Raw genomic sequence first — 192,907 nt, forward strand, 5'->3', positions numbered from 1 at the left:
CGCCACGCGCTACCAGGAACGGCTGGATGCGTTGGGCTTCGTGCCCTCCATGAGCCGCAAGGGCAACTGCTGGGACAACGCGGTGATGGAGCGCTTCTTCGGCGCGCTGAAAAGCGAGTGGACCGACGCCCGGACCTACCGTACCCGCGAGGCCGCCCGACTGGATGTCGTGGAGTACATCGAAATGCAGTACAACAGCGTCCGACCCCACACGGCCCTGGGCCAACTTACCCCCCGGGAGTGGGAAAAGGCCGTTGCTTAGAGGGGTGTCCGTTCTCACTTGACCAGAACAGATCAACCCCCTATCGACCTTTCTCCGTGTTCTCTGTGCCCTCTGTGGTGCAACAGCTCTTGACCTTGATCTCCTTCGTGCCTTCGTGTGCTTCGTGGTGAGTATCGATTTTTCTAGCCGTAGCGGCGTTCGATGTAGGCCTCGACGCGGGCCTGGAATTCCTCGGCGATGCGCTCGCCCTTGAGCGTCACGGTCTTCTCGCCGTCCTCGTAGACCGGGGCGACCGGCTGCTCGCCCGTGCCGGGCAGGGAGATGCCAATGTTGGCGTGCTTGCTCTCGCCGGGGCCATTGACCACGCAGCCCATCACTGCGACGGTCATCTCCTCCACGCCCGGATACTGCTGCTTCCAGGTCGGCATCTGGTGGCGGATGTAGGTCTGGATGTCCTGCGCCAGGTGCTGGAAGTACTCGCTGGAGGTGCGCCCGCAGCCGGGGCAGGCCACCACCGACGGCAGGAAGCTGCGCAGCCCCATGCTCTGCAGGATCTCCTGTGCGACCAGCACCTCCTGGGTGCGGTCGCCGCCGGGTTCCGGGGTCAGCGAGATGCGGATGGTGTCGCCGATGCCTTGCTGCAGCAGCACGGACAGCGCGGCGGTGGAGGCGACGATGCCCTTGGCGCCCATGCCGGCCTCGGTCAGGCCCAGGTGCAGCGGGTAGTCGCAGCGCGCGGCCAGGTCCTGGTAGACCGAGATCAGCGGCTGTACCCCGCTGACCTTGGCCGACAGGATGATGCGGTCATGCGGCAGGCCGATGCGCTCGGCCTCGGCCGCGCTCTCCAGCGCCGAGGTGATCAGGGCCTCCTGCATCACCGCCTCGGGCGAGGCCGGTTCGGCGCGCTGGCTGTTCTCGTCCATCATCCGCGCGAGCAGGGCCTGGTCCAGGCTCCCCCAGTTCACGCCGATGCGCACCGGCTTGTCGAAGCGGATCGCGGTCTCGATCATCGCCGCGTACTGGGCGTCGCGCTTTGAGCCGCGGCCGACATTGCCCGGGTTGATGCGGAGCTTGGCCAGGGCCTCGGCGCATTCCGGGTACTTCGTCAGCAGCTTGTGGCCGTTGAAGTGGAAGTCCCCGACCAGTGGCACGTCCAGCCCCATGGCCTCCAGGCGTTCGCGGATCTCCGGCACGGCCTTCGCCGCGTCCTCGGAGTTGACCGTGATGCGCACCACCTCGGAGCCGGCGCGTGCCAGCTCCGCCACCTGTACGGCGGTGCGCAGGGCATCGGCGGTGTCGGTGTTGGTCATCGACTGCACCATCACCGGATGGTCGCCCCCGACGGTGACGTTGCCGACGCGGACGGGGACGGTCTTGTGGCGGGTAGGGATCGTGTTCATGTTGATCTGCGCGGGCGCGAGGAAACGGTGCGCGGAGTGTAACGCAGCACCGCCCGACTGCCGAGAAGCTGCAGATCCCGTAATGTCCCCGCTGGACGGCGCCGGGGTGTCGCGCGGCGGTCGCCACGCGCCTGCGGCGCTCGCGATGACGGGGTTTTCCTTGCGCATCCAGAAAGCCCCTCGCCGCATGGTCCCGCAGTGGAGATCCTCGTTCCGCGCTTTGCTGTGGCCGGGAGGACCGCATGGTTCGGCATCTCGGAGGGTGCGGTCGGCTGGGGGAGGTCAGGGCGCGAGGCTTGCCTGCCAGGGTTGGAAGGTCTTTTCGACCGAGACGCGACTGGCCGCGTGACGTGCCTCCACGCGCTCGGCGATGGATTGCTTCAGCGCCTGTCGCGTCTCCGCCTCCAGCGCGTCCAGGGCCTCGTGCAGGGCCTGTTCCAGATCCTCGCGGTGGCGCGTCTCGTCGAGGCGCAGGAGCAGCCAGTCAGTGCCAACGATGGTCGCTCCTGCGGCGGCGATGCCGCAGCCCAGCGTAAACGGGCCACTCCAGGCGCATATCCCCGCACCGATGGCCCCCGCACGGCCGGCGCGACCCAGGCTTCGGGCCAGTCCGGCCTGCGTGGCACGGGCGGCCAGGCGGGCCTGCACGGCGCGGGCAATTAGCGGGGTCGCCAGACCGGTGCCGGCGGCCGCCGTCGCGGCCAGGCCCGTGCGTTGGTCGAAGCGCTCGAGATCGATGTCCAGTGCCGCATGCAGGGCATGGCCGCGTTCGATCTCGACGGCCGATACGACCGCCGCGCGGGGTGGGGGGTTGGGGATGCGCGCGTCCGCGAGGTGGTCGGCCAGTTCCAGCCGCCAGGCGTCGCGGACTTGGCGCTGTTGCTCGTCCAGGCCCCATTCAATGCGGGTCGCGAGTGCCTGCAGGGGCGTATCCCACAATGCCTCGGGCAGCAGGCGTTCGCGCAGCATGCGGGCGCCGGCATCCGGGTCGGACTCGCCCAGCCACTGCGCGCCGCGCTGCCACAGGCGGGTGTATTCCGCGCCGAGGGAGTAGTACCAGTCCGCAACCTCGGGGACGCGATCGTGGAGGGCGGCGAAGCGGCCCTCCAGTTCCGCGTCCACGCGGGCCTGCCAGTGCTCCTGCGCCGCGGTGTCGCCGGCCTCCAGCCATTCCAGCGTGTAGCGCTCAAGCGCGGTGACGCGCTCGCGATCGAGCTGGTAACGCTGCTCACCCAGTTGCAGGGTCAGCGGCCCGGCCGCTTCCCAGTTGCGTGGCTCGTGCTGACTGGCGAGCCAGAGCAGGGCGAGGCTCGCCAGCAGGGTCATGGCCAGCCAGAGGCCGGCCCGGGCCTTTCCGGTTGTGGTGGCTTGAGCGGCCGGCGAGGGTGTGGCCATTCGTCGGTTTCTCCGGGCCCGCCTACTCGATGACGGGCGCGTTGCGCGGGTCACCCAGGCTGTCGGTTACGGGCCGCAAAGGCAGCAGGCCGTTGGCCAGCAGCAGGAACCCGGCCGCCAGGAAGGCCTGCTCCGCGAGTATCAGTAGCCAGCCGAACAGGGCCGGCAGGGATTCGACGCCCTGCGGAAACCACTGCTGGCCCAGCCACAGGCGCAGGGCATCCTGGGCCGCGGCCAGCTGCAACCCGGCCTCCAGCAGGTGGCTGCGCGCGGCCTCGTGATGGACCAGGAACCACACCGCCTGCTCCAGTGTGGCCCCGGTCAGGTCGGGGTAACGGGCCTGCAGCGCCAGTATCAGGAGTGCGATGACCAGCAGCACGCCGGTGAAGCGCAGGGCCCCGCGCCGGGCCAGCTCCGGCGCGAACTGCGGGTGGGCATGGCCGCGCAGCAGCCGGGCGGACAGGGCCTCGCCGATCACCAGCACGAAACCGGCGACCAGCAGGGCGGCCCAGACCTCCTGTGTCGGGATGCGCGCGAGCGTGATCAGCAGCAGGCCGCCCAGCAGGGCGCCGATGACCAGGTGGCGCAGGGCCATCAGCGGACCACCGCGCAACCGCCGGGGCCACTGGCTGGTGGGTTCGAGGTAGCCGCGCAGGAATGCCGCGCGCCGGATCCGGTGGCGGCGGAAGCCGCCGTGGGCCATCAGCAGGGTCATGGCGATCCACAGCGCCACCACGCCAGCCTCTGGCAGGACCCGCAGGTTCATGTGCATCAGCCACAGCCCGATCACCAGCAGCGTCAGGGTGAAGGCATGGCGCACGGCGATGTGCCGGGTTGGAGTCGGGCTGGATTCGGCGGACGGGGATGATGGGGACACGGTGGCTCCACGGCGGTGTGCACGTTCTGATGGTAGCAGGCGGCGGGGCCCGGCCTTCCACGCTGTACGGTTTGGTGCTGCGCGGGGTGTTCCGGTTCCGTTCAGGCGAATGCGCTATAACGGCGGCATGTTCCGATGGTCTGTTCAAAGGTGGTGGTCTGCATCCGCCGCGATGAGTCTGGCGGCGTGGCTGGTGCTGGGCTGGCCGGCCCCGCTGGCGGCGGAGGAGTTGCGCCTGCACGCGGTGTTCGGGGACCGCGCGGTGCTGTCGCTGGGGGACGAGCGGGCGGTAGTCGCCACCGGCGAGACCGGGCCGGGCGGTGTGCGGGTCCTGCGCACGCGGCCGGGGGTGGCCTGGGTGGAGATCGACGGCGAGCAGCGCGAATTGCGGGTGGAGCCGCGGCGGACGCCGGCGCGCCCGGACGCGCCCCGTGAGGGGGATGCCGAGATCCGGGTGCACCGGGACTCGCGGGGCGATCATGCGTTGACGGCAGGGCTGAATGGCGTGGCGGTGACGGTTGTGGTGGATCCGGAGGTGGATTCCGTTCTGTTGCGGGCGACCGATGCCGAACGGGCCGGGATCGACCCCGATCAGGGGCGGTCGGTGCGCTTTCGTGACGCGCGCGGCACGCGGCATGGGCAGCGGGTGCGCATCGGAGAGGTTCAGGTGGGCGGGCTGCACCGTTCGGGGGTCAGTGCGATCGTGCTTTCGGACCGCGACCTGCCGCGCTCGCGCCTGGGCCGCAGTTTCCTCGAACACTTTGTGGTCGAGACCGATGGCGACGCGCTGGTGATCCGCTAGCCCTGAGCTGCGTTAGCATGAGCGCCTTCTTCATCCCCGGAAACCCTGCATGCCCCTGACTCGGCGTTACCCCGAGAGCGCCCCCGCCCCGCGCCGCGAGATCTTTGGCTGGGCGATGTTCGACTTCGCCAACCAGGCCTACACCCTGCTGATCATCACCGTGATCTTCGGCGATCTGTTCACGCGGGTGATCGTCGGCGACGGCCCGGATTACCGCCTGGGCAACCTGCTGTGGAGCGTGGCCCTGGCGGTCAGCTACGCGATGGTGATCGTGGCGGCCCCGTTCGCCGGGGCGGTCATGGATGCCACGGCCTCGCGCAAGCGGTTCCTCGCCGCCTCGTGGGTGCTGACGATCATCACCACGGCCTTGCTGTATTTCGTCGAGCCGGGGCTGGTGTTCTTCGGCATGGCGCTGATCATCGCCTCCAACTTCGGCTACGCCATCGGCGAGTCCTTCATTGCCAGTTTCCTGCCGGACCTGGGCCCGCCGGAGAAGCTCGGCTGGATCTCGGGGCTGGGCTGGGGGCTGGGCTATATCGGGGGGCTGGTGGCCACCGCCTTTGCCCTGGGGCTGCTGGGCGAGGTCAGCGCGGACAATTTCGAGCGTATCCGCTGGGTCGGGCCGTTCGCGGCCGTGTTCTTCCTGATCTCGGCACTGCCGACCTTCCTGTTCCTCAAGGAGCGCGGGACCCGGCGGCGCCTGGCACGCCATATCCAGCTGGGGCTGGGTTGGAAGCGGGTGAAGGCCGCGCTGGTCACGCTCGGCGAGCGCCGCGACCTGCGCGCGCTGTTCGTCTCCATCTTCTTCGTGATGGCCGGGATCTACATCATCATCGCCTTCACCTTCATCTATGGCGCTCAGGTGATCCAGTGGGACGAACCGGTGCGGGTGATGATGTTCGTGGTGACCCAGATCACCGCGGTGATCGGCGCGGTGGGCTTCGGGTTCCTGCAGGACCGGGCGGGGCCGGTACGCATTTACCGCATCACGCTGGGACTGTGGGCCCTGGCGGTGCTGGCGATCTTCGCCACGCCCACCATTGCCCAGTGGCTGAGTGTGCTGCTGGGGCAGCCAGTGGAGCCGCAGATGGTGTTCCTTGGCGTGGGCATCCTGGCGGGGCTCTGCCTGGGTTCGGCCCAGTCCGCCGGGCGGGCGCTGGTGGCGCTGATGGTCCCGGCGCGCGAGGCCGGGCGCTGGTTCGGCTTCTGGGGCCTGTCGTCCAAGGCCGCGGCGATCTTCGGCCTGCTCGGTATCGGGCTGCTTCAGGCCTGGCTGGGGCTCGAGAACGCGATCCTGTTCTGCATGTTCCTGTTCCTCGCCGGACTGCTGGCGTCCATCCCCATCCGCCTCGCCGACCGCCGCCGAGCCGAGCCTGTTTGATTCACCACGAAGCACACGAAGAAGGGCGCTTGGACCACAGAGGGCACGGAGTACACAGAGAAAATCAAAGAAGGTTTCGAATTGGCGGGATGCCGTTGAGCGAAGCGAACCGTGTCAGTGTCCTGCGAACGGTCTGACTGGACCGCTCACCGCCCTTCTCGCCCCAGCTTTTCGGCCCTGTGGCCCGCCATCGCATTTCTCCGTGCCCTCCGTGTCCTCTGTGGTGCAATCGCCCTGGCCCTTCTTCGTGCCTTCGTGCGCTTCGTGGTGAAAACTCGGGCTACTCGTCTGGATTGCTCAGGCGCGTGGCGAGAGGGCCGGGGGCCTGGCGGCAATCGAGGATGGCGTAGACGCGGATGATTTCGTCATCGACCCGATAGTAGATCGCGAAGGGGAAGCGGCGGGAAAGCAGACGATGGAAACCATGATGCTGCTCGTGCACGCCGGCGTACAGGAGCAGGGAGTCGATGTCGGAAAAGAGGGCATCGAGGAAATACTCGCCCAGCCCCGGTGACCGGGAGGCGTAGAACGCAGCACCTCGGGCCAGGTCCTCTTCCGCCGCGTCGAGGAGTTCGATCAAGCGCAAGGCAGGCCGTTACCCGTTGCGCAGGCGTCGCTTGGCGTCGTCCCAGGGGCGAAATCGGGCCTCACCGCTGGCGGCGGTCGCCTGGCGCTGTTCCAGCACGTCGCGATGCCAATTGGGGACCGGGACATCCGCCGGATTACGCGCCAAGTCTTCCCACAGCTCTTCCATGGCGCGGAGCTTTTCGGCTGTCGTCATCTGATCGAGCGCGAGGGATGCAGTCACGGTTTACTCCCTTCGAACATGCAGATCCAGTATAGCCCGCCGGTCGATCCCATGCCGCCGGGGCTGGGCTGTTTGATTCACCACGAAGCGCCCGAAGGCACGAAGAAGGGCCAGGTCAAGAGCGATAACAGGAAGTTGGGAAGACAGGAAGGATGATCGGGATGTGCGCCCTGGCGGGCGGCTCGGCACACCCCGCTGCCCGCACTGCCCGCGACGCATCAACCCAGCCCCTCTTCCAATCTTCGCGCCTTCCTGTAGACCGCCCTTGCCCCACTTCGTGTCTTCGTGGGCTTCGTGGTGAAAATACAGCGCCGGAGGCTCGCTATTCGGTGGCGTGGTGGGTGGTGGTGGCGCCGCGGTCGAAGCGGCCTTCGTAGAGGCGCAGCAGGGCGGGGATCACGAACAGCACCAGCACGGTGGCAACCGCCAGGCCGAACACGATGGAGATGGCCATCGGGATTAGGAACTGGGCCTGGACCGAGCGTTCGAACAGCAGCGGGGTGAGGCCGGCGATGGTGGTCACCGAGGTCAGGATCACCGCGCGCAGGCGCTGGCAGGCCGCCTCCACAATGGCCTCCTGCAGGGCGAGCCCGGCCTCGCGCAGGCCCTGATAGAAGCTCACCAGGATGATCGAGTTGTTGACCACGATGCCGGTCAGGCCGAACAGGCCGAACAGCGACAGGATGGTTAGCTCCACATTCAGGATCCAGTGTCCGAGCAGGGCGCCGAGGATGCCGAACGGGATGATCGCCATCACGATCAGTGGCCAGCCCCAGGAGCCGAACACCCAGGCCAGGGTGATGTACATCAGCCCCAGCGCCAGGATCAGGCCCGTGCGCATGTCGGCGAAGGTCTCGGCCTGGTCGGCCGCACGCCCCTCGAACGAGTACTCAATGCCGTAGCGCGCCGCGAGGTCGTCCAGCGGGCCGCCCTCCAGCGCGGCGCGGATGCGTGCGGCGTTGTTCACGCTGCGGTCGACCTCGGTGGAGACCTGGATGGCCAGGCGGGTGTCGGCGTGGCGCAGGGTCTCGAAGCCCTGGCGCGAGCGCAGGTCGACCACGCTGCCCAACGGGGCGAACTCGCCGCTGGGCAGGCGCAGGTTCAGCCGCTCCAGGCTCTCGCTGGAATGGCGTTCGTGGTCCGGCAGGCGCACGCGCACCTCCACCTCCTCCAGCCCGTCCTGGTAGAGCTGGGCCAGGTAGCCGTCATAGGCGTTGCGCAGCTGGGCGCCCACCGATTCGGTGGTAAGGCCCAGGGCGCGGCCCTCCGGCTTGACCTGGAACACCAGCTGTTCGCGGCCGAACGGGGTGTCGTCGTTGGTGGCGAAGGTGCCGGCGAAGTCGTCGAAGATATCCGCAAGTTCGAGGGCGGCGTTCTTCAGCACGTGCGGGTCGTCCCCGGTCAGGCGCACCTCCAGATCGCGCCCGGGCGGCCCGGTCTGGCGCTCGTCGATACTGAAGTTCTCGATGCCCGGGGCCTGGCGCACGCGCTCCTCCCAGGCCTGGATGAATTCGCGGTTGCGCACCTCGCGCTGCTCGGGCGAGACGAGCTCCACCTGGATGTTGCCGAACTGGTCGCCGCGCGGGGCGTTGCCGTCGCCGGGGTCGATCCCGCGCCCAAGCCGAGTCACCGAGGCGCGCACCAGGTCGCCGCCGAGCTCCTGTTCGGTCTCCGCCAGGGCTTCCTCGACGTGGATCAAGAAGGCCTCCACCCGCTCCGGCGGGGTGCCGGCGACGAAGTTGACCCCGGCGTTGACGATGGTGCCCTCCGGCGACGGGAAGAAGGTGAAGCCGATGCGCCCGCTGGCGGCCAGACCGATGGCGAGAATCAGTGCGCCGACCGCCAGTGCCAGGGTGGTACCGGAGTGGTTGACCGAGACCGTGACCGCCCGCCGGAAGGCGCCGTTGCGGAAGGTCTCGAAGCCGTTGTCGAAGCGTTCGCGCAGGCTGCCGGCGCGCGGCGGCTTGAGCCGGTGCATCACGCCTTTCAGGTGCGCGGGCAGGATCAGGAAGGCGATCAGGAGCGTGGCGACGATCACGCAGATCACCACCAGCGGGATGTCGAACAGGATGTTGCCGATGATCCCGCCGATCAGCATCAGCGGCAGGAAGGCCGCCACCGTGGTCAGCGAGGCGGCGATCACCGGGCCGACCATGCGGCGGGCGCCGTCGCGCGCGGCACGGCTGGCCGAGAGCCCGCGCTGGTGCAGGCTGTAGGCGTGCTCGGAGACCACGATCGCGTTGTCCACGATGATCCCCAGCGACATGATGAAGCCGAACAGCGAGATCATGTTGATGGATCCGCCGACCACCCACAGCACCACGAACGCGGCGGTGAACGCGATCGGGATGCCCAGCGCCACGCGCAGGGCGATGTGGCGGTTGAGGAACAGGAACAGGATTCCCAGCACCAGCAGCAGGCCGCCCAGACCGTTCTTGAGCAGCAGGGTGATGCGTTCGGAGAGCAGCTCCCAGAAGGCGTCGGTCACCTGCAGCTCGACACCCGGGGGCAGGGCGGGACGGGTCCTCTCCAGCCAGTCTTCCAGGACCTGGGCGGCCTCCAGCGAGTCGCCGGTCTCCGAGCGCAGCAGCTGCATCTCGATGGCGCGCTGGCCGTTGGCGCGGGCGCGCACCTGGCCGTCGCGGTGACGCAGGTCGAGGGTGGCGATGTCGCCCAGGGTCAGGCGTCCCAGCTCGCCGTCGCCGCGCAGGACCATACGCTCGAAGCTGACGATATCGCGCGCCTGTTCCAGACTGCGGATCTGGCGCGCGGTGTCGTCGCGGCCCACCGAGCCGGCCGGTAGGTCCTGCGCCATCGCGCGGATCTGTTCGCCGATGTCGGATAGCGTCATGTCCAGGCGGTAGAGCGTTGCCGAGGGTACCTGGATGGCCATCTCGTCCGCGGTCAGGCCGGTGAACTGGATACGGGCGATGCCGGCATCCAGCAGCTCGCGTTCGAACTGGCGCGCCAGGATGCGCAGCTGCTGCGGGTCGTCGGGGCCGGTCAGCAGCAGTCGTGCCACGGGTTCGTAGCGGATCACGCGGGTGACGACCGGGGTCTCGGCGGCCTCCGGCAGGTTGCGCTGCTGGTTCACGCGGTCGTTGACCTGTTCCAGCGCCAGGGTCATGTCGGTCCCGGCCTCGAACTCCATGGTCACCACGCCGATGCCCAGTGCCGAGGTGGAGGTCATGTTGCGCAGCCCGTCCACGGTGCGCAGGTCCTGCTCCAGCGGATCGACGATGGCGCGTTCGACATCCTCCGCGCTGGCGCCGGTCCAGGGCACCTCGACGGTGATGAAGTCGAGCTCGAAGTTGGGGAAGAACTGGGTGTTCAGCTGGGTCAGGGCAAAGGCCCCGGCCAGCAGCATCAGCGCGATCAGCAGGTTGGCCGCCAGGCGGTGTTCCAGGAATATCTGGATCGGGCCGCGCGGCGGCCGGTCGTTATTCTGCGCGCCGCCACCGGGCATCGGCTGCCCGGATGCCGGCGCGCTGCCGGTTTCCGTTTCGCTCATCGACCGGAATCCCGCTGTTCCACCTCGACCCGCAGGCCGTCGACGGCATTCGGCAGGCGCGTGGCGATCAGGGTGTCGCCGGCATCGATGGCGTCACTGCGGATCAGCGCGAGGGTGTTGCCGTCCGAGTCGATGAAATCGCCCAGGCGCTCGACCTGGAGCGACTCCAGGCGCCCGTCGACCACCCGGAACACGCGGTCACGCCCAAACAGCGACTCGAACGGCACCGCCAGGCTGTCGGGTTCCTCCGGCAGTTCGAGGCGCAGTTCGACAAAGCGGTTCAAGGGCAGCTGCTCACCGCCGGAGCGCACCTCGAACACCCCGCGCATCCCGGCGTCGCCGGTGCGGGTCTCGCCCTCCAGGCGTGCCAGCTCCGTTTCGATTTCGTGGCCACCGACCATGGCACGTGCGGGGAGGCTCGTGCCCGCCTGCAGCAGGGCCTCGACCCGGGCGACCAGGTGTTCCGGAAGGCTGGCGCGGATCTCCAGTTCATCGACCGCGAAAAGCCGCAGCAACGGGTCCCCGGGCCGGGCGCGCTCGCCCGCGGCCACCTCGACCTCCACGATGCGCGCTGCGAAGGGCGCGCGGATGGTCGTTCGTTCCAGGTCGATCTCCGCCTGGGACTCGGCGGCGCGGGCGCGGGCCAGGCGGGCCTCGGCCTGGGCCTTGCGCATCGGGGCGTCGGCCACGGCCTGCTCGCGGCTGTCCACGGTGATGCTGACCTGCTGCAGCCGCTCGCGGGCGGCGTCGACATCGGATTCGGAGCCAAGATTGCGCGCGCGCAGGTCGCGGGCGCGCTGCAGGCCGCGCTCGGCGATCGCCAGTAGTTCGCGTTCGCGCTGCAGGGCCTCGCGGTCGAAGCGGGCACGCAGCTCTTCACTCTCGACCGCGCCCTCCAGTTCGCGCCGCTCCGCCTCGCGCTGGTCCAGCAGCAGCTGCGCCTCGCGCGGGTCGATGCGGACGAGCGGGTCGCCGGCCGCCACGCGCTGGCCGGCGCGCGCCGGAACCGTCTCGATCTCGCCCTCCACCGCGGCGCGCAGCAGCGCATCCTGAGCCGAGCGGCTGCGGCCGTTAAGGATGACTCCCGGGCGGTGCGTCCCGGGTTCGGCGGTCAGGCCCTGGACCGGCCAGGTGCGTTCGCTGGCCTCCGGCGGTGGGGCCTCGGGGCCGGTCGCGCGCAGGACCATGAAGCCGACCACCGCGACGGCGAGGATCAGGACAGGAAGAATGGCTCGGCGAAGGGCGCGCGGCATGGGCGTCTCGATTGTGGTTCGGTAGTGTTGCGGGGCGGACATGACCCGACGCTTGGAGGCGCGTGCGGGGCGGAGGTTCCCGCCGCGGGCGTTATCTTACCACTGGGATTTGTAAGGGAACCGCGGTGGTTGCGGTGGGTCTCTATTGTGCCAATATTACGTTTTGCTTAAATGAGGATAAAGGTGATGACGCGATCCACGCGCTTTCTGGGCGGTCTTCTGGTTTCCGGTCTGCTGGCCGGAGGTCTCGCGGCCCCGGCGGTGGCCGACGAGCCGCGGCTCTGCGATTGCCGCGAGGGGCTGGAGATGGAGTCCACGCCGTGGGTCCGCCTGATGCCGGGCGACATGACGGGCGGCTACTTCGTGCTGCGCAACGATGGCGAGCAGGACTACCGGATCGTGGCGGCGCAGGCGCCGATCTCCGAGGTGGTGGAACTCCACGAGCATGCCCACGTGGACGGGGTGATGCGCATGCGCCAGGTCGAGGGACTGGACCTCCCGGCGGGCGAGACCCTGGTGCTGGAGCCGGGCGGCCTGCACCTGATGTTCATCGGCTTGCACGAGCCGCTGACGGCCGGTGACTGGATCCCGGTGATCCTGGAATTCGACGATGGCGGGACCATGGAGATCCACGCCCGGGTGCAGCGTGGCGAGGGGACCCGTGGCGGTCATTCGGGTGGCCACATGATGGAGGGTGACGCCCCCGGCATGGACTCCGAAGGCGGACACCACGGGCACTGAGCCCCGGGGCTTCCGGGTCTTGCCCGACTACTGATTGGCGGGCCGGGTCGGGATCTGGATGTCGGCATCCGCGCGCAGCGTCTCCAGGAATTCCTGGATGGCGCGGCTCTCGAGGATCTCGATCAGTTCGGCGCGCACGGCATTCAGTTCCGGCACCTCGATATCGCGGGTCTCCTCCAGGCGAATGATGTGCCAGCCGAACCGGCTTTCGACCGGCTCCGCGGTGGTTTCACCCGGCTCCAGGGCCACGGTGGCATCGCTGAACGCGGGGACCATCTGTTCCGGGCTGAACCAGCCCAGTTCGCCGCCTCGGGCGCCGGAGCCGGGGTCGGTGGAGTGGGTCTCGGCGAGCGATGCAAAGTCCGCGCCGTCCTCCAGTTCCGCGATCAGTTCGCGAGCCTCGTCTGCCTGCTGGACCAGGATGTGACGGGCGCGGTACTCGGTGCCGCGCATTTGTTCGACCTGGCGTTCGTACTCCGCCTCCAGATCCTCCCGGGTGATCTCCAGCTCCGCGGTGATGCGTTCCATCAATTGCGAGGCCAGCAGGTTGGTCTCCACCATGCGCAGGATGCGTCGGGTTTCGGCATCGGTATCCAGGCCGCGGTTGACCGCCTCCTGGCGCAGCAGCTCCAGGCTGATCAGCTCTTCCAGCGTGCCATCCCCCTCGGCCAGGCCCGGGTCGTCGTCCATGCCGGAGTAGGTGAACAGGTCCGCACGGGTGATCGGCTCGCCATTGACGACGGCGACGGTATCGACGTCCCCGGTATCCGTGGCGATCGCGTCCGTTTCGGCGTCCGGTGCGGACGCCTCCTGCGCGTCGCAGGCGGCCAGCAGGCCGGCGAGGGCGAGGGCGAGAACAACGGCGGGGGCGGCGAGAGGGGTGGTCAGTGGAGGAAGTCGCATCAGAACACCTGCTTGAACGGACGCACGTCGACCGCGGTATACACGCCGGCCGCCACGTAGGGATCGGCATCGGCCCATTCGCGCGCGGCCTCCAGCGACGGGAATTCGGCCACGATCAGGCTGCCGGTGAAGCCGGCCGGACCGGGGTCGTTGCTGTCGATGGCGGGAAACGGGCCGGCCAGGATCAACCGGCCGTCGTCGCGCAGGGCTTGCAGCCGGGCGACGTGTTCGGGCCGCGCGGCGAGGCGGGCATCCAGCGAGTCGGGGGCGTCCTGGCCCTGGATCATGTACAGCATCGGCGTTCTCCTTGAGTAGAGGGGCATGCTAACCGATCAATGGCCCGTCCCGCGTTCAGAGGTTCGCAGTTTTCCGCTTCCCGCGGGGGGGGCGGCGCAGGTGGCGATCCACCGCGTGTTCTTATGGGTGCGCCGGTGGATGCGCTACACTGCGCAGCCGATCACCGCGTCGATTCGTTCCATGATCTCGATCCACCCCGACAATCCCCAGCCCCGGCTGATCCGGCAGGTCCTGGAACGGCTCCAGGAAGGGGCCGTGATCGCCCTGCCGACGGATGCCTGCTACGCGCTGGCCTGTCTGCCCGGGGACAAGACCGGGGCGGATCGGATTCGCCGCATCCGCCAGGTGGACGAGACCCATCATCTGACCCTGCTGTGTCGCGATCTCTCCGAGCTGGGGGTCTACGCGAAGGTGGACAACACTGCCTTTCGCCTGATGAAGGCCCTCACGCCGGGCGCCTATACCTTTATCCTGCCGGCGACCCGCGAGGTCCCGCGGCGCCTGCAGCACCCGAAGCGCCGCACCATCGGCCTGCGAGTGCCGGCGAGCCCGATTGTGTCGGCCCTGCTGGAAGAGCTCGGCTCGCCCCTGATGTCCGCAACGTTGCAGCTCCCGGGGGACGAGAACCCGCTGAGCGACCCCTGGGAGATCGAGGATCGCCTGGGCAAGGTCGTGGATCTGGTGATCGACGGCGGTGCCGGGACCCTGGAGGCGACCAGTGTGCTGGACCTGACCGGCGATGTGCCCGAGGTGATCCGTCACGGGCTGGGCGACGTGGGATTTCTGGATGAATAGCCCCGGCCTCGGGCGGGGCGCACGGCGCGGCACAGCCGCAGGGAGGCGCAATGCGTAAGTGGGTGGTTCTGGCAGTGGTCGTGCTGGCGGTGGCCGCCGTGTGGCCGGTGGTGGTCGGCAAGCAGGTGGAAGGCACCGTCGCCGGGATGCACGAGGCCCAGCTGGGCGAGGTGCATCTGCGCCACGAGATGCTCGAATACGAGCGCGGCTACCTGGGGGCCAGTGGCCGCAGCCGGCTGACCCTCGAGGACGCCGACGGCCGTTTCGAGATCCCCCTGGTGCACGAGGTTCGCCATGGCCTGCTGGGGGCGCGTGGCGACTCGTTCGTGGATCTGGACACCCTGGCGGCACCGGCCGATTCGCTGATTGGGCACCTGCTGCGCTCGCTGGATCTGCAGGTGCATTCGCGCTCGGGGATCGGCGGTGGCGTGACCACGCGCGTCGCGTTCGACGACCTGCGCATGGACCTGATGAGTGTGCCCGAAGTGGCCGAACAGGCCGCTGCGGTGGACGGCCCGGTGTGGCTCGATCTGGCCGCGGGCCAGGGGCGTTTCGCCTGGTCGGCCGAGCAGATCCTGGTCAGCCTGGACCTGCCCGAGCTGCGGCTGTCCGACGACGAATTCACCTGGGACGCGCGTGATGCCCGCTATGCCACCGTCTTCGAGGCCGACGCCGACGGGGTCTTCGGACGCTTGCCGGACTACGAGGGTGGCCTGGCGGCCTCCGTGGTCGAACTGCGCGAAGGCGAGGCCACGCGACTGCGGGTCGAGCGCCCGCGTCTGGATGCCTTCCAGCAAACGAACAACGACCGCATGGATTCGCGCGTGCGCCTGCAGATCGACCACGCGCGCATGGATGACGGCGCCGGGGATGCCCTGACGCTGACGGCCCTGGACCTGCAGGCCGGCATCCTGCGCTGGGACCGCCCCAGCCTGTTGCGGCTGATTGGCGAACTGGAGTCGATGGAGGCGCGCGGCATCGAGGGCGAGCAGCGCAACGCCCTGATCGGTTCGGCGATGATCGATGCGCTGGGCGGGATGATCGAACACCGCCCGGCGATCGAGCTCAAGGCCTCGCTCAACGAGGAGCCGCCGCGCCAGTTCGCGCTGGATGCCGAGCTGGGCCTGCACGGGACGCAGCAGACCTTCGCCACCCGACCGCTGGAGACCCTGCGGCTGGACAGCGAGTTGCGTCTCGGGCTGGAATGGGTGGCCGAGTTCGACGCCGCCTATCCCGATATCGACCTGGATGCGCAGCTGCATGCCCTGGCCGCGGATGGCTGGGTCCGTCGCGATGCCGAGGCCGGATACTGGCACGGCACCCTGGCGATGGCGGATGGCCGGGTGCGCGTCAACGACGTGGATCGCACAGCGATGCTGCTGGCCATGCTGTTCGCCTTCTCCGGCGGCATGTTCTGAGACGACTGACCGGGCGTGGCTGCGCCCGTATTTGCGAAGGAAGGGATTGATTCCGTGAGCAGTAATCAGGGTAGCAACCAGCGTGTCCTCTCCGGCATGCGTCCCACCGGGCGCCTGCATCTGGGCCATTACCACGGCGTGCTGAAGAACTGGATCGAGCTGCAGCACAATTACGAGTGCTTCTTCTTCGTCGCTGACTGGCATGCGCTGACCACCCATTACGATGATCCCGGCGATCTCCAGCACTATGTTACGGAGATGGTGATCGACTGGCTGGCCGCGGGCGTGAGTCCAGGCTCGGCCACGCTGTTCGTCCAGTCACGGGTGCCGGAACATGCGGAGTTGCACCTGTTGCTGTCGATGATCACGCCGCTCGGCTGGCTGGAGCGCGTGCCGACCTGGAAGGACCAGCAGGAGCAGCTGCGCGAGAAGGACCTGGCGACCTACGGCTTCCTCGGCTATCCGGTACTGCAAAGCGCCGACGTGCTGGCCTACCGCGCTGGTCTCGTCCCGGTGGGCGAGGATCAGGTGTCGCATCTCGAGGTCACGCGCGAGATCGCGCGACGCTTCAACCACCTCTATGGGCGCGAGCCGGGCTTCGCCGAGAAGGCCGAGGCGGCCGCCGACAAGATGGGCAAGAAGGCCGCCAAGCGTTATCGCGACCTGCGCAAGCGTTTCCAGGAGCAGGGCGAGGATGAGGCCCTGGAGGTCGCCCGGGCTATGCTCGAGTCGCAGCAGAACATCTCCCTGGGCGATCGCGAACGCCTGTTCGGCTACCTCGAGGGGGGTGGCAAGATCATCCTGCCGGAGCCGCAGGCGCGCCTGACGCCGGCCTCGAAGATGCCCGGGCTGGACGGGCGCAAGATGTCCAAGAGCTACGGCAACACCATCAGCCTGCGCACCGAGCCGGCCGAGGTGGAGAGCCTGATCCGAACCATGCCCACGGACCCGGCGCGGGTGCGGCGTACCGATCCGGGCGATCCGGACAAGTGCCCGGTCTGGGACCTGCACAAGGTCTACACCAGCGAGAGCCAGCGCGAAGAACTCTACGCCGGATGCACCACGGCCGGCATCGGCTGCCTCGACTGCAAGCGTCCGCTGATCGAGGCGGTGCAGGCGGAACTGGAGCCGATCCAGCAGCGGGCGAAGGAATACGCCGAGGATCCGGCGCTGGTGCGCTCCATCATCGTCGAGGGGTCCGAGGCGGCCCGCGAGGAGGCCCGCGAGACGCTGGAGGAAGTGCGCCGGGCGATGGGACTGGACTACCTGCGATGAGTCATGGACACGCGCGATGAACTGAACGCCGTCTCCGACCCGCCCGCGACCGCGGAGACCGGCGCGGACGGGGAGGTGCTCTATCGCGTGCATGGCGAGCCGGTGGCCGAACTGCCCGCCGACCTCTACATCCCGCCCGATGCCCTGGAGGTCTTCCTCGACTCCTTCGAGGGGCCCCTGGACCTGCTGCTGTACCTGATCCGGCGGCAGAACCTCGACATCCTGGCGATCCCCATCGCCGAGATCACCCGCCAGTACATGGCCTACATCGAGGTAATGCGGGCCCTTCGCCTGGAGTTGGCTGGCGAGTACCTGGTGATGGCCGCGCTGCTGGCCGAGATCAAGTCGCGCATGCTGCTGCCGCGGCCGAAGGAGGCCGAGACGGACGAGGACGCCGACCCGCGCATGGCCCTGATCCGCCAGTTACAGGAGTACGAGCAGTTCAAGACCGCGGCCGAGCGCCTGGACGCCCTGCCGCGCATGGATCGCGACGTGTTCGCCGCCGGTGCCAGCGTCGAGGCCCTTGAGGGGCCGCCGCCCCCGGGGCCGACGATGGACGAGCTGATGGAGGCCCTGGCCGCGGTGATGCACCGCGCCAGCCTGATGGCGCACCACCATGTCTCCACCGAGCAGTTGTCGGTGCGCGAGCGCATGTCCAGCATCCTCGACAGCCTGCACCCGGAGCGCTTCACCGACTTCGTGGCCCTGCTGCTGGCGGCCGAGGGGCGCCAGGGGGTGGTGGTATCGTTCCTCGCGGTGCTGGAGTTGACCAAGGCGGGCCTGATCGAGTGGGGGCAGAGCGAACCCTACAGCCCGATCCGGCTGCGCCGGCGCGGGACACCTGTGGACGACGAAGGGGGAGAATCGGCGTGAGCGAATCGACGGGTTCCGGGGTCCAGGCACCCTCCGCGGCCACGGATGACGACCAGGTACGGGCCGTCGAGCTGGCGGTCGAGGCGGTACTGTTCGCGGCGGCCGAACCGGTGGAACCCCGTGACCTGAAGGCGGCCTGCGAGGACATGGGTGAGGTCGACCAGGCGTTGCTCGAGCAGGCACTGGGCCGGTTGCAGGAACGCTACCAGGATCGTGCCATCGAGCTGGTGCGCTCCGCGGGTGGCTACCGCTTCCGCGTACGCTCGCGCTTCTCCGCGACGGTGCAGGCCGCGCAGCCGGAACGCCCGGCGCGCCTGTCGCGGGCGCTGCTGGAGACCCTCGCCATCATTGCCTACCGCCAGCCGGTTACGCGTGCCGAGATCGAGGCGGTGCGCGGCGTCGCCGTCAGCTCGGGGATCATGCGCACGCTGCAGGAGCGGGAATGGGTGCGTGTGGTGGGGCACAAGGAGGTGCCGGGCCGACCCGCGCTGTACGCGACCACCCGCGGTTTTCTCGACGACCTGGGCCTCAAGCGCCTGGAGGACCTGCCGCCGCTGGACCAGATCCGCGACCTGGCGGACGTGGCCTCGGATGCCGGGCTGAGCCTGACGCCGCCGGAGACCGACGAAGACGCCGGTCCGGGCACGAACCAGCGGCTGGAGCTCGACGTCGCCGGCCCGGAGCCGGCACCCCCTACGCGGTCAAGCTGAGTTCAGCACTGGGCCGTTTCGGCCGTCTCCGGGCAGTCATGCTGCACCAGGCGGTCGTCCGCCAGCCATTCCATGATGCCGTCGGTCACGTTGTAGATGTTCTCGTAGCCGAGGCCGTCCGCCAGGGCGCGGGCGAGGGCGCCGGTGCGGTTGCCGACCCGGCAGATCAGCACGACTTCCTCATCGGGCTTGACCAGTTCCGTGAACTGCCGGCCGAAATCCGGATGGAGCTCGCCGTTCTCGTCGAAGGCGGTGATTCGATGGCTGCCCTCGATCACGCCGGTCTCGGCCCACTCGTCCGGGCGGCGGATATCCACGATGGTCGCGCCCTCGGCAATCTTCTCGGCCAGGCCCTCGTTGTCCAGGCCACTGAACGGCGCGCGTTCGACGTCGAGGATCTCCACCTCGAAGCGCAGGGTCGCGTTGGACGGGATGATGTTGCCGGCCCCACGCTCGCCATAGCCCAGTTCGGGCGGAATGACGATCTCCCGCTTGCCGCCCTCGCGCATGCCCATCACGCCCTGCTCGAAGCCGGGGATGACCTGGCCCGTGCCGATGGTCAGCGCGAACGGGGCGCCGGATTCGCGGCTCGAGTCGAACACGGTGCCATCCTCCTCCAGACGGCCGGTGTAATGGAGGATCGCCGTGTCGTGGCGAACGATCTCTGGACCCTCGCCACGTTCAACCTCGTGAATCTCGATGGAAGCGGCCGATTCCGCGCTGGCCGTTCCTGCTGTCATTAGCGCCCCACCCAGGGCGGTCGAGAATATAACAACGGCGGCATATGCGAAACGATGAATATCGGTTTTCATTATGTAGCGTCCTCTAATATTAAAGGATTTCGATAACCCTTTAATGTCAGCCGGTTGGGGGTTCTTTTGATGGCGGCATTCTACACCGTATTACCCGGTCCGAATACAGGCGTTAGAAGCGGTATTCTGGATTGTGTAAAAAAATACCGAACTTTTATTGCAGGCTTTTAGGGGATGTACTAAAACCATATTCAGCTGTCCCAGGGAGAGAGGGACAGCACATGCAATTTTGTTCCGAAGAACAACCCGGAGGCTGGCCAATGACTGACCAAAAGAACGATCGTTCCGAGATGAACGACAAGTCCGAAGAAGAGCTCAAGGAAACCGGGGAGCTGACCGATACGGGTGCCGCCCGCCGGAGTTTCCTGGGCAAACTGGGCAAGGGCGGCGCCGCCCTCGCCGTGTTCGGCATGGGCGCGGAAACCGCCATGCAGACCATGTTCAACCGCAGCACGCTGTCCAGCGCCGTGGCCGCCGGCATCGAGGGCTTCAGCGTTCCGGGCAAGGTGGATGGCTTCATCTATCTCAATGACCGCCCGATCAACGGCGAACTGCCGCCGCACCTGCTGCACGACGAGGTGACCCCGTTCCCCAATATGTTCATCCGCAACAACGGCGTTCCGCCGGCGAAGGATGGCATTGATCCCTCGCAGTGGACGCTGACCGTGAGCGGCGAGGCGGCCAACCGCGAGGTGACCTACTCGATCGACGATCTGAAGAACAAGTTCGAAAACGTCGAAATGCAGATCTGGATCGAGTGCGGCGGCAACGGTCGTGCCGCGTTCGAGCCGTCCCCGCGTGGCAACCAGTGGGACCTCGGCGCGATCGGCTGCCCGACCTGGACCGGCGTGCGCCTGCGTGACGTACTGGAAGATGTCGGTTACGACAAGGACAAGGCCGTCTACATCGGCTACAAGGCGGGTGATGCCCACCTGAGCGGCCGCGACGACCTGGATGCGATCTCCCGCGGTTGCCCGATGCGCAAGGCGGTGGAAGACGAGACCCTGATTGTCTGGGCGATGAACGGCGAGGATATCCCCGAGCAGCACGGCTATCCGCTGCGCCTGATCACCCCGGGATTCCCGGGCTCCGCGAGCGGCAAGTGGCTGCAGGGCATCCTGATCCGTGACCGCGAGCACGACGGGGCCAAGATGACGGGCCAGAGCTACCGCGTCCCGGCCTATCCGGTCGAAGCCGGAGCCGACGTGCCGGAAGAGGATATGGTGGTCCTCGAGGAGATGCCGGTGAAATCGCTCATCACCTCGCCGCAGACCGGGGTCCGTGTGTCGCAGGGCGACGGTCTGAAGGTCGAGGGCAAGGCCTGGGACGGCTGGGGTGATGTCGAGGAGCTGCACGTGTCCATCGACCATGGCCAGACTTGGCAGAAGGCCGATCTCCAGCGGCCGGTCAACAAGTTTGCCTGGCAGCTCTGGGAGGCCAACATCGAGTTCCCGACCACCGGTTTCTACCAGGTCTGGGCGGTGGCGACCAACAGCAAGGGCGAGCGCCAGCCGATGGTGCTGCCGGGCTGGAACCCGCGTGGTTACGGCAACAACAAGGCCCACCACATCGATGTCCACGTAGAAGCCTAAGGAGCTGTAATGAAGTCGAAGAGGGTCCTGCTGCTGCCGGCCATCCTCGGCCTCCTCTGGGTGGCGCCCGCGACTGCGGGCGACCACGTCGAGGCCGCCGAGGAATACGAGACCGATCCGGAAACCAGCCTGATCAAAGCGCCGGGTTTCGAGACGGTCAAGAACAATTGCACCGTGTGCCATTCCGCCCGTTTGTTTACGGGGCGAGGTTACACGCGCAAGGTCTGGCTGGAACAGATTCGCTGGATGCAGGACAGCCAGGGGCTCTGGGAGTTTCCACCAGAAATGGAGGAAGAGATCCTGGACTACCTGGAGACCTACTACCCACCGCGCTGATCGCTGCACGGTGATGACGAAACGCCCCGGCTGGTCCGGGGCGTTTTTTTTGGTTTGCGGGTTGGCCGACCCGCGCCGTTGAAACCGCTATCCGCCGTGGGTGGGTGTGAGGGCCCAGCAGCGGTGGGGGGGTGGCGGGCGGCGGAAGTCTTCGTCGAGGGTCTCGCGGGTGATGTCGCGGGCATCGAGACCGGTCAGCGCGGCGTGGTCCAGCTCGAAGCGGCGGCGATTGGTGGAGAAGTAGAGCACGCCGTCCGGGGTGAGCAAGCGCGCCGCGGCCAGGATCAACTGGACATGGTCGCGCTGCACCTCGAAGTCGTCCTCGGTGCGCTTGGAGTTGGAGAAGGTTGGCGGGTCGAGGAAGATCCGCTCGAAGACCATGCCCGGGGTCTCCGCGGCCCCTTCCAGCCAGCGAACCACGTCCTCGCGCAGCAGGGCGTGGGTGCCGGGCAGGCGGCGGCTGCGGCCATCGCGGATCTCGGCCTCCAGGCCGTTGGCGCGGAAATTGGCCTCGGCCCATTCCAGGTAGGTGTTGGACAGGTCCACGGACACGGTCTGGCGTGCCCCGCCGACCGCCGCATGCACGCTGACCGCGGCGGTGTAGCAGAACAGGTTCAGCAGGCGCAGGCCGCGGCATTCCTGCTGCAGCCGCAGCCGCATCGGGCGGTGGTCGAGGAACAGCCCGGAGTCCAGGTAGGCGTCCAGGTCCACCCGCAGGCGGCAGCCGTGTTCGACCACGGTGAAGGGTGCGGCCTCGGCGGTTTCGGCGCGCTGGTACTGCGAGCGTCCCTTTTGTGCCCGGCGCTGCTTGTAGTGCAGGTGCGCGGGTTCGACGCCGGTGACCTCCAGGGTGGCGGCCAGCGCGCCGCGCAGGCGGGCCTCGGCCCGGGCGGGCTCGACGCTGGCGGGGGCGGCGAACTCCTGCACGTGCAGGTGCACGGTGCCGTCTTCCGCCTCGTAGCGGTCGATCTGCAGGGGGTATTCCGCCAGATCCGAGTCGTACAGGCGATAGCAGGTGATGCCCTGACGCCGCGCCCAGCGGGTCAGGTGGCGCAGGTTCTTCTGCAGCCGGTTGGCGAAGTCCGGCGCCGGTGCGGCCGCCGGCGCGTCGCGCTGATGGATCTCGAACTGGAGCAGGTGGCAGGCGAGGGTGCCGTTGTAGAAGCGGTGCTTGTGGCTGGCACGCAGGCCCAGGCGCTGCGAGTCGGTCGTGTCCGCCACCAGCAGGGCGATATGCCAGCCGCCAAAGGTGCTGCGTAGACGCTCGCCCAGCAGGCTGTAGAGCTTGATCAGTTCCGGGGTGTTGCCGATGCGCTCGCCGTAGGGCGGGTTGCTGACCAGCATGCCGTGGTCGGCCGGGGGCGCCAGGGTCAGGGCATCGGCCTGCTCGAAGCGCGTGCAGTCGCGCACGCCGGCGGCCTGGGCCGCCTTGCGGGCGGCGGCCACCGCCCCCCGGTCGCGGTCGCTGCCCAGCAGCGGCGGGCCCTCCCAGGGGCGCACCGCGTCACGCGCCTCGGCCACGCAGCGGTCCCAGAGCCCGGCATCGTGGCCGGACCAGCCGTGGGGGCGAAAACCCTCGCGCAGCAGGCCGGGGGCGGTATGAGTGGCCATCAGGGCGGCCTCGATCACCAGGGTGCCGCTGCCGCAGAAGGGGTCGAGGAACTGCGCGTCGGGATGGGTCTCCAGGTGTTCCGGCCAGCCGGCACGCATCAGCAGCGCGGCGGCGAGGTTTTCGCGCAGCGGGGCCTCGCCGCCGCTGCCGCGATAGCCGCGACGGTGCAGGCCACCATTGCCGAGGTCCAGGCTGATCTGGGCCTGTCGGCCCTGCAGTTGCAGCAGCACGCGCACGTCCGGATCGGCGGCGTCCACGTCGGGGCGTTCCCCGGTGGCGTCGCGGAAGGCATCGGCGATGCCGTCCTTTACGCGCACCCCGGCGAAATGGGTATGCCCGATGTGCGAACTCTTGCCGGTCACATCCACCGCAAAGGTGGCGTCGAGGTCGAACAGGGCGGGCCAGTCCAGCGCCCGGCTGGCGACGTAGCAGGCATCGCCGTCGGGTTCGTCGAAGCGCGCCAGCGGCAGCAGGATGCGGCTGGCCACGCGGCTGCCGAGCAGGCAGCGGTACAGCGTGGTCAGGTCCGCACGGAAATGGACGCCGGCGCGGTCCTCGAGCAGGTCGGTTGCGCCGATGCCCTCCAACTCGCGCGCGACCAGCGGCGCCAGCCCCCCGGCGGCGGTCGCCAGATACTCGCGGGTGTCGGCCGTCGCGTCATACGGGGCGATCGGGGCGCCGGGGGCGGGTTCGGTCATGACGGGCTCGGGCAGACTGGAAGGCCGGTTATTCTGGCACAACCGGGTGCCGGAGCGACGGCCTCAGCGCAGCAGGCGGCGGCGGATCAGCCAGGTGGCCAGCACGATGGCACCGAGGCCATAGGCGGTGATCACGGCCAGATGCGGGAGCCAGGCGTCCGGCCAGGCGCCGGTCATCAGCGGGCGCACGATCTCCAGCACATGCGCCAGCGGCAGGGCCAGTGCGAGGCCCTGCACCCAGCCGGGCAGCTCGGTGAGCGGGAAGAACACGCCCGAGAGCAGCAGCATCGGTGTCACCGCCAGGGTGAAGTAGTAGAGGAAGAAGTCATAGCTGCGCGCCAGCGCGGTGATCACCAGGGCCAGCGCGCCGAAGGTGAACGCGGCGAGGAAGATTACCGGCAGTGCGAGCAGCGCCCGGGCATCGCTGACCAGCCCCAGCAGGCTGGCGACGACCAGGATGGTAATGGCACTGATCAGGCCCTTGGTCGCCGCCCAGACGGCCTCGGCGAAGACGATGTCGTCCAGGGTCAGGGGCGTGGCCAGCATGCCCAGCCAGGTGTTCTGCTCCGCCATGCGGGTGTAGGCGGAATACATGCCCTCGAAGCTCGCGGTAAACATCGCGGAGGAGCAGATGATGCCGGAGGCGATGAACACCATGTAGCGCATGCCGTCGAGATCGCCCACCAGGCTGCCGAAGCCGTAGCCAAAGGCCAGCAGGTACAGGATCGGCTCGCCGAAGTTGCCGAGCATCGACGGCACGATCAGCTTGCGCCAGACCAGCAGGTTGCGCCGCCAGACCGCAACGAAGCGCAGGCTGGGGCGGGGCAGGACGGGATGGTCGCCGGGCATGGGCTCAGTCCCTCAGCTCGTGGCCGGTGAGTTTCAGGAAGACGTCTTCCAGATCCGCCTCACGCAGGGTGGACTCGCGACCCAGGGCGCGCAGGCGTTCGCGCAGCCGCTCGGGCTCCGCGGTGTAGACCAGCCAGGTGTCGGCGACCTGGTGGGCGCGATCCTTCGGGCCCAGTTCGCGCTCCAGCAGCTGGCCCGCGTCGGCGCCGCCCACGGTCAGCACCCAGGGCTCGATGTGCTCGGCAATCAGGCGGCTGGGGGCATCGCAGGCAATGATTCGGCCGTGGTCAATGATCGCGATGCGGTCGCACAGTTCCTCGGCCTCTTCCATGTAGTGCGTGGTGAGTACCAGGGTCACACCGGATGCGCGCAACTGACGCAGTTGCCGCCACAGGTGGTGGCGCGCCTGCGGGTCGAGGCCGGTGGTGGGTTCGTCCAGGACGACGACCTCCGGCTCGTTGATCAGGGCGCGCGCCAGGGTCAGACGCCGCTTCATGCCCCCGGACAGGGCATCGATACGGGCGCCGCGCTTGTCGTTCAGGTTGACCTGCTCCAGCAGCCGGTCGATGCGCGCCTCCACCGTCGGCCCGGACAGGCCGAAGTAGGCGGCGTAGGTGCGCATGTTCTCGATCACCGTGAAGTCGGGGTCGAGGGTGTCGAACTGGGGCACGATGCCCAGGCGTTCCCGGACCGCGCGCTCGCCCTCGGGCATCGGCAGGCCGAGGACCTCGACCTGTCCGCCGTCGATCGGGGTCATGCCCAGCAGCATGCGCAGGGTGGTGGTCTTGCCGGCCCCGTTGGGCCCCAGCAGGCCGAAGAACTCGCCCGGCGCGATTTCGAGGTCCACGCCGTCGACGACCGCCAGGCCGTCGTATGCCTTGTACAGTTGCTGGATGGAGATGGCGGACACGGCAGGACCCGGGGCGGATGGCGAGTGCATACCATACCGGTTCGTGGCAGTGCCCCCAATGTCCCGATCCGGTGCCATGAAAAAGGCCCGGATCGCGAGATCCGGGCCTCCCTGGGGATGGATGGCGCGTCGCGGTTACGGCTTGCTGTAGGTGTAGCCCTGGTGCTGCAGCCAGGAGATGTGGGCCACGCCGCTGGGGATCACGTCGTCCTCGGAGGCATCGAACAGCTCCTCCAGGGCGATATTGCGTCCGCGCAGGGTGTTCGCGCAGATCTGGAACTCCACGTTCTGCATCTTCAGGTTTTCGATGCGACCACGCAGGTTCTCGTTGGTGTTGGCGGTGCGCAGCAGGCCGAGACCGTCGCCGTGCATCACGACCTTGATCTCCATGTTCTCGGCGCCGACGGCGTTGATGTGATTCTGGATATTGCCCATGGCACCCATGTAGCGCCGCTCGTCGTCATAATTCACGTGGTAGACGACCTTGTGGGTGCCGTAGTCGAAATCGCTCGCGGCGACCAGACCGGGGAGGCTCAGTACCATTGCGAGCAGGACGGGAAGGATCAGTTTCATTGCGTTCATTGCACAGGTTCCTCCTGACACAATAACGAACCCGGGCGGGTTTGCAGTACGCCTCGGGGCCTTGCGCCGGGGTTGGCGCGCTGCGATCGGGGACTTCTCGGGGAAGGCGATCGGCAGTTATCTATAAGACGCGTTGCGTATGCGTCTATTCCCGCCGGGAGGCACGATAAAAAGAAAAGGGCCCGGGAAATCCCGGGCCCAAAAAGACCACCAAAGGAGGAAGGGGTGGTTTACGGCTTGCTGTAGGTGTAGCCCTGCTGCTGCAGGTAGGAGATATGGGCCACGCCGCTCGGGATGATGTCGGCCTCGGTGGCATCGTAAAGGTCGTTTTCGATGTCATAGCCACGGCCGCGAACGGTGTTCGCGCAGACCTGGAAGTCGACGTTCTGCATCTTCAGGTTGTCGATCGAACCCTTCAGGTTCTCGTTCTCCAGCGCGTGAGCCAGAAGCGACAGGCCATTGCCGTGCATCACGACCTTGATGTCCATGTTGTCGGCGCCGACGGCGTTGATGTGATTCTGGATGTTGCGCAGCATGCCGGTCTGGCGGTTTTCGTTGTCATAGTTCACGTGATAGACGACCTTGTGGTGGCCGTAGTCGAAATCACTGGCGGACACAGCGCCCGGAAGGACGAAAGCGGCCGCCATGGCCAGCGAAAGAAGGAAGCGCTTTTTCATGGTCGAACTCCTGCATTGGTTCCCGTGTGTTTGATTTCGATATGCCCGGGGCATATGTCGCGCTGCTAGCAGCGACCGGATCCGGTGACGGGCATCCGTGCCTGCGGTATCCGGTTACAGGGTAGGACGGGAACCCTGTGTGATTATTCCGCTCGAATGGACAATAAGCGTTTGATCATAAGTAGGAAATCAGAATATTAGGGAGTGGTGGTTCGTGCGCTCCTTGTGGCGTGCGCGGCCAGGGTGAGCAGTACCAGGCCACCAGCGAACAATGTGAGCATGCCGGGGGCCTCGGCCAGGAACAGCCAGACCCAGAGGGTGCCGAATACTGCTTCCAGCACCAGGAACAGGGCCACCTCCCCGGCGGCCAGGAAGCGGGTCGACAGGGCGATCAGGGTCAGTGCCAGCGGAAGCTGGATCAGGCCCATGATGGCGAGGATCGCAAGGCTGTCGAGCCCGACCGCGAGGGGCGTTGCCAGGGGCCAGGCGATGACCGCGGCCATGAATCCGCCGGCCGCGATCACGGCCAGTCGGTCTACCCGGGGCGAGCGGCGCAGCAGGGTCAGGTTGATGCCCACCACCAGCGCCGCCAACAGGGCGAGGCCGTCACCCAGCCAGCCACCGCCCTCCAGCGACCCGGCAAATACGCCGATGATCCCGCCGAGACAGATCAGCATGGCGATCCAGGTCCGCGGGGGGACCCACTCCTTCAGCAGCAGACCCGAAAACGCGGCCGCGAACAGTGGCGAGGCGGCCAGGATGACCACCACATTGGCGACCGTGGTGTGCAGGATAGCGAGCACAAACAGGATGGTGGTCGCCGCGAACCCGGCCGCGACCCAGCCGGCATCACGCCCGCCCAGCCGCAGGTGAGTCCAGGCCCAGCGGCCGTCGAGGATGCGCAGCAGCAGGGTCAGCGCCAGGGCCATCAGCAGCCCGCGCCAGAAGACGATGTCCATGCCCTGGGTGTCGGCCAGCCGCACCAGCAGTCCGTCGAAGCTGAGCGCCATCACGCCGGTAAAGGCGAGTAGCGAGCCGGTCAGGTGTTCGCGTTGCATGATCCGGTTCACCCTCCATGTGCCGCTTTTGCAGCGGGGTTGTTACAGTGCATGGGTACCGTTTTCGGAGTGCCGTATGTCCGCATCCCAGATCCCGCCCGAACTGCAGCCGATCGGGGCCATTGGCATCGGTATCATGGGGGCACCCATGAACCGCAACCTCCTCGCCGCCGGGGCCGATGTCCAGGTCTGGGCGCGACGGCCGGAGACGGCGGAAGCACTCGCGCAGGATGGCGCGCAGCCGTGCGCGAGCCTCCCGGAGCTGGTTCGCGGCGTGCGGGTGCTGGTGCTGAATGTCTCCGATACGCCGGACGTGGAGGCGCTGATGCTGGGCCCGGATGGCATCCTGGAGCACGCCCGTCCCGGCCTGATCGTGATCGACCACAGCACCATCGACCCGATGCGTACCCGTGCCATTGCCCGCGCGGCTGCCGAGCGCGAGGTGACCTTCGTGGACGCCCCGGTGTCCGGTGGCGAGCCGGGCGCCCGGACCGGGACGCTGAGCCTGATGGTAGGCGGACCGGCCGCGGTGGTCGAGTCGCTGCGGCCGATCTTCGACGTGGTGGGGTCGACCCTGACCCACGTCGGCGAAAGCGGGGCGGGCCAGATCGCCAAGGCCTGCAATCAATTGGTGGTGGGCGAGACCCTGGTGGCGGTGGGCGAGGCCTTCGCCCTGGCCGAGCAGTCCGGCGTCGACCCGGCGCGGGTGCGCGAGGCGCTAATGGGGGGCTTTGCCAGTTCGCGCATCCTGGAGGTGCACGGGCAGCGGCTGCTGGACGGCGACTTCGAGCCGGGTTTTCAGATCGGCTTGTATCACAAGGATCTGGGCATCATCGCCGACCTGAGCCGCGACCTCGGGCTGGCGACGGAGGGCCTGAAGCCGGTTCGGCAGGCCGTGGATGCCGCGCTGGAGGCCGGACAGGCCCGGCATGATGTGTCGATTCTGGCCCGCTTTTGCGTGCGCGCCGGCGAATCATCCTCCTGAGACCGGTCAGAGCACGAAGCGCCAGACCAGCCAGGCGATCGAGAACCCCGCCAGGAACACGATCCCGGCCCACGCCAGGGCGCGCAGGCCGGGGCCCGGCTTCGCGGCGTCCGGCACGTCGGGCGACATCACCGCGCGGAAGGTCAGCCAGGCGAGGATCGGCGCCGACAGGAACGACAGCGTGGTCGCGATATCGACAAAGCGCGTGAACTGGTCCCCGGCGAGCCAGATCAGGGTCAGCGCCCCGGCCGCGACGACCAGAAGGGCGACGCGATAGCCCCACCAGTCCAGTCCGCGCTCGGCCCTGGCGGGGGCCTCCATGTCCTGCATCGAGTGGCCGTTCTCCCGCAGGGCGCGGATGATGGCCATGATCACCCGGGGGTAGGCGTCGGTCACGGCCAGCGTTGTGGAGAACATGGTCGTCAGTGCCGCGATGGCGATGAGCGTCCGGCTCCACTCGCCCAGGCTCTGGGCATAGAGATCCACCAGTTGGGCCGAGAACGCGGCCGCCCCCGGTGCAAAGCCGATACCCGTGCCGTACATCAGCAACGCCCCCAGCAGCATAAACGCGAGCGCCAGCAGGGTGGCCCCGAGGTAGCCCAGGCGGAAATCGAACACGGCCTCGCGCACGCTCGGGTGGTGGCCGGTCAGGCGGGCGCGTTCCTGGGTCCAGACCGAGTGCCAGGCCGCGACGTCCAGCGGGATCGGCATCCAGCCGAGCAGGGCCAGCACGAAGGCGAAGCCGGCCAGGGTCCACAGGCTCGACCACTCCGGCGCGCCGGAGAGGGTCTGCCAGTCCGGGGCCTCCTGGAAGGCCAGGGCCACCGCGACCACGGTCGACACGCTGAGGGCGGCCATGATGATCTTCATGCCCAGATCCAGGCCCTTGTAGGCCTCGACCATCAGGAAGACGATGCAGGCCGCCAGGATCAGGGCGGAGAGCACGACCATGGACAGGTCCAGCCCGAACACCAGCGCGAACAGGCCCGCGGTGGTCAGGGTCACCACGGCCTGGATGATGAACAGGGTGCCCAGGGTCACGGCGATGTAGAGCCCCAGGGCCCAGTTGCCGAGGCGGTGGTAGCCAGTGAGCAGGTTATGCCCGGTGGCCGCCGCATAGCGCGGACCGAACTCCAGGAAGGGGTACTTGAACAGGCAGGCCAGCAGCACGATCGGGATCAGCAGCAGCCCGTATTCGGCACCGCCGCGGGTGGCCTGGACCAGGTGTGAGACCCCGACGGCCGCCCCGGCCATCAGCAGGCCGGGGCCGATCGCAGCGCGCAGCGAGGCAAGGGTGGATGCGGTCATGAATCAGTGTTTCCTTGACGGGTTGTGGTGCTCCCGGAGTCCGGCAGGGCGCGAGTGCTGGCGATTATGACCCGGTTGCGACCGCTGTTCTTGGCGGCATAGAGGGCCTGATCGGCTCGCCCCAGCAACGAGTCCATGGAGTCACCCGGGCGGAAGCGGGCAATGCCGGCCGAGCAGGTCTGGCCGTGAGGCATCGCGCTGCGCAGGCGTTCCAGCACGCCGCGGGCGTCCTCGGCATCAACGTCGGGGAACACGACGACGAACTCCTCGCCGCCGAAGCGTGCCAGCAGATCGGTGGGGCGCAGGATGGCGCGCCAGGCCTGCACCATATCGCGGAGCAGGGCATCGCCGGCGGCATGGCCATGGGTGTCGTTGTACCGCTTGAAATGGTCGACATCCAGGAAGGCCAGGCTGAGCGGCCCCTCGTTGCGTTCAGCCCTGGCGATTTCGCGGTCCAGCTGTTCTTCCAGATGGCGGCGATTGCCGGCCCCGGTCAGGGGATCGCTGCGCGACAGGCGTTCCAGTCGCCGGGTCAGGGTGTGGGTTTCGCGGAGCAGTCCGGCCATGCGGTACATCACCAGCAGGAACAGGAGAATGGAGGCGATGGCCGCGATGCGGATCACTTCGGTTTCGCTCCCGGCGGTCACCAGGATCACCATGGGTACCAGGATCGATGCCGCCCCCAGGACCAGGAGGCGACGCCCGGAGAGTTCGGCGTGGGTGGCGTGTGTCTGTGGCTCCACCCTTCCGGACGGGTGCCAGACGGCCGCGACGATCAGGGAGTAGGAAAGGAGCCAGATGGCATCCGTCAGCCCGCCCGGGCTGTACCACCCGGTGGAGTTGCCGTGCGCGTACAGCAGATCGGCGGCCAGGTAGGCCAGCATGCCCAGCAGCAGGAAGCTGTGGCTCGTGATGCCGGTCCGGTGCAGGAACACCAGGCGCAGGACGAGCGGCAGCAGGAGCAGGTCCGCGACCGGATATCCGGCAGACACCAGCAATTGCAGGCGGGTCAGATCGGGGTCGTCGGTGTACGGGGCGATCAGCAGGGCCCAGCCGAGTACCGCGGCCGAGATGCCTACGATCAGGGCATCCACCAGGGCGCCGTCGTCGCGTGCGGTGCGGCCTCCCAGTTGCCAGAGGGCTACGGCAAAAAGCGGGTACACGGACAGGTAAAAGATGTCTGCGACCGACGGGAAGGGTTCCAGGCCCTGCAGGTCCAGCCAGTACCAGATGCCGTGGCCGATGGCCGCCAGCGCCAGGGCGATGGCGATCAGGGCCCAGGCGGTCGTGGCGAAGGGGCGTGGCGGACGCAGGATGGCGATGGTGGTAACCGCCGCGGCGCCTGCGGTAATGAGTACGTACAGGCTGCTGGCAAGCAGGCCATAGGGCAGCGCGACATAGGCCATGGCCAGCACCAGGCCGAGGCCCAGGAGTGCCAGCCAGCGATTCGACTGCGACAAGAGTGCGCCTCGCCGTGTGCTGCCGGCCGCGGCAGGCGCGTCCTCACGCTGGATTTCGTCCCATTCCCCCATTGGCCGAATGGTGGCAGACCAATGGCGGGTTGTCTCGCTTGTCGGATGGCGAGCACGCGGGCCCACACGGGCGGGGCTGCCCGTGTGAGTCGGTTCTGTCAGAAGACCCCTACAGGCCGATCAGTTCCGCGTGTACGCCGGAAGCGGTCACGGTGTCCAGCAGCTTGCGGCTGGACACCCGCTCGGGGTCGTATTCCACCACCATCAGGTGCGGCCGTTCGTCATGACTGGAGGCGGCCATCACGCCGGGCAGGCCGCGCAGGGTGTCCTGGATGCGTTCGCGGGCCGCGTGATCGGTGTTTTCATCGATGTGGATGGTGACATCCGCCATATGAGTGCTCATCAGGGGCTCCTTCGGCCGTCATTGGGCCGTGTGCCTTCACCCTGAATATAGACGCTGCAGGAACGGTCTCAAGCCACCCGCCTGGCCGCCGCCGTTGTGGGGGACTATGGTGGGGGGATGGAGTCAAACCGGAGAATCACCATGCGAGCGATCTGGCTGGGGCTGGCCCTTGCCGCGTTGGGCACCAACGCCGTGCAGGCCGACGAACTGACGGGCGATGCGCTGCTGGAGGCGGCGAACGCCGAGATCCGCAATATCGACAAGGAAGGGTTGCAGGCGCTGATCGCCAACGAGCCGGATCATGTGGTGATCGACGTGCGTACCCGCAACGAGATCGACCACACCGGCGGGCAGATCCGCTCCAGCGAGACGCTGAACATCCCGCGGGGCTGGATCGAGTTCGAGGTGCCCGGCGAGATCCCGGACAAGGACACGCCGATCGTCGTCTACTGCGGCCAGAACCTGCGCAGCGTGGCCGCCGCGCAGACCCTGCAGCAGATGGGCTACACCAACGTGCAGAACTACCCCGGCGGTTTCTTCGAGTGGAAAGACGCGGGTCTGCCGCTGTATGTACTGGACAAGGCGCGCGACTCGTTCCTCTACGACCGCCCGCAGGAGGTAACCGAAGGTGTGTGGTCCGCGATTGGCGCAACCCAGCCCTCCACCTACGAGAACTCCGGCCACAACAACAACCTGTCATTCATTATCACGGATGACGGCGTGGTGGTGATGAATGCCAGCGACAACTACCTGCTGGCCCAGTCGCTGCATCAGGAGATCAGGAAGATCACCGATCAGCCGGTGAAGTATGTGGTGCTCGAGAATGCCCAGGGTCACGCGATGCTGGGCATGACCTACTGGCAGGAGCAGGGCGCCACGGTCATCGCGCACCAGGACGCCTGGCGCGAGATCGAGGCGAATGGCCAGGCCAGCCTGGAGGGGGCCGCGAACCGCACCCGCGACAAGGCGTTCATGACCGAGCTGGGGACGCCGGATGTCACCTTCGCCACGCGCCTGGACCTGGAGTTGGGCGGCGAGATCATCCAGATCCGCTATCTCGGGCCGGGCCACGCGCCGGGTGATATCGCGATCTGGGCGCCCGAGCGCAAGGCCCTGATTACCGGGGACCTGGCCTTCCATCAGCGCATGCTGCCGATCTTCGAGTACACCGATACCGCCGGGTGGATCGAGACCTGGCACGAACTGGAGGCCTTGGAGGCCGAGTACATCATCCCCGGGCACGGCGAGCCGGTGAACGACTTCGACGTGCTGCGCCGCTACACCCACGATTATCTCGTGTACCTGCGCGAGGAGGTCCAGCGCATCCTCGACGAGGGCGGCACGCTGAACGATGCCTACAACATCGACCAGACCGCCTACCGCCACCTGGACACCTACGGCGAGCTGCATCGCCAGAACGCCGGCCGCGTGTTCCGCGCCATGGAGTTCGAGGACTTCTGAATCCCAATGCGGAGCGTCCGGGTCCCTCGCCTGTGGGAAGCCAGCCCCTGCCGACAGGGCGCTGGCAAGGCCTCAATCGCCGAGAGGGCTCGGCTCCTACGGGTCTGGAGCCAGCGTTTGTAGGAGGCCAGCCCCCTGGCCGATGCGGCGCTTGCACAACCGCAATCGGCCGGAAGCCCGGGCTCTTGTAAGGGCGAGGGTGTACGTTGATCGGCATTTCCCTGGGAAGTACACCGCGGGAAGTACACCGCGTACGTGAAGGTCGGTTGTGCGGCAAATGGGTCCTGGCGAGAAGCCAGTGCCGGGTCGCGTATGGCATTTCCCGTATCTTCGCGCTAAATTAGAACGAACGTTCGGTTCGGTTTTGGGCCATGACAGAAAACCCTGGGCAATCCGTGCGCGGCGCCGCGCTGCGCAAACTGGTACTGGATACCGCGCTCGAGCGGTTCAGCCGGGATGGCTATTTCAATACCTCCATCCATGACATCCGTCGCCAGGCCGGGGTCTCCATCGGCTCGATCTATCACCACTTCGGCAACAAGGAGGCGCTGGCCAAGGCGCTGTACGACGAACTGCTGCAACGCATGGATGCCGGCCTGGCCGAGGTGATGGAGCGCGAGAGCGATTGCCGCGCGCGCTGCGACGGGATCATCGCGTTCATGTTCCGGGCCGCCGCCGAGGCCCCGCAGACGATGCGTTTCGTGCTCGAGGCGCGCCACCGCGAGTTCCTGCCGGATGAGCCGCCCGTGTGTTCCTCGCAGCCGTTCCAGCGCATGCGCGAGTGCATCGAGCAGGGCATTCAGAACGGCGAAGTTCGCCCGATGGAGGTACCCGTGGCCGCCACCGCCGCGTTCGGCGGCGCGATCCGCCTGTTGCACCTGCACCTCGACGGTGTCCTGGAGCAACCGCTGGCGCACTACCTGGCCGAGACGCAGGAGGCCGCCTGGCGCGCCATTGTCATGACCCCCGCGGACAACCCGTAACCCCGCTTCCACCACGAAGGAGAGCCCCCCATGAAGATCGTTGCATCCCTGTTCCTGCTGCTGGCCCTGTCCCTGACCACCCTGAGTGTCCACGCCGACGCCCCCACCGATGCGCTTGCCCTGGAGGGCGTCGAGCAGGGCCGGGTCGTGTTCGACCTCAACAACACCGACCCGGAGATGCTCGCCCTGTACCTGATGGTGATCCGCGAGACGCATGAAGACCTGACCGATCAGGGTGTGGAGCCGGACATGATCCTCGCCTTTCGCGGCCGGGCGGTGACCATGGTCAGCGAGGATCGCGATCGCTTCGAGCTGACCGAATTCGACCACCTGGACACGATCGAAGACCACATCGCCGCGCTCAGGGAGAAGGGCGTGCGCATGGAATCCTGTTCCGTGGCCACCCGCCTGTTCGGCGTCGAGCACGGCGATCTGCTGCCCGGCATCGAGCCGGTGCGCAACACCTTCGTCTCCCTGACCGGCTATCAGGCCCAGGGCTACGCAGTCATTCCGATCTACTGAGTCCGCTTGATTCGGACACCGAGTCCGGGACCCGAACAACCGGACCTTTATCACCCAAGGAGATTACCCATGCGAAATCGAATGCTGATCCTGTTGCTCGCCCTGCTGCTTCCGTTCGGCCTGGCCTCCACGGCGAGCGCCGAGGGCCTGGACAACCGCGAGGCGACCCAGGGCATCGAGACGATGCGGGCGGTGTACGACATGCGCAAGTCCGATCCCAACGTGATGCTGGCCTACCTGCGCGGCATCGCCACCAACCACGAGAATCTGATCAAGGAGGGCGTGGAGCCGGACCTGCGCATGGTCTTCATCGCCGAGGCGGTGAAGTTCATCACCACCGACCCCGAGCCGGAGATCGCCATCGACCACGGCGACACCCTCGAGGAGATCGCGAAGGCGGTGGACCGGCTCGACGAGCTGGGCGTGAAAATGGAAGTCTGTGCGGCCGCGACCCGCGCCTACGGGGTCGATAACGACACGGTACTGGACCCGATCCAGCCAGTACGCAGCGGCTTTATCGCAGTGATGGGCTATCAGAACCAGGGCTACGCGCTGGTACCGGTCTACTGACCGCGGAATCGCCTGATACGGGGCCTGCCGGGCCGTCGCGCAAAGCGGCGGCCTTTTTTGTGTTAGGGCCCCGGCAAAGGCTCAGCCGCGCGCCAGCCGGCGGTTGAGTGCGTAGACCGACAACGGCGCGAAGACCAGGGCGATGCCGAGCGCCCAGGCCAGCGACCACAGGGCCGGCTCCAGGGCCGGTCCGTCGGCATTCATCAGGGCGCGGGCGGCATCTGCCAGCAGCGAGACCGGGTTGGCCCGCACAAAGCCCTGCAACCAGGTCGGCATTGTGTCCACCGGCACGAAGGCGGAGCTGACGAAGGTGACCGGGAACAGCGCGGTGAAGCCGAAAAGCTGCACATGCTCCGGGTCGCGCGCGATCACGCCCACCAGCACCATCACCCAGGAAAAGGCCACCGCGAACGTCAGCACCAGCGCCACCATTGCCAGCAGATGGACCCAGGATGTCTCCAGACGAAAGCCCAGCAGAAAGCCGACGAACAGCAGCAGGGCGATGCACAGGAGCTGCTTCACCACGTCCGCCAGGATGCGTCCGGCCAGCGGGGCCCAGCGCGGGATGGGCAGGGCGCGGAAGCGGTCGAACACGCCGCGGGTCAGGTCGGTGTTCAGGCCGTGGCCAACGTACACCGTGACGAACAGCATGTTCATCACGATCACGCCCGGCAGCACGAACGCCAGGTAGTTCTCCGGCGAGCCGGCAATGGCCCCGCCGAACACGAACAGGAACAGCACCAGGAACAGGATCGGCTGGATGCTGTAATCGCCCAGTTCCCACGGGTTGCGGCGCACCTGTACCAGGCTGCGCCAGGCCAGTGCGAGGGTCTGGTCGAGGGCGTTCATGCGGCGTCCTCCTCCTCTCCTGGCTCTGCGCGGCTGGCGCCGCTGCGCCCGGTTAGGGACAGGAAGACATCGTCCAGGCTGGCCCCGCGCAGCCCCAGTTCCGCGACTTCGATCCCGGCGCTGTCCAGGTCACGCAGCACCGCGGGCAGCAGGGACGGGTCGGACACCGGAACGCTGATGGAATCGCCGTCCACCTGGGGCTGCGTGCCCACGATCCCGGCCACCCGGTTGCCGGCCGCAACGGCCTGTTCGGTGCGGGCCACCACCAGGAACAATGTGCGGCCTCCGACCCGTGCCTTCAGTTCCGCCGCTGTGCCCTCGGCGATCACATGGCCCTGATCCAGCACCACGATGGCATCGGCCAGGGCGTCAGCCTCCTCCAGGTACTGGGTGGTCAGCAGTACGGTGGTGCCGCCGGCCTGCAGTTGCCGCACGCGCTCCCACAGGTCGCGGCGGGCCCGTGGGTCGAGGCCGGTGGAGGGTTCGTCGAGAAACAGGATGCGCGGGCGCCCGACCAGGCTGGCGGCCAGGTCCAGCCGGCGCCGCATGCCCCCGGAGTAGGTCTGCGCGGGGCGCTGAGCGGCCTCGCGCAGGTCGAAATCCCTCAGCAACGCATCGGCGCGTGCCCGGGCGTAGCGGCGTTTCAGCCCCAGCAGGCGACCGATCAGAATCAGATTCTCGCGCCCGGTCAGCTTCTCGTCCACCGAGGCGTACTGGCCCGTCAGGCCGATGATTTCGCGTACCCGCGCGGCTTCGCGGACCACATCCAGGCCGCCTACACGGGCCATACCGGCCGTCGGGGCGAGCAGCGTGGCCAGCATGCGCACCACGGTGGTCTTGCCGGCCCCGTTCGGGCCGAGCAGGCCCAGGACCTGCCCGGAGGGTACCCGAAGGTCCACCCCATCCACGGCCCGGGTGGCGCCAAAGGCGCGAACCAGGCCTTCCACTTCAATGGCGTTGTCCAAACTCGTCTCCGGTTTGTATTCCCTTGCTAGGACGGTGTGTCGGGTCGCGCCGGTTCCGGGGGCGCCCCTCAGCTCTCCCGGCGCGTCTTTAGGAGGTCGCGGATCTCGGCCAGCAGCTTTTCCTCGTTGCTGGGGGCCGGGGGTTCCGCAGGCTTGGCCTCCTCCTTGCGCTGGAGGCGGGCAATCATCTTGATCGCGGCAAACACCACGGCGGCAATGATCAGGAAGTCCACCACGCGCTTGATAAACGTACCGTAATTGATCGTGACCGCCGCCACCCCGTTCTCCGCCTCGCGCAGCACGATCATCAGGTCGGAGAAATCGACCCCTCCGATCAGCAGCCCGATCGGCGGCATCACCACGTCCGATACCAGCGACGACACAATCTGACCAAACGCCAGCCCGATGATCACGCCGACGGCCATATCCACGACGTTACCGCGCGCCACAAACTGCTTGAACTCGTTCACGATGCCCATGCCCCGTCTCCATTCAGTGGGTAGCCCTGAAGCTATAGTCCAGCGCGGGGCCGTTGCGCGAAGAGCAGGGCGGGGAGCGTCAGTTTCCGTGTGTGCGGCGCGAGTCGTCCGGCGCCTGGGCGCGCTCGTGCATCCCGTAGTCGCGGACCACCTCGGCCACGCGCAGGCGGTAGTCGGCAAAGATGCCACCGCGCCCGGCGGCCTGTACCTGGCGGTGTTCCTCGAGGTTGCGCCATTCCCGCACGGCGGCCTCGTCCCGCCAGAAGGACAGCGACAGCACTTTGCCCGGCTGGCTGAGACTTTCAAAACGCTCGATGGAGATGAATCCGTCGACATCCTTCAGATGTTCGCGCAGGCTCGCGGCCGCATCCAGGTAGTCCTGCTTGCGTTCGGCGTGGGGCTCGACTTCAAAGATCACGGCAATCATGGCGGGCCTGCTAGCGGTGGCGTGGGTACGGATTAAACCACTTTTGCGGAGCCTTTCGGGGGGCGCGTGGCCGGACGTCAGGTGACCGCGGTGGCGCGCGACATGGTGGTTTCGCGGCGGATCAGGTGATCGACGTAGAGGAAGCCGAAGGGGACCACACCGAGAAACAGCACCAGCAGCCACTTCCACACCGGCCAGCCGCTTAGGTGGCTGGCGATCAGCGAGGCCGTGCCATAGAGGATGAACAGGATGCCGTGCACCCAACCGACATAGGTTACGGCCAGGGGCATGTCCGCGTAGGTGCGAAGCGGCATGGCGACGAACAGGAGGGTGATGAGCGACAGGCCCTCGAGGATGCTGATCAGGCGGAAGGGTTTCATGGGGAGAGGCCGCGAGACGGGGTAACGGCGCGCAGGGTAGCACGCGGCAGCGCCCGCGGCTGGTAAGCTGCGGCGGCCATCGAGATACGCCTTCAAAGGGAGCCTGCATGAGCGCCAAACCGCATTGGGAACATGTCTATCAGACCCGCGCCACCGACGCGGTGGGCTGGTATCAGGCCGAAGCGCGGACATCGCGGGCACTGATCGAGGCCATTGCGCCGGATCACGATGCGGCTATTGTGGATGTCGGGGGCGGTGCCTCGGTCCTGGTGGACGAGCTGCTGGAGGACGGGTATTGCAACCTGACGGTGCTCGATTGGTCCGCGGCGGCCCTGGCGAGGGCACGGGAGCGAGTCGGCGCGAACGCCGGGACCGTCGTCTGGCAGGAAGCGGACGTGCTGGAGCACGCGTTCCCGGAGGCCGGGTTCGATGTGTGGCACGACCGGGCGGTCTTCCACTTTCTGATCGACGCGGATGCGCGCGCCCGGTACGTGCGGCAGATGCGGCATGCCCTGTGCCCGGGTGGGCATGTGGTGATCGGCACTTTCGCGCCCGACGGCCCGGAAACGTGTTCCGGCCTGCCGGTCCAGCGCCACTCACCGGATACGCTCCAGGACGCGTTTGGCCCGGAGTTTGTGGGGGTCCAGTCGCAGCGGGAGGTGCACGTGACCCCGGGGGAGACCGAGCAGCCGTTCAACTGGTGCGTGTTCCGCAAGGACGCCTGACTCGGCGTTCGGCGCATTGGCGCGCGCCGCTCAGCGGCCTTTGGCCTCCGCGGCGTACGCTCTGGCCCGGGTCCGGATCTCCTCGAAGAACAGTGCCTCCCACCGGGTGTTGCGTTCATCCCGTGACAGTGTCCCAGTGTCCTGTTGCTCGCGCTCGAGGCGCGCGTCCGCCGCGGCCTCGGCCTCATCCAGAATCTGCTTGAAGCCCTCCCGCGCCGCGGCCGCCTTCGGATCGATCCCTTGGCGCTGCAGGACATCGGCCAGCAACGCCCCGCCTTTTTTCCATTTCGACCACAGCCTCATGCGATCCCTCTCCCGCAAACACGAATCGACGTACCCGCGCGGCCCCGCCTGCGAGCAAGACCCGTACCCGTGATGATGTCGTTCTGCCAAGGGAGTCGAACCACTCTCCACGAGCGAAAGCCGCCGGGGTCGGCCGGGTTGGGGCCGGTCCCGGCAGTTTCTGGCAGCCTTTATGTCGGGCTCAGCCGATGCGGTAGGTGGAGGCCAGGTCGCGTACCCGCGAGGCGATGTCGGCGACCTCCTGGCTGGCGGTCGCGGTCTGGCGGGAGCCATTGGCGGTATCGCCGGTGATGTCGTTGATCGCGTAGATGTTGCGGTTGATCTCCTCGGCCACCGCGTTCTGCTCTTCCGCCGCGCTGGCGATCTGCGTGGTCATGTCGCTGATCCGGCCGACGGCCTGGACAATGGATTCCAGCGCCTGGCCGGCGCGTTCGGCGTCGTTGCTGGTGGCCTCGGCCATCTCGCGCCCGCGGCCCATCGCGGTGACGGCGTCGCGGGTGCCTGCCTGCAGCGCCTCGATCATCGCCTGGATATCGGCGGTGGAGTCCTGGGTGCGCGAGGCGAGGGTGCGCACCTCGTCCGCCACCACGGCAAAGCCACGGCCCTGTTCGCCGGCGCGGGCGGCCTCGATCGCCGCGTTCAGGGCGAGCAGGTTGGTCTGCTCGGCGATCCCGCGGATCACGTCCAGCACGGTGCCGATCTGCTGGCCTTTCTCGTCCAGTTTGCGCACGGTCTCCTCGATGGTGGCGACCTCGCCCGACAGGCGCCCGATGTCGCTGACCACCGTGCGCACGACTTCGCCACCGGCGCGGGATTCCTGGTCGGCTTCCTGGCTGGAGGAGGCGGCATCGGAGGCATTGCGCGCGACCTCCTGCACCGTTGCCGCCATCTCGTTCATCGCGGTCGAGACCTGTTCGGTCTGCGAGCGCTGCTGGTCGATGTTGCCGTCGGTCTGGGCGCTTACAGCCGACAGCTGTTCGGCGGCCGAGGCCATCTGGTCCGTGAGGGTGCGCAGCTCGCGGATGGAGTCCTGGAACTGGTCGAGCATGCCGTTCAGCGCATTCGCGGTCGCACCGATCTCGTCGTTGCCGCTGACCTTTACCCGGCGCGACAGATCGTGGTTTTCGGCGATCTGGCCGAGGGTCTCGCGCATGTGTGCGATCGGGAGCGCCACGGAGCGGTACGTCCATACCCCGGTGATCACAACCCCGATCAGGACGAGCAGCATCAGGGCACCGCTGCGCACCAGGACCTGGGTGTAGAACTCCGACACCCGTTCCGCTTCGGCGCCGGCAACGTTGATCTGCAGGTCGACCAGCTCGGTGATCTGGTCGCTGATCGGGTCGATGCTGTCATACAGCGGGCCGTTGAACGCATCGAGTTCGCCCTGCACATCGCCGGACATCCCGCTTAGCGCCGCCTCCAGACGGTCCAGGTCCTGATTGGCCGCGCGGAACAGGGAGCGGGCTCCATCGGCGAGCTCCTGCTCGCGGGGCGTCAACGTGGTGGCCAGGTAGGCGTCCCAGATCTCGGCAATCTCCGCGCGCGCCTCGCGCACGTTGGCCAGCGCGTCTTCGGCCGTCATCCGTCCGGCATCCGCCTTGTTCACCGCATCAATGACCAGTACCGCGTAGTTGTCCGCGATGGTCTTCAGCTGCTGCAGGGGCACGACCCGGTCGTGATAGATGTTCTGCACGCCGTCCTCGATATTGGCCGTACCACGGGCGGCCAGGGCCGCGAGCAGCAACAGGGCAGCCACCGGCACCACGATGGTGATGACCAGTTTGGATCGAACGGAGAGCGAGCGGATATTCATGGGCAGTCCTTTTGTTGCCGCGAATGGGCGAGCCTGATGGATCCGGCTGGTGGCACTTTAAACGGCCTGGCGCGGAAAACCTTGAGGCACATCAACCGTCCCGAGGCCGTTCGGGGTGGGGTCCCCCCGTCCGTCGGGCGTCCACGGGTGCCTGGTGCGCGCTACTTTGCGCTGCGGGAGGCGAGGGTTTCGCGAATGCGCCGAACGTCGCGCACATACTCCAGCATCGCCGTCATGGCATCCGCGAAGAGATAGGCCCCGAGCAGGGCCATCCCGGCCGCGAACAGCCCGGCAAGGGGCCAGAGGATGGCCAGTAGCACGGCCAGTGTCCAGCTCGCTGGTTCGATCAGTTCGCTGTCCAGGTCCAGCGCCGCCACGGCATTGCTCGCGAGGGGCTCGACACTCGCCAGGGAGATGACCGCCAGCGCCAGCGAGGACAGCACGAAGCCGATGGCCAGCACCTCGCCAATGAGCCGGGTACAGACCACCACGCAGGTAATGGCCGGGTAGTCCCGTGTTTCCAGCGCCCCCAGAGCCCGGCCCCTTCGCCACAGCAGCACGGTCCAGGCCACGATCGCAATGGCGAAGAGGCCCTGCAGCAACAGCAGGGCAAGGGTCGGCCACGGCACTTCTGGCGTCTCCAGCGCCAGCACCCAGAAGGCCACTGATGCCAGCAAGCCGCCCAGAGCCGTCAGGAAGGCGAATGCGCGCAGCCCCCATGCTGCCAGCCGTTGCAGAGGCAGTACCCCCGCGCTCCCGCCGGTTCGTTCGTCGCTCACGCCCGCCTCCCTGTCGTCCGCCTGTGCCGACGATAGTGCCCGAAATCAGGCCTTGTCGGGTTGCGCAGGGCCGCCGGAAGGGCAAACGGGACGCCATCGTGCCTGAATGGCGTGGCTGCACCGCTCCACTCGGATCTTTCTGTCTGTGGGAGGGGACGCCGTAGATGCACGCCGCGGCGCCCGTAGTGCTTGCCCCCGAAGTAACGTACCGCACAGGACCCCAACAGCGCGGGTGGCACCGTGGAGTTCGCTGGCCGAAGGTGAAGACCCGTGGCATCGCTCCAGGCCCGCCGCCACCTGGAGTGGCGGTTCCCTGACCAGCCCGCTGGCCAATTGTCTGGCGCGGGGCCAGTGGCTACCGTGATGCCCTACGGACAAGAACCCGGCGCCCGGATGCCTGGCCACGGGGAAAGACTCGACGCAAAGGAGCGCTCATGGCAGATGATGCGAACACCCCGCAGCTGGAGATCAGCGTGAACTCGGCGCGGGAACTGGTGGATATCGGCCTGGCCGTGCTGCTGGATATCCGTCAGCCCTTCGAGCTGGAGCTGGAAGGGCAGGTAGAAGGCGCCATCCCCGTCCCCCTGTTTCGCCTGAAACAGTTGCTGGGGCGGGGCCTGTCGGAGGAAGAGCAGGAATTGCTGGATGCCGACGAGCCGGATGACCGGGATTTCCAGCACTTCATCTCCCTGATCAATCGCTACCACGTCACCCAGGACCAGATCCTGCTGTGCCTGTGCAACAGCGGCCGCCGCAGCCTGCGCGCCGCCGAACTCCTGCGGGATCTCGGGTATACCCGCTGCCTTTCCGTCCGCGAGGGATTCCGCGAGTGGCCCCGCAATGCAGACGCCGATTAGGGCACGTACTCGCCTCGCTGACGGCAATGCGCCGAGACCCGGCGCATTGCGCAAAGGCTTGCCATTCTGCCCGCCCGTGGGGACGAGCCCGGAGCGTCAAGCCCGGGTGCCAGGGAAAGAAGGGATCGGCTGCCTTCAGTGACCGTGTGTCTCGTGTGCGTCCACCGGTTCTTCGAACGCGATGAACAGGATGCAGTCCTCGTCCGAGATGCAGTGGGTGGTGTGCGCCAGGCGTGGCGGGCCGTAGGCGTAGGTCCCCGGCCGGAGCACCACCGGTTCCTGGTCGTCGTAGTCCACCTGCATCTCGCCCTGAACCAGCACCATGCGTTCGGCGCTGGTGTGCCAGTGGTGGGGCGCGGTGCTGTTGCCGGGCAGCCGGAAGAACACATCGGCGTTGGGTTCGGCCGGGTCGCCCTGGAGGATGGCCAGGCGGCAGTCGTCGGGCATGAAGGCCGGGCAGGGGTTCCATTCAAGATCCGGGGCGTCCGGCTCCCATATGAAGGCCTGGCCGTCGTCGGCCGCCATGCCCGCCAGGGGGATAGCCAGGGCAAGTGCGGCGGCGGTCGTGGCCAGGTGGCGAAGCGCTCCCGTGGGCCGGATCGAGTGGTCGTACATGATGCACCTCCGGTGGTCCATGGCTTGCGCGGCCGCCGGCCGGGCGTAGCCTTTTCTCTGGCATGGACCCCGCCACAGAGATTCGTGCGCGAGGCCTTTATCCAGGATTCTGGCTTGGCCCGGTCGGGGTCGCTTCCACAATCTTGCGGCGGGGGAGCGGATGTTGCGGTTACCACGTTGCCCCTTCGCTACTGCGGCAGTGGTTCCGTACGCGCGCACCGAAGGGGGCCGTACCGAAGGAGTCGGGCCATGCCTTTTGCCCGTCCCGTGTTGCGGGCACAAGAGCCAAGGTCTGCCCCCCGGCTGCCCGTGGGAGCCTGCTTGCAGGCGAAGCCCCTGCCCGTGCTGGACTGTAGCAGGGGCCAGGGCCTCAATGGGTTGGCATCAAGCGAAAGGCAAGGTTGGACCCGTTGATTCTGCGGATCGCGCCAGCCTCGAATAACGGTGGGGAATGAAGATGGGTGTCCCGTTCGCGCCTTCGCTTTAGCGCTGGACCCTCCCTGGTCCAGCCTCTGCCTTCGAGCAGACGGCGGCGTGTACCGCGGGCGCCGCCGTCGTATCACAACCGGGTCGCTTGCAAGGGGCGCGTTCACCCAGGCGCTGACGTCAGGCCGCCGACCGTCCGGCATGAGATACCCGCTCGATCCGGACGGGTACCGGTCGGCAAACCGTGTTGCAGACCGGCGAATGTTCCTGCGCAAACCCGAGCAGGTCGTCCAGTTCGTCCTCGCTGCAGTCCGCGTCGATCTGCATCTGGATGGTGATGTCCTGGTAGCCAGCAGGGACCTCGTCATTGAGCGCCAGGAGACCTTCCAGATTGATCATTCCTTTCAGCTCAGTCGAAAGCGAACGGATACGGATACCCCGGGCGGTGGCATGCAGCACGGTCGTCGTGGTGACGCATCCCGCCAGTGCATGGAGCAGGTATTCAACCGGGTTGGCGCCCTCGTTGTTGCCGAGTAGTACCGGCGGTTCGCCGTTGGTGAATTCCCACCCGGTACTCCGTGAGGTGTCTTCGGCACCTCCGCCATAGAAGTCCTTGATGGTCGATCGGTTCTCACCTCCGCTGATCCAGGTGTTGCGGGCGCGGAACTCGAACTGCGCGAGCTCGCGGTTGTCCTGCAGGGCCTGCACGGTCGTGGTCATCTGATCCACGTTCAGGCCGTTCATCGTGTTTTGCGTGTTCATGGCTGTGCTCCGCTTAAGAAGGGACCATTTCGCGCCATCGGATGGTGACGCAGCTTTAGGCTATAACCGGGGAATCGACCGCATAAGCGGCAGACGAGCCAGAAGCGTGGCGTTCGTGCCACCGGAGGACGCAGATGAGCCGCGCGGACATGCCTGTCGAGGTGCTGATCGTTGCCGTCCCCGAAACCGCTGGTTCCGCGCTGTACGGCATGGTGGACGTGCTGTCGGCGGCCGGGAATCTCTGGCAACGCCTTCGCCATGAGCCCGTCAGCCAGGCCGGGTTTCGGGTGCGCATCGTCGCCCGCGAACGCAAGCCTTTTCTGTGCGGAAACGACATTCCGGTACAGCCGCATTGCGCGATTCGCGACCAGCCGGAGGCCTCCATCGTGATCCTGCCCGAGCTATGGCTCGGCCCGGACGAATCCTTCCATGGTCGGTACCCGGAACTGATGCGCTGGGTTCGGGATTGTTACGAGGGCGGGAAATCCATCTACTCGGCCTGCTCCGGAACCATCATGCTGGCGGAAACGGGCCTCTTGGCCGGGTGTGCCGCCACCTCGCACTGGGGTTATCAGGACTTGTTCCGGCGCGACTATCCGGACGTACGATTCCTGCCCGAACCCAATCTGGTCCTGGCGGAGCCGTCAGGGCGGATCGTCAGCGCCGGGGGTACCACGTCCTGGCACGACCTGGCCTTGCATATCATCGCGCGCCATCTGGGCCCGGTGGAGGCCAATCGCATCGCCAAGGTGTATCTGCTCAAGTGGCACGATGAAGGCCAGGGGCCGTACACACCGCTGGTGCTGAAGTCCGACCATACCGACGCCCGAATGCGGCAGTGCGAGGACTGGCTGGGCCAGCATTTTGCCAAGCACTCCGCGATCCGCTTGCTGACCGAGGAATCGGGCCTTGCCGAACGCACCCTGAAGCGGCGTTTCAAGCAGGCCACCGGCGTATCCCTGGTGCATTACCTGCAGAACCTGCGTATCGAAAGGGCCAAACACCTGCTCGAGACTACGACGATGTCCATCGAGGAGATCAGCTTTGCTGTCGGATACGAGGATGTATCGTTTTTCCGTGAGCTGTTCCGGCGGCTGACGGGCACGACCCCGGGGCGTTATCGCAGGCTCTTCTTTGCCGGCACGGACCTGGATGCCCGGCAGGCCCATCCGGACAAGGCCGCGAGCTGAAGACTGGATAGGGTCAAGGCGGGTGTCCCCTTCACAGGCCGGCACCGTCATCGCGAGGCGTGCAACGCCGTGGCGATCGCTGACGGGATGGCCGGGCGCTGATCGAGGCGGACGTCCGGGGCGGCGTTTGGAGATGGCCACGGCCCCTGTGGGGCCTCGCCATGACGGGGCAGGGGGCGAGCTGGTCGGCCTCTGCTTGCTGCGCTTCGGCTGCCCGCGCTGGTGGACTAGCGCGAGCCCTCGGCCTTGCGCGCCTCGGCCTCGCGGCGTTGCTCCGGGGTGAGCTGCTGGTGGACGTAGTCGCGGGCCTCTGCGGCCGGCTTGTGGCCCTGATCGGCGGCGCGCGCGAACCAGACCCAGGCGCCGGGCAGGTCGGCCTCCACGCCACGGCCCTCGGCGAGCACGATGCCCATGTTGTACTGCGCCGGGGCCAGCCCCTGCCGCGCCGAGGCCAGGTACCAGGCGGCCGCGGCCGACTCGTCCTGAGCCACCCCAAGCCCCCGTTCCAGGAGGACGCCCAGGTTCGCCTGGGCCTGGGGATGGCCGGCTTCGGCCGCGGCGCGATACCAGTGGGCCGACGCCGTCAGGTCTTCCTGCGTGCCGTTGCCGTCGCGGCAGAGGTTGCCCAGGCGGGCGGCGGCGTCCGGGTCACCGGCCTCGGCGGCTTGCCGATACCAGTGGGCGGCCTTGGACATGTCCGTTGCTACGCCGTCGCCCTGTTCCAGGGCCAGGGCGAGGTTGAAGGCCGCGTCGCGGTGTCCCGCCTCGGCGGCCCGGGCGTAGTACTCGGCTGCCGCAGCCCGGTCGCGCGCGCACCCGCTGCCTTGCTGGTGCGCGACGCCGAGACTGTTCAGGGCGTCGGGGTCGCCGTGCTCCGCGGCGCGTTTCCACCACTGGATCGCCTCTTTGGCGGCCGCTTCACCGCCCCGGTTCAGCAGCAGCACTGCCAGATTGTTCTGCGCCACCACGTGCCCGGCCTCGGCCGCGCGGCCATACCAGTGTCGCGCCGTATCCGTATCCGCCGGGTCCGCCTTCTCGGCCATCACGCCCATGTTGAAGCTGGCATCGATCAGCCCCTGCTCCGCGGCCTGTGACCAGTACTCGCGCGCACGCCCCGCGTCCGCCTCCACCCCCAGTCCCTCGGCATAGAGGATGCCCATACCCAGCTGCGCCCAGGCCCATCCGGCCTCCGCGCGGGCCTCCCAGATCTCCCGGGCCGCCTGGTAGTCGCCCCGTTCGAAAGCGGCAAAACCGTCCTGGTCGGCGCCGCTCGGGCATTTTGGGTTCGCGGGGTTGTCGGGCTGGGTAGACGCGTTCATGAAAGCAGCACTCGGTGGGGGACACCGCCCGAGGATACAACCCCGGAAGCCCATCGCAAGGCTTACGCAGGACCATCCGTCAGGTTGGCCGTAAAAGTCCTTGGCGGCCCATTTTTAGCCCAAAAATGGCTGTTTAAGGCCGTATGAGGCGCTTGGTGTGGCTCTTACCGCACTATGTTCAGTGGTTTACCGAGGTCCGACCCCGTAACGCCCGCACGAATCAGTGTAGTCCTCACAGCCCAGGGTAGCCGTCGAAATCGAGACGGAAGATGGGTGTCCCCTTCGCTTGCCCGCTACGCGGCTGGCTGCCCGTTTTCTCTGTGCCCATCGAACCGCATCTTTTGCACGGCGTCCAGCTTCACGCTCTTCCGTGCGCACCAGAGGTCGTGCTGGTCCTGCATGGCCAGCCAGCTTTCCGGCGAACGGCCGAGCGTTTTGGAAAGACGCAGTGCCATCTCGGGGCTGACTCCGCTTCGTCCGTGCAGGACGCGCCCCAGGGTGGAAGGCGACACATCGAGCTTGCTGGCAAGCTGGCGGGCACTCAGTCCAAACGGCTCCAGGTAGACCTCGCGAATGAACTCGCCCGGGTGCGGAGGGTTGTGCATGGTCATCAGTGGTAATCCTCGTAGTCCAGGATATGGACATTCCCGTCATGGAATTCGAAGGTCAGGCGCCAGTTGCCGCTGACCCGGATGCTCCAGCGATCCTGTGCGGTGCCCTTGAGTCGGTGCAGGTGGAACCCGGGGATATCCATGTCTTCGATCGTGGACGCGGTATCCAGGGCGGCCAGTTGCATCCTCAGACGTCCTGCATGTCGAGGTTGGATGCCACTAACGCTGCCCGACTCGTAGAAGCGGCGCAGTCCCTTGTGCCGAAACGACTTGATCATGTCTTGAGTGTAGCGGATTGCGCAATACGCAACACCTGGCGCACGAACCCAGCATCGAAGAAAGTGGGTGTCCACTACTCGAGGAGCCCCTGGAGCCATCTTCGGCCAGCACCTGCTACGGTCTGATCACGCCGGACTACGGCGTCAGCATCGCCGCCGTGTACCAGTACCAAGACGGCGCCCAGGCGGCCGTCGAAGGCTCCGGTGACGTCAGTCCGCTGGGCCAGTCCTCGACCTTCCGCCGCCAGGAGGCCGAACACACCCGCGCCTGGTACGCCGGCATCACTCAGGACATTTGGGGCTAGGCCCCGGCCTTCTCCCTGCCACTTCGATCGGCGCCTCCGGGCGCCGAGTTCGTTTCCGGGCAGGTCCGAAGAAAGTGGGTGTCCCGTACTAATGCAGTGGTACGGAGGCAAAAGGCAAGGTTTGACCCCCGTGACCTGTCTCGCGTCCGCCTCCACCCCCAGTCCCTCGGCATAGAGGATGCCCATACCCAGCTGCGCCCAGGCCCATCCGGCCTCCGCGCGGGCCTCCCAGATCTCCCGGGCCGCCTGGTAGTCGCCCCGTTCGAAAGCGGCAAAACCGTCCTGGTCGGCGCCGCTCGGGCATTTGGGGTTCGCGGGGTTGTCGGGCTGGGTAGACGCGTTCATGAAAGCAGCACTCGGTGGGGGACACCGCCCGAGGATACAACCCCGGAAGCCCATCGCAAGGCTTACGCAGGACCATCCGTCAGGCTAGCCGCGAAAATCCTTGGCGGCCCGTTTTTCCCGAAAATTGGCTGTTTAGGGCCGTATGAGGCGCTTGGTTTGGCTCTTACCGCCCTATGTTCAGTGCCTTACCGGGGTCCGACCCCTTCAAGGCCTACCTGCGGCAGTCGTCGTCACCGGAAAGGGAGATGGCTGCCCCCTTCGTCCCGAAATCTTGGAGGCCCTTTTCCGTCCAAAAATGGGCCGTATAAGCCCCTCTAGAGGCCCGAACGACGAAACTAGACCTTAGCGTTCAACGGCGGCGTATCAAGGTCCGACCCCGTAATGCTCCGGGCGCAAAAATAAATCTGTCCCCTTTTTGGTTTCTCTACTCGACGTTAGCATGATTAGGGCGCGGACCCAGACGAACCTAGGAGCGCGGAGCCCCGACTTTTCTAACTCGTCGGGCCTTGGGGCCCTTTGGTGCGTGTTCTACTAAAAATTCGACTTGGTCTCCAGGTGATACGAGCTTGTCATCTCCTTCGATATCTGCGTAAAACACAAATACGTCCTTTCCTTTTTCGCGCCTAATAAAGCCAAACCCCTTAAGTGGGTCAAAGGTTTTGATCTCTCCGAACTCTGACTGATCGCCCATATCTATTTTATTTCCCAGTAGTCTTTTATCGTGGGTTTATTCGGGTAAGCGGCGACAACTTGACGCCGGAGTGATCGCGCAAGCCGCTTGTCAGTTCTGGATAAAAGGCCCACCTTGTGGATAGCTCTGTTTACCCTCAGGATATGCCCAATGCGGTCCGTGTTTCTTCTGCTCTTGTTTGCGAGCTTTTTGCACTCAAGGATCAGATTATCTTTTTCTTGGTCGCCGATCTGGGGGAGTATTTTTCGCATTCGGGCGCGAAGTGGTTGGGCTTGGCTGTGTCCAAGTCGTTTAAGCTTGGCGATCTTTCCTGATGCTTGGTTCCACATTGAATGGTATTCAGGTGACGCGGGGTCAGTTGTGAATCGATTCTCACAGTCGTGCACCATTTTTCGGATCGCTCTCCGTTCGTGGCGGGGGACTTTTGGAACGGAGTGTTTAGCCCACAGTCCTGTGACGATGTAATCAGAGTCTCTCTGGTGGACTCTGTCGACACGTGTCTTTTTGTTGTTGAGTTTCAATCCATGTTTTTTGCACATCGCTGCAACCGACCGAATGATTTCGGTGGTCTTGGCGGGCGTCAGCTGTTTTGGGCTTGAAATAGTTATGTCGTCCAGCAGCCGTGTGTACGCGATCGCCTGCCGCTCAAATGAGGCCGCGAGTTGATATTCGGCGTTAAAAAATATGAGATTCGCTAAGTAAGATGAGGTGCACGCCCCTTGTGGCAGGCGGTGATGCCGTACGCAAAGCGTGGTAAGGAGGTCGGAGACGGGTTCGGGAAACCGCAGTAGGTAGCGGAAAATATCATATACGTTCTGGCGCCGTATGTTCGGGTAGAAGTTCTTTATGTCGAGCTTAATGATGGTGGACGCACCCGCATGTGCGGACGCGTTCGAGACATAGTCTCGGGGCTCTTCGAGGTCGCGAATGCCGCCCATAAGGTAAAGTGGGTACTCCACTTTCTCCAAAATGGTACGATTGATTCGTTTTTGTATTTTCTTGAGTGTGAACTTGGGTTCAGAAACGTTTCGTTCTTTCCCGGAAGGTGTGGTGATGGTGAAGTCTGTGTAAGAATCATCTGTCCGGTTGGCGATGTCGGTCAGAATCTTAGGGTGAACGCCGAGCATCCTGGCGAGCGTTTCTACCGAGCCGATGGGCTTGTAAGGGTAATGCGGTTTTTTCGCGGATTTCTGAGGCATGAAAAATAAAAAAGCTAGGAGTCGATCATTACAATAGCAGGTGCGAAGACCATACTGTAAGTTTTATGATCAGAAGTAGGAAAGCCGTAATACCGGTCAATCCGCCCTTCTTGCCTGATCCAACCTGCGTTTCGGAATCGTGGCTCTCTCGAGCGGTACGTTCCGCGCTATCTGTGTCCTCTTGTCGAAAAAGGACGGTCACTGACACATGCACGATTGCTCGTTTCATTTGTTACTCCTTATGTTTTTGGCTAAACGACGGATTTCGTTTAGCGCCAGACCAAACATTCAGAGCATCGGGAATTGGTGTATTGGAATCAGGCAGACTCCGTAGCATGTGCGCCAGACAAGAGTCGCCCCTCATTGCGTAGCACGGCGTGCGGCGCGGGTGGGGGGTCCTGTTGGCCGGTCATGATCCCGCAAGGGGATCGCCTAGGGCGTCGTTTTCCCGAGGGTCGAAACGGCATGTGTCAGTGTTGTCAAAGAGCGAAGCAGCTTGGCGGTGTCACCAAGTGTGGTCATCTTCGCACAGGATCCCCTGCAATGGGAAGGGGTGCTTGCGGATTAGTGAGGGCGTGGTGTTCAGCTGGGCTGACTGGTCGCTCCCGCTGAAGGGTTGGAAGGGCATGGGATTCCTGTACGGTTTCGAAGCGTAGCTCGCGTCATTGTCATGCGGCGTTAATCGAGAAGGGCTATAGATTTGACGAGCGCATGCACACGAATGCCGGGGCGGAGACCGAGGCGCTCGGTAGATAACTGCGTCAACTCCGCCATTAACGTCTGCCCATCGTCCTGCCGGCAAACGGCGAGCACACGAGCGGGTCCGTGATGCCCAGGCGCCTCATCCAGCGACTCAATGGTGACGGGGATGATATTGAGGATGGAGACGTCCTGGGGCGGGGACAGGGCGATGGAGACGTCGCGGGCGTCGATGCGCAGGCGGGCCGGGCGGCCGGCGCCGTTGGCGGCGCCGGGGGTGGACGGTACGCGGTAGCGGGCCTCGGGCGGGCCGAACGGGTGCAGGCCGTGGGCGTCGGCCGGGCCCAGTTCGCCTTGCAGGACGGAGACGGCGCCTTCGTCGCGGAACAGCGGGGAGTCGGCGCGGGCGAGGGCGTCGCGCAGGGGTTCCAGGCGTTCGAGCTGGCCGTCGTGCATGAAGGCGACGCGGTGGGCCAGGCGTTCGACTTCTTCCGGGGCGTGGGTCACCAGCAGCGTGGGGATGCCGGTTTTGTCCGACAGGCGGGCGAGGAAGGGCATGATCTCGCGCTTGGTCTGGGTGTCCAGGGCGTTCAGGGGTTCGTCGAGCAGCAGCTGGTCGGGGCTGGTGAGCAGGGCGCGGCCGAGGGCGACGCGCTGGCGCTGGCCGCCGGAGAGCTGGTCGGCGCGGCGCCCCAGCAGTTCGGTGATGCCGAGCAGGTCGGCGACCTCGTCCAGGTGCAGGCGGCGCAGGGGTTCCGGCGTGCGTTTGTAACCATAGAGCAGGTTGCCGCGCACGGAGAGGTGCGGGAGCAGGGTGGATTCCTGGAACACCAGGCCGACGCGGCGGCGGTGCAGCGGGACGAAGGTCTTGCCGGACTGCCAGGCGGTGTCGCCGAAGTGCAGCTCGGCGCCGGGTGGGTGTTCCAGGCCGGCGATGATGCGCAACAGCGTGGTCTTGCCGCAGCCGGAGCGGCCGAACAGGGCGGTCACGCCGTCCAGCGGGAAGGCGGTGTCCACGTCCAGGGTGAAGCCTGCGCGCTCCAGCCGCGCCTTGATCCGCAGGGTCTCGGTCATGGGGCCTGTCACAGGCGCACCGTGTCGAAGCGGCGGTTGATCGCGTAGACGATGAACAGGACGGCGAAGGCGAAGATCAGCAGGCCCAGCGACAGGCGGTGGGCGGAGGCGAAGTCCATCGCCTCGGCGTGGTCGTAGATCAGGATGGATAGTACCTGGGTCTCGCCGGGGATGGCGCCGCCGAGCATCAGGATCACGCCGAACTCGCCGAGGGTGTGGGCGAAGGCGAGCGTGGCGGCGACGATGAAGCCGCCGCGCGACATCGGCAGGATCACGGTGAAGAAGCGGTCCATGCGCCCCGCGCCCAGCGAGCCGGCGATCTCGGTCGGCCGGCGGCCGAGGTTGGCGAAGGCCTGCTGCAGCGGCTGCACCGCGAACGGCAGCGAGTAGATCACCGAGGCGATCAGGATGCCCTCGAAGGTGAAGGCCAGGTGGTGGAGCCCCAGGTTTTCCAGGGTGGCGCCCACCGGACCCGCCGGGCCCAGCAGCACCAGCAGGTAGAAGCCGAGCACGGTGGGGGGCAGCACCAGCGGCAGGGCGACCAGTGCCTGCACCGCGGTGCGTACGCCGCCGGGGGCACGGCCATTGGCCAGCCACCAGGCAATGGGCGTGGCGATCACCAGCAGGATCAGCGTGGTGTACAGCGCGAGCTTGAGGGTAACCTCGATCGCCATCCAGTCCGTGGGGCTCAGCTCAAACATGTCGGGTTACGGGGTGGCGTTGTCGGGCAGCTCTTCGCCGGGCATCACGAAGCCGTAGCGGCGCATGATGTCGCGGGCGGTGTCGCCGTTCATGTAGTCGGCGAAGCGGTGTGCGGTCGCGTTGTGCTCGCCACGTCGGGTGATGATGAAGCCCTGGGTCAGCGGTTCGTGCAAGGCGTCGTCGATCAGGTGGTGCGGGTGCTCGGCGAGATCGGGGAACTCGGCCAGCGACAGCGCGATGATGCCGATCTCGGCACCGCCGGCCTGCACCATCCGTGCGGTCTGGGCGATGTTGTCGCCGTTGACGATCTTCGGCTGCAGGTCGTCCCAGACGCCCACGGACTGGAGCGCCTCCATCGCGCGCACGCCGTAGGGCGCGTGGGTGGGCGAGGCGATGGCGACGCGGCGGATGTCGTCGCGCAGCAGGTCTTCCAGCGTCATCGTGGAGGCATCCATGCGGTTGCTCCACAGCACGATGCGGCCGATGGCGTAGACCTCCGGTTCGGTGGCCGCGTGGCCCTCGGCACGCAGCTTCTGCGGGTAGGCGATGTCGGCGGAGAAGAAGACGTCGTAGGGAGCGCCGTTCATGATCTGCGTGGTCATGCGGCCGGAGGAGCCGTAGGTGACGCGTACCGCGTCGTCCGGGTGTACCTCGCGGTAGGCGTCCAGGATCTCGTCCAGTGCGAAGCGCAGGTCCGAGGCGGCGGCAATGGTCAGCGGGCCGTTGGCGGCGGCCAGGCCGGGCAGCAGGAGGAGCAGGATCAGGAGGAGGGCGCGCAGGTGCATCGTTTGGGGTGTTCCCTGTGGCTGGGTTTTGGTGGGCTCGGGTGGTTCCGTTGGGGATTACTCGCTGCGCTCGCCCTTCGGGCCGGCCTTTGGCCGTTCAACGCAGCTTCGCTGCTTTTGTGCTTCGTCGCGGTGCTCCTCGCAGTGACGAGCACTTTTTTGCGCTGTGCGATTCGTTATATTTCAGTTTGCATATCGACTGGCGCAATGATGCGGGGCCGGGGGATGGCCGTCAAGGCTCGGGTGGTGGTTACGGCTTGTGGTCTTCGGCGAGGAAGTCGGCGAAGGCGTGCAGTTCGTCGCGCAGGGCCTCGCAGGCCTGGCGTTCCATGTCGCGGTAGCGGGCCAGGACCGTCTCGCCGAATTCGGTGACCTGTGCGCCCCCGCCGCCGGAGCCGCCCTTGGCCGTGGCCACCACCGGTTCGCGGAAGCTCTGGTTCATGGTCTCGACCAGGTCCCAGGCGCGGCGGTAGGACATGCCCACACTGCGCGCGGCCGCGGAGATCGAGCCTTTGTCGCGGATCGCCTCTAGCAGCATGGCCTTGCCCGGGCCCATGGCCGTGACCTCGCCCAGCAACACGCGCAGGCGCGGGGCCTGGGGCGGGTCCTTGGGATTGTCGGAATGGTGGGTGCTCATGCGTGGGATGGCCTGGGGTTTACGTATAGTGGTGCGAGGAAGGGCACGTGATGACGAATGATACCCCCGAATTGTAGGAGCCCAGCCTCTGGGCGATGGGGTGCTGGACAGGCCCGATCGCCCAGAGGCTGGGCTCCTACGGTGGGGACGAGGAAGGCCGGGGTGCGATACCCCGGCCTCCGGTTCAGGCCTTGCCCTGGAGCTGCGGGATCACGGCTTCGTTTTCCAGCGTGGAGGTGTCGGAGGTGATCTCCTCGCCCTTGGCAATGGAGCGCAACAGGCGGCGCATGATCTTGCCGGAGCGGGTCTTGGGCAGGCCGTCGGCAAAGCGGATGTCGTCCGGCTTGGCGATCGGGCCGATCTGGTCGGCGACCCAGTTGCGCAGTTCCTTGACCATCTCCTCGGCCTCCTCGCCGGTCAGGCGGTCGCCCTGCAGGATCACGAACGCCACGATGGCCTCGCCCTTTACGTCGTGCGGGCGGCCGACTACGGCGGCCTCGGCCACCTCCTTGTGCGCGACCAGGGCGGATTCGACCTCCATGGTGCCCAGGCGGTGGCCGGAGACGTTCAGCACATCGTCGATGCGGCCCATGATCCAGAAGTTGCCTTCGGAGTCACGGCGCGCGGAGTCGCCGGCCAGGTAGTACTTGCCACCGAACTTGGGCCAGTAGGTGTCCTTGTAGCGCTGGTCATCGCCCCAGACGGTGCGCAGCATGTGCGGCCACGGCTTCTTGATGACCAGGTAGCCGCCCTGGTCGGCGCCCAGGCTCTTGCCGTCCTCGTCCACCACGTCCGCGGCGACGCCGGGCAGGGCCTGGGTGCAGGAGCCGGGGACCAGGGTGGTCGCGCCCGGGATCGGGGCGATCATGTTGGCGCCGGTCTCGGTCTGCCACCAGGTGTCGACGATCGGGCAGCGTTCCTGGCCGACCGTGGTGTAGTACCACATCCAGGCCTCGGGGTTGATCGGCTCGCCCACGGTGCCCAGCAGGCGCAGTTTGGACAGGTCGTACTGCTTGGGCAGGTCCGGGCCGGCCTTCATCAGCGCGCGGATCGCGGTGGGGGCGGTGTAGAACACGGTCACGCCGTGGTCCTGGCACATCTTCCACCAGCGCCCCGCGTCGGGGACGGTCGGGGTGCCTTCGTAGACCACCTGGGTGGCACCCACGGCCAGCGGGCCATAGGCGACATAGGTGTGGCCGGTGATCCAGCCGACATCCGCGGTACACCAGTAGACGTCGTCGCCCTGCAGGTCGAACACCCACTGGTTGGTGACGATCGCGCCCAGCAGGTAGCCGGCGCTGGAGTGCTGGATGCCCTTGGGTTTGCCGGTGGAGCCGGAGGTGTAGAGCAGGAACAGCGGGTGCTCGGATTCCACCCACTCGGGCTCGCAGTCGACGGATTCGCCATCCACCGCGTCTTCCCACCAGACGTCGCGGCCATCCTGCATGGTCACGTCGTTGCCGGCGCGCTTGCACACCACGACCTTCTCGACATCGCCCGGGTTGGAGTCCAGGGCCTTGTCGACGTTGGCCTTCAGCCCCACGACCTTGCCGCCGCGCTCGCCGCCGTCGGCGGTGATGACGACCTTGGCGCCGGAATCCACCACGCGGTCACGCAGGGCGTCCGCGGAGAAGCCGCCGAATACCACCGAGTGGATCGCGCCGATGCGGGCGCAGGCCTGCATGGCGATCACGGCCTCGGCGTTCATTGGCATGTAGATGATGACGCGGTCGCCCTTCTCCACGCCCATGCCCTTGAGGGCGTTGGCGAGCTTGCCGACCTCGTTGTAGAGATCGCGGTAGGTGAGGTGGCGGCTGTCACCGTTCTCCGCCTCGAAGATCAGCGCGGTCTTGTTGCCGCGCACCTCCAGGTGGCGGTCGATGCAGTTGTAGGACACGTTCATGCGCCCGTCGGCGAACCACTTGTAGTGCGGTGCGTTCGACTCGTCGAGGCCTTCGGTGAACTCGGTCTGCCAGTCGATCTGCTCGCGCGCGAGATCGCACCAGAAGCCCTCGTAGTCGGCCTCGGCCTTCTGGTGCAGGGCCTCCAGATCGGCCGGCTTCAGGCGCGCGTTTTCGGTGAATTCCGCCGGCGGCGCAAAGTGGCGCGTCTCGGTGAGGGTGGACTCGATGTTGTCACTCATCAGGGCCTCCAGATCGATTGTTTATACAGAGTTCGGGAGTGGCCAACCGCCAGCCCCATCCGGGTTTGTTTGGTGGGTGCGAGGATAGCATGCGAACCGCCCGCTGGCCGCGCTTACCAGAGCCACGCGGGGCGGAACAGCACCCGCCCCAGGGGCAGTTGTCCGTCCGGCGATTGCCGGCTCAGCAGGGCGGCGAACAGCTCGCCCGCGGCGATGGCATCGAACAGCGCGTCGTGCGCGCGATACGCCGGCAGGTTGTAGCGCGCCCGCAGGGTGTGCAGGCGCAGTCCGTGGGCCGGGATCGGCTGTCCGGCGCGCCGCAGGGCCGTTTCCGCCAGGCGCAGGGTGTCCACGATCGCCAGCGGGGGGCGGATGCCGTAGAGCCGCTGGCAGGCCTGTTCCAGGAAGCCGATCTCCAGCGCCGCGTGGTGCGCGACCATCACGCGCCCGGCGAGCGCCCGGAACAGGGCGTCCAGGGCCTCGTCAAGCGGTACCCCAGTGGCAGCGTGCTGATCGGTGATGCGGTGGATCACGGCGCTGGCCTCTGGTACCGGCCCTTCGGCGCGCACCAGGCGGTGGTCCGCGGTGGCCAGGTCGATCCGCGTCCCGTCCATCGCGACCCAGCCCATGCTCAGGATGCGGTCCTGCTCCGGATCGAGCCCGGTGGTCTCCAGGTCCACCGCGAGAAAGCGACTGGCGGCCACCGGCTGACCGGCCGGCGCCATGGGGGCTTCGAGGAACGCGCGCAACGCGCCCGGCGGGGCGCTGCGCGCGGCGCGCCGCCGGGCGTGGCAGAAGCGCCAGTGGCCGGGCGGGCGGAGCCATTCGGCAGCAGGCACGGGGCAGACCATCAGAGGGCCGTCTTGCGGGCGTCGTTCACCAGGCGGAAGGCCGTTTTCAGGTGACTGCGCTCCAGGGTGGACAGGCCGGCCGGGTCCAGCGCGTTGTCCGGGGACTGGCCCTTGCGGATCTGGCGGGCCTGGTGGCGGGCGCGCAGGTTCGCGATGTACAGCCAGGCATCGACCAGGTTGTCGGCCGTGGTGTCGTTGATGACGCCGGATCGGGCTGCCGCGCGCAGCCGTTCCACCGTGCCGCGCGCCTCGCTGCCGGCGTGCAGGGCAAAGACCCGGGCCATGGCCACGATCGGCAGCAGGCCGCGCATTTTCAGGTCCAGGGTGTCGGCGTGCTCGCCGCTGTCCTCCAGTACGAACTGGCGGAAGAAGCCGAGCGGCGCCGGGAGGTCGCGCGCCTGGCCCGCCAGGGCGTTCAGCAGGGCTTCGTGCCGGGCCCCGGTCTCCAGCGCGCGCTGGCGCAGCGGTTCGAACAACGCGGCATCCCCGTGGATCACGCGCATGTCGAGGTAGTGGGTGGCCAGCATGGCATCGCGCGGGGCGGGGTGCTGCAGTACGCGGTCCATCTCGCGCGCCCAGTCGGCGGCGGGGCGGCGCCAGTCCGGATGGGTGGGATCGACATCGCCGGGGCAGGCGCGGATGCCGCAGGCGTCGAGGCCGGCCGTCACTTTTTGCGCCAGCGCCGCGAACCAGTCGTCGGCGCCTTCCGGCGCGTCGTCGGCAATGATGAGTGCGGTGTCCTGGTCGGTGAACACGGTCTGTTCGTGGCGCCCCTGACTGCCGCTGGCCAGCCAGGCGTAGGCGCAGGGTGGCGAACCCTGGTCGCGTTCGCAGATTTCGATCAGGCGCTGGGTAAGGGTGTCGATCACGGTGGTGATGGTCTGCGTGATCTGCATGGCGTCGGCGCCGGAGTCCACGAGCTGGACTTGCAGTCGCGGCAGGGCCTGCATGATGTCCTTGAGGTCGGCGAGATCGTCGGCCCGACGCAGGTCGCGCACCAGGTAGATCGCGCTGGTGCCCTGATGCCGGATCAGATCGGTGCTGGAGAGGATACCGGCCAGGCTCCCGTCGGCCTCGTGGACCACCGGGAGGTGGTGGATGTCGTGGCGCGCCATGCGCAGCAACGCCTCGAAGGCGGGTGTGCCGCGGTGCACGGTGGTCAGCGGATGGGCCATGGACCGGGACGCGGGCTGCTCGGGGTCGACCCCGTTCGCGATCGCGCGGCGCAGGTCGGTGTCGGTGAGGATCCCGCAGGGTTCGCCCGGCCGGTCCGGGGTGTGCAGCAGCAGCGCGGAGATATCCGACCGGTCCATCAGGCGCGCGGCCTCGCGCAGGCTGAGGGTGCTCGCGGCCAGCACCGGGTTGGAGGTCATCAGGGCGCGCACCGGCGTGGTCAGCAGCCGGTTGTGGTCCGGGGCTTCGTGTGCCCCGTGTTCGCTAGCCAGAGGCCTTGGGGCATCATCGGCCAGGAACTGGGCAATGGCCCCGTCGCGGGCGGCGAGTTCCCGCACGCGGTCCAGGGGCAGGTGGTAGACCAGGGCGTCTTCCGTGACCGGCCCGAGGGACTGTTCCGGGGCGGCGGGGATGTGCACCAGATCGCCTTCGCCCAGCCGGTCGCGCAGGGTGTCGTGTACGTCGCGGATCTCCAGCGTGCCGGTGCGCACGATCCACAGTCCGGGTTCGGTATCCGGCGGAAAACGGCTGCCCTCGCGCAGGTAGCGCAGGGTGAGCTGGCGCACGAAGGCGTCCCGGCTGGCCGCGGGCAGCGGGGCCAGATCGGGGCAGCGATCGAGAAACTCGCGGATCTCTTCGAGTTCGCCGTTCATGCCGGGGTCCGTGCGAGTGTGCAGGGTCTCCAGGAGAGACGTGGAGTCATGTACGCGTTCGTGTTCGAAGGGTGGGGCAACCGGCAATCGACCGGTACGGGGGCGATTGCCGCTTGGCCCGAAGACCGTATAACAGATAAAAGGGGCCGACCCGGTGTATCCGAGCCGACCCCGTCTTTTTTACAGCAGAATGAACATCCAGTCATGGTGACGGGGACCCCGCCAGGCCGATGAAGCTTGGCATGACGGGGCCGTCCATCAGGTTTCGGTACGCGGTACGCGCACGCTTTCCACCAGGTCCTGGATGTCCTTCGGCGGCTCGGCCGTCAGCTTCATCACGATGTAGGCGGTGACGAAGTTGAAGACCGCACCGATGGCGCCGAAGCCGGTCGGGTTCACGCCCAGCAGCCAGCCTTCCGGGGTGTCCGGAAGCATGGCGGTGGCGGGGAAGAAGAACCAGCCCTTGTACATGAAGATGTACACGAGGGTGGTCCCCAGACCGACCAGCATGCCGGCGATGGCGCCTTCCTTGTTCATCTTCTTCATGAAGATGCCCATCATCAGGGTCGGGAACAGCGAGGCCGCGGCCAGACCGAACGCCAGCGCTACCACCTCGGCCGCGAAGCCGGGTGGATTGAGCCCCAGATACCCTGCGAAGAGGATGGCGACCGCCATGGCGATACGTCCGGCCAGTAGCTCCCTCTTCTCGCTGATCCTCGGCATGAACACGCCCTTCAGCAAGTCATGCGAGATGGCCGAGGATATGGCGAGCAGCAGCCCCGCCGCGGTCGACAGTGCGGCGGCGATACCACCCGCTGCGACCAGTGCGATCACCCAGCCCGGAAGCCCGGCGATCTCGGGGTTGGCCAGCACCATGATGTCGCGGTCGAGGGTCACGATCTCGGAGCCTTCCCAGCCGTATTCCTCTTCCGCCATCGCGGCGAACTCTTCGTTGCCATCGTTGTAGTACTGGATGACGCCGTCGTTGTTCTTGTCCTCGAACGCCAGCAGTCCAGTCTGTTCCCAGCGCTCCATCCAGGCCGGCTTGTCCGCGTGGGCCAGGTGACCCTCCTCGGTGCCGATCTCGCCCGGGTGGACGGTGTTCACCAGGTTCCAGATGGCCATCGCACCGACCGCCGGGGCGGTGGTGTAGAGGATGCCGATGAACACCAGCGCCCAGCCGGCGGACTTGCGGGCATCCCGCACGCGCGGAACGGTGAAGAAGCGGATGATCACGTGCGGCAGACCCGCGGTACCGATCATCAGCGCCAGGGTCAGCAGGAACATGTTCATCAGGCTCATGCCGCCCACTGCGGTGTAGGCATGGAAACCCAGATCGATCATGGTCTGATCCAGTGCATCCAGCAGGTAGGTGTCCGTCCCCTGGAGGGTCGAACCCAGGCCCAGCTGGGGCAGCGGGTTGCCGGTCAGGGTGATGGCAATGAAGACCGCCGGCACCGTGTAGGCAAAGATCATGATCACGTACTGTGCGATCTGGGTGTAGGTGATGCCTTTCATCCCGCCGAGCACGGCGTAGATGAACACCACCGCCATCCCGGCGAACAGTCCGGTGGCCAGCGGGACCTCCAGGATGTTGGAGAAGGCGATGCCAACCCCGCGCATCTGCCCGATCACGTAGGTCACGGAAATCACGATCAGGGCGATCACGGCGATGACGCGCGCGAGCTTCGAGTAATAGCGATCCCCGATGAACTCGGGCACCGTGAACTTACCGAACTTGCGCAGGTACGGGGCCAGCAGCAGGGCCATCAGCACATAGCCGCCGGTCCAGCCCATCAGGAATGCACCCCCGGTAAAGCCGAGGAATGCGATCAGGCCGGCCATGGAGATGAACGATGCGGCGGACATCCAGTCCGCGGCGGTGGCCATCCCGTTGGCGATCGGGTTGATGCCGCGCCCGGCGACATAGAACTCGCTGGTCGAACCGGCACGCGCCCAGATGGCGATGCCGATGTACAGGACGAAGGTCGCCCCGACCACGAGCAGGCTTAGAGTCTGTTGATCCATGACAGGCTTACTCCTCGTGGACGTTGAACTTGCGATCCAGGACGTTCATGCGCCAGGCATAAACGAAGATCAGGATGATGAAGGTGTAGATCGAGCCCTGCTGGGCGAACCAGAAGCCCAGCGGATACCCCCCCAGCTGGATCGCGTTCAGGGGCTGGGCGACCAGAATGCCCAGCACGAACGACACCAGGAACCAGATGGCCAGGCAGATGCCCAGCAGGCGCAGGTGCGCCCGCCAGTACGCCTGCCGGCTCAGGTCTTCTTGTGACATGACGATGCTCCTCTCGTAAGGTTTTGTTGTTTGCCGTGATCCCTCACAGCTGGTACTGCACCTCAAGCTGTCCCTGCAGCTTGCGGGCCTGCCGGAAACTCTCCTTGAGCACCCGTCCCTCCAGGGCACCCAGCTCTTCCGGCCGGATTCGGTTGTCGTCGTCGCGGTTTTCACGCAAGGCCTTCTGCTGGGCCCTCAGGCGCAGCATCTGGAGATACCGCAGCGCCGCGTGGTAGTCGCGGGCGTCGGTGCCGCGCATCACGTCCGCGGTGACCGCCTGGTCCAGGCGGTCGTGGGTGCGCGTCGCCGGCAGTTCGGCGGCCAGCGCGATGATCCGCGCCCCGTCGACAAACGGGGTCAGCCCCTGCTTCTTGATGTCGATGCCCTCGGCGCCGCTCTTGATCTCGCCGAACAGGCCGAGCGGCGGGCGGAACATCTGCTGGTTGGCCGCCATCTGGCGGCGGAAACGACTGTTGAACGCGGTCTGCTGCAACAGGCGGGTGCGCAGGGCCTCGACCGGGCCGGCCTCGCCGTCCACCGCGCGCAGGTCGAAGAAGATGGCGCTCTTGAGCAGGTGCTCGGGCGTGCCCTGCTCGATCCAGCGGGTGAAGCGCTGATCCCACTCCGGACCGCTCAGGCAGCACTCCGGGTTGCCGGCCATGATGTTGCCGGGGCACAGCATGAAGCCGCATTCGGCCAGGGCCTGGTTCACGGCCTTTGCGTAGGGCAGCAGGCGTTCGCGGATCGCGTCCGTGTCGCCGGCCTCGGCATCGAACAGGATGCCGTTGTCCTGGTCGGTCACCAGCGCCTGCTCTTCGCGGGCCTGCGAGCCGAACGCGAGCCAGGTGAAGTCGATGCCCTCGATGGCCGGGTGTTCGCTGCGCAGCAGGGCCAGCACACGGCGCGTGGCGTGTTCGTTGAGGCGGGTGATCAGGCGCAGGACCTGATCGGCCTCCGCTCCCTGGCCGACCACGGCCTCGATCAGCTGCGGTACCTGGCGCAGGCGCTCGGCGATGGCTGCAACCGAGTCCGCGCGGCGGATCTCGCGCACCAGGCCATCCAGGGTCAGCGGCTGGCTGGTCAGCAGATCACGCTCGCCCAGCACGCCGACCAGCCGCCCGTCGCGCACCACGCACAGGTGGGTCATGCCGTGCTCGGTCATGGCCTCGATCCCCTCGAAGCCCGGGGCGCTTTCCGCCAGCGCGACCGGATCACGGGTCATTACGGCCTCGACCGGCGTGTCCAGGTCCACATCCGCCAGCGCCACGCGCGCGAGCAGGTCATGCAGGGTGAAGATCCCCACCGGCCGCTGGTCGCCGTCGATGGCCACGACGGAGCCCACGCGTTCGTCCCGCATGGAGGTCAGGACATCGCGCAGGTGCGAGTCAGGCCGGCAGGTGACCGGCTCGCGGGCGATACGCAGGGCCAGCGGCGTGTTCAGCTGACCCGCGGATCCGCCGTCACGGGCGGACAGGGTATCCAGGCCCTGTTGCAGGCGGTCCAGCAGATTGGCCAGTCGGCGGGTGCAGAAGTCGTTGAACACCTTCGAGCGCGCCCGCAGTCGGTCGAAGTCCTCCAGGCTCAGTTCGAGGCAGACGGTGTCCTCGGCCGCGCGATGCACGGTGTGTACGGCACGGCGGCCGAGCAGAGCGCCGATAGGGAAGCATTCGCCGGGGATCAGCTCCCAGGCCTTGCCGGAGAGCTGCTCGTCCTCGCTGGGCGTCTCGCCCCGGATGCGGCCCTGGCGAATGATGTGGAAGCGCTGCGCCGGCCCGCCCTCGGGATCGGTGATGCGTGCACCGCGGGCGTAGAACCGACTCTCCAGACGCGGCAGCAGGAACTCCAGCGCATCCGCCTCGAGCTGGTCGAACGGCGCGTGGGCGCCGAGGAACTCCCGGGTGCTGTCGAGCGCGTCGGACATGGCGGTGGCGGTGCCCCCAGAGTGATGGTGTTCACGATTTCGGGGGTTAATGCAAATTGCGCGCCAAACACCTGTCCTACGCGAAACAGGGGGTTGCGGCCGTGGCGAGGGTTTGGGTGTTACGTTGCGTAACAAGCGTGTTTCTAGGCGTTACATCCCTCCACAGCCCCGCCTCGCCCAGGCGGGGCCTGTATTACGCCAAGCGCCGGGGGACGTGGATTCAGCCGCGTGAGTGAGATTCAACCCGCGTTTGTGCGCAACACCTGCCTACAACGGGGGACGCCGACCCGTAACGAAAAAGACCACCGCCAGGATGAGCCCGACGACAAACAGGATCCATGCGATTTGCGTGGCTGCGCCAGCGACCCCGCTCAGACCGAGGGCGCCCGCGACGATCGCGACGATCAGAAATAACAATGCCCATCCCAGCATGGATTCTCTCCTTGCGAATAGTTTGAAATCCCAAGTGTAGGCCAGATTTCGTCGGTCGGTTCCTCACTTTGCTTCCGTGTGTCGTGCTCGTTGTCGATTTTGAGTTCTGGTTCGCGGCTATACTGCCTGGGGCAGTACACACTGTTTGTGCTGCTCGAGGAAATGTGAATCCGTTCGGGTTTCGGCTGGGCGGTCCGTAGCGATGTATTTCGCTCGTGGCGGATTTTCTTCCGGCCCTGGTAGCGCGAAATTCGTCGATTCGAAAGAATTGCTGGAGGAGCTCACATGAATGGCACATCACGAAAGACTCGGAACGCCCTGAACCGTTTCGCGGGGTTTCCGTTGCACTCGGCGGCCTTGTTGCTCGCAGGCGCCGGACTTCTGGCGGGCTGCTCCGACCCGGGGCCGGCGGAGGAGGCGGCCGAGTCCACGGACGAGGCCGTAGAGGAGGTTGAGGAGGTTGAGGAGGATCTTCGGGGCTGGGTCGAGGACCTGCGCGAAGAACCGGGGGTTGCGGACGAGATGTCGCCGGAAGAGGACCCGGAACGCAACATGGATTGAGCCGTGGCGTTGGCGTATTCGGTCGGTGTGAACCGGAGCCGGGTTGTGGGTGATGTCGATCGAAGAATAAAAGACTGGTGGGTCGGTCGCCATGAGCGGATGGTGTACTGGCTCATCAGTCTTTTTCTTTTTTTGCGTGTGCGCGGCGCCACGAATTGAGTTTCGAACTCGGGGTGCTTCGCGAATTTATTGGCAAGGATCACGCATCGGGCGTTTTATGGTCGCGGGAGTTTGATGAAAATCGTCGGCGTCTTTGGCTGGACCGGACAGTGATTGTTTCGACCACTATCTGCAAGGAGACGTAACGATGAAGAAGATCTTGATGGCAACCGCGGTGATCGCCGCGGCCGGAATGCTGATGCCCCAGACGGTGCTGGCGGATTCTCGGGATCGCGGGGAAGGGGTGTACATGGGGCTGGGCACGGGCTTCAGTTCCCTGAAGAACGACCGGGACGAGGTCGCGGACTTTATCGGTTCCGGGGCCTCGGATTACCGACTGGATGACGACGACAATGTCTGGCGCGGGTTTGTCGGGTACAACTTCAACCCGTATGTAGGGGTCGAGGGGTTCTACTCGGATCTCGGAAAGGTGAAGCTGCGCGGAGACGAGTCCGGTGCGCATACCGACATCAAGTCTCGAGCCTATGGCGCGAGCGTCCTCGGCAAACTGCCGATCGGGCAGCATTTCGAGTTTTTTGCCGAGGGAAACACTGGGTAATGTACACGCTCGCGTTGGTACCCCAGGTTTTCCGAGACAAGGCGCGGCGCGCAGCGGGTAGTGGTTCTACCCGCAAGCGGCGCAACGCAGAATCGGGGGACCTGGGGTACCAACCCCGAGGGGGCTCGGCCGCTTTTGCGCGCGCACGGCGTTGCGGCTCCCTTGTGCAGAATGACTGCACGGCGGTCACCGCGCCTTGTTCGCACGCAAAAGCGACTCGAGCGCGAGCGTGTACATTATCCAGTGTTTCCCTTGGCGGGCCTCGCCAAGTGGGATGCCGACGTGCGCGGCAACCTGGGCGACGAGAGCGTGGTCCTGCGCGACAACGATGGCGTGGATCCGGTCTACGGACTCGGTGCGCAGGTGAATCTGGACAGCTTCCTGATTCGCGCCGAGTACGAACGCTATGACTTCGACAACGACTACAAGCTCGACGCCTTCACGGCCTCGGTGGGCTGGCGCTTCTAGCCCCGAGTATGAATGCGGGCATGGACCGTCCGCGAAAGCAGGTTCGGAAGCCGCCCCGGCTCAACGAGTCGGGGCGGTTTTCTGTTTACTGCGGCGGGCAGGGGAGCCCTCAGGCGGCCTGGGCCAAGCCCTCCTGGCGGCCCGGGCGACCTTCCTTGAGGGTGACCAGCTCCTCGGCGCTGGTCGGGTGCAGCGGAATGGTCAGGTCCAGGTCGCGCTTGGTCGCGCCCATGCGGACCGCCACGGCAAAGCCCTGCAGCATCTCGTCGACGTTCGCGCCGATCATGTGGATGCCGACGACCTTTTCGTCGTCCCCGGCGCAGACCAGCTTCATCGCCACCGGCGGCACCTCGCCCTCGGCGAAGGCGCGGTTCAGGCCACCGAACTGGGTCTCGTAGATGCGCACCGTGTCCCCGTACTTCTCCACCGCCTGCGGCTCGGTCAGGCCGACCATGCCGGCGGTCGGGTGGGTAAAGGTGACCGTGGGGATCTGGTCGTAGTCCACCGGGACGGGATTTGTCTCCGGGGCATACCAGTGGGCGGCCAGGCGGCGACCGGCGGCGATGGCCACCGGGGTCAGCGGGCCCTTGCCGATGATATCGCCCAGGGCGTAGATGCCCTCCACATTGGTCGCCTGCCATTCGTCTACCGGGATGGTGCCGCCACGGGCGATCTCGACACCGGCCTCTTCCAGGCCCATGTCGCTGGTGGCCGGCTTGCGGCCCACAGCCCACAACACCTTTTCATAGGGCCCCAGCTCCTTGCCGCCTTCCAGTTTGACGGTGACCGCGCCGGGCTTGCCGCCCAGGCCCGCGACCTTCACGCCCAGGTGGCGGTCGATGCCCTGGTACTCCATGTGCTGATCCAGCGCCTGCGAGATCATCGGGTCGAACATCTCCAGCACGCGGTCCTCCATCGCGACCACGTCGGTCTTCACGCCCATGGAGCGCAGCATGCCGGCCATCTCCAGGCCGATGTAGCCGGCGCCGATCACGGCGATGGATTCCGGCAGCTCGGTCCATTCGAAGAAGTCGTCGGAGGTCGCGCCCAGCTCGGCGCCCTCCAGCGGCGGCACGATGGGGGCGCCGCCCATCGCCAGCACGATGCGCTCGGCGGTGTACTCGGTGCCGCTGTCACTGACTACCTTGTTCTTCTCGGCCAGGCGGGCACGTTCCGGGATGTGGGTCACGCCCAGCTTCTCCAGGTACCCGGACCAGAACTGGTTGAGGTCCTTCAGCATCGCCTGGCGCTTGTGCGCCAGGTCGGCGTAGCGGATGCCCTGGATCTCGACATCCACGCCGAACTCGCCGGCCTCGCGGGCATGCGACATATGCTCGGCGGCGTACCAGGTCAGCTTCTTGGGTACGCAGCCCTCGTTCACGCAGGTGCCGCCCAGCGGCTTGGGGTCGAACACGGCGACGCGGGCGCCGTGCGGGGCGGTGCGTTCCGCCACGGCCAGGCCGCCGCTGCCGCCGCCGATCACGATGATGTCGTAGTGTTCCATGTCGATTCCTCGAAGGGTTCGGTGAAAGTGTTACATAGCGACTGCGTTCCGCGCTGTCGCCAGGGTCTGCCATTCGTGTCCGGACGTCCGGACACGGGCGGGGTCCGGACACGAATGGCCACCCGGTCGGGATGACCACCGGGGACGGGTCGCGAGGACCCGTCCCGGCAGGCAGGGTTTACGCCGCCTTTTTCTCGCGGGAGATCCACTCCTGCAGATCTTCCGAGCCGCCGATGCGGTGGCCGCCCACGAACACCTGAGGGACGGTCATCGCGCCGGTGGCGGCGCGCAGGCTGCGCAGGCTGGCGTCGCGGCCCAGGATGATCTCTTCGTAATCCAGGCCGGCGCTCTCCAGCATCTCCTTGGCGCTGGCGCAGTACGGGCAGCCCGGCTTGGTGAAGACGACCACGTCTTCGGGGCAGGCCGCATCCGGGGCGACGTGGGCGAGCATGGTGTCGGCGTCGGAGACCACGAAGGGGTCGCCCGGCTCGTCCGGCTCGATGAACTGCTTCTCGATCACGCCGTCGCGCACCAGCATGGAGTAGCGCCAGGAGCGGTGGCCGAAGCCGAGGTCGCTCTTGTCGACCAGCATGCCCATCTGCTCGGTGAACTCGCCGTTGCCGTCGGCGATGAAGGTCACGCGGTCGGCCTGCTGGTCAGCCTGCCAGGCCTCCATCACGAAGCCGTCGTTGACCGAGATGCAGACGATCTCGTCGATGCCGTGTTTCTTGAACACCGGCGCCAGCTCGTTGTAACGCGGCACGTGGGCGGAGGAGCAGGTCGGGGTGAACGCGCCCGGCAGGGCGAAGACGATCACGTTGCGACCCTTGAACAGGTCTTCCGAGCGCACGTCGTTCCAGTCGTTGTCCTTGCGGCAGCGGAAGGTGACTTCCGGTACGCGCTGACCTTCGCGATTTTCGAGTTCCATGAGTTGTACTCCTTCAGTTGAGTGTTGATTGCCAGAGAGAAGATTTTGATTTCGGCCGGGCCGATGCCCGACTACGGGACTCAAGATAAGGCCTGGCTAATGATTGATCCAGTGTTTCTTTTCTATTTGATCGTTAGTTTTAGGCTATCGGTGTGCCGGTCGCGGTGGTTACACCGATTCCATAGCATGGCCCCAAGGTTGACGCGTTCGCCGGAAATGCGGAAGCTTGCCGCCCCGATTCGGAAACGCCGAATCGCGGACCGCGTTATGGTGGTCCGTATCAGTCCCCTCGCGACGACAGGCTGTGAACCCCGCCAGGCCCGGAAGGGAGCAACGGTAGCAGCTGCGTCGGGCGCCGGGGTGTGGCGGGTGCGGGCCACCACCCTATTTCCCTGCGGCCCGGATCCCTGCGGTGATGCCCGCACCCGGGCGCGCGCATGACTCGATCGACGGGGGAGGCATGAGTCACCAGGTTCTGGCCCGCAAGTGGCGTCCCTCGCGCTTCGAGGACCTGGTCGGGCAGCCGCATGTGGTGCGCGCCCTGGCCAATGCCCTCAGCGGCGATCGGCTGCATCATGCCTACCTGTTTGCCGGGACCCGCGGGGTGGGCAAGACCACCATCGCCCGCATCCTCGCGCGCTGCCTGAATTGCGAGACCGGCGTGACCGCCACGCCCTGCGGCGAGTGCCGCTCCTGCGTCGAGATTGCCGAGGGTCGCCATCTGGACCTGATCGAGGTGGATGCCGCGTCGCGCACCCGGGTGGACGACACCCGCGAGCTGCTGGACAACGTCTCCTATGCGCCGACCACCGGGCGTTTCAAGGTGTACCTGATCGACGAGGTACACATGCTCTCCGAGAAGAGCTTCAACGCCCTGTTGAAGACGCTGGAAGAGCCGCCGGACCATGTGAAGTTCCTGCTGGCGACGACCGATCCGCAGAAGCTTCCGGTCACCGTGCTGTCGCGCTGCCTGCAGTTCAATCTGAAGCCGATGCCGCCGGCGATGATCGCCGAGCACCTGACGCGCATCCTCGCCGCCGAGGGCGTGGAGGCGGAGCCGGGCGCGCTGCTGCGCCTGGGCGAGGCGGCCGAGGGCTCGATGCGCGATGCCCTGAGCCTGACCGACCAGGCGATTGCCTATGGCGGTGAACGCCTGAGCGAATCCGATGCCTGCGACATGCTGGGGCTGTTGCCGCGCACGCGTCTGGCCGGGTTGCTGGATGCGGTGTTTGCCGGGGATGGCCCGGGCCTGCTGGCGGGGCTGACGGAGCTGGAGGCACTGGGACCTGACTGGTCGCGCCTGCTCGACGAGCTGGCGGCACTGGTGCATCAGGTGGCGGTGCAGCAAGTGGCGGGAAGCGCACCGGAAAGCGGGGAGGAGGCCCTGGTCTGGGCCCACGAGGCCGCTGGCCGGGTTGATCCGGAAACCATTCAGCTGGCCTATCAGATCCTGGTGCACGGGGTACGCGATCTGCCCTATGCACCGGATGCGCGCATGGGTGTGGAGATGACCCTGCTGCGTCTGCTGGCGTTTCGTCCGGAGCCTGCCCCGGGGCGTGCGGGTGGAGCCAGCGGTGGCGATGCCTCGGGGCGTCCGGCTGCGGCTGGTGGCGCCGCGCCATCCGAACCCCCCGCATCCCGGGCGCCCTCTGCGGCCTCGCCTGCAGGGCGTCCAGAACCGGCCACGGCGGACACCGCTGCCGCAGAGCCAGAGCCGCCGCACCCCCTGGAGCAAGTGCGCGAGCCGGCTGCTCCGCCTCAGGCACCCGACCCCAATCCGGACGCCGGGCCGTCAGCGCAACACGAAGCGAGTGCGCCGCCTGCGCCGGCGGCGGACGCCGCCGTGCCGGAACCGGCCGCACTGAGCGTGGCGGCGGACGGCCTGTTCGACTGGCACCGCTTTGCCGAAGGCCTGCCCATGGGGACGGTGCGCGAACTCGCGCTGCACGCCGAGTTGCGCAAGCATGACGACGAGCGCGTGGTCATTGCGGTGGCCCCGGGCGCGCTGTGCACCGATCGCGCGAAGGCGCGCTTGAAGGATGCGCTGGAGAAGGCGCTGGGCCACGCCCTGCGCCTGGAGATCGTCAATCAGTCCGAACCATCCGAGGCGACGCCCGCGGCGCGGCTTGCGGCCGAATCGGCGGAACGTCAGGCTAGCGCCGAGACGACCATGCGCGAGGATCCCGTGGTGCAGGCCCTGGGCCAGGAATTCGGCGCCGAACTGGGCGCCGTGCGGATTCGTGAAACAAACAACGACGCTCCCGCGGGCGACGCACCGTCGTCTCCGCGCTAGTGATTAATGTTTCCCTAATGAATTGCACATGCAGAACCGCCACGATGCGGGTCAGGAGATCGAAGCGATGATGAAAGGTGGCATGGGCGGCCTGATGAAGCAGGCCCAGAAGATGCAGGAAGACATGCAGAAGGTGCAGGCCGAGCTCGCCGAGATGGAGATCGAGGGCCAGGCCGGCGGCGGGCTGGTCAGCGTGGTGCTGACCGGGAAGTACGCGGCACGTCGGGTGAAGATCGATCCCAGCCTGTTCGAGGACGACCGCGACATGATCGAGGATCTGGTCGCCGCCGCGATCAACGACGCGGTGCAAAAGGTCGAGTCCACGACGCAGGAGCGCATGGGCAGCCTGACCGAAGGCATGGGCCTGCCGGCCGGCATGAAGCTGCCGTTCTGACGCGCCGGACCGGACGCGTCTGATGGAGGCGGAACTGGACGAGCTGGTCCAGGCGCTGCGTTGCCTTCCCGGAGTCGGGGCGAAATCGGCGCGGCGTATGGCGCTGCACCTGCTGGAGCGTGACCGCGAGGGTGCGCGGCGTCTGTCGCGCGCGGTCGACGAAGCGGTGACTCGCATCGGGCATTGCTCGGTGTGCCGCACGCTGACCTCGTCCGAGACCTGCAGCCGCTGTGCGGACCCGGAGCGCGATTCTCGGGTGGTCTGCGTGGTGGAGAGCCCGGGCGACGTACTGGCGATCGAATCGGCCACCGATTTCGGCGGGCGCTTCCACGTGCTGCTGGGCCGGTTGTCGCCGCTGGACGGCATTGGCCCGGAGGAACTCGGGCTGAATCGACTGGAGGCGCGCCTCCAGGCCGAGGGGGTGGAAGAGCTGATCCTGGCCACCAACACGTCGGTGGAGGGCGAAGTCACGGCCCATTACCTGGCGGAGATGGCGGCACGCCACGGCGTGCGCACGACCCGGATTGCCCAGGGCATCCCCAGTGGGGGCGAACTGGAGTACATCGACGCCGGCACCCTGGCGCATGCCCTGTCGGGTCGGCGAGAATATTGATGCGTGGTAATATTTCGATAGATGCGGGGGTGACGGCATGACCGATTGCGTGTTCTGCAAGATCGTGGCGGGCGAGATCCCGGCCAAGGTGGTGTTCGAGGACGAAGCCGTGCTGGCCTTTGAAGACCTGAACCCGCAGGCACCCGAACATGTGCTGATCATCCCGAAAAAGCACATCGCCACGCTGAATGCTCTGGACGATGCGGATGCCCCCGTGATCGGGCAGATGACCCGGGTGGCGGCGCAGATTGCACGCGATCGCGGATTTGCGGAAAACGGTTATCGAACCGTGATGAATTGCAACGAACACGGTGGGCAGACGGTCTACCATATACACATGCACGTCCTCGCCGGGCGTGCGCTGAGCTGGCCCCCAGGCTAGACCGATAACAACAATACGGACGACTGGTGTGACGCGACACGGTTTCAACGGTGCAGCCCCGAACCCGCCGCAGGTGCAAGACCTGCGGCGGGTTCGCGCATGCGTGCCGCGGGGATCCCTGTTGGCGGTTGCGCTGCTCGCGGGCGCGTTCGCGTTCGCCGCTGCGCCGGCGGGTGCGGATGATCGCTACTCGTTGCTGGCGACGCCGCAGGCCGAAGCCCTTGTGGGGCCGGGCCTGGGTGCTTCGGCGCTGCGTGCGGAACCCGAAGCCGACCGCGACGGTGCATCCCGTTATCGCCTGTCGGTGCGTAACACCGCCGATGCCGCGGCGCTGGACGATGCGGACAATGCCTTCGCCGGCCCGCGCCTTTTCGAGGCGGTGGGCGGCTATCACCAGGAGCTGGGCGGCGGCTTCGGCTACGGCCTGAATCTCGGCTTCGGCATGGAAACTCGTCCGGACTGGAACGATCTCGGCCCGGCCAGCGAGTCCACCGCGTATTTCACCGACTTCAGCTTTGGGCCGACCTTTGCCTCCGGCCGCTTTGACAGCCAGTTCCGAGTGGGGGTGCGTCAGCCCCTGTCCAGCGACGACCGGGACCAGGGCTTTGGCTATGGCACGCGCTATCGCGAGACGGGCCGTACCGCGGGCTACCTGAGCCTGGACGGTCGGCTGCGTCTGCAGAACCAGTCCGAGCTCTCCCTGAGCCTGTACTACGATGACTATTCGCTGAACTCCGCGGATGACTGGCTGGCCGATCGCCTCGAATTCGAGGGCGTTACTCGCGAACCGACCTCCTCGGTCATCGGCGTCGAGATGGGTCTGACCTTCTGATCCCGGCCCCCGCCGCGACACCTCCCACCGCTAGTTCGAAAAAACACTTCAAGAGCGTTAACAGGAAGTTGGGGAGGCTGGAAGAAATGCCCGTTTTAATGCGCTGAGCGGCGCCGGGGTCGTTCGCAGGGCTTAATCGAACAAGCGGTTTTCAATCCCTTTCCCTTCCAGTCTTCCCTTCTTCCTGTAAACCGATTTCTAGGTTTTCTTGTGCGCTCCGTGGTGGAACCGTTACCCGCGGGCGCGGGTTTGGGCGGGGATCTCGCTGGCCAGTTCGTGCCAGGCCTGCAGGCGAGCGGCGGGGAGTTCGCCGGCCTCGATGGCGGCGCGAACTGCACAGCCCGGCTCGGTCTGGTGGCGGCAGTCGCGGAAGCGGCATTGATCGCCGCGCTTGGCGATGTCCGGGAAGCCGCGCTCCAGGGTGTCCAGCGACGGGATCTCGGGCGTGAAGTCGCGCACACCGGGCGAGTCGATCCAGGCACCCCCGTTGGCCAGTGGATACCACTGCGCGGTGACCGTGGTGTGGCGGCCCTCGCCCGAGGCGGCCAGGTCGCCGGTGGCTGGTGCGATCGCGTCGGCGATCCCGTATTGATCGAGCAGGGCCGCCACCAGCGAGGACTTTCCGACGCCGGACTGACCGACCAGGACATTGGTTTGCCCGGCCGCGGCTGCCGCAAGGTCATCCAGACCGTAGCCGGTTTTCGCGCTGACGAATAGTGGGTCCAGATCCAGCCCCCGGTAGGCGGCCAACCAGGCGGGCGGTTCCGCGGGGCCGGTATCCTGCTTGTTGATTAGTAGCCGGGGACGGGCGGGCAGGTTCAGGATGGCGACCAGAAAGCGGTCGATCAGGTTGCGCGAGGGGGCCGGCTCCGGCGCGATCACGATCCACACGCAGTCGATGTTGGCCGCGATCACCTTGCGTCGCCCGAACCCGTCGCGCCGCACCAGAACGTTGTCGCGGTCGAGCTGGCGTGCGATTTGTTCCCCCGAGGCGTCCAGCTCCACGCGGTCACCACAGGCAATCTCCCGGAACCGGCGGTGCAGGCGCAGACGTCGCGGAGGGTGATGATCCACCGCGACGTCGGCCATCTGGTTGTGACGGGCGAAGACCCGGGCGATCTGGCTCAAGCCGGGGCTCCGGGGCGAGGGTTACTCGAACAGCGCATCGATGCGCGCGGCGCAGATGAAGTCGTTCTCGCTCAGGCCGCCGATGGCGTGGGTCGAGAACTCCACGGCACAGCGATTGAAGCCGACGGCCATGTCGGGGTGGTGATCCTCGACATGGGCGATCCAGGCCACGGCGTTCACGAACGCCATGGTTTCGTGGAAGTTCTTGAACTTGAAACTGCGCTGGATGCTCTTGCCGGCTTCGTCGATACCCCAGGAATCGTGTACCTGTTCCAGGGCGCGTTCCGCGTCTGCGCGAGGCATCGGGGCGGTCATGCCCTCGCAGGACTGGCAGTGTCGGGTCTTGAGATCACTCATCGAACTGGTAGTACTCCGCATTGAGGTAGGCAACCACGGCGTTCACCTCGTCGTCGAACCAGTTGGTCCCGAGGTTCACGTTGCAGTTGTTGACCTGGGCGACCAGTTCGTCGTGCGAGCCGACCATACGGTTGTCACGGGTGTAGAGTCCGGAGCCGTCGCCTCCGACCATGTCGGCATGGCAGCTGATGCAGTTGTCGCTGTGCAGTTCCTGTCCCACGCGGATGTCGTCGGCCAGCGCGGTGCTTGCGCCGCCAAGGGTCAAGGCCAGCACGGCCGTGCCGGCGGCGAGATGTGCATTGGTATGTCGCATGGTTCCCTCCTCGTTACGGGGGTTTGCGCCCGTGTCACGGGCGTTGCAACCATGATGATAGACTCCCGCGACATATGAAAGGGCAGCCGTCATGAAGGCGTGGCCTGTCCGCCAAGGAGGCACCCCATGGCCATCAACGCCGAAAACCTGATCTGGATCGATCTCGAGATGACCGGTCTGGAGCCGCAGACCGACCGGATCCTGGAGGTGGCGACCATCGTCACCGACAAGGAGCTGAACACCCTGGCCGAGGGGCCGGTCATTGCCATCTACCAGCCGGCCGAGGTGCTGGAGGCGATGGATGAATGGAACCAGCGCACCCACGGCACCTCGGGTCTGATCGAGCGGGTGCGTAACAGCTCGTCGGAGACCCGCGACGCCGAGCAGGCGACGCTGGAATTCCTGGCGCAGTACGTGCCGAAAGGCGCCTCGCCGATGTGCGGAAATTCCATTTGCCAGGATCGGCGGTTCATGGCGCGGCTGATGCCGGAGCTCGAGCAGTACTTCCACTACCGCAACCTGGATGTTTCGACGCTGAAGGAGCTGGCGCGACGCTGGGCGCCGGACGTGATCGCGCAGTTGCGCAAGAATGCATCGCATCAGGCGTTGCAGGATATCCGCGATTCCATCGACGAACTGCGCCTGTATCGCGAGCGGTTTATCCGGATGCCGCCGGCCTCGCAGCACTGATCTGCGACGTTGACAGGGGCTTCGTTCGGCCGCCTGCCTTGTAGTGGCTGGTCCTGGTTCGGCATCGGGTGTTTACGGTGGCTTCGGTCCGCCGCCTGCCCGGCGCTGACTCGCCAGCGCGCCCCGAGTTACTTCTTTGCTCGTGCAAAGAAGTAACCAAGAAACACGCCCGACTGCCGCGACCCCGGCCCGCTGTGCGGGCCGGGGTTTCCCTCGCTCCGAGGCTTTTCGCGGGCGGCGCTGAACTCGCTACGCCTGCGGCTCCGCTCAGACATCCAGCGCCTCTGATCCCGCGAAAACCCTCTCCACTCGGCGCGACGACAACGGGGGGATCAAGGTCAAGACAACGGCCGTCCCGATGGTCTTGCCAGTGGATGAAGGCTGGGTCTTCCGACATCCTGGGCACGCTCGGCCTTTGGCCGTTGCGTGCCGCGCCCGCGAGCGGGCGCCGGGGGGCTGTCGGACGGCAAGGCCGTTGTTGTGTCGTGGGGTCGGAGTGCCTTCTGTCTTGACCTTACTCCCCCGTATGGAGCCCCTCGCGGAGGGCGTGGTGGGCCGGGAGAAGGCGCTGGATGTCTGAGCGGAGCCGCAGGCGCAGCGAGTTCAGCGCCGCCGGCCCAGCACGTCCGGAGCGAGGTTCCCGGGCGGAATCCGGGTGCCCTTCTTTGGGTCCTTTCTTGGGCAAGCAAGAAAGGACCTCGCGGCGCGCTGGCGAGTCAGCGCACGGCAGTATGTGGACCGAAGGCACGTAAACACCGGAGGACGAACGAGGCCCAGCCAACACTAGGCAGGTGGCCGAACGAAGCCCCCGTTACCAACGAACGACGAACCAGGCCCGGATCTCCGTGGGCCCCGCGCTTGGCGGATTAGCCGCGCGGCTTGAAGCCGGGCGGGTGGCGCGCGATCCAGGCGACGAAGTCGCGGATCACCGGCTCGGCCAGCAGCGCCTCGCGCGTGTTCAGGCGCTCGGCCAGGGTCTGCTCGTCGAAGTGCTTGTGGATGTGATTGTGGCAGGGACGGCAGACCCAGAGAATGCGACGCTCGCGCTCGGCGCGGCTGAAGCGCCGCCGGATACGCTTGCGCCGATGCTGCTTGCGCGGGATCAGGTGGTGCCGGGTCAGGTCCTCCATCGCACGTCCGCACAGTTCGCAGGCCGCCCCGGGTTTTGATTCTGAAGGGCCGGCTGGGATCACGGCATCCTCATGCGGCAGCGCGGTGGCGGCCGGGTGACGGCGTAGTCGGGTTCGGCCAGGTCCATCAGGCAGGGCGCGCCCTCCGGATCGATGATGCGCGTGGCGATGGCACGGATCGCGTCTCCACGCGGACCCGTCTCGCGGACCTGGCGGCTGGTGATCGGCTCCCAGTCGCCGTCGCGTTCCTCGGCGATCTCGAAGCCAAAGGGAAAGTAGCCAGGAGCACCCAGCCGCAGGTCGGTGACGACCAGACGATCGGGCCTGTCCTCGTGCTCGGCGCGATGGAAGCGGAGGAAGTCGCCGGCGAACCATTGCAGGCGCTGCCCGTCTTCCAGAGCGAGTGCGGCGTCCGCCAGGTGTGCGCCGCGCACGAAGGCCTCGAAGTCCGGGCGGATGGGCTGGTCGAGGATGCCGACCCAAGCCTCGAGGAAGCGGTCGTCATCCATTACGGTGACGCGCCACAGGAGCAGGTTGAACGGGGTGGGCTGGATCATGCGCGGCTGGTCCTGCAGGTCCATCGCGATCAGCGCGGGCTGGATGCGATGGTCGAGCCAGGCTTTTAATGCGAGGCCGGATCCGGCGTAGGCGGTGGACAGCACCAGTCCGGCAACCAGCAGGCGTGGCGCGAAGCGATAGAACAGGGCGCCGATGGCGGCCACCAGCAGGGGCAGGGTGTAGAGCGGGTCGATCACGAAGATCGAGGCGGTCCCGACCGGCCCCATGAAGGGCCACAGGATCTGGGTGCCGTAGGTGGTCAGGGCATCCAGCAGGACATGGGTGGACAGCACCAGGAACAGGAACCACCACCAGCGCCCGAAGCCGATGTCGCGCGTAGCCGGCACGCGCGCGAGCAGGCCGGCCATGCCGGTTGCGATCAGCAGGTGCAGCAACAGGGAGTGGCTGAAGCCGCGGTGATGGATGAAATCGGAGACGTCATCGCCGTAGGCTATGAGCGTGTCGAGGTCCGGGACGATGGCGACGGCGGCCCCCAGCAGGACGGCCTTGCGGCCCAGGCGTGATCCGAGGGTCAGGCCGCCGACGACGGCGCCCAGACTGGCTTGAGTGACGGGATCCATGCGGGACCTTTCCTTTGCGTTGACGCGCTTGCGACGGGTGCGCGGCGCGCGAGTTCACGAGATCAGACCAGAGCGGCAGAGATGACTCAAGCCGGAAGCAGACAGCAGTGGCAGTTCTGGGTGGACCGGGGCGGGACCTTTACCGACCTGGTTGCCCGGGATCCGGAGGGCGAGCTGCACACGCGCAAGCTGCTGTCCGAGAACCCGCAGGCCTATGCCGATGCCGCGGTACAGGGGGTTCGTGACCTGCTCGGTCTGGCCGGGGACGATCCGATTCCGGCCGGGCTGATCCACGAGGTGCGCATGGGTACCACGGTGGCGACCAACGCGCTGCTGGAGCGCAAGGGCGAGCCGACCCTGCTGGTGATCACCGAGGGGCTGGAGGACGCCCTGGCGATCGGGCACCAGGCGCGGCCGGAGCTCTTCGCGCGGGCCATTCGGCTGCCGTCGCCGGTGTATGCCCGCGTGGAACCGGTGCGCGAGCGGGTGAACGCGGCCGGCGAGGTCCTCCAGGCGGTGGATCTCGAGGCCCTGCGGCCGCGCCTGCAGGCGGCCCTGAATGACGGGATTCGCGCCGTGGCCGTGGTCTGTGTGCATGGCTATCGCTATCCGGCGCACGAGCAGGCCGTCGCGGCGCTCGCCCGCGAGATGGGCTTTGCCGAGGTGGCGACCAGCCACGCGACCAGCCCGCTGATCAAGCTGGTGCCGCGCGGCGAGACCACGGTGGTGGATGCCTATCTGTCACCGGTGCTGGGCCGTTACGTGGAGCAGGTCAGCTCGGAACTGGGCGATGTGCCGCTGCGCTTCATGCAGTCGCATGGCGGGCTGGTGGACGCGGCGCGCTTCCGGGGCCGCGACGCGATCCTGTCCGGACCGGCCGGCGGTATTGTCGGGGCGCTGAAGACCGCCGCGCCGCTCGGTTTCGAGCGCCTGATTACCTTCGACATGGGTGGGACTTCCACGGACGTTGCTCACCTGGCCGGCGAACTGGAACGGCGCCAGGAGAGCGAGGTGGCCGGTGCCCGCCTGCGCGTGCCGATGCTGGACATCCACACGGTGGCCGCCGGGGGCGGATCGGTCTGCCGCTTCGACGGAATCCGCCTGCGGGTGGGACCGGAATCCGCCGGGGCGCAGCCCGGTCCGGCCTGCTACGGCCAGGGCGGGCCGCTGACGGTGACCGACTGCAACGTGCTGCTGGGGCGACTGCGTCCCGAATATTTCCCGGCGGTATTCGGACCCGGGCGTGACCGCCCGCTGGACCCGGATCCGGTCCGGCAACAGTTCGAGGTGCTGGCGAGCGAGGTGCGGTCGGCGACGGGTGATGCGGTGACGCCGGTGGGGCTGGCCGAGGGGTTGTTGCAGATCGCGGTGGAACACATGGCGCAGGCGATCAAGACCATCTCCGTACAGCGCGGCCACGACGTGTCGCGCTATGCGCTGGTCTGCTTTGGCGGGGCGGGGGGGCAGCATGCCTGCCGGGTCGCGGAGCAACTGGGCATGCACCATATCCTGTTCCATCCGCTGGGCGGGGTGCTGTCGGCCTATGGCATGGGGCTGGGCGAGCTGCGCGCCCTGCGCGAGCGCAGCCTGGAATGGCTGCTGGACGCGGCGCATGCCGAGGCGATCGAGTCTGCACTGGAGGATCAGGCCAGGGCCGCGGCCGCGGCCCTGGCCGAGCAGGGCGTGGCCGAGGAGGCCATGCGTATCGAGCGGCGCCTGCACCTGCGGCTGGCGGGCTCGGATACCGCGCTGGAGGTGCCGCATGGGTCGGTCGACGCGCTGATGGAGGCCTTCGCCGCGGCCTGGCGCGGGCGTTACGGTTTCGCGCCGCCGGATCGCGAGCTGGTGGTGGCGGTCGCGGTGGCCGAGGCGATCGCCACTGGAGACGAGGCATCGGACATGTCGGTCCCGACACAGGGGTCGCGCGAGATGCCCGCTCCCGAGGCGGATACGGTTACGATGGTGGTAGCGGGCGAGCGGCGCGACGTGCCGCTGTACCGGCGCGAGGACTTGCGCCCCGGGATGACCCTGGCGGGGCCGGCGTTGGTGATCGAGGCCACCGCGACACTGGTGCTGGAGCCGGGCTGGTCCGGGTGCATCGAGCACGAGGGCACGCTGCGCCTGGAGCGCGAGGCCGACGCTGACCGGCGCGTGCAGCCGGCGGCCAGCGATCCGGCCTCGATCCCGCGCGATCCGGTCCTGCTGGAGGTCTTCAACAACCGCTTCATGGCGATTGCCGACCAGATGGGCTTTACCCTGCGCAACACTGCGCACTCGGTGAACATCAAGGAGCGCCTGGACTTCTCCTGCGCGTTGTTCGACGCCCGGGGCCAGCTGGTGGCCAACGCCCCGCACATGCCGGTGCACCTGGGCTCGATGGGTGCCAGCGTGCGCGCGGTGGTCGCGGCCGCCGGCGCCGACCTGCGCCCGGGGGATGCCTGGGTGCTGAACGATCCCTACAACGGCGGGACCCATCTGCCGGACATCACGGTGGTCACGCCGGTGTTCGTGGGGCCCGGCGGCGTGGTGACCGAAGACCCGGAGGCCGATGTGGCTGCTCCGGCGTTCTTCGTGGCCTCGCGCGGGCATCACGCGGACGTCGGCGGCATCACGCCGGGCTCCATGCCGGCCTTCTCCCGCCGGCTGGAGGAGGAGGGGGTGCTAATCGCCCCGACCCGGCTGGTCCGTGACGGGCGCTTTGCCACGTCGCGCCTGCGGGACCTCCTGGTCTCGGGCGACTGGCCGGCCCGCAACCCCGACCAGAACCTGGCGGACCTGGAGGCCCAGGTGGCGGCCAATCGCAAGGGGCTGGAGGAGCTGGGCCGGCTGCTGGATGAGTACGGTGCGGCCACCGTCACGGCCTACATGCGGCACGTCCAGGACAATGCCACCGAGGCGGTCGAACGGCTGATCCCGGGCCTGGAGGGCGGTACGTTCCGCTATGCACTGGACAACGGCGCCGAGATCCGGGTGGCCGTAACCCCCGATCCGGGCGCGCGCCGCCTGCGGATCGACTTCGCGGGGACCTCGCCGGCCCGCGAGGATAATTTCAATGCCCCGGGTTCCATCGTGCGGGCGGCGGTGCTGTACGTGCTGCGCACGCTGCTGGAGGACGCGATCCCGCTGAACGATGGCTGCCTGAAGCCGGTGGAGCTGGCGATCCCGGAGGGCTGCCTGCTGAACCCGCTGCCGCCGGCCGCGGTGGTGGCCGGCAACGTCGAGACCTCGCAGGTGGTGACCGATGCGCTGTTCGGTGCGCTCGGGGTGCAGGCCGCGGCCCAGGGCACGATGAACAACCTGACGTTTGGCGATGCCGGGAGGCAGTACTACGAGACCATCGCCGGCGGCGCCGGGGCCGGGCCCGGTTATGACGGGGCCAGCGCCGTGCAGACGCACATGACCAACTCGCGCCTGACCGACCCCGAGGTCCTGGAGAGTCGTTTCCCGGTGCGGGTGGAGCGGTTCGGCTATCGCCGGGGTTCCGGTGGTGGCGGCGAGTATCGTGGCGGCGACGGCGTGATTCGCCGGCTGGGCTTTGACGCGCCGATGGAGGTGGTGTTGCTGGCCAACCGGCGCCGCGTGCCGCCGTTCGGCATGGCCGGGGGCGAGCCCGGGGCTCTCGGCGAGGATGTCATCCTGCGCGCCGATGGCCGCCGTGAACCGATGGCGGGCTGCGATCGCCGCGCGGTGGGCCCGGGGGATGCGGTGGAGATCCATACGCCCGGCGGGGGCGGCTATGGTCGCGGCTAGCCCGGATGTTTCATGACTTCGCGTGATGATTGCGCAGGCTATTGGCCTGTCGCCGGCCCTGGCGTCCGGTGCTCCCTCCGCCTTCGGCCCCCTGGAGATCGCCACGGCGCGGCGCGCCTCGTGCTGACGGGAAACCGGCCGGTGGGTCATTGCGAGGCGCCGCAGGCGCCGTGGCAATCTCCCGTTTCTTGCGCGGCGTCAGCGCAGGGTCAGTCCCAGCGCTGAGGGACGCGCTGGATCTCCTCGGTGTCGTAGCCGAGTTCGTCGAGGCGGGAGAGGATGGCCTGATAGTCGTCCTCGGACATCTGTGGCTCGCGCGCCATGATCCAGACGTAGTCTCGCTTGCTGCGGCCGATGACCGTCTGGCTGTAATCCTCGTCGAGGTAGACGATCAGGAACTCGGCCTTGAACGGCCACAGGAAGCGCATGCCCCATTCCGCGTTGTCCTCGCTTTTCACGAAACCGGTGGGGTTGTATTCGCGGCGCGGGCCGTCGAATCCGCCCTTGTTGAACGAGAAGGTGGTGGCAATGGTGCCGTCCTCGTTCAGGGCGTACTGCTCCAGGGCGTTGTAGGCATCGCGTTCGAGGAAGGTGGGGATGTTGGCGATTACGTACCAGTCACCCATGTAGCGGTCGAGGTCCACGTGATCCACGGTGGGCATCTTCTGCGGGGTGCTGCATCCGGTCATCAGGATCCCCAGTATCAGGCCCGCGCAAAGGGCTGCCAGTGAGCGTGTCATCGGTTGTTTTCCCGGGTGGTGTCGGGAGATGGACCGCGGGCGGGGGGAAAAGGTCCGGGCCGGTGTTCGAATTCCCCGGTGGACCGGGCCTCAGGTGGTCTGGCCGAGGCGCTGGTCCATCAGGTGGTCGAACAGCGAGTCCTCGGGGATGATCTGCGCGCGCCCGCTGCGGAATTCGTGGGCCAGGCCCTGGATGCTGTGCTGGCGCTTGGACCGCCCGGCGGCATCGGTGAACAGCAACCGCCCGGCATGCATGCCGCGCCAGACCAGCTTCATCCGGGTGACCCTGGTTCCGGCAGGGGAGGTGAACTGGATCCAGGTGCCGGAGATGAGGTTGTCGGCCTGCTCGACATGCTCGTCGTCGTGGTCGCGCATCAGTGACGGATCGTCGTCGGGATGGCGCGGCGAGGTGCCGAACATGGAACTCGAACGGCTGCCGGCTCGCTTTCGGGCCTTGTCCGTGCGCTCTTCTGCGGAACCCGCCTCGTCGCTAGACGCCGCGGCGGGACCGGTATCGGACGAGGGGCTTTCGGCCGGTGCAGAGCGGCGCTTCCCGGCGGCGACCAGGTGGGCGCTGACCAGGTCTTGCTTGATGCGGGCGCGTTCCTCCTTGGACAGAGGGGCCCGATCGAGAAAGCCACGGATGCGCGCCAGCAACGGGGCCGAGGCCTGAAAGTCCGGTTCCGCCTGCATCAGTGCCAGGAGTTCGTGCAGCAGAGCCATACCGTCGTTGTCGCTGGTGCTCTCGGTCCCGGGGGCGGCCTCTGCCGCTTCGGTCTCTTTTTCGGGGTCACCGCTTTGTGCCTCGGCGGTCTTCTGGGCGGTCATCAGGGGCACCCAGGCATCCATCAGCTGCTCGCGGGCCTCGTCCGGGATGTCCTGGCCCATGGAGATCACGGTTCGCTCCACCGTGGATTCCACGTTGTAGGTGATCTCGAGCGTGCGTTCTTCCTGCTGTGCCTCGGCCTGTTCGCTGGCCGCCTGATGGGCGATCTGCTCCTCGACTTCGGCAAGGTCGTCCTGCAGTCGGCTCAGTGCCTGGTCGAAGGCGTCGCTGTCGCTGAGGCCTTCGTTGCGCACCCGTTCCACGTTCTCGAAGACCAGACGGCTGAGCGGCAGCTGACGGGCGTCCTCCAGTGGCAGATCGGGATCAATGCGCAGCGCGATATTCAGCAGCAGACCGGTCATTTGCCGGGCCGGGTGGCTGCGGTCGCGGAAGAAATGTGTCTCGCGCATGGCGATGCGCACCAGGGGGAGCTGCAGGTCGGACAGGGGTTCGCGCAACGCGGGGTTGAGGTCGTCGCGCTTCAGGATCATGTCGAACAGACCCTGCAGCAGATCCATGACGAAGGGCTCCAGTGTGCTGGGCGAGGCACTGTTGAGCACGGTCGTGACCGCCTCGGCCGCCGAGCCGTATCCGGCGGCACCGGCCGCGCCCGGAGCGGTGCCGGCGTTCGCGATAACCTGACCAGCGACGGGGACCTGATAGCCAAACTGCCCCCAGTTGCCCGTGGCGCCGGCCGGACCGGCACCGCCGGCGGGAGGTGGTCCACCGCTTCCGGCCGGGCCTTGCGGTGCCGCACTGGCCACGGCGGCGGCACCCCGCTGGGCGCGAGCGCCCGGACCGGCCTCGGGCACCGTGAACCCCGCATCCCGGAAGGCCTGCAGCAGGGCCTGCATCTCCGGCTGCAGTTCGCGGATCACGTCGCGATCGAACCAGTGCAACAGCATCAGGCAGTCTTCCGGCGGCAGGGGCACGGCCTCCAGTGCCTCGAGGAAGGCCTCGCCCAGTGCATGCGGGTGCCAGGGGGCGTCTTCGGGTGTGGAGGCCAGCTTGTAGTCGCGAGTGACCGTCTCCAGGGCATCGATCTCGGCCGACATGACCGAGCGAGCACCGGTGACCAGCTTGCGCAGGGCTACCTCGCGCTCGGTGTCCGCCGCGTCCATCAGGCTCAGTTCGTGTTCGATCTCGCCAGCGGCTTCGCCGGGCGCCTCTTCAGGTGTGACGGCATTGTGAAGTCGGTCACGAAAATGCTGGAGGATGGCGGCGCTGGCCATCCGGATCTGACGTGAAAGGGCGAGATTCTGGGCCGCCCGCTGGGAGTCGATCGCGCGCTCGGAGGCATCCATCAGGCGGTCGTCGAGTTCGCCCAGGAAGGTTTCAAGACGCGTCTGGACGCCCTTGGAGAAGGGCGCCCAGACGCGATGCAGGGTTCGGGCCGGAATTCGGTGACGTTGCGCCATGATGGGTCAAAAGCGGGTCCAGCCCACAATCTAGCACCTCCGGGAGCCGGCGTGTCACCGGATCCTGGAGGGGCGTGACCGCGGCGAGCGTGGAACCGCTCGTGTATCCCCGGGTCAACGAAGCATCTAGAGCGAGGGACGCACGGCATGCAGCGGATGATCGAGTGGGCGGAACAGGGGCACATGCCGGATGCACTCGTCCGGGCGGGTATCCGGCGGCTGCTGGCGGAGCGGCTGCGCGAAAGCGGCGCCCCGGCCGAGGAGGCAATGGAGCGGCGCTATGCGTTGATCGAGGCGATGCGGTCCGCGCCCGTGGCGCTGTCCACCGAGGTGGCGAACGAGCAGCACTACGAAGTGCCCACCGCGTATTTCGAACGCTGCCTGGGCCCGTGGCTGAAATATTCCTGTGCCTGGTGGCCGGAGGGGGTGGACGATCTGCGCGGTGCCGAGGCCGCGATGCTGGAGTTGACCTGCCAGCGCGCGGGGCTCGAGAACGGGCAGCAGGTGCTGGAGCTGGGATGCGGCTGGGGGTCGCTGTCGCTGTGGATGGCGGAGCAGTATCCGCAGTCGCGCATCGTCTCGGTATCGAATTCCGCGACCCAGCGAGCGTCGATCGAGGCCCGCCGGGATGCGCGCGGCCTGGATAACCTGACGATCGTCACGGCGGACATGAACAGCTTCGCGCCGGAAGAGACCGGGTTCGACCGGGTGGTGTCGGTGGAAATGTTCGAGCACATGCGCAACTGGCCCGAGCTGCTGCGCCGCATTTCGACCTGGCTGCGACCGGGCGGGCAGTTCTTCATGCATGTCTTCGCCCATCGCGAGTTCGCCTACTTCTTCGAGAGCGAGGGCGCCCACGACTGGATGGGACAGTATTTCTTCCGTGACGGCCTGATGCCGGCGGACGACCTGGCGCGGCACTTCCAGGAGGATCTGCGGGTGGTGCGCCAGTGGCGGGTCAATGGCCAGCACTACGCGCGCACCCTGAATGCCTGGCTGGAACGCCAGGACCGTGCGCGGGACGAGTTGATGCCGCTGTTCGAACAGACCTACGGCGAGCAGGCCGCCGCACTGTGGTTCCAGCGCTGGCGCATGTTCTACATGGCCTGTGCCGAGTTGTTCGACTATCGCGGCGGCAACGAATGGTTTGTGTCGCACATCCTGTTCCGTCGACCGGAGGCCTGACGCGTGGGCGGCGGATTCCTGTTTCTTGCCGGACTGGGCGCGGCCCTGGCCCTGATGACGGCGGTCTGGGCGGCCAGTGTCGTGCGCCGCGACGCGAGCCTGGTGGACCGCTTCTGGGGTGTTGGCTTCGTGCTCGTCACGCTGGTGTGGTGGGGGTTGTCCGGCGGGCCCCTGCAGGCGCTGTGGATCGTGATCCCGGTACTGCTGTGGGGCCTGCGCCTTTCGGCCTTCATCACCTGGCGCAACTGGGGCCACGGCGAGGACGGGCGCTATACCGACATGCGCGCCGGACGCAGCGACGGCGCCTTCGCTGCGCGCAGTCTGGTGACGATCTTCTGGCTGCAGGGCGCGCTGGTGGCCGTGATCGGCCTGCCCATGCTGGCCGTGATTCAGGCCGACGGCCTGTGGTGGCCACTGGCCGCCGTTGGGCTGCTGGCCTGGGCGACCGGGCTGTTCTTCGAGGCGGTGGCCGATGCACAGATGGCGCGCTTTCGCGCCGACCCCGCGAGCCGCGGGCAGGTGATGGACCGCGGCCTGTGGCGCTACAGCCGTCACCCGAACTACTTCGGCGAGATCGTCGTCTGGATCGGGTTCGGGCTGCTGGCCCTGGCCGCGGGCGGCTGGTGGGCCGTCCCCTCGGCGGTGCTGATGATCCTGCTGATCCTGCGTGTGTCCGGCGTCACGTTGCTGGAACGCCGTCTGCACGAATCGCGTCCGGGCTATGCCGACTACGTGCGCCGCACCAACACGCTGATTCCGGGCCCGCCGCGCGGCTGATCAAGGGGCGGCTGGCGCCGCGTTTCCCTTGCTGCGCTTTCCCCGTCCGCGCTATAAAGCGCACGTCCCGCCCGGCCGCTCAATGGCCGGACCTTTCCACCGTCGAGCTGTAACCGCGAGCGAGTCGATTGATCCGATGAGTGCGACCCCGAGTTCCGTCCAGGCCATTGAACTGAAAGGGCGCATGATGCTGGTCTCGGTGCTGCGCGTGTACCGGACCGACCCCGAGGTCCTCGGCGGCGAGCTGGCAGCTCGCCGCGAGGCGGCCCCGGATCTGATGCGCGACATGCCCATCGTGCTCGATCTGGAGGCGGTGGCCGAGAGCCCGGAGTCGGACTTGCAGGCGACGATCGAGCGCGTGCGCGCCGAGGGTTTCAAGCTGATCGGGCTGCAGGCGGGCGAGGCCGCCGAGCGGCTGCAGAGCTATGCCGAACTGTTCGATGTCCTGCCGGTGCTGCAACTGGGCGGGCGCGGCGGCGCGCCCACCGGCGAGGTGCCGCTGGAGGACGAGTCCCCGGCGTCCGACCGGGCGGCCGATGCGCAGGAGAAGAGTGCGCCGGCCGAGGTGGCGGCCGTTCACAGCGCGACCCGCATCGTCGACCAGCCGGTGCGCTCCGGGCAGCAGATCTATGCCCGTGGTGGCGATCTGATCGTGACCGGCGCGGTCTCGCCCGGAGCCGAACTGCTGGCCGACGGGCATATCCACGTGCTGGGGCCGTTAAGAGGGCGTGCGCTGGCCGGGGTGCGCGGCCTGGTGACGGCGCGTATCTTCTGTCGTCGGCTGGACGCCGAGCTGCTGTCCATCGCCGGGCACTACCGGATCGCCGAGGACATCACGGAAGCCGAACGCGGCGAAAATCGGCTGGTGACACTGGACGGCGAAAGCCTCAAGATCGCGGAGATCTGACCGGCGGCCCGCGGGGCGGCCGATCACGACATGACAGGAACCCGTCCGTCTGTCCCCGGCGCCGCCGGGTACCGGCAAGACGACAAGGAGCTGCAGCCAACATGGCACGTATCGTAGTGATTACCTCGGGCAAGGGCGGGGTGGGCAAGACCACCACCTCGGCCGCGATTGCCACCGGCCTGGCCCTGCGCGGTCACAAGACCGCCGTGATCGACTTTGACGTGGGCCTGCGTAATCTCGACCTGATCATGGGTTGCGAGCGGCGCGTGGTGTACGACTTCGTCAACGTGATCAATGGCGACGCGAATCTGAAGCAGGCGCTGATCCGCGACAAGCGGGTGGACAACCTGTACATCCTTCCGGCCTCCCAGACCCGCGACAAGGACGCCCTGACCCAGGATGGCGTGGAGCGCGTGCTGAACGAATTGTCCGAGGACTTCGAGTACATCGTCTGCGACAGCCCGGCCGGCATCGAGCGTGGCGCGCTGATGGCCGCGTACTTCGCCGACGAGGCGATCGTGGTGACCAACCCCGAGGTCTCCTCGGTGCGGGACTCCGACCGGATCCTCGGCATCCTGGCGAGCAAGACGCGCAAGGTGGAGCAGGGCGGCGAGCCGATCGAGGGCAAGCTCCTGCTGACGCGTTACTCCGCCGAACGCGCCGAACGCGGAGAGATGCTGAGCATCGAGGATGTGGGCGAGATTCTCGCGATCGAGCTGCTCGGCGTAATCCCCGAATCGCAGGCGGTGCTGAATGCCTCCAACGCCGGCCAGCCGGTGGTGCTGGACGAGGAATCCGACGCCGGGCAGGCCTACCAGGATGCCGTGGATCGGTTCCTGGGCGAGGAACGCCCGCTGCGCTTTGTCGATGTACCGAAGAAGGGCTTCTTCGGGCGCCTGTTCAAGGGGTGATCATGGGGATCTTCGATTACTTTCGCCAGCCGCGGCAGAAGAGCGCCAGTGTCGCCAAGGAGCGCCTGCAGATCATTGTCGCGCGCGAACGCGCGGCGCGTTCCGGGCCCGACTACCTCCCGGCGATGCAGCAGGAGCTGCTGCAGGTGATTCGCAAGTATGTGCAGGTGGACGACGACGCGGTGCAGATGAATGTGGATCGCGAGGGGGACTGCGAGGTCCTCGAACTGAACATTACCCTGCCGGACGACAAGGAATAGTGCGATGAAAGTGCTCATCACCGGCTCGGCCGGCTTTATCGGCAGCGCGCTCAGCCTGCGCCTGCTGGAGCGGGGCGACGAGGTGATCGGCGTCGACAACCTGAACGATTACTACGACGTGTCGCTCAAGGAGGCGCGCCTGGCGCGCACCCAGGACCACCCGAACTTCACCGAGGTGCGCGAGGACATCGCCGACCGCGCCGCCATGGAGCGGGTGTTCCGCGAGCACCGTCCGCAGCGGGTGGTGAACCTGGCGGCCCAGGCCGGGGTGCGCTATTCGCTGGAGAACCCGGCGGCCTATGTCGACACCAACCTGGTCGGCTTCGGCAACATCCTCGAGGGCTGTCGCCATAACGGCGTCGAGCACCTGGTCTATGCCAGCTCGAGCTCGGTCTACGGCGCGAACACCACCATGCCGTTCTCGGTGCACGACAACGTCGACCACCCGCTCAGCCTCTACGCCGCCAGCAAGAAGGCCAACGAGCTGATGGCGCATACCTACAGCCATCTCTACGACCTGCCGGTCACGGGGCTGCGCTTCTTCACTGTCTATGGCCCCTGGGGCCGCCCGGACATGGCGCTGTTCCTGTTCACCAAGAAGATCCTGGCGGGCGAGCCGATCGACGTCTTCAACTACGGTCACCACCGGCGCGACTTCACCTACATCGACGACATCGTCGAGGGCGTGATCCGCACCCTGGATCACGTGGCCCCGCGCAACCCCGACTGGAGCGGGGCCGAGCCCGACTCGGCCACCAGTGCGGCCCCCTACCGGCTGTACAACATCGGCAACCACGAGCCGGTGGAGCTGATGCACTACATCGAGGTGCTGGAGGACTGCCTGGGCCGGAAGGCCGAGAAGAACCTGCTGCCGCTGCAGCCGGGCGATGTGCCGGACACCTACGCCGACGTCGAGGCCCTGCGCGAGGATGTCGGCTATGCCCCGGCCACGCGGGTGGAAGACGGCATCGCCCGCTTCGTGGAGTGGTATCGCGAGTACTACCGGGTCTGACTGGCCGAGTCGCGCGGCCGCCGCAAGGGTGCGCGGCTTGTCGCAGCTCTTGTCATCGAATCCCTTCCTGACCTTCATCCGCCCGCGCAGATGGTGGGTGACAGGAACCTGTAGCCGGCGGGCGAGTCCACCGGAGACATGGATGCAAAGGAGGTATCGGGATGAGCCAGACCATTTTGATGGTGGTGACCAGTCACGGCGAGATCGGCCCCGGTCAGGCCACCGGCGTGTGGTTCGACGAGTTCGCCGAGCCGTATGATCGCTTCCGCAAGGCCGGTTTCGAGGTCAAGGTGGCGAGCCCGAAGGGCGGCCCGGTGCCGCTGGATCCGAAGAGCCTGGAGGCCAGTCATCCGGGCCCGGCGGCGGTGGCCGCGCAGGAGGCTCTGGACGATACCATTCCCCTGGGTGCGGACATGAACCACGGGGCCTATGCCGCGATCTTCTTCCCTGGCGGTCACGGGACCATGTTCGACCTGCCGGAAAACCCGCACGTTCAGCGCCTGGTCGCGGAGTTCATGGAAAACGAGAAGGTCATGGGGGCGGTCTGCCACGGGCCCGCCTGTCTGGTGGGCGCGATGCTGGCGGACGGCAGTTCCGCGGTGAAGGGGCGCAAGGTCGCGGCCTTCACCAACAGCGAGGAAAAGGCCGTGCAGCTCGACAGTGCGATGCCGTTCCTGTTGCAGGACAAGCTGCAGGAGCTGGGCGGCGAGGTCGATACCGCGGATGACTGGGCCGACCACGTAGTGGTCGACGGCAAGCTGGTGACCGGCCAGAACCCGCAGTCCAGCAAGAGTGTCGCCGACGCCATCGTGCGATTGCTGCGCGAGACGGGCTGAGCCGACCGGGCCGGGGCCGAGTCCCCGGCCCTTTTTGGTTGTGGGCTTGAATCGGGTTCAAAAAGCGGAACGGGTTCGCTATGCTGCCGGTCATGAGTACCGAGGATCGCAAGAGGCGCGAGCGCGAGGCGCGCGAGGCGCTTTTTATCGAGCGGGCGCACGAGCGCATCCGCGAGGACGGGCTGCTGGGCCTGCAGATGTCGAAGCTGGCGGCGGACTGCGAGTACGCGACGGGGACCCTGTACCAGCACTTCGAGTCGCGCGAGGACCTGCTCGCGGCCGTGGCGGCGCGCACGACGCGCGAGCGGGCGGGGCGTTTTCGGGCCATCCCGGGGCTCGCCCTGGGCACGCGCTCGCGGATGCTGGCGATCGTGCTGACCGACATCGACTTTGCCGCCAACAACCCGGACTACTATCGCCTCACCCAGTATCTGGTAACCGAGGTGGTCTGGGCGAATGTGTCGGCGCCGCGTCGCGCGGACCTGCTGGAGGCCGGGCGGCCGATCAGCGAGGCGGTGCATGCGGTGGTGGCCGAGGCTCGCGATCAGGGCGATCTGCCCCCGGCGCGCGAGATATCCGAGGAGGAGATGGGGCTGGGGCCTTGGGCCCTGAACGTGGGGATGCAGAGCCTGGCCAATGCGCAGGGCCTGCTGGATGCCTATGACATCCACCGTCCCTATGACCACCTGATCCGGCACTTTCATGCGCTGATGACCGGCTGGCGCTGGGAGCCGCGTCTGGACCCGGACGATCCTTCGGTGGTGCGCGGGGAGACCGAACGCGTGCGCGCCGTGCTGCGCTCGGCGGGGATCGGTGTTGAACCGCCCGAGCGTGGCAGGACCACGGCGGAGTAGCCCGCCGATTTCGATGCAATTCGTCGGCGGGCATGGCCCTGTCGACCCCGGGAGACTTTGATGAAGCGCTTCATCCTGATGCTGGTGGCGGTCGCCGTCGTACTCGGCGGTATCTTCGGCTTCAAGGCCTTCGTCGATCAGCAGATCGCGGAGTACTTCGAGGACATGCCGGAGCCGGTGGTGACCATCAATGCGGCCGAGGTCGCGACCGATACCTGGACCCCGCGGGTGCGCGCGATCGGCAGCCTGGAGGCGGTGCAGGGCGCGACCCTGAGCTTCGAGGCGCAGGGCATCGTGCAGGCCATCCATTTCGAGAATGGTGCCCGGGTCGAGGCGGGCGAGCGCCTGGTGGACCTGGACACCACCCTGGACGAGGCCGAGCTGGAGAACCTGCGCGCGGCCGAGCGCCTGGCGCAGCGCGAGCTGCAGCGGGCGCGCGGGCTGATCGAGCGCAACGATATCTCGGACTCGGAGTTCCAGCGTCGGATGGCGGAGGCCGAGCAGGCGGCGGCCTCGGTGAAGGCCCAGGAGGCCCGTGTTCGCCAGAAGAGCCTGCGGGCGCCGTTTGCCGGGGAGCTGGGTATCCGCGAGGTAAACGTCGGGCAGTTCGTCGGTCCGGGCGAGCCGATCGTGGTGCTGGAGGCGCTGCAGCCGCTGTACGTGAATTTCACCCTGCCGGAGCGCCGGCTGGGCGAGATCGCCCTCGGCCAGGAGGTCAGCGTGGAAGTGGATGCCTTCGGCGAGGCGTTCAGCGGCGAGGTGACCGCCATCGAGCCGCGGGTCCGCGCGGCCTCGCGCATGTTCCGGGTGCAGGCCGTGCTCGCCAACGAGCAGGGCCGACTGCGCCCCGGTCAGTTTGCCCGTGTGACCCTGGATCGCGGGGATGCGGAGGAGGCCGTGGTGGCGCCGCAGACCGCGATCCGCTTTGCCCCCTGGGGGCAGTCGGTATTCGTGATCGAGGCGGACGAGGAGGGCCAGCTGCGGGTGGAACAGCGTCTGATCGAGACCGGCGAGCGCCGCGGTGACCTGGTCCGCGTCCTCGACGGGCTGGAGCCGGGTGAGCGCATAGCCGCCAGCGGGCTGCTGAAGCTGCAGAACGACACGCCGGTGGAGATTACCGAGGACGCTCAGCCCGACGCCGAGCGCGATCCGCGCCCGGCCAACCGCTGAGCGGGCCTGGATATGCGCTTTACCGATATCTTTATCCAGAAGCCGGTGCTCGCCACCGTGGTCAGCCTGTTCATCCTGCTGTTCGGGGTGCGCGCGGTGTTCGATCTGAACGTGCGCCAGTTCCCCGAGGTGCAGAACGCCGTGGTGACCATCAGCACCGCGTACATCGGGGCCGATGCGGACCTGGTGCAGGGGTTTATTACCACGCCGATGGAGCGCGAGGTGGCCGAGGCCGAGGGGATCGACTACCTGGTCTCCACCAGCCGCGCGGGGATCAGCATCGTCGAGGCCCACCTGGAACTGGACTATGCCCCCAACGAGGCGCTGACCCAGATCTCGGCGCAGGTCGACAAGATCCGCAGCGACCTGCCGGCCGAGGCCGAGGATCCCGTCGTGGACCTGTCGGTGGGGCAGGACGTGGCGGCGATGTACATGTCGTTCTACTCCGCACGGCTGTCCAACAACCAGACCACCGACTACCTGATCCGCGAGGTCCAGCCGGAGTTGGCCACGGTCAACGGCGTGCAGCGCGCCGAGATCCTGGGCGCCCAGAGCTTTGCCATGCGTGCCTGGCTGGATGCCGACCGCATGGCCTCGTTCGGGGTGACCGGGCGCGATGTGCGCGCGGCGCTGGAGCGCAACAACGTGCTCTCGGCCGTGGGCCAGACGCGCGGTTCCATGGTCGGGCTGGACCTCACCGCCGACACCGATCTCAACCGGCCGGAGGCGTTCGAGCAGCTGATTCTGTTCGAGGCCGACGGTGACCTGGTCCGCCTCGGCGATGTCGCCGAGATCGAGCTGGGCTCGGAAAGCTACGACACCTCGGTGCGTTTCAATGGTCAGGCCGCGACGTTTGTCGGTATCGAACTGGCGCCGGATGCCAACGCCCTGGATGTGATCGCGGAGGTACGTGACGTATTCGACGAGCGCATCCTGCCGCGGCTGCCGTCGGGGCTGGAGGGCGAGATCGTCTACGACTCCACCGACTACATCCAGAGCGCGATCGACGAGGTCTTGCTCACGATCGGGCTCGCCCTGGCCATCGTGCTGGTGGTGATCTACCTGTTCCTCGGCTCGCTGCGCAGTGTGCTGATCCCGGCGGTGGCAGTGCCGCTGTCGCTGGTGGGGACCTTCATGCTGATGCTGCTGATGGGGTTCTCGCTGAACCTGCTGACGCTGCTGGCGATGGTGCTGGCGATCGGGATCGTGGTGGATGACGCGATCATCATGCTGGAGAACATCTCGCGGCATATCGAGGAGGGGATGTCGCGCATGGATGCGGCGATCCAGGGCGCGCGCGAACTGGCCTGGCCGATCGTCGCGATGTCGACCACGCTGGTGGCCGTGTTCCTGCCGCTGGGCTTTATCGGCGGGCTGACCGGGACCCTGTTCATCGAGTTCGCCTTCACCCTGGCGGCGACCGTCGTGATCTCGGGCATTGTCGCGATCACGCTGTCGCCGATGATGTGTTCGAAGATCCTGCGCGATGGCGCTAACGAGAAGCGCGGACGGATCGAAGGCTGGCTGGATGCACGCTTCGAGGGGCTTCAGCAGCGTTACCGGCGGCGGCTTCACGGCGCCTTGAACGACCGTTTCACTATCGCCGTATTCGGCGCGATCGTGCTGATGTCCTGCTACTTCCTGTTCGTCACCTCGCAGAGCGAGCTCGAGCCGCCGGAGGACCAGGGCTTTGCGTTTTCCATCATGGAGGGTGACGCCTACATGGGCCTGGACTGGCTGGAGCGCAACACCGCGCTGACGGATCGCTTCTTTGACGAGATCCCGGAGCTGGAGAATATCTTCATCGTGAACGGCTTCGGTGGCGGTCCGGGCATCGCCGGTGCCAGCAACCAGGCCCTGGGCGGCTTCGTGCTCGCGCCCTGGGATCAGCGCGAGCGGGATACCGAGACCATCCTGCAGGAGGACCTGCAGCCGCGTCTGGACCGGATCCCGGCGCTGGAGGTGTTCGCCATCCAGCCGCCGCAGTTGCCCACCCCGGGCGATGGCGCGCCGGTGAGCGTGGTCCTCGGGTCCACCGGTTCGTTCGAGGAGCTGGAGCAGTTTGCCGACGAGATCGTTGGTCGGGCGATGGAGACCGGGCGCTTCATCTTCATGGATACCGATCTCGACTTCGACCAGCCCCAGGTGGACCTGAAGATCGACCGCGAGCGGGCGGCGCAGCTCGGCATCGACATGGCCACGCTCAACGCCGACCTGGCGACCATGCTGTCCGGCGGCTTTGCCGGGCGCTTCGCCATGGAGAACCGCAGCTACCGCGTGATCCCGCAGGTGCAGCGCAGCGAGCGCCTGAATCCGGAGCAGCTGGAGGAACTGTTCACCCGTACCCGCGACGGCGAGCCGATCCCACTGTCCAGCATCGTCACCCTGGAGGAGACGGTCACGCCGCGCTCGCTGAAGCGCTTCCAGCAACTCAACGCCGTTACCCTGTCCGGCGTGCCGCGCCCGGGCGTAACCCTGGGCGAGGCGCTGGACATCATCGACCGGATCGCCGCGGAGGTCCTGCCGCCGGACGTCAATGTCGACTACGCCGGCCAGTCGCGCCAACTGAAGGCGGAGGGGGGCGCGCTGGTGGTCACCTTCTTCTTTGCACTGCTGGTGATCTTCCTGGTGCTGGCGGCGCAGTTCGAGTCGTTGCGCGACCCGCTGATCATCCTGACCACGGTGCCGATGTCGATCGCCGGGGCGCTGATCTTCATTAGCCTCGGGGTGACCTCGCTGAACATCTATACCCAGGTCGGCCTGCTGACGCTCATTGGCCTGATCGCCAAGCACGGCATTCTGATCGTGGAGTTCGCCAATCAGCTCCAGCGCCAGGGGCGTACGCTGCGCGAGGCGATCGAGGAGGCCGCGTCCCTGCGTCTGCGCCCGATCCTGATGACCACCACCGCGACGGTGGTGGCGATGGTGCCGCTGCTGGTGGCGTCCGGGGCGGGCGCCGGCTCGCGCTTTGCAATGGGTCTGGTGATCGCCAGCGGCATGGCCATCGGCACCCTGTTCACGCTGTTCGTGGTGCCGGCCATCTACCTCTACCTAGCGCGTGATCACCAGGCGGCCGGCCGCGCCGAGCCCGCCACGGACGCCGCTTCCTGAAACCGCCCGTCCCGACCCGCGCGCCGGGGGCGGGGCGATCGGTGAAGCTGTCTGCGCAATCCGTCGCGACAAAGGCATGCACGGACTACGGTCTTGGACTACAATCGCAATCCGCATTTCGGCGCGAGCGACGGATTCAGGCCTGGCCGCGCCACTGCGAACCGAACCCCTGCCGGTCAGCGGCCCTCCCGCTGCCCGGCTTTTATATAAACGATAGTCTATTGGTCGTATCTAGATTATTTATTTGTTATTAGTGATTGCCCTCCCTAATCTAGGCGACCGTCACGATTAACCAACGCGTAGGAGAAAGCCACATGGCCGCCAAGAAGTACTCCGCGGGTGTCAAGGATTACCGCGAAACATACTGGATGCCGGAATACATGCCGCTGGATACCGATCTGCTGGCATGTTTCAAGATCACCCCGCAGCCGGGCATCGACCGCGAAGAAGCGGCAGCCGCTGTGGCGGCCGAGTCGTCCACCGGTACCTGGACCACGGTGTGGACCGACCTCCTGACCGACATGGATTACTACAAGGGTCGGGCGTACATGATCGAGGACGTCCCGGGTGACGACGAGTCCTTCTACGCGTTCATCGCCTACCCGATCGACCTGTTCGAAGAAGGCTCGATGGTGAACGTGTTCACCTCGCTGGTCGGCAACGTGTTCGGCTTCAAGGCCATCCGTGCCCTGCGTCTGGAAGACGTGCGCTTCCCGATTGCCTACGTGAAGACCTGCGGTGGTCCGCCCTCCGGTATCCAGGTCGAGCGCGACAAGCTGAACAAGTATGGCCGCCCGATGCTGGGTTGCACCATCAAGCCGAAGCTGGGTCTGTCCGCGAAGAACTACGGCCGTGCCGTGTACGAGTGCCTGCGTGGCGGTCTCGACTTCACCAAGGACGACGAGAACATCAACTCGCAGCCGTTCATGCGCTGGCGTGACCGCTTCGAGTTCGTGCAGGAAGCGACCGAAAAGGCCGAAGCCGAAACCGGCGAGCGCAAGGGTCACTACCTGAACGTCACCGCGCCGACCCCGGAAGAGATGTACAAGCGTGCCGAGTTCGCCAAGGAGATTGGCGCGCCGATCATCATGCACGACTACATCACCGGCGGTTTCTGCGCCAACACGGGTCTGGCCAACTGGTGCCGTGACAACGGCGTGCTGCTGCACATCCACCGTGCCATGCACGCGGTGCTCGACCGCCATCCGAAGCACGGGATCCACTTCCGCGTGCTGGCCAAGATCCTGCGTCTGTCCGGTGGTGACCACCTCCACACCGGTACCGTGGTCGGCAAGCTGGAAGGCGACCGCGCCGCGACCCTGGGCTGGATCGACCTGCTGCGCGAATCCTTCGTGCCGGAAGACCGCTCGCGCGGCATCTTCTTCGATCAGGACTGGGGCTCCATGCCGGGCGTGTTCGCCGTGGCCTCCGGTGGTATCCACGTCTGGCACATGCCGGCCCTGGTTTCCATCTTCGGCGACGACTCCGTGCTGCAGTTCGGCGGCGGTACGCTGGGCCACCCGTGGGGCAACGCCCCGGGCGCGGCGGCCAACCGTGTCGCGCTGGAAGCCTGTGTGCAGGCGCGCAACGAAGGTCGCGAGATCGAAAAGGAAGGCAAGGAGATCCTCACCCAGGCCGCCCAGCACAGCCCCGAGCTGAAGGTGGCGATGGAGACCTGGAAGGAGATCAAGTTCGAGTTCGATACCGTCGACAAGCTGGACACCCAGCACAAGTGATCGCCCGAGCGCGGGCGGCCTGAACGGTCGCTCGCGCCCTGACAGAACAAGAGCACAGGATTACCGACATGACTGATATCCAGAACTTCAAGCAGTCGCAGAAGTACGAGACCTTCTCCTACCTCCCGGAGATGAACGCCGACCAGGTGCGCAAGCAGATCGAATACTGCCTCGCCCAGGGCTGGAACCCGGCGATCGAGTACAGCGAGAAGGAAAACGCCATGGCCCACTACTGGTACATGTGGAAGCTGCCGTTCTTCGGCGAGCAGTCCGTGGAAGCCGTCCTTCAGGAAGTCGAAGAATGCCGCCGTGCCAATCCGGGCATGATGGTGCGCTTCATTGCCTACGATAACTACGCCCAGAGCCAGGGCATGGCCTTCGTGGTCGACCGCGGTCGCTAAAAGGCCCCGGTACCTGCCGGGCCCGGTTGTGGGCCCGGCAGTTCAGTACAGCGTTATTTACCGTTGCTGCCGCCAACTGTAAGGAAGTGCCATGAGTAATCCGACATCTGCGTCTGAAGGTCTCTCGGGGCGTGAACGTGCCCTGGAACGGCGCAAGGCCATGTCTCGCAATGGCAAGGCTGCCGTGAAGTCGACCGGCCAAAACAAGGGGAACAGCCGTTCCGCCGCGGCCGCGCAACAGGCGCGCCAGGCGAAAGCGGAACCCGCCCCGGCAACCCAGGCGCGGGAGCCGGAGACGCACTCCAGTGAATCGACGTCGCCGGTCTCTGTCGAGACCCGCGACACCACCCCCGAGCGGCGTCCGGAACCGGGCGCGCACGCGGGTGCTTCCAATGGCCGCCAGGCGGCCCTCGAGCGCCGCCAGCAGATGGCGCGCCAGGGCAAGAAGGCGGTGGGCCGTACCAATACACGAGCGCAGGTCTCCGGCGGCATGGCCCGCGCCGGCGCCGATCGCTCGCGCCAGCTCGACGCGCTGGCCCAGTCGCAGAACGTCGAGGTCGACTGCTCGAACATGAGCGGTCGCGAGATCTGCCGCCTGCGGCGTCAGGCCCTGTCCACCGACGGGAAGAAGGCCATGGCGCCCGAGCCCCGTCGCGAAGATCGCCTCAAGGGGACCGAGCCGGTCGCGGCCGGCCGCGAGGAAGCGAAGAAGGATTGTGGCTGTGGCTGCAAGGGCGACAAGTCCGGGCGTGACGATGCCGTCGATACGGCCCCGACCCAGGGGGATCCGGTGGTCGAGAGCGGCCTGGACCAGCTGTGTGACAAGGTCGAGTCCGGGGGCGAGGCCGCCGGTCCGCACCCGATGATCTCCGAGGTTCGGGCGATCTGCATGGCCCGCCGCGATGCGATGGCGCAGAACGGCAAGCAGGCCCTGCGCCGCCGCTTCAAGAGCGGGCAGGCCCGCGGCACGCTGCCGCAGGAAGGCGCCTGGAAGGCCGCCAAGCGCAAGGGCATGTCCACGCGCGAAGTGGCCCGCCAGCGGCGCGAAGAGCTTTGCAAGCTGGGCCGTGGCTCCTCCGAGCCGGGCCGTCCCTGCGGTCGTCCGCGTCCGGCCGAGGGCGATGCACCGCCCAAGGTCGAGGAAGGCACCACGCTGGCGGGCAGCCATGTCAGTGGCACGCAGGTAGAACGCACCTCCAGCGTGACCGGCACCGAGGCGGGCAGCTGCTCGTCCATTACCGGAACCGAATATCTGGGCGCCGAGCATTACGATCGGTACTGCGGCGTTCGCCCCGCGGGCAACCCGCCCAAGGTGGGTGCCTCGCACACTGCGCACGGCCAGTCCGTCAGCGGAACCGAAGTGGGCCGTTCGTCCCGCGTGACCGGTGACGAACGCGGGTCCTGCGAGACGATCACTGGCACGGAATACCTGAGTACCGAACAGTACGAAGGCTTCTGCGGCACCCGTCCGCAGGCGGGTCCGGCACGCACCAGCGTCATGGTGACGCGGCAGGGCGAAGGGGTCTCGGGCACCTCGGTCGGGCGCAGCCCGAAGGTGACCGGCGACGAATCGGGCTCCTGCCGTGACGTGACGGGTACCGAGTACCTGAACACGGCCACCAGCGAGGTCCCCTGCAACTCGGGAAAGTCCAACGGAGCGCCGATGAAGGTCGGCGTGATGCACACGCTTCGCGGTCGTGAACTGACCGGTACCGAAGTCGGGCGCTCCGTCCATGTCACCGGTGACGAGTACGGCAGCTGCAAGCCGGTCACCGGGACCGAATATCTCGGCACGGAACAGTTCCAGGGCTTTTGCGGTACCCGCCCGGAGCCGACGCCGGCCAAGGTCCAGGAATCCCATACGATGGAAGACCAGACCATTACGGGCGTGGCCGTGGGCCGCAGCTCGAAGGTGACCGGCAACGAGAGCGGTTCCTGCAAGTCGCTGACCGGGACCCCGTACTACAACAAGTCGGACTTCGGCGATCTGTGTGAGCAGCCCGCCGCCGGCGGCGTGCCCAAGGTCGGGGTGATGCACACCCTGCGTGGCCGGGAAGTTTCGGGGACCCAGGTGGATCATTCCATCCACGTCACCGGCGACGAGTACGGCGGCTGCAAGCCGATTACCGGAACCGAATACGCCGGTTCCGAGCACTACGACGCGTTCTGCGGTGGCCAGCGCCCGGAAGCGGCGCCCGAGAAGGTCACCGTGGGCCGCACCTGGAACCACCAGTCCGTCTCCGGTACGGCAGTCGGCCGGTCGACCCGGGTGACGGGTGACGAGTACGGCGCCTGCAAACCGGTTAGCGGCACCGCCTACATCGGCCCGGATCAGTACGATCAGTTCTGCGAAACGCAGGATTCCCGGGTGGCGGAGACCCGCGTGGCCGAGCGCCATTCGACACCGGGCCATGCGATCTCCGGTAGCCAGCCGGGCTACGACGAGCGTGTGACTGGTACCGAACGAGGTGCCTGTCAGGACGTCTCCGGTGCCCCGTATGTCGGCGCGAACGAGTTCGCCCAGTCCTGCGCCAGTGCCGCCAGTAACCTTCATCCGCGTCTGCGGCCGGAAGGGATGCAGGCCGCCCCGGCTCAGGTGGCGCCGCCGGCCCCGGAGCGCCCGATGCCGAACGCTGGATTCAGCGTGGCGACGCCGGCGCGGTCGGCGGCTGAACGCCGCGAACGCGTCACCGGGACCGCCTATGGCACGAGTGGCCGGCTGACGGGTTCGATCAACAAGGCGATGGGCCTGGTCTCCGGTACCGAGGAGTTCCGCTACAACGGCGGTCAGCAGCAGGTCGCTGCCGCTCCGGTCGACGAAAGCCAGAAGGTCGGCGCGGACCGCGTGACGGTCAATGGCAGCAGCAATGGCATTTCCATTACCGGCGACGACTGGGGACGTGGGGACCGGGTGACCGGTACCGAAGGGATGTCCACCCGGCGCAATGCGACGCAGAAGGGGAATCCGCGTGGCGAAGGCCGTAGCGCCTATGTGAACCGCGAACTCGAGCGCAAGGATGTGCCCCCGAGCCGAATCACGGGTTCCTCCGGGAACAGCGACGCCGGTTCTCTGGTTACGCTGTCCGGCGGGGCGCGCGGCTAAGGCCGGGAGAGGACACTGGACGCCATGGTGCGAGGTCGCCGCAAGAACAGTCCCCTGGGCTCGCGTTTCGCGAAGTCCCGGGCCGTGGCTGCGCGCGCGGCGAGCCCGGCGCCGTCGGCGCCCGTGTCCGCGGTCCCGCCGGCCAAGAGTGGCGCTTCCGATTCGGACCTGACGCGGGAGCTGCAACCCGGGCATCCGCTGGCCGATGTCGCGATGAACGAGCGCCTGCATGCCTTCGAACGCGGGTTCCGGGAGCGTTTCGCGCAGCTGGTGCCGGTGTTGAAGGAAGTGCACGCGCTGCAGCACGAACGCGACTTCGAGGAGCGGGCGCAGGCGATCGTCCAGGAGCAACTGGGGTACCGGCTGCCGGAGAAGGCCCTCGAGGACGCCTGGATCAATGATCTGGACACGCGCGAGCTGTACCTGCACGGGACGTTCGAGCTGTTCGATCAGGTGGTCAACGAGTACTGGGCGGGGCGTGATGACCTGGTGGCGGAAGCGGAAAGCGCGATCGCGTATTTCCTCGACTGTGACTTCCACGAGGTGGACATCTCGCCCTGCTCGGACGGGCGGCTGCTTGGGTTGCGACGTTTCATCCTGCGGCTGCCGGACCTCGCGGTCCGGGTGAAGAGCTACGCGGGTGCGCAGTTCGACATCGAGGAGGACGTGCGCCACTGGACCAAGCGGGAGCTGCTGCGGTTCCGCGAGGGTCGGCCGACGACGGCCGATGTCCCGAGCCGCTATCTGAAGATCGCGGCGTACCACTACAGCGGCGCGGATCCGCTGCACCAGGGCTGCGCGGCACACGGCAACAACGAACGCGACGCGGCGGACGGTGCCTTGCACCAGTTGCGCGCGTTCCGGCAGGCGATCGAGAACACCTACTGCTGTGGGGCCTCGGTCGACACGCTGCTGATCGGCGTGGATACGGACACGGATGCGGTGAAGATCCACATCCCGGACGCCGATACGCGGATGAGCCTGTACCGCTTCGTGGACAGCGCGGAGTTGTATCGCGCGACGCAGGGCCTGGACGAACAGGCCGCGTCGTTGCGGGTATACCAGGCGATCCAGGACGCCATCCACCAGCAGGGCTGGGGACGCGGCAACGGGGCGCCGCACGAAGGGATGCTGCGACTGATCTCGCGGCTGCTGCTGAACAATATTTCGCAGCTGGATTACGTGGCGCGCTACCACGGGGGGCATTACGCCGATGTGGGCCACCGGGAGCGCGTGATTATCGTGGGTCAGGAGATCGAGGAGATGCAGGTGCGCAACTTCGCGTACTTCGCGCACCTCGAGACGATGGAAGAGGGCTCCGAAGGGACGGACGTCGGGGTCAACAAGATTTTTCGGAAGTTGAATGTCGAGCGCGGCCTGCCGGTGCCGGTGGTGATCCATTACCGCTATGACCGCAAGGTGCCGGGATCGCGGGAACGGGTGGAGGCGCGTTGCCGCCGCATCCGCGACCAGATCATGGATCGCTATCGCGACCTGGCAGAGAAGGGCCTGATCGGTTGCCACATGGTGATCCGCGACAAGCGTAGCGGAAGCCGTCTGGAACCGCTGGCCGCCTGACGCACACGGGAACGGGAATGAAGATCTGCAAGGTTGAGAAGACGCTGGTTTCGACCAACCGCATCCGCGATCTGGGGCATCGGCCGTTGCTGGTGGTCCAGGAGAAGGCGGGTGGCCCGCGGACCGTCGCGGTGGACGCGGTTGGCTGCGTGCCCGGGGACTGGGTGATCGTGGTGGGCAGTTCGGCGGCGCGCGAAGCGGCCGGGGACAAGTCCTACCCCAGTGACGCGACGATCGTGGGGATCATCGATTACTGGGAGGAGCAGTAGCTCCATGGAAATCATGCAGGTGCAGGACGAACTGGTGGTGACCCGTCGCGTCGACGGGCTGAAGACCATGTCGCTGCGCGTGCTGGTGGACCAGAAGGGGGCGCTGAACGTCGCCGTCGATACGGTCGGGGCCCATCCGGGTAACTGGGTGTTCACGATCAGTGGCTCGGCGGCACGGTACGCGCTCGACGACAACAGCATTCAGACCGATCTTACGATCGGCGGCATCATCGACCACTGGGACGATGGTGGAAAGAAGACGGAAGGGTCGAAGGACGAAGCAGGACGAGACCAGACCGATGCACAGCGCTCTGCTGGTTCCCGCAAGGCGGCGTGAGCGTCATTTTTTGAAAAACTGTAAATCCAGGAGAGAAGACAATGGCAACTGAACGTTTTGGTGTGGCGCTGGGCATGATCGAGACCCGTGGTCTGGTGCCGGCGATTGAAGCGGCCGACGCGATGACCAAGGCCTCCGAAGTGCGCCTGATCGGTCGTCAGTTCGTCGGTGGCGGCTACGTGACCGTGCTGGTCCGTGGCGAAACCGGTGCCGTGAACGCCGCTGTGCGTGCCGGTGCGGATTCCTGCGAGCGCGTGGGTGACGGCCTGGTGGCCGCGCACATCATCGCCCGCGTGCATTCCGAAGTGGAAAGCATCCTGCCCGAGCAGGTTGAAAAGTAATTCATCTGTAACGCTTGATAGGAGTTGAGTAATGGCTAGCGAAAACTTTGGTGTGGCCCTCGGCATGATCGAGACCCGTGGTCTGGTGCCGGCGATCGAAGCCGCCGATGCGATGACCAAGGCCTCCGAGGTGCGCCTGATTGGTCGTCAGTTCGTGGGTGGCGGCTACGTGACCGTGCTGGTCCGTGGCGAAACCGGTGCCGTGAACGCCGCCGTGCGTGCCGGTGCGGATTCCTGCGAACGGGTGGGTGACGGCCTGGTGGCCGCGCACATCATTGCTCGCGTCCATTCCGAGGTGGAAAACATCCTCCCGGAAAAGCCGTAACTCGCGGTAGTCGAACGCCGTCGGGTCCCAACGGGCCCGGCGGCTTTTTTCAAGAAGAGGTAGATGATGGCTAGCGAAATTTCTGGTGTGGCCCTCGGCATGATCGAGACCCGCGGTCTGGTCCCGGCGATCGAAGCCGCGGATGCGATGACCAAGGCCTCCGAAGTGCGCCTGATCGGTCGTCAGTTCGTGGGTGGCGGCTACGTGACCGTGCTGGTCCGTGGCGAAACCGGTGCCGTGAACGCCGCCGTGCGTGCCGGTGCGGATTCCTGCGAGCGTGTGGGTGACGGCCTGGTGGCCGCGCACATCATTGCGCGTGTGCATTCCGAAGTGGAAGGCATCCTGCCGACGGCCCCGACCGCCAGCGGTTCGGCCAGCTGAGGCGACATCCATGTCCGATCCACGGATCGTGGGCTACCTGAACCGCGCGGTGGCGCACGAGCTTTCGGCGGTTCAGCAGTACCTGGCCCAGGCGCGGTTGACCGCGATGTGGGGCATGAATGACGTGAGCGACTGCCTGCGTCGCGATGCCCAGGAAGAACTGGACCATGCGGACCGGTTCATGACCCGCATGTTCCACTATGGGGTGGCTCCGAACGGGAGCCAGCTGGCCCCGGTCCGGCTCGGGCGCTCCATGGCCGAGCTCCTGGCGCGCAATCGCGAGCTGGAGATGGAGGCGGTTCGCCTGTATGACGAGGCGGCCGTCTACTGCCGGCGTGTGGGTGCGGTGGACGACGCAGCGCTGTTCGAGAGCATTCTCGAGGACGAGCTGGAACACGTGCGCGAGATCGATGCCCAGGGCAATCCCGCGTGACGAACGCGGATGCGGCAATACGAGCGGAGTAGGCAATGGCGGATACCGATCTGGTGGTGCCGGCCGGCTGGGAACCCGGGAAGGGGTCCTCGGCGTCCATGAGCAAGCAGTTCACGTTTGACCGCTACGGGATCACGCGGGAGTTTCTAGACCGGGTGGCCGAGCTGTCGGAGCAGGACGGGTATCACCCGAACATCAGCTTCGGGACGACATACGTGAACATCACGATCGACGCCCGTGACGGCGAGCAGCTCGGGGAGGGCGACAAGGCCTTTGCCCTGGAGGTCGACCGCCTGGCCGATGCCACAACCGGCTGAGCCGGAGGCATACTTGACGGGCCGGGGCGACCCCGGCCCCATTCCGCAGGAGGCTGTTGCGTGGGTTCGAGGGTAATCGCGGTAGTCAATCAGAAGGGCGGTACCGGCAAGACCACCCTGACCATGAATCTCGCGGCGGGGCTCGCGCGGCGCGGGCGGACCCTGGTGGTGGACGCCGATCCGCAGGGCTCGGCGGCCCAGTGGGCCCGTATGGCCTCCGAGGATCGTCCCTTCCCGGCCTCGGTGTTCGCAGTGGCGGGGCCGCTGGATCGCGAGCTCAAGGCGCTGCGCAAGGACTACGAGCACATCGTGGTCGACTGCCCGCCCACCCTGGAGGGCGGAGCAGTCAACGGCGCGCTGGCCGCGTCCGACGAGGTCCTGATCCCCGTGTTGCCGTCCCCCGTCGATCTCTGGGGCAGTGTCCGCATGGGGCGCGGGCTGGAAGAGGCCCGGCTCAAGAATCCCAGCCTGCGTCCGTTCATCGTCGTCAATCAGCTCGAGGTCCGCAGTGCGCTGTCGCGCGCGATGAAGCACGCACTGATGGAGATCGACATCCCCGCCCTGGAGCAGACACTGCGCCGGCGGGCTATCTATCGGCGCTCGGCGCTCGAGGGCTGTTCCGTCTTTGATCTCGGCAAGCCCGGGGAGGCCGCGGCGGCGGAGATCGAAGCCATCATCGAGGAGGTGTCGCAATGAGCAATCTGCAAGACAAGCTGGCAGCCGGCGTGCGCAGCGCGCGCGAGGACCAGGACAAGGACCAGAGCCAGGACACGGCGGCCAAGCCCGACGCGCAGGCCGAGGCTCAGAAGGACACGAGCCAGGAGCCGGCGAGCAGTCAACCGCGGGCCGCGGCAAGCACCAAGGCCGCCGCGACCAAGAAGGCTGCGACGACGACCCGCAAGGCGCCGGCGCGCAAGCGCACGACCACACGCAAGAAGCCGGCCGCCAGCCAAAAGGCCAGCACGACCGCGGCGTCCTCCCAGGCAAAGAAGACCTCGTCTGCGAAGAAGCCGGCGGCGAAGAAGTCGTCCAAGGCGGACAATACCGGGAACGAGCTGCATCCGGAACGGATCTGGCCCGACTGAGGGCAGCGCGCCGGTGGCCGGGGCTTGCCCCGGCCTTTCTGATTGAGGAGTCGAAAAGATGCAGGACGAACTACGCGATCACCTGATCACCGAAGAGCCCTACTACCAGCCGACCGCCGACGAGGTGGAGCTGTACGAGGCGGCCTACTCGGTACGTATGCCGATGATGCTCAAGGGGCCGACCGGGTGCGGGAAGACGCGCTTTGTCGAGCACATGGCCTGGAAGCTGGGCAAGCCCCTGATCACCGTGGCCTGCAACGAGGACATGACCGCCTCGGATCTGGTCGGGCGCTACCTGCTGGATGCCAACGGGACCCGCTGGCAGGACGGTCCGCTGACCCAGGCGGCCCGCCACGGGGCCATCTGCTATCTCGACGAGATCGTCGAGGCGCGCCAGGACACGACGGTGGTGATCCACCCGCTGACGGACAACCGTCGCGTGCTGCCGCTGGAGAAAAAGGGCGAGATGGTCGAGGCGCACCCGGATTTCCAGGTGGTGATCTCCTACAACCCCGGCTACCAGAGCCTGATGAAGGACCTCAAGGAATCCACCAAGCAGCGCTTCGGCGCGCTGGACTTCAACTACCCGGACCACGAGACGGAGGCCCGGATCGTCGCCCACGAGGGCGGGGTCAACGAGGACATGGCCGGCAAGCTGGTCAGCGTGGCGGAGCGCGCGCGCAACCTGAAGGGCCATGGCCTCGACGAGGGGATCTCGACCCGCATGCTGGTGTACGCCGCCTCGCTGATTGCCAAGGGTGTGGCACCCCTGGCGGCCTGCCGCATGACCCTGGTTCGTCCGATCACGGACGATCCGGATATGCGTGACGCCCTCGACTCCGCCGTGACCACGTTCTTCTAGGCGTCTGCGCCGGATCACGATGAGCATCCATCTGGAGGACTATCAGGACCTCCTCGAGGACCTCGGGGGGCAGGCCGCAGGGGTCCTCGAGGCCTCGTGGCAGGAGGCGTCGCGGGCGTTCAGTGCGGCGGGCCTGAAGCGTTACTACCTGGAAGGGGCGCGCAGCCTGCATTCCCTGGGGCGCGGGTCGGAGATGGTCATCGCCTTCGTCCAGGAGACGCCGGACGTGGCCCAGGAACTGGGCGAGGACGCGGTCGGCGAGCTGGTCAGCTCGGCGATCAAGATGTACTCCAAGACCAGCGCCGCGGTCATCACGCTGTTGATCTCCACCAGCCCCATCGCGGCCCGCCGGCTCGGCGACCAGGGACTGTTCTCGGGGTATCTGCGCCTGGTGGATAACCTGCTGGGCCAGGCGCCCCGCGGCGTGCGCCCGATGCTGGAACACCTCGACGAACTGCTTGCCCATCTGACCCTGGGCGGCCTGCGCCGCTGGGCCAGCTGGGGGGCACAGGCGCACCGGACGGATCTCGAGGCGCAGATCGCGTATTTCGGACTGGAATCGCCCGAGTCGCGCTCGGTCTTCCAGAAGGAACGCCGGGGCACGCTGTTCGTGGACGTCCAGCGCCGGATAAATCTCTACCTGCGTTCCCTATGGGCGCGCGACTTCTTCATGAGGCCCACCAGCGGCGACTTCGAGTCCCGCGAGGGCTACAAGCCCTACATCGAGGGCTTCACGATCTTCCTGCCGGATGCCTTCGATGACTGGGAGGGCCTGACCGGTCTGGATCTCTACCGGGCCGCGGCGGCCCATGCGGCCGCCCATGTGGTCTATACCCGCGAGATGCAGCCGGAGGAGGCGCCGCGCGGCGTGACCGGTGTGCTGACCGAGTTGTTCGAGGACGCCCGCGTGGAGGCCCTGGCCAGCCGGGGTTTCCCGGGGTTGCGCAACCTCTGGACACCCCTGCATACCGCGACCCCGGACGAAGGCGACGCGCCGCAGGCCCTGCTGGCCCGCACCGCACGGGCTCTGCTGGACCCGGACTACCGCGACGACCATCCCTTCGTGACCAGGGCCCGTGCGGCGCTGGGCGAACGGATGGAAGATCTCGAGGCTCCCGGCCTGGCGCGCGACCTCGCCGAGGCACTGGCGCCGGAGTTTCCGGAACAGGGCTACATGAACCCGCGGCAGGTGGCGCCGGACGTGCTCTACCGCGACGACAATCGCTACATGTGGGCGTTCGGGCGTGAGGAAGACGACTTCGAGACGCTGATGGCCAGCGGTTCGAATCAGGAGCGCGTCTACGTAACGCCGATGGAGATGATCAATACCCTGGATGTCCCCGGGGCCGGGGATGACGCCCAGATGATCATGGTGCTGGCGACCGAGTGGTTCCGCGACGGCGAAGACGAAAGCATCAACCAGCAGGAGGGCAAGGAGCCGCTGTCCTTGCCGTACCATTACCACGAGTGGGACTACCAGATGCAGCTGGAGCGTCCGCACTGGGTCACCCTGCTGGAGCGGCGCCCGAAGAAGGGCGACATGGAAGAGATTGACGCGATCAACGAAAAGCACAAGCCGCTGATCTCGCGCCTGAAGTTCCTGATCGAGGCGATGCAGCCGCAGGGCGTGCAGCGGATGCGCAAGCAGGCGGAAGGCGACGAACTGGACGTGAACGCGCTGGTCGAGGCGCAGATCGACCTGCGCATGCGGCGCCAGCCGGACGAGCGCATCTACGTGCGCAATATCCGCCAGGTGCGCGACCTCTCGGTGCTGGTGCTGCTGGACCTGTCGGAGTCGACCAACGAGACCCTGGCCGACGGCGAGACGACCGTGGTGCAGCTGGCGCGTGAGGCGACCGCTCTGCTGGGCGGGGCGATCTCGAAGATCGGCGACCCCTTCGCCATCCATGGCTTCGCCTCGGACGGCCGCCACGACGTCGAGTACTACCGCTTCAAGGACTTCGATGCTCCGTATGACGATCACGCCCGGGCGCGCCTGGCGGGGATGAAAGGGCAGCTGTCCACCCGCATGGGGGCGGCCATCCGGCATGCCGGCCACCTGCTGCACCAGCAGGGCACGCAGAAGAAGCTGCTGCTGATCGTGACCGACGGCGAGCCGGCCGACACCGATGTGCGGGACCCGCAGTACCTGCGCCAGGATGCCAAGCGGGCGGTGGAAGAGGTTGGCAAGAACGGCGTCTACAGTTTCTGCATCAGCCTGGACCCGCAGGCCGACGAGTACGTGGAACGCATCTTCGGCGCGCAGCACTATATGGTGCTGGACCACATCGAGCGGCTGCCGGAAAAGCTGCCCATGCTGTACGCCGGCCTGACGCGTTAGGGAAACACTGATTAATGTACACACTCGCGTTGGCACCCCAGGTTTTCCGAGACAAGGCGCGTCGTGCAGCGGGTAGTGGATCTACCCGCCCGTTTTTGATGACTTCGGGGCGCAACGCAGGATCGGGGAACCTGGGGTGCCAACCCCGCAAACGATTGAAAGCATGGGCTCGGCCGCCCGTTGTTATCAAAAACGGGCGCGCGCACGGCGTTGCGGCTCCCTTGTGCCGAATGACTGCACGGCAGTCACCGCGCCTTGTTCGCACGCAAAAGCGACTCGAGCGCGAGCGTGTACATTAATCAGCGTTTCCCTGGGGAGCACGGTACTCGCATGGCCAAGACGGGAGGCAGCTCGACACCACCGAAGGAGTCCAGCCTTCCACACGTGATGCTGAAATCCGAGCTGCCGGCGCATCTGATCCGGCACGCGACCCTGCGTCAGTTGCAGGTCTTCGAGGCGATCGTTCGCCTGGGCAGCTTCACCCGCGCGGCGGAGGAGCTCTACCTCACCCAGCCGACCGTCTCCATCCAGATCAAGAAGCTCTCCGGCGCCCTCGGCCTCCCGCTGTTCGAGTACGTCGGGCGCAAGGCCTTCCCCACCGAGGTCGGGTTGCTGCTGTACGACACCTGCCGCGAGATGCTGGGGGCGCTGACCAACCTGGAGATGAAGCTGGCGGAGATGCACGGGCTGAAGCGCGGGCGCCTGCGCCTGGCGGTGATCACCACGGCGCAGTACTTCGCGCCGACCATCCTCGGGCAGTTCGCCAAGCGCTATCCGGATATCGAGCTGTCGCTGGAGGTCAGCAACTTCGACCGTGTGCTGCATCGCCTGGCCAACAACGACGATGACCTGTACATCATCGGGCACGTGCCGGAGCGGCTGACCGACATCGCGGTGTACCCGTTCGCGCCGAACCCGCTGGTAGTAATGGCCAGCCGGGATCACCCGCTGGCGGGGCAGCGCAACATTCCGATCGAGCGCCTGGAGCAGGAGACCTTCCTGATGCGCGAGCCGGGCTCGGGCATCCGCGAGGCGACCCTGAAGCTGTTCCAGGAACACGGCATCAACCCGACCGTGCGCATGGAGCTCGGCTCGAACGAGGCGATCAAGCAGGCGGTCATCGGGGGGCTCGGGATCGCGGTGCTGTCGCTGCATACCCTCAGCGCCGAAGGCGCGGGTGGCCCGGTGGCCCTGCTGGACGTGGAGCACTTCCCGATCCACCGCCAGTGGCACATCGTCCATCCCAAACAGAAGGTGTTGTCGGTGGTCGCCCAGACCTTCCTCGACTTTGCCATCCAGGACGAGGCGCGGGTGCGCGGGCAGGTCGAGGATCTGCTGGCGGCGTTCAAGGCGCAGGCGACGTGAGCCTGGGCCGGATGTGCCGTCATTGCGAGCGCCGCGAAGCGATCTCCGGGATGGATTGAAAGGATCGGGATCGCGATCCAACCCGGCATGACAGGCCGGAGGGGGTCCCTTACAATTCAGGTCGTAATCGGTACTGAAGCGCCGCGGAGGGCCTTTCGCCTGCAAGCAGGCTCCTACAGGTCTTTGTCCTTGTAGGAGCCTGCTTGCAGGCGAACTCCGATGGCTTCCTTCGATACGCCCGGCGGGTTTTTCCTGCCCGAGGAGGATTTGTGCGAACCAGGATTCATAATTTCGAGGGCCGGCGACGGCCGAACGCGGAGATCAGTCAGTGACCACGAGCAGCCGGCCGCGCATCAGCGGCACCCAGTTCATCAATGCCGACGAGTCGCCGCGCTCGCGCCTGAGCCTGAGCGCCTCGCATCGCGACCAGCATCACCCGGTGACCGGGACGGGCGGCGACCCGGCGTTCGGCGCCATCGATACCCCGCCGAACGAGAGCTGCGTGGTCTGCGCCCCGGCGACCCGCCGCCTGGCCGAGGAACTGTTCGAGGGCTGGAACGATGCCCTGCAGACCGGAGACGCGCGCAAGGTCGCCGAACGCTATGCCGAGGACGCCGTGCTGCTGCCGACCGTCTCCAACGTCCCGCGGACCACGCATGCCGAGATCCAGGACTACTTCGAGCACTTCCTCGAGAAGAAGCCCTTCGGGACGATCAACACTCGCAACGTGAAGCTCGGTTGCAACAAGCTGACCGACGCCGGCACCTACACCTTCCGCGTCACCGACGGTGGCGAGACGAAGGACGTCCCGGCGCGCTACACCTTCGTGTACGAAAACCGCGACGGGGAGTGGAAGATCGTCCACCATCACTCGTCGATGATGCCGACCGACTGAACACGCCGAAAGCGACGGTTCGAACCTCCTTCGGATCGGGGGCTCCCGCGGGGGGCGGCCCTCAGCCCTCCTTGTCTCGCTTCAGCGCCCGACCCAACTTGATGCCCGAGGCGATCAGCCCCACGTGGCTGAACGCCTGCGGGAAGTTGCCGAGGAATGCCCCGTTGGCCGGATCGATCTGTTCCGGCAGCAGGCCGAGGGGGTTGGTGCGTGCGCACAGGGACTCATACAGGGCCTCGGCCTCGTCCAGGCGGCCCTGCCCGACCAGATTGTCGACCAGCCAGAAGCTGCACAGTACAAACGCACCCTCGTGCCCGGGCAGTCCGTCCGGGGATTCTTCTGGAAGATAGCGGTAGAGCAGGCCGTTGCCGGCACCCAGGCGGCGGACGACGGCCTCGGTGGTGGCGACCATCTTCGGGTGATCCGCGGGGATGACGCCGCGTCCGGGCAGGGCCAGCAGGCTCGCGTCGATGCCGCCGCCGCCCAGGTGTTCGGTCAGGCTCTGGAGCTCGGGGTCCCAGGCCTGTTCCAGGATCGCCTCGTGGATCTGCCGCGCCTCGGCGCGCCAGAGGGCACTGTCCCCTTCCATGCCATTGTGCTCGGCCAGCGCGGCACCGCGCTCCAGCGCCACCGCGCAGAGCGCGGCGGAGTAGGTAAAGGGCCGTCCGGCGGTGCGCACTTCCCAGATCCCGTGGTCGGGGTTTTTCCACTCCGTGTTGGCGGATTCCACCAGGCGCCGCAGGCGCCCCCACAGGTGATCGTCCAGCGTGCCGCCCCAGCGGACCCAGCGCCAGGCGCAGTCGAGGATCTCCCCGAACACGTCGTGCTGACGCTGCTCGACCGCGCCGTTGCCCCAGCGCACGGGACCCGAGCCGCGGTAGCCCTCCAGGTCCGGGTCGCTGCGTTCCGGTTGCGGCAGGTGGCCGTCCACGTCGTACAGCACCCGGGGCCAGCCCGCGCGGTCGACGGCGTCCAGGGCCCAGCCAATGAATCCGGCGGCCTCGTGGGTCATCCCGATATCGCTCATCGCGTACACGGAAAAGGCCGCATCGCGGATCCAGGCGTAGCGATAATCCCAGTTGCGCGGGCCACCGATCGCCTCGGGCAGGGAGGATGTCGGCGCGGCGATCATCGCCCCGGTCGCGGTGTAGTCCATCAGCTTGAGGGTGACGGCCGAGCGGCGGACGAGGTCTTCCTGCGGCCCGGCATAGTCGAAATGCCGCATCCACCGTCTCCAGACCAAAAGCGTGGCCTCGAGCAGTTCGTCGGGGGTGCGGGCCTGGAACCGGTGCGTATGCGGGCCCCAGCCGAGGACGAGGTGATGCTGTGCACCCGCCTCGAGCTCGTGCAGGCTGTCCGCCGCCTCCAGTGGCAGGGACGAGCTCAGGGCGAGTTCCAGTTCCGGCTGGCGGTGCAGTGCCAGTCCCAGTCCCGCCCCGTGCGGATATACGTTCGCGCCACCCCGGGGGTCGACGCGGACCCGCAGGTGGACCCGGCCCTCCAGCACCTCGATCCGGCGCAGCAATTCGTTGCGTCCGGCGGGCGCGTCCTCGGAGAGGTCTGCCCCTGCACGCAGGGGCAGACAATCGGTGATGCGGACGCGTCCTTCCGGGCCGGTCATCTCGGTAATCAGCACGGCGGTATCCGGGATGTAGCGCTGGTGCGAGGCGACCAGGGGCTCCGGGGCCACGGTGAAGGCCCCGCCGCGCTGGTGATCCAGAAGGGCGCAGAACAAGGGCTCGGAGTCGAAGCGGGGAACGCACATCCAGGGGATGGCGCCGTCGCGACCGACCAGGGCGGCGGTTGTGCAATTCCCGATCAGGCCGTGCTCCTCGATCGGCAGGTAGCCCTCGATACGGTGTACGGGGCGGTCGGATACGGTCACTGGATCACTCCCTCGACATGGACGGTTGGCCGGGCAGGCAGGAGAGGGCAGGCGCGTCCAGGATCACGACGGACTCGCCGGGCATCTCCAGGCTGTCCGGACCCACCACGATACCTGCATCGGACTGGAGCAGGAGGCGACCGGCCGCAGCACCCGGGCACGCCAGCCGTTGCGGGGCAGGGTGCAGGTTGCATGCCACCCGCAGTCCCGGCCGGTGCACGATCAACCAGCGAGCCGCCTCGTCGAAACGCGCCTCGATCCCCTCCAGACGGTCATCGGCGAACGCCGGGTGGGCGTGCCTCAGGGCGATCAGGGCCCGGTACCACTCCAGGATTCCGGCATGCGGTTCGTGTGCGACTTCGTCCCAGTCCAGCCGGGATCGTTCAAAGGTCTCGCGGGATTGTGGGTCCGGGATGCTGCCGGCATCGGTGTCCCGCCGGAAGGCGGCGAACTCGCGCTGGCGGCCTTCGGTTACCGCATGCCCCAGGTCGGCGTCGCTGTGATCGGTAAAATACAAAAACGGCGTCGCGGCCGCCCATTCCTCCCCCTGGAACAGCATGGGCACGAAGGGACTGGTCATCACCAGGGCCGCCCCGATCTTCAGCAGGCCCGGCGAGACGCCCTCGCTGATTCGGTCCCCCAGAGCCCGATTGCCGACCTGGTCGTGGTTCTGCAGGCAGCCGATGAAACGCCGGCCGGGCAGGTCGGAGGCCGGTCGCCCGTGGGTACGCCGACGGTAACGGGAGTAGCGCCCGTCATAGACGAGGCCTCGCGTCAGCGCCCGGGCGACATCCGCGAGGCGACCGAAGTCCGCGTAGTACCCGTCGGCTTCCCCGGTCAGCAGGGCATGCAGTGCGTGATGGAAGTCCTCGTTCCACTGCGCGTCCAGCCCGTAGCCGCCGGCCTCGACCGGCCGTGCCACGCGCGGGTCGTTGCGGTCGTTCTCCGCGATCACCACCAGGTGCCGCCCGAGCTCACGTCCGAGGCGCTGCACCTCGGCGGCGAGCTGTTCGAGGAAATGGGTGGCCGAGGTATCGACGATCGCGTGCACCGCGTCGAGGCGCAGGCCGTCGATGTGATAGTCGCGCAGCCACATCAGGGCGTTGTCGACGAAGAAGCGGCGCACAGGGTCACTGTCCGGGCCGTCGAGGTTCACCGCGTCGCCCCAGGGGGTTTGGTAGTGGTCAGTGAAATAGGGGCCGAACTGCGCCAGGTAGTTGCCGTCCGGCCCGAGGTGGTTGTAGACCACGTCCAGCACCACCGCGATGCCGCGGCGGTGGCAGGCATCCACCAGCCGTTTTAGGCCATCGGGGCCCCCGTAGGCGTGGTGCGGTGCGTACAGGTCGACCCCGTCGTAGCCCCAGCCGCGCTCGCCGGGGAATGCCGCCACCGGCATCAGCTCCAGGTGGGTGATGCCGAGGTCGACCAGGTGATCGAGGTGATCGATCACGCCGTCGAAGCTACCTTCCGGGGAAAAAGTGCCGACATGGATCTCCTGGATCACCGCCGCGGCCAGCGGCGGCGCCTGCCAGCCGGCGTCGTTCCAGACGAAGCGGGAATGCTCCAGCCAGCGCGACGGGCCGTGCACGCCCTGCGGCTGCCAGGCGGAGCGCGGATCGGGGTACGGGCCGTGGCCGTCGACGCGGAAGGCATAGTCGCTTCCGTGCACTAGCTGTTCCGTCTCCAGCGCCCACCAGCCGTCCGCGCGGCGGTCCATTGGCATGCGCGGGCCACCGCACTCCAGTTCGACCTGATTGGCCCTGGGGGCCCACACGCGCACGGTCGTCATGGGGTCGTCTCTTCGCGTTCGAGCAGGGCTACCGGGAACGCATCGAGGATCTCGGCGACCGGGCAGTTGCCGCCTTGCAGCGTCTCGCCGGACAGGCGGTTGTGCCAGGTGCCGGGTGGCAGGTGGAGTCGCGTGTCGCGCCAGTCGCCCGCCAGGCCGAGCGTCAGGCGCGGCACCAGCACCAGCGCCCCTTCGCCGCGTAGGTAGGCGACCGCGTGCCCGGCGCGTTCGCCACTGGCGCGCAGCGGGGTGTAGGCCGCATCCGGGCGAAACCACTCCGGGTGGCGGCGGCGCAGGGCCAGGGCCTGGTACACCACCCACTGCTTGGGCAGGCCCTCGTCGGCGCGGGTGCGGATCTGTGCCGGCGAGAGGTGCGCGAGTTCTTCGAGCAGCCGGGCGCGCGTGTCGAAGTCCACCGGGCGGCGGTTGTCTGGATCGACCAGGCTCAGGTCCCACAGCTCGCTGCCCTGGTAGATGTCGGGGACTCCTGGCGCGGTGAGCTTGATCAGGGTCTGCGCCAGGCTGTTGGTGCGGCCGGGAGCGACCAGCGGCTGCAGGAATGACTCCAGCGATTCGCGAAACCCCGGGTCGTCCAGGGTGCCGGCCACGAAATCGCGCAGGGCCTGCTCGTAGCCTTCCTGCGGATGGGTCCAGCTGGTGTGCTGCTTGGCCTCGCGGGCGGCCTTTTCCATGTAGGCCATGATGCGCTCGGCGTCGATCGGCCAGGCACCGACCAGCGTCTGGTAGTACAGGTACTCGGTGGCCGGATCCGGCCATCCGCCCGATCGGTGACGGGTGTTGTGGCGCATCCAGCGACGCACGTTTTGCCCCCACGCCCCCGGAATCTCGGAGAGCAGCAGCAGGCGGGCGCGCACGTCCCCGCTGCGCTTGGTGTCATGGGTCGAGGTGGCCAGCATCGCCTCGGGGTGGCGGGCGTGGGCCCGGGCACTGGCCGCGTGGAATTCGTCCACTGATATCCCGAAGCGCTCGGGGTCGCCGCCGACCTCGTTGAGGGCCGTCAGGCGGTGGAAGCGGTACAGCGCGGTATCCTCCACGCCCTTGGCCATCGCCGGGCCTGTCAGCTGCTGGAAGCGCAGGGCGAGCTCGGCCTCGCGCTCGCCGGGGATGCGCAGCAGGAGCAGGTTGCGCAGGAACTGCAGCAGCTCGCTGTCCAGCTCCGGGCGGCGCTCGGCGGCCCGTTTGATGGCGGTCTCCACGCAGCCGACGTCGGCCGCCGTCACGCCGCCTTCGCGGGGGGTCAAGTAGGTTCGGTAGACCGGGAAGCAGGCGGCTGCCTCCAGCAAGACGAGGTGCAGTTCGTGGCGGGTGTAGTCGCGGTGACGGCGGTGGCGTTCGCAGATATCCACGAACAGCGAGCTCAGGCGGTTGAGCTCGCTGCCGAGCAGGTCGCTGAGTACCTGTCGCTTGGATTCGTAGACCAGTCCCGGGTAGTCGGCCAACTCGCCGGTGAGCTCCTCGAAGAGCCGCGTCAGCGGGGCCTCGCCTGCCGGATCCGCGAACAGCCCCTGCACGCGGTTGAGGAAATCGTAGCCGGTGGTGCCGGCGATCGGCCAGTCGTCCGGCAGCTGTTCCCCGGGTTCGAGGATCTTCTCGGCGACGATCCAGGTGTCGGGGCAGGCGTGGCTCAGCTCGCTAAAGTACTGGCCGGGGTCGCGCAGGCCGTCCGGATGGTCGACCCGCAGGCCGTGCACCGAGCCTTCCGCCACCCAGCGCACCGGCAACGCATGCACGGCCTGGAATACCTCCTCCTTCTCCTGACGCAGCCCGGCCAGGTCGTTGATGTCGAAAAACCGCCGGTAGCCAAGGTCGCGTCCGGCGGTGCGCCACCAGGCCAGCCGGTAGTTCTGCTTCTCGATCAGCGCGTCCAGGGTATCGGGGTCGGCGTTGATCCGTTCGACCTCGGCCGCGATTGCCTCGGCGGCTGCCGGGTCCTGGCGGGTCGTGTCGTCCAGAAGCTGGCGGATCACGTCCTGGTCGCGGTGGCGCCGTGCCACCGAATGGTGGGCGGTCAGATGCGGCTGTGGCAGGCGGGCACAGGATTCCGCGAGAAAGCCCAGCAGCTCGATACCGGTGGCGCGACAGGCGCGGTCGAGCAGCTCGTTGAGCGAAGAGGGGTCCAGCGGGAAGCGGTGTTCGTAATGGGCGAGGTCGAACAGCCCGGCGCCATATTGCAGCCGGATCTCGCCGGCCTCGAGGACACGGCCGTAATGATCGCCCAGCACCGGGAGCAGGACCTTGTTCGGCCAGCGCTCCTCCGAGGACTCCCAGTCCACGTCGAAGTACATCGCGAATCGGCTGGACGGGCCGTTCTCCAGGACATCCCACCACCATGGGTTCTGGTCTCCGGCCACGGCCATGTGGTTGGGGACGATGTCCAGCACCAGCCCCATCCCGGCGGCCTCCAGCGCCGCGCACAGGCGCTGGCGTGCCGGTTCGCCGCCAAGCTCTTCGTTGACGCGCGAGGGGTCGACCACGTCGTAGCCGTGGCTGCTGCCGCGCACCGCCTGCAGGATTGGCGAAAGATAGACATGCGAAACGCCCAGCCGCGCGAGATAGGGAACAACCGCGGCGGCGGCGTCGAGAGTGAATCCCGGGTGCAACTGCAGGCGACACGTCGCGATGCGCTCGGGTTGGGTCTGTTGCGCCTCGCCGCCGTCCCCGGAACCCGCGCGTCCTGTACTGTCGAAGGATCCCTGCATGGACCTCCGTCCCGAAGGCAGCCCGGCCGGGCAATCCGGCCGCTAACCCGAATATGGACCACTTCCCGAACGAAGGGAATCCGCATCGTCGGCTCGTGTCCAGAACCCGGGGCACCGCCGTCGGGACGGACCGCATGGCAGGAGGCAGGAGCCTCGCGGGGTAACGGGTAACCTCCGGCATGCTCACCCATGCGAAGGAGCTCCCGTATGCGTCGAGCGGGGGTCCTGCTCGCCTGTCTGGTCTCGTTGATTTTCCGTTGCGCCGGTTTCCGGGAATGCACGCGCAGCCGGAGCCGCGACCCGGTCTCCGGACGACTGACGGCGACCTGCGAGCGTCGACAAGGTTGGCTGGACAATCGCTTCCGCTGCATCATTTTCGGCCTGTTGAGCCCACACCCGCTTGACCACCTTGGGTGTCGAATTTCAGGAGGCCGTTGGAATGATCAAGGAATCGGACTGGAAACGGTTCAGCCGGCTGAAGGAGACCGCGCTGGAACGTTACTGCGAGCGAGCCCTGGCCAATTGCCAGGCGACGATGGAACAGGAAGACCGGTCGCATCACGAACGCTTTCTGGATCTCTATCAGCAGTTGAACGAAGCGAACGAGCGGCTTGCGTTCATCTTCGATGGCCATGCCCGCTCGAAGGCCCTGTATCAGTTCACGTGCATGCGGCGTGAAGGGCTGATCGAAGATGCGGAGCTGGAAGCGTTTACCACGGAATTCGTGGAGCAGACCCGCCCGCAGGGCCCGTAGTCTCGAGTCCAGCCGCGCGCCAATGAAATGGGTCCTGCCTGTGCACGGATAGAGGTCTTCCGGGACGCGGAAAGGCGAAGGCCCGGCGGGTGCCGGGCCTTCGGGGGGTAGGTCAGGAGGCGAGTCGCTTGTATTTGACCCGGTGCGGCTGGTCGGCCGCGGCGCCCAGGCGCTTGTGGCGGTCTTCCTCGTACTCCTGATAGTTGCCGTCGAAGAACACCACGTTGCCGTCTTCCTCGAACGCGAGGATGTGCGTGGCGATGCGGTCGAGGAACCAGCGATCATGCGAGATCACGATCGCGGAGCCGGGGAAGTCCAGCAGGGCCTCTTCCAGGGCGCGCAGGGTCTCCACGTCCAGGTCGTTGGTCGGTTCGTCGAGCAGCAGGAAGTTGCCGCCGCTTTGCAGCAGCTTGGCGAGATGCACGCGGTTGCGTTCCCCGCCGGAGAGCTCCTTCATGCGCTTTTGCTGATCGGTGCCCTTGAAGTTGAAGCGGCCGACGTAGGCGCGTGACGGCATCTGGAAATTGCCGACCTGGATGATGTCCTGGCCGTTGGAGATCTCTTCCCAGACGGTCTTCTCGTCCTGCAGCGCGTCGCGGCTCTGGTCGACATAGGCCAGCTGCACGGTCTCGCCCAGCTCGATGGAGCCATCGTCCGGCTGGTCCTGCCCGGCGATCATGCGGAACAGCGTGGTCTTGCCGACGCCGTTCGGGCCGATCACGCCGATCAGCGCGCCGCGCGGCACGGAAAACGACAGGCCCTGGTAGAGCACGCGGTCGCCGAAGTGCTTGGAGAGGTTCTCGACCTCCAGCACCTTGTCGCCCAGTCGCGGGCCCGGCGGGATGTAGATTTCCTTGGTCTCGGAGCGTTTCTGGTAGTCGGTGGAGGCGATCTCTTCGAAGCGCTTCAGGCGGGCCTTGCTCTTGGCGCCGCGGCCCTTCGGGTTGGAGCGCACCCACTCGAGCTCGGATTCCATCGCCTTCACGCGGGCGGCCTCGGCCTTTTCTTCCTGCTTCAGGCGCTTTTCCTTCTGCTCCAGCCACTCGGAGTAGTTGCCCTGGAACGGGATGCCCTGGCCACGGTCCAGCTCGAGGATCCAGCCGGCGACGTTGTCGAGGAAGTAGCGATCGTGGGTGACCGCGACCACGGTGCCCTGGAACTCCTGCAGGAAGCGCTCCAGCCAGGCCACGGACTCGGCGTCCAGGTGGTTGGTCGGCTCGTCGAGGATCAGCATGTCCGGGCTGGACAGCAGCAGCCGGCACAGCGCCACGCGGCGGCGTTCACCGCCGGAGAGGGTCTTCACGTCGGCATCCCAGGCCGGCAGGCGCAGGGCATCGGCGGCCACCTCCAGCTTGCGCTCCAGGTTGTGGCCGTCGGCGGCCTCGATCTTCGCCTCCAGCTCGCCTTGCTTGGCGGCCAGCGCGTCGAAATCGGCCTCCGGTTCGGCATAGGCGGCGTATACCTGATCCAGTTCGGCCAGGGCCTCCTTGACTGGCGCCACGGCCTCTTCCACGTTGCCGCGCACGTCCTTGCTCTCGTCGAGCTGCGGCTCCTGCGGCAGGTAGCCGATGTTGATGCCCGGCTGTGGACGCGCCTCGCCGACGATCTCGGTGTCCACCCCGGCCATGATGCGCAGCAGGGTGGATTTCCCCGCGCCGTTGTAGCCCAGCACGCCGATCTTGGCGCCCGGGAAGAAGTTCAGATTGATGTCCTTGAGGATGTACTTCTTCGGCGGGACGATCTTGCCCACGCCGTTCATGGTGAAGATGTACTGCGCCATGATGCTCCTGCGACCAATGCGGTTTGAATGAGGGAAGGCCCTTTACGGCCCTTGCTGGGCTCGCACTTTACCACCCCGGCAATCCGGAGGCGCATGTCCCCGGTGATCCCGGACCTTGTGAAGGCCTCCGGCGCGTCAGGTTGCCGGGGTTGCATCGATGAACACGGAACAGGGCGGGCGCCGCGATGGCCGCCCGCCCCGATAGCTCATGGCTCATGGCTCACGCGTTGCGCGCGAAGTAGCTGGTCATCAGGTTGCGGTAGTTGGGGATGTGCTCGGAGAGCAGCGATCCCAGGCCTTCGACATCATTGCGCCAGTCGCGGTGCAGTTCGCAGGCCATCGCAAACCAGCCCATCAGCTGCACGCCGGCGGCCTCCATGCGGGACCAGGCGGAATCGCGGGTGGTCTTGTTGAAGGTGCCCGAGGCGTCGGTCACGACGAATACGTCGTAGCCCTCCTCGATGGCGGACAGCGCCGGGAAGGCCACGCAGACCTCCGTGACGACCCCGGCGATGATCAGCTGCTTCTTGCCGGTGGCCTTCACTGCAGCCAGGAATTCCTCGTTGTCCCAGGCGTTGATGTTGCCCGGGCGCGCGATATAGGGGGCGTCGGGGAACATCTCCTGCAGTTCCGGCACCAGAGGTCCATTGGGGCCGGCCTCGAAGCTGGTGGTCAGGATGGTGGGCAACCCGAAGTACCGGCCGCAGGCAGCCGTGGCCAGCACGTTGTTCTTGAATTCGCTGGGTTCGAAGTCCTGGACCAGCGAGATCAGACCGGACTGGTGATCGACCAGCAGCAGCGCGGCATCGTCCTTGTCGAGGCGGCGGTAGGTGTAGTCGTGATTCATGTCGTTCTCCTTGTGAAGGCCTGCCGGGCAGGCATGAAATGCCGCGACGCGGGTGCGCCGCGGGGTTGGGTCAAGTGGATGGGGCGGAATGCTGCAGGCGGCCCTCGCGATAGTCGCGGATGGCCTGGCGGATCTCGTCCGGCGTGTTCATGACGAAGGGCCCCTGGCCGACGATGGGCTCGTCGATGGGTTCGCCGGACAGGACCAGCACGGTGGCCTCGTTATTGGATTCGACGATCACGCCCTCGTGCTCCGCACTCAGCATCACGAGCTGGCCGCCGCGCGCGATCTCGCTGCCGTTCACCTGAACGGTGCCGTGCAGTACCACCAGCATGGAGTTCCAGCCGTGCGGCAGGTCCAGACGGACCTCGCCATCGCGCTCCAGGCGCAGGTCCCACACCTGCATGGGGCTGAAGGTGCGGGCCGGCCCTGGCTGCCCGGCATACTCGCCGGCAATGACTCTTAGCCGCCCCGCGGTGTCCGGCAGTGCGATCTCCGGGATGTGGGTGACGCCCAGGTGCTGATAGCCCGGTGCGGTCATCTTGTATCGGGACGGCAGGTTGACCCAGAGCTGCACCATCTCCAGCCGCCCGCCGGTGCGGGTGAAGCGCCGGGAATGGAACTCCTCGTGCAGGATGCCGGCACCGGCGGTCATCCACTGCACATCGCCCGGTCCGATAACGCCGCCGGCCCCGGTGGAGTCGGCATGTTCCACCTCGCCATCCAGCACGATGGTGACGGTCTCGAACCCCCGGTGCGGATGTTCTCCCACTCCGCGCGGCCGGGCCGCGGGTTCGAAATCCATGGGTCCGGCATGGTCGAGCAGCAGGAACGGGCTCACGTGGCGGCCGTGAGTCTGGTAGGAAAACAGCGAACGCACGGGAAAGCCGTTGCCGACCCAGTGGCGGGGCGGAGCGCTGTAGATACCCAGGATGGTCTTCATGTCGTCCTCCTCGAAAGGCCGTGGGTTGTGACCTGACGAGAATCCTGACAGCGGGACGATGGCGCGGGTAGTACATAGAAATTACACTCACCGTTCCATAATCGGAACGATGAAGATGCAGGACCTCAACGATCTCTACTATTTCGCCCGCGTGGTCGAGCACGGCGGGTTTGCCCCGGCTGCACGGGCACTGGGCGAGCCCAAGTCCAAGCTCAGCCGCCGGATCGCCGCGCTGGAAGAACGTCTGGGGGTGCGCCTGTTGCAGCGCTCCACCCGGCATGTCGGCGTCACCGAGATCGGGCGCATCTACCATGGTTTCTGCAAGGCCATGCTGGTGCAGGCGGAGGCCGCGCAGGACGCCATCGACGGCCTGCGCGACGAGCCCTGTGGCACGGTCAAGCTGAGCTGTCCGGTCGCGCTGCTGGATGCCCGGGTGGCGACCATGCTGGCGGAATACCAGCGCCGTTACCCGCGGGTGCAGCTGCACCTGGACGCGACCAACCGCCGCGTGGATGTCATCGAGGAAGGCTTCGATATCGCCATCCGCGTGGAGCCGCCGCCGCTGGAGGACAGCGACCTTGTCCTGCGCGTCCTGGCCGACCGGGCCCAGCGGCTGGTGGCGAGCCCCGACCTGCTTCAGCGCGAGGGCTCGCCGCAGGTGCCGGCGGATCTCGCAGACCTCCCCAGCCTCGCACTGAGCCGGCCGCAGGCACGCTATCAGTGGCACCTTGTCGGGCCCGACGGTGGCGAGGCCTGGATTGCCCACCAGCCGCGGCTGGTCACGCGCAGCATGACGGCCCTGCGGATTGCCGCCTGCCACGGGGTCGGCATCGTGCAGTTGCCGACCATGATGATGACCACCGAGCTGGCGGAGGGCCGTCTGCTTCCGGTGCTGGAGGACTGGGCCCCGCCGCGCGAGATCGTGCATGCGGTGTTCCCGTCGCGGCGCGGTCAGCTGCCGGCCGTGCGCGGCCTGATCGATCATCTGGCCGAAGGCTTTGCCGCTCTCGATGAGGATTGATTTCTGCGGCGCGTGTGTCTGGACGTGCGCTCAGTCGCTATCGCGCCTCAGTCGACGGGGTATTGCTTCGGATGGCGGTTCTGGACCCGCAGCGACCGCGACGGGTGGCCCCCAGGCGTCTGCGCTGTAACGTTGTCGCGCGAATGGTAAGCGGGCGGGTTCATGAGTCAGTGTTGCCCTGACCCCGATGCTCGACAGCTTGGGCGGTGCCGCTGACAATGGCGCCATGATCGCGTGGTGGGAGGGCCTGTTGCTGGTGGGAGCCGGGGGTGCGCTGGGGGGGCTGGCGCGCTTCTGGCTGTCGCAGTGGATCGACAACCGCACCGGGGGCGGCCGCTTCCCGTGGGGGACGCTGGCGGTGAATGCCTCCGGTGCGCTGCTGATCGGGCTGGCACTGGGCTGGGCCTCGGGGCCAGCGTGGACCTCCTGGCTCTGGCTGTTGCTGGTGGTGGGTGTGCTCGGCAGCTTCACCACGGTCTCTTCGTTCAGCCTGCAGGTGGTCGGGGTCGCGGAACAGGACGGGCTGCGCCCGGCGCTCGTCTACGTCCTGCTGACCCTGGGCGGGGGGCTGGCGCTGGTGTCCATCGGGCACGCGCTGGGCCGCCTGGCAGGGGGCGCGGCGTGACCGGGTATTCGCTGCGTCTCTCGCTGTTCGTGGCGCTGGGGGCGGCCCTTGGCAGCATGGCGCGCTACGGCGTCTCCTGGACCGGGTTGCACCTGGCCGGCACCGGCTTCCCCTGGGACACGCTGGCCGTGAACGTGGCCGGATCGTGGCTGATCGGGCTGTATGCGGTGATCAGTGCCGCCGAGGGCTGCCGCCCGGCCGACCCGGTGTTTCGTCATTTCATGCTGGCCGGGGTTTGCGGCGGCTTTACGACCTTCTCGGTGTTCAGTCTCGAGAGCCTGTGGCTGATGCAGTCGGGTGCTGCAGGCCGCGCCGGGCTTTATGTGGGCGTGTCCCTGGTGCTGTGGATCGCCGGGGTGTGGCTGGGTAGCCGCATGGGGCGGCGCTGGAACGCCGCCGCGGCACGAGACTGACCGTCAAGCGGCGCTACTGGTGGGGGTTGAAACCACGCCGGCGCAGCAGCGTCTTTTCGAGTTCGACCAGGGTGAACAGGATCAGGCCGAAGGCGAGGATGCGGGCCCATTCCTCGAGGCCGATGGCGGTGGTGCCGAACAGCAGCTGCAGTGGCGGGGCGTAGGTAAAGAGGCTCTGCAGTACGATCAGGATCCCGATTGCGACCAGGGCCGGTCGGCTGGCGACGAGGCTTGCATGGCTGAGAGCAGGCGCCAGAAGAGAACGGCTGGTAAGCATGAAGAACAGCTGCCCCATCACCAGGGTGTTGATGGCCACCGTGCGGGCGAACTCGTGTTCCGCCCCCTGCTGCTCCAGCCACAGGAAGTGGCCAAAGGCGCCGGCGACCAGCAGGGTGGACACGAAACTGACGCGCCAGAGCAGGAAGCCGGACAAGATAGGCGAATTGGGCGGGCGAGGAGGGCGTTGCATGACGCCCGGCTCGGTAGGTTCGAAGGCCAGCGCCAAGCCGAGGGTAACTGCGCTGACCATGTTGACCCATAGCACCTGCACCGGAGTTAGCGGCAGGGTCAGACCCAGCAAAATGGCAGCGACGATCGTGAAGGCCAGCCCCCCGTTGCTGGGCAGCAGGAACATGATCGCCTTTTTCAGGTTGTCGTAGACAGTTCGGCCTTCTTCGACCGCATTGGCGATGGAGACGAAGTTGTCGTCGGCCAGTACCATTGCGGAGGCCTCGCGTGCGGCCTCGGTGCCCTTCAGCCCCATGGCCACACCAACATCGGCGCGTTTGAGTGCAGGGGAGTCGTTTACGCCGTCACCGGTCATGGCCACCACGTCGCCGTGGCTCTGAATCGCGCGCACGAGGCGTAGTTTGTGCTCCGGTGTGGTACGGGCGAATACGTCGACGCGCTGGACTATCGCCTTGAGGTCATCGTCCGAGGTGTTGTCCAGTTCGTGGCCGACCACCACACCGCCTTTGGTGTTGATGCCCAGTTCGTCGGCGATCGCCCGTGCGGTGACGCCGTGATCGCCGGTGATCATCTTCACGCGGATCCCGGCTCCCTGACAGTGAGCCACCGCTTCGATCGCCTCTTCACGCGGCGGGTCGATGATTCCGCAGACAGCGACCAGGGTGAGCCCCCCGTTCTCGATGTCGCCAAACTCGAGCTCTCGACGGTGCCCTTCCATGCGCCGGGTAGCGAGAGCGAGCAGGCGCTGACCACGGGCGGCGACATCATCCATCCACTGTTGCCAGTGTTCGGAGTCCAGCGGTTCATCCTCATCTTTAGTGCGCTGGTGGCTGCACAGGGACAGCACGCGTTCTGGCGCGCCCTTGAGGAAGAGGAAGGCGTGACCCTCATGATCGTGGTGCAGGGTGGCCATGAACTTGTAGGACGATTCGAACGGGATCACGTCGTCGCGCACAAATTCCTTGTTCACGAGCTTCGGGTCCAGCCCGCCCTTCATCGCCGCGGTGATCAGGGCCCCCTCGGTGGGGTCACCCTCCATGGTCCAGGCGTCGTCCTTCGGGTAGACCTCGGCATCGTTGCACAGGAGGATGCCGCGCAGGACCTCCGCGAGCAGCGGGTCGGATTCCGGATCGGCCTCCTGGCCGTCGCGGGTAATCCCGCCGTGCGGCTCGTAGCCCACCCCGGTCAGCTCGTACTCCGCCGCGGTGGTGACGATGCTCTTCACCGTCATCTCGTTGCGGGTCAGGGTGCCGGTCTTGTCCGAGCAGATGGTGGTGACCGAGCCGAGGGTCTCCACCGCGGGCAGGCGGCGGATAATCGCGTGGCGCGCGGCCATGCGCTGTACCCCGATCGCCAGGGTGATGGTCATGATCGCCGGCAGGCCCTCGGGGATCGCCGCGACTGCGAGGCTGACCGCCGCGAGGAAGGTCTCCACCAGGTCGTAGTCGCGCACCCAGAAGCCAAAGGCGAAGGTGGCCGCGGCCAGTATGCCGATCGCCACCGACAGCCAGCGGCCGAACTGCGCGATCTGGCGCAGCAGCGGCGTCGTCAGGGTCTCCACCTCGCCGATCATGGTGGAGATGCGGCCGATCTCGGTATCGGCCCCGGTGCCGACCACCACGCCGCGCCCCTGGCCGAAGGCGACCAGGGTGCCGGAGTAGGCCATGCACCGCCGATCGCCCAGGTCGGCCTCGGCCTGCACCGGGTCGGTCTGCTTGTCGCTGGCGACCGATTCGCCGGTCAGCGCAGCCTCGTCGATGCGCATGTTGTGCGCGCCAGTCAGGCGCAGGTCCGCCGGGACGCGATCCCCCGCCTGCAGATAGACGATGTCGCCGGGGACCAGCTCTTCCGCCGGGATGCTGCGGCGCTGGCCGTCGCGCAGCACCTGGGCGCGGGGCGAGAGCATCTGGCGGATGGCGTCCAGGGCCTTCTCGGCCTTGCCTTCCTGGATGTAGCCGATGATGGCGTTGATCAGCACCACCCCGAGGATCACGCCGGTATCCAGCCAGTGCCCGAGAAACGCCGTGCCGACGGCCGCGGCGATCAGCACATAGATCAACACGTTGTGGAACTGCAGCAGGAAGCGCTTCAGCGGGCCAGTACGCGCGGTCTCCGGCAGACGGTTGGGGCCTACCTGCTGCAGCCGTTCCTGCGCATCGCTGGATGCGAGCCCGCGATCACTCGCCTCCAGGTGCCGGAGCACCGCGTCGGTCTTCAGTGCGTGCCAGTCGCGTGACGGGTCGCGATCGCTCATGCGTCTCCCGGGGAGGTGATGGCCAGGCAGTCGGTCCGGATGGTCCTATCATGCGCCGAGGCGCCGGCGCTGTCAGGCCGGTCTTCGGTCGCGTGGTGGAATTTTCCCAACACGAACGAGTCTATTTCCGGACCAACAGTCACAGGAGGAATGCCCATGTCCCGCTGGATTGCACTGACCGCCGTCGCGTTCGCCGGAATGTTTACCACCTCGGCGATGGCCGCGGAGAAGGTCACGCTGGAACACGATGATCTGACCCTGGTCGGGCATATGAAGGAAGGCATGGGGGCGAGCCCCTCCGACGGTGTGGTGCTGATGCTGCACGGCACCCTGGCGCACGGTCGCATGGAGGTGATGGCGGGGGCCAGGACCTGCTGGCCGAGCACGGACTGAACTCCCTGTCGATCAACCTGAGCTATGGGATCGATGCACGTGAAGGGATGTTCGAGTGTGACGCCCCGGTGCGTCACGGGGTCGACGATCACCTGCAGGAGGTCAGCCTGTGGCACGAGTGGCTGCAGGACGAGGGCTATGGCCCCGTCACCCTGTTCGGCCACTCGCGTGGCGGCAACCAGATCGCCCGTTACCTCACCGAGCACGACCCGGACGGTATTCGCGCCCTGGTGCTGGTGGCCGCATCCACCTATGACGAGGACGAGGCCGCGGCCGAGTTCGAGGAGGACAGCGGCCTGCCGCTGCAGGTCATGCTGGATCGTGCCCGCGAGCTGCAGCGCATGAATCAGGAAGAGACCCTGATGGAGGACGTGCGCTTCCTCTACTGCGAGGAACTGGACGTGACCCCGCGCGCCTTCCTTGGCTACTACGAGCCGACCCGCCAGAACGACACCCCCACGGTGATCCGCGGGATGCAGATCCCGACCCTGGTGATCGTCGGCTCCGAGGATGACGTGGTGCCGGACCTGCCGCAGAAGATCGAGGCGGTGAAGGACAGCGGCGACATCACCCTGATGACCGTGGACGGTGCCGATCACTTCTTCCGCGACTTCTTCGCGGATGACGTGGCCGATTTCACCGCGGACTTCATCGATCAGAACTGATCGGCACGGGACCTAGAGGCTAACGAGCGTCTACGGGTCCGAAGCACCTTGAGGCCGGCCCGGGGTTTCCCGGGCCGGCCTTTTCCGTTTCTGGCGTGGCGGAGGACTACCGCGCGAGCAACGTCAGGTAGAGCCCGAGCATCGCTGCGGAAAACAGCAGCCCGATGGTCTCCCAGCGGGTCAGCACGCGTTCGGCGTCTTCCAGGCGCTGGCGCAGTTGCAGGCGCAGCACCCGGAGGCGTGCCGGCATCCGGCGCGGCTGGGGCGGTGGCAGCCTCAGGCGGCGCTCGGCGCGACAAGCACGCCTCCAGGCGGCCTCGGCCAGGACGGCCAGATCGCCCTCCGGTACGCGCGGCGTCTCGCGGTCATGAATCCAGCGCCAGGTGATGCCGGCGAGCACCAGTCCGAGGAGGACCGGCCACAGCAGGGCCAGGCCGTAGAGGTCACCCGCGGTGACGGGAAGGCCGTCGGGACCGGCCAGCCAGACCCCGAGCGGGAGCAGGACCGCCATAGCGGCCAGGCTGCCCCAGGCCCACCAGCGTCGGCGGTCGGGCGCGCCGTCGGCGGGGGTAGACAGCCCGGTCCGCCAGCGCCACAGGAAGCGCAGCAGCAGCGCGGTGGTGCCGGCCGCGGCGAGGCTCAGCAACAGTTCCGTGTGGGACAGCCAGCCGGGCAGGGCCTCGGCCGCCAGAGGCCCCTTGAGGACGTTCTTGGCCAGCGCGCCGCTGGTGAACGGCAGGCCGGCCAGAGCCAGGGCAGGCAACAGGGTGAACAGGCCGAACAGGGCCCGGCCCGGAATACTGGCCGGCCACTGCCCCGCCATGCCGGCGGTGAGAAAAAGGGCCCCCTTGGCCAGCCCGTGGTGTACGGCGTACAGCGTGACGGCGGCCAGCAGCCCGCCGCGGGCCTCCGGCAGCAGCAGGGCCAGGCCGATGCCGGCCGTCATCAGTCCCATCTGGGAGATGCTGGAGTAGGCGAGGATGGTCTTCGGGCGCACCTGCACCACCCCGATCAGCACCCCAAGGAAGGCGGCGGCCAGGCCCAGCAGCATGAGCATCTCGCCCAGCACCGCGTGGCCGGCGGCGTCGATCGGCAGCAGTCGCATCCAGCCGAGCAGACCGGCCTTGATCATCGCCCCGGACAACACGGCGCTGGCGGGCACCGGGGCCGCCGGATGGGCCAGGGGCAGCCAGAAGTGAAGCGGCAGCATGCCGGCCTTGATGCCCAGGCCCAGCACCAGCAGCACCAGCGCCCAGCCGTCGGGGCGTGCCGCCGCCACCGCCGCCAGGCCGGACTGCCCCGCCGAATGCACGGCAAGGACCAGCCCCGCGAAGAGCAGTACCTCGCCCAGCACCGCAAGGATCAGGTACACCCGCCCGGCCCGCCACGCCTCCGGCTTCCCGGAGTGGACCACCAGCCCGTAGGCGGAGAGGCTCATCAGAGCAAAGAACAGGTAGAAGGCGAGCGCGTCCTGGGCCAGGATCAGCCCCAGGTTGCCGGCCAGCGCAAGCAACCAGAACACGTAGAATCGGTGGCGACGCGGGTCGTCGCGGCGTTCGGACAGGGCGAACAGCCCGGCGGCCAGCCACAGGCCCGCGGTCAGGGCCAGGAACGCCCGGCCGGTCGGATCGAGCGCCAGGTGGGTGCCCATCAGCAGGCTGTCGAAGGTCGCCTCGAGCCCAGTCGGGGCCAGTGCGGCGAGCAGCAGCCCGGGCAGGGCGGTCCAGGGCACCATGCGGTTTAGCCGTGCCCGTCCCGGGCGCAGTCCGACGAACACCGCGAGTACCAGCGGCAGCAGCGGGACCGCGAGCAGCAGGGCGCCGTTCACAGCCCGAACCCCGGCAGTGAATAATCACGCTGCACGATCAGGCTGACCCAGCCGAGCGGGCTGAGCCCCAGCCCGGCGAACAGCCCCACCAGCAGGCCCAGCGCGGCGGTGAAGACCACCGGGAACAGCAGCATCCAGTGGGTCTCGAAGCGGGTCGGCCCGGCATGTGCTTGCAGCGGTTCGTGCCATGGCTCGCGGCGCTCACCGAGCCAGCCACGGATCACCGGCGGCAGGAAATAGGCGGCGTTCAGCAGGCTGCTGAGCACGAGCACGCCCAGCACCCAGGGCATGCCGGACTCCAGCGCCCCCAGCCCGAGGTGCCACTTGGTCACGAACCCCGCGAGCGGCGGCAAGCCGATCATGCCCAGCGCCCCCAGGGTGAAGGCGAGCATGGTCAGCGGCATGCGTCGGCCAATACCGTTGAGCTCGCTGATGCGGTGGATGCCCAGGGTCTCGGCGAAGTTGCCGGCGCAGAAGAACAGGGTGATCTTGGTGATGCCCTGATGCACCAGGTGCACCAGTCCGCCGATGATCCCCAGCGGCCCGGCCAGCGCCACGCCAAGGATGATGTAGGAGACCTGGCTGACGGTGGAGAAGGCCAGGCGTTGCTTCAGGTCATCGGTGCGCAGGGCCTGAATGGAGCTGTAGAGGATGGTGACCGCCGCCACCACCAGCAGCCCGGCGGTCAGGCCCAGCTCGATCGCCAGCTCGGCACCGTATACATCGTTGACCACGCGGATGATGCCGAAGGCCCCGGCCTTGACCACGGCCACGGCGTGCAGCAGCGCGCTGACCGGGGCCGGCGCGACCATCGCGATGGGCAGCCAGGAGTGCAGCGGCACCAGCGCGGCCTTCACCCCGAAGCCGATCATCAGGAGCACGAACAGGACCTGCAGGGTGGTCGCGTGGGTTTCCGCCAGGCCGTCCAGATAGCCGCCCGGGGTGAAGCCCTCGGCTCCGGCCAGGAGCGTGAGCCAGACAATCGCCGTGAACAGCACTAGCCCGCTGGTCAGCGTGTAGGCGAGATAGAGCCGCCCGGCCCGCAGCGCTGCCGGCGTACCTCGATGGACCACCAGTGGCCAGGTCGCGAGTGTCAGAATCTCGTAGAAGATCAGGAAGGTGATCAGGTTGCCGGACAGGGCAATGCCGACCGTCGCACTGACGCACAAGGAGAAGAACCCAAAGAAGCGACTGCGCCGGGGCGAACCCTCCAGGTAGCCGATCGCGTAGACGGTGGTCACGAACCACAGCACGGCCGAAAGACTGGCGAATAGCAGCGATAATGCATCGGCGGCCAGGACCAGTTCGATGCCCGGCATTAGCGGCAGGCTGAAGCGGTATTCGTCGCCGCGCAGCACCCCGGCCAGCAGGACTCCGACCAGTGCCAGCTTGGTGCCGGCACCGCCCAGGTTGAGCGCGGTACGCAGGCCCTGGCGATGCTCGGGCAGGAAAAAGATCGCGATCCCTGGCCCGAGGGAGCTGAACAGGATCGCGAGCAGCAGCCAGCCGCCGTCCATCAGGGGGCCCCCGGCGTCAGCGCGAGCGTGTTGAGGGTCAGCGTCCCGGCCAGCCCGGCCAGCGCCGCGACAGTCGCCAGGCCCAGTGGTACCCAGTCCATCCACAGTGAGACCGTCTCGCCGGCGTCCGCGCGTCCGCGCTGGAAGGACGGGGCCACCATGCGCAGCACGTAGGCCGCTGCGAGCAGGCCGCCGCCGGCGATCGCCAGCACCCACAGCACGCCGATCACGCTACCGGCCAGTACCGTGCCCAGGCCGGCCTCCAGGAGCAGGTACTTGGCGATGAAGCCACCGGTGAACGGCAGCCCCATCAGGCTGACGCCGGCCAGCCCCAGGGCGAAGACCATGCGCGGCCGCGCCCGCAGTACATCGCCGAGATCGGCCAGCCGATCATGCCCGGCGGCGTGCTGCAGCGTGCCCGCCGCGAGGAAGACCGAGGCCTTGGCCAGCGCGTGGACGACGGTGAAGAACACCACCACCCGCCAGGTGCCCGGATCGACCAGCATTAGCGGGAAGGCCACCAGCAGATAACCGAACTGGGCCACGGTGGAGTAGGCGACGATGGACTTGAGCCGCCCCGCGCGCAGCGCCTGCAGCGACCCCCAGACCAGTGCCCCCACCCCGAGCAGCCCGACCAGGATGCCGAAGGCCGGCGTCGCAAGCGGGGCGAACACCCCCAGCCACAGGCGCAGGATCAGGTAGAACGACCCGGTGACCACCAGCCCGGAGAGCACCGCGCTGACCGGCGCCGGGGCCGAGCCGTGGGCCGGTGCCAGCCAGACATGCAGCGGGAACAGTGCGGCCTTGAGCATCAGACCGGCGGTCATCAGCACGGCCGCCATGCGCTCGGTCGGGCCCGCCTCGGTGCGTGCCTCCAGCAGCACCAGATCGAGGACCCCGTGCTCCCCGAACAGCAGCACCACGCCCATCAGGAAGCTCAGCGAGCCGAGGATGTTGACCAGCAGGTAGCGCACCGCGCCGGAGACCGCGGCGGCCGTTCCAGTGAAGGCGACCAGCGCCACTGCGGATAGCGAGACCACCTCCAGCGTGATGTACAGGTTGAAGGCATCGCCGGAGAGAAACAGCATGTTGAGACCGGCCCACAGCCACAGCCAGAGCGGCCAGAACTGGCGCCGCTCGATGCGATCATGCACATAGCCCAGGCTGTAGAGGCTGGTCGCCAGACCCACCACGGCAGTGAGCACCAGCAGGGTCACGGACAGCCCGTCCAGATGCAGCATCAGGCCCAGTGGCGCCTCCCAGCCACCCAGCGCCACCCGCGTCGCGGCGGTCTCCGGATCCGGCCCGGCGTTCAGGAACACTGCGCTCAGGACCAGTACCCAGGCCGTGACCGCGAGCGCCCCCAGCAGGCCGATGCGATGGGCCTGGCGCGGCCAGGCCGTCGCCAGGACCGCCACGGCCAGCGACAGCCCCACCAACCCGGCGATCCCCGCCGGGAGCCATTCCGCGCCTGGCGGGCTCATGCGGGCCGGTCCTCGCTGGAGGCGCGATCGGCCGGGCCGCCATCGGCGTGGTGTTCCTCGCGCGAGATGTCCTCCACCGGGGCGTCGTCATCGGGCGGCCCGGGCAGCATCACCGCGTGGCCGGTCAGGCGCGTCAGATGCACCACCAGGGCCAGGGCGAAGGCGGTTGCGCTGACCGCGACCACAATGCCGGTCAGGGTCAGCGCCTGGGCCACCGGGTCCGGCGGGCCCTCGCCACGGGCCGCCACACCCAGCAGCACCATGAATACGCCCGAGCCCATGATGTTCAGGGCCAGGATGCGCAGCACCAGATGGTGGCGGCGGATCAGCCCGTACAGGCCCAGGGCGAACAGGATCGCTCCCCCGGTGGGATACAGCAGGCCCGGGGCCAGGGTGTGGGCAACCGTCTCGAGTAAGCCGTTCATGCGTCGTCCCCGGCCGGGCGTCCGGCCACGAACAGGGCCACCAGGGTCAGGGCGATGGAGAGCGTCGCCGCGACCTCGATCAGGATGATCAGGGGATAGGCCCAGGCCTCCGCGTAGCCGAGGAAGCCATGCCCGGCGGCAAGACCGTACAGCCCCACCAGCAGGAACAGGGCGACCCCGGCGGAGATGCCCAGGCGCAGCGGCCCGCCCGGCGCCATCGGCAGCTGGCGCGGCCGTGCCAGGACCAGCAGGATGCCGGCCGCGCCGAGGATTGCCCCGGCCTGAAAGGCCCCGCCGGGGGCGTGACTCCCGGCCCACAGCACATACACCCCGGTGACGACCGCGACCGGGACCAGCAGCCGCAACGTGCCGGGCAGGATCGGCCCCGGGGCCGGGCGGGCCGGGATCAGGTCATGTCGCCCCAGCGACCATGCACCCAGCAATGCGATCAGTACGATCGCCAGTTCCAGGAAGGTGTCGTAGGCACGGAAGTTCAGCAGCACCGCCGTGATCGGATGATCGACGCCGGAGACGTCCATGTGGGCATCCACCACCGGCTCGAGGCCCACGGACTGCGGCTGGTGCCACAGCGCCGTGACCAGCAGGCCGCCGACCACCAGGGCAAAGGTCAAAGCGGGCAGGAAGGTCCGGTGTTCGGGCAGCGGGTCGTGCAGGGCCCGCAGCAGGGCATGCGGCCCGGTGGGGTCGGGCGGGGGTGAATGCGGGCGGCCGCTGCGCCGCTCGGCCATGATGCTGCGCAGGCGTTCCAGCGTGACCAGAAGCAGCGCCCCGGTGATGCCCGCGCCGATCGCGGCCTCGGCGAGCGCGATGTCCGGGGCCTCCAGCCGCACCCAGGCCAGCGCCAGCAGTAACCCGAAGGTAATGAACAGCACCACGGCCCGGAACAGGTCGGTACTCGCCAGACAGCGCCAGGCCACCCCGACGATGCCGGCCAGCAGGACCAGATCGAAGAGGACCAGCAGCCCGTTCATCGATCCGACTCGAACTCCCCGTGGGTCCAGGTCCGTTGCGCCACCATGTGCGCGGCGGTGGTCCCCGCCGCCAGCACCAGTACCCAGATCAGCAGCAGCTTGAGGATGTCCGCCGGACCGCTGGCCTGGAACATCAGCCCGAGTACCACCAGCCCGAGCCCGACGTTGTCGGCCTTGGTCAACGCATGCAGGCGCGAGTAGACGTCCGGAAAGCGCAGCAGCCCGGCGGTGCCGGCGGCGAAGAACACAAGCCCGGCCAGGACCAGGAGTACGGTCAGGGTATTAGCGATCATCGTTCGGCTCCCTTGATTCCGTGGACTCGGGATGCTGGCGGTGGGTCGGGGTATCCGGCGGTTCCGGCAGGCCGTGCTGGCGGACGAAGGCCACGGCCGCGACCACCGCCAGCAGCGCAAAGACCAGCGCCACATCCACCAGGGCGGATTCCTCCAGTGCCAGCGACAGCAACAGCAGGATCGTCACCCCGGTGGTGCCGAACAACTGGGCGGCCAGCATGCGGTCGCCGGAGCCCGGGCCGCGCAGCACGCGGATCAGCCCCAGAAGGATGGTGCCGAGCAGGAACAGGGCAGCGGCCAGGTAGAAGACACTCATGAGGTCGCCCCGTTGTCATCGGCGTGGCGGTCACGCGGGTCGCGGAATGCCGCACGGATCCGTTGTTCCAGGGTCATCAGCGCCCCGTGGGTGTCGGCGTCGCAGTCCAGTACGTGCAGGGTCAGCAGGCGACCCTCCAGGCGCACGCTGAGCGTGCCGGGCAGCAGGCTGACCACCGCCATGAACAGGGTCAGGGGCGGGCCGTGGGCCAGTTCCGTGCGGTAGGTCAGGAAGTCCGGCTGGATCGGCAAGCGCGGGTCCAGGGCGCGGCGGGCGACGTCCAGTCCGCCGAGGAACGAGCTCCGCAGGAAGAACCCCAGCAGGCCCGGAAGCGCGGAGGGTCGCAACGGCAGTGGCCGCCCGGCCGGCAGCAGCAGGCTCGCGACCGCGGCCAGGACGATGGCGAGCAGGGCCAGGGGTTCCAGCAGTGCGGCGCTGCCGGCCAGGATCCACCAGAGCAGTGCGGCGGCGACCGCGGTGGCCAGTGCCCGGCGGGCCCGCGACCGACCGCGACCGGCGAACGTTCGGCGGGCCGGGGTCGGAGTCGAGGCGCGCGCCATCGCGTGATCGCCGGGCGGGTCGTTGGCGGAGGTTATTGCAGTTGGTTGCTGGCGTCGGTGAAGCCCATCAGGGATACGTCAAAGACGAAGGGCTGTTCCTGATGCAGGGCACGGAAGGCGACGGTCAGGGCCTGGCCGCCGCGCAGCTCGCTCATCTGGTTGCTGTTCAGTTCGCGCCCGGCGACGCAGCCCTGCTGCACGCAGGTCACGTAGCCCGCGTCCATCTCCTCGCCCGCATCGTCCACCTGCATGCGGATACCGGGGCGCAGGTCCACGCCCAGCGGCACCAGGATCTCGATGATGTGCTGGTCGCCCTCGCGGCGCACGGTGGCCTGCAGGAACAGCCCCTGCGCCTGCTCGTCCTGGATCTCCAGCGTCTGCTGCATCCGGCAGCGCTCGCCCTGTGGCGTCTCGATACAGGCGACCTCCCAGTCCTGGTGGATTGTGGTCTCCGGCTCCTGCTGCTGCATTTGTTGCTGCATCTGCGGGTCGGCCTGCTGGGCGAGCGCCAGGCCGGGCAGGAGGAGAAACAGGGCCGGGGTCAGGCCCGCGCGCAGGGGGCGGATAGTCATTCGGTGTGCTCCGGAACATGTATTCAGCCGTACAGAATGGCTAATGGCGGCCCTCGGTGGCAACCGTGGCCGGGGACAATAGAGACCGTGCTGGCTGATGCATGTTCCCCATGCAGGGGCTTGAGAAGTGTCTCGTAGCCCTCGATGTCAGCGCGGTGGGTTGTGCATTGCAAACAGTTCCTCCAGGGGCTGCGGGCGGTGCAGCCCGTAGCCCTGGGCGAAGTCCACGTTCAGCTCGCGCAGGCGGGCGATGGTTGATGCGTCTTCGGCAAACTCGGCGATCGTTTTCTTGTCGAGCAGGTGACCGATGTTGTTGATATTGCCCACCAGGGCATCGTTGACCGGGTCGGTGGCGATGTTGCGCACGAAGCTTCCGTCGATCTTCAGGTAGTCCACCGGCAGGGTCTTCAGATAGGCGAACGACGACAGCCCGGAGCCGAAGTCGTCCAGCGCGAAGCGACAGCCCATGCCGCGCAACTCGCGGATGAAGCGCATCGCCGCCTGCAGGTTGGAGATCGCTGCGGTTTCGGTGACCTCGAAGCAGAAGATCTCGCCGGGCAGCTGGTGCAGGCTCAGCTGGTTGCGGATGAATGGCAGCAGGGTCTCGTCACTCAGGGTCGCGCCGGAGAGGTTGACTGCGCAGTGCTCGATGCTTGCGGGGCCGTGCACGCGGATGTGGTCAGCCACCATGGAGAAGGTCCGGGTGATGATCCAGCGGTCGACGATGGAGATCAGGTCAAAGCGTTCGGCGGCCGGCAGGAAGACCCCGGGGGGGATCAACTCGTCGTCCTGGCTCCGCAGGCGCACGAGCACCTCGAAGGAGAGTCCCGCGGGCGGTGCGCCGGAGTCGGGCTCGGCCAGTGGGTGAATCATCTGGGCAAACAGCACCAGGCGCCCCTGTTCGACGGCGTCGGAGATCTGTGTGGCCCAGTCCATCTCGCGCCGGTGCTGCTGCAGGTCCTGATCCTCCGGGCGGAAGATATGCGAGCGCCGTCGGCCGGCGTTCTTGGCCGCGTAGACCGCGATGTCGGCATCGGCGAGCAGCTGGTTCATGCTGCGCTCGCCGGGTTGGAACTCGATGATGCCGATGGAGGCGCTGATGCGGAACACGCGGTCTTCCCAGGCAAAGCGCAGTTCGTCCAGGACCGTATGGATGGCGTTGGCGATGCGGTCGGCGTGGGCGATGTCGCAGTGCGTGAGGATGATGCCGAACTCGTCGCCCCCAAGGCGGGCGAGCAGGTCGGTTTCGCGCACCTGATCCAGCATCAGTTCGCCGACCTGGCGGATCATCTGATCCCCGGCGACGTGGCCGGCGACATCGTTCACGACCTTGAACTGGTCGAGGTCGATGTACAGCAGGGTATGGTTTTCGTGCCCCTTCTGGCTTTCCGGGTAGCGCGCCAGCTGTTCCAGGCGCTGCTCGAAGGCGTGGCGGTTGGGCAGCCCGGTCAGGGCATCGTGGGTGGCCTGCCAGCTGAGCTGGTTGGCCAGCTCGCGCGCCTGGGTCACGTCATGGAACACCAGCACCACACCCACGATCTCGCCGTCCCGGTCGCGGATCGGCGCGGCCGAGTCCTCGATCGCGAATTCCTGCCCGTCCTTGCGCAGCAGCATGGTGTGGTTGGCCAGTCCGACGATCCGACCTTCCTTGAGGCAACGCTCGACCGGGTTGACCGCCGGTTTGCGGGTGATCTCGTTGAGGATGTTGAATACTCGCGTCAGCGGTTCACCGGTGGCGGCATCGGTGGTCCAGCCGGTCAGGTACTCCGCGATCGGGTTCAGGAACGTGACTCGGCCCCGGGTATCGGTGGTGATGACGCCGTCGCCGATGGAGGCGAGCGTGACCTGGGCGTATTCCTTTTCGCGGAACAGGGCCGCCTCGGCGCGCTTGGTCGCGGTGATGTCCTGCACGATGCCGTACATGCGCCGGGGCTGGCCGTCCGCGTCGCGCAGCACGTCGCCGCTCCCGAGCAGCCAGCGTTCGTCGCCATCGCGTGTGAGCACGCGGTGCTCGATGCTGTAGGCGGTACCCTGCTCGAGGGACTGCTCCACCGCGGCCTGGACCCGCGCACGGTCGTCGGGATGGACCCGCTCCAGGTAATGCTCGAAAGTGACCTCCGTCGTGTCCTCCGGCAGATCGAACAGCTGGTAGGTCGGACGGGTCCAGACCAGTTCGCCGCTGGCGATATCCCATTCCCAGGTGCCAACGCCGGAGAAGGCCTGGGCCAGATACAGCCGCTGCTCGCTTTCGCGCAGGCGCGCCTGTTCCTGCACCAGGCCATCGGCCATACGGTCGAAGGCGCGTGCCAGTCGGCCGATCTCGTCGCGCCCGGTGACCCCGGCACGCTGGTGGTGCTCGCCGCCGGCGATCTGCTCCGCGGTCCGGCTCAGGCGGCTCAGGCGCCGCCCCAGTGCCTGGTAGATCAACCACCACAGCGCGGCGAGTGCTGCGATAAGGATCGGCGCGAGCAGCAGCGCCGAGTTCAGGGCCGCGGTGCGCGCCTGCCGGAAAGGCAGCGACAGATCCCATGCGAGGATGACCGCGCCCGAGGGGCTGCGCCCCAGGTCCACCAGAGGCCCGGTGAACTGCAGCGGCGCCACCGCGATCAGGGTGTTCTCGCCCGCGACATGGCGCACCTTGGCGGCGCGGCGGTCGCGGGCGTCGGTCAGCAGAGTGCGCAGCGGGTCGGCCAGCGCGGCCATGGGTTCGGCGTCCAGGGTCTCCGCGAGCGGGCGTTCGCGCATGCCGCGATTCAGGGCGGCGAGGTAGTGCTCGCGTTCATCGACCACCCCGGCCAGGCGGACCCGGATATCGACATTGAGCGCCGCGATCTCGTCCTGAATGGCCTGCGTGCCGTTGTCTGCCAGGTGGTTCTGGACGATGCGCTGCATGCGGCTGATCTCGGTCGCCAGTTCGCGTTCGGCGTTCTCGAGGATGCCGCGCTGCTGGTTGTGGATCAGGGTCAGGGTGTAGAGGGTGCCGAGGACGAGTGCCACCACCAGCAGGAAAAGCGGCAGCGTGGTGTTGATCGGATAGCGGAACAGGCCCTGCCACATCAGCCGTCTTCCGATGGCGGGCAGCCCGCCGCCTGCAGAATGCGGTCATCGAACAGTCGTTCCAGCTCCACCTCGCGCTCCAGCAGGCCCTGCTGCTGCATCAGGGTGGCCAGGCGCTTGCTGCTGGTGCGCAGGGATTCACCGTCGTCGGCCAGGGCTGTGCAGTTTTCCGCGCGCGAGGGAAAGCGGACCCCGGCCAGTGCACCCGCCAGTTCCTCCGCGCTGAGGTCGCTGTACCGGGCCATGGCGGCCTTTGCGGGTTCCGGGTCGGTATGCAGATATTCGAGCGTTCCAAACCAGGCATCCACCAGCTGCCGGAGATGTCGCGGGTGGTCGTCGAGCGCTTGGCGCTGGATCACCAGGACATCGATAATCTCGCCCGGGATCCGGGTGCTGTCGAACAGCTCCTCGGCACCGGCATTCAGCAGCCGGGTGCGGATCGGCTCGAAGGTCGCCAGGGCGTCGACCTCTCCGCCGTGGAAGGCCTCCTCGTGGCGCCCCGCATCTACGCGCACGATATTGACTCTCTCGCGGTCGATGCCGCCGTGGTCCAGGCCGCGAGCGAGCAGGTAGGCGGTGGCGGCATCATTCTCGACCCCGATGCGGCGGCCCTCCAGGTCGGCCATGCGGGTGATGCCCGGCTGCGCCAGGATGGTGTCGCCGCCATGGGAATAGTCCAGCAGCAGGATGACGCGGATATCGTGGCCCTCGGCGCGCAGCAGCAAAGCCTCGTCCAGGGTCAGGGCGGCGGCGTCGACATTGCCGTTGCGAAAGGCGCGCAGGGACTCCACGTTCGAGCTGAAGCGGGCGAGGCGAATCTCGTCGCTGGGAAGCCTGCCCTCGGAGGCGGCCAGGTGGAGGGGCTGGTAGCCGATCCACTCGATGGTGGCCACTCGCAGCGGGGTCTCCTGGGAGCCACCACAGCCGAGCAGCAACAGCGGCAGCAGCAGAACGAGCACGGCGAGACCACAGCGCCAGCGGGTGCGTGCGCTCGCTCTACGCTGGCGGGCAGGGATCGCCGCTCCGGGTGCGATCATCGCTCGCCCCTCCCTGGATGAAGTCGATGGCTCACGGACAACAGTATCCGGGGGGACGATTCCCTGGTCAACGCAGGGTCTTATTCCCGGTTCGTGTAGCGGTCGGTGAAGGCGCAGCGGCCCTCGGGCAGCCAGTCCGGGAAGTCGTAGTAGCGCGCGAGCACCGGCTGCAAGACCTGGTCGTGGTAGGCGGCGTAGTTGAAGCCGCGGCCTTCGGCGAGGGTCCAGTCGACGCCGCGGATGGTGACTTCGCGCACGCGCACCTCGTCGAAGAAGGGCTCCACATGCGCCGGGTCCAGCTCGCCGCGGGTGGGGACGTAGAGCAGGTTGGCGCCGTCCAGGGCGCGGAAGTCGGTCAGCAGGTCGTCCTGGCGGCCATAGTGCGAGCCGGGCCCGAACACGCCGACCTCGCGGCCGGCGTAGTAGCCCAGTACCGCGGAGCGCGAGTAGCTGCGGGTGAAGACGTGCCAGTCCGCGTCGTATTCGCCCACCACCCCGGCCACCGATTCCGGGGCCAGGTAGAACACGGCGTCGGCGTAGCGGTCCTGGCCCTTCAGCCATTCCACCGGCATCAGCGCGAGGGTCAGGATCGCGACGGCGTGCAGCACCGCGAGGGCCCCGGAGAGCCAGACGCCGAGCGTCAGCGAGCGTCGGGCCAGGAACAGCGCGGGCAGCAGCAGGAAGGGCGCGAAGGCGGCGAGCCAGTGCAGCCCGATGCTCTTGAACGGGGCGAGGAGGGCAAACAGGATCAGCGGGATCAGCCCGGCGGAGAGGAACACGCCCAGCTGGTGCTCGCGGATGCCGGCGGCCAGGGCGCGCCACTGGCGGGCGTAGAACCACAGCAGCCAGGGCGTGAACAGGTAGACGAGCAGGATCGCGTAGGTGAGCCAGTTGCCGGGGTCGAAGCCGCCGTCGCCGTGCCGGTTCACGATGTTGAACATCACGTTGTACCAGCAGTTGCCCCAATTCCAGTACAGATTGAGCGCCACCGCCGGCACCACGCCGAGGAGGATCAGCAGGAGGCCGCGCCAGTGCTGCCGCGCGAACAGCAGGATGTGCAGCCCCAGCGCGATGCCCAGGAGCACCGCGAAGTACTTGGACAGGAACGCCAGCCCCAGGGCCAGCCCGGCGAGCAGGAAATAGGCCGCGCGCCCGGTGCGCAGCGCCCGCCAGGCGAGGCCGGTGGCGAGCAGGGCGAACAGGATCAGCGGGGTGTCCGTTGCGGTAATGACCGCGATGAAGAACAGCGGCATGAACAGCGCCAGCAGCGAGACCAGGCGCGCCCGGACCGGATCGGTATGTCGCCACCAGAGAAAGACCGCAAGCGCCGGGGCCATGGAGGCGAAGATGCCCAGCGCGCGGATCGCCAGCGGGTGCTCGGTCAGCGCCAGCACCGCGGTCAGCCCCCAGCCGATCATCGGGGGGTGGTCGTAATAGCCGAGATCCGGGTTGTGGCCCCAGATCAGGAAGTAGGCCTCGTCGCCGGTGATCGGCAGGGCCCAGGCCATGCCGATCTTGACCAGCAGCACGGCCAGCAGGATCGCGCCGTAGTGACGGGCGAGCCAGGGCCAGGAGGGGGTCGCCGTGTTCACTCGGGGGCGCCCTCGAGGGCGGGCCCGTGGACACGCCGGAAACGGCCCCGACGCAGCCGGTAGCCGCTGCGAGCCAGCTCCAGCATCGGCTGGTCGGCGTCCCTGTCGCCGTAGGCCGCGACCAGGTCCACCGGCTCTTCCGGGGGCAGCGTCGCGCGCCAGGCGGCGATGGCGGCCGGCTTGGCCGCGCCCCGGCAGTTGGTACCGTCGAGGCGCCCGGTCACGCGTTCGCTGTCATCGACCGCCAGGCGCGAGCTGACTACGCCGGCAAGGCCGTGGCGCTCGGCCCAGGGCTGCAGCCAGAGATCCAGCGAGGCGGACACCAGCACGCAGTCATGGCCCGCAGCCTGGTGGGCCTGGAGCGCGCGCATGCCCGCCGGGCGCAGCAGACGGTCCAGGCGGCCCTCGGCGAACTCGCGGCCCTTGGCCTGCAGGTGGGCGAGGGTCTCGCCGGCCAGCATGCGGGTCAGCACGGCCTCCTTCGCGTCCTGGTTGGAGAGGCGCTTCAGCGCCAGGCCGGTCAGGGCGGGGAGGCAGTCCGGCAGGCGGCGCAGGAATTCCACTGTCCCCAGTGCGTGGCGCAGGAAGGGGAACAGGCTGTCGCGCCGGGTCAGGGTGCCATCAAAGTCGAACAGCACGATCTGCCGCGCGGGGCCGGGCCGGGTGGGGGCGGACATGGCTAGGGAAACACTGATCCATGTACACGCTCGCGCTCGAGTCGCTTTTGCGTGCGAACAAGGCGCGGTGACTGCCGTGCAGTCATTCTGCACAAGGGAACCGCAACGCCGTTCCCACGCAAAAGCGGCCGAGCCCCTGCATTCAATCGCTTGTGGGGTTGGCACCCCAGGTTCCCCGATCCTGCGTTGCGGCGCGAAATCATCAAAAACGGGCCGGTAGAACTACTACCGGCTGCGCACCGCGCCTTGTCTCGGAAAACCTGGGGTTCCAACGCGAGTGTGTACATGGATCAGTGTTTCCCTAGAGTTTGAGGCGCTTGAACAGGTATTCGGGGATCAGGCGGATGATGGTCATGATGACCCACCACTTGCCGGGCAGGTAGGCCACGTCGCGGCCACGGCGCATGGCGCGGACGATGCCCCGGGCGACCGTTTCCGGTTCGGCCCACAGGGCGCCGGCGCGGTTGAAGCCCTCGGTCATCGGGGTGCGCACGAAGCCGGGCTTGAGCGTGACCACGTCCACGCCGCTGAAGAACAGCCGGTTGCGCAAACCCTGCAGGTAGATCGCAAGCATGCCCTTCGCCGTGCCATAGGCGTAGTTGCTCTGGCGCCCGCGGTCGCCGGCGACCGAGCCGATGGCGGCGATCACGCCCCGGCCGCGGGCCTCGAAGTCCGGCGCGATGCGGGCAAGCAGGGCGATGGCGCTGGTGCCGTTCACGTGGATCGCTTGCAGGGTCTCGTCCACCGAGGCGTTGCAGGCCGCCTGGTCGGGCAGGGTGCCCCAGGCCAGCAGCACGCTGTCCACCTCGCCCAGGGCCTCCTGCGCCTGTTGCCAGATCGCCGCGTGGCCGTCGGTGTCCGCGAGATCGGCCGTGGCGCCGAGGATGCGGGTGCCGTCCGGGTCGTCGGCGCGCACCCGCAGGTCGGCCAGCAGGGCCTCCAGGGCCTCGCCGTCGCGGGCCACGCAGAAGAGTCGGGCACCGGTGTCCACCAGTTCCCGCGCCACTGCGGAGGCAATGGCCGAGGTGGCACCAAAGAGGACAACGTTTTTCATCGGGTTCATGCAGTCACCCTGCGCCAGAAGCCGGAGGAGAATTCGGGGTCCACATACGCGGCGAAGGCCTCCCAGCGGGGGAACCCCTGGCGGAAGACGTCGGCCGGCATGCGTGCGTCCTTCGCAGGGTACAGGGCACCGCCGGCCTCCTGCACGATCGCGTCCAGGCGCGCGAACAGGCGTTCGGTGTCGCGGCCCTTTTCCGGGAAGTCCAGCGCGAGCGTGGCACCCGGGCGCGGGAAGGACAGCAGGCCCGGCGCGGCGCGGTCGCCGAAGGTCTTGAGCACCGCGAGGAACGACCCCTGGCCACTGGCGGCGATGGCATCCAGCAGGGCCTGCACGCCGTCCTTTGAAGCCGCCGGCGGCAGCACGCACTGGTACTGGTAGAACCCGTTGTGACCGTAGATCCGGTTCCAGTGCCGGATGGCGTCCAGCGGGAACAGCCAGGGCCGGTGGTGGACCGCGCGCGGCGTGGCATGCACCGGCTGGCGGTAATAGAGGTGGTTGAACGCCCGCAGGGTCAGACGGTTGACCAGCGACACCGGCGGGTCCAGCGGGATGCTGCGGCGGCGTTCGTGCCAGGCGTCCTTGCGCGGCGCGGTGGTCGCATGGCGCCCGCCGCTGTAGATGCCGCGACCGACCCGGCCGCCCGCTCCCGGGTTCAGGCAGTCGATCCAGGCGACGGTGTAGGGCCACTCGCGCTCGGCCTGCGCATTCAGCTCCCAGAACGCCTCCAGAGACTCGAAGCGCTGCGACCAGGCGCGCATCCAGGCGCTGCGGACCGGGCTCAGCTGCAGCGTCACGGTCTCGATCAGGCCGGTCAGGCCCAGGCCGCCGACGGTCGCGGCGAACCATTCGGGAGTGTTCTCGGGAGTGACCTCCAGCACTTGACCGTCGGAACGGCGCAGGGTCAGGGCCCGCACGTGGTCGCCGAAGCTGCCGGCCTGGTGATGGTTCTTGCCGTGCACGTCATTGGCGACCGCGCCGCCGAGGGTCACAAAGCGCGTGCCCGGCACCACTGGCGGAAACCAGCCGCGCGGCACCGCGAAGCGCAGCAGCGCATCCAGCGATACCCCGGCCTCGGCGGTGAGCTCTCCGGTGGCCGCGTCGAAGGCCACGAAGCGATCCAGCCCCGGGGTGTGCAGCAGCGAGGCCTCCGGGTTCAGGCAGACATCCCCATAGCTGCGCCCCAGGCCGTGGGCGAGCACAGGCCGCGGCACATCGGGCAAGGCCCGACCGCGCCAGCCCAGCGCGACCTCGGCGGCGTGTTCGACCCGCGGGATACGGTTCCAGCTGGCGGTCATGCAAGGCCTCCGGCGCCTTTCCCGTACCCGTCATTGCGAGGCCCCGCAGGGGCCGCGGCAATCTCCAGAAGCTGTTCCCGGCATCGGGGGATAACTCGCTGCACTCGCCCTTCGGGCCGGCCTGCGGCCGTTCGACGCGCTACGCGCTTTTGTACCCCGGCCCCTGCGGGGCCTCGCAATGACGGGGTTGTGGAATGTCGGTTGCGCACGACGATGTCGGGATGGCACCAGGAGAATCTTGCGGACCCTGCGGCTCTGTGGCTTCGAACCTGTAGGAGCCCGGCCCTCCGGGCGATTGGGGCATTGGTTGCACCCCATCGGCCAGGGGGCTGGCCTCCTACAGGGCTTCGCCATGACGTGGTGAGAGCGAGGCGCCTACGCATGGTGCTCGTCCGGGTGTTCGCGGCCGTGGGCCTCGGGGTTGGTAGCGAGCGCGATCAGGCCGAGGATCACCGCGAACCACAGGGTGGTGAAGCGGATCAGCATCGTCGCCGCGACCGCGTCGGCTGGCGGCATGTCGGCCCACAGCAGCAGGGCGACCATCACCGCCTCGGTGCCGCCCAGTCCCCCTGGCAGGAAGCTCAGCGCGCCGGCCAGCATGGCCAGGGCGAAGACGAAGGCGGCAAAGGCGAAGCCGGCCTCGAAGCCCATGGAGTTGAGGATCCACCAGAAGGCCAGGGACTCCGCGCTCCAGGCGATCACGCTGAGGGTCGTTGCGCCGGCCAGCAGGGCGGGGCGGTGACAGCGCCGCGCCTGCAGCAGCACAGTGACCAGGTGGTGCAGGGTGCGCCACAGGCGCCGGCCGGGCCGGTCGCTCAGGGTCTGCAGCCACACCAGCGGCCGGCGCCAGGCGAGCACCACCAGTGCAGCGAGGATGCAGGCCGCGCCGACCAGGATCAGCCAGGTGCCCTGTGCGACCAGCGTCAGGCCCAGCATGGACAGCAGCACCACCGCGATCAGGTCGGACAGGCGTTCGGAGACGAACGCGGCGAAGCTGTCCGGGTAGGGCACCCGGCGGCGCTTCAGGAGCACGCCGCGCAGGGCCTCGCCGGCCTTGCCCGGGGTGGTGGTCAGGGCAAACCCGGCCACGTAGATATGCAGGCTGGCGCGGGCCGGGACGGCATGGCCGAGGGTGCGCAGGTACAACTGCCAGCGGGTGAAGCGCAGGCTGTAGTTCACCAGTGACAGGCCCAGCGCCAGCAGGAGTCCGCCGATGCCCACCAGCTTCAGGGCGCGCCACACCTCGTCCGCCCCGGCCCACAGGGCGACCCCGAGATACAGCGCAACGGCGACGATGATCGAGAGCACCACCGCGCGCAGGCGCCAGCCCGAGAGATGTACCGCGCTCATGCGAGCACGAGGATGGTGACCCCCAGCCACACCGCGACGGTGGCCAGCAGGTGGGGGTCGGTGACCAGGTCGCGCGAGGTGTCGTTGCCGCCGCCGCGGGCGTGCAGGAGGAACAGGTAGCGGAAGATGCCGTAGATCACGAACGGCAGGGTGTAGATCAGCCCGTCGGTGCCGTGCAGTGCGATGGTCTGCGCGCTGACGGTGTAGAGCCCGTAGGCGAGCACGGTGCAGGCGGCGCTGATGGAGATGAACTGGTCCAGCAGGCTCACGCTGTAGTCATCGAGCACGCGCCGCGGCCCCTCGGTCGTTTCGCTGCGCTCGATGCGGTCATCGGCCAGCTCGGCGCGGCGCTTGGCGAAGCCCAGGAACAGCGTCAGCATCAGGCCGCACAGCAGCAGCCACTGCGAGGGCTCGATCCCCAGGCCCAGGGTGCCGGCCAGGATGCGCAGCATGAAGCCGGCGGCGATGCTGAACACGTCGAGGATCACGATGTGCTTGAGCGACCAGGAATAGGCCACGTTCAGCACCAGGTAGGTCAGGATCAGCGCGATCACCCAGGTGCTGACCATCGCCGCGAGGACCAGCGCGATAATCACTGCCGTGGCAAAGATTGCCCAGGCGGTGGATACCGGGATCGCGCCACTGGCGATCGGCCGCTCGCGCTTGGTCGGGTGGCGGCGGTCGGCCTCGACATCGACGATGTCGTTCAGTACGTACACCGCGCTGGCAATCGCGCAGAATGCGAGAAAGGTGGTGCTGGCTGCGAGCACGGTGCCGGGCTCGCCCCATTCGTGCGCGAACACCACGCCGAGGAACACAAACCCGTTCTTGATGTACTGGTGCGGGCGCAGCAGCTTGATCAGCGAATACAGCATGCAGGTGTCGGTCGTGGAGGTCGTTGCAGTCTACTGACGCACTCGATGCGTTACCATCGGCGCCGCTGTCGCGCACACCCGCGTGTGTTTCGATCCCATGTCTCGATCCGCAGGAGAACTGCCATGTCGCTTGTTGCCCGATCCCTTCTGCCCGCCGCCCTGCTGCTCACCGTCGGGCTGGTGGCCGGCTGCATGTCCGGGGGCGGTCCGGAGCCCGAGTTCGCCGAGGGTCAGCCGTTTCCCGAGCGCACCCTGAATGACCAGCACGGGAACCCGGTCGAGCTGCCGGGCAATGCCCGCGTGATCCTGAAGACCGTCGAGGCGGCCCCGGCCGGCGTCGCCAACGCGGTCCTGAGCGAGATGAGCCCCGCCGAGCGCGAGGGGATCGTCTACATCGCCGACATCCACGAGATGCCGCCGCAGCCGATGCAGAACGTGGTCCTGCCGCGCATGCAGGCGCGGGACTATTCCATCGTGGTGACCTCCAGCGCGGCCGATGCCGGCTTCCTGCCGCATGAGCGCGAGCAGGTGACCGTGATCCTGCTGGACACCGAGGGTGTGGTGACCGGCGTCGGCCATGCCGGTAGCGAAGAGGCCCTGAAGGACATGCTCGACGGCGCGCACGAGTAAGCTCGCGCATGATGGGTTCGAACCGCGGCAGGATCTGAGTTGGCGTTCTTTCTGGGCCTGCTGACGGCCCTGGGGTTTGGCGCCGGCGATTTCTTCGGCGGGCTGGCCTCGCGACGCATTCCGGCGCTGGTGGTGGCCTGCTATTCGCAGATCCTTGCGACCGCGGCTCTGTTGGTGATCGCCCTTCCGCTGGCGGGGCTGCCTGGAGCGCAGGCCTTGATCTGGGGTGGGGCCGCGGGGCTTGCTCTGGCGCTGGGCCTGCTGGCGTATTACCACGGCCTGGCCCAGGGTTCGATGGGGCTAGTCGCTGCGGTGACCGGGGTGATCTCGGCGCTGGTGCCGCTGTTGGTCGGACTCGCGCTGGGTGAACAGCCGGGGCTGCTGGCGTTGCTCGGGATCGCCGCGATCGTGATCGCGATCGGGATGATATCTGGCGGGGCGCGCAAGGCGAGTCCGCGCAACCTGGATGAACCGGTACGTGGCCTGATGGCGCTGGCGAGGGGGGAGCATCCGGTTCGTGGCCTGCTCGACGCGGTGATCGCGGGGGCCTGCTTCGGTCTGATATTCGTGTTCCTCAACGAGGCCGAGGTTGGCTCGCCGCTGTGGCCGGTAGTCGCGACCTCGGCAGTGGGTGCCCTGGCCCTTCTGGTGGTGATGCTGATCCGCCGTCCGCAGCTGGGGATGAACCGCTCGACCCTGGTGTTGCTGTCGCTGGCAGGTCTGTTACAGGCGGCGGCCACTCTGGCCTTCGTGGTCGCGGTGCGCATGGGCCTGTTGTCGATCATCGCGGTGGCCGGGGCGCTGTCCCCGGCGCCGACGGCGCTGATGGCGCGATTGTTCCAGGCCGAGCGCATGTCACGGGTGCAACTGGGCGGGTTCTTCTTTGCCCTTGTCGGTATCCTGCTCATCGTGCTGGGCGGGCCCGGATAGGCATCGGGCGAGTCTGATAAGTTGGGCCCCGTCATTCACGCCACAGGAGGTGCGAAGTGTCCGAAGATCCGAAACCGGAAGTTGTGCGCAGCGACGTGAGCGAGCCCACGCTCGGCCCGCGCAAGGACGTCACCATGGTCACCGTGGTCTACGTGCTGTATCTGGTCAGCTTCCTGACCGCGCTGACCGCCATCGCCGGCCTGATCATCGCCTATATCAAGCGCGGCGAGGCCGATACCGTCAGCGTCTCCCACTTCACCTACCAGATCCGCACGTTCTGGATCGGGCTGTTGTTTGCTGTGCTCGGGGTCATCACGACGCCGATCGGCATCGGCTTCCTGATCTTCCTGGCTCTGATCATCTGGCTGCTGGTGCGCTGCATCAAGGGCCTGCTGGCCAACAACGACAACCGCGCCATCGAGCAGCCCGAGACCTGGCTCTGGTAGTTCTTGTGCGCCGCCCTTGAGCGGCGTTGGCGAATGCGCGAGCGGCTGGAGCAATACCAGGTACTGATCTACCTGGTGGCGATTGCCCTGGGGCTCGGCCTGGGCCTGTCCGCGCCGGAGTTCGGGGCGATGCTGGATGCCGTGCTCTGGCCGGTGCTGGGGCTGCTGCTGTACGCCACGTTCACGCAGACGCCGCTAAACCATCTGGGCGCGGCGTTTCGCGAGCCGCGCTTGCTGGCGGCGGCGGTGATCGGCAACTTCGTGGTGATCCCGCTGCTGGTCTGGGCGATCCTTCAGGTCGCGCCGGGCGGTCCGGCGGTCCTGCTGGGTATCGCGCTGGTGCTGCTGGTGCCGTGCACCGACTGGTTCATCACTTTCACCCATCTGGGTGGGGGTGACACGCGCCGGGCGATCGCCTTTTCTCCCCTTTCGCTGTTGCTGCAGCTTTCCCTGTTGCCGCTGTATCTGTGGTGGCTCTTCGGTGGCGAGTTCACCCTGGTGCTGGCCGGCGGAGACGTGCTGAAGGCCTTTGCCGGCCTGATCCTGGTCCCGCTGATTCTGGCGTATCTGACTGAGCGCTGGGCCGACGATGATCCCGGGCGCGGTCGTCTGATCGCGGGCCTGGCCTGGCTGCCAGTCCCGCTGCTGGCCGGGGTGGTGTTCGTTATCGCGGCCTCGCAGGTTACGACGGTGCTCGACGGAGTCGGCGTGCTGTTGCCGCTGCTGCTGATCTTTGCCGGTTTTCTGGTGGTTGCGGCCCTGCTGGCGCGGGCGCTGGCCCGGGGGTTCGACCTGCCGGTGGCGCAGGGGCGGGTGCTGGCGTTCAGCCTCGGCTCGCGCAATTCCTTCGTGGTGCTCCCGATCGCGCTGGCCCTGCCGCAGGGCCTGGAGCTCGCGGTGGTCGTGGTGGTGTTCCAGTCCCTGGTCGAACTGGTCGGCATGGCGCTGTACCTGTGGTGGATTCCCCGCTACCTGTTCCCCGATCCTTCGGCTGCTTCCTGAGTACGGCGGGCCCTCCGGCACTGGCTTGATGTGAGCCCGGCGGACCCGCTGGCGGCGTCGGTCCTCATGCGCCGCCGATCGCCCCGGCGACCCCTTGGTGTCATTAATCCGACAGTACCCTGCCTGTGTAGCATTTTTGTCATCCCTGGAAACGGATTTTTGACGGAAGCGGCCTATACTCCAAAAGGTGAAAAGCGTCACCCGGGACCTGGGGCGCCAGGGATTTCTTCGGACAGACGGGGAAGAGCATGTCCGGATCAGGAAAGATCAACGGGGCCTTGTGGCCTGCGCTGCCCAGCGGAATTGTCGATTCGGCTGGCGCGCAGGCCGGCTTCGGTGCGGAGGTGTTCCGGGCCTGCTCCACGGGTGCACCCCGCGAGGTGGCCTGGCTGGATGCCGGTGGGCATGCCCGCGAGTCCGTGCTGCGCCTTTCGGGTGCCTGGCGATTGCGCCGCCTGAGCTTCCCGCTGGCGCGCGCCTGGCCCGACCTCGACGGGGTCCGGGTGGGTCTGCTGGATCTCGATCATCCCCTGCCGTCGCAGTTGATTGACTTCGTGAATGCCCACCAGCATGTCAAATGGATTGCGCTGGTCCATCCGGGGTTGCTGCCGAGTCCCGCATTGCGCGACCTGATCCGCGATAACTGCTATGACTTCCATACCCTGCCGCTGGATCAGGCCCGTCTGGAGGTCACGCTGGGCCGTGCCTGTGGCATGGCCGTGCTGGAGACCCCGTCCGAGCACACCGCGATGGTCCCGTCGCCCGCCGAGGGACGCCCGATTATTGGCCACAGCGCCCCCATGCAGTCCCTGGCGCGGCAGCTCACGCGCGTGGCCGGTTCGGAAGCGCCGGTCCTGTTCCTCGGGGAGAGCGGGACCGGGAAGGAACTGGCGGCGCGGACGGTACATCGTCTGTCGCGCCGCGCTGACGGTCCGTTTGTGGCGGTCAACTGCGGGGCGCTGCCGGCACCGCTGATCCAGTCCGAACTGTTCGGGCACGAGGCGGGGGCCTTTACCGGCGCGACGCGGCGCAAGATCGGGCAGCTGGAACTGGCTCATGACGGGACGCTGCTGCTGGACGAGATCGGGGATCTGGGCCTCGAGCTTCAGGTGAACCTGCTGCGCTTCCTGCAGGAGGGGACGCTGGTGCGTGTGGGTGGCCTGCAGCCCATCCAGGTCGATGTGCGGGTGCTGGCGGCCACCCACATGAATCTGTTCCGCGCCGTCGAGGCGGGGCGTTTCCGCGAGGATCTCTACTACCGCCTGAACGTGATTCAGCTCGATGTGCCGCCCCTGCGCGATCGCGGGAGCGACTTGATGGCGCTCGCGCAGTTCTATTTCGAGCGTTTCCGGTGCCAGAACCCGCGCCTGCGCGGCTTCACCCAGGCAGCGGTCCGGGCGCTCCATGGCCATCGCTGGCCGGGCAATGTCCGTGAACTGGTCAATCGCATCCAGCGGGCCGTGACCATGGCGGAGGGACGCCTGATACGGCCGGAGGATCTGGGATTCCCGGCGCAGGAGCGGGATGACAGCCAGGAGACGCTGGCGCAGGCGCGCGACCGCGCGGAACGCGAGACGGTCATACGGGCGCTGGGGCAGTGCGACAACAACGTGTCGCGTGCCGCACGCCAACTGGGAGTGGGGCGAGTGACGCTTTATCGCTTGCTCGACAAGTACGGGGTGCGGCCACAGAAGCACTGAACCGGCGGTTTGGTGTCGTGGAGGCGGTCCGATGGGGGACGCGCAAGGCCCGGTCGGCGTGACCGGGCTGTGGGTTCCTGTATTCGTTGCCCCCTTGCGGGGCCGGGAGAATGACCGTGGACGGGACTTGGATCGGGAGGAGGGGGGCGGGGCTGATGGTCGGCCCGTTGTTGCTGGGATTTTCGGCCACGGTGGTTGCGCAGGAGGGTCGCGAGGCGGTCGGTGATGCACCGCGCGACACCGGGCCACAGGTCACGGTTTTCGAGGAGCGCGGCATGCTGACGCCGCAGGGGCAATGGGTGATCGAGCCCTCGCTGTCCTACGTGCACAGCAGCGCGCTGGATGTCTCGATCGAGGGCTTCACGATTATCCCGGCCCTGGCGATCGGGCTGATCGATGTCAGCGAGACGGAGCGGGATACCCTGACGGCGGCGGTGGCATTGCGGTACGGGCTCACCGACCGACTGGAGGTCGGGCTGAAGATCCCCTGGGTCTACCGCGAGCAGCAGGTGCGGCGGCGTGACATCCTGGAGGGGACCGAGCTGGAGCGGGTCACCGGGTCCACGGGCAGTGGTCTCGGCGATATCGAGTTCGGATTGTCCTATCAGTTCAACACGGCGGACCGAGGACGACCGTTCTTTATCGGCAACCTGAAGGCCAAGAGCCGCACCGGGACCGACCCGTTCTCGGTGGATCGGCGCCGGATTGTGGACGAGGATGGCAATCGTCTCGGCGAGATCTTCCTGGAACAGCCAACCGGTTCCGGGTTCTGGGCGGTGCAGCCCAGCGTGACCATGATCTATCCGACCGATCCTGCGGTACTGTTCGCGAACGTCAGCTACCTGTGGAACATCGAGCGCGACGTGGGGCCGGATTACGGCACGGTCGATCCCGGGGATGCCTTCGGGGCCAGCCTCGGGATGGCCATCAGCCTGAACGATCGTACCTCGATGAGCTTGGGCTACGACCACAGCGTGGTGTTTCGTACCCGCGTGGAGAACGATCCGGGGCTGGAGCCGGTGTTCGGACGACGCCAGGTGGGGACTCTGCTGTGGGGGGTGTCGCACCGTCTGAGCGAACGCACCAGCCTGAACTTCTCCCTCGGTGTCGGGGTAACGGAATCGGCGCCCGACGTCCAGATGACGGTACGGGTTCCGATGCGTTTCTGAGGGGCGTGGCAGGGGCGGTTGTGGCGGGTGTTACTACCAGCCGCGGCCGCCGTCCAGAAGCTGCTGATTCAGGGCTCGCCCGAGGTCACTGCGCGGCATTTGCAGGTTGCGCAGTTCCAGTTGCATGATCGTCTGGTGGTGGATCGCCTGGCCGTCCAGTTGATTCTGAATGGTCGTGACCCAGCCCGTGCCGTCCAGCGAATCGGTGACCAGCGCCCGCGGCGGAAATGCATCCGGTCCACTGCGGATCATGATGCGACTGGCCGTGTGGGCATGGCTCGCCGCCTGGTTCAGGGGGCCGATCGGGAGCAGCGTGGTCTGGTGCAGGGTCTCGCCGTTCAGGGAGGTGATCTGGTCCAGCCCGATCGCGATTTGCAGGCCGTCGCGGCCAAAGAAGCCGCCACGCTGTTCGGCCAGGATCGTATCGGGGACCACGCGCGGGTCCTGTGCGCCGGGGAGGCTGTCCAGGGCGAATCCGGTGGCGGGCAGGGCGGCCAGTATGAAGCACAGCACCACTCGCAAGTACCTGCGCCTCTGACCCGTCCGCGGAGCATGCGGTTCGGCGAAGCCCGTTCGGTTCGTGGTTGTCGCAGGCATCACCATTCTCGGGCTCGCGGGAGGTTGAGGGTGAATCGGCCGAGGTCGTGCCGCACCACACCCTCGCCGACGGGCGCCCGGGTGATGGCCGCCCACGTTTGCGGGGCGTTGAAGCTTGCGCGGGCACGCTCCACGTCTTCGCGAATGACGAACAGGATGTCGTTGACCTGGACCGACTCGAACTCGGGGCGACGATAGCTCTTGAGTCCCAGGGCCGGATCTCCGACCAGCACTTCGCCATCGCGCAGCCCCTTGATGACCACGAAATGCCGGTATCCTCGCGTCTCGATCATCGCGATCGCGGGGACGCCAAGCCCCTCAAGGTCGTCCAGGCCGATGCGGAAGCCATCTGCTGCAAGGTGGGCCTCCGAGGCGAGGTAGGTCTTCATGTCCAGGAGCGAGAAGCCCTGGGCACGAATCAGATCCTGATCGCCGCGGCGGAACATGCCGTCGAAGGTGGTGGTTTCCTCGGTGGGACGGTCGTAGTGATAGCTCAGCAGGGTCGCCAGCGCCGCGGATCCACAGCTGAAGTCGTATTGCTGCGGCACCACCGAGCGGAAGCGCAGGGCCTTCATGCTGTCGACCGGTACGTTCATGCTCCCGATGACCCCCGGAAACTGGGCGCCACCCATCTGCGCCATCAGGGGCTGCGGGCCCTGCAGGGCCAGTAGCAGTGCGGCCAGTGCCAGACGAAGACCCCGGCGGGCCATGATTCAGGGGTTGATCGTGACGTTCACGATCATCGATTCCTGGATGGCCACGTTGTGGCCGGTGTTCTGGATGATCGTGGAGAATCCACGGGCATTGTCAAAGGCGCCGTTGGCAATCAGGTTGGTACCGCCATGGCCGCCCACGACGACATTGTCGTGCAGGGCAATCTGGGAATGGACCTGACCCAGCTGCACGTTGCTGACCCCCTGCCGGGCGCGTTGCTCATTCAGGGTATCCGTGCCCACAGGTGCCAGTGCCTGTATGTCCAGCTGGGATGGATGTGCATGAGAGGCGTGTCTCTCGATGGCGTCGTCCGCGGTGACTGTACCCGCCACTAGGCTCAGTGCGCCCAGCATTGCGGGCAGGAGGTATCGAGGGCGCTTTCGGGAAGGGAACATGACCGAATTCTCCAGTGGAGTACCAAGGCGCGACGGGTCCGGAGACCCGCCGCGTCGTACGGACTAGTTGCCCAGGTTCAAGTGCGCCTGCACCGAGACCTGCTGTTGCGTCAGGCTGTTGGCCCCGCTGTTCTGCGAGACCTGGGTGATGCCAGCCGGGGACACGAAGGAATCGGAACCGATCGTGTTGTACGCGGTGCTGCGCGCCCCTTCGGCGATATCCACGTAGTTCCCGGTGACCGTACCGGACAGGTCGTTCTGGCTGACCACGGCGTTGACCTGCAGCATGGTGTTGAAGCTGTCGGTTGCCGTGCTGTTGCCGGAATCCATGACCGCGAGGCTGTTGTCGGAGTTGTCGCTCTGATCGCGGGTCACGCTGGCGGTGGAGCCATTGTTGGCGGCGGCACTGTTGTCGTCGGCGCTGGCCGAGCTGTTGTCCGAGCTGTCGTTGCCCGAATCCGACACATTGAGGCTGTTGTCGGAGTTATCGTTGCCCGAGTCCGATACGTTCAGGCTGTTGTCGGAGTTGTCGTTACCGGAGTCGGCGACGTTCAGGCTGTTATCGGAGCTGTCATTCCCCGAGTCCGAGACCGTGGTGTTCCCCGAATCCGCGATGCTGGTGCTGTTGTCGGAACTGTCGTTACCGGAGTCGGCGACGTTCAGGCTATTGTCCGAGTTGTCGTTGCCCGAATCGGCGATGTTCAGACTGTTGTCCGAGCTGTCATTGCCCGAGTCGGCCACATTCAGACTGTTGTCGGAACTGTCGTTGCCCGAATCCGAGACCGTCGTGTTCCCCGAGTCCGCCACGCTGGTGCTGTTGTCGGAGCTATTGGACAGGTCGGAGTCATTGACCGTTACTGCCAGCGAATTTTCGTTGGCGGAGGAACCGCCATTGTCGGCGGTCGAGGAGGCCGTGGCATTCTGATCGCCCACCTCGCCTTCCGCCGTATTGGTCGGATTGGCCAGCGCGAGTCCGGAGCTCAGGCCGAAAGCGAGTGCGATCGCGGAAGCGATAAGTGTCTTTTTGAAGCTCATGATGAATCTCCTTTGGGTTGTGTCGACACGCCTCTAGGCGTCGTGGCCGCCATGACGCAACCGCCCTGGCGGCCACGACAAATCCGTTAGCAGGCGTCGGGCCAAATGGAGGATTCTTCGATTAATCAGGGCCTTGCGGATTCCCCTCGGATGTCCGTCGCGGGCGATCTGTACCGCTGGCGAAACAACAAATGATCGGTCTCCTGCGGATCCGCCTGTAAGTGGCGGAAATCCGAAAAGAATCACGCGGGACGCAAGCTGTCTTCCCGGGAGACAACCATCGCCCAGCATCCACGCGAGATGGGCAAACGGGGTCCAACTGGTTCTGGGCAGAGGCGTATTGGGGCCGCAAGGCTTCGAGTGCCCAGGACGTGCGGTATCGCAGATCGGCGTATGGCTACGTGCCCGTTCATGGCGCCCGGGCTGGCCGATGAGACGATTACCCCGGCGGCAGGTGTGGCGGTTGGTGGAGGCGGGGGATCGCACCACAGCCGCCGGGCGGCCCTGCGGGCCGGCCCGGTGTACTGCGGTTACGCGGACGGCCCGGGGTTCGGGATCCGCAGGGTATGTTGGGGTGGAGTCTCAGCGCTCCAGGTACTGCAGCTTGTTCTCGACGCCGTCCCATTCTTCGGCATCTTCCGGAGGGTCCTTGCGCGAGGTGATGACCGGCCAGGTGCGGGCGAGTTCGGCGTTCAGCTCTATGAAGTGCATCTGATCCTCTGGCACGTCGTCCTCTGGCAGTATGGCTTCGGCCGGGCATTCCGGTTCGCACAGGGTGCAGTCGATGCACTCGTCCGGATCGATGGCCAGGAAGTTCGGGCCTTCATGGAAGCAGTCGACCGGGCAGACCTCGACGCAGTCGGTGTACTTGCACTTGATGCAGTTATCGATAACGACGAACGTCATGGTGTTTCTCCCTTTTCATTCAGTCTTGTGACCGGTCGTTTCCGCTGACCGCCCTGGCCGAGCGTGAACCGGCCGTGGCACCGCCAGCCGGCAGGATTTCGCCGCATTGTAACGCCTCCCCTGCGGCTGTCGGGAATCCCGGGCGAACCCTGGCCACATTCGGCGGGCGCGCCAGCGGCGGGCCGATTGCCGCGGCCCCCGCGGGGCCTCGCAATGACTGGGCGCGAGGCATGCCCACCCCTCAACCCCTCATCGCAAGGCGCGGCCATCCCCTTAACCGTCATCGCGAGGAGCGAAGCGACGTGGCGATCTCTCGGAGCACCCCCGACGCTGGGCCCCTCGGGGAATTCCGATGGTTCCGAACGTGATGGCCACGGCCCCTTCGGGACCGCGCAACGAGCGCCTCAATCCGGGTTGCGCAGGGCCTCCTTCATCCGGTACAGCGCGTCCAGGGCCTCGCGCGGGGACATATCGTCGGGGTCCAGGGTGTCGAACAGCGCCTTCAGGGCGCGTTCTTCCGGAGCCGTTTGCGGTTCCGGGTCGCTCGTCACCTCGGGTGGCGCGGGGGTGAACAGGCCGAGCTGGGGCGAGTCGGCGGCGGCCGCACGATCCTCCAGCTCGCGCAGGTGGGTGCGCGCAAGCTTCAGCACGTCGGCTGGAACACCGGCGAGCTGGGCGACCTGCAGGCCGTAGCTCTGGTTGGCCGGCCCCTCGCGGACCTGGTGCAGGAACACGATGCTGTGTTCGTGCTCCATGGCGTCGGTGTGCACGTTGGCCACGGCCGCTTCGCGTTCGGCCAGCGCGGTCAGCTCGAAGTAATGCGTGGCGAACAGGGTCAGCGCGCGGTTGTGGCGCGCCAGGCGTTCGGCGCAGGCCAGCGCGAGCGCCAGCCCGTCGAAGGTGCTGGTGCCGCGCCCGATCTCGTCCATCAGCACCAGGCTTTCGGGACCGGCGTTGTGCAGGATATTCGCGGCCTCGGTCATCTCCACCATGAAGGTGGAGCGCCCGGAGGTCAGGTCGTCGGAGGCCCCGATGCGGGTGAAGATACGGTCCACCGGTCCGATCTGCGCGCGCGCCGCCGGGACGAAGCTGCCCATGCAGGCCAGCAGTACGATCAGCGCGGTCTGGCGCATGTAGGTGGACTTGCCGCCCATGTTGGGGCCGGTGATCACGAGCAGGCGGCGTTCTTCGGGATCCAGGTCGGTGTCGTTGGCGACGAAGGGCGCATCGAGGCCGGCCTCCACCACTGGGTGGCGACCCTGTTCGATGCGGATGCCGGGGTTCTCCACCAGTTCCGGGCAGTGCCAGTCCAGCCGCTGGGCCCGCTCGGCCAGGCAGGCGAGGGCATCCAGCTCGGCGAGCGCGTCCGCGATCGCGCGCAGGCGCGGGGCGCGGCCCTGGAGTTCGGTGATCAGGCCGTCGAACAGCGCACGCTCGCGGGCCATCGCCTGCTCGCGGGCGGAGAGGATCTCGTCCTCGAAGCGCTTGAGTTCCTCGGTGGTGTAGCGCTCGGCGTTCTTCAGCGTCTGGCGACGCATGAAGCGCCCGGGCAGCTCGGCCGAGCGCGTGCGCGAGACCTCGATGTAGTACCCGTGCACGCGGTTGTAGGCGACCTTGAGCGTGGGGATGCCGGTGGCCTCGCGCTCGCGCGCCTCGATCTCGCGCAGGAACGAGTCGGCGTCGTGCTCCAGTGCGCGCAGGCGGTCCAGTTCGGCATCGAAGCCGGTGCGGATCATGCCGCCGTCGGTGACGCGCAGCGGTGGCTCCTCGACCAGGGCGGCGGCCAGGGTGGCGCTCAGCTCGTCTTCCGGGGCCAGGGCGTCGTGCAGCGCCTGCAGGGATGCCGCGCTGGCGGCCAGCGGGGTCAGGGCCTGGTGCAGGGGCGGCAGGCGCTCGAGGCTCGCGAGCAGGGCGGTCAGGTCGCGCGGCCGGGCGCTGCCGAGGACGATGCGCGACAGGATGCGTTCGACATCCGCGCTTCCAGCCAGGGCCTCGCGCAGGGGCGTGGTGGCACCCGATTCCAGCAGGGCGGTGATCGCGGTCTGGCGCTCGTGGATGATCGCGCGGTCACGCAGCGGCTGGTGCAGCCACTGCAGCAGCCGGCGCGAGCCCATCGCCGAGCGGGTGGTGTCCAGCAAGGCGAGCAGCGATCCGTGGCGTTCGCCGCCCAGGGTGCGGGTCAGCTCGAGGTTGCGGCGGGTGGCCGGGTCCAGCACCAGCATCTGGCTGCGCAGCTCGTGCGCCAGGCCGGTGATGTGCGCCAGATCGCCGCGATAGCGGTTCTGCACGTAGGCGAGCAGGGCGCCGGCCGCGGCGATGCCGAGGTCCAGGCCATCGCAGCCAAAGCCGGAGAGATCCCGGGTGCCAAAGTGGGTGGTCAGGACCCGGCGGGCGGAGACACCGTCGAAATGCCAGTCCGCGTGGCGCTGCGGGGCGAGGCTCTCGATCCCGGGGATGGGCGCGGCCTGGTCCGGGATCAGGCATTCCACCGGGTCCAGCCGTGCCAGCTCGGCGGCCAGTTCGGTCGCGTCGCGCACCTCCAGCAGGCGGAACTGGCCGGAGGCGAATTCCAGGCTGGCAATCCCGTAGCCCTCCTTGCGGCCCTTGATCGCGGCCGAGCCGGCGGGGCATACGGCGACCATCCGGTTGATGCTGCGCGCCTCCAACAGGGCCTCCTCGGTGACCGTGCCGGGGGTGACGATGCGCACGACCTCGCGCTTGACCGGGCCCTTCTGCTCGCCGACCGCGCCGGTCTGCTCGCAGATGGCGACGCTCTCGCCCAGCTTCAACAGGCGCGAGAGGTAGCTCTCCAGGGTGTGCACCGGGATGCCGGCCATGGGGATCGGCTGCCCGGCGGATTCGCCGCGCCGGGTCAGGGTGATGTCGAGCAGGCCGGCGGCGCGTTCGGCGTCGTCGTAGAACAGCTCGTAGAAGTCGCCCATGCGGTAGAGCAGCAGCGTGTCCGGGTACTCGGCCTTGATACCGAGGTACTGCTGCATCATCGGGGTGTGGGCGGAAAGGGGTTCGGCGGTGCTCATCGGTTCGGCTGCGCTCGATCCGGGCAAACGCGCAGTATACGGATGCCGGGCGCCACATGGCAGGTGGGGCTGTACCGGCAGTTGTGCCACACTCGGGGCAGCGCAATCGAGGCGACGTCAGGGAGGGGCGAGCATGATCGGGGAAGAAGACCGGCGCGATCACAGACGGATGCAGGTGAATGCCGAGGCGCGCATGACCTGGCGCTCCAGTGGCGAGTCCGTGTCCGTGCAGCTGGAAGATCTTTCGGCCACGGGCTGCGCGTTTGTGGTCCAGCGCGAGACCGATCCCGGGGTCGACGTCAGCGTGGTGGTGCCCAGCCCGGACGGCCGCCTGGCGGGCCTGGAGCGCCACGGCCGCGTGGTGCGCTGCGATGCCGCCGAAGGCGGTGGCTGGCGGGTTGCGGTCGCCTTTGATCCGGAGGGATGATCGCGCTATGACTGCCGAATCGAGCACGACCCTCCTGACCCTCCGCGAGGCCGACGCCCCCAGCCTGTCGGCCCTGGTGTACGACCTGGGCGAGCGCCTGATGGCGAAGGGCGAGCGTCTGTGTACCGTAGAGTCCTGTACCGGTGGCGGTATTGCCCAGGCGATGACCGACATCCCGGGCAGCTCGCAATGGTTCGAATGCGGCTGGGTGGCGTACTCCAATGCCGCCAAGACCGCGATGGTCGGCGTCCCGGCCGAACTGATCGAGGAACACGGTGCGGTCAGCGAGGCCGTGGCCCGCGCGATGGTCGAGGGCGGGCTGGCCCGCTGCGACGCGGATCACGCGCTTTCGGTCACCGGCATCGCCGGGCCGGGCGGCGGGACGCCCGAAAAGCCGGTGGGCACCGTCTGCTTTGGCTGGCAGACGCGCGGCGGTCCCGCCCGGGTTCAGACCTGTCATTTCGATGGTGAACGCCACGAGGTTCGCCTGCAGTCCATGCTCCACGCCCTGAGCGATCTGCTCGCCCACGAGGCGGCCTGACGCCGCTCGGGGCGGGTTTCGCGCGCGGCATTGATCCGCGCAGGATCCCGGGTTGGGTCGTTCCCCGCCCTGTGGGATACTGCGGCCCCGTATCCGGCCCGCAACGGGTCGGAAACCATCGCTGCAAGTATCGGGAGGCAAACCGTGGACGAGAATCGCAAGAAGGCCCTGACCGCCGCACTCGGGCAGATCGAACGCCAATTCGGCAAGGGCGCGGTGATGCGCATGGGCGATCAGGAGGCGGTCGACGTCCCCGCGATCTCCACGGGTTCCCTGGCGCTGGACATCGCCCTCGGGATCGGCGGTGTCCCGCGCGGGCGCGTCGTCGAGATCTACGGCCCGGAGTCCTCGGGCAAGACGACCCTGACCCTGCAGGTGGTGGCCGAGGCGCAGAAGGCGGGTGGTACCGCCGCTTTCGTCGATGCCGAGCACGCGCTGGACCCGACCTACGCCGAGAAGCTGGGCGTGAACGTCGACGACCTGCTGGTCTCGCAGCCGGATACCGGCGAGCAGGCGCTGGAGATCGCCGACATGCTGGTGCGCTCCGGTGCGGTGGACGTGGTGATCGTCGACTCGGTGGCCGCGCTCACGCCCAAGGCCGAGATCGAGGGCGAGATGGGCGACTCCCACGTCGGCCTGCAGGCGCGCCTGATGTCGCAGGCCCTGCGCAAGCTGACCGCCAACATCAAGCGTTCCAACACCCTGGTCATCTTCATCAACCAGATCCGCATGAAGATCGGCGTGATGTTCGGCAGCCCCGAGACCACCACCGGCGGCAACGCGCTCAAGTTCTACTCCTCCGTGCGCATGGACATCCGGCGCATCGGCGCGATCAAGAAGGGCGACGAGGTGATCGGTAACGAGACCCGCGTGAAGGTCGTCAAGAACAAGATGGCGCCCCCGTTCCGCGAGGCCTATTTCGAGATCCTCTACGGCGAAGGCATCTCGCGGGTCGGCGAGATCATCGAGATGGGCGTGAAGGAAGGCCTGATCGACAAGGCGGGCGCCTGGTACAGCTATAACGGCGAGCGCATCGGCCAGGGCAAGGAAAACGCCCGCCAGTACCTGAAGGACAATCCGCATATCGCCGAGGAAGTCGAAAAGACCCTGCGCGAACGCCTGCTGCCCAAGCGCAAGAAGGCCTCGGACGAGGAAGAACCGGTCGATGCCCCGGTCGAGGAGCAAGGCTGATCCGGCCGACCCGGAGGCCGCGCTGGAGGCGGGTCTGCGGTTGCTGGTCCGGCGTGAACACTCCGCGCTGGAGCTTTCTCGCAAGCTGGCCGAGCGCGGCTTCGAGCGGGATGCGGTCGACGCCGCGCTGGAACGCGCGCGGGAACTCGACTACCTGAGCGACACCCGTTACGCGGATTTCATGGCCCGCCACCGCACCGAACAGGGCTACGGCGAGCAGCGCATCCGCGCCGAACTTGCTCACAACGGTATCGGCAACGATACCGTCAACACCGCAATCGAGGCCCTGGAGATCGACTGGGTCGACCAGGCGCGCGGACAGCTCGAACGCCACTTCCGCCACCCCCCCGAGACCCGCGAGGACGAGGCCCGCATGCTCCGCCACCTGGCGGGGCGCGGCTTCCCCGGCGGCGTCGCCCACCAGGCCCTCGCCGCCTGGAAGGACGAGACCCCGTAGGACGCCGTGGCCCCCTGTAGGAGCGCAGCCCTCTGCGCGATGGGGCGCTGGACAGGCTCGATCGGCCAGAGGGCTGGCCTCCTGCATCATGGCCGGAAGGCGGGCCCGGCAATACGCGGGTGGGGCGCTCGCGTGATAGCATTCCGGGTTTGACCCCAACGCTCACCGGAACCGCATGAAAAGCGCCGACATTCGCCGGAGTTTCCTCGAATTCTTTGAAGGCCACGGGCACACGATCGTGCCGTCCAGCCCGCTCGTGCCGGGCAATGACCCCACGCTGTTGTTTACCAACGCGGGCATGGTGCAGTTCAAGGACGTGTTCCTGGGCCGCGAGAAGCGCCCGTACACGCGGGCGGTGTCCACGCAGCGCTGTGTGCGCGCGGGCGGCAAGCACAACGACCTCGAGAATGTCGGCTACACCGCGCGCCACCACACCTTCTTCGAGATGCTGGGCAACTTCAGCTTCGGCGATTACTTCAAGCGCGATGCGATCCACTACGCCTGGCAGTTCCTGACCGAGACCATCGGTCTGCCGCCGGAGAAGCTGTGGGTCACGGTCTACGAGACCGACGACGACGCCTACAGCGTCTGGGCGAACGAGATCAAGGTCCCGGCCGAGCGCATCATCCGCATCGGCGACGACCCCGATGGCGGTTCCGACAACTTCTGGCAGATGGGCGACACCGGCCCCTGCGGCCCGTGTACCGAGGTCTTCTACGACCACGGTCCGGAGGTCGCGGGCGGTCCGCCCGGCTCCCCGGACGAGGACGGCGATCGCTACATCGAGATCTGGAACCTCGTGTTCATGCAATACGACCGCGACGCGGATGGCACCCTGAACCCGCTGCCGCGCCCGTCGGTGGATACCGGCATGGGCCTGGAGCGCCTGGCGGCCGTGCTGCAGGGCGTGCATTCCAACTACGAGATCGACCTGTTCCAGGACCTGATCGCCGGTGCCGCGCGGGTGACCGGTGCCCGCGAGAAGGACTCCGCGTCGCTGCGCGTGATCGCGGACCACATCCGTTCCATCGCCTTCCTGATTACCGATGGCGTGCTGCCGTCGAACGAGGGGCGCGGCTACGTGCTGCGCCGTATCATTCGCCGCGCCGCGCGCCACGGCTTCAAGGTGGGGGCCCAGGATGCGTTCCTCTACCAGATGGTCGGCGATCTGGTGCATGCAATGGGCGAGGCCTTCCCGGAACTGGCCGAGGCACAGGCCCAGGTCGAGAAGGTGCTGGAGAAGGAAGAGCGCAAGTTCCTCGAGACCCTCGACAAGGGCATGAAGATCCTCGAGGACGACCTGCGCGACCTGAAGGGCACGGTCATCCCCGGCGAGACCATCTTCCTGCTTTACGACACCTACGGTTTCCCGGTGGACCTGACCGGCGACATCGCGCGCGAGCGCGGCCTGGAACTGGACATGGAGGGCTTCGAATCGGCCATGGCCGACCAGCGTGCCCGCGCCCGCGCGGCCAGCCACTTCTCCATGGAGGATGGCGGCCTGCCGCAGGTCGATGCCGAGACCGCGTTCTCCGGCTACGAGACCGTCGACGACGAGGGCCGCGTGGTCGCGCTGTACCAGAGCGGCGAGCCAGTCGACCGCCTCGAGGTCGGGGCCGAGGGCCTGGTGGTGCTGGACCGCACGCCGTTCTACGGCGAGTCCGGCGGTCAGGTGGGCGATGTCGGCACGCTCAGCGGCTCCGGCGTGCGCTTCCAGGTCTCCGATACGCGCAAGCAGGGTGCCGCGCATATCCACGTCGGCCAGGTCCGCGCCGGTACGCTGGAGGTGGGCCAGACCCTGCAGGCCGCGGTGGAAGGACCGCGCCGCGAGAACATCCGCCGCCATCACTCGGCGACCCACCTGCTGCACAAGGCCCTGCGTGACCAGCTGGGCGATCACGTGCAGCAGAAGGGCTCGCTGGTGGATCCGGACCGGCTGCGTTTCGACTTTACCCACATGGAACCGCTGACCGACGAACAGCTGCGCTCCATCGAGGCCCAGGTGAACGCCGAGATCCTGGCCAACGAGGCCACCGATACCCGCGTGATGGACATCGAGTCGGCGATGGAGTCCGGGGCGGTCGCGCTGTTCGGGGAGAAATACGGTGATCAGGTGCGGGTGCTGAAGATCGGTACCTCGGTAGAGTTGTGTGGCGGCACGCATGTGGACCGTACCGGCGATATCGGGTTGTTCCGCATCACCTCCGAGGGCGGCGTGGCCGCCGGCATCCGGCGCATCGAGGCCGTCGCGGGCGAGGTTGCACTGCGCTGGGTGGACGAACAGATCGGCTATCTCGACGCGATCGCCGACCGCCTGCGGGCCGGACGTGGCGAGGCGGCCGACAAGGTCGCGCAGCTGCAGGAACGCACCCGCGAGCTGGAAAAGCAGGTCACGCAGCTGAAGGGCAAACTGGCCAGTCAGGCTGGCGACGACCTCGGCTCCCAGGCCAGGGAGGTCGACGGCATCCAGGTGCTGGCCGCGAAGGTCGAGGGCGTCGAGCCCAAGGCCCTGCGCGACATGGTCGACCAGCTCAAGCAGAAGCTGGGCAAGGCCGTGGTGGTGCTGGGCACCGCCACGGGCGAGGGCAAGGTCAGCCTGGTGGCCGGCGTGACCAAGGCCGAGACCGGCCAGTTCAAGGCTGGGGATCTGGTCGGCCATGTCGCCGCGCAGGTCGACGGCAAGGGCGGCGGTCGCCCGGATATGGCCATGGCCGGCGGCCAGAGCCCGGACAAGCTGGATGCAGCCCTCGGTTCGGTCGAGGCGTGGGTGCGCGAACGCGCCTGATCGGCCCCGAGTCGGCGAAGCCCGTCATCGCGAGGCGCGCAGCGACGTGGCGACCTCCTTGGGGAGCCCCGGCGCATGAGCGCTTCGGCGGGCACCGCTGGGCCGCGAGGCAGGGCCTCGCAACGACGATGCAAATAGTGTTTAATGTTTACTCTTTAAGTAAACGCTAATGGATGGGGCGCGCCCTGTCCGGACGGCCGCAAGGGCCGGGCACGGAACGGAATCTTCAAATGGCGTTGCTGGTACTCAAATTTGGCGGCACTTCGGTGGGATCGCCCGAGCGCATCCAGGCGGTGGCGGAACGCGCCCTGAAGCTGCGCGAGGAAGGCCATCAGCTGGTGATCGTGGTCTCCGCGATGAGCGGCGAGACCGATCGTCTGCTGGGGCTGGCGCACGCGCTGAACCCGCGCGCGGACGGTCGCGAACTGGATGTGCTGCTGTCCACCGGGGAGCAGGTCACCATCGCGCTGCTGGCGATGGCGCTGGAGGCGCGCGGCTGTGACGCACGCTCCTACACCGGCGCGCAGGTGACCATCCGCACCGACAGTGCGCACAACAAGGCGCGCATCCGCAGCATCGACGATGCCCGCGTGCGCGGCGACCTGGACGCGGGACGTGTCGTGGTCGTGGCCGGTTTCCAGGGCGTGGACGAGGAAGGGGCGATCACCACCCTGGGGCGTGGCGGATCGGACACCACAGCCGTGGCGCTGGCCGCGGCGCTGAAGGCCGACGAGTGCCGAATCTACACCGATGTCGACGGCGTCTACACGACCGATCCGCGCCTGGTCCCGAATGCCCGGCGTTTGCACCGCATCACCTTCGAGGAGATGCTGGAGATGGCAAGCTTGGGCTCCAAGGTGCTGCAGATCCGGGCGGTGGAATTTGCCGGCAAGTACAACGTCCCCCTCAGAGTGCTGTCCTCGTTCGAGGAAGGACCGGGGACCCTGATTACCACGGAGGAGGATGCGCAGGTGGAACAGGCTCTGGTTGCGGGTATCGCGTTCAATCAGAACGAGGCCCAGCTGACGGTTCAGGGCGTCCCCGATCAGCCGGGGGTCGCGCATCGCATCCTCGGCCCGATCGCGGAGGCCAACATCGAGGTGGACATGATCGTGCAGAACGTGGGCGCGGATCAGACCACCGACTTCACCTTTACGGTTCATCGCAACGACTACGACAAGGCCCTGGAGATCCTGCAGGCGGCGGCCCGCGATCTGGGTGCCCGCGAGGTCGCGGGCGACACGCACATCGTGAAGATCTCGGTGGTCGGGGTGGGCATGCGTTCCCACGCCGGGATTGCCAGCAAGATGTTCCAGGCCCTGTCCCGCGAAACCATCAACATCCGGATGATCTCCACCTCGGAAATCAAGATCTCCGTGGTCGTGGATGAGAAGTACCTCGAACTTGCAGTACGTGCATTGCACGATGCCTTTGAACTCGAACACGACCCAGCCGGTCAACAGGAGGACGGTTAAGGATGACAGACCGTAAAACGGTTACCGGACGACCGACTCCGTCCGACACAGGCACTGCGGAGAAGAGCATGCTCATTTTGACTCGACGTGTGGGCGAGACCCTCATGATCGGCGAGGATGTGTCCGTCACCGTCCTGGGGGTCAAGGGCAATCAGGTCCGCATCGGCATCAATGCGCCCCAGGACGTCGCGGTCCATCGCGAGGAGATTTTCCAGCGCATCCAGCGCGAATCCAACGTCGCCGGCGGTGAAGGCGGCGGGGAGAACTCCAGTGGCGGTGGCACCGGGGCTGGGGGCGTCGCCGCAAGCGCACGCGACGACTGAGGTCCCCGTACGGAAGTGGGAAGGCCCGGAGGTGGCGATCCGCCTTTCGGGCCTTTCATTTGAAGGCCCGAGGCCTTATCCTGTGCCGCGTTTCCGGAGAGTTGGCCGAGTGGTCGAAGGCGCTCCCCTGCTAAGGGAGTATGGGTCAAAAGCCCATCGAGGGTTCGAATCCCTCACTCTCCGCCAAATCCTGCAAAGGGGCCCGAGTGGCCCCTTTCGCACGTCTGGCCCCCGAGATTTCCGGGATTCGAACCCGAGATATAAAAGCGATGGTTCGACCGGTGGCGCGTAGCGACACCGGAACGCCGCAGCGTAGCGAAGGCGGCCCGAAGGGCGACCGGCGCAGCCGGGCGTAATCCTCACTCTCCGCCAAATCCTGCAAAGGGGCCCGAGTGGCCCCTTTCGCATGTCTGGCTCCGGCGTTCGTCCCCCAGCCCGTCCCCCATTGCTTCGTGATCCGAACCTGTTTGTGCGGCCACCGAAAGTCGGATGCCGGCGTGTCGGGCGCGTTTCGCTGCGAGGGCCCGCGGCCGGCCTCAGCTCCGGCCGAGCGGTTTCGCGATCTCGAGGCGCGGCCAGCTGGCCGGCAGTTGTTCCGGGGCATGGGTGACGAGGATGCACTGACGGTCCTGCAGCCAGGGCAGCAGCCGTTCCACCACTCGTTGTTGCGTGGGGGTATCCAGACCGGAAAAGGGCTCGTCGAGCAGGACGACAGGCCGGTCCTGAAGGACGACCGCCGCCAGGGCCAGACGGCGCCGCTGGCCGCCGGAAAGATACGAGCCGCCCTCGCCGATGCGGTAGTCCAGACCTTCGTCGGTACTGCGCACGGCCTCTGCGAGATCGACCTGTTCCAGGGCCTCCCACAGTGCGGCATCGCTCAACGGCGTGTGATTCGGACTCAGTATGCTGCGGAGGGCCGTGTCCGGCAGTTGCAGGCCCTGGGGCAGGTAGCTGATGTGGCGGTACCGGCTATCGACCGTGATCCGTTGCAGATCGTCGTCGCCGAGCAATACGGTACCGCCCAGCGGTGGCATTTCGCCGGCGAGGGTATCCAGCAGCGTGCTCTTGCCGCGCCCGCTGGCCCCGCTGATTACCAGGGGATGGCCGCGCACGGGTTCGAGGTCCAGTGGCCCGAGTAACGGGCGCTCGCGGCGAAAGCCGATGATCATGCGGTGGGCGCGCAGCGCAGGGACCTCATCGGCCGGGGTCGGGTCCGGGCGCTCGACGGGTGCGGGGTTCTGGGCGGTCGTCTCCAGATGCTGCACGCGGCCGGCGGCCTCGAGACTCTCGCCGGCACGCCACCATGCGCCGGGCAGGCTGCCGAGGACCTCGCCCAGGCCCAGCGTCATCAGCGGGAGCAACACCGCGACAGGGGCGCTCAGCGCTCCGTCGCGATACCAGCCCAGTGCCAGCACCAGCATCAGCAGGGCGGCTGTGCCAACCACGGCCTGCACGAGCTGCTCGGACCCGACGCCAAATGCCTCCTGGGCACGTTGCCGGCGGGCATAGGCGTCGTTGTCCTGCCGCAAAACGGCCTCGTGTTCGCGGGCGCGGTCGTAGGCCAGCAGTTCGGCCAGGCCGCCGATGTAGTCGAACAGCCCGACGCGTTCCCGGGCCCGGGCCTGCACGAGTGCGTGGCTGCGCCGCTGTCCGGCAAGGGCGAGCAGACCGGAGACCGCGAGCGTCGCGACGCCCGAGGCCGCGAGTACGACCGCGGCGGGCCAGGGTGCCAGCCAGACGGCGATGACCAGCGTGACCACCAGGCTGATCGCCGCCGCGATCATGGGGCCAACCACCCGCAGGGGCATCGCATCGAGGGTGTCGATGTCGCCGGTCAGGCGCGTCTGCAGGTCGCCACTGCGGTAGGCGCGAATGCGTTCCATGGGCAGCGCGGCGAGGCCGCGGAAGCTGTGGCCGCGCAGGTCGGCCAGGCTGCGCAGCACCGCCTCGTGACTGACCAGGCGTTCGAAGTAGCGCGCTAGGGTGCGACTGATCGCGGCGGTGCGGATGCCACCGGACGGCACGTAGAGGTCCAGGGTGGCCAGAAGCCCGGCGCCGGCCAGGGCGGTCGCGGTGATGAACCAGCCGGACAGCGCCAGCAGCGCGATGCCGGCGATCCAGGTCAATGCCAGAAGGCCCCAGGCACCCCAGTACCAGGCCCGGCGTTGGCGGAATACGCGATGCAGAAAGGCCAGTTTGGCACGGGTCCCGTCACGCATCGTGTGTCTCCGGAGTGGCCGGCGTCAGTTCCAGGCGTTGCGGGCAGCGCTGGTGGATGGCGGCATGATGACTCGCGATCACCAGCGTCAGGCCCCGGGCCTCGGCCAGCTGAAACAGCGTGTCGAGCAAGGCCTGTTCGGTGTCCGGGTCGAGTGCACTGGTGGGTTCGTCGAGCAGCCAGAGTCGGTGCCCCGAGAGCAGGGCGCGTGCCACGGCGACCCGCTGGGCCTGACCGCCGGAAAGCCCGTGCCGGGCCTCGCCGATAGCGGTATCCAGGCCGTCGGGGAGCTCCGGGGCATCGAGCGGCAGCCCGGCCTGCTCCAGCGCCGTGGCCATCTCCGCATCGGCGATCGTTGCATGGCGGGCGAGCTGCAGGTTCTCGCGCAGGCTGCCGTGGAACAGATGGGCGTCCTGGTCGATCCAGGCGAAATGCCGGGCCAGGGGATGGCGCCGGACGCGGCCTTCGGCGGGCGGCAGGAAGCCGGCGCACACCGCGAGCAGGGTGGACTTGCCACTGCCACTGGGCCCGGTCAGCGCGAGATGCGCCCCGGTTTGAATCTCGAGGTCGAGAGACTTCAGGACGGGCGTGCGCTGCCCCGGGTAGTGCACCGTGACGCCTTCGAGCTGCAGCCAGGGGCCGGTCACGTCCTCGCGATTGAATTCGGTGGCCTCGGCCAGCCCCTCGGGGTCGGTGGGTGCCGCAAGCGCGGGGGCAAGGCTCTGCGCCGCCGCCAGGGCGCTCGCGCGGTCATGGTAGCTCTGGGCGAACTGGCGCAGGGGCAGGAAGTACTCCGGCGCCAGCAGCAGGACGAACAACCCGGTGAACAGGGTGATGTCGCCGGCGGGGCCGTAGTCGATGGCGCCGAACAGGGCGAAGCCGATGTAGATGGCGACCATGCCGATGGCAACCGCGCTGAAGAATTCCATGATCGCCGAGGACAGGAACGCGACCCGCAGGGTGCGCATGGTCAGCCGCCGTTGCTGGTGACTGCGCTCGACGACCTCCGTCTCGGTCGCGGCGATGGCGCGGGCTCGGCGCAGCCAGTCCAGGGTACGGATACGGTCGAGAAAGTGCCCCGCCAGGCGGTTCTCCTCCTCCTGCTGACGCCGGTGGATCTGTTCCGCGCCCATGCCGACGATCGCCATGAACGCCGGGATCAGCGGAGCGGCGAGCAGCAACAGCAGGGCGGCGAGCCAGTCCAGCCAGAGTGCCGCGACCAGGATCGCCAGTGGCGTCAGGATGACCGCCTGGCGCGCGGGCAGGTAGCGCGCGTAGTAGCCGGTCAGGTCATCCACCCGCGTCTGGAACTGCTCGGCCCAGGCACCCGCGGTGGTCTGCCCGGCCAGCCGCGCAGGTCCGGCCTCCCGGGCCTGTTGCAGGAGATCGGCGCGCAGCTGCTGCTTCACCGCGAAGGCGAGGCGGTGACCGGCCAGATCCCGCAGGGTCTGGGCGGCATAGCGCAGGGCGAGCAACACGAGGCCCGCGAGCAGGATGCCCGGCAGGTTCGGGGGATCATTGGCGAACAGCGTCCCGTGCACCGCCCAGGCCACCAGCCCCGCCAGCGCAATGGTGGCCAGCGTGGCCACCAGCGTGCCCGCGGCGCTGAGCGCCAGCCAGCGGCGGTGCGGCCGTTGCCGCACGCGCAGCCATTGCCCCGGCGAGGCACGGTCGTCCGTCGCCTGTGCGTCTGTTCCACCCGGTTGCGTCATCGACTAGCGCAGATAGCGCCCGCGCAGCATGTTGAAGTACAGCGGCTTGATCATGTGGACCTTCAGGCGCCACCACATCCAGCTGGGTTCCCCCTGATCGAGGAAGCTGAAGGTCGGCACCTCCTGCAGGCTGTAGTCGAACTCCACCAGGGCGGCCTTGCCCACCTCGGTGATCAGCGGACAGGAGGTGTAGCCGTCGAACTGCCGCGAGGGCTCCCGATCCTGGATCACGTCGACCAGGTTGTCCGGCATCACCGCGCCATGCGAACGCACGGTGGATGCGGTCTTGCCGATCGCGGTCGCGACCACGTCCCCGGCCCCGAAGATGTTCGGGTAGTCCGTGTGCTGCAGCGTGCGGTCATCCACCGCCAGCCAGCCACCGGCCGCCAGGGGCCCGTCATCCACCGCCAGGCCGGCGTCGCGAACAAAGTCGTGCGCGCGCATCGGCGGGGTCACGTGAAGATAGTCGTAGTCAACGGTCTCGCGCCCGCCGTCGCGGGTCTCGAACTGGGCCTGGCGGGCGGCGACATCCACCGCCACCAGGGCGCCGCCGTCGTTCACGCTCACGCCGCGTTCGGCATACAGGTCGCGCACCAGGTGGTCGAAGCGCTGCACGCTGAACAGGGTGTCCGATCCCGTGTGATAGTGGAAATCGGCCCCGTTACGCTGGCCGGCCGAGCGCAACAGGTCATCGGCGATGAAGGTCGCCTTGATCGGCGCACCGGCACACTTGATCGGTGTATTGGGGATGGTGAAACGCGCGACCCCGCCGTTCTCGCCGAACGCATGGATCTGCTCGTAGGCATCGCGTGCGGCCTCGGCGCTGGCGTACAGGCTGGTCAGGCCGGGGCGGCCAATATCCTCGCGGCGCAGCCCCTCGATCGCCTCGTAGTCCAGATGCAAACCGGTGGCGACCACCAGGAAGTCGTAGTCGAGCCGGTCGCCGTCGGTGGTCTCGACCCGCTGCGATTCGGGATCAATGGCCGCCACCGCCGAGCGGACCCATTCCACCCCGCGCGGGATGTAGCGTTCGTTGCGGCGCTGGACCTCGCCCACCGAATAGACGCCCGCGGCTACCAGCGTCCAGCCGGGCTGGTAATGATGGATCTCGCTCGGTTCGACAATCGTGATGCGCGCCCCGTCGAGCAGGTCGCGCAGGCGGGCGGCCATGGTCATCCCCGCGGCGCCCCCGCCGAGCACCACGATGCGGGCCTGGCTGGAGACCGCTGCGCGGGCCGGGGCGGCCTGTACGCCGGTCGCCGACACCAGGCCGGCGGCCCCGGCGATCTTCAGGAAATCGCGCCGGGAAATCCCCCGCAACGTCTCCTGCGCCTGACGGGCCAGGGCCTTTTCAATCTCGGGATGCTTCGGGTCTTCGGGATGATGCATGGCTCTCTCCGCGTATCCGTCTGCCGCGCCGGGGACCGGGCGGTCAGTTCTGAGGGGCGCGCCGTCTTGCGGGCGCTTCGTGTGACGGATTGCTTACAAGTTGCATGCCAACGCCGGCAGACCGCGCCACCGGGGCTTGTGTGCCGATATTGGCGCCATCAGGCTGCCATTTATGACAGTCATGCGCGACAAGACTGACAAATATGGCAGAACCGAGGCGGCGTTGGCTGGCGTCGGCCCGGTGGGAAAACACTGGTTTACAGCTTACAGCCCGTCGCCATGGTCCGGACAGGCAGTCTGGCACGGTACTTGTTAGGGATTCATCGATACGTCATTTCGGCGTGCCCCTGACGACGGAGGAAAGGCCATGGAGCTCGACCCCATACTGCTATCGCGAATCCAGTTCGCGTTTGTTGTTTCGTTTCACGCGATCTTCCCGGTCTTCACGATCGGGCTGGCTTCGTTTATCGCGTTTCTGGAATTTCGCGCCTGGAAGACCGGCGACACGCTCTATACCCAGATCTCGAAGTTCTGGATCAAGATCTTCGCGGTGGTGTTCGGCATGGGCGTGGTCTCCGGGCTGGTCATGTCGTTCCAGTTCGGCACCAACTGGAGTGCGTTCTCCTACGCCACGGCCAATTTCCTCGGGCCCGTGTTGTCCTACGAGGTGCTGACCGCGTTCTTCCTGGAGGCGGCCTTCCTCGGCGTGCTGCTGTTCGGGCGTGACCGGGTCCCGCAGGGCGTGCATCTGTTCTCCGCGCTGATGGTGGCGCTGGGCACGTTCATCTCGTCGTTCTGGATCCTGGTGGCCAACAGCTGGATGCAGACACCGGTCGGTTTCGAGCTGCAGGACGGTGTGTTCCACGTCACCTCCTGGATCACGGCGATCTTCAACCCGAGCTTCTGGCCGCGCTTCTTCCACATGGGCCTGGCCTCGCTGCTGACGGCGGGCTTCGTGGTCGCCGGGGTCTCGGCCTGGTACCTGCTGCGTCAGCGCGATGTGGTGATGAATCGCAAGGCCCTGGGCACCACCATGTGGGTGCTGCTGTTCGCGGCACCGGCGCAGCTGGTGGTCGGTGATATCCACGGCCTCAACACCTTCGAGCATCAGCCGACCAAGGTGGCGGCGATGGAAGGCGTGTGGGAGACCGAGCGCGGGGCGCCGCTGCTCTTGTTCGCGATCCCGGACTCGGCCAACGAGACCAATCACTTCGAGATCGGTATCCCGAAGATGGCGAGCTTCATCCTCACCCACGAGATGGACGGGGAAGTGCCTGGCCTGCTGGAGGTTCCGGCCGAGGAACGTCCGCCGGTGGGCATCACCTTCTGGTCGTTCCGCGTGATGGTGGCGATTGGCATGGTGATGATCCTGTTCGCGCTGGCGGGTGCCTGGCTGCGCTTCCGCCGCCGGATGTATGCCTCGCCGCTGTTCCTCAAGGGGCTGGCCTGGATGATCCCGGCGCCGTTCCTGGCGGTGGTCGCGGGCTGGTTCGTGACCGAGACCGGGCGCGCGCCCTGGCTGGTCTACGGCGTGATGAATCATGCCGAGGGCATTACCCCGGCCCTGACCGGTGGCATGGCCCTGTTCACCCTGATCGGCTATGTGGCGGTCTACGCGGCGGTGTTCACCGGGGGCGTCTACTACCTGGTGCGCATCGTGCGTCAGGGCCCGGAACCGGCCGATGCCGTGCATGCGCCGGCGCACGCCAAGCGTCCGCTGTCGGCCGCTGACACCTTCGTCGATGACGCCGCGGTCAGCGGTGCAAGGAGCTAAGTGATGGAAACCACGATCGATATCACGCTGATCTGGGTCGTCATCATTGCCGTGGGCGTGATCGCCTACGTGCTGATGGACGGGTTCGACCTCGGGGTGGGGATTCTCTTCCCCTTTGCGCCGGGGGAGACCTCGCGCGACGTGATGATGAACTCGGTCGCCCCGGTTTGGGACGGCAACGAGACCTGGCTGATCCTCGGCGGGGCCGGGCTGCTGGCGGCCTTCCCGCTGGTCTACTCGGTGTTCCTGCCGGCGCTCTATATCGGGGTATTCCTGATGCTGGCCGGGCTGATCTTCCGCGGCGTGGCCTTCGAGTTCCGCTTCAAGGCACATCGCTCCAAGGGGCTGTGGAATGCTGCCTTCGCGATCGGCTCGGCGGTGGCGGCCTTCGCCCAGGGCGCGGTCGTGGGTGCCTACATCCAGGGCTTCGAGATGGATGGGTTAAGTTTCGCCGGCGGACCGCTGGACTGGCTGACGCCGTTCACCGTGCTCACCGGGATCGGACTGCTGGCGGGCTATGCCTTGCTGGGCGCTACCTGGCTGATCGTCAAGACCGAGGGTGATACCCAGGCCTTTGCCTATCGGGTGGCGCCGTGGATGCTGGCGGTCGTGCTGCTGGTGTTCGGCGCGGTGAGCTTCATCACGCCGTTTATCGATCCGAAGGTCATGGAGCGCTGGATGGGGACCTGGCAGTACCTCTGGGTGCTCCCGGCGCTGGCGCTGTTCTCCGCCTGGGTGCTGATTCGTGCGGTGCGCCGCCGTGACGAGGGGATCCCGTTTGTCGCCACGATTGCCCTGTTCATCACCACCTATCTCGGATTGCTGGTGAGCAAGTGGCCGTACGTGGTGCCGCCGGACTACACCTTCTGGGATGCGGCCTCCTCGCCGGATGCGCAGCTGTTCATCCTGGTGGGGGCGCTGTTCGTGATCCCGATCATCCTGGGTTACACCGCGTGGACCTACTGGGTCTTCCGCGGGAAGGTGACCCCGGAGACCGGCTATCACTAGGCGGGATCGCCCATCGGTTGTCACAGGGCCTTTCCGGAATGTCCGAGTCCGCCATTCAGGGCATCGAGCCACGCGTCTGCAGGAAGTCGGCGCCGTGGCAGGACCCGGATGGCGGACCTTCCTCTCACGAGCTGCATACGGGGGTGATGGCATGCCGTTGAACATCGCTCGTCTGAACGTGTCTATCGGGCAGCGTGATGGCGTCGGTTCCGGTGTCGGATACGCCTTCCAGGACCCCTTTGTGCGAGGCGACGTGACGAGCATCCCGAAGAAGGAAACGGCACCCCTGGATCCCGATGCCGGGACCCTGCGTCAGGTGCTGGATGTATTCCGTGAACCGGCCATCCTGCTGTCCCCGGACTATCGCATCCTGGCGGCCAATGGCGCCTACCAGCGCATCTACGGGACCGACCGCGATGGCTCCGGCCGCACCTGCTTCGAGGCCTCGCACGGGTTCCGCCGCCCCTGCGACGAGGCGGGGGAGTCCTGCCCCCTGCGGGCCGCCCTGGGCAGTGGCCACCGCGAACGCGTGCTGCACGTGCATCACACCGAGGCCGGGCGCGAGCACGTGGACGTCGAGTTGCTGCCGATCCGGGGCGAGGGCGGGGAGATCCGCTACCTGATCGAACGGCTGCACCACCTGCCGGTATCGGCACCGCAGGCGGGCAGTGGCGGGCTGTTCGGTCGCTCGAAGGCCTTCAATGCCATGCTGGGGATGATCAGCCGGGTGGCGCCGAGCAATGCCTCGGCCCTTCTGCTCGGCGAGTCCGGCACGGGCAAGGAACTGATCGCACGCGCCATTCACGAAGCGAGCCCGCGGCAGAAGTTGCCGTTCGTGCCCGTGGAATGCTCCGGCCTCACCGAAACCCTGTTCGAAAGCGAGCTGTTCGGCCATGAACGGGGGGCGTTTACCGGGGCGACCTCGGCCAAGGCCGGGCTGGTGGAGGCGGCGGCCGGCGGCACCCTGTTTCTCGACGAGGTGGGGGATATCCCGCTGAGCCAGCAGGTCAAGTTGCTGCGGTTGCTGGAGACCCACGCCTATCGCCGTGTCGGGGGTGTCGAGTCGCGGCGGGCGGATTTCCGCCTGGTCTGTGCGACCCACCGCGATCTCGAATCCATGGTCCGGGCCGGCGAGTTTCGCGAGGACCTCTACTACCGCATCAACACCTTCCCGATCGAGGTGCCCCCGCTGCGCGCGCGGGCCGAGGATCTCCCGTTGCTGGTAGAAGCGCTCGGCGAGCGCCTGGATCTGGCCGTGCCGCCGCGCCTCGAAGAGGAGGCCCTGAAAATCCTCAAGCAGTATTCCTTCCCCGGCAACGTGCGCGAGCTGCGCAACATCCTCGAGCGTGCGGCATTGCTGGCGGACGGCGAGGCGATCCGGCCGGAACATCTTCCGGATCGCGTGCGGGAAGGAGGGCAGTCCCCGAGCGGGGCGGAGACCGGCGGACTGGACGGATTGCTGCATCCGCAGTCACTGCGCCCGCTGGACGAGATCGAGCGCGAATACCTGCGGCACGCGGCTGCGGTGTACCCCGGGGACCGCCGGGCGCTGGCGAAGACCCTGGGGATCAGCGAGCGCAGCTTGTACCGGCGCCTGAGCCAGCTCGAGGACGACGCCAACGAGCGGGACTGAAATCGCCCGTCCGGGCGGGCCTGGTAACGCGCCCCGCCCGGCTTGAAGCGGCGTCCGCCGCAGCGGTCGGACGCCCGGCACGGGCCCGTCACCAAGGATGGGGCTGCATGCATACCGCCAGACGAATCAGTAAATAGCGATAAACCGATACACCCGAAAGACTGGAGTCTCAGATGAAAAAGACCGCAATGACCCTCTCCCTGTCCGCCGCGCTGCTGGCCAGTCCGATGCTGGCCTCGGCCGAGCCGCTGTCGTTCGGCGAGCACCAGACCATCCGCTCGATGGCCAGTGCCGGCATCGGCCAGGCCATCGTGAACGAGATGGGGGCCGGTTCGATGGCCGTGATCAACAACCCGTCCGCGGTCTGCGGCGCCCTGGCCGGTGGGCTGGGTGCGTCGATGCTGTCGGCCGATCCGCAGGCCGGCTTCCGCATCGCCACCCTGCGCTCCGCTGACGACGCCGCGGCCGCGGTGCGCGTGACCGCGGACAAGGACGTGGCCTATCTCGCACTCGGGGGAAATCTCGCGCGTGACGAAAACGTTGCCCTGGCCCACGCCTATCTGCAGGAACTCGCGGCCTCCGAATGGGACGGCACGCTGGTGCTGCATATCTCCTCGTGGATGCAGAAGCAGGTCCAGGCCGTCGCGGAGGCAGACACGGCCGTGGCCGACTATCTTCAGGGGATCAACATGGTCGCGCTCCAGCCCGACCTGGATGCGGGTCAGGCGGTGATGCTGGGTGTGAACTTCGACGGCGAGCGCTTCACGACCGAGGAGATGGGTCGCCAGGACATGCGCCAGGACCTCGTGGAGCTGTTCCGCCGTATGTGAGTCGGCGCGCGGTGGGCCGGATGGGCGCAAACTCTGCCCGGCTCATCGTTAGGGTTAAACTATCGGTCCGTTAACGAATTAGTAATTCACTAAATTCGGAAGGGCGTATAAAGTAGAACGTACATGGAGGCAAGGCCCCATGAGCTTCCGAATCACTATCTAAACCGAAAGGAGTTACATCATGGCACTGCGTTTGGGCGATACCGCACCGAATTTCCAGATTGATACCACCAAGGGCAAGATCGATTTCCACGAATGGATCGGCGACTCCTGGTGCTTCTTCTTCAGCCACCCGGCCGACTTCACCCCGGTGTGCACCACCGAGATGGGCCGCACCGCGCAACTGGCCAAGCAGTTCGCGGACCGCAACACCAAGCCGCTGGGTCTGTCCACGGATACCGTCGAGGAACACAACAAGTGGATTGAAGACGTCAACGACACCCAGGACACCACGCTGGAGTTCCCGATCGTCGCGGATGCCGACAAGAAGATCTCGGAGCTCTACGAGATGATCCACCCGGGCGAGAGCGAGACCGCCGCCGTGCGTTCGGTCTACATCATCGACCCGAACAAGAAGATCCGTCTGATGATGACCTACCCGATGTCGGTGGGCCGCAACTTCGACGAGATCCTGCGCGTGATCGATGCGCTGCAGACCGGTGACAAGCACGGCATCGCTACCCCGGCCGACTGGACCCCGGGTGCCCGGGTGATCATCCCGCCGACCGTCAGCAACGAAGATGCGCAGAAGAAGTTCCCGCAGGGCTTCGAGGAGATCCGCTCCTACCTGCGCTACACCAAGGTCTGATCCGGACCAACCAGCCTCCTCGCCCGGTTACGGGCGGGGCCGTTCTCCCCAGGTGGGAGCAAGGGGCCGCAAGGCCCCTTTTTTGTGTCCGCCGATTGCGGGCGTGCGGGTGCCCGCGATAGCCGGGTTAGCTCCCGAGTCCGGTCAGGCGGGCGGGTTCGAGGATCTCGATCCAGTAGCCGTCGAGGTCCTTCACGAAGGCGATGTCCTTCAGGCCGCCCTCGTCGGGGCGCTTCACGAACTCCACGTTGTTCTGGTCGAACCAGCGCACCGCGGCGTCCAGGTCCGGGACCGAGAAGCAGATGTGGCCGAAGCCCTGCGGCTCGGCGTTGCCATCGTGGTAGTGGAAGTCGGCGTCCTTCTCGGTGCCGTAGTTGTAGGTCAGCTCCAGGATGCCGCGCTGGCTGAACATCCAGCGGGTGGCCTCGCCGGCGTCCTTCGGCGGCTGCGGTTCGTCCTCGCCGAGCCGCGCCAGGAAGTACAGCGTGAATTCGAACTCCGGGAAGTCCAGCGTCTTGACCAGCTGCATGCCGAAGACGCGCTGATAGAAGTCCAGCGCCTTCTGCGGATCCTTCACGCGCAGCATGGTGTGATTGAAGCGAAAGCCTGCGGTCGGGTTGTCGCTCATTGTGCGTCCTTGTATTCCGAAAGAGGGTACTCCGGAGACTGGAACACGGCGGCGCGGGTTCCCTCAAGTACCGTCGTCACGTCTCGTGGTGCCGCGCCTGGATGCCGTCACTGCGAGGAGGCAAAGCCGACGTGGCAGTCTGCGTGGGTGGCCCCGGCGCCGGGCCTGGGGCGGGAGATCCCGGCTCTCCGCTGCGGAGTTGCCGGGATAACCAATGCCCTGACTGCGGAGGTGTGCAGCGCCATGTAGGAGCCTGCTTGCAGGCGAACGGCTTGCGATGGACTCCGGCGCGGGCAGGGGCTTCGCGGGCGAGCCCGCTCCTACAAGCATCGTCGCCCCGGAAACCGCGCAGCGGTAATTCCGGATCTACCGGTCGGGAACCGGCGTTATCGACCGGGCTACCCTCGGCAGAAGGGCCAGATCTGATAGAAGCGGCGGCAGCGGAACTCGGATTCGCAGCTCGCCAGCTGGGACTCGTAGCGGTCCGCTCGCTGGGCGACCTGGCGCGCCGCGGCCCGCACCTGCGGCTTGTTCTGGTAGCTGCCGCGGCTGTAGCCGCCCTGGCCCTCGTGGTAGGCGAGGTAGAGGTGTTCCGCGTTGTACAGCGGCACGCCGGTCATGCGCCGGGTGCGGTCGTTGTACCAGCCGATGAAGTCGGTGGCGTGTTTCATGTGCGTGCGCCGCGCGAAGCGACTGCCGGCATCCTCCCGGTATTCGCCCCAGACCGGGTCCTGCGCCTGGGCGTAGCCGCGCGCGGAAGACGGCCGACTCCACGGGATAATGCCCAGCAGGCGTTCACGGTCCGGGCGGACGTGACTGCGGAACGACGACTCCTGCTGGATGAACGACATCTGCGTGGCGATGGGCGTGCCCCATTCCCGTTCGGAATCGCGCGCGTGGTCGTACCAGCGCGGCTGCTCGCGGAAGATCTCGCAGATGTTGCTCTGGTCCTCGGGCGGGGAGGGGGCCAGCGCGGCGCAGCCGGTGGTGATCGCCGCCAGCGCCAGCAGCAGCCCCATGCGCATGATGGCGACGAGTGTCCGCCGCGTCTTCCCTGATCCTGTCCCCTTCACCCGAATCTCCCGCCCGGTTCCCCAATGCCCCGCGAGTATAAAGCACCTGCAACGGGGGCCAAGGGTGCGCCATGCGCCGGGCCCGGTTGGGGAGGTTGCTGCGGCCCCTGTGGCACCTCGCAGTGACGGGATGCCTTGCCCGTTATCGCGAGCACCGCGACGCGATCTTCCCGGGATCCCCGGCGTTGGGGCAATCCCTGAGCGACTGCCACGTCGGCTTTGCCTCCTCGCAGTGACGGGGCGGGGATGGGCGGTACCGGCACGCCGACACGCTGTCATCGCGAGGCGCGCAGCGCCGTGGCGATCTCCGTCCGGGACCACCGAATCCAGCGTAAAAGCGCCAATTGTAGATACCGTCTTGCCCTACGGGGTGCAAGGGGTTTCATGGCGGGCTTGATACGGGGTTTGGGATTTGAGCACACCGAAGGCGATGTGCAGGAGTTTGCGCATGGCCGCCCCGATTGCCGACATCTTGGCCTTGCCGCGTGTCAGCAGACGTTGATGTTGGTGTCGCACGTCCGGGTTGTACCGGGTCGCCACCACCGCCGCCATGTAGAGCGCCTTGCGCAGTCGGCTGGAACCGATCTTTGCCAACCGTGAGGGCCGCCGGACCGTGGCCCCCGATTCTTCCAGGACCGGCGCCAGCCCATGGAACGCCGCCGCTTGTCGAGCGCTCGTGAACGCGCGGCTGCGCAGCGCTGCGGTCATCGAGGCCGACAGCACTCGGCCGATGCCGGGGATGCTCTCCAGCAAGGCCCGATCCCGCTTCAGGTGGTGATGAGCGTCGAAGTGATCGTCGATCTGCTGCTGGAGCCGACGGTGTTCCTCACGCAGGGCCTGCAGGACGTTGTCGATCGACGCCTGGGCTAGGGTGTCCTCGCTGAAACGCGCCTTCTCCAGGCGGTTCTCTTCGCGCCGCATGTCCTGTTCCAGAGCCCCCAGGCGGCTGAGCAGGCGCTTGAGTTCCCGCACCTCCGGCGGTTCGGGCTGCCAGCGCCGTGGTGCGCGTTCGATGCCGTAGCGGGCCAGCATCATGCTGTCCTTGCGGTCGGTCTTGTTGCGCACCCCCATGCCCTTGGCATGCGAACGCACCTGGGCCGGGTTCAGCACGTGGACCTGCACCCCCTGATCATGAAGCCAGTACGCCAGCGGCTCGTGGTAGATGCCGGTGGCCTCCAGATACACATGGAGCCCCTCGGGGGCCTCGCCGGTGTTGCGCTCGAGCCAGCGCAGCATCTCCGGATACTGGTCCCGACGGTTCGGGAACACCTTCGGCTTCACCTTGCCCGCTGCCAGGTCCCGGACCCACATGCAGTCGAGCTTGTTCTTGCTAACATCAATGCCAATATGAGCCATCTCGTCCTCTCGCCTTGTCCGTACAGCCTCACCCGTCCGTCACGGAGGGGGGTCTTGGATACCGTTCAAACTTCGAGATGAGAAAGGACTCGGGGGCCAATCTACAGAACAGGTTCGTGACCTCAGGAGCCTGACGGGTTACCCGAGCCCAATACGGTTCATGGTAGCGATCCGTGAACCGCAAGACACAAGGAGCCTGCTTGCAGGCGAAGCCCCTGCCCGCGTCCGACTTTGGCAGGGGCATTCGCCTGCCAGCAGGCTCCTACCGGGGCGTCCGGGGTCGCGTTACGAGGGGGTGTTCCAGCCAGGGTCGAGGGGGCTCAGGGTCGGGTCGGTGCGCCATGGGCCGGGTTCGACGGGTTCGTTTGCGATGTCGCGGATGCGGGCGATGAACTCGTGGCGGGGCAGGGTCACGGCCCCCAGGTTGAGAAGATGGGCGGTCTCCATCTGCACGTCCACCAGCGGCCAGCCCCAGGCGACCAGGTGGCGGCTGAGCCAGGCGAGCGCGATCTTGGATGCGTCGCGCTCGCGCGAGAACATGGACTCGCCGCAGAACAGCCGCCCCACGGCCACGCCATAGAGCCCGCCGATCAGGCGCGGGCCATCCCAGACCTCCACCGAGTGTGCGTGCCCCGTGCGGTGCAGGGCGATGTAGGCCTGCTGCATGCTGGCGGTGATCCAGGTTCCGTCGGCGTAGTCGCGCGGCGCGGCGCAGGCCTCGATCACGGCCTCGAAGGCGCGATCAAAGCTGACCGTGTAGCCACGGTTGCGGATCGCCTTCTTCAGGCTGCGGTGCAGGCGGAAGTGACCCGGCTCCAGCACCGCGCGCGGGTCCGGGCTCCACCACAGGATCGGCTGCCCGGCCTCGAACCAGGGGAAGATGCCGGAACGGTAGGCGTTGAGCAGGCGCGGCACGGAGAGATCGCCCCCGGCGGCCAGCAGGCCGTTCGGCTCGACCAGGGCATGGGCCGGGTCCGGGAACGGCGCCTCCGGATGCTCCGGGTCCAGCCAGGGCAGGGTGATCTGCGGCCCGCCGTTCATGCGGCACCCCCGTGCAAGACCTGAGACTGGCGGCACGCGTCTTGTAGGAGCCTGCTTGCAGGTGAACGGCCTGTGGCGGAGCCCCTCGCGGGCAGGGGCTTCGCGGGCGAGCCCGCTCCTACAGGGCGATCCGGGTTCTTTGTGCGCGGCCAGAGGGTCGAGCGCAGGGGTATCGGTGAGGTCTGGAGATCGCGGCTCTTCGCTGCGCTGCGTCCGGGATGACGGGGTGGGGCGCTGCGGTTGGGATGATGGATCTGGGTGCCCCGGCGGCATTGTAGGAGCCTGCTCGCAGGCGAACGGCCTGTGGCGGAGACCCGGGCGGGCAGGGGCTTCGCCTGCGAGCAGGCTCCTACGGGGGGTGGGGGCGCGGTGGTGGGTAGCGCGCGGGTCGGGTGGGTGTTCGTCTGCGCGCGGGCACCGGCGGACGGGTGTGGGGAGCGGTCAGCGGTCGGGTTCATCGTCGGGTTGGACCTGCCGGTAGGGCGAGTGTTCGTGCAGGCGTTCGCAGTGGGCCTGCATCATCTGGGCCTCGCGTTCGCAGAAGTCGCGCACCGGCTGGTCGAAGCCCTCGGTCAGGATCATGTGGGCGGAGTACGTGGGCGTGGGCAGGAAGCCGCGCGGGATCTTGTGTTCGCCCTGGGCGCCGGGCTCGAAGCGGGTCAGGCCTTCGCGGATGCAGAATTCGATGCCCTGGTAGTAGCAGGTCTCGAAGTGCAGGTCGGCCAGCTCCTCGGTGCAGCCCCAGAAGCGCCCGTAAAGGGTGTCGTGGCTGCGATAGCAAAGGGCGGCGGCGATGGTCTCGTCGTCGCCCACCGCGCCGGGTCGCCGGGCCTCGAACAGCACCACCTGATCGCCCAGCGCCGCTGCCGTCTCCACGAAGAAGGCCTCCGACAGCGTCGGGATGCCCATGTGCTTCTCGAAGGTGTCGACGTAGAAGCGGTGAAAGCGCGCCCAGTCCTCGGCCTCGCCGGTCGCGCCCGTCAGGGTGCGAAAGACGATCCCGGCCTCCTGCACGCGGCGGCGTTCGCGCTTGATGTTCTTGCGCTTCTTCGAGCTGAGCGCGCCGAGGAAGGCGTCGAAGTCCGCGTAGCCCCCGTTCGGGGCATTGGTCCAGTGGTACTGGCAGCCCATGCGCTCGGCCAGGCCCAGCTCGCGGGTCACGTCCAGGTCGTCGGCATTGGGGAACAGGATGTTCACGCCGGAGGCGTTCAGCTCGCGCCCGTGGGTGGCAAGGGCACGCACGAGCAGGGTGCGCAGGTGATCGAAGTCCGGCGCCTCCGGGTGCACCAGCAGGCGCGGCCCGGTGGCGGGGGTGTAGGGGACGGAGACGACCAGCTTGGGGTAGTAGTTGAGCCCGTGGCGGTTCCACGCGCCTTCCCAGGCGAAGTCGAACACGAACTCGCCGTAGTTGTTGGTCTTGGCATAGGCGGGTGCCGCCGCGACGAGCTGGTCGTCGCGGAAGATCAGCACATGCTGCGGGAACCAGCCGAACTGCCGGCCCAGACACTCGTGGCGCTCCAGGCCTTCCAGGAAGGCATGGCGCAGGAACGGCTCGGTGCCGCCAGTCAGGGCATCCCAGGCGGCCGGGTCCACCTCGGCCAGGCCGTCGCGCAGCTCGACGCGCTCGGTGGTGGCGCCCGAGTCGTCCTCCGGCGGGTGCGGTGCCTGGGTATCGCCCTCGGCGCTCACGCGATCAACCGAGCTTGTCCAGGTACTTCTCCGCGTCCAGTGCGGCCATGCAGCCGGTGCCGGCGGAGGTCACCGCCTGGCGGTACACGTGATCCATCACGTCGCCGGCGGCGAACACGCCCGGCACGGAGGTCGCGGTGGCATTGCCGTTCAGCCCGCTTTGCACCTTGATATAGCCGCCTTCCATGTCCAGCTGGCCCTGGAAGATGTCGGTGTTCGGCTTGTGGCCGATGGCGATGAACACGCCCATCAGTTCGACATCCTTGGTCTCGCCGCTCTGGGCGTGCTTGATGCGCATGCCGGTCACGCCGGTCTCGTCACCCAGGATCTCGTCCAGGTTGTGGTTCCACTCGATGGTGACGTTGCCGTTCTTCTCCTTCTCGAATAGCTTGTCCTGCAGGATCTTCTCCGCGCGCAGCGAATCGCGTCGGTGTACCAGGGTCACCTCGGAGGCGATGTTCGACAGGTACAGCGCCTCCTCGACCGCGGTGTTGCCGCCGCCGATCACCGCGACCTTCTGGTTGCGGTAGAAGAAGCCGTCGCAGGTGGCGCAGGCGGACACGCCCTTGCCGGCGAAGGTGGTCTCGGACTCCAGCCCCAGGTACTGGGCGGAGGCCCCGGTGCAGATGATCAGGGCATCACAGGTGTACTCCCCGGAGTCGCCGATCAGGCGGTAGGGCTTGTCCTTCAGCTGCACCGTGTGGATGTGGTCGAAGATCACCTCGGTGTCGAAGCGCTCGGCGTGCTTCTGCATGCGCTGCATCAGTTCGGGGCCCTGCACGCCCTCGTTGTCGCCCGGCCAGTTGTCCACGTCGGTGGTGGTCATCAGCTGGCCGCCCTGTTCCAGCCCGGTGATCACGACCGGGTTCAGGTTGGCGCGCGCGGCGTAGACCGCGGCGGTCCAGCCGGCCGGGCCGGAGCCCAGGATCAGCAGCGGGCAGTGGCGCGGTTCCTTCTCGCTGCCGCCCTTTTTCGGCTTGGATTCGCTGTCGCCGCCCAGCTGGACGGCCCCGGTGGCGGCCTGCACGGACCCGGTGGCGCTGGCCATCTTCGGGGTCTCGGTCTGGGCCTTGCCGGATTCGTTCTTCTTTTTGTCCTTCTTGGACTTCTTGGCGTCGCTCATGGCGCTCTCCGTCTCGCAACGTTGAATTCGGTGGCAGTGGCGGCGTGGCCGGCCCTGCGTGTCATGCACACGATACCGGATCGTCGGGCGGCGCCCGGGTTCCGTCTATCGGGTGGCGGGATCCCCAGGAGCCTGTCGACTTTGGGACGGATCTGCTGCGCGTGCGGGAGAGCGGTCCCTTTCTCCGCTCTTTCTCGTTACATAGCCCCACTATGCGCCTCGAAAGACCGAAAAAAGGGCCTCGCTCTCCCGCTACGCTCGCGACGATCGGCCAAACCCGACAGGCCCCTGGACGGCCCGCACGCGGCGGGGCGTCCGGATCGGGGATCGATATGGCGGGGATTATTGGGACGCCGGGCGGCTTTGTCCAACGAGGTCACGGGTGTCGCGGGAACGCCGCCGTGGACCGGACGCGGATCTGGTTCCAGTAATCGCGGACGATAAAACATTTTCATGATCGCGCCGCCCGCATGAGCGCCCGGGCAGTCACTACATCAGCGTTTGGTGGATAACCCGGGCGGCTCTTCGGGAATGGCGGCAGGACGGGGAATCGCCGTTTTTATCCACAGCTTGCCCACGGGTTGTGCGCGGCTTGTTCTTTCGCGAACCACTATATCTAGTGGCTATGCAGTTTCGGATCCCCGATCTATAGTACTTCACGTTCGATCCAACACCACCCGCGAGGCCGTCATGAACAGCGAACCCTACACCGCCGAAGCCCACGAGGGCACCCAGTACCCGCCGCAGGCCGAACCGTCGGCCGAGGTCCTGGCGACCAGCCCGGGCCAGCACCAGGTGATTCGCCGCAATGGCAAGGTGACCGGCTTCGATGCCTCCAAGATCGAGGTCGCGGTGACCAAGGCCTTCCTCGCGGTGGAGGGCGGCAATGCCGCGGCCAGCCGCCGCATCCACGAGGTGTCGAAGGAAGTCGCCGGGCAGGTGGTGGACAGCCTGTTCCGCCGCGCCGGCACCCAGGGCATGACCGTCCACATCGAGGATATCCAGGACCAGGTGGAACTGGCCCTGATGCGCGGCGGCCACCACAAGGTCGCGCGGGCCTACGTGATCTACCGCGAGCAGCAGGCGCAAAAGCGCGCCGCCGAAGCCGCCGAGCAGTCCCCGGAAGAGCAGGAAGCGGCCGCCACCCTGAACGTGACCCGTGCCGACGGCACCCAGGCCCCGCTGGACGAGGAGCGTCTGCAGGCGGTGGTCGCCGAGGCCTGCGCCGGCATCGACCAGGTGGACGGCGAGAAGATCCTGACCGAGGCCCGCCGCAACCTGTTCGACGGCGTGGCCGAGAAGGACGTCTCCACCGCGCTGGTGATGGCCGCGCGCGTGATGATCGAGAAGGAGCCGAACTACTCCGAGGTTACCGCGCGGTTGCTGATGGACGCGCTGCGCCGCGAGGCCCTGAGCTTCGTGCACGACCGTCCGGAAGAGGCCACCCAGGCGCAGCTGGCCGAGCGTTACGGCGAGTACTTCGGCGCCTACATCAAGCGCGCCGCCGAGCTGGAGCTGGTCGACAGCGAGCTGACCCGCTACGACCTCGAGCGCCTGGGCGCCGCGCTCAAGCCCGAGCGCGACCTGCAGTTCACCTACCTGGGCCTGCAGACCCTGTATGACCGCTACTTCATCCACTCGGACGGCACGCGCTTCGAGCTGCCGCAGGCGTTCTTCATGCGCGTGGCGATGGGCCTGGCGATCAACGAGATCGACCGCGAGGCGCGCGCGATCGAGTTCTACAACCTGCTGAGCTCGTTCGACTTCATGAGCTCCACGCCGACCCTGTTCAACTCCGGCACCCTGCGTCCGCAGCTCTCCAGCTGTTACCTGACCAGCGTCCCGGACGACCTCGACGGCATCTACAGCGCCATCCGCGACAACGCGCTGCTGTCCAAGTTTGCCGGCGGGCTCGGCAACGACTGGACCCGCGTGCGCGGCATGGGCGCCCACATCAAGGGCACCAACGGCAAGTCGCAGGGCGTGGTCCCGTTCCTCAAGGTCGCCAACGACACCGCGGTGGCGGTGAACCAGGGCGGCAAGCGCAAGGGGGCCGTGTGCGCCTACCTCGAGACCTGGCACATCGATGTCGAGGAGTTCATCGAGCTGCGCAAGAACACCGGCGACGACCGCCGCCGCACCCACGACATGAACAGCGCCAACTGGATCCCGGACCTGTTCATGAAGCGCGTGGCCGAGGACGGCGACTGGACCCTGTTCTCCCCGAACGAGACCCCGGACCTGCACGACCTGGTCGGCACTGACTTCGAGAAGCGCTACTGCGAATACGAAGAGAAGGCCGCGCGCGGCGAGCTGCGCGTGCACAAGACCATGAAGGCCGTGGACCTGTGGCGGAAGATGCTCGGCATGCTGTTCGAGACCGGCCATCCGTGGATGACCTTCAAGGACCCGTGCAACCTGCGCAGCCCGCAGCAACACACCGGCGTGGTCCACAGCTCGAACCTGTGCACCGAGATCACCCTGAACACCTCGGATGACGAGATCGCGGTGTGCAACCTGGGCTCGATCAACCTGGCCGCGCACGTGAACGAGGCCGGCGAGCTGGATCAGGACAAGCTCGAGCAGACCGTGAACACGGCCATGCGCATGCTCGACAACGTGATCGACTACAACTACTACTCCGTGCCGCAGGCGCGGCGCTCCAACCTGCGCCACCGCCCGGTGGGGCTGGGGATCATGGGTTTCCAGGATGCGCTGTACAAGCTGCGCATGCCGTATGCGTCCGAGGGCGCCGTGGAGTTCGCCGATACCTCCATGGAGGCGGTGTCCTACTACGCGATCAAGGCCTCGACCGACCTGGCCGAGGAGCGCGGGCGCTACGAGAGCTTCCCCGGCAGCCTGTGGAGCCAGGGCATCCTGCCGATCGACTCGGTGAAGAAGCTGGCCGACTCGCGCGGCGAGTACCTGCAGATGGACACCACCCAGCGCCTGGACTGGGACACCCTGCGCAAGCGGGTGAAGAAGATCGGCATGCGCAACTCCAACACCATGGCGATCGCCCCGACCGCGACCATCTCCAACATCTGCGGGGTCAGCCAGTCGATCGAGCCGACCTACCAGAACCTGTTCGTCAAATCGAACCTGTCGGGCGAGTTCACCGTGATCAACCCGTACCTGGTGCGCGACCTGAAAGACCGCGAGCTGTGGGACGAGGTGATGGTCAACGACCTCAAGTACTACGACGGCTCGGTGCAGCCGCTGGACCGCGTGCCGGAGGACATCAAGGCCCTGTACGCCACCGCGTTCGAGCTGGACACCCGCTGGCTGGTCGAGGCCGCCTCGCGCCGACAGAAGTGGATCGACCAGGCGCAGAGCCTGAACCTGTACATGGCCGAGCCCTCCGGGCCCAAGCTGGACGCCCTGTACAAGCTGGCCTGGGTGCGCGGGTTGAAGACGACCTACTACCTGCGCTCCATGGGCGCGACCCACGTGGAAAAGAGCACCGTGGCCGACTCCTCGCGCGCCAACAAGCTGAACGCCGTCTCCGGCGGCCAGCAGGCGTCCGAGCCCGAGGCGCCCAAGGCGTGCTCCATCCTCGACCCGGACTGCGAGGCCTGCCAGTAAGGCAGGCCCCGCGCGGGCACGCACCGACACCGAACGACGCACTGACACGACTCATTGAACAAAGGCCCGGCCACCGCGCCGGGCCGCCACCGAAAGAAGAGGGGACACTATGCTTTCCTGGGACGATCCGATCGCAGCCATCAAGGGCGAAGGCCAGCAAGAGCCCGCCGTACGCCCGGGCATGGGCTTTCAGGAGAACGAAGCCCTGATGAGCACCGCCGGCGCCGCACCGAGCGTCTCGCCGGAGCCGGAGAACGCCGGCCAGCCGCTGGCCGAGCCGAACGAAGAGGCCCTGACCGGCACCGGTCTGGAAGACATCGAGATGGGTGCCGAGCGCATCCGCGTGGATGACAAGAAGATCATCAACTGCCACGCGGACCTCAACCAGCTCGTGCCCTTCAAGTACAAGTGGGCCTGGCAGAAGTACCTGGATGGCTGCGCCAACCACTGGATGCCGCAGGAAATCAACATGAACGCGGACATCGCCCTGTGGAAGGACCCGAATGGTCTGACCGAGGACGAGCGCACCATCGTCAAGCGCAACCTGGGCTTCTTCTCCACCGCCGACTCGCTGGTGGCGAACAACCTGGTGCTGGCCGTGTACCGCCACATCACCAACCCCGAGTGCCGCCAGTACCTGCTGCGCCAGGCCTTCGAGGAGGCGCTGCACACCCACGCCTACCAGTACTGCGTGGAGTCGCTGGGCCTGGACGAAGGCGAGATCTTCAACATGTACCGCGAGGTGCCTTCCGTGGCCACCAAGGCCGAGTGGGCCCTGCCGTTCACCAAGCACCTGGCGGACCCGAACTTCCGCACCGGCACCCCGGATGCGGACCAGAAGCTGCTGCGCGAACTGATTGCCTTCTACGTGGTGTTCGAGGGCATCTTCTTCTACGTCGGCTTCGTGCAGATCCTCTCCATGGGCCGGCGCAACAAGATGACCGGCGTGGCCGAGCAGTTCCAGTACATCCTGCGCGACGAGTCCATGCACATGAACTTCGGCATCGACGTGATCAACCAGATCAAGGTCGAGAACCCGCACCTGTGGACCGAAGACTTCAAGAACGAGATGCGCACCCTGATCAGCGACGCAGTGGAGCTGGAGGCGCAGTACGCGCGCGACACCATGCCGCGTGGCGTGCTCGGCATGAACGCGCAGATGTTCGAGGAATACCTGCACTTCATCGCCAACCGCCGCTGCGCGCAGATCGGCCTGGCCGAGCTGTACCCGGGGGCCGACAACCCGTTCCCGTGGATGAGCGAAGTGCTCGATCTGAAGAAGGAGAAGAACTTCTTTGAGACGCGGGTTACCGAGTATCAGACGGGTGGGGCGTTGAGCTGGGATTGAGGCGGCGAAGCTGACCCGATGGAACGGAGCCAGGGAGATGGCACTCAGCAACAGAAAAGGGCGCCATGTGGCGCCCTTTTTTATGATCTCGTTTTGGCTGGCAATAGGTCAGGTCTGACCCCGAGATGTTGCGAGCAATCACTTCTAATCTAGGGAGATCGTAGAATATGGCGGCTCGCGAGAATCAATTTGAGAATCATGGCGTTCATACCGCTCTATCGCAGCTAGATGCAGCACTGCAGACGAAAGGTGACCAGGATCTTACTGAAGACGCGGTGGATAACCTTGACCGGCTACGACAAGCTACCGCATTTATTCAATCCAGACTAGACATCGCTAGCCCGAGTTTGACTCCAAAAAACCGTCTCGACCAGATCCAAAAATCCGTGCAAGCCAGCCTGGGCGAAATCAATCAGTTTCATAGTAACGACAATCAAGCGCACTTGGCTAATGCGTCGAACCACATTGACACAGCGATAAGTCACGCGGCCGCTGTGATCTCGTTGGAGCAGCCCGACCCATCCGTAAAAGCCGAAGACGCGGTAAGTTTCAAATCTCTTGCTGAAGAAGTAATCGCCTCACTTCGTGAAAAGGCAAATGACGTTAGGGAGCGGGTAGAGCGGGCTGAATCAAATGTTCACGAACTAGACGCGAAATATGAAGAACAAAACACAAAACTCGGTACTTTGCAGTCGACGTTAAATTCAAAAATGCAAGAACTGGAAGCGCAATTCGCGGCCGAGCAGGCCGAGCGATCGACCGAATTCGAGTCCCAAGCAGAGAAAATTCAGAGCGCAGCGGATGAGGAGCTATTATCTATCAAAAAATCCGCGGATGAGACGCTGACTGGATTGTCGGAAAAGAAAAGTGAAGCGGAACGAATAGTGAGTCTGATTGGAAATATTGGTCTGACAGGGAATTTCAAAGGTGCCGCATCACGCGAGAAGAAGTCGGCAGACCGTCTGCGCATAATTGCTCTCGCCTGTTTTCTTGGGATGGTGGTGGTTGTTTTAGCAACGTTGTTCGTGTCTGTTGAAAATGGATTCGATCCATGGCTCGCTCTTTTCCGCCTTGGGGCGGCTCTTAGCTTGATCGTTCCAGCCGCGTATGCAGCGCGAGAGTCATCGCGGCACCGCACGCGGGAAAATAAGAATCGCCAAGCCGAGCTTGAACTTGCCAGTATTGACGCTTATTTGGAGACGTTACCAGAAGATAAAAGAATGGAAATCAAGGCAGACCTTACGGGTAAGTTTTTCGGTCATGATACCGAAGATGAAAAAAATGAACGAGATGTAACATCTGATTCTCTAGCGGGTTTATTGAAAGAAGCAATAAATGCGCTCGGACGACGATGAGCGGGGGCAAAGAATAGCGCACCCATGATCTTCTTGACGGTCTGGGCTGGCCGCGCCAGGCTTCGGGGAAGGCGCGTTGACCAATAAAATGTAGTCGAGCTATGGGGTCAAACCTTGTCAATTTCCCGGCTGGGAACGTGCAGCGGAGAGAACGACAAGATTTGACGCCGTGATACCCAGTAGGAAGGAGCAGTGGTGGCAAAGTATATCGAACATATCATGGAAAGGGACCGTGAGTGGAGAAAAGCAGAAGAAAGTTCCTCTCAATTAATAAAAAACGCTTTGGAGGCGGTCGATGGCGCGATCTGGTTGGTTGCTGGTCGGAGGTACGCGCTCGCAGTGACGTCTCTTCATAATTCTGTTGAGCTTATATTTAAGGCCGAACTAGAGAAAATACATCGGATCCTGATCGCGGACAATAGGAGGCTAGATTATAAAACCCTTAAACGCCTTTTGCGGGATGCGTTCAAACAGCATCCTCAGGGGGCCGATATGGATATTGAAGAGTTCGATATCGACAGGACGATTACGTTTGCGGATTCGTTTGATCGTGTTATGGATCTCTATCCGAGGCTAAATGATTGGAAAACGGAGATAAAGCGTCTGCAGGCCGTTCGAAACGATATAGTGCATTACGGAGGTGATCTAAGTAAAAGGGAGGAGTACGAATATCTCATAGCGGCAGTGGCTATCCCGTTGCTGTCGGAATTCTTGTCTGACTCGAGCGATATCGACTTGTCGGCGTTTTTGGGAAGAGATGTTTCGAGGGAATTGGATGTGGCCAAGAAGGTCTGTCGATTAAGGGGAAACGTGGGCCGTTCTGTAGAGATCGATGCTTTGAAAACAGTTAGGGCGGTGGTGTTATTTCGTGAGGTGGATTTTCCAGAGCCAACAGATAGCGATGGTTGGATACAAGGGGCGGATGAGCGTGAGGCAGAGGCCGCGAGCTCGTTAAGGGCGGAACTTCGAAAAGAATTTAAAGGGAATTTAATTGAAAGTTCATGCAGGATCTGTGGTTCTGCGTATTGCTTAGTGGGGTTTGTGGATGCGGAAGAGACGGAGGGGGATGATAGTTGGCCTGTGGTAGTTGCCTGTCCAGGTTGCGGTTTGAGCCTGTCGCGCGATGAGAGTTTGTTAGTGCGAGAGCATTATGGCCCGCTTGACGAATGACGGGATCGAGGGGGCGCTACAAAAAAGGGAAGAAGAGGACACCCATGATTTCTTGACGGTCTGATGCGGTCTGTCTAGGTGTTGGGTAACGGCTGATTCTATACCGCACGAGAAGGCACCCCTGTTTCGTGGCCGGGAGTGGCTGAGTATCGTGTGCGACGACCCCACGCAGGAGGGATAGCATGGCGAGCACGATCCATTCGAACGCGCGCACCACCCCTCAGATCCGGCGAGAGCTGCAGGAGGCACCGCCTGGCGTGAGCGACCCCGAGCTGGCCCGGCGCTACGGCATTACCCGCATGACCGTGCGCAAGTGGCGCTACCGCCGGGACGTGGAGGACCACTCTCATTGCCCCAAGCGGCTGCACACGACCCTGACACCGGAGCAGGAAGCGATCGTGGTCCAGGTTCGGGAAATGGCCCTGCTGTCGCTGGACGACCTGCTGATCGTGGCGCGCGAGTTCCTGAACCCGGAGCTGAGCCGGGCAGCGCTGGCGCGCTGCCTGCGCCGGCACGGCGTGGCTGACGTGCGGGCCCTGCAGCGGGAACGCGACGGGGAACCCGAGGAACCGGCGCACAAGCCATTCAAGGACTACGTGCCGGGCTTTGTGCATGTCGACGTGAAGTACCTGCCGCAGATGGCGGACCAGGCCTCGAGGGGCTATCTGTTCGTCGCCATCGACCGGGCCAGCCGTTGGGTCTATCTGGAGGTACGGCGCACCAAGAGCGCCGAGGCCGCGCGCGGCTTCCTGAAGAAG

At 67.0% G+C, this 192,907-nt stretch carries 173 protein-coding genes, 1 tRNA gene, 1 other RNA gene and 6 pseudogenes; 87 read left to right on the forward strand and 94 right to left on the reverse strand.

All coding sequences use genetic code 11. The features are described 5' to 3' along the window. Window positions 1-262: integrase core domain-containing protein (locus F572_RS0105070; protein WP_018158412.1), on the forward strand; the 262-nt coding region annotated here is incomplete at its 5' end. Between the two features lie 143 nt (window positions 263-405). Here the strand turns inward: F572_RS0105070 and ispG are convergent. From ispG to F572_RS0105085, 3 genes are all read right to left on the reverse strand, one after another. After that, complete coding sequence (ispG, locus tag F572_RS0105075) at window positions 406-1,623, reverse strand: flavodoxin-dependent (E)-4-hydroxy-3-methylbut-2-enyl-diphosphate synthase (RefSeq protein WP_017941224.1); 1,218 nt, start codon at window positions 1,621-1,623, stop codon at window positions 406-408. Between the two features lie 282 nt (window positions 1,624-1,905). Then, complete coding sequence (locus F572_RS0105080; protein ID WP_026142936.1) at window positions 1,906-3,018, reverse strand: hypothetical protein; 1,113 nt, start codon at window positions 3,016-3,018, stop codon at window positions 1,906-1,908. Between the two features lie 22 nt (window positions 3,019-3,040). After that, window positions 3,041-3,895 carry a hypothetical protein gene (locus tag F572_RS0105085; RefSeq protein ID WP_026142935.1) on the reverse strand — a complete coding sequence of 285 codons (855 nt, stop codon included), beginning with the start codon at window positions 3,893-3,895 and terminating at the stop codon, window positions 3,041-3,043. Between the two features lie 172 nt (window positions 3,896-4,067). Here F572_RS0105085 and F572_RS0105090 point away from each other — a divergent pair, with 172 nt between their 5' ends. Continuing rightward, a complete protein-coding gene (locus F572_RS0105090; protein WP_017941221.1) occupies window positions 4,068-4,697 on the forward strand; it encodes a TIGR02281 family clan AA aspartic protease in 630 nt (209 codons plus the stop codon). Window positions 4,698-4,746: 49 nt separating this feature from the next. Next, window positions 4,747-6,078: an MFS transporter gene (locus tag F572_RS0105095; RefSeq protein ID WP_017941220.1), complete on the forward strand. Its 1,332-nt coding sequence runs from the start codon at window positions 4,747-4,749 to the stop codon at window positions 6,076-6,078. 280 nt (window positions 6,079-6,358) lie between these two features. On the opposite strand, the gene F572_RS0105100 is transcribed toward F572_RS0105095, so the two are convergent. The 4 genes from F572_RS0105100 to F572_RS0105115 all read right to left on the reverse strand — a co-directional run bounded on the left by F572_RS0105100 (window position 6,359) and on the right by F572_RS0105115 (window position 11,650). Then, window positions 6,359-6,664 (reverse strand): type II toxin-antitoxin system RelE/ParE family toxin, encoded by a 306-nt coding sequence (locus F572_RS0105100; RefSeq protein WP_017941219.1) that lies wholly within the window; start codon window positions 6,662-6,664, stop codon window positions 6,359-6,361. A gap of 9 nt (window positions 6,665-6,673) precedes the next feature. After that, window positions 6,674-6,859: an addiction module protein gene (locus F572_RS0105105; RefSeq protein WP_017941218.1), complete on the reverse strand. Its 186-nt coding sequence runs from the start codon at window positions 6,857-6,859 to the stop codon at window positions 6,674-6,676. 349 nt (window positions 6,860-7,208) lie between these two features. Next, on the reverse strand, window positions 7,209-10,397 hold the full coding sequence (locus F572_RS0105110; RefSeq protein WP_017941217.1) for an efflux RND transporter permease subunit: 3,189 nt from the start codon (window positions 10,395-10,397) through the stop codon (window positions 7,209-7,211). After that, the gene (locus tag F572_RS0105115; RefSeq protein WP_017941216.1) at window positions 10,394-11,650 is read right to left on the reverse strand and encodes an efflux RND transporter periplasmic adaptor subunit; all 1,257 of its coding nucleotides are present in this window, start codon (window positions 11,648-11,650) and stop codon (window positions 10,394-10,396) included. Before F572_RS0105115 ends, F572_RS0105110 begins: the two co-directional genes overlap by 4 nt. Window positions 11,651-11,836: 186 nt before the next feature. Between F572_RS0105115 and F572_RS0105120 the strand changes: the two genes are divergently transcribed. Then, entirely contained in the window at window positions 11,837-12,391 is a 555-nt protein-coding gene (locus F572_RS0105120; protein ID WP_017941215.1) for a copper chaperone PCu(A)C, read from the forward strand. A 27-nt stretch (window positions 12,392-12,418) separates the two neighbouring features. Here the strand turns inward: F572_RS0105120 and F572_RS0105125 are convergent, their stop codons facing one another. Both F572_RS0105125 and F572_RS0105130 read right to left on the reverse strand, forming a co-directional pair. After that, window positions 12,419-13,294 (reverse strand): peptidylprolyl isomerase, encoded by an 876-nt coding sequence (locus tag F572_RS0105125; RefSeq protein WP_017941214.1) that lies wholly within the window; start codon window positions 13,292-13,294, stop codon window positions 12,419-12,421. Beyond that, entirely contained in the window at window positions 13,294-13,590 is a 297-nt protein-coding gene (locus F572_RS0105130; RefSeq protein WP_017941213.1) for a YciI family protein, read from the reverse strand. Before F572_RS0105130 ends, F572_RS0105125 begins: the two co-directional genes overlap by 1 nt. Before the next feature lie 181 nt (window positions 13,591-13,771). Between F572_RS0105130 and F572_RS0105135 the strand changes: the two genes are divergently transcribed. Genes F572_RS0105135 through scpB form a run of 5 tightly spaced genes read left to right on the forward strand, consistent with a single transcriptional unit; the run spans window position 13,772 to window position 18,662 of the window. Further along, window positions 13,772-14,386, forward strand: coding sequence for an L-threonylcarbamoyladenylate synthase (locus tag F572_RS0105135; RefSeq protein WP_026142933.1), 615 nt, complete (start codon window positions 13,772-13,774; stop codon window positions 14,384-14,386). Between the two features lie 50 nt (window positions 14,387-14,436). Continuing rightward, on the forward strand, window positions 14,437-15,804 hold the full coding sequence (locus F572_RS0105140) for a DUF945 family protein (protein ID WP_017941211.1): 1,368 nt from the start codon (window positions 14,437-14,439) through the stop codon (window positions 15,802-15,804). A 54-nt stretch (window positions 15,805-15,858) separates the two neighbouring features. Beyond that, window positions 15,859-17,079, forward strand: a complete 1,221-nt coding sequence (locus F572_RS0105145; RefSeq protein WP_026142932.1) for a tryptophan--tRNA ligase — start codon at window positions 15,859-15,861, stop codon at window positions 17,077-17,079. A 3-nt stretch (window positions 17,080-17,082) separates the two neighbouring features. Then, the gene (locus tag F572_RS0105150) at window positions 17,083-17,952 is read left to right on the forward strand and encodes a ScpA family protein (protein WP_017941209.1); all 870 of its coding nucleotides are present in this window, start codon (window positions 17,083-17,085) and stop codon (window positions 17,950-17,952) included. After that, window positions 17,949-18,662 carry an SMC-Scp complex subunit ScpB gene (gene scpB / locus F572_RS0105155; RefSeq protein WP_017941208.1) on the forward strand — a complete coding sequence of 238 codons (714 nt, stop codon included), beginning with the start codon at window positions 17,949-17,951 and terminating at the stop codon, window positions 18,660-18,662. Before F572_RS0105150 ends, scpB begins: the two co-directional genes overlap by 4 nt. A gap of 2 nt (window positions 18,663-18,664) precedes the next feature. Here the strand turns inward: scpB and F572_RS0105160 are convergent, their stop codons facing one another. Continuing rightward, on the reverse strand, window positions 18,665-19,402 hold the full coding sequence (locus F572_RS0105160) for an FKBP-type peptidyl-prolyl cis-trans isomerase (RefSeq protein ID WP_017941207.1): 738 nt from the start codon (window positions 19,400-19,402) through the stop codon (window positions 18,665-18,667). Window positions 19,403-19,734: 332 nt separating this feature from the next. Here F572_RS0105160 and F572_RS0105165 point away from each other — a divergent pair, with 332 nt between their 5' ends. Continuing rightward, window positions 19,735-21,066: a sulfite oxidase gene (locus F572_RS0105165; RefSeq protein ID WP_017941206.1), complete on the forward strand. Its 1,332-nt coding sequence runs from the start codon at window positions 19,735-19,737 to the stop codon at window positions 21,064-21,066. Window positions 21,067-21,075: 9 nt separating this feature from the next. After that, window positions 21,076-21,402, forward strand: a complete 327-nt coding sequence (locus tag F572_RS0105170; RefSeq protein ID WP_017941205.1) for a hypothetical protein — start codon at window positions 21,076-21,078, stop codon at window positions 21,400-21,402. A gap of 87 nt (window positions 21,403-21,489) precedes the next feature. Here the strand turns inward: F572_RS0105170 and rlmKL are convergent, their stop codons facing one another. From rlmKL to F572_RS0105200, 6 genes are all read right to left on the reverse strand, one after another. Then, the gene (gene rlmKL, locus F572_RS0105175) at window positions 21,490-23,712 is read right to left on the reverse strand and encodes a bifunctional 23S rRNA (guanine(2069)-N(7))-methyltransferase RlmK/23S rRNA (guanine(2445)-N(2))-methyltransferase RlmL (RefSeq protein ID WP_017941204.1); all 2,223 of its coding nucleotides are present in this window, start codon (window positions 23,710-23,712) and stop codon (window positions 21,490-21,492) included. Between the two features lie 63 nt (window positions 23,713-23,775). Next, on the reverse strand, window positions 23,776-24,561 hold the full coding sequence (locus F572_RS0105180; protein ID WP_017941203.1) for an ABC transporter permease: 786 nt from the start codon (window positions 24,559-24,561) through the stop codon (window positions 23,776-23,778). 4 nt (window positions 24,562-24,565) lie between these two features. Next, window positions 24,566-25,471, reverse strand: coding sequence for an ABC transporter ATP-binding protein (locus F572_RS0105185; protein WP_026142930.1), 906 nt, complete (start codon window positions 25,469-25,471; stop codon window positions 24,566-24,568). A 135-nt stretch (window positions 25,472-25,606) separates the two neighbouring features. Further along, window positions 25,607-26,053: a DsrE family protein gene (locus tag F572_RS0105190; protein WP_017941201.1), complete on the reverse strand. Its 447-nt coding sequence runs from the start codon at window positions 26,051-26,053 to the stop codon at window positions 25,607-25,609. Window positions 26,054-26,283: 230 nt separating this feature from the next. Continuing rightward, window positions 26,284-26,730 carry a DsrE family protein gene (locus F572_RS0105195; RefSeq protein WP_017941200.1) on the reverse strand — a complete coding sequence of 149 codons (447 nt, stop codon included), beginning with the start codon at window positions 26,728-26,730 and terminating at the stop codon, window positions 26,284-26,286. 197 nt (window positions 26,731-26,927) lie between these two features. Then, on the reverse strand, window positions 26,928-27,788 hold the full coding sequence (locus F572_RS0105200) for a DMT family transporter (protein WP_017941199.1): 861 nt from the start codon (window positions 27,786-27,788) through the stop codon (window positions 26,928-26,930). 76 nt (window positions 27,789-27,864) lie between these two features. Between F572_RS0105200 and F572_RS0105205 the strand changes: the two genes are divergently transcribed. Further along, window positions 27,865-28,773 carry an NAD(P)-dependent oxidoreductase gene (locus F572_RS0105205; RefSeq protein ID WP_017941198.1) on the forward strand — a complete coding sequence of 303 codons (909 nt, stop codon included), beginning with the start codon at window positions 27,865-27,867 and terminating at the stop codon, window positions 28,771-28,773. A 6-nt stretch (window positions 28,774-28,779) separates the two neighbouring features. Here the strand turns inward: F572_RS0105205 and F572_RS0105210 are convergent, their stop codons facing one another. The 3 genes from F572_RS0105210 to F572_RS0105220 form a co-directional block, all read right to left on the reverse strand. Further along, window positions 28,780-30,081: an NRAMP family divalent metal transporter gene (locus F572_RS0105210; protein WP_017941197.1), complete on the reverse strand. Its 1,302-nt coding sequence runs from the start codon at window positions 30,079-30,081 to the stop codon at window positions 28,780-28,782. Continuing rightward, window positions 30,078-31,613, reverse strand: a complete 1,536-nt coding sequence (locus tag F572_RS0105215; RefSeq protein WP_017941196.1) for a GGDEF domain-containing protein — start codon at window positions 31,611-31,613, stop codon at window positions 30,078-30,080. Before F572_RS0105215 ends, F572_RS0105210 begins: the two co-directional genes overlap by 4 nt. A gap of 109 nt (window positions 31,614-31,722) precedes the next feature. Beyond that, a complete protein-coding gene (locus tag F572_RS0105220) occupies window positions 31,723-31,956 on the reverse strand; it encodes an ATP-binding protein (RefSeq protein WP_026142929.1) in 234 nt (77 codons plus the stop codon). A gap of 141 nt (window positions 31,957-32,097) precedes the next feature. On the opposite strand from F572_RS0105220, the gene F572_RS0105225 reads away from it, so the two are divergent. The 4 genes from F572_RS0105225 to F572_RS0105240 all read left to right on the forward strand — a co-directional run bounded on the left by F572_RS0105225 (window position 32,098) and on the right by F572_RS0105240 (window position 35,492). Further along, window positions 32,098-33,417, forward strand: a complete 1,320-nt coding sequence (locus tag F572_RS0105225) for a rhodanese-like domain-containing protein (protein WP_017941194.1) — start codon at window positions 32,098-32,100, stop codon at window positions 33,415-33,417. A gap of 371 nt (window positions 33,418-33,788) precedes the next feature. Further along, a complete protein-coding gene (locus F572_RS0105230) occupies window positions 33,789-34,400 on the forward strand; it encodes a TetR/AcrR family transcriptional regulator (protein WP_017941193.1) in 612 nt (203 codons plus the stop codon). Between the two features lie 30 nt (window positions 34,401-34,430). Continuing rightward, entirely contained in the window at window positions 34,431-34,922 is a 492-nt protein-coding gene (locus F572_RS0105235) for a DsrE family protein (RefSeq protein ID WP_017941192.1), read from the forward strand. Between the two features lie 69 nt (window positions 34,923-34,991). Further along, on the forward strand, window positions 34,992-35,492 hold the full coding sequence (locus F572_RS0105240) for a DsrE family protein (RefSeq protein WP_026142928.1): 501 nt from the start codon (window positions 34,992-34,994) through the stop codon (window positions 35,490-35,492). A gap of 81 nt (window positions 35,493-35,573) precedes the next feature. On the opposite strand, the gene F572_RS0105245 is transcribed toward F572_RS0105240, so the two are convergent. The 5 genes from F572_RS0105245 to F572_RS0105265 form a co-directional block, all read right to left on the reverse strand. After that, on the reverse strand, window positions 35,574-36,341 hold the full coding sequence (locus F572_RS0105245) for an ABC transporter permease (RefSeq protein ID WP_017941190.1): 768 nt from the start codon (window positions 36,339-36,341) through the stop codon (window positions 35,574-35,576). Continuing rightward, window positions 36,338-37,306, reverse strand: coding sequence for a daunorubicin resistance protein DrrA family ABC transporter ATP-binding protein (locus F572_RS0105250; RefSeq protein WP_017941189.1), 969 nt, complete (start codon window positions 37,304-37,306; stop codon window positions 36,338-36,340). The genes F572_RS0105245 and F572_RS0105250 overlap by 4 nt, the downstream gene beginning before the upstream one ends. Window positions 37,307-37,374: 68 nt before the next feature. Then, window positions 37,375-37,785, reverse strand: a complete 411-nt coding sequence (gene mscL, locus F572_RS0105255) for a large-conductance mechanosensitive channel protein MscL (protein WP_017941188.1) — start codon at window positions 37,783-37,785, stop codon at window positions 37,375-37,377. Between the two features lie 79 nt (window positions 37,786-37,864). Next, window positions 37,865-38,212, reverse strand: coding sequence for an antibiotic biosynthesis monooxygenase (locus F572_RS0105260; RefSeq protein ID WP_017941187.1), 348 nt, complete (start codon window positions 38,210-38,212; stop codon window positions 37,865-37,867). A gap of 77 nt (window positions 38,213-38,289) precedes the next feature. Further along, window positions 38,290-38,592 (reverse strand): DUF3817 domain-containing protein, encoded by a 303-nt coding sequence (locus tag F572_RS0105265; protein ID WP_017941186.1) that lies wholly within the window; start codon window positions 38,590-38,592, stop codon window positions 38,290-38,292. A gap of 107 nt (window positions 38,593-38,699) precedes the next feature. On the opposite strand from F572_RS0105265, the gene F572_RS0105270 reads away from it, so the two are divergent. Further along, on the forward strand, window positions 38,700-39,317 hold the full coding sequence (locus F572_RS0105270; protein WP_017941185.1) for a class I SAM-dependent methyltransferase: 618 nt from the start codon (window positions 38,700-38,702) through the stop codon (window positions 39,315-39,317). Between the two features lie 30 nt (window positions 39,318-39,347). Here the strand turns inward: F572_RS0105270 and F572_RS0105275 are convergent, their stop codons facing one another. The 3 genes from F572_RS0105275 to F572_RS0105285 all read right to left on the reverse strand — a co-directional run bounded on the left by F572_RS0105275 (window position 39,348) and on the right by F572_RS0105285 (window position 42,215). Further along, a complete protein-coding gene (locus tag F572_RS0105275; protein WP_026142927.1) occupies window positions 39,348-39,620 on the reverse strand; it encodes a hypothetical protein in 273 nt (90 codons plus the stop codon). 181 nt (window positions 39,621-39,801) lie between these two features. Next, window positions 39,802-41,436 (reverse strand): methyl-accepting chemotaxis protein, encoded by a 1,635-nt coding sequence (locus tag F572_RS0105280; protein WP_017941183.1) that lies wholly within the window; start codon window positions 41,434-41,436, stop codon window positions 39,802-39,804. Between the two features lie 161 nt (window positions 41,437-41,597). Continuing rightward, window positions 41,598-42,215: a hypothetical protein gene (locus F572_RS0105285; RefSeq protein WP_017941182.1), complete on the reverse strand. Its 618-nt coding sequence runs from the start codon at window positions 42,213-42,215 to the stop codon at window positions 41,598-41,600. A 434-nt stretch (window positions 42,216-42,649) separates the two neighbouring features. Between F572_RS0105285 and F572_RS0105290 the strand changes: the two genes are divergently transcribed. After that, complete coding sequence (locus tag F572_RS0105290; RefSeq protein WP_017941181.1) at window positions 42,650-43,072, forward strand: rhodanese-like domain-containing protein; 423 nt, start codon at window positions 42,650-42,652, stop codon at window positions 43,070-43,072. 135 nt (window positions 43,073-43,207) lie between these two features. Here F572_RS0105290 and F572_RS0105295 read toward each other — a convergent pair whose 3' ends face one another. Further along, window positions 43,208-43,687 carry a cupin domain-containing protein gene (locus tag F572_RS0105295; protein WP_017941180.1) on the reverse strand — a complete coding sequence of 160 codons (480 nt, stop codon included), beginning with the start codon at window positions 43,685-43,687 and terminating at the stop codon, window positions 43,208-43,210. Window positions 43,688-44,293: 606 nt separating this feature from the next. Further along, window positions 44,294-44,875 (reverse strand): OsmC family protein, encoded by a 582-nt coding sequence (locus F572_RS0105300; protein WP_017941179.1) that lies wholly within the window; start codon window positions 44,873-44,875, stop codon window positions 44,294-44,296. A gap of 134 nt (window positions 44,876-45,009) precedes the next feature. Here F572_RS0105300 and F572_RS0105305 point away from each other — a divergent pair, with 134 nt between their 5' ends. After that, window positions 45,010-46,065, forward strand: coding sequence for a GlxA family transcriptional regulator (locus tag F572_RS0105305; protein WP_017941178.1), 1,056 nt, complete (start codon window positions 45,010-45,012; stop codon window positions 46,063-46,065). A 227-nt stretch (window positions 46,066-46,292) separates the two neighbouring features. On the opposite strand, the gene F572_RS0105310 is transcribed toward F572_RS0105305, so the two are convergent. The 3 genes from F572_RS0105310 to F572_RS0105320 form a co-directional block, all read right to left on the reverse strand. Beyond that, window positions 46,293-47,384, reverse strand: a complete 1,092-nt coding sequence (locus F572_RS0105310) for an SEL1-like repeat protein (RefSeq protein WP_017941177.1) — start codon at window positions 47,382-47,384, stop codon at window positions 46,293-46,295. Window positions 47,385-47,677: 293 nt separating this feature from the next. After that, entirely contained in the window at window positions 47,678-47,995 is a 318-nt protein-coding gene (locus F572_RS0105315; RefSeq protein ID WP_017940334.1) for a HigA family addiction module antitoxin, read from the reverse strand. Further along, window positions 47,995-48,273 carry a type II toxin-antitoxin system RelE/ParE family toxin gene (locus F572_RS0105320; RefSeq protein WP_026142854.1) on the reverse strand — a complete coding sequence of 93 codons (279 nt, stop codon included), beginning with the start codon at window positions 48,271-48,273 and terminating at the stop codon, window positions 47,995-47,997. Before F572_RS0105320 ends, F572_RS0105315 begins: the two co-directional genes overlap by 1 nt. A gap of 80 nt (window positions 48,274-48,353) precedes the next feature. Here F572_RS0105320 and F572_RS0105325 point away from each other — a divergent pair. Next, window positions 48,354-48,578, forward strand: a pseudogene (locus F572_RS0105325) (FCSD flavin-binding domain-containing protein); the annotation flags it as partial. A 141-nt stretch (window positions 48,579-48,719) separates the two neighbouring features. Here the strand turns inward: F572_RS0105325 and F572_RS15115 are convergent. The 14 genes and pseudogenes from F572_RS15115 to F572_RS15130 all read right to left on the reverse strand — a co-directional run. After that, window positions 48,720-48,923, reverse strand: a pseudogene (locus tag F572_RS15115) (hypothetical protein); the annotation flags it as partial. A 466-nt stretch (window positions 48,924-49,389) separates the two neighbouring features. Further along, a complete protein-coding gene (locus F572_RS15120) occupies window positions 49,390-49,614 on the reverse strand; it encodes a retron Se72 family effector protein (RefSeq protein WP_017940506.1) in 225 nt (74 codons plus the stop codon). 2 nt (window positions 49,615-49,616) lie between these two features. Beyond that, entirely contained in the window at window positions 49,617-50,813 is a 1,197-nt protein-coding gene (locus F572_RS15640) for a reverse transcriptase family protein (RefSeq protein ID WP_155983848.1), read from the reverse strand. Between the two features lie 678 nt (window positions 50,814-51,491). Continuing rightward, window positions 51,492-52,598, reverse strand: coding sequence for a molybdenum ABC transporter ATP-binding protein (gene modC / locus F572_RS0105340; RefSeq protein WP_026142874.1), 1,107 nt, complete (start codon window positions 52,596-52,598; stop codon window positions 51,492-51,494). Further along, window positions 52,595-53,287, reverse strand: coding sequence for a molybdate ABC transporter permease subunit (gene modB, locus F572_RS0105345; protein WP_017940510.1), 693 nt, complete (start codon window positions 53,285-53,287; stop codon window positions 52,595-52,597). The genes modC and modB overlap by 4 nt, the downstream gene beginning before the upstream one ends. A 6-nt stretch (window positions 53,288-53,293) precedes the next feature. Next, a complete protein-coding gene (gene modA, locus F572_RS0105350; RefSeq protein ID WP_017940511.1) occupies window positions 53,294-54,073 on the reverse strand; it encodes a molybdate ABC transporter substrate-binding protein in 780 nt (259 codons plus the stop codon). A gap of 250 nt (window positions 54,074-54,323) precedes the next feature. After that, window positions 54,324-54,710, reverse strand: coding sequence for a winged helix-turn-helix domain-containing protein (locus tag F572_RS0105355; protein ID WP_017940512.1), 387 nt, complete (start codon window positions 54,708-54,710; stop codon window positions 54,324-54,326). A 184-nt stretch (window positions 54,711-54,894) separates the two neighbouring features. After that, entirely contained in the window at window positions 54,895-56,853 is a 1,959-nt protein-coding gene (acs, locus tag F572_RS0105360) for an acetate--CoA ligase (RefSeq protein ID WP_017940513.1), read from the reverse strand. 113 nt (window positions 56,854-56,966) lie between these two features. Beyond that, on the reverse strand, window positions 56,967-57,578 hold the full coding sequence (locus F572_RS0105365; protein WP_017940514.1) for a 3'-5' exonuclease: 612 nt from the start codon (window positions 57,576-57,578) through the stop codon (window positions 56,967-56,969). Window positions 57,579-57,703: 125 nt separating this feature from the next. Next, a complete protein-coding gene (locus F572_RS0105370) occupies window positions 57,704-59,530 on the reverse strand; it encodes a putative nucleotidyltransferase substrate binding domain-containing protein (RefSeq protein WP_017940515.1) in 1,827 nt (608 codons plus the stop codon). Between the two features lie 258 nt (window positions 59,531-59,788). Beyond that, window positions 59,789-61,558, reverse strand: a complete 1,770-nt coding sequence (locus F572_RS0105375; protein WP_017940516.1) for a sodium:solute symporter family protein — start codon at window positions 61,556-61,558, stop codon at window positions 59,789-59,791. Between the two features lie 7 nt (window positions 61,559-61,565). Continuing rightward, on the reverse strand, window positions 61,566-61,829 hold the full coding sequence (locus tag F572_RS0105380) for a DUF4212 domain-containing protein (RefSeq protein ID WP_017940517.1): 264 nt from the start codon (window positions 61,827-61,829) through the stop codon (window positions 61,566-61,568). Window positions 61,830-61,872: 43 nt separating this feature from the next. After that, a complete protein-coding gene (locus tag F572_RS0105385) occupies window positions 61,873-63,750 on the reverse strand; it encodes a DUF294 nucleotidyltransferase-like domain-containing protein (protein WP_017940518.1) in 1,878 nt (625 codons plus the stop codon). Window positions 63,751-64,017: 267 nt separating this feature from the next. Continuing rightward, window positions 64,018-64,182, reverse strand: coding sequence for a DUF1328 domain-containing protein (locus tag F572_RS15130; RefSeq protein WP_017940519.1), 165 nt, complete (start codon window positions 64,180-64,182; stop codon window positions 64,018-64,020). Between the two features lie 285 nt (window positions 64,183-64,467). On the opposite strand from F572_RS15130, the gene F572_RS0105395 reads away from it, so the two are divergent. The 3 genes and pseudogenes from F572_RS0105395 to F572_RS0105405 form a co-directional block, all read left to right on the forward strand. Beyond that, window positions 64,468-64,743 carry a hypothetical protein gene (locus F572_RS0105395; RefSeq protein ID WP_017940520.1) on the forward strand — a complete coding sequence of 92 codons (276 nt, stop codon included), beginning with the start codon at window positions 64,468-64,470 and terminating at the stop codon, window positions 64,741-64,743. 307 nt (window positions 64,744-65,050) lie between these two features. Beyond that, window positions 65,051-65,446 (forward strand): annotated as a pseudogene (locus F572_RS0105400) (outer membrane beta-barrel protein); the annotation flags it as partial. Between the two features lie 270 nt (window positions 65,447-65,716). After that, a pseudogene (locus tag F572_RS0105405) lies at window positions 65,717-65,929 on the forward strand (outer membrane beta-barrel protein); the annotation flags it as partial. Between the two features lie 109 nt (window positions 65,930-66,038). On the opposite strand, the gene gorA reads toward F572_RS0105405, so the two are convergent. Beyond that, window positions 66,039-67,433, reverse strand: coding sequence for a glutathione-disulfide reductase (gorA, locus tag F572_RS0105410; RefSeq protein WP_017940382.1), 1,395 nt, complete (start codon window positions 67,431-67,433; stop codon window positions 66,039-66,041). Between the two features lie 178 nt (window positions 67,434-67,611). Beyond that, on the reverse strand, window positions 67,612-68,361 hold the full coding sequence (locus F572_RS0105415; protein WP_017940383.1) for a glutathione peroxidase: 750 nt from the start codon (window positions 68,359-68,361) through the stop codon (window positions 67,612-67,614). 278 nt (window positions 68,362-68,639) lie between these two features. Between F572_RS0105415 and ffs the strand changes: the two genes are divergently transcribed. From ffs to F572_RS0105440, 6 genes are all read left to right on the forward strand, one after another. After that, window positions 68,640-68,736: signal recognition particle sRNA small type (gene ffs / locus F572_RS15140), an RNA gene on the forward strand. Between the two features lie 85 nt (window positions 68,737-68,821). Next, complete coding sequence (gene dnaX / locus F572_RS0105420) at window positions 68,822-70,654, forward strand: DNA polymerase III subunit gamma/tau (RefSeq protein WP_026142859.1); 1,833 nt, start codon at window positions 68,822-68,824, stop codon at window positions 70,652-70,654. A gap of 67 nt (window positions 70,655-70,721) precedes the next feature. Further along, entirely contained in the window at window positions 70,722-71,048 is a 327-nt protein-coding gene (locus F572_RS0105425; RefSeq protein WP_018866552.1) for a YbaB/EbfC family nucleoid-associated protein, read from the forward strand. Between the two features lie 22 nt (window positions 71,049-71,070). Beyond that, complete coding sequence (recR, locus tag F572_RS0105430; RefSeq protein WP_017940386.1) at window positions 71,071-71,661, forward strand: recombination mediator RecR; 591 nt, start codon at window positions 71,071-71,073, stop codon at window positions 71,659-71,661. A 37-nt stretch (window positions 71,662-71,698) separates the two neighbouring features. Next, complete coding sequence (locus F572_RS0105435) at window positions 71,699-72,043, forward strand: histidine triad nucleotide-binding protein (protein WP_017940387.1); 345 nt, start codon at window positions 71,699-71,701, stop codon at window positions 72,041-72,043. 121 nt (window positions 72,044-72,164) lie between these two features. Beyond that, window positions 72,165-72,875, forward strand: coding sequence for a hypothetical protein (locus tag F572_RS0105440; protein ID WP_017940388.1), 711 nt, complete (start codon window positions 72,165-72,167; stop codon window positions 72,873-72,875). Between the two features lie 231 nt (window positions 72,876-73,106). Here F572_RS0105440 and rsgA read toward each other — a convergent pair whose 3' ends face one another. From rsgA to F572_RS0105455, 3 genes are read right to left on the reverse strand one after another with little or no spacing between them, the layout of a single operon-like run. After that, window positions 73,107-74,003 (reverse strand): ribosome small subunit-dependent GTPase A, encoded by an 897-nt coding sequence (gene rsgA, locus F572_RS0105445; RefSeq protein ID WP_017940389.1) that lies wholly within the window; start codon window positions 74,001-74,003, stop codon window positions 73,107-73,109. Between the two features lie 21 nt (window positions 74,004-74,024). After that, a complete protein-coding gene (locus F572_RS0105450) occupies window positions 74,025-74,360 on the reverse strand; it encodes a 4a-hydroxytetrahydrobiopterin dehydratase (protein WP_017940390.1) in 336 nt (111 codons plus the stop codon). After that, window positions 74,353-74,673, reverse strand: a complete 321-nt coding sequence (locus F572_RS0105455) for a cytochrome c (RefSeq protein WP_017940391.1) — start codon at window positions 74,671-74,673, stop codon at window positions 74,353-74,355. The genes F572_RS0105450 and F572_RS0105455 overlap by 8 nt, the downstream gene beginning before the upstream one ends. A 126-nt stretch (window positions 74,674-74,799) precedes the next feature. Between F572_RS0105455 and orn the strand changes: the two genes are divergently transcribed. Continuing rightward, complete coding sequence (gene orn / locus F572_RS0105460) at window positions 74,800-75,363, forward strand: oligoribonuclease (RefSeq protein ID WP_017940392.1); 564 nt, start codon at window positions 74,800-74,802, stop codon at window positions 75,361-75,363. Between the two features lie 866 nt (window positions 75,364-76,229). On the opposite strand, the gene F572_RS0105465 is transcribed toward orn, so the two are convergent. Together F572_RS0105465 and F572_RS0105470 are read right to left on the reverse strand one after the other, a co-directional pair. Continuing rightward, complete coding sequence (locus F572_RS0105465) at window positions 76,230-76,493, reverse strand: hypothetical protein (protein WP_017940607.1); 264 nt, start codon at window positions 76,491-76,493, stop codon at window positions 76,230-76,232. 59 nt (window positions 76,494-76,552) lie between these two features. Further along, on the reverse strand, window positions 76,553-77,632 hold the full coding sequence (locus tag F572_RS0105470; RefSeq protein WP_017940608.1) for a metal-dependent hydrolase: 1,080 nt from the start codon (window positions 77,630-77,632) through the stop codon (window positions 76,553-76,555). An 81-nt stretch (window positions 77,633-77,713) separates the two neighbouring features. Between F572_RS0105470 and F572_RS0105475 the strand changes: the two genes are divergently transcribed. Next, window positions 77,714-81,382: a hydantoinase B/oxoprolinase family protein gene (locus tag F572_RS0105475; protein WP_038034114.1), complete on the forward strand. Its 3,669-nt coding sequence runs from the start codon at window positions 77,714-77,716 to the stop codon at window positions 81,380-81,382. Window positions 81,383-81,591: 209 nt separating this feature from the next. Here F572_RS0105475 and F572_RS0105480 read toward each other — a convergent pair whose 3' ends face one another. Then, window positions 81,592-82,122, reverse strand: coding sequence for a lipocalin family protein (locus F572_RS0105480; RefSeq protein ID WP_017940610.1), 531 nt, complete (start codon window positions 82,120-82,122; stop codon window positions 81,592-81,594). A gap of 90 nt (window positions 82,123-82,212) precedes the next feature. Next, window positions 82,213-84,366 carry a DUF1631 family protein gene (locus F572_RS0105485; RefSeq protein WP_017940611.1) on the reverse strand — a complete coding sequence of 718 codons (2,154 nt, stop codon included), beginning with the start codon at window positions 84,364-84,366 and terminating at the stop codon, window positions 82,213-82,215. Window positions 84,367-84,513: 147 nt separating this feature from the next. On the opposite strand from F572_RS0105485, the gene F572_RS0105490 reads away from it, so the two are divergent. The 27 genes from F572_RS0105490 (at window position 84,514) to F572_RS0105620 (ending at window position 111,158) form a co-directional block, all read left to right on the forward strand. After that, complete coding sequence (locus tag F572_RS0105490; RefSeq protein ID WP_017940612.1) at window positions 84,514-85,551, forward strand: cyclopropane-fatty-acyl-phospholipid synthase family protein; 1,038 nt, start codon at window positions 84,514-84,516, stop codon at window positions 85,549-85,551. Window positions 85,552-85,605: 54 nt separating this feature from the next. Then, complete coding sequence (locus tag F572_RS0105495; protein ID WP_369772127.1) at window positions 85,606-86,328, forward strand: DUF1295 domain-containing protein; 723 nt, start codon at window positions 85,606-85,608, stop codon at window positions 86,326-86,328. Window positions 86,329-86,464: 136 nt separating this feature from the next. Then, window positions 86,465-87,235: a septum site-determining protein MinC gene (gene minC / locus F572_RS0105500; RefSeq protein WP_018158414.1), complete on the forward strand. Its 771-nt coding sequence runs from the start codon at window positions 86,465-86,467 to the stop codon at window positions 87,233-87,235. Window positions 87,236-87,336: 101 nt separating this feature from the next. Continuing rightward, window positions 87,337-88,146, forward strand: a complete 810-nt coding sequence (gene minD, locus F572_RS0105505; protein ID WP_017940615.1) for a septum site-determining protein MinD — start codon at window positions 87,337-87,339, stop codon at window positions 88,144-88,146. A gap of 2 nt (window positions 88,147-88,148) precedes the next feature. Continuing rightward, the gene (minE, locus tag F572_RS0105510) at window positions 88,149-88,406 is read left to right on the forward strand and encodes a cell division topological specificity factor MinE (protein WP_026142882.1); all 258 of its coding nucleotides are present in this window, start codon (window positions 88,149-88,151) and stop codon (window positions 88,404-88,406) included. A 4-nt stretch (window positions 88,407-88,410) separates the two neighbouring features. Next, window positions 88,411-89,418, forward strand: coding sequence for an NAD-dependent epimerase (locus F572_RS0105515; protein WP_017940617.1), 1,008 nt, complete (start codon window positions 88,411-88,413; stop codon window positions 89,416-89,418). 161 nt (window positions 89,419-89,579) lie between these two features. Further along, window positions 89,580-90,254, forward strand: a complete 675-nt coding sequence (locus F572_RS0105520; RefSeq protein WP_017940618.1) for a type 1 glutamine amidotransferase domain-containing protein — start codon at window positions 89,580-89,582, stop codon at window positions 90,252-90,254. 80 nt (window positions 90,255-90,334) lie between these two features. After that, window positions 90,335-91,108: a TetR/AcrR family transcriptional regulator gene (locus tag F572_RS0105525; protein WP_017940619.1), complete on the forward strand. Its 774-nt coding sequence runs from the start codon at window positions 90,335-90,337 to the stop codon at window positions 91,106-91,108. Window positions 91,109-91,168: 60 nt separating this feature from the next. Then, the gene (locus F572_RS0105530) at window positions 91,169-92,278 is read left to right on the forward strand and encodes an efflux RND transporter periplasmic adaptor subunit (RefSeq protein WP_017940620.1); all 1,110 of its coding nucleotides are present in this window, start codon (window positions 91,169-91,171) and stop codon (window positions 92,276-92,278) included. Between the two features lie 12 nt (window positions 92,279-92,290). Then, window positions 92,291-95,389, forward strand: a complete 3,099-nt coding sequence (locus F572_RS0105535) for an efflux RND transporter permease subunit (protein ID WP_017940621.1) — start codon at window positions 92,291-92,293, stop codon at window positions 95,387-95,389. Between the two features lie 314 nt (window positions 95,390-95,703). Further along, window positions 95,704-97,125, forward strand: coding sequence for a form I ribulose bisphosphate carboxylase large subunit (locus F572_RS0105540; protein WP_017940622.1), 1,422 nt, complete (start codon window positions 95,704-95,706; stop codon window positions 97,123-97,125). A gap of 68 nt (window positions 97,126-97,193) precedes the next feature. After that, a complete protein-coding gene (locus F572_RS0105545; protein WP_017940623.1) occupies window positions 97,194-97,526 on the forward strand; it encodes a ribulose bisphosphate carboxylase small subunit in 333 nt (110 codons plus the stop codon). Between the two features lie 160 nt (window positions 97,527-97,686). After that, window positions 97,687-100,629, forward strand: coding sequence for a CsoS2 family carboxysome shell protein (locus F572_RS0105550; RefSeq protein ID WP_017940624.1), 2,943 nt, complete (start codon window positions 97,687-97,689; stop codon window positions 100,627-100,629). Between the two features lie 24 nt (window positions 100,630-100,653). Continuing rightward, a complete protein-coding gene (locus tag F572_RS0105555) occupies window positions 100,654-102,207 on the forward strand; it encodes a carboxysome shell carbonic anhydrase (RefSeq protein ID WP_017940625.1) in 1,554 nt (517 codons plus the stop codon). A gap of 17 nt (window positions 102,208-102,224) precedes the next feature. After that, window positions 102,225-102,476, forward strand: a complete 252-nt coding sequence (locus F572_RS0105560) for a carboxysome peptide A (protein WP_017940626.1) — start codon at window positions 102,225-102,227, stop codon at window positions 102,474-102,476. Between the two features lie 4 nt (window positions 102,477-102,480). Beyond that, on the forward strand, window positions 102,481-102,813 hold the full coding sequence (locus tag F572_RS0105565; RefSeq protein ID WP_017940627.1) for a carboxysome peptide B: 333 nt from the start codon (window positions 102,481-102,483) through the stop codon (window positions 102,811-102,813). Window positions 102,814-102,854: 41 nt separating this feature from the next. Beyond that, a complete protein-coding gene (locus tag F572_RS0105570) occupies window positions 102,855-103,154 on the forward strand; it encodes a BMC domain-containing protein (protein WP_012982275.1) in 300 nt (99 codons plus the stop codon). Window positions 103,155-103,185: 31 nt separating this feature from the next. Next, window positions 103,186-103,479, forward strand: a complete 294-nt coding sequence (locus tag F572_RS0105575) for a BMC domain-containing protein (RefSeq protein WP_012982276.1) — start codon at window positions 103,186-103,188, stop codon at window positions 103,477-103,479. Window positions 103,480-103,545: 66 nt separating this feature from the next. After that, entirely contained in the window at window positions 103,546-103,860 is a 315-nt protein-coding gene (locus tag F572_RS0105580; RefSeq protein WP_026181393.1) for a BMC domain-containing protein, read from the forward strand. Window positions 103,861-103,870: 10 nt separating this feature from the next. Beyond that, window positions 103,871-104,293 carry a bacterioferritin gene (locus F572_RS0105585; protein WP_017940798.1) on the forward strand — a complete coding sequence of 141 codons (423 nt, stop codon included), beginning with the start codon at window positions 103,871-103,873 and terminating at the stop codon, window positions 104,291-104,293. Window positions 104,294-104,328: 35 nt separating this feature from the next. Continuing rightward, a complete protein-coding gene (locus tag F572_RS0105590; RefSeq protein ID WP_017940799.1) occupies window positions 104,329-104,610 on the forward strand; it encodes a 4a-hydroxytetrahydrobiopterin dehydratase in 282 nt (93 codons plus the stop codon). Between the two features lie 60 nt (window positions 104,611-104,670). After that, window positions 104,671-105,306 carry a ParA family partition ATPase gene (gene parA, locus F572_RS0105595; RefSeq protein WP_017940800.1) on the forward strand — a complete coding sequence of 212 codons (636 nt, stop codon included), beginning with the start codon at window positions 104,671-104,673 and terminating at the stop codon, window positions 105,304-105,306. Then, window positions 105,303-105,695, forward strand: coding sequence for a hypothetical protein (locus F572_RS0105600; RefSeq protein WP_017940801.1), 393 nt, complete (start codon window positions 105,303-105,305; stop codon window positions 105,693-105,695). The genes parA and F572_RS0105600 overlap by 4 nt, the downstream gene beginning before the upstream one ends. Window positions 105,696-105,753: 58 nt before the next feature. Beyond that, window positions 105,754-106,557 (forward strand): CbbQ/NirQ/NorQ/GpvN family protein, encoded by an 804-nt coding sequence (locus F572_RS0105605; protein ID WP_017940802.1) that lies wholly within the window; start codon window positions 105,754-105,756, stop codon window positions 106,555-106,557. Window positions 106,558-106,576: 19 nt separating this feature from the next. Beyond that, window positions 106,577-108,898, forward strand: a complete 2,322-nt coding sequence (locus F572_RS0105610) for a nitric oxide reductase activation protein NorD (protein ID WP_017940803.1) — start codon at window positions 106,577-106,579, stop codon at window positions 108,896-108,898. A 387-nt stretch (window positions 108,899-109,285) separates the two neighbouring features. Next, window positions 109,286-110,263, forward strand: a complete 978-nt coding sequence (locus tag F572_RS0105615; protein ID WP_017940804.1) for a LysR family transcriptional regulator — start codon at window positions 109,286-109,288, stop codon at window positions 110,261-110,263. Between the two features lie 328 nt (window positions 110,264-110,591). Next, complete coding sequence (locus F572_RS0105620; protein WP_017940805.1) at window positions 110,592-111,158, forward strand: SgcJ/EcaC family oxidoreductase; 567 nt, start codon at window positions 110,592-110,594, stop codon at window positions 111,156-111,158. Between the two features lie 61 nt (window positions 111,159-111,219). Here F572_RS0105620 and F572_RS0105625 read toward each other — a convergent pair whose 3' ends face one another. From F572_RS0105625 to treY, 3 genes are read right to left on the reverse strand one after another with little or no spacing between them, the layout of a single operon-like run. After that, window positions 111,220-113,043: a glycoside hydrolase family 15 protein gene (locus F572_RS0105625; protein WP_017940806.1), complete on the reverse strand. Its 1,824-nt coding sequence runs from the start codon at window positions 113,041-113,043 to the stop codon at window positions 111,220-111,222. Window positions 113,044-113,047: 4 nt separating this feature from the next. Then, entirely contained in the window at window positions 113,048-114,832 is a 1,785-nt protein-coding gene (gene treZ, locus F572_RS0105630; RefSeq protein WP_017940807.1) for a malto-oligosyltrehalose trehalohydrolase, read from the reverse strand. After that, entirely contained in the window at window positions 114,829-117,552 is a 2,724-nt protein-coding gene (gene treY / locus F572_RS0105635) for a malto-oligosyltrehalose synthase (RefSeq protein WP_017940808.1), read from the reverse strand. The genes treZ and treY overlap by 4 nt, the downstream gene beginning before the upstream one ends. Window positions 117,553-117,991: 439 nt before the next feature. On the opposite strand from treY, the gene F572_RS0105640 reads away from it, so the two are divergent. After that, entirely contained in the window at window positions 117,992-118,306 is a 315-nt protein-coding gene (locus F572_RS0105640; RefSeq protein ID WP_017940809.1) for a hypothetical protein, read from the forward strand. A 112-nt stretch (window positions 118,307-118,418) separates the two neighbouring features. On the opposite strand, the gene ettA is transcribed toward F572_RS0105640, so the two are convergent. The 3 genes from ettA to F572_RS0105655 all read right to left on the reverse strand — a co-directional run bounded on the left by ettA (window position 118,419) and on the right by F572_RS0105655 (window position 121,876). After that, window positions 118,419-120,086, reverse strand: coding sequence for an energy-dependent translational throttle protein EttA (gene ettA, locus F572_RS0105645; RefSeq protein WP_017940810.1), 1,668 nt, complete (start codon window positions 120,084-120,086; stop codon window positions 118,419-118,421). A gap of 220 nt (window positions 120,087-120,306) precedes the next feature. Then, window positions 120,307-120,933 (reverse strand): isochorismate family cysteine hydrolase YcaC, encoded by a 627-nt coding sequence (gene ycaC / locus F572_RS0105650; RefSeq protein WP_017940811.1) that lies wholly within the window; start codon window positions 120,931-120,933, stop codon window positions 120,307-120,309. A 70-nt stretch (window positions 120,934-121,003) separates the two neighbouring features. Then, window positions 121,004-121,876, reverse strand: a complete 873-nt coding sequence (locus tag F572_RS0105655) for a pirin family protein (protein WP_017940812.1) — start codon at window positions 121,874-121,876, stop codon at window positions 121,004-121,006. A 109-nt stretch (window positions 121,877-121,985) separates the two neighbouring features. Here F572_RS0105655 and F572_RS0105660 point away from each other — a divergent pair, with 109 nt between their 5' ends. From F572_RS0105660 to F572_RS0105670, 3 genes are all read left to right on the forward strand, one after another. Next, the gene (locus F572_RS0105660; RefSeq protein ID WP_026142904.1) at window positions 121,986-122,897 is read left to right on the forward strand and encodes a LysR family transcriptional regulator; all 912 of its coding nucleotides are present in this window, start codon (window positions 121,986-121,988) and stop codon (window positions 122,895-122,897) included. A 226-nt stretch (window positions 122,898-123,123) separates the two neighbouring features. Continuing rightward, a complete protein-coding gene (gene crcB, locus F572_RS0105665) occupies window positions 123,124-123,522 on the forward strand; it encodes a fluoride efflux transporter CrcB (protein ID WP_026142905.1) in 399 nt (132 codons plus the stop codon). Continuing rightward, entirely contained in the window at window positions 123,519-123,935 is a 417-nt protein-coding gene (locus tag F572_RS0105670; RefSeq protein WP_017940815.1) for a CrcB family protein, read from the forward strand. The genes crcB and F572_RS0105670 overlap by 4 nt, the downstream gene beginning before the upstream one ends. A 13-nt stretch (window positions 123,936-123,948) precedes the next feature. Here the strand turns inward: F572_RS0105670 and F572_RS0105675 are convergent, their stop codons facing one another. After that, on the reverse strand, window positions 123,949-126,657 hold the full coding sequence (locus F572_RS0105675) for a cation-transporting P-type ATPase (RefSeq protein WP_017940816.1): 2,709 nt from the start codon (window positions 126,655-126,657) through the stop codon (window positions 123,949-123,951). A gap of 156 nt (window positions 126,658-126,813) precedes the next feature. On the opposite strand from F572_RS0105675, the pseudogene F572_RS14745 reads away from it, so the two are divergent. Further along, window positions 126,814-127,715 (forward strand): annotated as a pseudogene (locus F572_RS14745) (alpha/beta hydrolase). A 106-nt stretch (window positions 127,716-127,821) separates the two neighbouring features. Here the strand turns inward: F572_RS14745 and F572_RS0105685 are convergent. From F572_RS0105685 to F572_RS0105765, 17 genes are all read right to left on the reverse strand, one after another. After that, the gene (locus tag F572_RS0105685; RefSeq protein WP_017940817.1) at window positions 127,822-129,543 is read right to left on the reverse strand and encodes a complex I subunit 5 family protein; all 1,722 of its coding nucleotides are present in this window, start codon (window positions 129,541-129,543) and stop codon (window positions 127,822-127,824) included. Beyond that, on the reverse strand, window positions 129,540-131,060 hold the full coding sequence (locus F572_RS0105690; RefSeq protein WP_017940818.1) for a complex I subunit 5 family protein: 1,521 nt from the start codon (window positions 131,058-131,060) through the stop codon (window positions 129,540-129,542). The genes F572_RS0105685 and F572_RS0105690 overlap by 4 nt, the downstream gene beginning before the upstream one ends. Continuing rightward, on the reverse strand, window positions 131,060-132,544 hold the full coding sequence (locus F572_RS0105695; protein ID WP_018158415.1) for a complex I subunit 5 family protein: 1,485 nt from the start codon (window positions 132,542-132,544) through the stop codon (window positions 131,060-131,062). The genes F572_RS0105690 and F572_RS0105695 overlap by 1 nt, the downstream gene beginning before the upstream one ends. Then, window positions 132,541-132,969: an NADH-quinone oxidoreductase subunit K gene (locus F572_RS0105700; protein ID WP_017940820.1), complete on the reverse strand. Its 429-nt coding sequence runs from the start codon at window positions 132,967-132,969 to the stop codon at window positions 132,541-132,543. Before F572_RS0105700 ends, F572_RS0105695 begins: the two co-directional genes overlap by 4 nt. Further along, on the reverse strand, window positions 132,966-133,961 hold the full coding sequence (locus F572_RS0105705) for a hydrogenase subunit MbhD domain-containing protein (RefSeq protein ID WP_017940821.1): 996 nt from the start codon (window positions 133,959-133,961) through the stop codon (window positions 132,966-132,968). The genes F572_RS0105700 and F572_RS0105705 overlap by 4 nt, the downstream gene beginning before the upstream one ends. Beyond that, window positions 133,958-134,254, reverse strand: coding sequence for a monovalent cation/H(+) antiporter subunit G (locus F572_RS0105710; RefSeq protein ID WP_017940822.1), 297 nt, complete (start codon window positions 134,252-134,254; stop codon window positions 133,958-133,960). The genes F572_RS0105705 and F572_RS0105710 overlap by 4 nt, the downstream gene beginning before the upstream one ends. Next, on the reverse strand, window positions 134,244-134,570 hold the full coding sequence (locus tag F572_RS0105715) for a monovalent cation/H+ antiporter complex subunit F (RefSeq protein ID WP_017940823.1): 327 nt from the start codon (window positions 134,568-134,570) through the stop codon (window positions 134,244-134,246). Before F572_RS0105715 ends, F572_RS0105710 begins: the two co-directional genes overlap by 11 nt. Then, complete coding sequence (locus tag F572_RS0105720; protein WP_017940824.1) at window positions 134,567-135,130, reverse strand: Na+/H+ antiporter subunit E; 564 nt, start codon at window positions 135,128-135,130, stop codon at window positions 134,567-134,569. Before F572_RS0105720 ends, F572_RS0105715 begins: the two co-directional genes overlap by 4 nt. A 32-nt stretch (window positions 135,131-135,162) precedes the next feature. Further along, on the reverse strand, window positions 135,163-135,702 hold the full coding sequence (locus F572_RS0105725; protein WP_017940825.1) for an invasion associated locus B family protein: 540 nt from the start codon (window positions 135,700-135,702) through the stop codon (window positions 135,163-135,165). A gap of 147 nt (window positions 135,703-135,849) precedes the next feature. After that, window positions 135,850-138,759 carry an EAL domain-containing protein gene (locus tag F572_RS0105730; RefSeq protein WP_017940826.1) on the reverse strand — a complete coding sequence of 970 codons (2,910 nt, stop codon included), beginning with the start codon at window positions 138,757-138,759 and terminating at the stop codon, window positions 135,850-135,852. Beyond that, the gene (locus F572_RS0105735) at window positions 138,759-139,718 is read right to left on the reverse strand and encodes an ABC transporter substrate-binding protein (RefSeq protein WP_017940827.1); all 960 of its coding nucleotides are present in this window, start codon (window positions 139,716-139,718) and stop codon (window positions 138,759-138,761) included. The genes F572_RS0105730 and F572_RS0105735 overlap by 1 nt, the downstream gene beginning before the upstream one ends. A 158-nt stretch (window positions 139,719-139,876) precedes the next feature. Continuing rightward, the gene (locus F572_RS0105740; protein WP_017940828.1) at window positions 139,877-141,388 is read right to left on the reverse strand and encodes a glycosyltransferase family 39 protein; all 1,512 of its coding nucleotides are present in this window, start codon (window positions 141,386-141,388) and stop codon (window positions 139,877-139,879) included. Beyond that, on the reverse strand, window positions 141,385-142,065 hold the full coding sequence (locus F572_RS0105745) for an HAD-IB family hydrolase (RefSeq protein WP_017940829.1): 681 nt from the start codon (window positions 142,063-142,065) through the stop codon (window positions 141,385-141,387). The genes F572_RS0105740 and F572_RS0105745 overlap by 4 nt, the downstream gene beginning before the upstream one ends. 301 nt (window positions 142,066-142,366) lie before the next feature. Beyond that, complete coding sequence (locus F572_RS0105750; protein WP_369772128.1) at window positions 142,367-143,119, reverse strand: SDR family oxidoreductase; 753 nt, start codon at window positions 143,117-143,119, stop codon at window positions 142,367-142,369. A 5-nt stretch (window positions 143,120-143,124) separates the two neighbouring features. After that, complete coding sequence (locus F572_RS0105755; RefSeq protein WP_017941662.1) at window positions 143,125-144,423, reverse strand: FAD-binding oxidoreductase; 1,299 nt, start codon at window positions 144,421-144,423, stop codon at window positions 143,125-143,127. A 375-nt stretch (window positions 144,424-144,798) separates the two neighbouring features. Then, window positions 144,799-145,773, reverse strand: a complete 975-nt coding sequence (locus F572_RS0105760) for a lysylphosphatidylglycerol synthase transmembrane domain-containing protein (protein WP_017941663.1) — start codon at window positions 145,771-145,773, stop codon at window positions 144,799-144,801. Then, the gene (locus tag F572_RS0105765; protein WP_017941664.1) at window positions 145,770-146,648 is read right to left on the reverse strand and encodes a decaprenyl-phosphate phosphoribosyltransferase; all 879 of its coding nucleotides are present in this window, start codon (window positions 146,646-146,648) and stop codon (window positions 145,770-145,772) included. The genes F572_RS0105760 and F572_RS0105765 overlap by 4 nt, the downstream gene beginning before the upstream one ends. 123 nt (window positions 146,649-146,771) lie before the next feature. Here F572_RS0105765 and F572_RS0105770 point away from each other — a divergent pair, with 123 nt between their 5' ends. The 6 genes from F572_RS0105770 to F572_RS0105795 all read left to right on the forward strand — a co-directional run bounded on the left by F572_RS0105770 (window position 146,772) and on the right by F572_RS0105795 (window position 152,525). Further along, window positions 146,772-147,278, forward strand: coding sequence for a hypothetical protein (locus tag F572_RS0105770; protein ID WP_017941665.1), 507 nt, complete (start codon window positions 146,772-146,774; stop codon window positions 147,276-147,278). Between the two features lie 39 nt (window positions 147,279-147,317). Beyond that, window positions 147,318-148,208, forward strand: a complete 891-nt coding sequence (locus F572_RS0105775; RefSeq protein ID WP_017941666.1) for a DMT family transporter — start codon at window positions 147,318-147,320, stop codon at window positions 148,206-148,208. Window positions 148,209-148,264: 56 nt separating this feature from the next. Continuing rightward, window positions 148,265-148,654 carry a hypothetical protein gene (locus F572_RS0105780; protein WP_017941667.1) on the forward strand — a complete coding sequence of 130 codons (390 nt, stop codon included), beginning with the start codon at window positions 148,265-148,267 and terminating at the stop codon, window positions 148,652-148,654. A gap of 33 nt (window positions 148,655-148,687) precedes the next feature. Further along, complete coding sequence (locus F572_RS0105785) at window positions 148,688-149,656, forward strand: arsenic resistance protein (RefSeq protein WP_017941668.1); 969 nt, start codon at window positions 148,688-148,690, stop codon at window positions 149,654-149,656. Between the two features lie 248 nt (window positions 149,657-149,904). Further along, complete coding sequence (locus tag F572_RS0105790) at window positions 149,905-151,356, forward strand: sigma-54 dependent transcriptional regulator (protein ID WP_038034120.1); 1,452 nt, start codon at window positions 149,905-149,907, stop codon at window positions 151,354-151,356. A 155-nt stretch (window positions 151,357-151,511) separates the two neighbouring features. Then, window positions 151,512-152,525, forward strand: a complete 1,014-nt coding sequence (locus F572_RS0105795) for a transporter (protein ID WP_017941670.1) — start codon at window positions 151,512-151,514, stop codon at window positions 152,523-152,525. 33 nt (window positions 152,526-152,558) lie between these two features. Here F572_RS0105795 and F572_RS0105800 read toward each other — a convergent pair whose 3' ends face one another. The 6 genes from F572_RS0105800 to mutS form a co-directional block, all read right to left on the reverse strand. After that, entirely contained in the window at window positions 152,559-153,041 is a 483-nt protein-coding gene (locus tag F572_RS0105800) for a hypothetical protein (RefSeq protein WP_017941671.1), read from the reverse strand. A gap of 80 nt (window positions 153,042-153,121) precedes the next feature. Further along, complete coding sequence (locus F572_RS0105805; RefSeq protein WP_231291107.1) at window positions 153,122-153,763, reverse strand: C39 family peptidase; 642 nt, start codon at window positions 153,761-153,763, stop codon at window positions 153,122-153,124. Between the two features lie 72 nt (window positions 153,764-153,835). Then, window positions 153,836-154,189: a hypothetical protein gene (locus F572_RS14750; protein ID WP_026142988.1), complete on the reverse strand. Its 354-nt coding sequence runs from the start codon at window positions 154,187-154,189 to the stop codon at window positions 153,836-153,838. A 105-nt stretch (window positions 154,190-154,294) separates the two neighbouring features. Next, window positions 154,295-155,266 carry a hypothetical protein gene (locus F572_RS0105815; RefSeq protein ID WP_017941674.1) on the reverse strand — a complete coding sequence of 324 codons (972 nt, stop codon included), beginning with the start codon at window positions 155,264-155,266 and terminating at the stop codon, window positions 154,295-154,297. Between the two features lie 582 nt (window positions 155,267-155,848). Continuing rightward, window positions 155,849-156,172, reverse strand: a complete 324-nt coding sequence (gene fdxA, locus F572_RS0105820; protein ID WP_017941675.1) for a ferredoxin FdxA — start codon at window positions 156,170-156,172, stop codon at window positions 155,849-155,851. Between the two features lie 404 nt (window positions 156,173-156,576). Further along, window positions 156,577-159,210: a DNA mismatch repair protein MutS gene (mutS, locus tag F572_RS0105825; protein WP_018158416.1), complete on the reverse strand. Its 2,634-nt coding sequence runs from the start codon at window positions 159,208-159,210 to the stop codon at window positions 156,577-156,579. Window positions 159,211-159,343: 133 nt separating this feature from the next. Here mutS and F572_RS0105830 point away from each other — a divergent pair, with 133 nt between their 5' ends. The 8 genes from F572_RS0105830 to F572_RS0105865 all read left to right on the forward strand — a co-directional run bounded on the left by F572_RS0105830 (window position 159,344) and on the right by F572_RS0105865 (window position 166,595). After that, window positions 159,344-159,637, forward strand: coding sequence for a PilZ domain-containing protein (locus F572_RS0105830; protein ID WP_017941721.1), 294 nt, complete (start codon window positions 159,344-159,346; stop codon window positions 159,635-159,637). Between the two features lie 7 nt (window positions 159,638-159,644). Beyond that, window positions 159,645-160,178: a CinA family protein gene (locus tag F572_RS0105835; protein ID WP_017941722.1), complete on the forward strand. Its 534-nt coding sequence runs from the start codon at window positions 159,645-159,647 to the stop codon at window positions 160,176-160,178. Between the two features lie 144 nt (window positions 160,179-160,322). After that, on the forward strand, window positions 160,323-161,369 hold the full coding sequence (recA, locus tag F572_RS0105840; protein WP_017941723.1) for a recombinase RecA: 1,047 nt from the start codon (window positions 160,323-160,325) through the stop codon (window positions 161,367-161,369). Continuing rightward, window positions 161,344-161,826 (forward strand): regulatory protein RecX, encoded by a 483-nt coding sequence (locus F572_RS0105845; RefSeq protein WP_017941724.1) that lies wholly within the window; start codon window positions 161,344-161,346, stop codon window positions 161,824-161,826. Before recA ends, F572_RS0105845 begins: the two co-directional genes overlap by 26 nt. A gap of 175 nt (window positions 161,827-162,001) precedes the next feature. Continuing rightward, window positions 162,002-164,611: an alanine--tRNA ligase gene (gene alaS, locus F572_RS0105850; protein WP_017941725.1), complete on the forward strand. Its 2,610-nt coding sequence runs from the start codon at window positions 162,002-162,004 to the stop codon at window positions 164,609-164,611. A 230-nt stretch (window positions 164,612-164,841) separates the two neighbouring features. Further along, window positions 164,842-166,086, forward strand: coding sequence for an aspartate kinase (locus F572_RS0105855; protein ID WP_017941726.1), 1,245 nt, complete (start codon window positions 164,842-164,844; stop codon window positions 166,084-166,086). Window positions 166,087-166,154: 68 nt separating this feature from the next. Further along, window positions 166,155-166,409: a carbon storage regulator CsrA gene (gene csrA, locus F572_RS0105860; protein WP_026142993.1), complete on the forward strand. Its 255-nt coding sequence runs from the start codon at window positions 166,155-166,157 to the stop codon at window positions 166,407-166,409. A 95-nt stretch (window positions 166,410-166,504) separates the two neighbouring features. Further along, window positions 166,505-166,595 (forward strand) — tRNA-Ser (locus F572_RS0105865). 350 nt (window positions 166,596-166,945) lie between these two features. Here F572_RS0105865 and cydC read toward each other — a convergent pair. The 3 genes from cydC to F572_RS0105880 are packed head-to-tail and all read right to left on the reverse strand — an operon-like array spanning window position 166,946 to window position 171,728. Beyond that, window positions 166,946-168,628: a thiol reductant ABC exporter subunit CydC gene (gene cydC, locus F572_RS0105870; RefSeq protein ID WP_017941728.1), complete on the reverse strand. Its 1,683-nt coding sequence runs from the start codon at window positions 168,626-168,628 to the stop codon at window positions 166,946-166,948. Beyond that, the gene (gene cydD / locus F572_RS0105875; RefSeq protein WP_196794000.1) at window positions 168,621-170,339 is read right to left on the reverse strand and encodes a thiol reductant ABC exporter subunit CydD; all 1,719 of its coding nucleotides are present in this window, start codon (window positions 170,337-170,339) and stop codon (window positions 168,621-168,623) included. The genes cydC and cydD overlap by 8 nt, the downstream gene beginning before the upstream one ends. A 3-nt stretch (window positions 170,340-170,342) precedes the next feature. Next, a complete protein-coding gene (locus F572_RS0105880) occupies window positions 170,343-171,728 on the reverse strand; it encodes an NAD(P)/FAD-dependent oxidoreductase (protein ID WP_017941730.1) in 1,386 nt (461 codons plus the stop codon). A 367-nt stretch (window positions 171,729-172,095) separates the two neighbouring features. Here F572_RS0105880 and F572_RS0105885 point away from each other — a divergent pair, with 367 nt between their 5' ends. The 5 genes from F572_RS0105885 to F572_RS0105905 all read left to right on the forward strand — a co-directional run bounded on the left by F572_RS0105885 (window position 172,096) and on the right by F572_RS0105905 (window position 177,781). Beyond that, window positions 172,096-173,502, forward strand: coding sequence for a cytochrome ubiquinol oxidase subunit I (locus F572_RS0105885; RefSeq protein ID WP_017941731.1), 1,407 nt, complete (start codon window positions 172,096-172,098; stop codon window positions 173,500-173,502). Between the two features lie 3 nt (window positions 173,503-173,505). After that, window positions 173,506-174,510 (forward strand): cytochrome d ubiquinol oxidase subunit II, encoded by a 1,005-nt coding sequence (gene cydB / locus F572_RS0105890; RefSeq protein ID WP_017941732.1) that lies wholly within the window; start codon window positions 173,506-173,508, stop codon window positions 174,508-174,510. 151 nt (window positions 174,511-174,661) lie between these two features. After that, window positions 174,662-176,143 (forward strand): sigma-54-dependent Fis family transcriptional regulator, encoded by a 1,482-nt coding sequence (locus F572_RS0105895; protein WP_017941733.1) that lies wholly within the window; start codon window positions 174,662-174,664, stop codon window positions 176,141-176,143. A 173-nt stretch (window positions 176,144-176,316) separates the two neighbouring features. Next, window positions 176,317-176,973 carry a hypothetical protein gene (locus F572_RS0105900; protein WP_017941734.1) on the forward strand — a complete coding sequence of 219 codons (657 nt, stop codon included), beginning with the start codon at window positions 176,317-176,319 and terminating at the stop codon, window positions 176,971-176,973. A gap of 181 nt (window positions 176,974-177,154) precedes the next feature. Then, complete coding sequence (locus tag F572_RS0105905) at window positions 177,155-177,781, forward strand: peroxiredoxin (protein ID WP_017941735.1); 627 nt, start codon at window positions 177,155-177,157, stop codon at window positions 177,779-177,781. 127 nt (window positions 177,782-177,908) lie between these two features. Here the strand turns inward: F572_RS0105905 and gloA are convergent, their stop codons facing one another. The 6 genes from gloA to trxB all read right to left on the reverse strand — a co-directional run bounded on the left by gloA (window position 177,909) and on the right by trxB (window position 184,691). Then, window positions 177,909-178,409, reverse strand: coding sequence for a lactoylglutathione lyase (gene gloA, locus F572_RS0105910; protein WP_017941736.1), 501 nt, complete (start codon window positions 178,407-178,409; stop codon window positions 177,909-177,911). A 398-nt stretch (window positions 178,410-178,807) separates the two neighbouring features. Continuing rightward, window positions 178,808-179,434, reverse strand: coding sequence for a hypothetical protein (locus tag F572_RS0105915; protein WP_017941737.1), 627 nt, complete (start codon window positions 179,432-179,434; stop codon window positions 178,808-178,810). 411 nt (window positions 179,435-179,845) lie between these two features. Next, the gene (locus F572_RS0105920; protein ID WP_018158417.1) at window positions 179,846-180,838 is read right to left on the reverse strand and encodes an IS110 family transposase; all 993 of its coding nucleotides are present in this window, start codon (window positions 180,836-180,838) and stop codon (window positions 179,846-179,848) included. A 285-nt stretch (window positions 180,839-181,123) separates the two neighbouring features. Continuing rightward, window positions 181,124-181,879 (reverse strand): leucyl/phenylalanyl-tRNA--protein transferase, encoded by a 756-nt coding sequence (aat, locus tag F572_RS0105925; RefSeq protein ID WP_017941739.1) that lies wholly within the window; start codon window positions 181,877-181,879, stop codon window positions 181,124-181,126. A 441-nt stretch (window positions 181,880-182,320) separates the two neighbouring features. Further along, window positions 182,321-183,568, reverse strand: coding sequence for a GNAT family N-acetyltransferase (locus tag F572_RS0105930; protein ID WP_017941740.1), 1,248 nt, complete (start codon window positions 183,566-183,568; stop codon window positions 182,321-182,323). A gap of 4 nt (window positions 183,569-183,572) precedes the next feature. Next, window positions 183,573-184,691: a thioredoxin-disulfide reductase gene (trxB, locus tag F572_RS0105935; RefSeq protein WP_017941741.1), complete on the reverse strand. Its 1,119-nt coding sequence runs from the start codon at window positions 184,689-184,691 to the stop codon at window positions 183,573-183,575. A 690-nt stretch (window positions 184,692-185,381) separates the two neighbouring features. Here trxB and F572_RS0105940 point away from each other — a divergent pair. The 5 genes and pseudogenes from F572_RS0105940 to F572_RS0105950 all read left to right on the forward strand — a co-directional run. Next, on the forward strand, window positions 185,382-188,276 hold the full coding sequence (locus F572_RS0105940; protein ID WP_017941742.1) for a ribonucleoside-diphosphate reductase subunit alpha: 2,895 nt from the start codon (window positions 185,382-185,384) through the stop codon (window positions 188,274-188,276). Between the two features lie 109 nt (window positions 188,277-188,385). Then, on the forward strand, window positions 188,386-189,624 hold the full coding sequence (locus F572_RS0105945) for a ribonucleotide-diphosphate reductase subunit beta (RefSeq protein WP_017941743.1): 1,239 nt from the start codon (window positions 188,386-188,388) through the stop codon (window positions 189,622-189,624). Window positions 189,625-189,791: 167 nt separating this feature from the next. Then, a complete protein-coding gene (locus F572_RS15645; protein WP_155984568.1) occupies window positions 189,792-190,979 on the forward strand; it encodes a hypothetical protein in 1,188 nt (395 codons plus the stop codon). Window positions 190,980-191,174: 195 nt separating this feature from the next. After that, a complete protein-coding gene (locus F572_RS15650; protein ID WP_155983845.1) occupies window positions 191,175-192,149 on the forward strand; it encodes a hypothetical protein in 975 nt (324 codons plus the stop codon). A 182-nt stretch (window positions 192,150-192,331) separates the two neighbouring features. Further along, window positions 192,332-192,907 (forward strand): annotated as a pseudogene (locus F572_RS0105950) (IS481 family transposase); the annotation flags it as partial.

The sequence above is a fragment of the Thioalkalivibrio sp. ALE14 genome, assembly GCF_000376845.1.
Taxonomy (GTDB): Bacteria; Pseudomonadota; Gammaproteobacteria; order Ectothiorhodospirales; family Ectothiorhodospiraceae; genus Thioalkalivibrio.

Excerpts from the sequence above, each read along its gene's own strand:
- F572_RS0105245 (WP_017941190.1), bottom strand. The coding sequence starts at position 36,341 with ATGAACGCCCTCGACCAGACCCTCGCACTGGCCTGGCGCAGCCTGGTA.
- F572_RS15640 (WP_155983848.1), bottom strand. The coding sequence starts at position 50,813 with ATGCCTCAGAAATCCGCGAAAAAACCGCATTACCCTTACAAGCCCATC.
- F572_RS0105760 (WP_017941663.1), bottom strand. The coding sequence starts at position 145,773 with ATGAGCGCGGTACATCTCTCGGGCTGGCGCCTGCGCGCGGTGGTGCTC.
- F572_RS0105475 (WP_038034114.1), top strand. The coding sequence starts at position 77,714 with ATGACTCAAGCCGGAAGCAGACAGCAGTGGCAGTTCTGGGTGGACCGG.
- F572_RS0105785 (WP_017941668.1), top strand. The coding sequence starts at position 148,688 with ATGCGCGAGCGGCTGGAGCAATACCAGGTACTGATCTACCTGGTGGCG.
- F572_RS0105230 (WP_017941193.1), top strand. The coding sequence starts at position 33,789 with ATGACAGAAAACCCTGGGCAATCCGTGCGCGGCGCCGCGCTGCGCAAA.
- F572_RS0105120 (WP_017941215.1), top strand. The coding sequence starts at position 11,837 with ATGACGCGATCCACGCGCTTTCTGGGCGGTCTTCTGGTTTCCGGTCTG.
- F572_RS0105805 (WP_231291107.1), bottom strand. The coding sequence starts at position 153,763 with ATGGCGCAGATGGGTGGCGCCCAGTTTCCGGGGGTCATCGGGAGCATG.
- F572_RS0105940 (WP_017941742.1), top strand. The coding sequence starts at position 185,382 with ATGAACAGCGAACCCTACACCGCCGAAGCCCACGAGGGCACCCAGTAC.
- F572_RS0105300 (WP_017941179.1), bottom strand. The coding sequence starts at position 44,875 with ATGAACACGCAAAACACGATGAACGGCCTGAACGTGGATCAGATGACC.
- F572_RS0105295 (WP_017941180.1), bottom strand. The coding sequence starts at position 43,687 with ATGTACGACCACTCGATCCGGCCCACGGGAGCGCTTCGCCACCTGGCC.
- F572_RS0105725 (WP_017940825.1), bottom strand. The coding sequence starts at position 135,702 with ATGACTATCCGCCCCCTGCGCGCGGGCCTGACCCCGGCCCTGTTTCTC.
- gorA (WP_017940382.1), bottom strand. The coding sequence starts at position 67,433 with ATGGAACACTACGACATCATCGTGATCGGCGGCGGCAGCGGCGGCCTG.
- F572_RS0105615 (WP_017940804.1), top strand. The coding sequence starts at position 109,286 with ATGCTGAAATCCGAGCTGCCGGCGCATCTGATCCGGCACGCGACCCTG.
- F572_RS0105555 (WP_017940625.1), top strand. The coding sequence starts at position 100,654 with ATGGTGCGAGGTCGCCGCAAGAACAGTCCCCTGGGCTCGCGTTTCGCG.
- F572_RS0105275 (WP_026142927.1), bottom strand. The coding sequence starts at position 39,620 with ATGAGGCTGTGGTCGAAATGGAAAAAAGGCGGGGCGTTGCTGGCCGAT.
- aat (WP_017941739.1), bottom strand. The coding sequence starts at position 181,879 with ATGAACGGCGGGCCGCAGATCACCCTGCCCTGGCTGGACCCGGAGCAT.
- F572_RS0105135 (WP_026142933.1), top strand. The coding sequence starts at position 13,772 with ATGATCTCGATCCACCCCGACAATCCCCAGCCCCGGCTGATCCGGCAG.
- F572_RS0105550 (WP_017940624.1), top strand. The coding sequence starts at position 97,687 with ATGTCTCGCAATGGCAAGGCTGCCGTGAAGTCGACCGGCCAAAACAAG.
- F572_RS0105095 (WP_017941220.1), top strand. The coding sequence starts at position 4,747 with ATGCCCCTGACTCGGCGTTACCCCGAGAGCGCCCCCGCCCCGCGCCGC.
- mutS (WP_018158416.1), bottom strand. The coding sequence starts at position 159,210 with ATGAGCACCGCCGAACCCCTTTCCGCCCACACCCCGATGATGCAGCAG.
- ycaC (WP_017940811.1), bottom strand. The coding sequence starts at position 120,933 with ATGAATCACGACTACACCTACCGCCGCCTCGACAAGGACGATGCCGCG.
- F572_RS0105235 (WP_017941192.1), top strand. The coding sequence starts at position 34,431 with ATGAAGATCGTTGCATCCCTGTTCCTGCTGCTGGCCCTGTCCCTGACC.
- F572_RS0105365 (WP_017940514.1), bottom strand. The coding sequence starts at position 57,578 with ATGGCGCCGGCCGGTCAGCCGGTGGCCGCCAGTCGCTTTCTCGCGGTG.
- modB (WP_017940510.1), bottom strand. The coding sequence starts at position 53,287 with ATGTTTGAGCTGAGCCCCACGGACTGGATGGCGATCGAGGTTACCCTC.
- treY (WP_017940808.1), bottom strand. The coding sequence starts at position 117,552 with ATGCAGGGATCCTTCGACAGTACAGGACGCGCGGGTTCCGGGGACGGC.
- fdxA (WP_017941675.1), bottom strand. The coding sequence starts at position 156,172 with ATGACGTTCGTCGTTATCGATAACTGCATCAAGTGCAAGTACACCGAC.
- ettA (WP_017940810.1), bottom strand. The coding sequence starts at position 120,086 with ATGGCGCAGTACATCTTCACCATGAACGGCGTGGGCAAGATCGTCCCG.
- F572_RS0105710 (WP_017940822.1), bottom strand. The coding sequence starts at position 134,254 with ATGATCGCTAATACCCTGACCGTACTCCTGGTCCTGGCCGGGCTTGTG.
- F572_RS0105080 (WP_026142936.1), bottom strand. The coding sequence starts at position 3,018 with ATGGCCACACCCTCGCCGGCCGCTCAAGCCACCACAACCGGAAAGGCC.
- F572_RS0105260 (WP_017941187.1), bottom strand. The coding sequence starts at position 38,212 with ATGATTGCCGTGATCTTTGAAGTCGAGCCCCACGCCGAACGCAAGCAG.
- F572_RS0105490 (WP_017940612.1), top strand. The coding sequence starts at position 84,514 with ATGCAGCGGATGATCGAGTGGGCGGAACAGGGGCACATGCCGGATGCA.
- F572_RS0105700 (WP_017940820.1), bottom strand. The coding sequence starts at position 132,969 with ATGAACGGCTTACTCGAGACGGTTGCCCACACCCTGGCCCCGGGCCTG.
- F572_RS0105715 (WP_017940823.1), bottom strand. The coding sequence starts at position 134,570 with ATGAGTGTCTTCTACCTGGCCGCTGCCCTGTTCCTGCTCGGCACCATC.
- F572_RS0105320 (WP_026142854.1), bottom strand. The coding sequence starts at position 48,273 with ATGATCAAGTCGTTTCGGCACAAGGGACTGCGCCGCTTCTACGAGTCG.
- crcB (WP_026142905.1), top strand. The coding sequence starts at position 123,124 with ATGATCGCGTGGTGGGAGGGCCTGTTGCTGGTGGGAGCCGGGGGTGCG.
- F572_RS0105605 (WP_017940802.1), top strand. The coding sequence starts at position 105,754 with ATGCAGGACGAACTACGCGATCACCTGATCACCGAAGAGCCCTACTAC.
- minD (WP_017940615.1), top strand. The coding sequence starts at position 87,337 with ATGGCACGTATCGTAGTGATTACCTCGGGCAAGGGCGGGGTGGGCAAG.
- F572_RS0105150 (WP_017941209.1), top strand. The coding sequence starts at position 17,083 with ATGGACACGCGCGATGAACTGAACGCCGTCTCCGACCCGCCCGCGACC.
- F572_RS0105310 (WP_017941177.1), bottom strand. The coding sequence starts at position 47,384 with ATGAACGCGTCTACCCAGCCCGACAACCCCGCGAACCCAAAATGCCCG.
- F572_RS0105905 (WP_017941735.1), top strand. The coding sequence starts at position 177,155 with ATGGCACTGCGTTTGGGCGATACCGCACCGAATTTCCAGATTGATACC.
- F572_RS0105580 (WP_026181393.1), top strand. The coding sequence starts at position 103,546 with ATGGCTAGCGAAATTTCTGGTGTGGCCCTCGGCATGATCGAGACCCGC.
- csrA (WP_026142993.1), top strand. The coding sequence starts at position 166,155 with ATGCTCATTTTGACTCGACGTGTGGGCGAGACCCTCATGATCGGCGAG.
- F572_RS0105395 (WP_017940520.1), top strand. The coding sequence starts at position 64,468 with ATGAATGGCACATCACGAAAGACTCGGAACGCCCTGAACCGTTTCGCG.
- F572_RS0105845 (WP_017941724.1), top strand. The coding sequence starts at position 161,344 with ATGCCCCGGTCGAGGAGCAAGGCTGATCCGGCCGACCCGGAGGCCGCG.
- F572_RS0105545 (WP_017940623.1), top strand. The coding sequence starts at position 97,194 with ATGACTGATATCCAGAACTTCAAGCAGTCGCAGAAGTACGAGACCTTC.
- F572_RS0105560 (WP_017940626.1), top strand. The coding sequence starts at position 102,225 with ATGAAGATCTGCAAGGTTGAGAAGACGCTGGTTTCGACCAACCGCATC.
- F572_RS0105915 (WP_017941737.1), bottom strand. The coding sequence starts at position 179,434 with ATGCGCATGGGGCTGCTGCTGGCGCTGGCGGCGATCACCACCGGCTGC.
- F572_RS0105755 (WP_017941662.1), bottom strand. The coding sequence starts at position 144,423 with ATGACCGCCAGCTGGAACCGTATCCCGCGGGTCGAACACGCCGCCGAG.
- F572_RS0105425 (WP_018866552.1), top strand. The coding sequence starts at position 70,722 with ATGATGAAAGGTGGCATGGGCGGCCTGATGAAGCAGGCCCAGAAGATG.
- F572_RS0105655 (WP_017940812.1), bottom strand. The coding sequence starts at position 121,876 with ATGAAGACCATCCTGGGTATCTACAGCGCTCCGCCCCGCCACTGGGTC.
- trxB (WP_017941741.1), bottom strand. The coding sequence starts at position 184,691 with ATGAGCGACGCCAAGAAGTCCAAGAAGGACAAAAAGAAGAACGAATCC.
- F572_RS0105690 (WP_017940818.1), bottom strand. The coding sequence starts at position 131,060 with ATGGACGGCGGCTGGCTGCTGCTCGCGATCCTGTTCAGCTCCCTCGGG.
- F572_RS0105210 (WP_017941197.1), bottom strand. The coding sequence starts at position 30,081 with ATGACCGCATCCACCCTTGCCTCGCTGCGCGCTGCGATCGGCCCCGGC.
- F572_RS0105750 (WP_369772128.1), bottom strand. The coding sequence starts at position 143,119 with ATGAAAAACGTTGTCCTCTTTGGTGCCACCTCGGCCATTGCCTCCGCA.
- F572_RS0105640 (WP_017940809.1), top strand. The coding sequence starts at position 117,992 with ATGATCAAGGAATCGGACTGGAAACGGTTCAGCCGGCTGAAGGAGACC.
- F572_RS0105790 (WP_038034120.1), top strand. The coding sequence starts at position 149,905 with ATGTCCGGATCAGGAAAGATCAACGGGGCCTTGTGGCCTGCGCTGCCC.
- F572_RS0105525 (WP_017940619.1), top strand. The coding sequence starts at position 90,335 with ATGCTGCCGGTCATGAGTACCGAGGATCGCAAGAGGCGCGAGCGCGAG.
- F572_RS0105660 (WP_026142904.1), top strand. The coding sequence starts at position 121,986 with ATGAAGATGCAGGACCTCAACGATCTCTACTATTTCGCCCGCGTGGTC.
- cydB (WP_017941732.1), top strand. The coding sequence starts at position 173,506 with ATGGAAACCACGATCGATATCACGCTGATCTGGGTCGTCATCATTGCC.
- F572_RS0105880 (WP_017941730.1), bottom strand. The coding sequence starts at position 171,728 with ATGCATCATCCCGAAGACCCGAAGCATCCCGAGATTGAAAAGGCCCTG.
- F572_RS15120 (WP_017940506.1), bottom strand. The coding sequence starts at position 49,614 with ATGGGCGATCAGTCAGAGTTCGGAGAGATCAAAACCTTTGACCCACTT.
- F572_RS0105530 (WP_017940620.1), top strand. The coding sequence starts at position 91,169 with ATGAAGCGCTTCATCCTGATGCTGGTGGCGGTCGCCGTCGTACTCGGC.
- F572_RS0105515 (WP_017940617.1), top strand. The coding sequence starts at position 88,411 with ATGAAAGTGCTCATCACCGGCTCGGCCGGCTTTATCGGCAGCGCGCTC.
- F572_RS0105920 (WP_018158417.1), bottom strand. The coding sequence starts at position 180,838 with ATGGCTCATATTGGCATTGATGTTAGCAAGAACAAGCTCGACTGCATG.
- F572_RS0105315 (WP_017940334.1), bottom strand. The coding sequence starts at position 47,995 with ATGACCATGCACAACCCTCCGCACCCGGGCGAGTTCATTCGCGAGGTC.
- F572_RS0105695 (WP_018158415.1), bottom strand. The coding sequence starts at position 132,544 with ATGAGCCCGCCAGGCGCGGAATGGCTCCCGGCGGGGATCGCCGGGTTG.
- F572_RS0105610 (WP_017940803.1), top strand. The coding sequence starts at position 106,577 with ATGAGCATCCATCTGGAGGACTATCAGGACCTCCTCGAGGACCTCGGG.
- F572_RS14750 (WP_026142988.1), bottom strand. The coding sequence starts at position 154,189 with ATGCTGGGCGCACTGAGCCTAGTGGCGGGTACAGTCACCGCGGACGAC.
- F572_RS0105180 (WP_017941203.1), bottom strand. The coding sequence starts at position 24,561 with ATGCCCGGCGACCATCCCGTCCTGCCCCGCCCCAGCCTGCGCTTCGTT.
- F572_RS0105115 (WP_017941216.1), bottom strand. The coding sequence starts at position 11,650 with ATGCCGCGCGCCCTTCGCCGAGCCATTCTTCCTGTCCTGATCCTCGCC.
- F572_RS0105280 (WP_017941183.1), bottom strand. The coding sequence starts at position 41,436 with ATGAATATCCGCTCGCTCTCCGTTCGATCCAAACTGGTCATCACCATC.
- F572_RS0105575 (WP_012982276.1), top strand. The coding sequence starts at position 103,186 with ATGGCTAGCGAAAACTTTGGTGTGGCCCTCGGCATGATCGAGACCCGT.
- F572_RS0105835 (WP_017941722.1), top strand. The coding sequence starts at position 159,645 with ATGACTGCCGAATCGAGCACGACCCTCCTGACCCTCCGCGAGGCCGAC.
- F572_RS0105305 (WP_017941178.1), top strand. The coding sequence starts at position 45,010 with ATGAGCCGCGCGGACATGCCTGTCGAGGTGCTGATCGTTGCCGTCCCC.
- F572_RS0105220 (WP_026142929.1), bottom strand. The coding sequence starts at position 31,956 with ATGAGCACTCATATGGCGGATGTCACCATCCACATCGATGAAAACACC.
- F572_RS0105705 (WP_017940821.1), bottom strand. The coding sequence starts at position 133,961 with ATGAACGGGCTGCTGGTCCTCTTCGATCTGGTCCTGCTGGCCGGCATC.
- acs (WP_017940513.1), bottom strand. The coding sequence starts at position 56,853 with ATGAGTGACAACATCGAGTCCACCCTCACCGAGACGCGCCACTTTGCG.
- F572_RS0105265 (WP_017941186.1), bottom strand. The coding sequence starts at position 38,592 with ATGAAACCCTTCCGCCTGATCAGCATCCTCGAGGGCCTGTCGCTCATC.
- F572_RS0105485 (WP_017940611.1), bottom strand. The coding sequence starts at position 84,366 with ATGGCGCAACGTCACCGAATTCCGGCCCGAACCCTGCATCGCGTCTGG.
- F572_RS0105830 (WP_017941721.1), top strand. The coding sequence starts at position 159,344 with ATGATCGGGGAAGAAGACCGGCGCGATCACAGACGGATGCAGGTGAAT.
- orn (WP_017940392.1), top strand. The coding sequence starts at position 74,800 with ATGGCCATCAACGCCGAAAACCTGATCTGGATCGATCTCGAGATGACC.
- F572_RS0105090 (WP_017941221.1), top strand. The coding sequence starts at position 4,068 with ATGAGTCTGGCGGCGTGGCTGGTGCTGGGCTGGCCGGCCCCGCTGGCG.
- F572_RS0105465 (WP_017940607.1), bottom strand. The coding sequence starts at position 76,493 with ATGGAGGACCTGACCCGGCACCACCTGATCCCGCGCAAGCAGCATCGG.
- F572_RS0105195 (WP_017941200.1), bottom strand. The coding sequence starts at position 26,730 with ATGAAAAAGCGCTTCCTTCTTTCGCTGGCCATGGCGGCCGCTTTCGTC.
- gloA (WP_017941736.1), bottom strand. The coding sequence starts at position 178,409 with ATGAGCGACAACCCGACCGCAGGCTTTCGCTTCAATCACACCATGCTG.
- F572_RS0105110 (WP_017941217.1), bottom strand. The coding sequence starts at position 10,397 with ATGAGCGAAACGGAAACCGGCAGCGCGCCGGCATCCGGGCAGCCGATG.
- F572_RS0105450 (WP_017940390.1), bottom strand. The coding sequence starts at position 74,360 with ATGAGTGATCTCAAGACCCGACACTGCCAGTCCTGCGAGGGCATGACC.
- F572_RS0105675 (WP_017940816.1), bottom strand. The coding sequence starts at position 126,657 with ATGAGCGATCGCGACCCGTCACGCGACTGGCACGCACTGAAGACCGAC.
- F572_RS0105585 (WP_017940798.1), top strand. The coding sequence starts at position 103,871 with ATGTCCGATCCACGGATCGTGGGCTACCTGAACCGCGCGGTGGCGCAC.
- F572_RS0105105 (WP_017941218.1), bottom strand. The coding sequence starts at position 6,859 with ATGACGACAGCCGAAAAGCTCCGCGCCATGGAAGAGCTGTGGGAAGAC.
- F572_RS0105590 (WP_017940799.1), top strand. The coding sequence starts at position 104,329 with ATGGCGGATACCGATCTGGTGGTGCCGGCCGGCTGGGAACCCGGGAAG.
- F572_RS0105815 (WP_017941674.1), bottom strand. The coding sequence starts at position 155,266 with ATGAGCTTCAAAAAGACACTTATCGCTTCCGCGATCGCACTCGCTTTC.
- cydC (WP_017941728.1), bottom strand. The coding sequence starts at position 168,628 with ATGCGTGACGGGACCCGTGCCAAACTGGCCTTTCTGCATCGCGTATTC.
- recR (WP_017940386.1), top strand. The coding sequence starts at position 71,071 with ATGGAGGCGGAACTGGACGAGCTGGTCCAGGCGCTGCGTTGCCTTCCC.
- F572_RS0105435 (WP_017940387.1), top strand. The coding sequence starts at position 71,699 with ATGACCGATTGCGTGTTCTGCAAGATCGTGGCGGGCGAGATCCCGGCC.
- F572_RS0105160 (WP_017941207.1), bottom strand. The coding sequence starts at position 19,402 with ATGACAGCAGGAACGGCCAGCGCGGAATCGGCCGCTTCCATCGAGATT.
- alaS (WP_017941725.1), top strand. The coding sequence starts at position 162,002 with ATGAAAAGCGCCGACATTCGCCGGAGTTTCCTCGAATTCTTTGAAGGC.
- F572_RS0105380 (WP_017940517.1), bottom strand. The coding sequence starts at position 61,829 with ATGTCACAAGAAGACCTGAGCCGGCAGGCGTACTGGCGGGCGCACCTG.
- F572_RS0105535 (WP_017940621.1), top strand. The coding sequence starts at position 92,291 with ATGCGCTTTACCGATATCTTTATCCAGAAGCCGGTGCTCGCCACCGTG.
- ispG (WP_017941224.1), bottom strand. The coding sequence starts at position 1,623 with ATGAACACGATCCCTACCCGCCACAAGACCGTCCCCGTCCGCGTCGGC.
- F572_RS0105600 (WP_017940801.1), top strand. The coding sequence starts at position 105,303 with ATGAGCAATCTGCAAGACAAGCTGGCAGCCGGCGTGCGCAGCGCGCGC.
- F572_RS0105885 (WP_017941731.1), top strand. The coding sequence starts at position 172,096 with ATGGAGCTCGACCCCATACTGCTATCGCGAATCCAGTTCGCGTTTGTT.
- F572_RS0105205 (WP_017941198.1), top strand. The coding sequence starts at position 27,865 with ATGTCCGCATCCCAGATCCCGCCCGAACTGCAGCCGATCGGGGCCATT.
- F572_RS0105895 (WP_017941733.1), top strand. The coding sequence starts at position 174,662 with ATGCCGTTGAACATCGCTCGTCTGAACGTGTCTATCGGGCAGCGTGAT.
- F572_RS0105455 (WP_017940391.1), bottom strand. The coding sequence starts at position 74,673 with ATGCGACATACCAATGCACATCTCGCCGCCGGCACGGCCGTGCTGGCC.
- minE (WP_026142882.1), top strand. The coding sequence starts at position 88,149 with ATGGGGATCTTCGATTACTTTCGCCAGCCGCGGCAGAAGAGCGCCAGT.
- F572_RS0105165 (WP_017941206.1), top strand. The coding sequence starts at position 19,735 with ATGACTGACCAAAAGAACGATCGTTCCGAGATGAACGACAAGTCCGAA.
- F572_RS0105470 (WP_017940608.1), bottom strand. The coding sequence starts at position 77,632 with ATGGATCCCGTCACTCAAGCCAGTCTGGGCGCCGTCGTCGGCGGCCTG.
- F572_RS0105765 (WP_017941664.1), bottom strand. The coding sequence starts at position 146,648 with ATGCTGTATTCGCTGATCAAGCTGCTGCGCCCGCACCAGTACATCAAG.
- F572_RS0105730 (WP_017940826.1), bottom strand. The coding sequence starts at position 138,759 with ATGTGGCAGGGCCTGTTCCGCTATCCGATCAACACCACGCTGCCGCTT.
- F572_RS0105540 (WP_017940622.1), top strand. The coding sequence starts at position 95,704 with ATGGCCGCCAAGAAGTACTCCGCGGGTGTCAAGGATTACCGCGAAACA.
- F572_RS0105125 (WP_017941214.1), bottom strand. The coding sequence starts at position 13,294 with ATGCGACTTCCTCCACTGACCACCCCTCTCGCCGCCCCCGCCGTTGTT.
- F572_RS0105565 (WP_017940627.1), top strand. The coding sequence starts at position 102,481 with ATGGAAATCATGCAGGTGCAGGACGAACTGGTGGTGACCCGTCGCGTC.
- F572_RS0105945 (WP_017941743.1), top strand. The coding sequence starts at position 188,386 with ATGCTTTCCTGGGACGATCCGATCGCAGCCATCAAGGGCGAAGGCCAG.
- F572_RS0105215 (WP_017941196.1), bottom strand. The coding sequence starts at position 31,613 with ATGGGGGAATGGGACGAAATCCAGCGTGAGGACGCGCCTGCCGCGGCC.
- F572_RS0105130 (WP_017941213.1), bottom strand. The coding sequence starts at position 13,590 with ATGCTGTACATGATCCAGGGCCAGGACGCCCCCGACTCGCTGGATGCC.
- F572_RS0105570 (WP_012982275.1), top strand. The coding sequence starts at position 102,855 with ATGGCAACTGAACGTTTTGGTGTGGCGCTGGGCATGATCGAGACCCGT.
- rlmKL (WP_017941204.1), bottom strand. The coding sequence starts at position 23,712 with ATGACCGAACCCGCCCCCGGCGCCCCGATCGCCCCGTATGACGCGACG.
- F572_RS15645 (WP_155984568.1), top strand. The coding sequence starts at position 189,792 with ATGGCGGCTCGCGAGAATCAATTTGAGAATCATGGCGTTCATACCGCT.
- F572_RS0105770 (WP_017941665.1), top strand. The coding sequence starts at position 146,772 with ATGTCGCTTGTTGCCCGATCCCTTCTGCCCGCCGCCCTGCTGCTCACC.
- F572_RS0105415 (WP_017940383.1), bottom strand. The coding sequence starts at position 68,361 with ATGGAACTCGAAAATCGCGAAGGTCAGCGCGTACCGGAAGTCACCTTC.
- F572_RS0105855 (WP_017941726.1), top strand. The coding sequence starts at position 164,842 with ATGGCGTTGCTGGTACTCAAATTTGGCGGCACTTCGGTGGGATCGCCC.
- F572_RS0105290 (WP_017941181.1), top strand. The coding sequence starts at position 42,650 with ATGGCAGATGATGCGAACACCCCGCAGCTGGAGATCAGCGTGAACTCG.
- mscL (WP_017941188.1), bottom strand. The coding sequence starts at position 37,785 with ATGGGCATCGTGAACGAGTTCAAGCAGTTTGTGGCGCGCGGTAACGTC.
- F572_RS0105200 (WP_017941199.1), bottom strand. The coding sequence starts at position 27,788 with ATGCAACGCGAACACCTGACCGGCTCGCTACTCGCCTTTACCGGCGTG.
- F572_RS0105270 (WP_017941185.1), top strand. The coding sequence starts at position 38,700 with ATGAGCGCCAAACCGCATTGGGAACATGTCTATCAGACCCGCGCCACC.
- F572_RS15130 (WP_017940519.1), bottom strand. The coding sequence starts at position 64,182 with ATGCTGGGATGGGCATTGTTATTTCTGATCGTCGCGATCGTCGCGGGC.
- minC (WP_018158414.1), top strand. The coding sequence starts at position 86,465 with ATGAGTGCGACCCCGAGTTCCGTCCAGGCCATTGAACTGAAAGGGCGC.
- dnaX (WP_026142859.1), top strand. The coding sequence starts at position 68,822 with ATGAGTCACCAGGTTCTGGCCCGCAAGTGGCGTCCCTCGCGCTTCGAG.
- F572_RS0105385 (WP_017940518.1), bottom strand. The coding sequence starts at position 63,750 with ATGTCCGACGCGCTCGACAGCACCCGGGAGTTCCTCGGCGCCCACGCG.
- F572_RS0105900 (WP_017941734.1), top strand. The coding sequence starts at position 176,317 with ATGAAAAAGACCGCAATGACCCTCTCCCTGTCCGCCGCGCTGCTGGCC.
- treZ (WP_017940807.1), bottom strand. The coding sequence starts at position 114,832 with ATGACGACCGTGCGCGTGTGGGCCCCCAGGGCCAATCAGGTCGAACTG.
- F572_RS0105375 (WP_017940516.1), bottom strand. The coding sequence starts at position 61,558 with ATGGATCAACAGACTCTAAGCCTGCTCGTGGTCGGGGCGACCTTCGTC.
- F572_RS0105480 (WP_017940610.1), bottom strand. The coding sequence starts at position 82,122 with ATGACACGCTCACTGGCAGCCCTTTGCGCGGGCCTGATACTGGGGATC.
- F572_RS0105190 (WP_017941201.1), bottom strand. The coding sequence starts at position 26,053 with ATGAACGCAATGAAACTGATCCTTCCCGTCCTGCTCGCAATGGTACTG.
- F572_RS0105355 (WP_017940512.1), bottom strand. The coding sequence starts at position 54,710 with ATGAGCACCCACCATTCCGACAATCCCAAGGACCCGCCCCAGGCCCCG.
- F572_RS0105370 (WP_017940515.1), bottom strand. The coding sequence starts at position 59,530 with ATGAACGGCGAACTCGAAGAGATCCGCGAGTTTCTCGATCGCTGCCCC.
- F572_RS0105720 (WP_017940824.1), bottom strand. The coding sequence starts at position 135,130 with ATGGCGCGCGCCTCGACTCCGACCCCGGCCCGCCGAACGTTCGCCGGT.
- F572_RS0105240 (WP_026142928.1), top strand. The coding sequence starts at position 34,992 with ATGCGAAATCGAATGCTGATCCTGTTGCTCGCCCTGCTGCTTCCGTTC.
- F572_RS0105495 (WP_369772127.1), top strand. The coding sequence starts at position 85,606 with ATGACGGCGGTCTGGGCGGCCAGTGTCGTGCGCCGCGACGCGAGCCTG.
- F572_RS0105795 (WP_017941670.1), top strand. The coding sequence starts at position 151,512 with ATGGTCGGCCCGTTGTTGCTGGGATTTTCGGCCACGGTGGTTGCGCAG.
- F572_RS0105225 (WP_017941194.1), top strand. The coding sequence starts at position 32,098 with ATGCGAGCGATCTGGCTGGGGCTGGCCCTTGCCGCGTTGGGCACCAAC.
- F572_RS0105745 (WP_017940829.1), bottom strand. The coding sequence starts at position 142,065 with ATGTCCGCCCCCACCCGGCCCGGCCCCGCGCGGCAGATCGTGCTGTTC.
- F572_RS0105140 (WP_017941211.1), top strand. The coding sequence starts at position 14,437 with ATGCGTAAGTGGGTGGTTCTGGCAGTGGTCGTGCTGGCGGTGGCCGCC.
- F572_RS0105170 (WP_017941205.1), top strand. The coding sequence starts at position 21,076 with ATGAAGTCGAAGAGGGTCCTGCTGCTGCCGGCCATCCTCGGCCTCCTC.
- cydD (WP_196794000.1), bottom strand. The coding sequence starts at position 170,339 with ATGACGCAACCGGGTGGAACAGACGCACAGGCGACGGACGACCGTGCC.
- modA (WP_017940511.1), bottom strand. The coding sequence starts at position 54,073 with ATGCACCTGCGCGCCCTCCTCCTGATCCTGCTCCTCCTGCTGCCCGGC.
- F572_RS0105520 (WP_017940618.1), top strand. The coding sequence starts at position 89,580 with ATGAGCCAGACCATTTTGATGGTGGTGACCAGTCACGGCGAGATCGGC.